This is a genomic window from Couchioplanes caeruleus (assembly GCF_003751945.1).
GTDB classification, from domain to species: Bacteria; Actinomycetota; Actinomycetes; order Mycobacteriales; family Micromonosporaceae; genus Actinoplanes; species Actinoplanes caeruleus.
In genome coordinates this window covers 4,567,129-4,797,814 of sequence record NZ_RJKL01000001.1, presented here as the reverse complement: position 1 = coordinate 4,797,814, position 230,686 = coordinate 4,567,129, and the positions used below count along the sequence as shown (strand labels likewise).

Below are 230,686 nucleotides of genomic sequence, written 5' to 3'. Positions count from 1 at the left end.
TGGCGGAGGAACTCCCAGCCCAGTTCGGGCGTCCAGCGCTCGCCCGGGTGGAAGCCGAACGGGTTGTCGCGGGGGATCTCCAGCTCGAGGTGCATGCCGATGTCCACGATGACCCGGGTAGCCCGCAACGCCTGGCCGTCGAGCATGCCGAGGCGGTCGCCCGGGTCGGCGAGGTAGCCGAGGTCGTCCATGAGGCGTTCGGCGTACAGGGCCCAGCCCTCGCCGTGGCCCGAGCACCAGCAGAGCAGGCGCTGCCAGCGGTTGAGCAGGTCGGCGCGGTGGATGGTCTGGCCGATCTGGAGGTGGTGGCCCGGCACTCCCTCGTGGTAGACCGTCGACGTCTCGCGCCAGGTGGAGAACACCGTCTGGTTTTCCGGGACCGCCCACCACATGCGACCGGGGCGGCTGAAGTCTTCGCTCGGTGCCGTGTAGTAGATGCTGCCGTCGCTGGTCGGTGCGAGGCAGGCCTGCACGGTCAGCACCGGCTTGGGGATGTCGAAGTGGGTGCCGTTCAGCTCCGAGACGGCCTTGTCCGCGGTGGCCTGCATCCAGTCGCGGAAGGCCTCCTTGCCCGGGATGTTGCGGGCCGGATCGGCGTCGAGGACCTCGACGGCACGGTCAACCGTGGCTCCCGGGCCCGCGATCTCGACGGCGACCGCGCGCATCTCGCGCTCCAGCCGGGCGAGTTCCTCGAAACCCCAGGCGTACGTCTCCTCGAGGTCGATCCTCGCGCCGAGGAAGTACTGCGAGGCTCGGGCATACCGCTCGGGGCCCGCCGCCTCCTTGTCGCGGCCGAGCGGGGCGAGCTCCGTACGCAGGAATTGCCCGAAGCCGGCGGTGGCCGCCGTGGCCGCGGCAGCGTTGCGTTGCAGGTCCGCGCGGAGGGCGCCCTGCGCGCTGAGCCCGTCGGCGAGGCCGTGGAAGAAGTTGTCGCGGGCCGGGTCGGTCCAGGCGTCGCACTGCTCGGCGACCTCGATCATCTGGTTGCGCGCGCTCACGTTGCCCTTGGCGGCCTGTTCGAGCAGGGTGCGCTTGTACTGCTCGAGGGCGCGCGGGAACGCGCCGAGCCGGGCGGCGATATCGGCCGCCGCGCGCTCGCCCTGGACCGGCATGAGGTCGAAGGCCATGCGCAGCCCGTGCAACCCGCTGGCGATCACACTGATCTCGCTGGCGATGTCGCCGGACTCGTAGCGGGCCAGGTCGAGGCCCAGTCGCTCCTGCATCGCGTCCTTGGCGACGTTTTCCGCCTCGGTGGCGGGCTCGAGCGGGTCGAGCTCGGCGAGGGTGCGCCGGACGAGATCGGCCTGCGCGTCGTAGCCCTCGGGCGACAGGTCGTCGAGCTGGTCGTCGTATCCGGGCACGCCGATGAAGGTGGCGCCGGTCGGGTTGAGCGGGGCCCACTCGTCGACGTAGCGGTTGGCGAGGTCATCAATCTGTCCCACGGGGCGACCCTACGGGAGAGCACCGACAATTCGCTGTACCTAGTCCGCACGGGAGTGACCTGCCGTCCATTCGAGCAAGCGATCGGCGGCCCAGGTGTTGACGACCCGGTCCACCGGTACGCCGCACAGCGCCGCGCGTTCGCAGCCGAACCGTTGCCAGTCGAGCTGTCCGGGCGCGTGCGCGTCGGTGTCGATGCTGAACAGGCAGCCCGCCTCGACCGCGACGGTGAGCATGCGCTTGGGCGGGTCGAGGCGGTCCGGCCGCGAGTTGATCTCGATCGCCTTGCCGTGTTCGACGCAGGCGGCGAGCACCTTCTGCAGGTCGAACTCGCTCGGTGGCCGGGTGCGGCCGCCGCGGTGCGCCCGGTCCCCCTCGCCCGCCGCCGAGACCTTGCGCCCGGTCATGTGCCCGAGGATGTCGAGGTGCGGGTTGGCGATCGCCGCCAGCATCCGACGGGTCATCCTGGACGAATCGTCGCGCAGTCCGCTGTGTACGGAGCCGACCACGACGTCGAGGCGCTCCAGCAGCTCGTCCTCCTGGTCGAGCGAGCCGTCGGCGAGGATGTCGACCTCGATGCCGGTGAGGATCCGGAATCCCTCGGGCAGGGCGTCGTTGAGCCGGGCCACGTGGTCGAGTTGCCGGCGCAGGCGGGCCGCGGTGAGACCGCGCGCCACCGTCAGCCGTGGCGAGTGGTCGGTGAGGACGAGGTATTCGTGGCCGAGCTCGACCGCCGCGAGCGCCATCTCCTCGATCGGGGAACCGCCGTCCGACCAGTCCGAGTGCGTGTGGCAGTCGCCGCGGAGCGCCTCGCGCAGGACCGCGGCGGCGCCCTCGAGGTCGGTGCCCTCGGTGCTCGCCAGCCGACGCAGGTAGACCGGCTCCTCGCCGGCGAGCGACTCGGTGATGCAGCGCGCGGTCACCTCGCCCACTCCCGCGAGCTTCGCGAGCGTGCCCTCGGCCGTTCGGGAGGCAAGCTCCGCGGGCGGCAGCGCGGCGATCGTCGCGGCCGCCGAGCGGAACGCTTTCACCCGGTATGTCGCCTCGTTGGCGCGCTCCAGCAGGAACGCGATGCGCCGCAGGTCGGCGACCGGATCACGAGAGGCCATGCCGCTCAGCGTAGGCGGTGTCCCGGTGCGCGCCGGCCCGCTCGCGTACGGACGATTCCGGCGAACCGGATGTCGCCCCGCGTGAGCCGAACGCCCGCCCCGAAGTCCGCCTGGCGGTCTTTCTCACCACGCTGTCCACATCATGAGATCCGAACTGTATTCATCTAACTACTCAGTGTAGCTAGATGCCGTGATGTGATGCGTTCTTTACCGTTCCTTAATCATCAACGAACGTAGCAGCGTACTCCATAGTGGAAACCCTGGCGGCCCGGAAATCGCCACGCTGTAACGCTTCCCGCACGGACCGCATAACCCTCGCCTACCTGCGCGGGCGCGTCGCAACTGTGGGTGTAGCAGACGTGTACGGCCAGGTCACCCCCAGGGTCCATCCCCCGATCAGACGATCCAACTCTGACCCTAAGAAAGGGGTCGCATGATTGTTTCCCGGATAGATTGACCCGGATCGGTGCGCCCGTACGGCTACGGAGGGTAGCCACCAAAACGGTCCAACGAGGTGCACGGCGGAGGAAGTGGACGATGTCAGTCTCGGTGAATAACCGGCGAACCCGGATGCGGTCCGCGCTCGCGGCTGTTCTGACGGTTTTGATACTCCTGCCGGCGGGGATCCTGTTCGCCCGGGTCTGGAGCGACGTCTCCGAACTCGACGACAGCACCCGGCTGGAGCAGAAGGGCGCGGAGTACATCACCGCGCTCAGCCCGCTGGTCAGCGCGCTCGCCGAGGCACAGACCTCGTCCCTGTCCGGGGTGAAGGCGACCCCCGGCTCCCTGACCGCGGCCATCGCCGGAGTCAACGCCGTCGACCAGCGCCTCGGCACCGATCTCGGCACCCGGGACCGCTGGACCGGCCTGAAGCAGAAGATCGACCTGCTGTCGAAGGAGACCGGCTCCCCGGCCGCCGCGTTCGACGCCCACGTCGAGGTCACCGAGCTCGCACTGGCCCTCTACGAGGCGGTCCGCGACAACTCGGGCCTGCTGCACGACCCCGACAACGACATCCTGCACCTTGCCGACGCGGTCGCCATCGACCTGCCCGCCACCGTCGTCCAGGTGAGCCGGATGGGCGACCTCAGCCAGCTCGTGGCCAAGGCGACCGGCCAGCAGCGCGACCAGCTCGGCGCGAAGTTCGCCGCCTCGGTGAGCGCGGTCGAGACCTCCGTGGGCGGCCTCACCGACAACCTGCAGGAAGCCGTCGACGACACCAACAGCGCGACGCTGAGCGGCAACCTGGTCACCGGCCTCGACAACTTCCGCCGCGGCGTCGAGTCGTTCATCCGCGGCGCCAACCTGGGCGGCACGCCCAACGTCGCCACCATGGCGACCGCGCAGAGCCAGCTCCAGATCTCGCTCGGGAGCCTGGCCGGCATCATCAACCGGGAGATGTCCCGGCTGCTGGAGGACCGGCTCGACAACCTGGCCTACCGCACGCTCGAGGCTCTGGTCGCGGCGGGCGCCGCGGTGCTGCTGGCCGTCGCCGCCATCGTCGTCCCGCTGACCACCCGCCGACGTTCGGCCCACGCGGGCGTGCGGACCCCCGGCGAGGCCGCGCGGGACATGACGATGGGCGCTCACGGCGGGGAGCCGGACCGGCCGGTGCCGGCGTACGGCGAGGCCACCTCCTCGCGGAGGGAGCGGTCCGGTGCTCTTCGGTAAGCTCCGCATCCTGGGCAAGCTGACCCTCCTGGTGCTCGTACCGCTGCTCGGCGTCCTCGCGCTCGCCGTGCCGATCGTCGTCAACCGCGTCGACGTCGCGCGGGACGCCCAGGACACGTCGGACGCGGTCCGGCTTGCCACCCGCATCGGCTCGGCGCTGCAGGAGCTCCAGGAGGAGCGCCTGCTCTCGGTCGGCTATCTCTTCGGACTCATCCAGGAGCCCGAGCTCGCGGTGCAGACGGCCAAGGCGACCGACCGCATCCAGGCGCTCAAGCGGCTCGACCAGCCGCTGACCCCGGCGCTGACCCGGGCGATCGACGGGGTGTCCCAGCTCGCCAGCACCCGGGCCAACGTGCTCAACCGCAGCATCCGGCCGGACGAGATCATCTCCCAGTTCACCGCCGTGGTCACGCCGGTCATCGACGAGCTCTCGGTGGCACAGCAGGCGGACCTGGCCACGTCGGCCGGCCGTCAGGTGTTCGCGCTCGAGCAGGCCCTGCGCACCGACGACATGATCGGCCAGGCCGCCGGATACCTCACCGGCGCGGCGGTGACCCGCAACGCCGCGCTGCTGGGTCTGTTCAACTCGACGCTGGTGCAGCTCCAGTTGCTCATCAACAACTCGCAGCGTTACTTCACCGACGCGCAGTACAAGCTCTACCTCTCGGCCCAGGAAGCGTTCGCTTCCCGGGTGGGCGCACGCTTCCTCGCCGAGGTGGTCATCGACCCGGCCACGGCCATCAAGCAGCTCGACGTCAAGTCGCTGCTGCCCTCGCTGCGCTCCGTCATCGTCCTCGGCAGCTTCGTGGAGAAGCGCGTCGCCGCGGACGTGGACGCGGCGGTGACCGTGGACCGTGACTCCGCGCTGCGTACCGCCGCACTGGTCGGTGGCATCTCGGTCCTGCTGCTGCTGATCGTGGTGGCGCTGTCGTTGGTCATGGCCCGCGCGGTGGCCCGGCCCCTGCGCCGCCTCACCCGGTCGGCCGAGCGGATCGCCGTGGCCGCCGAGGCCGAGCTGCAGCGGGTCGCGGACGACGACGCCGAGGCGGCCCGTCCGATCCGTCTCGACTCGGTCGACGTGGCGGCCCGCGACGAGATCGGCGACCTGGCCCGGGCGTTCGACCGGGTGCAGACCACGGCCGCGCAGCTCGTGGAACGCCAGGTGCTCAGCCGCCGCAACGTCGCCCAGATGTTCGGGCACGTCGGTCGACGTACGCAGAACCTGGTCGGCCGCCAGCTCTCCCTGATCGACAAGCTGGAGCGCCGCGAGACCGACAGCGAGCGCCTGCGCGACCTGTACCGCCTCGACCACCTGTCGAGCCGCCTCGGGCGAAACGCCGGTTCGCTGGTCGTGCTCTCCGGCGGGGCCGGCACCAACGACCACATGGCGCCGCTGGGCCTGTCCGACGTCGTACGCCTCGCCCTCGGTGAGATCGAGGACTACACCCGCGTCGACGTCGAGGTGCCCGAGGAGTTCGTGGTCGTTCCCGCCCTCGTGGCCGATCTGACCCTGTTGCTGGCGGAGCTCATGGAGAACGCGACGTCGTTCTCGCCGCCGCACACCCGCGTCACCATCACGGCCGCCGGCGTGCGCGGCGGCGCCCGCCTCGCGATCGTCGACCGCGGCCTGGGCCTGGCGCCGGAGCGCCTCGCCGAGGAGAACGCCCGGCTGACCCGCCGCGAGCGCCTCGACCTGGCGCCGACCGAGGTGCTCGGCCTCTTCGTGGTCGGCCGCCTCGCCCGCCGGCACGGCGTCGAGGTCATGCTCACCGACACCCCGGACGGCGGCGTGACCGCCTGGATCGACCTTCAGCCGGTGCATCTGGTGCCCCGTCTGGAACCGTCGGTGGCGCCGAGCGCGCCCAGCGCGCCGATCAGGGCGACGGTGCCGAGCAGCCACACCGAGTTCGCGCCGCTGGTCGCCGGCGGTGCCGCGCGGTCGGTGCCGGGCAGCGTTCAGCCCTTCGACGCCAACGTGCTGAGCCGGGCCACCCACACGCTGGAAGCGGCGCAGACCTGGAACGCGTTCTCCGTACGGCCGACCGCCCCGCAGCTCGAGGCGATCCCCGTCGAGGTCCGCGACCAGCCGGCGACCTACGAGGCGACCCCGGTGGCCGGGCGTTTCCCGGCGACGCTGCCCGAGCTGCCCGCCGCGGGCCGCTACGGAGAGCCGGAACGCCCGGCGCTGCGCGGCCAGGTCGTCATGTCGGCGCCCTCGGACGCGATGTACCAGCGCCCCGAGCCGGTCCGACCGGCGCTCGAGCCGCCCGTGCCGCACACGCCGCCGCACCCGGTCGCGCCGCAGCAGGCCGTGGCCCGGGCGGCGGTGCCCCCGGTGATCGTGCCGCAGGCGGCCGTGCCCCCCGCGGCCCCGCAGGCGGCCGCGGCCCCGGCGGTCGTGCCGCAGCCACGCACGAGCCCGGAGCCGCCCCAGGGCTCGAGGCCCCCGCTGCGCCGGCGCGTACCCGGCAGCCAGCTTCCGGTGGAGACCGGGTCGCGGACGAACGCCGCGCCCCCGACCACGGACGACGCTCTCGCGGCCCGGGAGGCGTTCAGCGCCTTCGAGGCCGGAGTGTCCCGCGCCCAGTGGGACGTCATGGAACAGGACATGGCCGCGCCTCCCGCCGTGGGTCATCCCCCGCTGACCCGGCGGGTGCCCGGCGCGACCCTTCCGCTCAACGATTCGGCCAAACCGGCGCCGCCGGCGCCGGCGGCTCCGCCACTCGATCCGGAGGCCGCCCGAGCCCTGATGGAGCAATTCGAGTACGGCGTAGCCCGAGCACTGCACGAAACCCAGCCACAACACGAGGGACAACCGCGATGACATCCCCTTACCCTGCCGACACGTCCCAGCTCAGCGCGGAGGCGAAAACCTTCAACTGGCTGCTGGACTCGTTCACGTCCGGCACGGCCGGCGTCGTGGAGGCGATCGCCGTCTCCTCGGACGGCCTGCTGATGGCGATGTCGGGGAACAAGGACCGGCCCAACGCCGAGCGCCTCGCGGCGGTCGTCTCGGGTATGACCAGCCTCGCCGGCGGTGCCGCGAGCTGGTACCAGCTCGGCAGCCTGAACCGCGTCATCATCGACATGAACGACGGCTACCTGCTGGTGACCTCGATCAGCGCCGGCTCCGTGCTCGGCGTCATCGCGGACCGCACGGCCAACCTCGGCACCCTCGCCTACGAGATGACGCTGTTCGCCACCCGAGCCGGCGGAGCACTGAGCCCGCGCCTCATCGCTGAGCTGAAGAACGCCGTCCAGCAATGACGATCGCCTCCGCAAAGGATCAACTCAGGAAGGTCGTGACCGGACCACGATGAGACATTCGGCCGACTCCGACAACCCGGACTTCCCGGCGGCTCCCGGGGTCCGGCCGTTCCTGCGCAACATGGGGTCCGGCGCGCGGTGGGAACCGTCGCCGGACCCGGCGCCCGCGCCCGCGCGCGCGGAGGTGTCCGACGAGCACGCCACGTCGTTGCGTCCGTTCGTCATCACCTCCGGCCGGGTCAGCGGCCAGGATGCCGACATCGGGCTCGAGACGCAGGTCAGCGCGCTTCCCAGCGCATCGGCCGCGCGGCTCTCGCCCGAGCGCCGAGCCATCGTCCAACTCTGTGGAGAGCCGCTGTCGATAGCCGAGATCTCGGCCCGGCTCCGGATGCACCTCGGCGTCATCCGGATCCTGGTCGACGACCTGCGCGCCGCCGGGCACCTCGACGTGCAGGCGATGACCAGCGACTTCCCCGACCCCGACACCATCATGCGAGTGATCCGTGGCCTTCGATCCATATCCTGAGAACCGCGTCGTCGGCACCGCGCGCGTACCCGGTCCGCCGCAGAAGACCGCGTCGCCGGTGCCGGTCAAGATCATCGTGGCCGGCGGCTTCGGCGTCGGCAAGACGACGACCGTCGGTGCCATCTCGGAGATCTCGCCGCTGACCACCGAGGCCGAGATGACGTCGGAGTCGGTCGGCGTCGACAACCCCAACCAGTCGACCGCCAAGGCCACCACCACCGTCGCGATGGACTTCGGCTGCGTCACCATCGACCAGACGCTGAAGCTCTACCTCTTCGGCACGCCGGGCCAGACCCGCTTCTCGTTCATGTGGGATGACCTGGTCCGGGGCGCCCTGGGCGCGCTGGTGGTGGTCGACACGTCCCGGATCGACGACTGTTACCCCGCCATCGACTATTTCGAGCGCGCCGGCCTTCCGTTCGTGGTCGGCGTCAACACCTTCAACGGACAACTCGGTTACAGCCTGGACGAGGTGCGCTGGGCCCTCGCAATCCGCGACGAAGTGCCGATCGTGCAGTACGACGCCCGGTTCCGCGGATCCGTACGGGACGCCTTACTCGTCGTGCTCGACCGGGCCCTCGACAAGGCGATGCGGATGCGATCGTCGTAAGGTGTGCGCCGAGTCGCTGCGTTTCGGTTCCCAATTCGGCCTCCGAGCGGGCACAGTTGTACGAGCGACAGCGTGTGACGGGAGGAGGGTGACGTGCGAGGACTGGACGACGCCCTCGACAGGCTGGCACGCCGCGACGAGTTGCGCCGCCGCGCCGCCGGGGAGGCCACGGGCACCCCGCCGGCCGTGACGGAGCTGGTCGAGGCGATCGCCGCGGTCGTGGGACGCAACCCCGAGCTCGCCGTGACGGTCGGTGTCGAGGGCGCCGGCGATCCGGTGTTGCTGCACTTCGCGCTGGAGGACGGCATCGTTCAGGTCAGCGCCGACAACTCGGTCGTGCAGCGGGCGAGCGAGGCGCAGTACGGCGAGATCATCGACGTCGAGGTGGCGCAGCCCGTCGCCGAGCCGGCGCCGCAGGTCACCGAGCCGGCGCCGCAGGTCACCGAGCCGGCGCCGCTCCGGGAGACCGGCCACCACCGCTACGAGCAGCCGGCCCCTCAGCCGCAGCACACCATGCCTTCCCCCCTGCCCGAGCCGGTCCCGCTGCACGTCGACGAGCAGGAGACCGAGCTGGCGGCCCAGCGTCTCGCCGCCATGCTCCGCGAGGATCCGTCGCTGCTGCACGCTCAGGACTGAACGCGGCGCAGGATCGCCTGCTCCACCGCGCCTACCCGGTCGGCGAGCAGTCCGACCGCGCCGACGGCCCGGGTCATCGGATCGTCCTCGGCGCCGCCGAGCGCCTGCTCCCGCAGGAAGGCGGCCTTCACCTCGGCCCAGCGGGCGGCCTGCTCGCCGGTGAGACGCCCGCGCAGCTCGGCCAGCTTGAGCAGGTTGGCCTCGGCGCCCGAGGTCAGCGTCTGCGCCTCACCGAGATAGTGGTCGTCGACGACCGCGTCGAGCTCGGCGTCGTTCATCGCCGGCACGATGCGTTCGGCGAGTTTGTTCATGTTGCGGTACGAGCCCTGCAACTTGAACGGCGGCTCGGTGCGCGACGCGTCCGCCTGCCCCGCCGAGGCGATGTACGCCTGGTTGGTGCGCAACACGATCCGCTGCACCCGCCGCATCTTGCGCAACACCGACAACACCTGCTCGAGCTCCGTGGCCGAGTACGCGTGGCTGAGCCGGTCGGGCCGCACCGAGTCGTCACCCTCGGCGAGCCGGACGAGCAGCGGCAGGTCGGCGCGGTCGCGGGCGGACAGCGGCGCCAGCACCGGGTTCGAGGTGAGCGCGTTCTCCAGGTACGACATCTCGAACGCCTCCTCCCGGCCGGCGAGCACGTCGCCGAGGTTCCAGACGTCGGCCCGGTTGGCGAGCATGTCCGGGATCCGGAACCGCCGGCCCGTCTCCGTGTACGGGTTACCGGCCATGCACACCGCGAACCGCTTGCCCCGCAGGTCGTAGGTGCGGGTCCGGCCCTCCCACACGCCCTCCATCCGGCGCTGGGCGTCACAGAGCGAGATGAACTTCTGCAGCAGCTCCGGCGAGGTGTGCTGGATGTCGTCCAGGTAGAGCAGGACGTTGTTGCCCATCTCGAGGGCGAAGGAGATCTTCTCGACCTCCTGCCGGGCGGTCGCGTCGGGCGCCTCGGCCGGGTCCAGCGAGGTCACCTCGTGCCCGAGCGCCGGGCCGTTGACCTTCACGAAGACCAGGCCGAGGCGGTTGGCGACGTACTCCATGAGGGTGGTCTTGCCGTAGCCCGGCGGTGAGATCAACAGCAGCAGACCGGACTGGTCGGTGCGCCGGCCGGCGCCGGTCGCGCCGAGCTGGCGAGCCAGGTTGTCGCCGATCAGCGGCAGGTACACCTCGTCGAGCAGCCGGTTGCGCACGAACGCCGACATGACCCCGGGACGGTACTCGTCCAGGCGAAGCCGGTCCCGCTCCGCGGCGGCCAGGGCCGTCCGCTGCTTCTGGTACGCCCGGTACGCCGGCACCCGCTCCTCCCGGAACCGCCGCGTGACCTCGAGGAACTCGTCCAACCGTACGGTCAGCCGGCCGTCGACGATCCGCGGATGCGCCGACAACAGCCCGGGCACGGTTTCGCTCACCGCCGCGGCGGTGTCGTACCGGGTCAGCGCGGTGCCGGTGAGCTCGATCGCGACCGCCTCGGTCACGTCGCTCGCATGCCCGGCGTCCGGGTGTGCCCGGTGGAAGGCGGACAGCCACGCGTGCACGAGCTGCCGGCGTGCGGCCGGGTCGGCGTCGAGCGCGCGAAGATCATCCGCGTAGCTGCGAGCGGGCTCCGCGGTCAGCGCCCGGTGGAAGCGGTCGAGGAAGGTCCGCGCTGTCGCACTCGTCACGAAGCCGGCAGGGGCGGCGGCCAGCTCCTCCACCAGATATTCGCCCACGGCCCGCTCCGCGCCCGCCGCGGCGGCGAGGGCGTCGCACAGATCCGCGAGGTCCTGCCCGGCACCGAACAGCTCCCGGGCCCGGACCAGCGACGCCGCCCGCACAGCCCAGGACGTCTGCTCGGCCGCGGGGAGACCGGCCCAGAAGAGCTGGGCGGCGGCCCGGACCGGCGCCGGGTAGCGCAGCAGGCCCCCGGCCGCGTGCAGCCGGATCAGCGCGCCGAGGATCAGCGTCGCGTCGCTGTCGTGCACGCCCCGCTCGTAGCCCTCGTCGTAGCGGCTCTCGGCACCCCGGCGTACCAGGGCATCGAGCGTGTCGTCCGCGAACGCCGCGGCCGCACCCGCCGGGTTCTCGGCGAAGAGGGCGGCGGCCAGATGCTCGGCGCGGGACAGCTCGGCCGACTCCGACACCAGCGGCTGCTCCCAGAACGGGCGGGTGGCCAGGAAGCCCTCGTCGCGGACCGGCGTGCGGTAATCGGTGCCGGTGATCGCGAACGCCAGCTCCGGGCCGTCCGGCACCAGGGTCAGGTCGATCGCCTGGGTGTTCACCGCGAAGGTGTGCCGGCCCAGGGTGAGGGTGGTGCCGTCGGCGCCGTACAGGTCCAGCCGGTCGCGCAGGGACCGCCCGGCCTCCTGCCGCGCGGCCTTGACCCGGCCCTCCAGCTCCTCGGCCCGGACGGCGTCGCCGAGCGTACGCAGCTCGTCCGCGACCTGCCGCAGCTTGCCGACCATCGGATCGGTGGCGAAGTACGTGTTGACCTGGTCCAGGTCGCCGAGCGCGGCAACGCGGCGCTGAACGCTGGCGAGGGTGCGCCGCGCCGAGTCGAAGAGCCGGTCGGCACGTCGGGACCGCTCGTCCAGCAGCGCCTGCCGCCGCGCCGCGAAGGCCTCGTAGACCTCGGTGCGCTTCGCGGCGAGCTGATCGGTGAAGTCGTCGAAGTCGCCGAATCGCGACTCGAGCGCCTCGACCTGGAGCATCAGCTTGGCGAGCTGCTCGTCGCAGCGTTCCGGGGTGTCGGCGACGGCCAGCCCCGCCGTCACCGACTGGGTGAGCAGGGCGAACTCCGCGGCGAAGGCGGCCCGGCCCTCGGCCGCGGCCAGGTCGCGGCGGCGCGCGTCCAGCGTCGCCCGGGCCCGGTTGACCCCGCCGAGCACCTCGCCGATCCGCTCGAGGATGCCGACGCGGACGGTCGCGTCGGCGATGTCCAGACCGCCGACCACCTCGGTCACCACCTGGAGCCCGTCGGCCTGCTCGGTGAGCCGTTCTGCCACGGGCACGGCCTCGGCCACGGTGGCGATGGCGGCGGCGTCGGCGACGAGCTGGTCGACGGACTTCTGGTAGCCGGCGAAGGCGTCGGCCCGCTGGAGGAACTCGACGGCCCGGCGCGCGGTCGAGTCGACCTCTGTGGACAGCTCGGCGGCCAGCTCGTCCAGCCGGGACGTGTCGACGTACCGGAGCTCGCGCAGGGTCACGACGCGGCCCTGGGCCTGCCGCAGCGCGGCAAGCTGGCGGATCCAGGCGTCGGTCGTGGTCGGCACCTCGCCCCGCGCCCGGCGGATCAGCGAGGTTGTGGCCGCGCCGGCCTCGTCGACCGCCGTCGTGGCCTGAGCGGTCAGCGCCTGCACCGACTCGAACTCGTCGAGCACCTGCTCGGCGGTCGCCCGTACCTCAGCCAGCGGCTCGCCGAGGTCCTCCAGCTCGGCCTCGGCGAGCCAGTGGTACTGGTCGAAGAGCCGGTTGCAGGCCGCGATGATCGCCTCGAAGACCGCGCCGGACGGCGTCATCTCCTCGACCATGCGCGACACGGAGAGCGCGTCGGCGATGCCCCGGACCAGGTCGGCATTGCCCACCCGGTCCAGCGGTCCGGTGCCGACCGGCTGGGCGGCGGCGAACGTGTCCGAGACGTACGGGGTCTGCCAGATCTGCATCGGATGCACCCGGGCCGGCTCGTCGGAGCCGGCCCGGAACGCCACCAGCGTGCCGTCGTCGAACAGCGAGTAGCCGTGGCACGGGATCGGGGTGGCGACCTCCTTGCGGATCACGTTGTACGGCAGCAGCAGATACCGTCCCGCGGCCCGGGCGTGGAAGACGTAGAGCACGTCCTCGCCGTTGACCGAGCGCACGACCCGCTCGAACTCCAGGTCGGCGACGTCGGCATCGAACGTCTTCGCCATGCCCGTGGCCAGGTAATAGCCGCCCGGGAAGATGACGCCCTGATCCTCCGGCAGACGCTGACAGGCCTGACCGATCCCGTCGAGGCGGACCACGTCGCGGGTACGGGTGTTGAACACCAGATACCGCTGGACGGTCTCCTTGTACGGCAGCACGCGCAGCAGGATCAGCGGGCCGATCCGGGCGTACGCGATCTCCGCGTCGGCGAGGCTCTGCAACGGCTCGTCGACGGGCTCCGAGAAGATGCCCTCGCCGTCCTCGGTGTTGTTCTCCACCTTCACGGTCAGGGTGCCGCCGACCGTCTCGACGAACACCTCCTCCTCGATCGAGACGTGCGGGTGCCGCCCGAGCACGTGCTGTTCACGGGTGGTGAGGGTCCACTCGAAGTCGTGCGCGGGCGGGAAGACGTGGTCGCGTTCGCCGCGGTTGTCCACGTACGCGACCGAGCCGTCGTTGCCGACCCGCCAGCGCAGCACCTTGAGGTCGTCGGCGCGGGCGCCGGTCTGGAAGACCGCGAGCAGCAGCCCGTCCCGGCGGCGCAGTTGCAGCAGGTGCGTCTCGCGGTAGTACCGGTACAGCTCGGCGAAGTCGCGCTGGAACTGCGGATCGTCGAGCAGGCCGGGCAGCGTCGCCGGATGGAACGTGCCCTCGGCGAACCCGTGCACGGCGAACACGTCGGCGACCGCCGTCTCGGTGCGCAGACCGATGAAGACGTTGTAGCCGAACAGCATGGCGCCGCCGACCTGCACCAGGTCCCGCGGGACGCAGTTGTTCTCGGTGCGGACCCGCTCCGCGCCGAGCAGGCGCATCTGCTGCCCGCCGAACGTCTCCGTCCGGCGGGCGTTCAATGCCTCCGCGCGCCCGGCCAGCTCCTTGGCCTGCGCACCGAGCCGGGCACGCAGGACCTCGTACGTACCGGCGTCGAGCGTCTGGTCGGTCGCGGCGGTCACCGTGCGGCCGGAACCTTGGCGTCGGCCAGCCCCATCTCCTTGGCGGCGGCGAGCAGCTCCCGCAGCTTGCCGGAGTCCGCCCGGCCCGCCTTGATCTGCTGGGTGAGGAACGCCGACAGGGTCAGGTTCGCCACGTCACCGGTGCTCACCGAGCCGATCACCCGGCTCAGGTCGTCGGCGAAGTTCGCCGAACCGTTCAAATAGCGGGCGCCCAGGCCCTGGACCACGTCGGAGTGCTCGACGAAGCCGTCGATGCTCTTGCCCATCGTGATCGAGCCGACGAGCTTGTCGAAGAAGATGGAGTCGCCGCCGACGATGTCGATGTCGGCCTTCTCCAGCCCGGTGGCGATGAGCGCGGCCTGCGCCTCGGCGATGTCCTTCTGGACGTTGATGCCGGCCAGGCGGATCTCCTTCTCCGTCTCGAGCCGCAGCCGGTACTCCTCGTGCTCGCGGGTGGCGTCGTCCAGCGCGGCCATCGCGCCGGCCTTCTCCTGCAGACCCTCGGCCTCGCCCTTGAGCTTCTCGCGGATCGCCTCGGCGGCGACCAGCGCCTTCTCCCGCTCGACGGCGGCCTCGGCGCGGCCGGTCTTCTCGACCACCTCGGCGTTGCGCTCGCGCACCTGCACGTCGGCGAGGCCCGCGGCGGCCGCCTCGGCCTGCGTACCCTCGGCCAGCCGGATCTTCGCCCGGGCGTCCAGCTCGGCGGTCTGCTGGCGGGCCTCCGCCAGCAGCAGCTCCTCGCGGGCCTTGAACTTCGCGGCCGTCTCGGCCGCCTCCGCGGCCTTGATGTCCTTGACCAGGGCCTCCTGCGCCTCGGCCTCGGCGTTGATGATCACGGCCTGACGGGTACGCTCCGCCTCCTCGACGACGCGCAGCCGCTTGATGTTCTCCTCCTGCTCGGCGACCGTCTTCTCCACCGCGATGCGCTCGCGGACCACCTCGGCGATCGAGCGCTTCTCCGCCTCGACCTCCTTGTCCTTGGCGATGGTGGAGAGTTCCGTCTCCCGCTCGCGGCCGATCACCTCGAGCATCCGGTCCTTCTCGATGCGCTCGGTCTCGATCGCGATGACCCGCTCACGGTTCTTCTCCGCGACGGCGATCTCCCGGGCCTTGTTCTCCTTCTGCACGCCGAGCTGCTGCTCGGTCCGCAGGTGGGCACCCTCGGCGCGGAGGCGCTCCTCGGCCTGGGCAAGCTGGATCTCCGCCTCCTCGCGAGCCCGGATGGTCTCGATCTCCCGGCGCTGCTTGATCTCCGCATCCGCCTGCCGGCGCTCCAGCTCGAGGATCGCCTCCTTGGCGTCCACGTTCTGCCGGGTGATCTCCTTCTCCTCGTTGCGCCGGTAGTCGTTGGTCCGCACCGACTCGATCGCGGTCAGCTCGGTGATCTTCCGGATGCCCTGCGCGTCGAGGATGTTCTTCGGATCGAGCGAGCTCATCGGCGTCTGCTCGAGGAAGTCGATGGCCGCGTCCTCGAGGCTGTACCCGTTGAGGTCGGTGCCGATGACCTCGATGATCTGGTCCCGGAACTCGTTGCGCTTGGTGTAGAGGTCGACGAAGTCGAGCTGCTTGCCGACGGTCTTCAACGCCTCGGAGAACTTGGCGTTGAAAAGCTCCTGAAGCGTCTGCTCACTGCTGGCCCGCGTGGTGCCGATCGCCTGCGCCACCTTGATGACGTCCTCGGTGGTCTTGTTGACCCGCACGAAGAACGTGATCCGGATGTCGGCCCGGATGTTGTCGCGGCAGATGAGCCCCTCGCGACCCGTACGCGAGATCTCGATCGTCTTCACCGAGATGTCCATGATCTCGGCCTTGTGCAGCACAGGAAGCACGACGGCACCCGTGAACGTCACGTCCACCCGGCGCACCTTGGACACGATCAGGGCCTTGCCCTGCTCCACCTTGCGGAACATGCGGCTGAAGAAGAACACGACGCCGAGCGCAATGAGCAGCACCACGGCGATGAGCACACCGAAACCGGTGGAGATCACGTCCATGCAGGGTCCTTTTAGCTGGTGGCGATGTCGGCGGGAACGATCCAGAAGAATTCGCCGTCGGGGTCCACGTCGTAGAGCAGGGCAACGGTGCCCGCCCGAAGCTCGTCCTCGCCGGCCTGGCGCACCTGCACGATCGCGGACGACCCGTCGGGAGCGTGCACCTCGGCCTGCCCGAAGGTCCGCGTCACCCGCCCGGTGCGGACGATGCAGGTCAGACCGACGAAATCGGAGCGCGACGGCTCGGTGCCGGCGGGCAGGAAACGCTTGATGAGCACGACGGAAAGCCGCGTCACGAGCCAGGCGACCACGACGGCAGCGGCCAGGATGAGCGCGGCGGGGATGGCGCCGAACAGCTCCGCACCGGCCAGGGTGACGAACCAGGCGAAGACGATGAGAAGGGAGAGAACAACAGAAGCAGGCACACCGCCCAACCCGAGAAAACCGAGAAAGCCGCTGTCCTCTCCACCGCTGTCACCATCGGGATCGGCGCCACCCACGATGACGACGAGCCAGTATCCGATGACGACGACAAGAAGAGGAGTGAGAACGACGGTGGGGAAGCTGAGCACAGCCTCGAAGAACCCACCCATGAATCAGCCCCGCCCCCGTGCACTACCGCAGCCCGGCGCCCACTGTGGCGTCTCGATCCCCCTGCGGTGACATCGATGATCTCAGGCCAGGTCAATATCCGCGGCCCCGCTTCGGCCGCAGTTGATCACACCTTCGGCCGATCACCAAGACCGGTGGCATCGGTCTCGCCTGGGGTCTCGCGCTGCGGCAGACGAATTCGGTCACGTGCGCTCGCTTGCTCGACGACCGCCGGAGAAGGCGATCGGCGCCACCAGCTCCCGGGGCGGATCTCGGGGCTCGAGGAGTCGAGATCCGCCCAGAATAGTTCAGCGACTGTTCTCTGCGGGAGACGAAGACTCGGCGACATGGAACCTCAAGGCTCCGACGCAGGCCTTCAGAGATCCGGACCGATTCTAGTTCCAGCGAGCTGCCTGATCCGGGAGAGTCGATCTTCGTCTTCATCGATGACAACGAGGCACTCGAAAGAGTTGTTCGCCGCGTCGATATCGCGACCGGACATGATTTCGGCATAGAGGGTCCAGGTACCGCGCCTCGCGGCCTCTTGACACTCGAAGACCATGTCTCTGCCTTCGGCTGCGAGCTCGAGTGACTGACCATCAGCCGACAGAATACCGAGCAGAAGATCCGTCAGGCAGGCACGAGCGACGGGCGAAACATCATCCGCGAGCGCAGCGAGCACCACCGAGGTGACCGCGAGAGCGGGATCGTATGCGCCCACCTGCACGACGTGTCCCTCAAGCCTCACCTCGTCGACCTCGGCCTGAGTCCGCGCGCCTGCAACCCGTCTCAGGTCTCCGGCGAGATGCTCCGCCGACCGTCGGCAACCGCAGCGCATGCCAGCCCAGTGATACCGGGAGATTTCCATGTCAACGAGCTCCAACGGCTTCACCTTTCAGTCACCCCAAGCACCGTCCGCGTCGCCCCTGACGCCGTCGACGAAGTTCTCCCTCGGGTAGTCGTCTTGGCACTGCGCACAGACATCCCTTGTCTTGACCGTGTGCTTACCACCCGAGCTGTGGACCTGAACGGCCCTTGTGAAAATCACTTTACTGGGATCGCCGCCCAGTGCATTCAGGGCGTTACCTTCCGCGCAGAACGACGGGCACCCGGGCATACCGCCGGATGAGGCCATCACGGTGTCACCGGTCTCAGTGTTGAGAGCACCGACGTAGGCCCTCTTGGCCGTCTTCGACGTCCTGTTCTCCAGCGCAAACGCCGGCAAGCGTTCTTCCAGCTCGCTCAGTCTGCCCGCCTGCGACCAACCCTGCTGAGCCCTATCGACCCTCAACGCCGGTGGTGGCATTTTCGCCCCGGCCATGCCACGGACACTCGGCACCTGACCGGAATAGTTGCGGCTAGCAGCCCCAATCGCCGGTGGTCCTCCGCCACCGGAACCGGCGCCGCCTCCGAGGTGCGCCTTGCGATTCAACCCGCCCAAGCCGGGGACCACGCCCAGCACCGCGGACTTCACGTCCACCCGGCCGGTCGTGACCGCCTGGTTGATGACGTCCTCGACGCCGTTCTCCGACGCCTCCGTGACCAGGCGACCCACCAGACCGGTGCCCGCCTTTCCCGCGACCGCGGTGCCGACCTTGCTGGCGATCATGCCGCCCGCGCCGCCGGCCAGGCCCGACAGAGCACCCGTTCCCATGGAGCCGAGCGCGTCACCGATGTCGTGGATGTCGCCCTGGGCCGCGTCCTTGGCCAGGTTGATCAGCGCGCCGGCGCCCACCATGCAGGCCACCGCGCCGACTCCGGCCGTGACGGCGGTGCAGGCCACGCCGGCCAGGATTGCGCCGCCGATCGCGGCTACCTCGAGGATGGTGTCCTTGTGTTTGACGATGAACTTTCCGGTGGCCTTGGCCGCGTCCTTGACCACGCTGACCGTCTTCTTGACCACGCGCGTCGCCTTGGCGACGATGGCCTTGCCGGCCTGCTTGACCTTCTTGACGATCTTCTTCTTTATTTCCTTCGCCTTGTGGTAGGCCTTCTTCACCCACTTCGGCGTGTGCTTCTTGATCTTGGCGACGGCCTTGTTCCAGCCACGCTTCACCTTCGAGACGGTCTTGTTCCAGGTCCTCTTCACGGCCCGCTTGAAGGACTGGACCTTCTTCTTGACCTTCTTGACCTGCTTCTTGACGTAGCTCTTCGTCGTGTTCCACGCCGTGGAGGTGTACGACGAGACCCGGTTGTATGTCGACGACACGAACGAGGTCGTCGAGTTCCATGCCGAGGACACCGTCGACGTCGTCGCGTTCCACGCCGACTTCACGAACGAGGGGAGGCCCCAGTGGCCCGTGGGGTCGGTGACGGTCAGCGGGTTGGCGTCGCCGTACTGGTAGCGGTTGGCGTTCACCGAGTTGGGTGCCGGGTTGTTCGATGCCGTGTCACGGGTGTCGAACTGGCCGGTGTCGGTGTTGTACCAGCGGGCCATCATGTTGACGCGGCTGGTCGTGGAGTCGGTCCACTCCGACTGGTAGCCGAGGCTGCCGGGTGAGCCCGTCGTGGCGATCACCTTGCCCAGCGGGTCGTAGACCGTCGACGACGCCAGCTCCGTGCCGGTGGCCGTGAACTGGCCGACCACGTCGTCGTGCAGGTCGGTCCAGGTCTGGGTGGTCGCTCCGGCGGTGTTTTCCGCGATCACCTCGTTGGAGATGCCGCGGACCCATGTCGCCGTGCCGTCGCCGGCCAGGTCGTTGTCGAGGCCGGAGTACGCGAACCCGTCCCGGATGACGCGGCCGAGGCCGTCGTACCGGTAGGTCTGCTCCGTGCCGCCGACCGCGCCCTGCGTGATGACCTGACCGAACGCGTCGGCCTTGGTCTGCTGGGGTCCGGAGGACCGCAGCGAGCCGCGGGCGGTGTAGTTGTACATGGCGCCGTCGCCGGTGAGCAGGCGGTTACGGGCGTCGTACGTGAACAGCTTGCTGCCGTTCTGCAGCCGGTTACCGGACTTGTCATAGGCGTACGCCGTGGTGGTGGTGCCGTCGTTCCACGACGTGAGCCGGTCCGCGAGGTCGTAGTCGTACGTGTTGGTGATCGTCTTGCCGCCGAAGTTGGTGGTCTTCTTCGACGTCAGGTCGTCGTTGTCGTTCCAGCCGTACTCGATCTTCGCGACCGAGGCGCCGGCGGCCGTCTTCAGCTCGTCGGCCTTGAGCCGGTGCAGGTCGTCGTACGCGAAATTGCGGGTGTTGCCGGCGTTGTAGGTGATCTCGTCGACCAGCGACATGGAGTTGTACGCGTAGGTCTGGTCGACGCCCTTGCCGGTGTTGACGAGCTTGCTCAGCCGGCCCGCGGCGTCGTACTGGTACGCGGTGGTGCCGGCGGCATCGGTGCGGCTGGTGAGCGCGCCGTCGCCGTTGTACCGGAACTCCGAGTTGCCGGACGGCCCGGTGATGCTGCGCGGCTGGTCCCGGTCGTCGTAGGCGATCTCGTTGGTGCCGGACGCGCCGGAGAACTTCGTCATCCGGCCGCCGAGGTCGTACTCGAAGGTGCGGTCCGCGGTCTCGGCCTCGGCGCCCGTGCCGGACTGCTTCTTGAGCTGACCCATCAGGTCGTAGGTGTTGGTGATGCTCACCCCGCCCGGCAGGAGCTGCTTCGCGACCCGGCCGGCCTTGTCGTAGGCGAACGTGAAAGTCCGGTCCGCCGCCTGCGGGTGGGCCGCCGTCGCCGGCTCGATCTGCGACTCGGCCAGACCCCAACTGTTGTACGTGGTCCAGAACGCGTTGCCGCGCCCGTCGGTGAACCGCGTCCGGTTGCCCTCGAGGTCGTAGCCGAAGCTCGTCTCGATGGCGTCGGACCCGCTGATCGGCTGCCGCTCCTTGACCAGCATGCCGGTGGCGTCGTACTCGAAGGTGGTCCGGGTCTTGCGGCCGTCGATGGCGGCGACCACGTTGCCCGCCGCGTCGTACTCCGTCGCCTCGCTGCGCAGCAGCTCCCCCGCGGCGCTGTACGAGGCCGTGCTCAGCGCCTGGCCGCCCAGGTCGTACGTGGTGGTGCTGTAGGTGTTGTCCGGCAGCGTCGTCTTCACCGCGCGGCCGGCACCGTCGTAGCTCACCTTCGTGGCGTTGCGGGCACCGTCCTGGACGGTGATCGGCTCGCCGAGATCGTTGTACGTGGTGCTGGTCTTGACCCCGGTCGCCGAGGTGACGTCGGCGAGCCAGCCACCGCGGCCGTAGGTGAACGTGGTGGTCGCGGCCGTCGCGTCCTGCCGGACCACGTCGGTCGAGGTCAGCCGCCGGCCGAGGAAGTCCCAGGTGGCCTGGGACACCGCACCGGTCGGATCGGTGACCGAGAGCAGGTCACCGGTCAGGTCATAGGCGTACGTGGTGACGCCGCCGTCCGCCGTGGTGGTCTTGGTCAACCGGTCCAGCTGGTCGTACTCGTAGCTGGTGACGTTGCCGTCCGGGTCGGTGACCGTGGCCAGCTCACCGCCGGGGTGGTAGGTCCGGATGATCTCAGGGGAGACCGCGGCGGACGCACCCGGCGCGGTGTAGGCCGGCATCCGATGCAAGGTGGAACGGCCGTCCGCGTCGTAGTACGTGACCGACCAGTTACCCAGGGCGTCCTTGCTGTCGGTGGGCTCACCGAAGGTGTTGTAACCGGTCCAACTGACCGCGTTGGCCATTGCGGCTCCGGCCGAGGCGGTCTCCGCCTTCGCCGCCGGCGCCGTCGACTTCACCGGGTTGCCGTCCTCGTCGTACGACACGTACGACGTGTTGCCGTTCGGGTCGGTCGCCGCGATGACGTTGTCGTCCTGGTCGTACTGGTAGCTCGTGCGACTGATCTTCGCGCTCGCCGTGGGCAGCGCGCCGGCCTGCAGGTCGGCGGCCTCGGAGGCGCTGAGCGCTTCCTGATAGACCTGGACGTCGCTGACGGAACCGTTGAAGTAGTTGCCGAGGTAGGAGTTCCACATGCCGGCGCCGATCACCATCGGGCCGGTGCCCCGGAACGCCTTGGCCCCGTGGGAGCCCTCGAGCCTGCCGTCGACGTACAGCCTGTTGACACCGGCCGCGGCGTCGTAGACGCCGGTGAGGTGGGTCCACCTGCCGGCCTCGGGGACGGTCGTGGAGAGCGCCTCCACGCCGGAGCCGGTGTTGGCCTCGTCGTTGCCGATGACCATGAAGCGCCAACGGTCGCTGTCCCTGTCGTACGACAGGTCGAACGGGGACTGCTCCTCGCTGCTGGACGAGACCACGCGGTAGAGCCGGTCCTTGTCGGCCAGCTTGATCCACGCGGAGACGGTGAAGCTGCGCGAGGTGTCGATGACCGGCCCGGCCGTCTGGAGCGCGTTCGTGCCGGCGAAGACCGCCGAGCCGCCGTGCTCATCGCTGTGGGTGACCCCACCCGGCGCGGTGGCCGGGCTGTTGCCGCCGGTGTCGGCGGCAGGGGAGGCGGATCCGTTGCCGAAGCGCCACCGCCCGACGGGGGCAGGCTTGTCGGACAGGAACGTGGTCTGCGCCAGCGTCCGTCCGGCCCGGTCGACCAGGGCCTCCATCTTGGCCACGACGGAGCCGGAGCCGTCCTTCATCGTGGTGCCGATGATCTGGTCGTCGGAGTTGTAGCTGGTGAGGGTGGTGCGCTTCGCGCCCGACGGGTCGATCACCGAGGAGGTCTCCCGACCGGCGGCGTCGTACTCGTGGGTGACCGTGGTGACGCCGTTGTTGGCGGACTCCTCGATCACGTTGCCGGCCGCGTCGTACCTGTTGGAGGTCAGGACGAACGTCTGGGTGCCGTCGGTGCGGCTGACCTCGGCCTCGAGGCCGTTGTCCGTGTACGTGTGGGTGGTGGTCCAGCCCATCGCGTCGGTCTCGGTGGCGAGCCGGCCCGCGGGATCGTACGAGTTGCGGGCCACCACCAGGTCGCGGGCCGGCTCAGGGCTGCTCGGGTCGCCCTTCCAGCCGACGAGGATCGAGCGGAGCAGGTTGCCCGCGGCGTCGTACTCGCTGCGGGTCGTCTGCCCGTCGGGCCCGGTCTGGTCGACCATCCGGCCCGAGCTGTCGTAGGTGAACGTGGTCGTAGCGCCGCCCGGGGTCGTGTAGCCGACCTCCTGGCCGTACTGGTTGTAGGCGTGCTTCTCCACCCGCTCGGCATCGCCGCCGGTGGCGTCGGAAGTGATGACCTCGACCGGGTTGCCGTCGACGTCGTAGCGGGTGGCGGCGACGGCGGTGTGCACCGCGCCGGTGACCCGGTTGGTGGACGGCGGGTCGGTCTGGGTGACCTCACGGCCCATCCGGTCGTAGGTGTGCGAGGTGACCACACCGTCCGGGTTGTCCGTCGTGATCTCGGTCTCGGTGAGCACCTGGCCGAGGGCGTCGTACGCGAACTTGGTGATCTTGCCGTTGGGCTCGGTCACCTGGGCGACGTCACCGGACTTGTAGTAGGTGACGGTCTGCACCGCCCCACCCGGGGTGACGACCTTGGTGGGCAGGCCCGGCGGCGGGGTGCCACCGTCCGCCGCGGCGGTGGACGCGTCCGTGTACGAGGTCCGGGTGACCCGCTCGAGCGGATCCGTGACCGCGGTCAGGTTGCCCTTGTCGTCGTAGGTGTTGCTGATCAGGTACGTGTCGTCGGTCGCCGAGGCGGACCGGCCGTCGCGCGTGGTGAGCAGCAGGTCGTTCTTGGGGTTCGGCGCCAGCGTGGTGCTGGTCGCGTCCGGGAAGTAGGTGAAGTACACCGACGAGCACTTGTTGGCGCTCTGGTCCTGGCAGGTGATCGACTGCTTGGTGTTGCCGCGGGCGTCCTGCAGCGTCTGGGTCAGGACACCGTTCGGGTCGTACACCATGCTGGAGTAGCCGCCGACGTCGTAGCCGTAGCGGGTGGTGTTGCCGAGCTCGTCGGTCTGGGCCACGATCCGGTTGCCGTTGACCAGGTCGTAGCTGGACACCTGCTTGTCGCCGGTCGGCGTGGTGACGGTGACCTGGGAGACCGGCATCGGGATGGCCTGAGCGACCCCGGAGATCATGGTCATGGCGACCGGTGCGGTCCGCTTGACCGTGGCGACGTGGTCGGCGACCTGGGCGCCGGTCAGCGCCGACTGGTAGTACGCGAACTCCGCGATGGCGCCGGGGAAGTAGCCGTTGTCGACGGTGCCGTGTGCGGGCCAGCCGCCCGCCCATCGGCCCGCCCCGAGGTAGGCGCGGTTGGCGCCGGTGACGCCGAGCGTCGCGGACTTGACGGCGGCGACCGCGCCGTCGAGGTAGATCGCCTGGGCGTTGGTGGTCGCCGTCAGCGCCACGTGGTGCCACTTGCCGTCGTTCACCGCGGCCGGGGTCACCATCGGGTTGACGCCGGTGCTGTCCCAGAACTGGCCGCGCAGCTTGCCGTCGGTGCCCACGTACAGGGCGGGAATCCATTCCGAGCCGGCCGGTTCGTCGATCGCCGAGGACTGGTAGCCGAACAGCACGCCGCCCTTGGTGTTGCCGGACGGCATCTTGAACCACATCTCGACGGAGTGCGGGCCCGTCGTCGGTACGTCCTCGGCGGGCAGCTCGACATAGGACGACGAACCGTTGAACTGCGCGGCGGTGGAGTCGGCGAACGGACCTGCCACGTTCAGCGCCACGTTGCTGTACGTGGCGGTGCCGCCCGCGACCTCGTTGACCGCGTCGGTGACGTCGCTGTCGCCGAGGCGCCAGTAGTCCTGCGGGCGGGCGCCGAGCACGGCGGCCGCGTACACCCGGCTGCTTCCCGCCACGGTCGGCTGGTCCAGCTTCCAGTTGCCGCCGTTCTCGTCGATGACGGCGTCGGTACGGCCGGTCGTCTTGTTGTAGCCGACGCGCGCGGTGACTCCGCCGCTGGGCCGGACCACGGCGTCGAGCACGGGCTGCTCGTCGCGGCCGGCCTTGTTCAGCAGGGCTGCCCGGTTGGCGTCGAGGGTCTGGTTGAAGAACGCGACGTCCGAGATGGAGCCCTGGAAGAAGGTCGCCTTCGCGGGGGAAGCGCCGGTGTTGACGTGGTCCGGCCAGCCGCCACCGACGTAACCGGCGCCGATGTTGATGTTCGCGCCGCTCGCGGACGTGGCGAGGTAGATGGTGCCGGCCAGGGAGCCCTTCGCCACCCCGTCCAGGTAGAGCGTCTGGGAGTTGCCCGCACCGGCCAGCACGACGTGGTGCCACTTGTCGTCGGTGACGACGGTGTTCGAGTTGAGCGCGGCGGCCGCCGAGCCGGTCCAGAACTCAGAGCGCAGCTTGCCGTTCTTGTCGATGTACAGCGCCGGGGTGTAGTCACCGGTGGTGGTGCCCTTGCTCATCGGGTCGCCGTTGTAGCTGAACAGCACGCCGCCCGGGGTCGCCGTCTTGAACCACATGCTGATCGACTGGTATTGGCCACCCGCGAGCAGGTTGCTCGGCAACTGGACGTACGAGCTGGTGCCGTTGAAGCTCGCCGCGGGCGCCGTGCTGCCGGGCAGGCCGCCGGGCTGGCCGAGGGTGACGGCGTTGTAGCGGGCGGTGTCGATGCCGGCGTTCGCCAGCACCGCGCTGGTGGCGGCGGTGCCGCCGGTGTCACCGAGCGGCCAGTACGACTCGGGGTCGAGGTTGAGCACGGTGTTGCGGTACTGCGAGGTGGTCGTGTAGCCGTACTTCCAGCAGTTGGTGTAGTCGTCCGGCTGGCACACCGTGCTGAGCCGGTCGCCGTCGTAGCGGTAGCTCCACGTGTTGGCGGTGTCCCAGTCGCCCGGCGTGGCCGGATCCGTGGCAACCCATGCCACGTGCGGCGCCGAAGCCTCCGTCGGCGTCTCCCAGCCCACCCTCAGCGTTCGGCCGGAGGCGCTGGTCAGCGTCGCCGGGTTGCCGTCCGCGCCGTACTCGACGGAGAGCCTACGCCCGTTCGCGTCGGTGATCGAGGTCAGCTTGAACACGCCGTTGCCGGCGCCGCGGCCGAACGCGTAGACGGTCGCCTGCTTGTCGGTGAGGGTATAGCCGGTGAGCGTGGTCCCGCTCTTGATCTCGGCGAAGGTGGCGAAGCGCCCGGACGGCGGGATGTAGGTGCCGTTTCCGGCACGCCCGAAGGCGACCTCCTCGCCGGTCGGGTAGGTCACCCGCACCGACTGGACCACGCCCGCCGTGTCGGTGACCTGGGTGGCCCGGGTGTCGAGGATGCTCGACCAGCCGGCGCCGAACGCGGTGTCGCGGCGGGTGTCCAGGCTGTTGTAGTTACGGGTGATCGCCAGCGACGGGCCGACGGTGGAGACGTGCGCGTCGGTGGCCGAGGTCGTGTAGTTACCCGTACTCGCGTCGAAGCCCTTGCCACCGTTCTGAGCGAGTCCGCTGGTGACCATCGGCTGCGGCACCGCCGTGGTGAACGCGTACGAGGTGGTGGCCGCGCTGTACGAGACCGTGTCGTACGCCTTGACCGTGTAGAGATAGGTCGTGTTCCAGTTCAGCTTGCCGGCCGGCACGGTCCACGCCGAGGTCACGGCGGGCGACGTGGCGATGGTGGTCTTACCGTCCGCGCTGGTCACGGTGTACGTGTAGGTCAGGCCCTTGGCCGGCCAGTTGTCCGAGTCGTGGCCCTTGACCAGCAACTGCGGAGTCAGCGTGGGAACGACCGCGTTGTTCGCCGGGTAGCGCACGTCGACCTGCGGCGCGACGTTGGTGGAGTAGGTCAGCTCCAGCACCGGCTTGTACTGACCGCTGAGGTAGTTGGCCGAGGTGAACCGCTTCCAGGCGTTGGAGTCGCTCTCCGAGGCGGTCAGCGCCAGGCCGTAGTTGGGCTCGCCCTTGGCCCACTTGTCGAACGTGGCGACGTTCAGCGGAACCGTGACCCACTTGCCCTTGGACCGGTCGCCGCCGGTGTTGGTGCAGGCCGCGCCGGGGTCGGTGACGGTCAGCGAGCCGATCGGGGCGGAGTACGTCGGCCCCGGCCAGCCGCCGTTGGTCAGGTCGGCCACGGCCCACTTCTGGGTGGACGCGCGGACGTCGAACGCCCGGTCGACGGTGCAGCTGTAGGTCCAGCTCAGGAAGAGCTTGAGCTGGGCCTTGGTGATCCGCTTGCCCTTGAAGCCGTCGTCGTCGAACTCGTCCAGGTGGATGAACGAGCGGGCCTTGACCGTTCCCCCGTTGTACGTGCCGACCGGCAGGTTGTCACCGTTCTGGCTGGTGCTGGCGTCGGTGTCGACGAAGACGTCGCCGGTGGTACCGGTGGTCGCGGTCGGGTCGACCCGCACCGGGTAGACCCGGGCGGGGTCGTTGAGCCAGGCCCGGTCCGCCTCGACCCGCAGCGCCTTGGTCCCGTTGCGGTCGATGATCCGGTATTTGACGGCGGTGGACTCCGCCGGGGCGCCGGAACGCGGGTCGACCTTGGAGTCCTGCATGAAGCCCTTGGGCAGCCAGGCGACGGCCTTGCCGGCGGCGTTGCGCAGCTCGATGCCGCCGGTCTTGTCCACCCGCGGGGTGAGGCCGTTCAGCGCGAGGGGGAAGGTCCAGGAGGAGGCCGCGGAGCGCGACTTGAGGATCAGCGTCTCCTTGATGCCCGCGTCGAAGGTCTGCAGCTCCAGGTCGGTCTCCGGCAGGATCCCGGCGTACGTGGCGGTGCTGCCGTCGACGACCGGGACGACCGCGTTGGAGCCCTCCAGCCAGTAGCCGACGCTCTCGCCGGTGGGCAGCTTCAACTCGGCGAGCTTCGCACCGGCGGGCTTCGCCGCGGGAGTTTCGGGGGCCGGGGTCGCGCCGGGAACGGCCGGCGCAGCGGGGGCCTTCGACGCGGTGACCGCGGCGGCCACCGAGGCGTCCAGGCTGTTGGCGGCGACGTGCAGCCGGCCATCGGCGCGCTTCTCCAGGTCGGAGTCGATCGGCTGCCAACTGCCGTCCTCGGCCTTGAAGTTGACCGGCCGGCCGTAGGTCTTCTCGGTGAGCGAGCCGTCCTCGTTCTCGAAGACGTCCGAGCGGGCGTCCGAGCGTTCCGCGTCCCGTTCGCTGGTCGCCTCGTCGAAGCCGGCCGGGGTCTCCTCGGTGACCTGCCGCTCGGCGCCCGGGACGTGCGGCCGGTACGCCTCGAGGGTGCCGCCCGCCGGCTTCGGCGCGCGCCCGGCTCCGCGCTCGGCGTCGGTCACCTCGGCGGAGACCTGCCCGTCACGGCCGCCCTTGCCCTGCTTCTGCTGGGGTACGGCCGGGGCGGGCTTCGCCCACGACGGACGCTGGCCGACCCACTCCCACAGCCACGAGATCGGCAATTCGGGGTCGCGCACCGCGCCCACCGGAGCGACGACGGACAGTCCGAACACGACAGCCGTGACGACCGCGATCCGTCCCGAGACACGGCGCATGAGCCGGTTCCTCCCCGTAATTGTCTGACAACGCGGGAGGATCTTGCGGTACCAGGGAACTCCCAGGCAAACCCTGGGATCAGAACTGGCCGTTCGGCTGATCAGCCGTCGGCTGCGGCCTTCAGAACGGCGGTCACACGTGCCTCTACCTGCGCAGACACCTGATCCGGACTTTGCGCATCCACAACGGACACATTGCCTTGCGGCGATCCCTTACCTACGAGCACGAAACGGGCATTCGGGTAGGCGGCGGCCGCGGCGGTCAGCGCCGCGTTCGGCGCCTTACCCGCCGTGAGAACCAGGTCACATCGACCGGCCGCGAGGGTGGCCAGGAACGTCTTCGCGTTCTCGCCGGTCTGCGGGCCGTCGACCTCGAGGAACTGCACCTTGCCGAGGGTGGCGAGCGACGCCCGCTGCATCCCGACCCAGACCGGTGCGGCCTGCGCGTCGGCGACGCCGGCGGCCGGGGTGAGCAAGCACGCGGTCCCCTCGGTGTAGACCCGCGCGCGGGGATCCGGTCCGGAGTCCGGCCACCACAGCCAGGCGCCCAGGCCGCCCACGAGGAGCGCGGCGACACTGGCGGCGGCCAGCCTCGCGCGGCGCCCTCCAGGCAGCCGGAACTGCGGCGCAGCGTGTCGCCCCCGCGCCGAGCCCTTGAGTCGTCGATCCACTTTTCCGCCAAGCATGGCTGGGGAGCGTACGGCCGCCCCCACACGTCGTCAACAGCGCTCATCACGGAGTGTCACCTTCGGGTCGCGCGAGCGATAAACGATCGACACTACGCAGAGTTGCCGCACCGCTGCTTCCAGTCCCGATCTGGCGCCTCTTGGTCGGTATGTCCTGACAATGAGTAACGCCGTGCCCAATCCCGTTTGGCACCTTTTGCGCTGCCTGAGAAGTCTGACATGGGCCAAATGGCCAATCCGGCCCGCCGGTCGGATCACTGCCCTTGTTGCACTCTCAGTAACCGCCTAATGTCCTGATACGTCCAGCAACACGGCAAGAGTCGCAGGGTTGAAGACACATTCAGTGACGAGTGAGGGAGGGAACATGACGGCAGCCGACAGCTGGTTCATCGTGGTCATTGGCTACGCGATCCTGCTCGCCTGGCCGGTCTCGACCCTCGGGCTCGTCAGCTTCGCGGTGCGTTATGTGGCGTCCCACCGCAAGTCGCTCGTCGCGAAGTCCCTCGCGTACGGCGACGCCACCCCGGAGCACTTTTGGATCATCGTGCCGGCGCTGAACGAAGAGGTCGTCGTCGGCAACACCGTCCACGCCGCGCTCGGCCTGGGCGGCCCCGGCGGCACGCTCGCCCGGGTCCTCGTGGTCGACGACGGCTCCGACGACCGCACCCCCGAGGTGCTGGCCGCGATCGACCACCCGCGGCTGGTGGTCCTGCGCCGCGAGCTGCCCGAAGCGCGCCAGGGCAAGGGCGAGGCACTCAATGCGGCGTACCGCTACATCGCCGAGCGCACCGCCGAGGCCGGCGTCAGCCCGGAGCGGGTCGTCATCGGCATCATCGACGGCGACGGCCAGGGCAGCCGCAACATCCTGCTCGAGGTCTCCCGGATGATGCGGGACCCGAACATCGGCGCGGTGCAGGTGCAGGTGCGCATCCGCAACCGCGACAAGCTGCTCGGGGCGGTGCAGGACCTCGAGTTCGCTGCGATCGTCAACGCCTGCCAGAGCCTGCGCGACACCATCGACACGGTCGGCCTCGGCGGCAACGGGCAGTTCACCCGGCTCGCGGCGCTGCTCGCCCTCGGCGACGCGCCCTGGTCCGCCTGCCTGGTCGAGGACCTCGAACTCGGCCTGCGCATGCACCTCGACGGGGTCGGCATCCGCTACACGTCCCGGGCGGCCGTCACCCAGCAGGCGGTCGTCGACCTGCGCCGGCTCACCCGCCAGCGCACCCGCTGGGCGCAGGGCAACCTGCAGTGTGCCCGCTACCTGCGCCGGCTGATGGCCTCCCCGCGGATCGGTCTCACCTCCCTGCTCGAGATGCTGCACTACCTGATCTCGCCCTGGCTCAACGCGCTGGTGACCGTGATCCTGATCGGTGGCGTCTCCGTCGCCGCCACCGGCCTGGCGGTCGGTCACCCGATGCCGTACCTGCCGACCTGGCGGCAACTGGCATACAGCGGCGAGGTGTGGCTCGCGGTCACCTTGTTCCCGGGCTTCGTCTGGGCCCTGGTGCACCGTCACCGGCTGCGCGACGAGAGCCTCCCCCGGCTCTTCACCGCGGCCCTCGCGTACCCGGTCTTCCTGCTCCTCGGCCTGGTCGCGACCTACCGGGCGCTGTTCCGCCAGGCCAGCGGCCGGCAGACCTGGGCCAAGACCGAACGGCTCGCCGAAGAGCCGATCGACGCACCACTGCAAATCCCCGTCCCCGCCTGAGGCTCCCCTCCTCGAAGTTAGGGCTCCCCCCACATGTCACTGCCCGAAGTGCACCTGATCGGCGGCACCCGCCCCGAAGCCGTCAAGCTCGCCCCGGTCGTGCTCGCACTGCGCGAGGCCGGCCTGCTCAGCCCGGTCCTGGTCGCCAGCGGCCAGCACCCGGCGATGGTCGCACAGGCGCTCGCCGCCTTCGACCTCATCCCGGACGTCACGCTCGAGGTGGAGCGCGGCACCGGCAGCCAGGCCGAGCTGCTCACCGAGATGATCCGGCAGCTCGACGAGTTGTGGGCCGTCCGCACGCCGGCCGCGGTGATCGTGCAGGGCGACACGACCACCAGCCTGGCCGGCGCGCTCGCCGCCTTCTGGCGCCGGATCCCGGTGGTGCATCTGGAGGCGGGCCTGCGCTCCGGCGACCTCGACTCGCCGTTCCCCGAGGAGGCCAACCGCCGCCTGGTCGCCCAGGTCGCCGCGCTGCATCTCGCGCCCACCCCGCTGGCCGCGATGAACCTGCTGGACGAGAACATCGCCACCGCGGACGTGCTGATCGCCGGCAACACCGTCGTGGACGCCACGCTCGCCGTCTCCGGCCGCCGGATGCCCTTCGAGAACGCCCAGGTCGCGGCCGCCCGCGCCGCCGCCGGCGACCGCCGGCTGGTGCTCGTCACCGCCCACCGGCGAGAGTCGTGGGGCGCTCCCCTGGACCGCATCCTGGCCGCGGTCCGCGAGCTGGTGAGCCGGTACGCCGACATCGACGTGATCCTGCCCAGCCACCCCAACCCGGCGGTCCGCGCCCAGGTCGAGGCGGGCCTCGCCGGCATCGAGCGGGTCACGGTCACCGACCCGCTGCCCTACCCGGACCTGTCGCGTCTGCTGTCGGAGGCGTACCTCGTGCTCACCGACTCGGGCGGCATCCAGGAGGAGGCGCCGTCGTTCGGCGTGCCCGCCCTGGTGCTGCGCGACGTCACCGAGCGCGTCGAGTCGCTGCACGCCGGCTGCGCCCGGCTCGTCGGCTCGGACACCGACCTGATCGTCAAGGAGGCGGCCGAGCTGCTCGACAGCCGGGTACGCCGCGACGCGATGACCGCGGGCGGAAACCCGTACGGCGACGGCCTCGCGGCCCGGCGTACCGCCCAGGCCACCGCCGCACTGCTCGGTCTCGCCGAGGCACCCGCACCGATGCCCCCTCTCGAGTCCCCCGCCGCTGCCACGTACGGAGTGTCCTTCTGATGCGTATGCCTAAGTTCAGCCGTCGTGCCTTCGTCGGCGTGGGTGCCGCTCTCACCGCGACCGCCATGCTCGGCATGGGTGTCGTCACCGCCGACGCCGCCCCGGTCCCCGCCCCCGCGCCGATCGCCGCCAAGTCCGGCAAGGCCGCTCCCGGCGGCGGCAAGGCGAAGACGCTCGTGCTGTACGACACCACCGGCGAGTACGGCTGGATGGGCGAGGTCTACGCCACCCAGACCGCCAACCTGGCCTCTCACTTCGGCTCGTGGACCGCCGCACCGGTGGCGAGCTACCAGGCGAAGGGCCTGGACGCGTACACCGCGGTGGTCTACCTGGGCTCGACCTACGACGAGCCGCTGCCGGCCGCCTTCCTGGACGACGTCGCCGCGACGAAGAAGCCGGTGACCTGGCTCTTCGACAACATCTGGCAGCTCACCTCGCGGCCGGGATTCACCGCCGAGCACGGCTTCACCAGCGGCTCGTTCGACGTCACCGACGTGTCCACCGTCGGCTACAAGGGCCGCAAGCTCACCCGCGACATCACCAACAAGTCCGGGATCATGAACCTGTCGATCAACGACCCGGCGAAGACCAAGACCCTCGCCACCGCGGTCCGCGCGGACGGCTCGACCTTCCCGTGGGCGCTGCAGTCCGGCAACTTCACGTACGTCGGCGAGATCCCGTTCTCGTACGTGACCCACGACGACCGCTACCTGGCCTTCGCCGACCTGCTCTTCGACTCCCTCGGCGACACCGGCGTCTCCCGGGAGCGGCACCGCGCCCTGGCCCGCATCGAGGACGTCGGCCCGGACTCGGACCCCGCCGAGCTGCGCGCGATCGCCGACTACCTGTACTCCCAGAAGGTGCCGTTCAGCGTCGCCGTCTACCCCCGCTTCCGCAACCCCAAGGGCGTGGACAACAACGGCAAGGCCGAGGACTACACGCTGCTGCAGCGGCCGCAGGTCGTCTCGGCGCTGCGCTACATGAAGCAGCGCGGCGGCACGCTGCTCATGCATGGCTACACGCACCAGAACGGCAGCACGGCCAACCCGTACGACGGCATGAGCGCCAACGACTTCGAGTTCTACCGCGCCCACGTCGACGAGAAGGACAGCGTGATCTACGACGGCCCGGTCGCCGGCGACTCCGCCGCGTACATGGCCACCCGGATCGCCGCCTCGGGCCTCACCTTCGCCCTCGCCGGCCTCGGCGTGCCCACCACCTTCGAGTTCCCGCACTACGCCGGCAGCGCCGTCGACTACCAGACGGTCACCTCGATCGTCGGCAAGCGCTACGACCGGGGCCTGTACTTCCCGGGTGTCCTCACCGGACGCAAGTTCGACTACACCCGCCATTTCGGCCAGTTCTTCCCCTACGCCGTCCGCGACGTCTACGGTTCGGTGGTCATCCCGGAGAACATCGGCAACGTCGAGCCGAGCGCGTTCAACAACCACCCGGCCCGGCTCCCCTCGGACCTGGTCGCCTCGGCCGAGCGCAACCTCGTCGTCCGCGACGGTGTGGCGAGCTTCTTCTACCACCCGTACCTGGGCACCGATTACCTGAAGCAGGTCGTGCCCGGAATCAAGGCGCGGGGTTACACCTTCGTGGCCGGTGACTCGATGGTCGCCAACTGATCGCATCCGCCGGCCGCGGCCGCCGTTCCGACCGGGACGGCGGCCGCTGTCACGACCGAGGAGTCGCCATGGAAACCACCGAGGTGGTCGCCTTCTATTCCGCGTCCTGGATCACCGGGGACCGCGGGGCGGTGCGCCGGGTCATCGCGCCGGACGTCGAGATCGAATGGAACCTGGAGCTCCCGGTCGACGACGAGGAGCTGGTGCAGACCCTGCACCGCATCGCCGCCTTCGCCGACTCGGTCGCGATCGTCTCGACGATCTGCACCGGCGACGACGCGTCGCTGATCTACGACTGCGCCGCCCCGTTCGGCACGGTCCGCATGACCGAGTTCCTCACCGTCACCGGCGGCAGGATCGCCGAGATCCGGCAGGTGTACGACGTGGTCGCGCTGCGCCGGTATTTCCCCGGTCTGCTCGACGACTGAATTTCTGTCGGAGGTCGGTCCTAGGCTGCGACCATGGCATATGACTTCCAGGTGACCGTCGACAGCGCCGATCCGCACACCCAGGCCGAGTGGTGGGCCGAGACGCTGGGCTGGCAGGTCGAGCCGCAGGACGAGGACTTCATCCGGGACATGGTCGCCAAGGGCTTCGCGACCGAGGACGAGACCCTGATCTTCCAGGGGCGTCTGGTGTGGAAGACCGGCGCGGCCATCGTTCACCCGGAGAAGCTGCCGAGCGGGAAACCGCGCCGGCTGCTCTTCAACCACGTGCCGGAGCCCAAGACGGTCAAGGACCGCATCCACCTCGACATCTGGGTCGGTGACGAGCGCCGTGAGCAGGCCCGCGACGAGCTGGTCGCCCGCGGCGCGACCTTCGTGACCGACGGCCGGCAGGGGCCGTTCACGTGGTGTGTCATGCGCGATCCGGAGGGCAACGAGTTCTGCATCAGCTAACCGCCATGCCTGACTTCAGTAACTCTTAAGGAAATTGGCAGAACGCTTTAAGACCGATTGACCCACGATCGACTCCGTTCGTAGCCACCGCGATCGGAGTCCTGCATGTCACGCAAACGTCTACGCGTATCCATCTACGTGGGAGCCGCGATGCTCGCCGTCGGCGGAGGCGCGATCGCCGCGATGGCGGCGACGGCGCCCAGCACCAAGGCGGCCGGTGGACTCACCGCGACGTTCGCCAAGGATTCCGACTGGGGTACGGGCTACCAGGCCAGGTACGTCATCAAGAACACCGGCGGCAGCGCGGTCACGGGCTGGAAGCTCGCCTTCGGCCTGCCCGCGACCGCGAAGCTCGGCAGCTTCTGGGACGCGTCCGTCACCACCTCGGGCGCCACCTCGACGGCGGAGAACCGCGGCTACAACGCGACGATCCCGGCCGGCGCCACCGCCGAGTTCGGCTTCATCGTCGCCGGCGGCGGCGACCCGACGAGCTGCACGATCAACGGCGCTTCCTGCTCCGGTGGCGGCTCGGCTCCCACCACGGCGCCGACCAAGCCCACCACGGCGCCGACCACGGCTCCCCCGTCGGCGCCGACCAAGCCTGCCGAGCCGACCAAGCCGCCGGCGACCACGACGCCGCCACCGTCCAACGGGGGCGGCGGAAAGAACGTGCGCGTGGCCCCGTACGTGGACATGGGCCTGCTCTCCAACGGCAGCACGACGCTCGCCCAGCTCGCCACCAGCGGAAACGTGAAGTCGTACTCGCTGGCCTTCGTGACCGGTGCGGGCTGCAAGGCCAGTTGGTTCGGCGCCTTCGACCCGCGCAGCGGGAAGTTCCGCGACCAGATCGACGCACTGCGGGCGGCCGGCGGTGACGTGAAGGTGTCCTTCGGCGGCGCGACCGGCGTCGAGCTCGCCCAGGCGTGCACCGACGTGAAGGCGCTGCAGGCCGAATACCAGGCGGTGGTGTCGGCGTACGACCTCAAGTACATCGACCTCGACATCGAGGGCGCGGCCTCGTCCGACGCCGCGTCGATCGACCGCCGCTCGACCGCGCTGGCTGCGCTGCAGAAGGCCAACCCCGGCCTGAAGATCTCCCTGACCCTGCCGGTGCTGCCCGAGGGCCTCACCAACGACGGCCTGAACGTGGTGCGCTCGGCGAAGAACGCCGGCGTCGACCTCGACCTGGTCAACATCATGGCGATGGACTACGGCCGCGCCGCCCAGGACTACGGCGACCTGGCGATCCAGGCCGTGAAGTCCACCAAGGACCAGCTCAAGTCGGTCCTCGGGATCGGCGACGCGGCGGCCTTCGCCAAGGTCGGCGTCACCCCGATGCTGGGCAAGAACGACGACAACGGCACCTTCAGCCAGAGCGACGCCCGCGATCTGGTCGCCGCGGCCAACCGCGACAAGATCGGCTTCGTCTCCTTCTGGGAGGTGAACCGGGACCGTAACGCCTGCAACGGCGCGCTGTTCCAGTGCACCAACGTGCCGCAGACGCCGTTCGAGTTCAGCAAGATCTTCGCCGGCTTCACCGGCTGAGCTTCGACCGTCCCCCATCAGCGCGGCGCCGGGTACCCCTTCCCCGGCGCCGCGCCACGTCTGTGTTGCCGACGGCTACCGCGCGAAGCCGCGACCGGCCACCGCTCCGTTTCGGAACTGCCCACGGTCACCGCGCGAAGCCGCGACCGGCCGCCTCGAGGGAGTGCTGCACGAGCTCGCGCAGGGAGATCTCGTCCGGCGCCTCCAGCCACACGTGCAGCGAGACCCGCATCGCCGTCATGAAGGTGGCCGCCATCAGCCGGTCCCGGACCCCGGTCGGATCCGGCGCCGTGCCGCGCGCCGCGACCGCCGCGGCCAGTTCGCGCTCCAGCGCGGCGAAGGTGCTGGCCTGTTGCGCGGCCAGCGCCGGCTGGGTGCGCAGCAGCCGCGTCTGCGCCGCCCACTGCGGGTCCAGTTCGCCGAACTGCTCGTAGAACTGCCGCGCCGAACGGGTCAGCGCGGTCCACGGACCCTCGTCGGCCGGACGTGAACGCACGATGCCGACCAGCGCGCCCACCCGCTGCTGGGTGCCGTGGAGCAGGGCCTCCTCCTTGTTGGCGAAGTAGTTGGAGAACGTCCGCCGGGAAACGCCGGCCTCGTCCGCCACCGCCTCGACCGTGATCTTGTCCGCCCCGTGCGCGATCGCGAGCCGCACCGCGGCCTCGTACAGCGCCTGCCGGGTCGCTGCCTTCTTGCGCTCCCGAAGACCGTGCTCGGGTACGCGGACATCGGACGTCATGTCATCAACCCTACATACTTTCCCACTGAGAAAACTTGCGCACTGAGCAACCACTCGGGAGAGTTGTGTGCGGCACCCATCCCGCCGATCGTCGGAGGCCGCACGATGAGCGCACCCACCGCCACCCCCCGCGCCGCACCGGGCGCGATGAGCCACCGCGAGATCATGAGAACGCTGAGCGGCCTGCTCCTGGTGCTCTTCGTCGCGATGTCCAGCGCCACCGTCGTCGCCACCGCCCTGCCGACGATCATGGGGGCGCTGAACGGCAGCCAGACGCAGTACACGTGGGTCGTGACGGCCACGCTGCTGACCGCGACCGCCACCACCCCGATCTGGGGCAAGCTGGCCGACCTCTACCGCAAGAAGATGCTGCTCCAACTCGCCATCGTGGTGTTCGTCCTGGGTTCGATCGTGGCCGGCTTCTCGCAGAGCGCCGGCCAGCTCATCGCGGCCCGCGCGTTCCAGGGCATCGGCATGGGCGGCGTCCAGGCGCTCGTACAGGTTACGATCGCCGCGATGATCGCGCCGCGCGAACGCGGCCGGTACAACGGCTACCTCGGCGGCGTGCTGGCCCTGGCCACGGTCGGCGGGCCGCTGATCGGCGGGCTGATCGTCGACACGTCCTGGCTCGGCTGGCGCTGGTGCTTCTTCATCGGCGCCCCGGTCGCCGTGATCGCCCTGGTCGTGCTCCAGCGCACCCTGCAACTTCCGGTCCTCCGTCGGGAGAACGTGAAGATCGACTACGTCGGCGCCACGTTGATCGCGGCCGGCGTCAGCATCCTCCTGATCTGGGTCTCGTTCGTCGACCACTCGTTCGGCTGGGCGTCCTGGCAGACCGCCGCCATGGTCGCCGCGGGCCTCGCGCTGCTCGCCCTCGCCGTACGGGTCGAGTCCCGCGCCGCCGAGCCGGTGGTCCCGCTGAAGATCGTCACGCAGCGCACCACGACGCTCGCCATCCTCGCCAGCCTCACCGTCGGCATGGCGATCTACGGCGGATCCGTCTTCCTGGGGCAGTACTTCCAGGTCGGCCGCGGCTACAGCCCGACCGAGGCCGGCCTGCTGACCATCCCGCTGATGGCCGGCCTGCTGCTCTCGTCGACGATCTCCGGACGGCTGATCACCCGCAGCGGACGGGTCAAGCCGTACATCGTGACGGGCACGGTCCTGATGGTCGCGGGCTTCGCCCTGCTGTCGGCGACGGACCACCTGACGCCGCTTGCGTACCTCGGTGTCGGCATGGCCCTGGTCGGCATCGGCGTCGGCATGTCGATGCAGAACCTGGTGCTGGCGGTGCAGAACTCCGTCGCGTTCAAGGACATCGGGGCCGCCAGCGCCACGGTGGCGTTCTTCCGCTCACTCGGCGGCACCATCGGCGTCTCGGTGCTCGGCGCGGTTCTCGCGCACCGGGTCACCGGCTCCATCAACTCCCAGCTCACCGCGGCGGGCGTGCCGGCCGGCGCGGGCGACGGCGGCCGGACCAGCGGCCTCAACCTGGCCGAGCTGCCCGGCACGGTCCAGCACATCGTCCGAGACGCGTACGGCGACGCCACCGGCCACGTCTTCCTGCTGTCCGCGGCCGTCGCGATCGTGGGGGTGATCGCGGCGCTGTTGCTCGAGCGGATCACCCTGCGATCGACCATCGACCTCGCCAAGGCCGCACGCGCCGCCCAGGCCGCCGCCTCCGGTGAGGCGACTCTTCCGGCGGGACCTGCCCGCAAGTAGGCGCCGCCACCGCGCCACCGCGCCACCGCGCCACCGCGCCACCGCGCCACCGCGCCACCGCGCCACCGCGCCACCGCGCCACCGCGCCACCGCGCCACCGCGCCACCGCGCCACCGCGCCACCGCGCCACCGCGCCACCGCGCCACCGCGCCACCGCGCCACCGCGCCACCGCGCCACCGCGCCACCGCGCCACCGCGCCACCGCGCCACCGACGGATCTTGCTGGGCGCCGTCGGTGGCGCGGTGTGACGTACAGGCTGTGCGATCTCCGGCGACGGCGAGATGGATCACGCGCGCGAGGCTGGGATCGGATGTTCACTCACCGCTAACCTTCGGGAACAGAACGCATTTGTCCTTCAGTGGGACCGGACTGTGTCGATGGGCTGAGGCGAGAGGAAGGGGTGAGCCCGATGGAAGCGCGCGTTCGTGACGCCGAGCAGCTCTCGGCTGCCCTGACCGCGCTCGAGGACCAGTACCTCTGGGACGCCGACGTCACCTACGCCGCCGCGATCGAGTTCGAGGAGGAGGGGGCCCGGCTCGACGACGAGCGCACGGTCATGCGGGCCCGCCTCGTCCAGGCGAACATGCTCATGCGTAAGGGTGAGGTCGCCGGTGCCGCCCGGTGCATCTGGAAGATCCACCAGTGGGCCACCGAGCACGGCGACACCACCGTGCAGGCGCGGACGCACGTCGTCTGGGCCAACATCCACCGCCATCTCGGCGACGCCGCCCAGTCGCTCGAGCACTCGGTGCTCGCCGTCGAGCTGCTCGACGAGACGGCCACCGATCACATGCAGGTGTGGCACCGGGCCAAGCTCGCCGACGCCCTCGGCGCCGCCGGCTCCATCGACGCCGCCCGGCTGCGCTACGCCCAGGCCGAGGAACTCGCGATCGAGCTCGGCCTGCCCAACCTGCACATGGGCCTGCTCAACAACTACGCCTACACCGAATGGCACGCCGGCGAGCACGCCCGCGCCGAGGCTGTTGCGCGGCGCCTGAAGGACGTCGCCGACCAGCACGGCTTCACCCTGGACCCGGCGACCCTCGACACCATCGGCGCCATCGAGATCGAGAACGGCAGGTACGCCCAGGCCGAGGAGACGCTGCGCGAGGCCGTGCGCCGCTACCACGAGGGCGGGTTCGAGGACGCCGACGCGCTTCCCGAGTTCATGCTCACCCTCGCCCGTGCCCAGCGTTTCCTGCGTGCCACCGAACGTGCCCAGGTGAGCCTGGACGCGTCGCGCAAGCTCTGCGTCGAGCGCGGCCTCGGCGACGTCCTCGTCCGGGTGCACCAGGAGCAGGCCGAGCTGCACGCCGCGCGCGGGGAGTTCGCGGAGGCTTTCGCCGTACACAAGATCTTCTTTGCCGCCCACAATGCGCTGCACTCGTCGCAGCGGGAGGCACAGGCCCGCACCCGGCAGGCGATGTTCGAGACCACCGAGGCCCGGCAGGAAGCGGAGCGCTTCCGGGAGCAGGCCCGGCGCGACTCGCTGACCGGACTGCGCAACCGCCGGTACCTCGACGAGCAACTGCCCATGCTGGTGAACGGCGGCGGGGACCTCACCGTGGCGATCGTCGACCTCGACCACTTCAAGCGGGTGAACGACCAGTTCTCCCACGACGTCGGCGACCAGGTGCTCGTCCAGGTGGCCAAGCTGCTGGAGACCGAGCTGGCCGCGGTCGCCCCGGACGGATTCGTCGCCCGGATGGGCGGCGAGGAGTTCCTCATCGCCATGCCCGGCTTCACCGCGCCGCGCGCCACGGTCCTCCTCGACGCGATCCGGCACACGATCCGGGCGTACGACTGGACCGGCCTCACCCACGGCCTGCCCATTACCGTCAGCATCGGCGTCGCCGGCCTGGGCGATTCCGCGTCGCCCACCCAGGCGGCCCTCATGTCCACAGCGGACCGCAACCTGTACGTCGCCAAGCACGCCGGACGCGACCGGGTCGTCTCGGGCAAGCCGCGCGACAGCCGCGCCAGGTCCTACCGCGACAGCGCCACGGCCGCCTGACGCTCCACTGCGCTGCGTGACACTCTCCTTCGAGGTGGCACTTTCCTTCGAGCGACAGGGCTGAATTCGATCAGTCTCTGGCGCTAGGCTGACCCTTGAGGATCTCGCCCCCGCGGTCGAGGTTCCCCGGCCCGTCGTGGCCGGGATCGGTCCGGCCCGGCAACGGCCGGAAGTCCGGCCAGGGGTGGCCTGATCAGGAGGCGGTCGACGTGACGCAGGGCAGCGAGGCATCGACAGCGGCCGAGGTGGCGCCGCCGGGGGTCAACCCCAACGTGCCGCACTCGGCCCGCATCTACGACTACTGGCTGGGCGGCAAGGACAACTTCGCGGTCGACCGGGCGGTCGGCGAGGCGATGATGAAGGCCATCCCCGGCATGCGCTACATGGCCGGCGAGAACCGCAAGTTCGTCCACCGCGCGGCCCGCGACCTGGTCGCCAAGGAAGGCATCCGCCAGTTCCTCGACATCGGCACCGGCATTCCGACCCGGCCCAACCTGCACGAGATCGCCCAGCAGATCGCCCCGGAGACCCGGGTGGTCTACGTGGACAATGATCCGATCGTGCTGGTCCACGCCCGCGCCCTGATGATCAGCAGCGAAGAGGGCCGCTCGGAGTACATCTCGGCGGACATCCGCCATCCGCAGGACATCCTCTCGGAACCGGTTCTGCAGGAGACCCTCGACCTGACCCGTCCGGTCGGCCTCACCCTGATCGCCATCCTGATGCTGCTGGCGGACGAGGATGCCCCGTGGGACCTGGTGGCCCAGCTCCGCGACGCCATGCCGTCGGGCAGCGTCCTGGCGCTCACCCACCCGACGGCCGACTTCAACCCGGCCGAGGTCGACCAGGCGGTGGCGGCGGCGACGGGCGCGGGCATGACGCTCGTGCCCCGCTCGAAGGAGCAGGTCGTCCGCTTCTTCGGCGACTGGGAGCTGCTGGAGCCGGGCCTGGTGCCGGTTTCGGGATGGCGGCCCGACACGCCGGTGGACAACCCGGAGGCGGCCTACTACTGGGCGGGTGTGGCCCGCAAGCCCTGACGATCCCGCGAGCATGACCTCGGCGGCCGGTCGTCCCCCGACCAGCCCGTCGCCGCGGTTCCCACCGGTCCGGACCGATCCGGGGTGCGCCCTGCCGCCCCGGGCGGAGGCGGGATGTGCCCCGCCGGGCCGGTCCCCGGTGCGGCTCTTGTCGGTTCGGACCGGGGTGGCGACAAGGCCCCGTGCGGGACCTCATCCGGCCGACCGAGCGATCCAGCACGGGGGGACCGGACCGCCCGGCCGGGATCCGGGCAGCGCGCCCCGCATCGGAGCGCGCGACGAGCGACGCACTGCTGCCCCGCCCTTCTCTATGACGTTGTCAATGCGTCGATCCGCCGCGGGCGGGCTCAATGACTCCCGTGAGAATCCTCCCCCTGGTCGGGGCCGGACGGCGGGATCCCGTCCCTGCGGATCAACGCGTAGCGGACCCCGCCGAACCGGTGGCTCACCATCGTGGCTCGCGTCGACGCGGCCGCCATGCAGTCCGGGGGTCGTTCATCGCGATAGACGAGGGCCGGATTGCCGCGCCGCGGGACGTCCACGCCGTCGGGATCGATGGGGTCGAAGGGCTCGGGGCCGATGTTCGGTACCGACATGGGATTTTCCTCCCGCTCGGACGCTCCCGCCAGAGAGCCTTGCGCCGTGGGCCGCAGCGGCATTTCCGCGACTGACCCCATCAGGTGTCACCCTCCGTAACCCGACGTGCAGTGGGTACGTGCGTTATCATGCTCACAATCACGTGAGAACGCAAGGCCGAATGCACGTGCATTTGCACAGCAGGTAGCCGGCGTGACACACCGCCGGTCCCGTACCGGTCTCACCGTTAGGGAGCAGAACAATGACGCACGTTTTCAACGGTATGCCCGCCGGGCAGCTTCAGGGTGTGACCTGGCGGAAGAGCGGCCGCAGCAACCCCAGCGGCAACTGCGTGGAGTGCGCCACGCTGCCGGACGGCAGCATCGCGATGCGCAACTCCCGCGACCCGGAGGGTCCCGCCCTCATCTACACGCCCGCGGAGATCGAGGCGTTCCTCGGCGGCGTCCGCGACGGGGACTTCGACCACCTGCTCGGGTGAATCGTTTCCGCGTTCCGGGTGACACCCGGGAGAACTAACTACACGCAGTAAAGGACCCGCTCCGGACTCAGCCGAGCCGGCCGACCTCGTGCAACAGCTTGCCGAGAATGTCCGGGGTGTGGTTCGGCGGCTCGGCGTCGATGCACACGCGCTCCATGGCGATCGCGTAGTGGTCGACGTCGTCCCGCTTATCCAGGTAGATCGCGCTGGTGAGCTGCTCGACGAAGACCACGTCGGGCAGTTCCGGCTCCGGGAAGCGCAGGATCGCGAAGGGTCCGCCCGCCGCGGCGTGGCCACCCGCGTGGAACGGGATGATCTGCAGCCGTACGTTGGGCCGCCTCGACGCCTCGATGAGCGCCTCGATCTGGCCGCGCATGACGTCCACGCCGCCGATCGGCCGGCGCAGCACCGCCTCGTCGATGACCGCCCAGAGCTGCGGCGGGTCGATGCGGTCGAGCACCTGCTGGCGCTGGCGGCGTAGCTCCACCCGGCGGTCGATCTCGTCGGTCGTGGCGCCCGCGTGGCCGAGCATGATCACGGCCCGCGCGTACTCCGGCGTCTGAAGCAGACCGGGGACGAACTGGATCTCGTACGTGCGAATCAGCGTCGCGGCCGCCTCGAGGCCCAGGTACGACTGGAACCACGACGGCATGATGTCCCCATAGTGGTGCCACCAGCCGGGGTTGTTCGCCTGCCGGGCCAGCCCGAGCAGCGCCTCGCGCTCGGCCGGGTCGTCCACGCCGTACAGGGTGAGCAGGTCGGCGACGTCGCGCTCCTTGAAGCTGACCCGGCCGAGCTCCATGCGGCTGATCTTCGAGCCGGAGGCGCGGATCTCGTAGCCGGCGTCCTCGCGGGTGATGCCCTTGGTCTCACGGAGCCGGCGGAGCTGCGCGCCGAGCAGGATGCGCAGCACGGTGGGGCCGCTGTTCGGCGCCTCCTCCTGCGAACCCGTGCTCACGTGACTCCTATCCCGACTTCTTCCGAAAACTGCAACTTGCAGATTCATTGCCTTCCGCATCCTACGGGCGAGGTCGCCGCGCCGAAAACTGCACGCTCGGCCCCGCGGGCCGGTACGCACGATGCGGATGCACGTGCATTCGGCCTTGCGGACGCACTTGATCCCGAGCATGATATCTGACAGGCGGTTGCTCTGCCCCTGACACAGCGTGTTGAAAAGTATGTCCTTTTCGACTGTCAGGGCGGGGCCGACGCCGATGGACGCCCCGACGACCGAGTCATTCCCGGGACCCAGGAGGCTCTCGATGTCGACTCCGACCATCGCGCCACCGCTCCGCGACCCGGCGGACGTGGCCCCTGCCGACAGCTACCACAAGGCCGATCCGGTCTGGGTGTATCGAGACGGCTGGCGGGCAGGAGTGATCGAGGCCGCGTCGCCGCAGGCGGTCACCGTCACCTATCGGCCGGGCACCCACTTCGGGACCGGGGTGGACACCTTCACCGCCTCCTACGTGACCTCCCGTGCCGACGAGGACCCCGCCCTGGACAACCGCCAGGAAAATGCTCTCGCGTACCGCCGCCCCCGCCCCGGCAGAGACGGCGCGATCACACCGATCGGCCCGCTCCGATGACCGGGGCGATGACACTCTCCGCGCTCGTGGGGCTCGCCAGCCTGCTCGCCGGTGTGGCACTGGGCTGGTATCTGCGACGAACCAACGACTGGTGTCCACACTGCGGCGAGCAGCTCACCTGCGATGCCTGCGGCAGCAAGGCGGCCTGGCCCCGCCATCGGCAACCCGAGCTCACCCTCGACAAAAGCTAGGGCAGACTTGACGCGTGCAGGCCTTCCGCGAGTTCGTTCTGAAGGTCCACCAGCGGTGCAATCTCGCCTGCGACTACTGCTATGTCTACGAGCTCGCCGACCAGAGCTGGCGTGACCGCCCCGCCGCGATGGACCGGACCGTGTGGCAGGCAGCCGCTCGCCGCATCGGAGAACACGCGCGCATCCACGATCTGACGCGTGTCGACATCGTCCTGCACGGCGGCGAGCCGCTGCTGGCCGGACGGTCCGCACTGATCGCTCTGATCACCGACGTCCGGGCGGCGGTTCCGGGCGCCCGATTCAGTACGCAGACCAACGGCGCCCTGCTCGACGCGCCGATGCTGGCGGCGCTCGCGGCGCACGGGGTGCGCATCGGCGTCAGCCTCGACGGCCCGCCCGAGCACCACGACCGGCACCGCCGGCACCGCGACGGCCGGGGCAGCCACCTCCTCGCCGCCCGGGCGCTGCGGCTGCTCGCCGGGCACCCGGCGTACGCGGGAATCCTGTGCACGATCGATCCCGCGACCGACCCGGTGGCCGTCTACGAGTCCCTGATGACCTATCGGCCGCCCGCGATCGACCTGCTGCTGCCGCACGCCAACTGGGCGAATCCGCCCGGCCCCGGGTACGCGGAGTGGCTGATCGCCGTCTTCGACCGCTGGTACGGCGCCCCGCGCCGGGAGACCGGCATCCGCCTGTTCGAGGAGTTGATCAACCTCGTCCTCGGCGGCACGAGCCGATCCGACCAGGTCGGCTTGAGCCCGGTGGCGGTCGTGGTGATCGAGTCAGACGGCACGATCGAGCAGGGTGACTCGCTGAAATCGACGTACCCGGGCGCGGGGGCCACCGGCCTCACCGTCTTCGACCACGACTTCGACGCCGCGGCGCGCCACCCGGGCATCGTCGCCCGCCAGTCGGGACGTGCCGCGCTGGCGGAGTCGTGCCTGGCGTGCCCGGTCCACGACATCTGCGGCGGCGGACACTACGCCCACCGCTGGCACCCGGGCGGCGGCTTCCGCAACCCGTCGGTCTACTGCGCGGAACTGCGCCGGCTCATCGACCACGTCGGTGCCCGGGTGGCCGCGGACCTCAGGGGTATCCGGACGTGACCACGTTCGTGCTGATCTGGGACGCGAGCGACACCGGCTATCCGCCGGCCAACCACCGGGCCGACATAGCGGCCACGGCCGCGGGCGAGACGGTCCGCGGCCGCTGGAGTTCCGGCTCCCGCAGATCGGGTACGGAACCCGGCGACCGCGTCTACCTGCTGCGCCAGCGGACCGACCGGGGCATCGTCGCCAGCGGCCGCCTCACCGACGGCATCATCGTTGCCGGCCCGCACTGGGCCGGCGACCCGCGGCGCGCCACCTACTACCTCGAGGTGTCCTGGGATCGCGTCCTGCCGGTCGCCGATCGCCTGCCTCTCGACGATCTGCTTCACGAGGTGCCGCGGCACAACTGGAACCACATCTTCGCCTCGGGGCAGCGGGTGCGGCCGCCCTCCGACGCCGCGCTGGACCGGTTGTGGGTCCGCCACCTGCGGGACCTCGACGACGTCAGCGCCAGCGGTCGCCGGTGAGGCGCTCGTAGACCTCGACGTAGCGGTTGCGGGTCGCCTCGACGACGTCCTCGGGAATCTCCGGTCCGGGCGCCGTCCGATCCCAGTCGGACTTCGCGGACCAGTCCCGCAGGAACTGCTTGTCGAGGTAGCGCGGGGTGCCGCCGGGCTGCCACTCGTCGGCCGCCCAGAACCGCGACGAGTCGGGCGTCAACAGCTCGTCGCCAAGCTTCAGCACGCCACCCGAGAACCCAAGCTCGATCTTGGTGTCGGCGATGAGAATCCCGTTCCGCGCCGCGATCTCCGACCCCCGCCGGTACACCTCCAGAGTGATCCGGCGCAGCTCGGCGGCGACGTCGGCACCGACGGCCCGCTCCACGTCCTCGTAGGTCATGGGCTCGTCGTGACCCGCACCGGGCGCGACCTTCGTGCTCGGGGTGAAGATCGGCTCCGGCAGCCGCGACGCCTCGACCAGCCCGGGCGGAAGCGCCACCCCCGAGACGGCGCCATCCCTGCCATAGTCCTTGAGCCCGGACCCGGCCAGATAACCACGAGCGATGCACTCGACCATGACCATCTCCAGGCGCTCACACCGCACCGCGCGCCCGGCCCACTCGGCAGGCACGTCGGTCGCCGAGACGATGTGGTTCGGCACGATGTCCGCGAGCTGCTCGAACCACCACAGCGACAACTGCGTGAGGATCTTGCCTTTGTCGGGGATAGCGGTGGGCAGCACCACGTCATAGATGGAGACGCGGTCCGAAGCGACGAGCAGGATGTCGTCCCCGTCGGCGTAGACATCCCTGACCTTGCCCGAGTGCAACAGCTCCACGTGTTCCCCCAGCACCGAGTCCACCGAACGCGCCCACGGTAGCCGACGTCCCCGCGCCCGCTCCCGGCCGGCCCGCAGGAGCCAGCCGGCTGGACGGGCTGCTGCGAGTGGGACGAGCTTGTCAGGCGAGCTGGTCGGCCGTGCGGCGGCCGACGACCGGCAGGGCGGCAACGAAAGTACGCACCGACAACGACCGTCCCTTCAGCCGCGCGAGTGCATAACCGCCCCCGACGGCCGCCACCGAGGTGACCACGCCGGCCAGCACCAGCGCGCCCCGGGCGCCCAGCGCGTCGCAGAGCCAGCCGATCATCGGCGCGCCGACGATGCCCGAGAGGGAGGAGACCACGCCGAGGGTGGCCAGCATGCGGCCGCGCATGTCCTCGCGGGTGTCGAGCTGGACGCGGGTCGAGATCACCGTGTCGAAGATGACCGCGCCGGCCGCGATCGGGAGGATCAGGGCCGCGAAGCCGAGCATGTTGGGGGCCAGGCCCGCGCACAGCTGGAGCAGGCTGATCGTCAGGCCGGAGGCGAGCAGGATGCGCAGCGTGGAGCGGCCACTGCCGGCGAGCAGCAGGCCGCCGGCCACCGCGCCCACCGCGAAGACCGTCGACAGCAGGCCGTAGGACGCCGAGCCGCCGTGCAGCGGGCCCGCCACCATCGCGGCCATGGTGACCTGGTAGTTGCGGCCCAGGGAGCCGAGGACGAAGGACAGCGCCAGGATCACCAGGACGACCGGCTGGCCGGCCAGGTAGCGCAGGCCCGCGCGGACACCGCCCTCTCCCGGGGGCGAGGCGGCCAGGACGCGCATCGATCCCGTACGCATGACGGCGAGCGCCACGATGACCACCAGGTAGGTGACCGCGTTGATCGCGAAGAGCGAGGACGCGCCGGTGACGCCGACCAGGATGCCGCCGAGCGACATGCCCAGGATGCGGCCCGCCGAGCTGAGCACCGAGCCCAGCGCCAGCGCCGAGCCCAGCGCCGAGGGCGGGACCAGGGCCGAGCCGAAGCGACCCAGGCACGGGCCCTCGACCGAGCTGATGACGCCGGAGGCGAGGGCCACCGCGTAGATGGGCCAGAGCTGGCCGGGCTCGACCACCAGGGCCAGGGCCAGCAGCGCGCGTACGGCCTGGAACACGATCAGAGCCGGCCGGGCCGGGAGGCGGTCGGCGAGGGCGCCGCCCCAGCCGCCCAGCAGCAGGACGGGCAGCGCCTGCAGCATGACGACGACGCCCATGGTGGCGGCCGAGCCGGTCGCCGAGAGGACCAGCCAGTTGAGCCCCAGCACCTGCATCCACGTGCCGGCCACCGACACCAGGTCGGCGGCGGCCCAGAGGCGGTAGTTGCGCTCGCGGAGCGGTGCGAACATCGGAGCCACGGTGGCGGCACCCCCAAAAAATAGGAAAAGTGGCGCCGCATCTCGGCGCCACTCGCCCTATCGGGAACCGCTTCGTACCTGCTTCGAGGGATCGAACGGGAACACCTCAACCGCAACCGGGACGGTTGCCGCTCACACCTTGAGCGACCGCAGCGCGGTCGCCAGCTCGCCGCCGGCGGCGCGCAGCTCGCGGGTGACCTCGTCGGCCTGGTCGACGGCGTACCTGGCGTGCTCGCGGGTCTCGTTGACCCGGGTCATCGTCGCGGCGATCTGGGCCGCCTGGGCGCCCGCCGCCGAGATGCTGCGGGTCATCATGTCGGCCGTCGCGTGCTGCTCCTCGACCGCGGACGCGATCGTGGTCTGGTAGCCGTTGACCTTGCCGATGACCTCGCCGATCTGGGTGATCGAGTCGACCACGCCGGAGGTGTCCGCCTGGATCGTGCCGACCTGGGTGGTGATCGAGTCGGTGGCCTTGGCGGTCTCCTGGGCGAGGTCCTTGACCTCGCTGGCCACCACCGCGAAGCCCTTGCCCATCTCGCCGGCGCGAGCCGACTCGATGGTGGCGTTGAGGGCCAGCAGGTTGGTCTGCTCCGCGATCGCCGTGATCACCCGGACCACGTCGCCGATCTGCGCGGACGAGTCGCCGAGCTTGGTCATCGTGCGGCTGGCGTCGGAGGAGACCTCCATCGCGTCGTTCGCGACGGTCACCGCCTCGGTGGCGCTACGGGAGATCTCCTGGATGCTCGCGCCCATCTGCTGGGCTCCCGCGGCCAGCGTGGCGATGTACTCGGACACCTCCCGCGACGCGTGCAGGACCTCGGCCGACGCCTGCACCGAGCCCTGCGCGCCGGAGGCCATCTCGGCCATCAGCTTGCCGAGCTGGTCGGTCGCCCCGGTCAGCTTGGTGTGGGTGTCGTTCGAGAGGCGGACGACCTCGGCGAACCGGTCGAGCAGGCGGTTGAGCTGCTCACCGGACGGGGTCATGTCCTTCTCTTCCACCCGTACGGTGAGATCACCGGCCGCCGCCCGCTCGATCACCCCGACCGTGGGGTCGGGGCGCCGCCGGCGACCGACGACGAATCCGACGACAATTCCTACGAGCGCGGCGACGACGCCAACAACCATGACAACTCCCCCGAAGGTCTCCGACTGGTCCCTTTGATCGGCACCGCGGACGCCTCCTTGAGGAAGCCTTGCACCGCCTAGTTGTTCATCAGGGTGAGCATCTGCTTGATCTGGTCGGTACGGCTGTCGCGTACCCGGTCGGCGAAGGCCTTGGCCTCGGCGTTCTCGCCGTCGGTCCGCTCCATCTGCGCCATCTCGACGGCGTTGTGCTGGTGCGCGACGAACAGGTTGAGGAACGCCTTCTCGAACGCCTCACCCTTCGCCTTGCGCAGCGCCGCGATCTCCTTCTCGCTGGTGGCCGGCAGGCCGCCGTGGTCGGCGTGCGCGCTGGGCGCATGGTCGACCGTCGCCGGCTTCTTCCAGTCGGCCAGCCAGGACTTCATCAGCGCGACCTCGTCCGACTGGGTGGCGTCGACCGCCTGGGCGAGGATCTTGATGTCGTCGCGCTGCGCGGTCTTCCCGGCGAGACGGACCATCTCGAGCCCCTGCTCGTGGTGCGCCACCATCATCTGCAGGTACATGACGTCCGTGTCGTTGTGCTTGCCCTCCGCCTTGACCACCGCCTTGGCGTCGGTGGAGACCTGCACTGGTGCGTCCGGCGCGGTGCCGCAGGCGCTCAGCAGCAGTGCCGCGGACAGGAGTACGACGAGGCGCCTCACAGCGGCAGCCAGAGGGCGAGGGTGAAGACCGACGGCTCCCAGCTCCGGATCGAGGAGTGCGACTGGCGGCACTTGTACTTCTTGCCGTCGAACGTCACCTCGTCGCCGATCTTGTACGCCACCCCGGCCGCCCAGTCGCCCTTCGCCCCACCCGGCGTCGAGTCGGTCGGTGCGGTGGTGGCCGGGGCGCCCGTCGTGGGCGCGGTGGTCGGCGGGGTCGTACCCGGCGCGGTGGGCGGGGTCGTGCCGGGCGCGGTCGGCGGCGTCGTCGGGGTGGGCTTCGGCGTGTCCGAGGAGCCACCGCCCACGTTCAGGTCAACGCAGTTGTAGAAGGCGTTGCCGGTGTCGCCGATGTTCCACACGGCGAGGACCGTCTGCCGTCCCGGGAACGCGCTGAGGTCGACGTTGTGCGTCACCACCGCATCCGGCTGCTGGTTGCCCCCGTCGACGGTGGCGACCTTCTTGCCACCGACGAAATACTCCCAGTTGCTGGTGCGGTGGCGCGCCGTCATCACCCAGGTGAAGCTGGCGGTCTTGCCCACGGCCTTCGCCGGCCAGTTGCGGCTCTCGTCGGCGAGCACGGAGAACTGCGCGAGCCCGCCGTCGCAGGAACGCAGGCCCTTGGGCCCCTCGACGCTCTGCGGCTCGAACTGGATCGGCCCGCAGTCCTTCACCGCGCCCGAGGCGCACAACGCCTGGCGGCTCGGCGGCTCGGAGACGTATCCGTGCGCGAACGCCGGTGAGGTGACGGCCAGTGTCGACCCCACCGCTCCCAGTGCCACCAGCGGATATGCAATGGACCTACGCATGTCGGGCTCCCCACGTGTCGTCTGAGCTGATTACGGCGAGGACCGTAACGACGCGTTCCATAACGGAGCCTTAAAGGCGCCAGAAAGGCTTATGAAGGTGGCGGGGGCAGGCGCATCCCGATCCGCGCCCCGCCCAGCGGCCCTCGGGAGATCTCCAACCGGCCGCCCGCGGCCTCGGCGACCCGCCGCACGATGTCCAGCCCGAGGCCCGTGGAGCCGGCGCCGCTCACCCCTCGCCGCACGGCGGCCTCCGGGTCGGCGACGCCCGGCCCGGCGTCGTCGACGAGCAGACCCGCCGGCGACACCGTCACCCGGAACGCGGTGCCCTCGGGGGTGTGCGCGAAGACGTTGCCCAGCAGAGAGTCCACCGCGAGGATCAGCTCGCTGCGCGGCAACGGCACGGGTACGGGATGGGTCCCGCCGATCACCTCCCACGGCCGGGACTGGTCCTCGGCCAGCGCCGACCAGAACGCCAGCCGGTCGGCGAGCACCTCCACCAGGTCGGACCGCTCGCTGCCGCGGGCCTCCACGCCGAGGCGGGCGCCCGCGATGATCGCCTCGAGTTCCTCGTCGAGCATGTCGCAGGTCTGCCGCATCCGTTCGGCGACCGGGCCGGGCGGCATGGTCTCGGCGTCCAGGCGCAGCGCGGTCAGCGGCGTTCGGAGCCGGTGCGACAGGTCGGCGGCGAGCTCGCGCTCGGCGTCGAGCAGGCTGCGCAGGTCGGCGGCCATCCCGTTGAAGGCGGTGGCCGCGTCGCGCAGCTCGGGCGGCCCGGACGGCTCGACCCGGGCGGACAGGTCGCCTGCGCCGAGACGGCGGCTGGACCCGGCGAGCTGGCGGGTCGCCCGGACCAGGCGGCCGGCGAGCCGATCGGCGAAGAGCACGGAGCCCGCGACCAGCACGAGGGCGAGCGCGCCGAGGGCCAGCCACGCCGGCCACACGCCTTCGGTCATGTCCTCTTCCGGGACGAAGACCTCGATGACCACCGCCCGGCCGTCGCTGAGCACGCTGGGTTGTAGATATGCCAGCCCGCCTGCCGCGTCGGCGGTGACCGGCCGCCGATACTGACTGGCCTTCGCGACCTCGGCGCCGGTCACGTGGCTCGTGCCGACGGGCGCGATGCCGGGCAGATGCACCGCGAGCCGCCCCGCGCTGCCGGCGACCGTGCTGGCGACCGCGCTGGTCAGGAGCTGCGGGTCGGCGTCGACGGCCAGGGCGGCCACCATCGCCGCCGCCTGCTGCCGGGCGTCGGCGATCGCCCGGTCGTGCGCGATCTTCCCGGTCGCGTAGATCAGCGGCACCAGGAAGGCCAGGGCCACCATCGAGGTGATGGCGAGCGCCAGGCGGTTGAGCTGCCATCTCACCGTGGATCGACCATCATCACGCCGACCCCGCGTACGGTGTGCAGGAATCGCGGCGCCGCCGCCGTCTCCCCGAGCTTGCGCCGCAGCCAGGAGATGTGCACGTCGATGGTCTGCTCCTCCCCGATCCGCGACTGGTTCCAGACCTCGGTCAGCAGCTCTCGCCGACTGACCACCTGCCCGACCCGCTCGGCCAGATAGGTGAGCACGTCGAACTCCCGGCGGGTCAACTGCAGCGGCTCCCCACGCAACTCGGCCCGCCGCTGCCGCGGATCGATCTCCAGCTCCCCGACGGTGATCACGCTGGGTGCGGTGTCGACCGCGGCTTGCGTACGCCGCAGCACGGCGGCGATGCGCGCCAGGATGTGCCCGCTGGAGAACGGCTTCGTCACGTAGTCGTCGGCCCCGGCGCTCAGCAGGGCGATGATGTCGGCCTCGGAGCGCCGGGCGGTGGCGACGATGACCGGCACCGCCGAGACGGTCCGCATCATCCGCAGTGCGTCGGTGCCGTCGATGTCGGGCAGCCCGAGATCGAGGATCACCAGGTCGGGCCGGTCCTCGGTGAGGATCTTCAGCGCCTCGGTGGCCTGACCCACCGGGCGCACGACGTGCCCGGCGTCCGTCAGCGCCCGGGTCAGCGCCGCGGTGATGTTGCGGTCGTCCTCGACCAGCAGGATCAACGCCATGGGCACAACCATAGGTGCAGGTGAGACTATGGCCACGTGCGATCGCCCCGAAGCTGGATGCCACTGCTCGGCTGGTGCGCGGCCACGCTGACCAGCGTGGCGCTCGCTTCCGTGGCGATGCTGCCGGTGCTGCGCACGGCGACGGCGGACGAGAGCGCGCTGGTCTCGGTCGATCAGCTCCGCGACTCGGGGGAGTTCTCGCCGCCCTCGCCCCCGGCGTCCCTCATACCGCCGACCACCGCGCCCACCTCGCCCTCCGCCGGCACCAGCCCGTCACGCACCAGCCCGCCGGCACCGACGCGGACCACCACGCCTCCGCCGCCGCCCGAGACCGCCACGACCACCACGAACAAGGACGGATGGACGGTCACCACCGCCGGCGACGGTGCCCCCACCTACCTGCGGTCCTTCCGCGTCGAGGGCGGCCAGACCGTGATCCGCGCGTCCGACGGGGTCGTCAAGCTGGTGACGGCGACGCCCAGCGACGGCTTCTCGGTGGCGACGGTGCAGAACTCCCCGGACAACCTCGCGGTCTACTTCAACGAGGTCAACCACAGCTTCATCGTGCACGTGGTCTGGCAGGACGACGCACCGTTCGCCGAGGTGAGCGAGATCGGCTCGTGACGGCGACCGTCGATCGGCCTCCCGTGGCCCGGCGCGAACTGCGCTTCGAGGTCGGCCTCGTCCTGCTGCTCTCGCTGGGTCAGTCGGCCGTGTACGCGGTCGTGTCCCTCGCCGCGAAGCTGACCGCCGGGAGGCCGCTGTCGCAGCAGACCGCCACGCTCAACCCGTCGCAGTCGCCGCGGCCGTACCTCGATCTGACGTACCAGTTGCTGGGGATCTTCTTCGCCCTGGTGCCGGTCGTGCTGGCGCTGTATCTGCTGCAGCGCGACCGCTTGTCGCCGGTCCGCACGCTCGGCCTGGATCTGCGGCGGCCGGGCCGGGACCTCGGCTGGGGTACGGCGCTGGCCGCCTGCATCGGCCTCCCCGGCCTGTTGCTGGTCTTCGTGGCGGCCCAGCTCGGCCTGAACGCGCGGATCGTGCCGGCGGCGCTGCAGCCGGTGTGGTGGGCCGTGCCGGTGCTGATCATCGCCGCCCTGCAGAACGCGGTGCTCGAGGAGGTCATCGTCGTCGGCTACCTCATGACCCGGCTGCGGGAGTTCGGCTGGCGGGTCTGGTGGATCGTCGGGACCAGCGCGGTGCTGCGCGGGTCGTACCACCTCTACCAGGGCTTCGGGGCGTTCGTCGGCAACGCGGTGATGGGCGTGGTCTTCTCGCTGTTCTTCCTGCGGCGCGGCCGGGTGATGCCGCTGATCGTGGCGCACGGCCTGCTCGACATCGCGGCGTTCGTCGGGTACACGCTGTTGCCCAGGGAATGGCTCGACTGGCTCTGATGCTCAATTCTCTCCGCGACGTGTCGATCAGTACGTCGTGGCCTTGCTCAAGGGTTTCCGGACCGTTCTGTCCCAGATGACCATTGCCCGGGCACTTCGTACCGGTTTCCTGGTCATCATCGTGTTGCTCGTCGTGTCGGCCGTCGTCTCGGCGATCTTCCTGCTCCAGGCGACCAACCGGGTCGGTGACCTGGCGAAGGCGGGCATGCCCGCGATGCGCATCACCGGCGAGATCGACGGCCTGATGAACAAGTACCGCAAGGAGCAGTGGGAGTACCTGGCCCTGCCCTCCGACGACGAAGAGACGCGCAAGGAGACCATCGACGGGATGGCCGAGGAAGACGCCGACGTCAAGGCCCTGATCGCGGAGTTCCGCACCCTGTCGACGAGCGACGAAACCCGCGCCGCCCTGGACAGGTTCGAGGAGCACTGGACGGCATACGTCAACGTCACCGAGGGCGAGGTGGCGCTCGTCGACGCCGGGAAGCGCGCCGAGGCCCGCGAGACCTTCGACGCCGGCGCGGGCGACGAGCACTGGGACGGCCTCAAGGAGAACCTCGCGGCGCTGCGTGACCAGCAGACCACCGAGTCCACCGCCTCCAGCAAGGACGCCGACCGGCAGGCGGTGATCGCCTTCGCGGCCCTCGCGCTCCTGCTCGCCGCGGCCGTTGCCATGTCGCTGATCGTGCGGCGCACGATGACGCGGCGCATCGAGGACGGGCTGGAGCAGGTGGCCGTGGCCGCCCGCGGCATCGCCCGGGGCGAGCTCGACCAGCGGATCCGTGTCGAGGCCGACGACGAGGTGGCCAAGGTCGCCGCCGCGTTCGACGACATGGTCGCGTACCTGACCGCCAAGGCGGAGGTCTCCCAGCGCATGGCGGCCGGGGACCTGGCGGTGGCGGCCCCGGCGGCGTCGGCCGGCGACCGGCTCGGCAACGCCTTCAACGCGATGATCGACAGCCTGAACACCTCCGTACGGCAGGTGCACCGGGCCATCACCGACCTGGACCAGGCCTCGGCCGAACTGGGCGGCACCTCCGACGACATCCGGTCGGCGGCCACCGACGTGGTGAACAACGCCGAGCGGCAGGTCGAGCTGCTCGGCGCGGCCCAGCGCGCGGCACACCAGACGTCCGGCTACGTCGACGAGGGCGTGGACACGGTCACCAACCTCACCCGGGTCATGCGGGACCTGGACGACAAGGCCGCCCGCATCGGCGGCATCGTGGACGCCATCACCCGCATCGCCGGCCAAACCAACCTGCTGGCGCTGAACGCCTCGATCGAGGCGGCCCGGGCCGGCGCCCACGGCGCCGGCTTCGCCGTCGTCGCGAACGAGGTGCGCAACCTGGCCGAGGAGAGCGGCGAGGCCGCCAAGACGATCGCGGCACTGGTCGGCGAGATCCAGCAGACCAGCGCGGAGGCGGTCACCGTGGTCGACGCCGAGGCGCGGGGCGCGTTCGAGCGCATCGCCGGCGGCACCGCGGAGCTGCACTCGGCGCTGGAGGCCGTCGGCTCGTTCGCGGGCGCGAACCGGGGCTCCACCGAGCGGATGGCGGCCGCGACCACGACCGCCGCCCAGTCGGTGCAGCAGTTGACGGCGACGGCGTCCGACCTGCGCGAGGTCGCGGGCCAGTTCACCGTACGCGAAGGCTGACCTCCCGCTAGCCTGACCGGAAAGGGCGATTTGCCGGGCTCCCGGAGGGGCATGCGATGACCAACTTCCGGCCCGCGTTGGTGCACGCGCAGTCGTGGTGGTTCGCCGCCCTGCTGGCCCGACGCCATCCGGACCTCATGCTGCGGGAGGCACACCCGCGGGGCGATGCGGACGACTGCCTGGACCTGCACGACGTCTGCGTGCCCATCGACGAACAGCCTTACGTGAGCATCAACCGGGCCGGAACCCTGCGGTTCCCGCGCACCGGGGCGAACCCCTGGCCGCTGGACCGACTGTTCACCGAGCAACCGGAGGGACTGGTCGAGCAGGCGGAGACCGCCGCCGGACTCGCCGCGCCGGACGGCACGCCGGACCCGACGCCCCGCACGCTGGTGTACCGGACGGTGGCGGCGCTGACCGGGATCACGGCCAACGACCGCAGGCCCTGGGAGGTACGCGACCCGTCCCTGATCCCGAGCAGCAGGGACGACCTCTACGCCCGGTTCCCCCTGGCCGCGGAGCGCGCCCGCGAGCATCTGCTGTACGTGGTCCGGCGGGCCGGCGAGACGATCGGCGCCCTGGACACCGACGGCTACGCGTACGTCGGCAGGGGCTGCCACTACCTGCCCGAGGTCGATCAACAGCACGCCCGCCACTTGCACCGCACGGTCGCGGCGGTGTTCGGCGGCCTGCTCCAGTAACCCCGCTCGGGACAACCCCTAGATCTCTCAGGGTCTGCGGTATCCGGGACGAGCGCGGGTCAAACCCCGATGTTCCCAGCCGCCGCACTGCCTAGGTTCAGGTTCGACCCAGAAATCGAGCGGGGGGAACCGACAATGAACAGGCGTCCGGTCACAGTCCGGCTGGCACGATGGAGCGCCGAGAATCCCTGGCGCGCGGTGGCGCTGTGGGTGGTCTTCGTCGCGGTGTGCTTCTTCGGAGGGAACGCCGCCGGCCTACAGGAAGCCACGGCGAAGGACATGTCCGTGGGTGAGTCCGGACGGGCCGGTGTCATCGTCGAGGAGGGCCGGTTCGCCGACGAGCCCGCCGTCGACAATGTCCTGATCACCGCGCGTTCCGGCGCGCTCGACCAGCGGGCCGCCGGCGAGGCGGCCAAGGCCGCCGCCACCCAGTTGCGCACCGTGCCCGGCGTGGCGAGCGTCGGCGAGGCGATTCCCGCACGCGACGGCTCCGCGCTGCTGGTGCCGGTCACGATGAGCGGCGATCCCGAGACCGCGTCCGACCGGGTGGAGCCGCTGCGCACGGCCACGGCGAAGGTGCAGGAGCAGTTCCCGGGCCTGCGGGTCGAGGAGGTCGGCGGGCCGTCCATCAGCAAGGCGCTCGACGACACGCTCGGCAAGGACTTCCAGCGGGCCGAGCTGCTCAGCCTGCCGGTGACCCTGGCCATCCTGATCATCGCGTTCGGCGCGCTCATCGCCGCCGGCATCCCGGTGCTGCTGGCGCTGTCGTCGGTGGCCGCCGCGATCGGCTTGTCGACGCTGGCGTCGCATCTCGTGCCGGCCAACGACTCCACCTCCAGCGTCATCCTGCTGATCGGCATGGCGGTCGGCATCGACTACTCGCTCTTCTACGTACGCCGCGAGCGGGAGGAACGCGCCAAGGGCCGGGGCCACGTCGACGCCGTCGAGATCGCCGCCGAGACCTCCGGGCATGCGGTCGTGGTCTCCGGCACGGCGGTCGTCATCGCCATGGCCGGGCTGTTCCTGGCGCAGGACGCGATCTTCTCCTCGCTCGCCGTCGGCTCCATCCTGGTCGTCGCCGTCGCGGTGATCGGCTCGCTGACCGTGCTCCCCGCCCTGCTGGCCAAGCTGGGCCGCTGGGTGGACCGGCCGCGGGTGCCGCTGCTGTGGCGCCTCGCCGCCCGGCGTACCGACGCCGCCGGCCAGGTGAAGCCCAGCCGGTTCTGGTCGGTCGTGCTGCGTCCCGCCCTGCGCTACCCGCTGCCGACCCTGGTGGTCAGCGTCGGCGTGCTGCTCGCGCTGGCCGCACCCGCGGTGGGGATGCAGCTCAAGTTCCCGGGCACGGAGGACCTTCCGCGTACGACGCCCGCCATGCAGGCCTACGACCGGCTGACGGCGGCGTACCCGAGCAACGGCACCAACCACATCGTCGCCGTGCAGGCGCCGGCCGAGCAGGCGGCGGCGGTGAAGGAGGCCCTGACCCGGCTGGTGGCGAGCACCAAGGGCGACCGGCTGTTCGCCGCCCCGGAGCAGGACGGCCCCGACATCGAGGTCTCGCCGGACGGGCGCGTGACGGTGCTGTCGCTGGCCACGCCGTTCAGCTCCCGCAGCGACGAGGCGGTCGACTCGCTGCACCGGCTCCGCGACAACCTGGCGCCGGCGGCGCTGGGCGCACTGAGCGGCGACGCTTCGTACGCGGTCGGCGGGGCCGTCGCGGAAAGCGAGGACTACGCCGCCCACGTGTGGCGCAAGCTGCCCCTCGTCGTCGGCTTCGTCCTGCTGCTGACCTTCCTCGTGATGGCGTGGACGTTCCGCTCGGTGGTGGTCGCCCTGACCTCGATCGTGCTGAACCTGCTCTCGGCCGGCGCGGCGTACGGCCTGCTGGTCCTGGTCTTCCAGAACACCTGGGCCGAGGGCATCCTGGGCTTCACCTCGATGGGCGCCATCGTGACCTGGCTGCCGCTGTTCCTGTTCGTGGTGCTGTTCGGGCTGTCGATGGACTACCACGTCTTCGTGGTGAGCCGGATCCGCGAGGCGGTCCTGCGCGGCGTGCCGAACCGCGAGGCGGTCGCGGAGGGCATCACCGGCTCGGCCGGCGTGGTGACCAGCGCCGCCATCGTGATGGTCGCCGTCTTCTCGATCTTCGCCACGCTGTCCACGATCGACATGAAGCAGCTTGGTGTGGGTCTGGCCGCGGCGATCCTGCTGGACGCGACCATCATCCGGGCGGTCGTGCTGCCGTCGCTGATGACGCTGCTCGGTCCGGCGAACTGGTGGGCACCCCGCCTGCTGCGGGGACGCGGCCGGCATTCCGCGCCGGGTACGCCCGCGGCCCGTACGGACGAGCCGACACCGGAGCTGATCGGCGCCAAATGATCCGCTAGCGACACGGCCGGGCCTCGCAGGGGCCCGGCCGTTCCGGCCATTCGTCCGTCCGATATGGCCGTTCGGATCGTCACATAACGTCACCCTACCGTGACGGCCTATTCTCCGTTAGCGTCGATGGCATGGCGCTGGACGATTCGTGGAAACTGCTGCAGCAGGTCAACGAGATCGTCCGGTACGCCGATGCCAAAGCCGGACTCGTGCTCACCCTCAACAGCGTCCTGATCGGCCTCATCGCCGTTCGCGTCCAGAGCGACGGATTCTTCTCGGATCATCCGGTGCCCGCCGCCGCACTTCTGCTCGCCGCCACCTTTCTGGTGCTGAGCATCGCATTCGACGTCGCCGCCGTCATGCCGAGACTCTCCACCCCGGGCCAGTCGCCGTCGTTGCTGCACTTCAACCACATCGGGGAGCAGTATCGCGGCGACCGGACGGAATATGTCGAGGACTTCGAGAAACTGGTCGAGGACCCGCCGCGGCTGCAGCGCGAGATCGCCGCCCAGGTGTGGGCCAACAGCATGGTCGCCCGCCGCAAGCACACCTGCGTGCGGTGGAGCCTGAAATTGCTCAGCGGCGCACTCGCCGCGACGGTCATGGCCGCCGTCGTAGCCGCATTCGGCGGATGAGTGGCGCTCTGTACGCCAGATGACCTGTTGCCGGTCACGGCCTCCGGTAATCATGAATGCCGGCCAGCGACGACGCCGATGAGGAGCAGGACGAAATGGGGGCTCCGCCACACGCCGGACGCGTTCCCGCCGACTCGCTGGGGCCGTTGACGACCATTCTCGGTTCGGGTGGCCAAGGCACCGTTTATGCCGTGCCCGGTTCCCCGCCGTGCGCTTACAAGGAATACGACGCCACGACGTCGGCAATCGTGGACACGGGCACCCTGGAGGACATGGCGCGTTTCCTCGGCGACATTCCGCCCGGGGATGCGAACGAGATCCGGGCCCGCGCCGCGTGGCCCACCGCGGTGGTCGAACGGCACGGGCGCGTCTCCGGGTTCCTCATGGCCCGGGTGCCTCCGGCGTTCCTGGTGCGGATGCGGTTCCCGAGCGGCTACCACGAGAAGCTCGGGCAGGTGCAACTGCTGCTCAACGACGCACGGTATCTGGCCGCCCGCGACCTGGCGGTGGATGACCGCTTCCGGCTCAGCCTGCTCCGCGACACCGCCCGTACCCTGGAGATCTTTCACCGGCTCGGGGTGGTGGTCGGCGATCTGTCGCCGAACAACCTCTGCTTCAGCCTGGGCCCGCGGCCACGCGGCTTCTTCATCGACTGCGACGGGATGCGGATCCACGACCGGACGGTGCTGCCGCAGCTCGAGACGCAGGACTGGCAGACGCCGGGGTCCGGTGAACCGCTGGGTACGACGGCCACGGACTCGTACAAGTTCGCCCTGCTCTGCATCCGCCTCTTCGCCGGCGACCAGAGCAGTCGCGATCCCGGCGTGCTGCTGCGGGCCGGAACCGAGATCCACGGCCTGGCCGTCCGCGGGCTGGCCACCGACGCCGGCGGCAGGCCGTCCTCCGCCGAGTGGCGCACGGCGTTCGACGCCGCGGTGTCGGGCCGGACTTCCGTGCGCGCCGGCCGGCCGCATCGGCCCACGGTGACCGCGCCGCGGACCACGGTCCGGCCGCCGCGGACGCCGCAGGTCACACCCGCGCCGCCGTGGCGGACCCGGCTCGCCGCAGCCGCGGGCCGGTATGCCCGCCGGCGGCTGCGCACGGTCCGTCCGCGGACCGCGATCCGCCTGGCCCTGGTCGTCCTGCTGGTGACGTTCGGCCTGCCGAGGCTGGCCTCGATCGAGAACTGGTGGGACGCGGCGGTCAGCGCCTTCGCCGCCGATGGCGCGCAGAGCGCCGCCGAGCAGGCCTCGGGAGTCGCCCGCCTGCTCGCCACATCAGGACGCAACCGGGCGCAGGTCGTCTCGGCCGTCCAGGACGTCAAGGACTGCGCCCGGCTGTCCGCCGCCGTGGCCGGTCTCAGCGAGGCCTCCGCCGGACGTGCCGCGGCACTCGAGCGGGCCCGGAACCTGCAGACCGATCAACTGCCTTCCGGGGCGCAGTTGAAGACACAGTTGATCGGCGCGTTGGCCCACTCGCGGGCCGCGGACGTTGCGTACGGGAAATGGGCGGAAGCGAGACACAACCGCGGCTGCAGCGCGAGGACGATGAGGACCGCCGACCGTGACCGGGGCGACGCGGAGTCGAGGGAGGCGACCGCCGCCAAGAAGCGCGTGGCCGCGCTCTGGAATCCGGTCGCCACCCGGCACGGCCACCCGACGGTGACCTACCTCCAGATCTGATTCACGGTGCCGAACGCCGGCGCAGCTCGTCCACCGACAGCAGCACGATGCTGCGCCGGCCGGTCTCGACCAGCCGCTCGTCGCGCCACCGTTCGAGGACCCGGCCGACGGTGCGCTGCGAGGTCAGGATCAAGCCCGCCAGATCCTCTTGGGACAGGGGCAGTCCGATCAGTACGCGACTGCCCAGCCTCTTCCCGTACGAGGCGCCCAGGTGCAACAGCAGGTGCGCCAGCCGCTGCGGCACGGTTTCCGAGCCCGCGGCGGACCTGTACCGGTCCGCCTCACGGAGCCGGACGGAGACCGTACGCTGCAGGATCTCGGCCGCGTCCGGGTACGCGCGCAGGAACCGCCGGAACGCCCCGGCGGGAAGGGTGAGCGCCTCGACGACGGTCAGCGCCGTCAGGGTCGCCGAGCGGCGGCCGCCGTCGACCCCAGCGAGCTCACCGACGAGGTCTCCGCGGCTGCGCAGACCGAGAATCGCCTGGTAGCCGCGATTTCCGTGCGTCGAAACCTTGACACATCCGTCGAGTAGCACGATGGCGAAGTCGGTCTCGTCGCCTTCCCGCACGATGACGGTATCCGTCGGGTGATGCCGCACATTGCCGATCTGAAGCAGCTCCTGACGATGTCCGTCGGTCAGGGCGCGCCAGAACGGTGGCCGCGGGTGCCCATTCACCATGCGTTGCCTTCCGTCGGCGACCGACAACCCATCGTAGGCCCCGGTCGCCAACGTCAACATGGGCTGTCGGCGGCGTCCCTGGCCCGCAAGATGCGATATCCGAAACGCTCCGAATAGGTCAGCCGGTAGGTGACCTCCCACCGGGTGCAGGTCTCGGCCGGGTCCCGCCGCGGGCCGTAGCCGGCTTGCTGGGTACTGGTGAAGGTCAGCTCGGCGAGCGTCTCGGCGCCGGACGGCCGCAGCGCATGGAGCACCGCATCGCGGTCCTCGGTGGTGGACATGGCCCGCATGAACGATCGGCGCTGGGCCGGGTCGCCCGGGTCGATGATCCCGGCCGGATCGTACGACCGCAGCGCGGTGTCCCAGTCGCCGCTGTTCACCGCGTCGAAGTAGCCGGCCAGCATCCGGACGACGCGGGCTCCTTCCGGGCGCGCCACCACCGCGTCGTAGGTGACGATGCCCGCCGTGGCGTCGGGCTCCGGCGTGGGGGAATCCGTGGTCGCCGCCGACCGTGCCGCGACCGTCGTGGCGGCCGGGGCACCCGAGGCGACCGGCTTCCCGTCGTTCGCGTTGGCGATGGATGCGATCACCCCGACGATGCAGAGCAGCAGCAGTCCGATGACGAGCGCGGGAAGTAGCCGCCGCAGCCAGGTTCCGCCGCTCGGGGGCGGAGCGAGCGTCACGGCCGCCGGGCTCGGTCGCAGGCTCGGTGCCACCGGCGGAGGGTGCGAGGGAGCGGCCGGCGTGACCCGGTGGACGAACCCGTTCGTCGCACGCGCTCCCCCGCCGCGGATCGCCTCGTCGAGGACCGGGATCCACTCCGCGGGGGCGGGACGGTGGTCCGGGTCGACCGCCTGACTGCGGACGGCGAGCCGGCCGAGCTGCGGCGAGACCGCGTTGAGGGCCCACGCGTCGCGCGCCGACTGATCCCGGGCGAAGAGGCGGATCGCCAGTAGCCCGAACTTGTACGCGTCGGAGGCCGCCGTGCCCAGCTCCTCGTTTCCGGGCACCTCCCAGTCGGGCGTCTCGGCCTGCCGGAGCACCGACGCCCCGTGCAGTCTCATCGCGTCGCAGTCGATGAAGAAGCAGCGTGGCGCCGGCGATAACTGAAACATCAGGTTGTTGGGAGACAGGTCGCCGACGACGATGCCGAGGCGATGGAACCGCTCCAGCGTCTCGGCGAGATTGCGCAGCAGCAGCAGCCGCTTGCGGTCGTCGATAGGGATGGCCATCTTGGCGAGGTACTCGTCCGGGTTCAGCAGGAACTGCAGGCCGGAGGGTTTGCGCTGGCAACTGCCGTCGCGCTGGGGCAGGAGCATCTCGAAGTCGGCCGGCAGGCGGCGCATGAGGAAGCCCCGTACCGTGCCGTTGTCCTGCACCAGGGCGGCCGGCCACGCCGCCTGCTCGCAGAGCCATCTCCCGCTGGCCGGGTCCAGCGCGGGCACGAAGGCGACCATCGTGGCGAGAAGCTGCACGTCGACCCCGGCGAGAACCGAGGCGTCATACTCCTTGTAGACGGCGGACCAGGTCTGGTTGATCCGGACCGAGTCGGTGGCCCAGACCCGGCCCTGGCCGCCCTTGCCGATTTCGGTGAGTGCCCGCAGGGCGGACTTGTCGACCGCGAACGCCGCTGGGTCCATCGCCGGCTCAGGTGGTCCGTGGCCAGATGGCGAGCAGGGTCCGGTCGTCGTCGAAGGTCTCCCGGGAGAAGTCGAGGTCGTACGCGAAGTTCAGCGGCGACAGCGGTTGCGCGAGCCGCTCGGCGAAGTGTTTGGCGACCGCCCCGGAGCCGTCCCCCAGCGGATCGCCGAAGCCGTCCGTGCCGACGAGGAGCACCTCGCCGGTGGCCAGGGGACGGATCCGGGGCTTCACCTGCGGCACTCGCGGCAGCCCACTCACCGCGGAGGACACGACCTCGTCCCCGGCCGAGTACTTGGCTTCCAACACGCACCGGAACCCGCCACCGCTCAGCACCCAGGCGCTGCTGTCGCCCACCTGGACGATGGACGCCAGCGGTCCGTTGGCGGTGGGGCACACCATCCCGGCCACCAGGGTCGACGCCAGTTCGCGCTCGGCGCGCTCGGGCGTCACCTCGGCCGTGTCGAGCAGGACGCGGGCCTGCTCGACCAGCTGCCAGGCGGCGCGCTCCACGACGTTCTGCCAGTTCACCGAGGTGTCCTCGGCGTCGAGACCGGCCGTGATCGCGCCGACCGCCGCCCGGCACGCGGCCGTCGCGCCGAGATGGGAGTGCGGCGCGGCGGACACCCCGTCGGCCACCGCGAACACGATCGCCCCGCTCGGCCGGTGGTGCGCCACGGCAATGTCGTCCTGCCGGGGCAGGCCCCGGAACCGGTGCACATAGCCCCGGACCGAGGCCAGGCGCACCGTGAAGTTCCTGGTCGACCAGCCGTCGGCCACGTAGTCCGGACGGTAGGAGTTCGTCACCGGCGGGAGTGGCTCGAACACCTCGATGGGCGTACCGATGAGCCGCGGCCGCCAGTTCCGCGGCTCGCGCGGTGGCACTTCGGCCCGGGGCGCCGGCTGTCGCGGCGGCGCGGCCGGCTGTCGTGGCGGCGCGGCCGGCTGTCGCGGCGGCGCGGCCGGCTGTCGTGGCGGCGCCGATCGGGGATCCGGCGTGTAGATCGTCCCGATCTGCCCCTCCGTCTGCTGCGGGGTGCCGCTCATGCCGCGGCCGGGCGGATCGTCCCGGGCGCCGTCCGGCTCCTCCCGCGAGAAGAAGAAGTCGCCCAACGCGCCGAGGGGGTTCTTGGGCATGTCACACCACGTCAATCGCCATGCGGAAGCCGGCGGGCTGCTGCACCACCAGCTCCGGCTGGGCCGAGCCGAGCGACCGGCCGGACTCGACGATGCTCTTGGTCAACGCCGTGCAGAACTGGGCGATCGCCGCTCCGAGATCCACACCCTGCAGCGCGACGAAGGCGTACTCGGGCTGGGTGGCGACCTCGAGGATCGTCTGTGCCTCCACGTCCCCGATGCCGCAGGCGATGATGTTCGGCGCGCCGGGGGTCGCCGACCGGTCGACGAGCTGCTGGTACGTCTGCACCCAGTGGTCCTCCGTCGGCTGTCCGTCGCTGAGGAAGAACACGGCGGGCCGGTGAACCTGGTAGCCCTCCTGCTTCAGCGCGGACACGTCCTGCGGGATCCGTTGCCGCAGCGCCGAGAAGGCCGCGTGGTAACTGGTCCGGCCACGCGCGTACAGCAGGGGCAGCTCGTTCTCCCGGCGCAGGTCCGCCAGGCGCAGCCGCTCCTGCACGTCGTCGGCGAAGCCGAGGATCGAGAAGCGCACCTTGGCCGCCGCCATCGGTTCGCCGAGCAGCGCCTCGTGCAACGAGGCCAGGCCCTTGTTGAGGTCGTCGATGTAGGGGCCCATGGATCCGGACTCGTCCGCGAGGACGTACACCGGCAGAAGGTTTCCTCTGTTGCCTGCCATGCCAACCTTTGCTCTCTCCGGCCTCACACCGGCTCTGGGAAGGACTCAGACCACTTCACGGGCGAGCCGGAAGCCTGCCGGCGGCTCGGGTGCGAGCTCGGGAGTGCCGCTGATCAGCGCCCGGCCGGAGGTGATCACGTTCTGGGCCAGTTGCCGCCAGTACTGCGCGATCGCGACATGGACGTCCGTGTCGGGCTTCATCACGAAGCCGAACTGCGGCTGCGTCGCGATGTCCGCGATCAGTTCGGCCGGTGCGCCGCCGAAGCCGCAGGCCACGATGTTGGGCGCGTACCGGTGCGAGCTGCGGTCGACGAGCCGCTTGTACGGGCTGGCCCAGGCCGTGTCCGCACCCGGGTCGCTGCCGCTGAGCAGGTAGACGACGGGACGCAACACCTTGAGGTTCTTCGCCTTCAGCGCGTCGATGTCCGGCTCGATCTGGTCGAGCAACGTCTCGAAGGCGTTCGCATAGCTGGCGGGTCCGCGCGCGGTGAACCACGGCGACTGGCTGCCGGCGACGACCTGCTCCAGCGGCAGCCGGGTCGTCACCTGGTCGGCGAAGCCGAGCACCGACAGCCGGATCGCCGGCGCGACGTCGGTCGCGCGCAGCAGCGCGTCGTGCAGTTGGTGCACGCCGTCGCTCAGATCACCGATGTACGGCCCGACCTCCGCGGACTCGTCGACCACCACGTAGACCGGCTGGACGCCGTCGGCGGGCTTCCACACCTTCGTGGCGGGATCGCGTTCGAGCACGGTGCCCAGCGGCTTCGGCTCCGGCCCGGTGGACTCGGCGGGTGGCGGACCGCCCTGGCCGGGCACCGTCGACGGCTGCGACCACGTGGCCGTGCCGGCGGAGATGGCCGTCGGTGCCGGGCCGGCCCCGAGCGGGCCGAGCATCTGCGGCAACTGCGACTCGAAGTCGACCGCCTGGAGGATGTCCTTGTCGACCAGGAACTTCATCAACTCGGTCTGCAACATCCCCTGCCGGTCCTGCCGCTCGATCATCGCCTGCTCGTGGGCCATGAGCAGGCTCATCGCCTTCTCGGTGTCCTGCGGATTCCGGGCGAGATGCAACTGGACCATCTCGCGGGCCGTGAGCTGCCGGTTGCCCATCGCCGCCAGCTCGGTCTGCGTGGCCTGGATCCGGCCGAGCTGCAGCATCCGGTCCAGCTCACCCTGCTGCAGGGCCTGCTGGACGTTGACCGCGTGCAGCACCTGGTTGGCGTGAAGGGACCGTTCCGCCTCGACCTTCTGCTGCAGATGCCGGGTGGCGTTCTCGTCGGGCAGGAGCCGGGGCGACACCTCGAAGATGGTGATGCCCTCCGGCAGGTCGACCTCGGCGGCGAAGGCCCGACGGATCGCCTCCTCGGCGGCGGTGGACTGCTCGATGTCGAACGAGCGCGTGATCGTCCGGAACCGGTTGGCGAGGTAGCCGTACACCACGGGGAGGGCGTCGCGGATGTTACGCCGTACCACCTCGGCAGGGTCCTTGACCCGGAACCCGACGTCGACGGAAGCCTTGAAGAAGTAGAAGTCGCCGCGGGACGGCAACGGAGTGCTGCGCAGCTCGGCCGAGCGCCGGTGGTCGCTCATGTCCACGTCGTAGCGGGTCCGGTACGCCCCGAACGTCTGCTCGGACTTGGTCAGGGGACGACCGCCGAGGTAGGCGACCTCACCGGCCCCGGTCGCGTAGACGACCGCCACGTTCGGCACGGTTCCCCGGGTGCGGTCGAAGATGCCGCGCTGCACCGGCGTCACGCTGAGGATGAGAGGAAGGGGCTGGGTCACTGATCACCGCTCCTTGCGTCCATGGCGGTCTCGACCGCGTACGCGGTCATCGGCTTGGGTTGCAGGTTGTCGACGGCCCGCCAGCCGGCGACGAGACGCTTGACCAGGGCCCGGGACCGGTCGCTCTGCGCGGCCGTCGCCACCAGCATGTTGCTCAGCGACGTCCGCACGTCCGCGTCGGCCTCGGCCAGGGCGGCCCAGGCGTCCAGAGCCACCTCGACCAGCCGGGTGAAAGATCCGGAGGCGAGAACGTGCCGCCACATCCCGATCAGACTCCGGCGCAGCTCGATCCGCTGGTCGGCCAGCATCAGCAGGGTCGGCCACGTCATCCTGGTCTCCGCCGCGCCGTCCGGGCCCGGAAGGGTGAACTCGGTGATCAGCGAGCGCGCCAACTGGAGAAAGACGAACTGCCCGGCGAGCGTTCGGCGGCGATCGTTGAGCCAGCTCAACAGGCGGTCCAGGACGAGCGGGGCATTCTGCTGCTCGTCCTGCACGATCAGATCCGCCAGGCTGTCGGCGATGCCGAGCGCGATCTGGGCGTGGTCGATGGCGGCGAGCCGGTCCAGGGCCGTCAGCGCCTCGACGGCGCCGAGCGGGCCGAGGCTCACGCCGTGCACCCGCGCCGCGGTCGCCTGGCCGAACGGGGACGCGCGGTTCCCGTAGAGAGCGGCGACCGCGGCGTCGACCAGCGGCCGCAGGCGGCTGTCCGCGGCCGGCACCCGCAGCGCGTACGCGACGACCTCCCGGTTGCGCGCGTTGTCTTGGTCCAGGGCCATCGGCCGCAGCACCTGCGTGTACACGAAGTCGAACGCGTCCAGTGACAACATGCCCAGCGCCGTCCCGGACCAGATCCGCACCTCCTCGTTCGGGTCGCTGGCCAGGTCCCGCAGCCATCCCATGAGCTCGCGGTGCAGCGGGAACTCCCGCCAGACGTGCCGGAGCACCAGGCGCGGATAGTCGTCGGCGGCATACTCCAGCGCCTCGACCGGGCCGGTGCCGTACGCACCGCGGGCCATGGCCGGCCTGATCTTGGCGCGGAGCAGGCGGAGCCGCTCGCGCCGGGTCCGGCCGAACGGTGGCCGCCACGGCGGCACCAGCGCGTTGTTCGGCCCCGGATCGGGTGGACCGTCGAGCCGGTCGGACAGCATCTCCGCGGCATGGGCGACGGTCTCGTAGGCAAGCCCGTTGAGCACCGCCAGCGCGACGGCCAGGCAGCGGGTCGGCACGTCGGGCAGGCCGCCGAACCAGATGTCGAAGTCCTCCGTGGCCCGCTCGGCCATCCGCCGGCGCACCCGGTCGACGTCGACGACCGTGCCGTTCAGCTCCAGGCTGATCATCACGGCCAGGTCGGCGGCGACCTTGAGGGACACCGCGCCGGCGAACTGGTCCTCGGCCAGCTCGGCGATGTCCGGATCCGCGAGGATGCGTTCGGCGAGCCCGACGTCATCGAGCCGCCAGGCCAGATGCCGGGCCAGGATCTCGGAGTGGGGCTTCGCCGCGCCCAGCGGCACCACGTACTCCTGCGCATCCGCGTCGGCGAGCGGCACGTCGGCACCGAGCGTCAGGATGAGCTGCGCATCGAGCCGTTCGAGGGCGGCCGCCAGTTGCTGCAACATCCAGCCCTCGACGCCGTCCCACCCGACGGGCTCGCAGAGCAGGAAACCCGCGCCCTTCGGCAGGGCGTTGTCGCCGCTCGCGTCGGTCTCCAGCCAGGCGGGAAGGGCATGGAGGTCCACGTTGCGATCGAGGCTGTAGATGTGACGGTCCGACGGCGACTGGAGCAGGCGGATGGCGGCCGCCACCTTGCCCTGATGGGGGTTCGCGCGCAGGATCACGAGACGCTTGCCGTGGCAGGCGGCGCGGACCCGGTCCCAGTCCTGCGGCTCCACCCAGGCGTACCGGACGGGATCGCTGAGCTGCGTACCCAGTCGCTGCAGCGGGGCCGGCTCCCGGCCGCCGAGCATCATGATCAGCTTGTCGCCGCCGACGAGGTCGCCGCCGATGAGCATGTCGGACGCCTTGCGCAGCCGCTCACCGCGCTGCCGGCCGTTCGACGCCTCGGGCGTCGACGCCGCCTTGTCCTGGGCCTCCAGGCTGGTGGTGTCGATGGTCGGCGCGCCCTGCGCGTCGGGTGGCGCGGGTGGGCCGGGCTCACCGGAGGCGGGCGGCTTCGGCTCACCGCCCGGGGCGGACGCGGGCGGGGCCCCGCCGGAGCCGGTGGGCTGGGCGGGCGGTGCCGCCGGTGCCGATGCCGGCGCGGCCGCCGCCTGGGCCGGGGCACTCATCGACGCTCACCGTGGACGGTCTTGTCGCCGGTGAATTGATCACCCTCGACGTGCACGTCGCCGTGGAACGTGAATCCGCCACTGTTTCCGTTGCCCTCGCCGTGCCGGCGGGGCGGCGGGGGCGCCGGCCTTTCCTCGACGGCAGGACTCGCCTCGACGTCGGGCGGATACGAATAGCCTGGCACGTGGATCCAGGCCTTCTCGTGCAATTCCTTGACGTGCAGTTGCACCGGGGCGAACGACGCCGAATCGATCTGGCGGAAGTCGTGCCGGATGACGCTTCGGTAGATCTCGTCGGAGACGATGAACGCCATCATGGAGGCGGTCGCCTTCTTCAACGTGGCCCGCAGTTCCGGCGCGTCCACCAGCCGGGTGGAGGTGTTGATCGCCTCGCCCACCCAGCCGGTCTCGTCGCGCTGGCAGTTGCCCTGATGCAGGGCGACCCGCATGCGCATCTGGTGATCGGCGGTGTACATCCGACCCTTCTCACGCAGGCCGGCGTCCAGGGCGCGGATGAAGGGGCCGGCCAGGGTCACGTTGTTCCCGGAGGAGGCCGGGAGCAGCATGATGATGCTGTCACCCCGGTCGAGCCGCACCACCGCGTCCCACTCCAGCTTCACGTCCTCGAAGGCCTGTTCGACGACCTCGTACATGACCTTCCGGAGCGCGGCCTGCGCCGGGATCTTGCGACGGCCGAACCCCTCGACGTCGACGACCACGATGAAGTGGAAGATGGGGTCAGGCATGGTGCGAGCCTCCGAAGGGGAGCAGGGTCGGCGGGTACCGAAATAGCACTGTGAGGATCAAAACCGGCGATGAACAGGCCATCTGACGTAGACGCCGAAACTTGATGATGCCGACGCCGCTGAAGGACTCCAACGTAAGTGCCGCATGTGACGCAATCCAGACGGCGAACAGGTGGAAATGCACTTCGAGCTATCCGTCCGTCACCGCGAGTCCGATCGGTGGACAGTGGACGTCGGCCGTACGGACTCGGCAACCACGAATGGGGTAGTCCGATCGGCGCATTTCCTCAATCAGCGGATGCAACCCATAACGCGAACAGGGTCCGGTCGTCGCCGAAGCTCCCGGCGCCGAGCTTCAGGCCGTACGCGAAGTCGAGCGGCGCCTGCGGTGCCGTCAGCAGACCGTCGAGCCGATGCGGATCCCCACCGACCGCGTCGCGCACCCCACTCGATCCGACCAGCAGGACGTCGGCGTTCGACAGGGAGGTCACCCGCGGCGTCAGATGGGGTGTGTCCGGCGGTCCGGTCACCACCAGAGCGAACGTCTGATCCGGCGCGAGCTCCGGAACCCTGCGGTAGACGCCGCCGCGCCGTAACCAGACCGCGCAGTCGCCTACCTGGACGAGCCAGGCCATCAAGCCACTGGCGGTCGGCCGCACCATGCCGGCCACGAGCGGCCACGCCGACTGCCGGACGGCCCGCTGCCAGTCGATCTGGTCGGCCTCGGCGTCCAGGTCGGACATGATCGCGTCGACGACCGCCCGGGACACCGCCGATGCCTCCTGCCAGGCGTGCAGCCGCGCCGGCGCACCGTCGGTCAGCGCGAAGACGGTCGCGCCGCTGGCGGCATGGCGCATCGCGGCGATGCCGTCCAGCCGGGAGGCTCCGGCGTCACGCCGGGTCGTGCCGCACACGGATGCGTACCGAACGGCGAAGTGCTCGGTCGACCAGCCGTCGGCGACGGTGTCGAAGGGCGAGATCGCCGCTTGCGGCGGGGCCGCCACCCGCACTTCCAGCGGGCGCCGGGCGACCGGTAGCGCGGTCAACTCCACGCCGTGGCGTCCCGGCCCGCCATTGCGCGCCGGTGTGAACCGGTCCGCCGGCGCATCCTCCGGATCGGTCCGCGGACGCTGGACGTACGCCGGCGCTTGCACCCAGGCCTGCTCCGCCCGCCCGTCGGGGCGGGCGACGGTCACGGGATAGAACGACTCCTCGTCGCTCAGCCGGCTCCCGATGATCGCCTTGCGGTAGATCTCGTCCGTGACGATGAACGCGAGCGGCGGCCGGGGCGTCACCAGCCGCTCGTCACGCAACCGCTCGGCGTGCAGCAGGCGGCGTGCGTCCGTCACCGGATCACCCAGCCAGGCCGCCCCGTCGAGCTGGCAGATGCCGTCGGTGAGCGCCATCCGGACCCGGACCTGGTACGCCTCGCTCAGATCCCGGTTGCGTTGCTTGAGACCGCGCTCGAGCGCCCAGACGAAGATGCCGGCGAGCTGAATAGTGGTGGCCGGCGGTGGCACGAACAAATACAGCGAGTCGCTTTTGTCCCACAGCAGCACGGCCTCCCAGTCGACGCCCGCGTCTCCGCAAGCGTCCTCGAGCGCGTTGAGGAGTTGCCGGCGTACCCAGAGCAGAGCGATCTGCGGCCGGTGTTCGACCTCCGGGATGGCCACGGCGAGAACGGCGAGGTGCTGCTGCTCGTCCATGGGCTTCTCCCGGGCGGCGGAGGGCTGCAGTCGCCGAAACGCGCCGCGAGAGGGCCCGGGTCCGATGTGCTGCGACGTCGGACTCGGCGATGCCACGGCGAGGGGACAGCGTACTTCGCCGTTCGCCCGAGGGCAGCCCTGCCGGAGCCGGCCGGATGTCAGCTCCCATTTGTGTGGGGCGGTCACCCCCGTTTGCCCCGACCGCCCCACACGAGGGTGCCTCCCCGCTATGCCGATCAGGCTAGGATCTCTGCCGATTGTTCGGTCCGGTACGCCACACCGAACAAACAAAACGGAACAACCCCGTCCCGGGGCAGCAGGGCGGTGAGCTGGACGTTCGCCGGCGCGGGCAGGGCATAACCGGAGGAGTGACCGCAGTGCCACGGCGTGAACGAGTTTTGGATCCCGCCGGTGGCCCGGTCGAACGGTTCGCGGCGGGACTGCGGGAGTTGCGCGAGAATGCGGGCCGGCCCGGCTACCGGGACCTGGCGCGACGGGCGCACTTCTCGGTCACCACGTTGTCCGTGGCGGCCGCCGGGCGCCAGTTGCCCAGCCTCGCGGTGACGCTGGCCTACGTCGAGGCGTGCGGTGGTGACCGGGCGACCTGGGAGCAGCGGTGGAGAGAGACCGCCGCCGCGCTCGCCGACGTCGAGACGACCTGCGCCGCCGCGGAGCCGCCGTACCGCGGCCTCGCCGCCTACGAACCTGACGATGCGGAGTGGTTCTTCGGCCGGGAGCGGCTGGTGAACGAGTTGCTCGAGGGTGTGGCATCGCGGCGGGTGCTGGCGGTGTTCGGCGCTTCGGGCAGCGGCAAGTCGTCGGTGCTGCGCGCCGGGGTTGTGCCCCGGGTGGCCCGCGGCGCCCTCGGGTCCGAGTGGCCGACGGCGCTGATGACGCCGGGGGACGACCCTCTCGCCGAGCTGACCCGGGCGGTGGCCCGGTCGCTGCCGGATGTGGCGACGGACCTGAGTCACGATCCGGCCGCATGGGCCATGGCCATCGGTACGGCGTTGGGGGATGAGCCCGACGACGCCGAGTTGCTGCTCGTGGTGGATCAGTTCGAGGAGGTGTTCACCCTGTGCGCCGACGATGACCGGCGCAGGGCCTTCTTCGCCGCGATGCTGGGCGCTGCCCACTCGCCCGGCAGCCGCCTGAGGGTGATGTTGGGGATACGGGCGGATTTCTACGCGCGATGCGCCCAGTATCCGGAACTCGTCGACGCGTTGCGCGATTCGCAGACGATGGTCGGGCCGATGAGCGCGGCGGAACTGCGTGATGCGCTGGTCCGCCCCGCCGAGCGGGCCGGCCTGCGGGTAGAGGGTGCCCTGGTGTCCACCGTCGTGGCGCAGTTGGCGAACCGGCCGGGCGCCCTGCCCCTGGCCTCACACGCCATGGTCCAGGCGTGGCAGCGCCGGCGAGGTACGACGATGACGCTGGCCGGTTACGAGGCGGCCGGTGGAGTGGACGGTGCCCTCGCTCAGAGCGCCGAGGCGATCTACACCGCGCTCGGACCGGAACGGCAGGCCACGACCCGGCGGGTTCTGCTGCGGCTGGTGGACAGCGGCGACGATGCCCTGGTCACCCGGCGCCGGGTCACACGCGCGGAATTCGACGATGACGATCCTGACATCGCCACGGTGATCGACCGGCTGGCCACCGCGCGGCTGCTGACCGTCACCCGGGACACGGTGGAGATCACTCACGAGGCGCTGGTGCAGGGCTGGCCGCGGCTGCGCGGCTGGATCGATGACGACCACGAGGGCCTGCGGCTGCACCGGCTGCTCACCCACGCCGCCGCCGACTGGGAATCGCTGGGCCGCGAGGACCACGCCCTGTACCGGGGAACTCGCCTCGCCCGCGCGAGCGAGTGGCGGGCCGAAAACCCCGACGCGGTCACTGCCCGCGAGCGGGACTTCCTGGACCGTAGCCTTGCGGTGCAGAGCCGGGCCCGCGCGACGAGCCGCCGGCGCCGGCGCGCGCTGCTCGCCGGGCTTCTCTCGGTCGTCGTCGTGGTCAGCGTCCTGGCGGTCGCCGCGTGGATGCAGGCGTCGCGGGCGGAACGCCAGCACAATCTGGCCCTGTCACGTCAGCTCGCCGCGCAAAGTCAGAGCCTCAATCCGACCCGGCCCACCACCGCACGACGCCTGGCCGCCGCGGCATGGATGACGGAACCCACCCACGAGGCACGCGACGCCCTGACATTCATGCTCGCGCAGCAACGCGAGGCCCTCATCGGCCACACCGACAATGTGTGGGCCGTCGCCTTCAGCCCCGACGGCACATTGCTCGCCACCGCCAGCTACGACCGGACGATCCGGCTGTGGAATCCCGCCACCGGCCAGCCGGTCGGAGAGCCGCTCATCGGCCACACCGGAGCCGTGACGGGTGCGGCGTTCAGCCCGGACGGCACGCTGCTCGCCACGGCCGGCTCCGACGGCACGGTCCGGCTGTGGAACCCGCGTACCGGCGTGCAGACCGGAAGCCCCTTCACCGGTCACACCGAAGCCGTGACGGGTCTGGCGTTCAGCAAGGACGGCAAGCTCCTCGCCACCTCGAGCGATGACGACACGGCCCGTTTGTGGGATGCCCGTACCGGCAGACCCGCGGGCAACCCCCTCACCGGTCACACCGCCGATGTGTGGGGTGTGGCGTTCAGCCCGGACGGCACGCTGCTCGCCACGGTCGGCTCCGACGCCGCGGTGCGGTTGTGGGATCCCCGTACCGGCAAACCCGTGGGAAGCCCGCTCACCGGTCACACGGACGACGTGCTGGGTGTGGCGTTCAGCCCGGACGGCACGCTGCTCGCCACGGTCAGCTCCCACTCCGCGGTGCGGTTGTGGGACCCCCGTACCGGCAAACCGGTCGGAAACCCACTCACCGGCCACGCCGGCCCCGTCACGAGTGCGGCGTTCAGCCCCGACGGCACGCTGCTCGCCACCGGCAGCTCCGACGCCACGGCGCGGCTCTGGAACCCCCGCACCGGCAAACCCGTGGGAAACCCACTCACCGGCCACACCGAAGATGTGGCACACGTGGCGTTCAGCCCGGACGGCAAGCTGCTCGCCACCGCGAGCGAGGACGACACGGCCCGGCTGTGGGATACCCGCACCGGCCGGCCCGTCGGTGGCCCGGTCACCGGCCACGGCGGCCCCGTGACGGATGTGGCGTTCCGGCCCGACGGCGCGCTGTTCGCCACCACCAGCACGGATGAGACGGCCCGGCTCTGGGACGCCCGCACCCGCGAACCCGCCGGACTTCCCTTCGCCGGCCACACCGATGCCGTCCTGGGAGTGGCGTTCAGCCCCGACGGCACGCTGCTCGCCACCGCCGGAACCGACGACGCGGCCCGGCTTTGGAACGCCCGTACCGGAAAGCCCCTCGGCGGCCCACTCGACCTGCACACGGCCGACGTGCTGAGTGTGGTGTTCAGCCCGGACGGCAGCCTCCTCGCCACCACCAGCGCCGATGCCACGGCTCGGCTGTGGAACGCCCGTACCGGAAAACCCGTCGGCCGCCCGCTCACCGGCCATACCGACGAGGTCTACGGCGTGGCATTCAGCCCGGACGGCGGACTGCTGGCCACCACCAGCGCCGACCGGACCATCCGGCTGTGGAATCCCGCCACCGGACAACCGGTCGGAAGCCCACTCACCGGCCACACCGCCCTCGTGATGGACGTGGCGTTCAGCCCCGACGGCAAGCTCCTGGCCACCACCGCATACGACAGGACCGTCCGGCTGTGGAGTCCCAGCACCGGCCGGCAGATCGGCCGCCCCCTGACCGGCCACACCGAGGACGTGTGGAGCGTCGCGTTCAGCCCGGACGGCAGACTGCTCGCCACCACCAGCGCCGACCGCACCGTCCGGCTGTGGAATCCCGCCACCGGCGAACCGGTCGGAGGCCCGCTCCTGGGTCACACCGAAGTGGTGACGGACGTCGCGTTCAGCCCGGACGGCACCCGGCTCGTCAGCACCAGCACCGACGACACGATCCGGCTGTGGGATGTGGCCACGTACGAGAATCCGCTGCGGGCGCTCTGCGGCCGGTTCGGCCTGCCGACGGACGAGGAATGGTCCACGTACGCACCCGAGGAGCCGAGGCCGCCCGCCTGCTGAATGCGGCAACGCGAACACGACCTGGCCGTTCCTCGATATCGCCTGCTGCCGCGCTGTGAGAACACATGCGTCCCATCCGGCGTCCCATCCGGGGCATGTCGCTGCTGCTCGGCGCGCGTGCGCCGTCCCGCCGTCCCGACGAACCGCCCTGGCCTTGCCCCGCCCTCGCCGCGGGCGGAAGCCTGCGCTACGGCCGCCGCCCGGCGAGCCGGAAGCGAGGAGCAGGCATGAAGACAACACGAGCGGCGCGGCGGTTCAGGGCTCTGGCCGGCGCGGTGGCGGGCACGATGCTCGGCGCGGCGGTGGCGGTCATGCCGGGCACCGCGGCGCACGCAGCGAGCTGCTACGGCGGAGCCGTCGGCTGGAACTCGTCGGCCTCGCACGACAACGTCATGCTGCCGAACGCGATCACCGGGCCGAACCGTTGGACGACGACGTCGCGCTGCGGCGATATCAACTTCTGGGTTGACGGGGGCACAGGCACGTTCAATGCGGACGTGCGGGTCTGCTTCGACCGGACCGGCTGCCAGGGAAGCTGGAAGCAGTTCGGCACGGGCGATGCCGAGAAGTGGAAGGTCATCGCCACCGATGTCCGCGACGGCACCAAGTTCCGGATCGAGATCAACTACCGGTTCGTACCGCAGGGCGGGCGGCGCTACGGCGGCAAGGTCGCGTTCTGAAGGTCGCGGGCGCGGCGCCCGGCCGGGGCCGCCGCGCCTGTGAGGCAAGTGCGCGTTTCGCCTCAGGCGATCCTTCACGAGCTGCGCGAGGAAACCGCCAAGCGCGTTTGGCGCGCTGCTCTTAGTGCCCGTCTGGAAACCGTTTCAGGGTCGGTGATGGCGTGCCAGGCGGCGGCTCATGATGATGATCATTGACCATTGCACGATCGCGGCGTGATGTTCGGGTAGGCGTTCGTAGTCACGTACGGTGCGTCGGCATCGGCTGATCCAGGACAGAGTCCGTTCCACCACCCAGCGCCGGGGTAGAACGTGGAAGCCGAACTGTCCGGCGAGTTTCGCGACGATCGTGACGGTGACGCCGAGTGCGGCGGCGAAGTCGACCAGCGTGCCGCTGTAGCCACTGTCGGCCCAGGTCATCGTCACCTTTCGGCAGACGGTGTGTACGGCCCAGAGCAGGACGCGGCCGGCTTGGCGGTCCTGCACCGAGGCGGCGCTGACCGCGACGACGAGCAGCAGCCCGATGGTGTCCACGGCGATGTGGCGTTTACGGCCGTTGACCCTCTTGCCGGCGTCGTAGCCGCGGCTGGCCCGGGCGACGGTCTCGGCCGCGCGCACCGACTGTGAGTCGATGATGGCTGCGCTCGGCTCGGGTTCGCGGCCGGCTGCGGTGCGGACCTGGTCGCGCAGGGTGTTGTGCAGGCGGTTGACGGTGCCGTCGGTGCTCCAGCGGGCGTGGTAGTCGTAGACGGTCTGCCAGGGCGGGAAATCGGCGGGTAAGGCCCGCCAGACGCAGCCGTTGTGGGCGAGGTAGCGGATCGCGTCGACGATGTCGCGGCGTGAATGCACCGGCCGGCGCCCGCCGCGACGGCTCGGCTGTCCAGCCGGGATCAGCGGGGCGATGACCTGCCATTCCGCGTCGCTGGTGTCCGACGGATAAAGACGGGCACGGTTGCTGGGCAGGTGATCGGCGGACACGACAGAGGCGGTGGATGCGCCGGCGCCGCCGACCAGGTAGAAAGTCATACAGGGCCTTGAGGGATCGAGCGTGTTTGGTGTGGTTACCTGCGCTTCTACCTCAAGGCCCTACCCATGTCATTCAGACGCGCCGCACCGCCTACCCATCGACAGACCCAAGTTTCCAGACGGGCACTTAGAGATCAGGGGTCAGAAAGACCACTGAAAGGCGGCCGTCGATCATCTCCGTACACCCACCAAGGAGGAATGATCATGCAGCGAGCGACCACCGTCCTGACCCGTGCCCTGCTCGTCCCGGCCGCCATCGCCCTCGGCGCCCTGGCCGTGACCATCACCACCCACACCGGCGCCGACTCCACGGCCGCCGACCGGACCACCGTGGCCCTGATGCCGATGATCGGATCCGGAACGCACCCGGTCGTCGCGGAGACGTCCGAGGCGTGAGCTCCGAACGGCCTCCCACCTGTAGTGGGAGGCCGTTCCGCTGCTGATGCGTGTGGTCACTTGGTCAGGACATCATCTGGCGGGCATGTCGGGAGCAGGCGGTCAACTCGCTCAGCGAGCGGACCTGGAGTCCCCTCGGAGGCCGGGTAGGCTCTGCCCACCACACGGCAAGGGGACAGTAGATGGCGGACAGCACTTCACCACCGGCCGCCGCCACCAATCGGCCTATTTCTGACCGTAGATTCCTGCTGTACGCGCTCGGGGCTTGCGCAGTTGCACTTGTGGGGGCAGGGGTCGTCGGAGGTGCCGTCGCGTTCACCACGTCCGCCGTGCTGGCACGGCGGTCCGGACGCGGCCGTTCGTTGAAGTGGTCTTTCACCGTCTTGGCCGCACTGTGCCTGATCGGCGCGTTCGTCGTGTTCATCGACGGCGAGTTCGGAACGGCGAGCCTGGTCATTCAGGGCGAGACCTAGCCACTTCGCCGGGGCGATGGGTGGCAGGGCCGATACGGTCGACCGAGCCGCAGGAGAGCATCTTCGATCGACGGTACCGGTGTGGCAGGCCACCAGACGTACCGGCCCGCCGTCGTAGTGTGGGTTGTTGCGGATGGCGTCGGCGATCTGGTGGGGATGGGTGAAGTTCGCGGGATAGCCTGATGAAGCCGCCGGCAAGTCGGTCGACTGCGAGTCGTTCCGCGAGACGGCCTAGTGGCCCCACTGAGGCGCCCGGCGGACACCGCCGGGCGACCATCGAGGTGTCACAGGGCCAGGAGCCGCACGGAGGATGCGCCAGGCTCTGCCCACCACACGGTGAGAAGACAGTGATGGCGGACAGGACTTCACCGCCGGCCGCTGCCCCCGACCGGCCTTTTTCTGACTGTATCCGCTGGTCGGCGCTGGCCCGTTGTGGCTAGGCTCGCCGGACCGTCCGACGGTCCGTCTCTCGCCGCGTGCTGCGCCGTGCCGCTGCTGATCGCCGCCGGGGTTCTCACCGGCGCCGGGGCCGCCCTGGCCGAGAACATCCTGCTCGCCGCCTCCGGGGTGATGGTCGCCGCCGCGGCCGGCATGTGGTGGCTACACCGGCGCCGCTCCGCCCGCACCGCCGCCGGGACGGGCGGCTGCGCGGACGGCACCTGCGCCTGCTGACGGCCGAGGGCCTGCATGGTGCGCTTCCTGCGTAACGTGCGGCGAAGTCGTCCGGGCCCGCGTTGGTCCCGGGCCAGAGCTACCGGCGCCGGTCCCGCCCCACGTCCTCGGCCGCTCAGCCCGCGGACCGGTCGGCCGCGGACCGGTCGGCCGCGGACCGCAGGGGCAGACCCGATCTCACCTCGGTCTGCTCCCGCTGCGGCACACCCTGACGGACGAGCGCGGCGGCGGCTCGCGGTCAGCCGAAACGGCGGAGGTACGCCCCGAACCGGCCGGCGTGGCTGCGCAGGTCACGACCGATCCGACCGGGAACCGGTTCGTCCGGCTCATCGATGACGCATCGGATGAAGACGGGGCTCCGGCAGTCGGTGAGCACCTTGCCCAGGACGTCGCCGAGTGCTGCGGCCGACCCGACGGTGTGCACTGATCCGTAGCCGGATCCCCGGGCCAGGACCGGGAGGTCGAGACGCGCCGACGGCACCTCCTGGCCACCGGTCGAGTCGTACCGGCGGTCATCCAGCACGATGTGCACCAGCGGCAGCGTCGGATCCGCACCCGCGACGATCATGCCGACGGGATTCATCAGGATGCTGCCGTCCCCGTCCACGACGACCGTGGCGACGCCCGTCTCCCGTGCCACGCCGGCACCGATGGAAGCGATGAGCCCCATCGACCCGGTCATGTAGAAGTGGTTGTCGGAGTCGCGGATGCTGTGGGCGATCCGGCATGCGTAGCCGGTGGTGTAGAGAACAGGCACATCGGGGGTCGCTTCGATGACCGCCCGGATCGCGGCGGTCTTGCTCATGCCCGCCACCCGAAGGCGTCCGGCGCGACGAGCAGCACCGCTGGTTCCCGGCGCACGATCACTTGTTCGGCGAGGGACGCGGCGACCGCCGCGGCGTCGGCGGCCGAGTCGAGGTGGACGGTCGGAAGACCCAGGAGACGGCAGATCGGTTCGGTGAGCGTGCCCATGCCCTCGTTCTCGGCGGTATCGTCCGGGGCCACGCCCCGCATGCTGACAATGAACAGGATCGGGATTCCGTACGGGACGACCAGTGAGGCGATGGCGTTGACCGACTGACCGAATCCGGAGTTCTGCATCAGCACGATCGGAGACCGGCCGCTCAATGCGGCTCCGGCAGCGACGCCGACCGCGTTGTCCTCCCGGGGGATCGTCGTCACCCCGTCGCCGCCGTCCATGGCCTCGTACAGCGGAGCGAGCACTCCGCACGGCGTGCCGAAGTGGGGCCCGAAACCCTGTTCTCGCAACTCGTTGCGAAGTTGAGCCGGGAGGCTCAGCGCTGATGTGGTAAGAGTCGACATCCCATCCCCGTAACGTTTTCGACTGCTTGATCGGTCATTTCATGAATCCGGTCGCAGTTGGCAGATCGGCGACCGTTCGAAGGGTGAGAAGCGTCCGTAGTCGCCGCGGTAGAACACCAAGGGACCATTCGGGCCCTCGTCGGCCTCCAGATTGTCGACCGCGGCGATGACGATGTCGTGATCGCCGGCCGGGTAGACCACGTCCGTCGTGCACTCGAGGCGGGCTATGGCGCCGCTCAGACCCGGTATGCCCTGCGCGGACAGGAACCAGTCCACCCCTTCGAACTTGTCCTGAGCCGGAGTGGCCATTCGCTGGCACAGCTCTCTCTGATGCTCGGACAGCACGTTGACACTGAAGCGCCCGCCGTGGCGGACCATTCGCCATGAACTGCTCGAGTGGCTCACGCAGAATGACACCAGTAACGGGCGAAGCGAGACCGCGGTGAAAGAGTTGACGGCCAGTCCCACCGGACCCGATTCGGCGAGTCCTGCGATGACCGCCACACCGGTGGTGTAGTGGCCCAGTACGGCACGGAACCGCACCTCGTCCTGCTGGATCATCAGTTCCTCAGAGGTGCAGCCGCCAGGCCGCGAGATCGTACCGCCCGCTCAGGATGCCGAGGTGGACGGTGCGGGCACGATCCTGCCTGTCGACAGTGGGCGGAACATCGATGAGCACCGGCGTCCGCGTTTCGGTCCGCACTCGATCGGCGAAGGCGGTCATCCGGGGCCAGTCGATGCCGCCATCACGATGTCGCAGGTGCACGGCCGCGGCGCCGGCATCACGAAGCTCGACGCAACGATCGAGGAGGGCGGTGCCGGCATCCGACCACGGGTCCGCATCGGGGCAGTCGACGCCGACGAGAACCGCCGGCACAGCAGCGGCCAGATCTTTGATGGCGGCGCAACCGTCGACGCGGTCGACCACGACCTCGACGACATCCGGGCGGCACGTGGGGAGATCGGTGAAACGCGCGATGTCTCCGATGGTCAGCGAGAGGCCGAATCGGGAAGGGGACGCCCGGACGCGGTCACCGAGCTGCTCGAGGTCGCCGGGCTCGAGATGAGATGCGTCGAAGAGGATCAGGCCGTACGCCTCCGGCAGCGGGGCCATGCCTGAGCCGGCACTCTGGCTGACGACGGCCACGCGGCGGTTCACGAGTGTAAGCTCGCCCAGCTTCCCGGCGAGGTCGACGACCCCGGTCGGCGGAACGGACGACGGGGTGCCGGCGATCGCCTCTCTCCGCACGAAGGCGGCTTCCAGATCATCCATGCGATCCGCATGCCGGGAGCGCAGGCCGGCATAGCTGATGGCGCCGATCCGGGTCATGAAGTGCAGGGCGAATTGGTCAGGAGGCATGTGCAGGCACCGAGGGAAACTCTCCCACCAGCGCATGCTGGTCTGCGCCCAGGACTGGAGCACGGCGACGGCGGGTCGGCGGCGCTCGGCATAGGCCGTCAGAGCCCCGTCGAGGCTCTCGTGAGTGGTGAGCGCCTCGGCCAGTGTGATCGCGTCTTCCATCGCCAGCTTCGTTCCCGAGCCGACGGAGAAATGCGCGGTATGGGCGGCATCCCCGAGCAGGACCACGTTGCCGGTGGACCACCGCTCGTTGCGCACCACGCGGAACGTGCCCCACCTGCTGTTGTTCCCGATCAGCTGATGTTCCTGCAAGTGCGACGCGAAGATCTCCGTCAGTATCCGGCGTGACGTCTCATCGGTCTCGCCGGGCGCCGGCGCGCCGGCGCGGGTGACGTCCATACCCGCCCCGAGGCAACTGTCGACGTCGGCTTCGACGATGAACGTGCTCATGCCGTCGCCGTACGGATACGCGTGGGCGGCGAAGCCACCGTGCTCGGTCGCGACGAACGGAAACGTCATCTCACCGAACGGGGCGCGGGTGCCGAACCAGATGTAACGGCCGCTGCTGGGCTCGACATTCGTGCCGAACCGAGCGCTCAGTCCGGTACGGCTCCCGGAATGCACACCTTCAGCCACAGCGATGACATCCGGCGCGTCCGGAGAGTCCAGAAATTCAGTGACGGTCACCCGCCGACCGAACGTCATCCGCACGCCCACGGCCTTCGCCTGATTCTGGAGAAGACGCAGGAGCCGGTGCCGAGATATGGCGGTGAAGGGATAGTTCCGGAACAGGAAATCGTGGTCACCGATCGCGACCCGCACATCTTTCCAGCCGACGCACGCAGCCATGATTTCCTGATAGGTCGCCGCGTCCGCCGCTCGCAGCCCGGCCAGAGTGTGGTCGGAGAGAACCACTCCGAAGCCGAAAGCCTCGTCGGGCCCGTCGTGCTCATACAGCTCCACGGAGGCATCCGGTTGTCGAAGCTTGATGAGCCGCGCCAAGAAAAGTCCCGCGGGACCGCCTCCTATGACAACCACCCGCCGAAGGTCCATGTCAGGCCCCCATGACCGTCGTTGTTGCGATGTACGCGCTCGGCCAATGCCACAGCGGTACCCGGTCCGTCGCGATCAACGTCAATGAGCTTCCCGCAGCATCGTCGTGTCCGGAGACGGCAACGTATCACGTGTATGTCGATCCCGGCGTCCCGTGCCGAAGCCCGGCCACCATGGCCCGAAGCACCGCTTCAACCTGCGACTTCGCAGCTCAGGGGCAGTTTGGCGACGAACGTCCCGCCCTCTGCCGCACCGAGCCGGCAGGCCGTGGAAAGTGGACGTTGCCGCAGCGTATAGCCATCAGCGAATTCACAGTGGAGCATCTTTGGCGTCATCCGGCATCATTACTGCGCGCACCAGTCCGGGCGACGGACGGTCACTATCCGATAGAGATCGGAAACTGATGTGATCTACACCATAGCGCTGGATAGCGGGAGTGGGATAGCCGCGTGCGCGCGTCAATCGCGACGCATAGGCCGGTTCACGATCACATCGCGCACGGGGTTGACACTGTCCGTCCACATTCTGTAGAAATTGGACGGTCACCGATGTCAGCCTGCGAGCGGCATCAGGGCTGTTCGCTTCTACGGGGGAGGCATGAATGGCAATCAAGGCCGCCATGTCCGCATTGCATGACACGTACATCCGATGGGAAGACGAGGAACGGTCACCCTATTTCCCCATCATCGAGGACCACCACGGAAATTCTGTATCCACGAATTCCCACGACAACCTGCTCATGTTCGGCTCGTGCGATTACCTGGGACTTTCCCAGGATCCCGCACTGAAGCGTGCCTCGATCGACGCGATCGAGAAGTTCGGGACGAACACCTACGCGGCTCAGCTCACCTGCGGCCACACCCGGCTTCACCACGACATCGAAGAGAAGCTTCGCAAGATGTCCTCGAAGCCGGCCGCGATCATGTTCCCGTCCGGGATGACCGCCTCCATCGCGGCAGTGTCGACGCTGGCCGGCAGCGACGACGTGGTGATCAACGACCGCCTCGCGCACATCTGCCTCTTCATGGGCAGTCAGCTCTCCGGCGCCGAGATCAGAACCTTCCCACACAACAGCATGAAGCGGCTCGAGTCGATCCTCCGGGAATCCTCGCACAAGCGTCGGCGGATCATCGTCGTGGACGGCCTGTACAGCGCCGACGGCGACTACGCCCCGCTGGACGAGATCGCCGTGCTGGCCGACAAGTACGACGCGATGATCGTCGTCGACGAGGCCCACTCGTTCGGAGCTGTCGGGCCCCAGGGTCTCGGCGCCGCCGACCTCTACGGCGTCTCGGACCGGATCGATGTCGTCGTCGGCACGATGAGCAAGGCTCTCGGCAGCATCGGTGGGTTCATCCTGTGCGACAAGCCGGTCGAGCGCGAACTCCGCTACATGGCGCCCACGTACACGAGCTCGCGTGGGTCTGCCCCTGCCGTCGCCGGTGCCACGCTGGCGTCGCTGGACCAGCTCGAGTCGCGGGGCACGGAGCTGCGTCAGCGCCTCGAGGCCAACACCGCGCTCGTCACCGACAGTCTGCGGGGCGCCGGATTCAACCTGTTGAAGACCAATAGCCATATCGTTCCCGTGGTCATCGGCGACGAGGACAAGACGGTCGACGTGGTCAACTGGCTGATGGACAACGGGATCATGGTAGCGACCTTCACCTATCCCCATGTGCCGATGGGTTCCGGCCGGCTCCGTGTCGGGGTGTCGAGCCGGCACAGCACCGCAGACTGCGAGGTCCTCGTGGACACCTTGATCAAGGCGAAGCAGACGTTCAAGTTCTGACCCGGCCGAGGTCGGTCCCGTACGGCGGTGAGCCGACATCTCGGCATCCGATCCAGCCGGCAGATCGCGACGATGCCTACGCCGTCGTCGAAAATCCACGGGGATGGAATGATGTTCGAGTTCACTGCGGAGCAGATTGCGCTTCGCGACAGTACGGAGCGGTTCGCTCAGGCCGAGCTGAACGACGAGATCCTGAAGAACGACGCCGATGGAACCTTCGCCCGCGCCGCGTGGCAGCGATGCGCCAAGATCGGATTGCTGGGCATGCCGATCCCCGCAGTCTACGGAGGCTCGCCGACCGATGCAGTCACCACGATGGTCGCCTTGGAAGCGCTCGGCTACGGCTGCCGGGACAACGGCCTGATCTTCTCCCTCAACGCCCACCTGTGGGCCGGTGCCTCGCCGATCGTCAAGTTCGGCACGGAGGCACAACGGGAGCGCTACCTTCCCGCCATGTGCGCCGGCGAGATCATCGCAGCCCACGGCATGTCGGAGCCCGGCTCAGGATCCGACGCCTTCGCGTTGAGCACGACCGCGGTACGGCGCGGCGACCGATACCTGATCAACGGCTCCAAGACGTTCATCACCAACGCGCCCGTGGCCGACGTGTTTCTCGTCTTCGCGACGTCCGATCGCAAGCGGGGATTCGCCGGTGTCAGCGCGTTCTTGATCGACCGCGACACCCCTGGGCTGAGGGTGGGCGAAGCCATCACGAAGATGGGTTTGCGGACGTCACCGATGTCCGAGGTCTACTTCGACGACTGCGAAGTACCCGCGGCGAACCTGCTTGGCCCCGAGGGCGCAGGCGCGGCGATCTTCAACTGGACGATGGAGCGTGAGCGCAGCTTCATTCTCGCACCGGCGCTCGGAACGATGCGTCGCGACCTCGAACGGTGCATCGCCTACGCACGCAGCCGCAAGCAGTTCGGCCGCTCCATCTCCGCCAACCAGGCGGTCTCGCACCGGCTCGTCGACATGAAGCTCCGTCTGGACTCCTCCTGGTTGCTGTTGTACCGGCTGGGCCGGACCATCGACAGCGGGCGACCGACGGGCCTGGAGGCGGCCCTGGCCAAGCTGTCCGTCAGCGAGAACTTCGTCCAGTCGGGTCTCGACGCGATTCAGGTACACGGGGCGTACGGATACACGGCGGAATACGAGGTCGAGCGGGATCTTCGTGACGCCCTGGCGGGCCGCCTCTACTCCGGTACCAGCGAGATCCAGCGCAACCTCGCCGCACGCCACCTTGGCCTGCACTGAGCTCTCTTGTTTGCACCTCGAAAGGACAAGACCGTGACCAGCGACATCAAGAACGAGGTACGCCACTTCATCATCGAAGAGCTGGAGTGGCCCGGCGACAGCGACCAACTGGGCGACGGTGTCTCCCTCATCGACGAGGGCGTCCTGGACTCGCTGAACCTCCTGGAGCTCGCGCACTTCCTGCAGAGCCACTACCGGATTCGTGTCGAGGACATCGATGTGGTGGCGCAGAACTTCGAGACCCTCGACGCCATCGAGGCGTTCGTGGCGAGCCGCCTGCCGACGAGCTCATCTCCGGTGGCGCAGTGACCGCAGTCATCCACGGCCTGCTGCGCGCCGCAGCGGCGACTCATCCGGACAGGACCGCGCTGGTCGACGGCTCCCGCCGCTATTCGTACCGTGAGCTGGACGTCTGGTCCGACTACCTCGCCGGCGCGCTGTTGCGGTCCGGGGTCCGGAGAGGGGACCGCGTCGGCATACACATCGACAAGTCGGCCGAAGCTGTAGCGGCGATCTATGGAGTGCTCAAGGCGGGCGCCTGCTACGTCCCGCTGGATCCCGGCGCTCCGGCATCGCGGCTCGAGCTCATCGCCAAGGACTCGGCGATGACGGCCCTCCTCACCGACGGAAGGCGGCTGGCCGCAGCCGACGCCTTCCACCACCGGTCCCCGGATCTGCATACGGTCATCGACCTCGATGACAGCGCCCAGCGCGCAACCCGACAGGACACTGCGCCGGTGGAGATTCCCGAGAACTCCGACGATCTCGCCTACATCCTCTACACCTCTGGGTCGACCGGGCAGCCCAAGGGCGTCACGCTGACCCACGGAAATGGACTCGCCTTCATCAACTGGGCCGCCGAAGAGTTCGCCCTCACCCCCGACGACCGGCTCTCGAGCCACGCGCCGTTGCACTTCGACCTCTCCACGTTCGACCTCTTCGCGGCGGCCGCTTCCGCCGCAACCCTCGTACTCGTGCCCACCCGGGCGTCAGTGTTCATCCCGGAACTCGTCGAGTTCGTGCGGGAGCAGAAGATCACGGTGTGGTACTCCGTGCCGACGGCCCTCACCATGCTCGTGCGCCGCGGCAACCTGGAACGCGGCTGCTTCCCCGACCTTCGAGTCGTGCTCTTCGCGGGCGAGGTGATGCCCACCGCATCACTGCGCGCACTCATGAACGTGGTTCCCCGCGCGCGTTTCGTGAATTTGTACGGTCCCACCGAGACGAACGTGTGCACCTGGCACGAGGTGCAGCAGATCCCCGAGCGCGACGACGAGCCGATCCCGATCGGCCGGGGCATCAGCCAGGTGACCACAAGAATTGTGGCGGACGACGGATCACCGGTCGGCCCGGGCGAAGTGGGCGAGCTGCTGGTCGAGGGACCGACGGTCATGCGGGGGTACTGGAACGACGAGGCGCGCACGGCGCGGGTCCTCATACCGCCGACGGAGACCGGCTCGTTCGCCACTTATCGCACCGGCGACATGGTTCGCGCCGATGAAGCGGGCGTCCTGCAATTCATCGGCCGGCGGGACCACCAGATCAAGAGCCGCGGTCACCGCATCGAGCTGGGTGAGATCGAATTGGCGCTCCAGGCACACCCGGCGGTGGTGGAGTGTGCCGTCATCGCGGTCCCCGACGAGCAGGTGACCAACCTGCTCTGGGCTTACGTCGTGGTCGATCGCGCCCTGAACGCGGCAGAGCTGATCCGGCACTGCCGGGAGAAGCTACCGAAATACATGACCCCGGACCGCCTGGAATTCCTCCAGGAACTGCCCAAGACATCAACCGGCAAGAATGACAGGAACGCGCTGGAAACCATGCTCACCAACGGCGGTCCGCGAGATGTCGGGTCGGCAGGGTAGAGACCGGCCAGCGAGCCATAGAGGGAGTAAGTGAGATGGCGGAAGCACTCCAGGAGCTCAAGGCTCCGATTGTCGTCGAAAATGTTCTGGCTCGATACATAGCGCACGTCCGAGCGGCCCTGCAGGCATTGCAGGATCGGACCAGGGACCAGCAGAACCTCCCCTTCGTTCCGATGGCGGGACTGCCCGACGACGGAACGTTGGACAAGTTCTTCTCGCTGTCCGGCGTCGCCGTCCACGACCTGGGAGAGTTCGGCGGCAAGCATCTGACGCTGATGGACCTGATGCGCAATCCGCGCACCCGTACGACGAAGACCTATCCGTCCCTGGTGCTGGTCGCCCGTGCCATCCAGCACATTCACCAGACGGGCGAGCGGGTGATGATCGTCACCCCGTCGTCGGCGAACAAGGCCACGGCCCTGCGCGACGCCGTCCTCTGGGCGATCGAGTGTGGACTCGTGTCTGCCGTTCAACTCCAGATCCTGTCTGTCGTGCCGTGGTCGTCGCGCGAGAAGTTGTGGTCGTCGGCCCTGAGCGACGACCCGGCTCTGGCTCGTCGCAACCCTGTGACGACGTATGACGGCCCGGAGACCGGACACGTCAAGGTACTGGCCCACGAGCTCGTCAAGAACCACGCCGCCAAGATCTGGAGCGACCACGGCGTACGCCTCTGGTATACCATGGACATCGAGAACTACATGGTCGCCGACGTGGTACGGGCGCACGTAGAGCACGAGTTCCTGCGCGCCACTCCCGGCCAGGCGCGACTGCACGCCCACGCCGTGTCGAGCGCATTCGGGCTCCTCGGGCACAACCGTGGTCTCCAGCAGCTCGCCGCGACGGGTGACGTGGATCCGGCCGCCTCACGCTACTTTCTCGTGCAGCACCTCGGTACGCCCGACATGGTGCTCAGTCTCTACTCCGGCGACACCTCCCGTGCCGGCCTGCCGGAGTACGTCTACGACGAGAGCCAGGGCGTCTACCGGCAGGACAGGGATCCGCACTTCCCGTTCACCACGTTCGCCACGGACGAGGTACTGGATCCGACGTTCTACACCCGCCGGCCTGTCACCTCCGGGGTGATGAACGACATCATCCGCCAGCGCGGGGGTGGCGGAATCGTCGTCTCGCTGCAGGAATGCCTGGGCCGCTACGGGCAGGTGAGCGCGCTGCTCGATCGGGCGGGGGTGCGAGTGCCGGCCGACCCCCGTCAGTTGCGCGAGTGGTCTCTGATGATCGGGATGACCGGCGTCCTCAATGCGGTCGATCGCGGACTCGTGTCGGAGGACGAGATCGTCGTGCACGGTAGCGGCAGCTACAGCTCCGCGGACTACAAGCCGATCACCGAGGACAGGCTGCTCGCTGCGAACGACGTCGACAGGCTGGCCCGCGTTGCCGAGGAGGCCGCACGGGGAAGTTCATGGTGAAGGTGGCCCGACTGCCGAGCGGTGCGCTCCGCTGGCTCTACCTGGCCACCTTCCTGACGGCGACCGGCGGTGGTGGCTGGTTCGTCTGCTGGACGATCTTCGCGACCACCTCGATCGGATTGTCCGCCTGGCAGTTCGGGGCAGGCGTCACAGTGGCCGGCATAGTGGGGCTTTCGGCCAGCGTTCCGCTCGGATACCTCGCCGACCGCGTGGGCGTCAACAAGGTGCTCGCCTTGCTGCTGGTCGTTCAGGGTGTGACGCTCGCCGGCTATGCGCTGGTGGACTCCCTCTGGTCGTTCATCCTGGTCAGTTGCTTCTTCGTCATGGCGGAGCGGTCGGTGCCCGCGATGCGCATCGCGCTGGTCTGCGGCCTGACCGACGACGATGACCGCATGCACCACCTCGCCTCGCTGCGCGTCACGCAGAGTGGCGGGGCCGCGCTCGGGGCCGGCGTGGGAACCCTCGTGCTGTACCTGAACACCCGCCCGGCGTTTCTCGCTCTGCTGTTCCTCTACGGTGCGCTGACGCTGATCTCCGCCGCGGTGGTGCAGCGACTGCCCGCCGTCCCGTCGCTGCGGGATCGCGGCGAGAAGCGCAAGGCGATGGTCGTGAGCGACCGGCCGTTCCTCGTGGCGACGGTGTTGTTCGGGATACTCGCTCTCAACTGGGGCATGCTCGCCGTCGGCGTCCCCCTCTGGGTGGTGCACCACACGGACGCGCCCACGTGGACCGTCGGCGTCATGCTCGCCCTGAACACGGTCGGCATTCTGCTGTTCCAGAAGCGCGTGGGAGCCTCCAGCGCCACGCTCGACGGTGCCGCGCGCAACGCGGTGCTCTGCGTGATTCCCCTGACCGCCTCTTGTCTGTTGTTCGCGGCTTCCGCGGGCGGCTCGGGAGTCACCGCCGCGATGATCCTGATCGCCGCGGCCGCCGTACACACCGTCGGCGAGTTGATGTTCGTGGCCAGTAGCTGGGGCGTCGCGGTCGGGCTCACACCGCAGGAGGCACACGGCGAATACCAGAGCGTGTTCAACTCCGGATTCACCATCGCCGAGATGGCGGCACCGCTGGTGATGTCCGCGCTGGTCGTCAGCGTAGGAGCCGGCGGCTGGCTCGTCCTGGCCGCACTGTTCATCGCCGGAGGGGTTCCCATGCGAACGGTGTCGAACTGGGCCCGGAGACACCCGCTCCGGACAGCCGCCTCGCCGATTCCCCAGACGTCGGAGCAGACGTGAACGCGCATGCGAACGTCTGGCAGCGCATGGTCGCGAGATCGTCGTTCGCCTGGGACTACAGCGAACGCCCGGCCGCGAAGGCGGCACGGATCGTGCTCGACACCCGGCTGCGCCGGCTCACGTCTGCGGTTTCCACCCCGCGCGACTCCGGGCCCAGCCTCGGCTATGCCGGCATACCGGACGGCGTGACGAAGATCTTGCAGATGCTCGAGCGTCAGCGGGAACGCATGGGCTCCGGCGCGGCGGACCTGGATCGCGCCGCCGTCACGGCGGCGGATGTCTTCCGCCGGCACGAACTCCCTCGAGCCGATCTCGTCGCGGTCGTCGGGACCAGGAGCCAACTGACGGCACTGCCACGCCGAGCGTCGCTCGTGCTGCCCTACCGGTTGCACGCGGTGGTCGACAGTTCGGTGGGCTGGCAGGCCCGCATGTCCAAGGGCGAGCGGCAATGGTGCAAGACGCAGTGCACACGGCGCGGGCTGCGGATGACGACGGTCACCGACGATGCCGCCTTCGACTTCTTCTACGACCGGATGCACGTGCCGACGATGCGCAGCAGGCACGGTGCACGCGCGCGCAGCGAGAACCGCATTCGTGCGTACGAGTGCCTGTTCAAGCGCGGCCACCTGTTGCTCGTCATGCAGGACGACAGTCCCGTGGCCGGCGCCCTGGCGACCGTTTCCGGCGACGACACCACCCTGACCCCTCGGCTCGGCGGACTCCTGGACGGGTCGGCGGAGCTGCACGAGTCAGGCCTGCTCCGTCTCATGTCGTATCTGATCGTCGACTGGGCCGAGCGGAACACCATATCCACGGTCGACTTCAGCGGCCTCGAGGCCTGGATCGCCAACGGTCTGTACGGATACAAGCGCCGCCTGGCACCCCGGTTGGAACGGCCGGCGGACTATCGAGGACAGCTCGAGGTCTGGTGGCACGCCCGTCGTGACACCCCACAGGTCCGCGACTTCCTGGTACGCAACCCCGTGCTCGAAGAGGCGGGCGGCGGCCGGCTCCGGGCCGTCTACTTTCACGATGCTCAGCGCCCGGTCCGTGACGACATTCCGCACACCTGCCTGAATGTCGACGATCGTCGCTCGATTCACCTCGACGATTTTCTTGCCGGAGTGCCGACCGGCCGGCCCTCCTCCGCAATGCCCGCCCCTGCCGGAGAGAACTGACATGGAATATACGGATATCTGTTTGGGCACGCTCATCATGCCCGAACACGCAGGGAAACGGGGAGCCGATGTCTGGAGACACCTCGACGACGCCGGTTTCGCTCATGGCTGGACCTTCGACCATCTCTCTTGGCGGACCCTCCGGGACGGGCCGTGGTTCGACGCCATGACGACCCTGGCGGCGGCCGCGATGGTGACCAGTCGAATGGCGCTGGGGACGCTCGTGTCCAACCCCAACTTCCGCCACCCCGTGGTTCTCGCGAAGGAGGCCATGACGCTGGATCATCTCAGCGCGGGCCGTCTGGTGCTCGGACTCGGCGGGGGTGCACAGGGCCCGGACAACGCGGCGATCGGCGATCGGCACGACCGGTCGCCCGCCGAACGCTGTGCCCGCTTCCAGGAGTTCGTCGAGCTGACCGATCGCCTTCTCCGCCATCCGGTCACCCACCACAGCGGCGAGTTCTATCAGGTGGAGGACGCGCGGATGATTCCAGGCTGCGTCCGGAATCCCCGGCTGCCGTTCGCCGTGGCCGCCGCGGGCGTGCGCGCGATGCGCGTTGCGGCTGAGCACGGTCAATGGTGGGTCACGAACGGTCCCGTCCACGGCGCCGAACAGCTCGGCGAAGAGCGGTTCTTCGAGGTGCTCGCGCAGCAGATCGGACGGTTCCGTGACGTGTGCGCCGAGGCCGGCCGGCCGTTCGGCGACGTCCGCCGGCTCGTATATCTCAGCAGGGCACTGCCGCACCTCGCCGACAGTCCGCAGAATCTCGTGGATGTCCTGAGCCGCTGCGCCGAACTGGGATTCACCGACGCGGTGGTCGCCTATCCACGGAGCACCGGAATCTTTTCGGGAGACCCACGCCACCTGCAGAGCGTGGCGGCAGACATTGCATCTCACAAGTCGGACTAGACCGAGGAAATCCTTATGTGTGGAATCGCCGGCTGGGTTGACCATTCACGAGACATAAGCACCGAGCACGCCATCGTCGCGGCGATGTCGGAGACCATGTGCCTGCGGGGACCCGACGACGCCGGCGTGTGGGTGGATGGAAACGTCGCGCTGTGTCATCGGCGCCTGGCGATCATCGACATCGCCGGTGGCCGCCAGCCCATGCACGCGGTGGCAGGAGTCGAGGAGAAGCCGGTGGTTCTCGTCTACACCGGCGAGGTCTACAACTACCGGGAGCTGCGGGCCGAGCTCGCCTCGCTGGGACATTCGTTCGGGACCCGCTCGGACACGGAGGTGGTGCTTCGCGCCTATCTTCAGTGGGGCGCGGCCTCAGCGACCCGGCTCCGCGGCATGTTCGCCTACGCGGTCTGGGACGGCCGGGAGCGGGAACTGATCCTGGTCCGTGACCGCCTCGGGGTGAAGCCCCTGTACTACGCTCCGCAGCCCGCCGGTTTGTTGTTCGCCTCGGAGCCGAAGGGCATTCTGGCACACCCGTCCTACCGCGCCGCGGTCGATGAGAGCAGCCTCAACCTCCTCCTCGAACCCCGGCTCGCGCTCCCGGGCGAGACACCGTACCGCGGGATGAACACCGTCAAGCCCGGTCACTACGTGCGCGTCGGCCGTGACGGAGTCCGCGAACACGAGTACTGGCGGATCCCCGCGCGCGAGCACCACGACGACCTGCCCACCACTGTCGGGCGCATCCGTGAGCTGCTCGGCGACGTGGTCGAGCAACAGATGTTCGCCGACGTCCCGGTAGCGACCATGTTGTCGGGAGGGCTCGACTCCAGTGCCATCACCGCGCTCGGGGCCCGATATACGAAGCGTCACGGCCTCGGCCCCCTCAGCACGTTCTCCGTGCAGTTCAAGGGCGAGGAGAACGATTTCCATCCCACCGTCCTCAGGCCGGAGCGCGACGCACCGTACGCCAAGCTCGCGGCCGAGTATCTCGGGACCTCGCACACCGCGGTCGAGGTCGATTCCCATGATGTTCTGGCTGCGCGCTCAGCCGCGCTGAGGGCGCGCGATCTGCCCAGCTACGGCCAGTTCGACACTTCGATGTACCTGCTCTTCAAGGCGATGCGGGAGAACTACACGGCGGCCCTCTCGGGGGAGGCCGCCGACGAACTGTTCGGGGGCTATCCCTGGTTCCACGACCCCGCCGTGGTGTGGCGGGACCGGTTCCCCTGGCTGGGGGACGCTCCGCGGCTCGCCGACTGCCTGAACAGCGACATCCGAGCTCGCCTGAATCCCGCCGACAACGAGCACGACCGGTACCGCACGCTGCGCGCCCGTGTGCCGCGGCTCGACGGCGAGTCGGAACTGGACGCCCGCATGCGCGAGGTCCTGTTCTTCAGCCTTCAGGGGCCCTTGGCGGCACTCCTGGATCGCAAGGATCGCATGAGTATGGCCGTCGGCCTGGAGGTGCGCGTCCCGTTCTGTGACCACGAGCTCCTGGAGTACGTCTACAACATCCCGTGGACGATGAAGACATCCGACGGCCGCGAGAAGAGCCTCCTTCGATCGGCGATGGCGGACCTCCTCCCGCAAGAGATCCTGTACCGGCCCAAGAACGCCTATCCCGCCTTGCACGCGCACCATCACGATGCGCTCGTGCGTGACGAGATCCTCGCCATGCTGAAGGATCCGGACTCCCCGCTGGCGCCCGCGTTGGACACCGACCGCGTGCGGGAGTTCGTCGACGACGAGAAGGCGACCATGACGCACGTCAACACCATCCACCTCGTACAGCCGCTGCTGGAGATCGACCGGTGGATGAGGACCTATCACCTGAACATCTCGTGAATCGACGAATGGACGACACGTGGGACAGAATCTTGTACTTCCGGACCGCCTGCTCGACGACAAAAAGCGGGAGATCCTTCGGGAAGCGGCGCGTGAGTGCCACGTCAGTGGAGACGTCAGCCCGCTGGCTCTGACCGCCTTGCGTGAAGCGGGCGTTCTGGCGATCTCCGTCCCGCGGGAATACGGTGGCCTGGGATACACGCCGCGAGAGGTCAACGCCGTCGTCGAGGACATCGCAGCGGTCAACCCGTCGATGGCCATCGTCGCCTACCTGCACTGTGCGGTCGCCGCCCGCCTGGACGCCTATGGCACCGAGGACCAGAAACAACGCTGGTTCGCCCGGATCGTCGAACAGCAGTGGCTGGCCGCTTCCGCGTGGAGCGAGGTCGGTTCATCCGCGGACAAACGGTCGTTGAGCACCATCGCCACGCCTCAACCCGATGGCGGCTACCGGCTGACCGGCGGGAAGACCTTCTCGACCGGCGCCACCGTCGCCGACTTCTTCATCGTGCTGGCCCAGTTGCCGGCGCAGACGCAGGCAACCACGGCCGAGACGTCCGGGTACGGCCGGAGCAACCAGCTGATCGTCCTGGTGCCGCGGGAGAACGAGGGAGTCGAGGTGCCGGCGCAGGCCCTGCCGATGGGCGGCATGCGCGGTTCCGGAACCGGAATGGTGAGGTTCACCGAGGTCCGTGTCTCCCCCGCCGATGTGCTCTGTGCCGGCGAGCTGACCCCGCAGGTCATTCAGTTGCCTCATCGCCTGGGTCTCACCCTCGGCGCCGTCAGTGTCGGCACCGCACGGGCCGCCCGAGACATCTTGACGACGCATCTCAGGGAGAAGGGGCTTGCCGACGATCTCGAGTCCAAGCGTCAACTGGCTCGCTTGTCGCTGGAGATCCGAGCGGCGTCCGCCATGGTCGGTGCGCTCGGTGACGGCGCGCCGCACGAGGCGGCCGACTTCGCCTACTCGGTGAAAGTGTTCGCCTCGTCGACCGGTCAGGCCGTCTGCTCTGCGGTCCGGGGGTCGTTGGGCAGCGCCGGTTACATGCAGCACCACCCGATCAATCAGGTGGCCCTGGACGCCGATGCCATTCCGCACATGGGACCACCGAATCATCTTTGCATCGATCTGATCGCAAACTGCCTGTAATGTCCGCTCGCACCCCAGGAGTATCGATGTACCGGGTTGAGATCAACTCACACCACCGACAGATCATCGATCAGCTCGTCGACGACATGGATCACGCCTTCCCGGACCTCGAGTCCGAGGAGTTCCTGTCCCACGTACCCCTCTACGCGCAAGATCTCCCGCGCGATCTGCGCAAGGGGCTCATGCACTTCCGGCAGGCCGAACCGAGCGGTGCCTGCCTGGTCAGCGGGTACACCATCGACGACGAGGCCATCGGACCCACGCCGGCGCACTGGGCGGACGCGAGAAACGCGCCGAGCACGCGCCGTCAGGAGATCGCCTTCTCGCTGATCTCGGCGTTGCTGGGAGACGTCATCGCATGGGCATCACAGCAGGACGGTGCTGTCGTCAACGACGTGTTGCCCATCGCGGGCCGCGAATACGCACAGGCCGGCTCCGGCAGCAAGAAGAAGCTGGAATGGCACACCGAGGACGCCTTCCACCCGTGCCGAGCCGACTACATCGGCCTCATGTGCATGAGGAACCACGACCGCATCGAGACCACGATGGCGTTCATCGACGACGTGAAGCTCTCCGACGGAGACGTCGAGATCCTGCGCGAGGCTCGCTTCCCCATCCGTCCGGACGACTCCCACTCGCCGGCCCAACGCAAGAACGAAGAGCTCGATCCGGATGTGGAGAGGCTGACGCGTCAGACCTACTCGTGGATCGAGGCGCTCAATGAGAACCCTGACGAGATCGCGGTTCTCTTCGGCGACAAGGCCTCACCGTACCTGCGCGTAGACCCCTACTTCATCGCCATTCCCGACCACGACGAGGCCGCGAAGGCCGCGCTGCACGCGCTCGTCCAGGGCCTCGACAGGGCGCTGACCTCGTATGCCCTGAAGCCGGGCGAAATCATCTACATCGACAACTACAAGACGGTTCACGGACGCAATCCCTTCACGCCCAGGTTCGACGGAACGGACCGCTGGCTCAAGCGGCTCAACCTGGTCCGGGACCTTCGCAAGTCGCGTGCCGCCCGGCTGACGCCCTCTTCCCACACCATCTACTGAAGGACCGACAGATGTGGAAAGTCCAGGACGCCGATGCGCTCTCCTGGTTCGATGTGCCGCAAGGATCCAGAACCGACCTTCCCGCACAAGAGATCAGCCGGATCCTCCGAGAGGAGCTGGCCGGGCTGCCACGTGACCAGCGACCGATTCCGCTCGAGCCGTTCCTGCTGCCGCGCGCGGCGTACGCGGAACTGCTGGAGGCGACCAGCAGCCTGCTGGCCCTGCTGCACAAGGCGGCATTCCGGGTCGGCTCCAACCGGCTCGAGCGCATGGAACTGCTCAGCGTGGCGCAGGAGGACTGCCCCGCGTTCGGCGACGACGAAGACTTCGAGATCCGGCACGCCGCGGACATGAGCCGGGCCGACGTCGTCATCACGGAAAACGGACCGCGGTTTCTGGAATTCAACGTGGGCGGAGCGTTCGAGGGGCTCATCGACTTCCAGACGCATTTGGACGGCTGGACCCGGGTCAGGGAACGGGCGGGACAGCCGGCGTTCGTGGCGGTCGACCCGTTCCCGGCGTTCGCCGCGACGATCCGCAACGCCTGCGAGGAGCTCGGCATTCCACCGGCGGTCGTCCTCGCGGGCACGCGCCTCATGGAGGGCCGAGCCGCCGCCCGGCTGCACTACCAGCGCAAGACAGCGCAGCTTCGACGTCATGGTGTCGCCGCAGAGCACTATGAGTTCGCGGATCTTCTCCGAGGGATCGGTCTGCCCGGTCCCCTGACGAAGAAGTTGGGCATCTTCGACTTCACCACCAGAGACGCGGCGGCGGAAGGGTACGACGTCAGCCCCGTGTGGACCGCGCTGAGTCAGGGCTTCACCCTGGTCCCCTCGCAGAGCTCGTGGTTCCTGCACTCCAAGAAGCTGCTCGCGCTGGTGTCCGAGGGATTCCCGTGGATGACGGACACCGAGCGCGCGCTGGTGGACCGGTACGTCCCGTGGACCCGAGTGCTGACCCCCGGTCAGGTGATCTGGCGCGACCGCCCACGCGACCTTCCGGAGCTGGTGATCGCGGAGCAAGAGCACATGGTGCTGAAGAGCGCGACCGGCGACGGCGGCAACCAGGTCGCCTTCGGCGCGACGACGACGCCCGGTGCCTGGCGGGCGATGGTGGCCGAGGCCCTGACGGCGGGAAAGTACGTCGTGCAGGAACGCGTCACGCCGAAGCCCTACCCCGTCGACGTCATGACAGCGGGCGGCACCGTCTACCACATGAACGCGACAGCGGTGGTGAGCCCCTTCTGCTTCGGTGGAGTCCCCTCCGGCTGCCTGGTGAAATGCATGCAATGCGACGAGCCGGGAGTGGTGAGCTTGAGCCGAGGCGCAACGACGAGTTGCCTGCTCGCCGAAGCGTGACCGCCGTCCACAGGGGCTCACACCCCGGCCACTGTCCCTGACTCCGGTCCCGGGCGGCTGCTGGAGGGGTCCCGTCGATCCGGCCGGCCCTGCCCTGCTCCAGCAGCCCGATTGTGAGAGGCCCATGATTCACCTCCTGCGGCTACCCTGCCGACATGGGCACTGACGAGGTCGAGGCCGATGAACGGCCGCCGAGTTCACGGGAGGTCGACTCCTCCACTCAGACCGTCCGAATAGGCGGCGATTGGTTCCTCGGCGACAAGTCGGTGTGGGACGCGGCGCACATGGCCCTCGTCTGGCTTGGTGGTGCCGTCTCCACAGGCGTGGTCGGCAACGCTGCGTACGACGCGCTGGAAGGAATCCTTCGCCGCTTACGGCGCGCCGAGCCGGACGAGCAGGCCGCCATCGGTCACGCCGACGCCGTGTCGTTGGCGCAGATCGCCGTGATGCAGCGCTTCGACGAGCTGGGGCTCCAGGCGCTCGCCGATGGCGACATCACCGGTGTGGAGGCGCGCCAGCCTTACACAGGCCGATGGTGGGTCTATCTTTCCGGCCCGCGCATGAGCATCAAGGTAGACATCGTGGGCTACGAGCCGAAACGCGAAGCCCTCCAGACCACGGTGTCGCTGCTGCGCCATCCCGCCATCGACGAGGCGCGGCGTACGGCGTGGGGAACAGACGACGCGCTCCGCGTGGCCGTGCCCGCCGACAGCGAGAACACGAAGCACATCGCAAAGCCCGGACCCGACCCGCACCCCCACGCTTGATCGCCGCGGCCAGCACCTGGCCCGCGCATGCGGGCCGGCGCGGGGTAAAGCAGCGCCGCGCCCGCGGCCATCTGTCACACGAGATGTCACCGACCAAGTCCTCGATCCAGGTAGATGTCGCTCAACCGACGAAACGGACGGCGGCGCAGGCGACGAACTCGCCACCTGTGCCGGATGAACAGGGCGCCGTTCGCCTGCCAATCGGAGCGGGTGTCAGATTCACCTGGTGACGCCGCCGCCATAGGCACCGACTCGGGGACCGGGTCGCACCGACATCATCCCGCGGTCGTCGCATCACCGGGTCGCGGCCGTGGTTCCCGACCGTGTGGTTGTGGCCGCGGACGGTTGCCGGCCTTGTCGTGCGGAGGGATACTCGGCGCAGTGAGAGGGGAGTATTCCCTCGCGCCGTTGTCGTCAACACGGAGCCCCCGGTGCCCGGCAACGGCGGCCGAGTAATCCTCGGCGGAAGAGACCTCTGCGTGTTCACCTTTGGCTAAGGGCGTCATTGAGCCTTATTCATGACGTTCTGGCCCCAAGGATCATGGAGACGGGACTGCGGTCCCACCTCTGAGAACCGGCCACACCGGGGCAGCGCGGAACTCAGCTTTACCAGTGTCAGTCACTGGTCGAGCTGAACCGTGCCCGTGATCCGCTCGATCAGTGTTCGAGCGTGAGGTGTGGTTCATGGAGCTGTCCGAGTGGGTGGGCCTTGCCACCGCCGCCCTTGGTGCTGTTGCGGCGGTAGCGCAGATGGCAGTCACGGTTCTTCAGCAGAAGCGGGACCGTCGGACTCCGACGCGTGACGAGCACGAGGAACGACCGAGGAAGCTCGACGACGCGAACCGTGACCATCAGTAGATGGCCGAAGGTCGGAACCCAACAGGGGCCCGATTGCTATGACGTTCCGGTGTCGGCGGCCTTGGGGTGGGGTCCCTCCCACCCAATGGTCGCCGTCCCCGGCCGTCGACGCGGCCGGTGCGGGAGTCCGTCTCGCTGACGGTGTCGCTGACCTCGGGAACCGCCTCGGTGTCGTCGTCGGTACCGGGGTCGGTGATGTCGTCGTCGGTCGTGGTGCCACCGGTACGGTCCGTGCGACCGTCACGTCGAGCCGCATCGCCCGCACGTTGCCCAGCGGGTCGGCGCCCACCGTTTCACCGTACGGGTATCGCAACACACCGCTGGTCAAGGTGATGGTGGTCCGGGCGCCCCGGTGTCGGGTGCACGTAGGGGGTTCCCTTCCGTACGCGGCATCCGCTTGGCGTGGTGGTCAACCGGTCCTCGGCGTGGCCTGACCGATGATTTTCCGCGCCGTGCTGGTCTGTACGCCGAATACGATTCACGGGAGGCTGACGCCATGCGGAAACTGGCCTTTGGCATGAACGTGAGCCTGGACGGCTACATTGCCGCGCCCGGCGACGACCTCGGCTGGAGCGTGCCGAGCGACGAGCTGTTCCAGTGGTGGTCCGACCGGGTCGGGGCGACCGGCCTGGCGCTGTATGGGCGCAAACTGTGGGAGACGATGAGTTCCCACTGGCCGACCGCCGACCAGCAGCCCGGCGCCACGCCGGCGGAGATCGAGTTCGCCCGCCGTTGGCGGGACATGCCGAAGGTGGTGTTCTCCTCCAGAATCAGCACGGTCGACTGGAACACCCGCCTGGTCACCGGCGACGCGGTCACCGAGATCACCCGGCTCAAGGCCGAGGATGGCGGCCCCATGGACATCGGCGGCGCCACACTCGCCGCAGCGGCGATGCGGGCCGGGCTGATCGACGAGTACGTGCTGGCCACCGCGCCGGTCTTGGTGGGCAGCGGCACGCCGTTCTTTACGGCCCTGGACAACTGGGTGAACCTGACCCTGGTGGAGACCCGGACGTTCCCCGACGGCGTGATCCTGACCAGGTACGAGACCAGGCACTGAGTGCCGGCGCGATGCCTCACGGGCGAAGGCGGCGCTCCACCTCTGCAATCCGCACAATCCCAGCGGCCACCCTGGACCGTGTCGCCCCTGGCGGACGGTAATACGGAAATTTCATGCCCGCGACCTGAGCCGCGTTCAGGTCGCGTTCTCCGTCGTGGTCCCGGGCTTCGTGTGGAGCACCTCGCGGGCCTGATTCGCGGCGCGGGCGATGCTCTCGGAGACGAAGTCAACGAAGCGGGCGATGTTCTCCAGGCGCGCAGCGGCCGGGGTGCCGGGGCCGAGAATGCCCACGCCCTGCCGGGCGACCTTGCCCAGATGAGCGGTGGACCGGGCACTGGCCATCGTGGACTGGTAAAGGACGTCGTCGTCGACGACGTAGCGTTCCCGGCGTCGTTCGTCGCGTTCGCGGCGGACCAGGCCCTGACTTTCCAGGAACGCGATCGCCTTGGAGACGGACGCCGGGCTGACCTGTAGGCGCCCGGCGAGTTCGGCGGCGGTCAGGCTGCCGGTATCGGTGACGTAGAGGCCGGTCAGCGTCCGGGCCGTCATTTTGGGCAGGCCCAACTGCATGAAGACGGTGGCGAACGTCTCCTCGTACTCCCGCACGGCCTCGGCATCGCGCCCGTGGGTCTGCGGCGGCGCGTCGGGCTGCCCCCGGGTGGCCTTTCTGCGGTGTCGGGCGCGGCGTTCGGTGGCGTGCTGAGCGAGGTCGGCACGGTAGGCGGTGGGACCGCCGTTGCGCATGATCTCCCGGGTCACCGTCGAGGTCGGACGGCTGATGCGTCGGCCGATTTCCGCGTACGGCAGGCCGTCGGCCAGCCCCAGGCTGATCTCTTGGCGCTCGCGCTGGGTGAGCCTGCCCCCTGGCATGTGATCTCCTTCGCGGTCCGTGCTGCTGCCCAGCATAGCGTTTATACCGCAACCATTGCAACGAGCGGCGGCCTTCCGTTGCGTTGCATCTCTAGCTGTTGCAATGAAAAAAGGCGCCTCACCTGCTGCTATGTCTAGTTCGTGCAACCTCGTTGTTGCGAGCTTTAGAAAGGCAACGTAGCGTTTCCGGCATCAGAAACGAACTCGAAGGAGTCTTGAAATGCAGAAGTTCAACACCCTCGCCCCGATCTCCGCCGTTCTCGACATCCCCGCCGGGCGTATCCAGTTCATCGCCGCCGACCGGGCCGACACCACGGTCGAGATCCGCCCCGCGGACGCCTCCAAGAGCCGCGACGTGAAGGCCGCGGAGCGTGTCGGGGTCACCTTCGACGACGGCGTCCTGCGCATCGAGACGCCCGAGAGCACCAACCGCATCTCCGGGTCTTCCGGATCCGTCGAGGTCACGGTTCAGTTGCCTACCGGCTCGCGGATCGACGCCAAGGCGGCCAGCGCCGAGTTCCGGGGGGTCGGCCGACTGGGCGACGTCACCTTCGAGGGCGCCGGCGGCTCGGTCAAGCTCGACGAGACCGCGAGCGCCCGGCTGACGCTGCAGGCCGGCGACATCTCCGTCGGCCGCCTCGGCGGACCCGCGGAGATTACCACTCAGAAGGGCCACCTGCGCATCGCCGAGGCCGTAACCGGCACCGTCACCCTGAGCACCCAGTACGGCGACATCTCGGTCGGCGCCGCCCGCGAAGCGTCCGCGTCGTTGGACGCGGGCACCAGCTTCGGCCGCGTCCACAACGCACTCAAAAACACCGAAGGCGCCGCCGCCGGCCTCAACATCCACGCGACCACTGCCCACGGCGACATCACCGCCCGCAGCCTCTGAGGAGCCCCGTCATGACGAACCGGACCAGTACCGGCCAGGATCGCCCCGAACTACAGAAGGCCGTCGAGGCCTTCGTCGACGCCGGCTTCGCTGGGCTTCACGTACGCGTCCACGACGACCACGGCGAATGGTTGGGCAGCGCCGGCGTACGTGAGCTGGGCGGGAGCGCCAGCCCGCCGGCCGACGGCCGGTTCTGGGCGGGCAGCGTCGCCAAGTCGTTCACGGCCACCGTGGTCCTGCAACTGGTGGCCGAGGGCCGGCTGGGACTGGACGCCTCGGTGGCCAGCCACCTTCCCGGCCTGGAGTTGGACGAGCGGATCACGGTGCGGATGCTGCTGCAGCACACCAGCGGTTTGTTCAACTACACCGGCGAGTACTACCCCGACGGGACAGTCGCACCAGGAATTCCGGCCACCGGCAAGGAGTGGGTGGACACCCGGCTACACACGTACCAACCGCGGGAACTGGTTGAGCTGGCGCTTGCCAAGCCGGCACGGTTCGAGCCCGGGACCGATTGGAGCTACTCCAACACCAACTACACCCTGGCCGCACTGCTGATCGAGCAGGTCACCGGCACCACCTACGGCGAGCAGATGCAACGGCGCATCCTGCAGCCGCTCGGAGTGCGGGACACCGTGTTGGATGGCAACGCCACCGATCTGCCCGAGCCGCACGCACACGGCTACTACCGCTACCAGGACGGCGACGAATGGAAGGTGGTCGACGTATCCCGGCAGAACCTCTCGATGCTTCCCGCGGCCGGTGGCGCGATCTCGACCACGCGCGACCTGCATACCTTTTTCGCCGCGCTCAACGCGGGCAAGCTCTTACCGGCCCCGCTCCTGGCCGAGATGCGCAAGCCCGCGGGTCCGATCAACTACGGCCTCGGAGTGTTCGTGCAGGATCTGGGTGCGGACCACGGCACCGTCTACCACCACAACGGCGGTGCGCCGGGTGGCTTCGGGGCACTGATGTACAGCACGCCCGACGGCAGTAAGACCCTGACCGCCGGCCTGACCACCGGGGACGCCGAGGTCAACCCCTCCGAGGCGCTCGCGCCGGCCTTGGACAGCCTCGTCAGGGCGGTGTTCTGCGGCGAGCACGCCGCGCGCTGACCGAGCGCGCGGACCGCCCGGGCGGCGTACTGCGACACCAGGTCGCGGCACGCCGCCCTTCGGTATCTCCGGGGCGTTCGCGACGAGGGACCAATCCGGACAGCCCGGCCGCCAGCAGGAAGACGGCCGCCACGGCCAGCCACGCCGGGCCGTACCCCAGGTGGTCGGCGATCGCGCCGAACGAAACCGGACCGATGACGAAGCCGACGAAGAAGCCGAGGGACAGCAGGGCCGAAGCGGGCCCGAGGGGACCGGTTCGCCGGTCGCGTACGACGAGGACCATCGCCACCGCGTTCGCACCGACCGCCGTGACCCCCACGCCCGCCACCCCGGCAAAGAGCGCTATCGGCCCCAGCTCGGCGCCGGCCCAGATCAGGACGGCCGATACGGCGGCGCCGACAGCAAGCTTGCCCAGCAGCGGGCTCAGCAACGAGAGTGCCGCCGAGCGGCGCGACCAGATCAACCGGGCTGCCACGCCGGCGACGCCGAGCACCGCGATCGACGCGGTAGCCACACCCGCGCCCAGACCCAGATGGTCCCGGCCATATAGCGGGGTGAACGTCGCCACCGCGGACACCCCGCAGCCCTCAGCGGTGAGGAACAACATCAACAGTGCCAGATAGCGATTCGGGCGGGCCGGGCGCCAACTGAAGGAGTGTGCGACCCGGGGTCGAGCGGCCACCGATCGAGCCGTGGCCGCCAGCGCGAAAACCGCGAGCGGCGCCCCGACCAGGAAGGCCGCCCGCCAGCCCGCGAGCTGGGTGAGCAGCGGCGCGGTCAGGCCGACGACCAGGGCGGACATCTGAACGGCGGCCTGCTTGCGGCCCACCGCGGCCGCCCGGTCCGCGGGGTGGAAGTACTCGGTGATCGCCAGGTTCGTGGCCGGGTTGGACATCGCCTGACACACGCCGCACAGCGCCATGGCAGCGACCAGCCCGAGCTGACCGGCGGCCGCCCCGACCAGCACGAACGCCGCTGTGGCGAGGGTGAACAGGACGAGCAGCGCGGCCCGGGCACCGAGTCGGGCGACCACGCCGCCGGACCACAACGACAGCACCGCGGCGGCGCCGAAGACGATCGCGGGCAGGGCACCCAGGCCCGAACGGGACACGTGGAAGGCCGAGGTCAATTCCGCGCCGACCGCGCCGACCGAGTAGAGCACCGAGGACGGCAGTGCCATTGCCAGGATCAACACCAGATACAGTCCACCGGTTCCTCGCTCGGGCTGCGCCGACACAGGAAACCCCGGCCGGGCGCCTGCCATCACGCACGGTCCGATGATCGTTCCGGTACCGGAGGCGCCGGCCGCTGAACGCTGCCCCATCACGGTCACCTGCTTCCGGGGGTGGTGGCGCGGCGCGCTCACAGCCGGACCGCTGTGGCGCGTGATCGCACCGCGCACCAACCGTAATCAGCCGGTCAGCGCGCCGTACACCCCTGACTCCCGCGGTAGGAGGGCCCCCTAGAAAGTGATCGTCTTACCGGCGTCGTACCCCATCCGCACCCATCTAGCTGGCCCGAAGCCACCGCTTTGCCGGCTCACGGCTCGACGGCGCCGTCCGCAATGCCCGGGTGATGGCCGCGCGTACCGCCGCTCTGGCCGCGCCGTCGAGGTCCGTGGCCGACCCGACGCCCCACACGTGCCGCTCGCCGATCTCGCAGTCCGCGTACACGACCACGTCGTCACGCTCGGTGTTGGCCGCGCCGAAGCCGATCCTGCGTACCTCGTCTACCCGCATGCCCCAGGAAGCCAGGTGGGCACCGAGGTCGCCGAGCGAGTCGGTGCGGCTGCCGTCCATCACAAAGTCGTCGCCCTGTACGTGCAGGACCGTCGGCACGAGGGTACGGAACGCGACCGGCACGGTGACGAAACGAGGCGTGGCGTACTCGGTGATGAACATCTCGACGATCTCGTCCGGCTGGATCTCCCGGCCCCACTCGTCGGCCGCCTGCTGAACCGCCGCGGCGAACTCGATCCGTAGCGCTCGGGGAAGCTCCAGGCCCTGCTGCGAGCCGAGCACGTAGGCCACCCCGCCCTTGCCGGACTGACTGTTGATCCGCACCAACGACTCGTAGGTCCGGCCGACATCCCGCGGATCCAGCGGCAGGTACGGCACCTCCCAGGGCATGGTGGCGGAATCGGCGCCGTCCGCAATCGCCCGCGCGCGCGCGTCGAAGCCCTTCTTGATCGCATCCTGGTGCGATCCGGAGAACGCGGTGTAGACCATGTCGCCGCCGTACGGATGCCGCGGGTGCACCGGAATCTCGTTGCACCACTCCACGATCCGCCGGATCCGGTTCAGGTCGCCGAAATCCAGCCCCGGGTCGACGCCGTGGGTCAGCAGGTTGAGCCCGAGCGTGACGAGACACACGTTGCCCGCCCGCTCGCCGTTGCCGAACAGGCAACCCTCCACCCGCTCCGCGCCGGCCAGGACAGCGAGTTCGGCGGAGGCGACGCCGGTCCCCCGGTCATTGTGTGGGTGGACCGAGAGACAGACGTGCTCACGCCGGGACAGGTTGCGGTCCAGCCATTCGATCCGGTCCGCGAACACGTTCGGGGTGGTGCGCTCCACGGTGGTGGGTAAGTTCAAGGTGATCGGCCGACCCGGCCCCGGCTGCCAGACGTCCATGACGGCCTCGCAGACCTCGAGGGAGAAGTCCAGCTCGGTGTCGACGAACATCTCCGGCGAGTACTGGAAGCCGAAGTCGCCACCGCCGATGACCCGCTCGGCGTACTTCATGTACTGCCGCGTCCCCCGCACCGCGAGGTCCTTGCACTCCGCCCGGGTCATCCCGAAAACCATCCGCCGGAACTGCGGAGACGTCGCGTTGTACAGGTGAACGGTGGCGCAGCGCGCACCGGCCAGGCTCTCCACGGTCCGCTCGATGAGCTCGTCGCGTGCCTGCACCAGCACCGAAATGCGGACATCATCAGGAATGAGATCGCGCTCGATGAGCATACGCAGGAAGTCGTGGTCGTCCTGGCTGGCCACCGGGAAGCCGACCTCGATCTCGGTGAAGCCCATCTCAACGAGAAGGTTGAACATGGCCAGCTTGCGATCCGGCGACATCGGGTTCACCAGTGACTGATTGCCGTCGCGCAGATCGGTGCTCAGCCATCGCGGCGCAGTCACCATGGTCCGGGACGGCCAGGCACGGTTCGGGAGGTCCACGGTCTCGGGCTGGGCGTAGCGACCTGACGTCGATGGGTTGCTCCTCACGGTCATTCCTCTCTCAGCCGGTGTCGGGTCAGGCCCGATCGCCGAAGTACAACGAATACGAGTACGGGGTAAGCAGAACCTGGACCTGACGGGCGTACGGTTCTGCACGCACCCGGAAAGGGATGACAATCTCCGCGTACGCGGCGCTGAAGCCGAGCCCCGAGAAGTAGAGGTCGCTGTCGACGACGACCCGGTACAGCCCCGGCGCGAGTTGCCCCTCGACGAAGCTGGCGATAGTGCCGTTCTCGACGGTCGCCGCGTTCGCGACCGTCGACCATCGGCCCTCCACCGAGCGCTCGAGCCGAGCGTGTAGGCCAGCCGCCGGCTTTCCGTAGATGCCGTCGAGGGCCTGCAATGAGACATACATGTAGAGCACCTCCCTGTCAGAGCTCACACGGCAACAACACGGACCGCCGTGCCCGGTCGGGCGGACCGGCCTGTTCGGTTGTCGATGCTCAGCCGAGCACCTATCAAGGTCCCCACCACAGCGCTATCCCTCGGGCTTCCATCCGTTATCGCCCGCCGCGATAATGGAACAGGTAGCGGCGATGGCGAATCCGTTGCGCGGCGATAAGGAATCGATGCGGCTCGTCGATAGCGTTCTGCTCAACACGGCGAGGAGCGACAGGCTCAGCCGAAATCCCGAGCAGAGAGTGTGGTAATCCTATGCGTAAGACCGTTCGCAACGCGGTTGTCAACGTTGGCTTTGTTCTTGCCGTTGCGAGCGGCGCGGTCGCAACGATCAGCACCCTGACGACTCACCCCACGAAGGCGACGACGGTTGCCAACGTCCAGGCCGACTCGGCTTTGGCCCCGGCCCCGACGCCGACCACCTTTTCTGAAGACAGCACGATCTGGGGCTGATGGCTGTCGCCGAGCGCGCCACATGCCAGCACTCGACGAACCGGAGCAGAATCCTTACGGTATGTTGGGCGGCCAGCGGCCGCCCAACATACCGAGCAAGGAAGACGATTCAGCCAGTGACGCGCACGAGGGTTCCACTACTTGGACGCGCGGATGAGCCCATCAAAATCCTGGCGGATCTCCGGCGCCAATGCTGATCCAGCATTAGCTAACTCCGACAGCCACTTTATCCAACTGATCCTTTGCGGCATATGCGTCACTCAACAAGCCCAACAGCCGCGCTTCCAATTGCGGCGTGGAGATAGCTCGGAACAGGCCGAGTGAACGATGCAGGTAGAGCACGGCTCGCGGCGGGTCGCCTTCCGCCATGGCCAGCTCACCTAGCACCATGGAAACCTGAGCCTCCATAAGCCGCTCTCCTGCTCCGCAAGCCAGCTCCAGCGCCTCGCGCAGTGCCTCCCCGCTCGCCGCGAAGGCCCCCGCACGCAATTGCGCGGTGCCCAGCCCGTGCAGCGCGAAGGCCTGCCCTACCGAGTCGCCCAACTCACGGACGATGGACAGCGCCTGTTCGAAGACATCGATCGCAGCCTTCAACTCATTCGCTCTCAGCTGAGTATCACCGAGTCGGTGGAGCACCTGTGCCTCCACTCGGCGGCTCCCCGCCCTCCGGGCACAGTCCAACGCCTCCGGCAGTAGCTCTCGGGCTGCGTTCAAGTCACCCTGCTCGAGCTTGATGTGCGCCAGGCTATGCAGCACGAACGCCACCGCGACTAGGTCGCCCATCTTTCGGAACGACACCAGTGCCCGACTGTAATTTTCAACGGCTTCCGCATAGCGGCCGGTGAGCCGGTTCACCATGCCCACGTACCGGTTGACCAGAGCGACGCCTTGCTCGTCCTGCGATCGGTCGAACTTCTCGCCGGCGGCCTGTAGCACCTGCAGCGCGTCCGCATATCGCTGCTCCCGGATCTGCAGCGCGCCAAGCGAGTACAGCATCACCGCGTGTCCGCGTCCGTCGCCGGCCTGCTGGGCAGCCTCCAGCGCGATCTGATGGGTCTCACGCCAGTCACTCAGGTAGATCCGGGACTCGAACAGGGTGACCGCGATCAGTGCCAGGCTCCAACAGTGCGTGACCAAGCCCGCCCGCGCAGCCTGACGGACCGCCGCGACGAGGGTGAGCCGTTCGCGCTCGAACCAGGGAATCGGCGGGTCGACGAGCTGGCGTACATGCCGGGCAGGCAACTCGTGCAGCGAGGCGTCGCTGCGCAGACGCAGGTAATCGCCGCCGTAGACCCCGCGGTGCGCCTCCTCGCCCAGGAACAGCAACGCGCCCAGGACCCGGCGCAACGCCTCCGCGCGCTCCTCGGCCACTTCCTCGGCGAACAGCCGCTCGCGGGCGAAGACCCGGATAAGGTCGTGCAGGCGGTACTGGGCATTGACGCCGCGCCCGGTGCCGCTGACCTCGACGAGCTGGGCATCCGCCAGGTCGTCGAGCAGGTCCTGGGCGTCATCGACATCGATGTCCAGCAGGGCTGCGGCGACCCAGCCCGAGATGTGCGGGAAGTCCACGACCGTGAGTAGGCGGAACAACCGCCGCGCGGCGTCGTCGAGGTGGTCGTAGGTCAGCGAGATGCTCGCCCGGATACCCATCCCGCTGTGCTTGAGCTCGTCGAGCCGTCGGGCCTCGTTGGCCAGCCGGTCCACCAGATGGTCGACACTCCAGTGTGGGCGAGCGGCCAGCCGCGCTCCGGCGATCCGCAGGGCGAGCGGCAGGTGTCCGCAGAGTTCGGCGAGTTCGGCCGTGGAATCCAGTTCGGATTGCACCCGCTCGGTGCCGGCGATCCGGGAGAGCAGCTCCACGGATTGTTCGGCGCTGAACAGGTCGACGTGGACGTGCAGCGCGCTCGGCAGACCGCCCAGCCGGCCCCGGCTGGTGATGAGTACCGCGGATTGCGACGTGCCCGGGATGATGGGCCGCACCTGACTCTCCCCGCCGACGTTGTCCAGCACCACGAGCATCCGGCGATCAGCCAGGAGGGCGCGATACAGCTCGGCGCGCTCTTCCAACAGCTCCGGCATCTGGGTGCCCGGTACGCCCAGGGCGCGCAGGAAACGTTCCAGCACCCGCATGGGGCCGATCTGCTCCGGACGGCGGCCGTGCAGGTCGGCGAAGAGCTGTCCGTCCGGGTATCGCTCAGCCAAGCGATGCGCGGCGTGCACCGCGAGCGTCGTCTTACCGATGCCCGGCTTGCCGACCATCACGACGACGGGTACAGCGAACCGGGAACTGTTGTCGGTGGCGACCTCGAACTGCATCCGGATCGCTTCGATCTGCTGGCTGCGCCCGGTGAAGTCGCCGATGTCGGTCGGCAGCAGGCAGGGCACCGGCGATACTCCCGGGCCGGCGCTCGGGACGCCCGAGACCGGCACGCCAGAGACCGCCGGGCCGGCGGCGGGTACGCCGGAGATCGGGGACACCTTGCCGACGGCGGGCGCACCGTACGGCGGGGGGACCGACGGCGCGCTCGGCTCGGACGCCGGCTGCTCGACCGACTCGCGGCTCGTCGTCGCCACGGGAGCCGACACCGTCGGCGCGGCCCGCAGCGGAGCGCTGGCCTGCTCGGGCAGGGCGAGCTGTGGATCGTCGGTGAGCACGGCATGCTCCAGCCGGCGCAGTTCCTCGCTCGGCTCCAGCCCCAGCTCTTCGATGAAGAGCCGGCGCGCCGACCGGTACGTCTCCAGCGCCTCGGCCTGCCGCCCGGAGCGGTAGAGCGCGAGCATGAGGTGCTCGCGCAGCCGCCCGCGCAGCGGGTGCTCGTCGACCAGCGCAATCAGCTCGTCGATCAGCTCACGATGCCGGCCGAGCCGCAGTTCGAGCTCGACGCACTCCTCGGTGACCGCCAGGCGGCGTTCCCCCAGCCGGTCGGCCGCCTGGCGGACTACCCGGCTCTCCAGCCCATCGAGCGCCGGTCCACGCCACAGCCCCAGGGCCGTGCGGTACTGGGTGACGGATTCGTCAAGCCGGCGGAACTCACGGAGTTGGCGCGCCTGGGTCAGTGCATCCTCGAACTGGTGAAGGTCGAGACCGCCCGACGGCAGATGTAGGGAGTAACCCTGACTGCGCGTGCCGATGGCATCGGGATAGCCATTTTCGGTGAACCGCCTCCGCAAGGCCGAAATGCAAATCTGAACCTGCACTCGTGACGTCGACGGCAGATCGTCGCCGTAGAGCGCCTCCATGAGCCGGGTCACCCGGATCACCCGGTTCGCCTCTAGAGCCAGTGTGCCCAGGATGATCTGCTGCCGCTGCGCGCCGAGTTCGAGCGGACGGTCTCCGATAACAACTTCGAGTGCTCCCAGGACCAGGACCTGCACATGCGCCTCCCCCGTTGAGGGTAACGCGACCTGGGGCCCCCGATGCGCCCATGAGCCGGCTGAGCTCGCCAAGGCGTGCCCAGCCGATTAGTCAACGAGTACCCTCGTCGGATCGAAGATTATGTGATCGTCAGTCGACGGCGCCACCCAAAGGGCATGCGGTGGACCAAACGTTCGCACATGAAGAGCTGGCCACGCAGTCACTTGTGGAGCGTCTCCACCGATGATATATAGAGCACTATCGACGGTATGGCGGAACGGGATGCACGTTACCGTGCGTCAACGGATACTCGAGTGTGCGACGGCCCCGTCGATACCGCAACAGGAACGACGATCGCGGTCAGGATCAGCCCGTGGTCCACCAGCCACCGCCCGGTGAATCCGGTGACTCGTTTGCCGTCCACCCGGGGACCGGTCACCAGGAGTCGCGCCTCGAAGTCGCCCGCCAACGCGCCGGCCGAGCCGGGCCGCATCGTGACCACCGCATCCTCGAAGTCCAGCCATCGACGCGCCAGCGGAAACCACGACTTGTAGACGGACTCCTTCGCAGAGAACAGCATGCGGTCCCAGCGGATCTCCGGTCGGGCCTCGAGCAGCTCGGCGACGTGAATGCGTTCGTCGGGCAGCGCCACGGCCTCGAGCACACCGTTGGTCAGCGGTTCGTTGGGCTCGGCGTCAATCCCTACGGTGGTGACTCTCGAGGACGGCGCGACGACCACCCCTCGGTATCCCGCACAGTGCGTGATGGCGCCGACCACACCCGAGGGCCACAGCGGCTCTCTTGACTCTCCGGACAGAATCGGCGTCGGTGGCACGCCGATCCGGGCTAGTGCCAGGCGGGCGCAGTGCCGGGCCGTGATGAACTCTCGCCGCCGCTTCTCGACCGACGAACCGATGATCTGCTCCTCGCCCGGGAGCAACACCGCGTCCGGCGGATCGTCGAATGTGTCGACCGCCGCCACGTCGGCAGGAAGGATGGCCTCGATCATAATCTCCCCGCGATGGCTGAGTGTGTCGCCGCAGAGTCGGCACCGGAAATGCTGACTGTTGTGCTGATTGCATGCTAGGAGTCGGCGACCGCGAGCGATATCCGCGAGCGGTCGTTCTCGGGCTTGAATCCGCACGGTAGGGAGGTTCCTCCCCACCGCAGGGGCCGCATCGCCGCGCCGAAGCCGGCAAAATGGGCGGCCCGGACTCCAGCGAAGTCCGGGCCGCCCGCCCAAGGAGACGGGGGACCCCTCAGGTTGTCGGGATGAGGCTCGCATCCAAATTGGTGGGCAGGTCGCCGCGGCGCTTGACGTTCAGCTTGCGATACGTACGGGTGAGATGCTGCTCGACGGTGCTCGTAGTGATGTAGAGCTTTTCGGCGATTTCCCGGTTCGTGTAGCCGACCGCGGCCAACGCGGCCACCCGGCGTTCGGCGTCGCTGAGCGCCACGGCCGGGTCCTCCGGCGCTAAGGCCTCCGCCGGAACACCGAATTCCTCATCGTCGTCCAGGCCCAGCGCCCGGATCAGCGGCACGGCCGCGCAGGAGTCGGCCAGCGCCCGGGCTCGCTGCCCGATAGCTCCGGCCCGACGCGACTCACCGACCGCGAGATAGGCCTGCGCCAGGTCAGCCAGCGTGCGAGCCAGCTCGTACTGGTCGCCGCTGCGCTGCAGCAGGTCGGCCGACTGCCGCAGCAGCATGGGCCGGTGCCGCATCTGTTCGGTAGCGGCCAGTAGCCGCAGTGCAACGCCCCGCGCCCGCGTCATCTGCCCCGTGCACTTTTCCAGGTGTGTCTCAACGAGCTTGCGCGCCTGCGACGGGCGGTCCATCCGCAGATAGGCCTCCGCCGCATCGGAACGCCAGGCGACCAGGCCGGGAGCGTCGGCGCCCCAGGCCGTCATGAGGTCACCGCACCGCAGGAAGTCCCGCAGGGCCAGGTTGGGGTGTTCGGTGGCGAGGCTGTACCGCCCTCGTGCCTGCAGGTAGTGCAGGCCGTAGCGGGTCTCGAACATCGCAGCCGGCACCGGCTGGTCCAGCCATTCACGGACGTCGTCGAACTCGCCCATCGCCACCGCGGCGTTGATCAGCAAGGACAGCGGATGACCGATCGCCACACCCCAGCTGGCCGGCGGCATGATCTCCAGCGCCGTACGGGCATAGCGGAACGTCGTGGGCAGGGCGCCCATCCGCAACGCAACCTCGGCCCGGACCACCGCGAGACGCGCCTGCCGGCTCGGTGCCCGGCGGGTATACGCCTCCTCGACGAACAGGTCACACCAGCCCGCGGCCTTGTCGGCATGGCCGGAATAGGTGAGCGCCAGCAACGCGCTCTCCACGGTGTCCAGCGACATCTCGTCGAGGCGCGATCCACGTAGAATCCGCTCCAGCGTCTCGCTGAGGTCCGGACCGGGGCTGGTGCTGATCGCCATGGCGAGGGCCCGAGCCGCAGCCAGCCGACGGCTTTCCGACACAGTCGACACATTGGCGGTGACCGTGGGCAGGTGCGCGGCGACCGGGGCGTACGTGCAGCGCAACCAGGGCCGGGCAACCGCCAACTCGGCGGCGGTGTCGGCGTCCATCTCGCCACCGGGGGCCACGAGGCGGCCCAGCACGTGTTCCGCCTCGCGGAACTGGCCGTGCCAGAGCAGCGCCTTGATCAGCACGATCGCGTCGCTGCCGCGTAGCACACCCTTCTGCAGTGCCCCGGACAGCTCGGGCAGGTAGTCGGCCGACGTGCTCGGATTGATCCGCCATTCGGCGCGTACCAGCGTGGCCATGATGCGAAGCCGAGCCTGGTCCTCGGCGCAGACCTTCCAGGCCAGCTTGAGATAGCGGACCGCGGCCTCGACGCGCCCCTCCCGCAACGCCTGGCGGGCGGCGTCCTCCAGCACGGTGAACGCCCAGGTCTCCTGCACGCCGGTGGCGTTGACCAGGTGCTCGGCCACGACTCGGGGTGAGGCGCCCCGGCCGTATGCCAACACCGCCGCACGCCGATGCAACTCGGATCGCCGATCCTGCCGCACGTCGTTGAGCACGGCCGCGCACGCCGCCGGATGGCGGAACGACCGCATACCGAGGACGCCGGCCGTGGTGAGCGCACGAACGGCTTGCGCCACCCGCGGCGCGTCCAGCCCGATAAGCCGGTTCAGGTTCTCCGGATCCGCATCGTCCAGTACCGCGATGCCCCGAATCACCTCGAGCAACCGTTCGTCACCCCGGTACAGGCACGACATCAGCGCCGAGCCAAAGCCGTCTCCCACGAAACCCTCGTCCGGTTCGCGACCGGTCTCGGTGGCCACCCGGCGGAAGTCGCTGAGTAGACCCTCGATCAACACCGGGTTGCCGCCGCTGAGCTCGTGCCAGTGGTCGGCGAACCGCTCGGCCACCTCGACGCCGGCGTGCGCCTCGAGGTAGCGTCGGACACCCGCGCCGGTCAGCGGTCCCAGGTCGATGCGCGCGCCGTTACCCGGCCGTACCAGCTCGGTGTGCCAGCTCGACTCAGTGTCGATGCCGAACGTACTCCTGGTGAAGACCACGAGGATTCTGGCCGAGCGGGACCGACGCACCAGGTAGGAGAGGCAAATCAACGATTCCCGGTCCGCGTGCTGGGCGTCGTCGATGAGAAGCGCCAGCGGGCAGCGCTCGGCCAATTCCAGCAGCACCGTGCAGAGGCCGTGAATGATCTGCGCGTCCAGTCGGCCCTCGCCCTGGTCGGCGCCGGGGAGCGTGGCCCTGGTGCCCTCGAGCAACAGCTCCATCGCTCGCTGCCGGTCCTCGGCAACCAGCGGCGCGTCGTGGAAGAGCTGGCTCAGCAGGGCGAGCGGTAGCGCGCGCTCGTCCGCCGAGCCGGTCGCGGTCACCGCCAGCGCGCCCTGCTCCATGGACCGTTCGGCGAGCGCCGCGAGAAGTTCGCTCTTACCCGTCGCAACGGTGCCGGTGACCAGTGCCAGTCGACCCCGGCCGGCGATCGCGTCGGCCAGAAGCTCATCCAGGCGCGTCGCCGCCTCGTCCCGCTCAATCAATTTCATCATGGCGCTCCTGTCGAATCCCCCGAACCCCGACCTCCATCCGGAACCACGCCGGCCGGGAGGCGACCGGATATCCCGGCACCTGATAGCACTGTCGGGCACGCCGCTATCGAGCCGCCTTCGCGTCCTTATCGCGCTGCTCCGGGCCGGCGGTCAAGCCGTGCGGTGCCTTGCAGGCGTCCGCGCCGGAGGGTGACCGGGTGCGTCGCGAATCCCGCCGGAGAGCGGCACCGGCCGGGGCGCCAGCAGTTCGGCGCCGCGGATAGCGAGTTCCGTCTCGCCGCTGGCCATCGCCCGCGCCAGCAGCGGGCCGGCGATGTCCTCGTCGGGGGCGGCGTCCGTGTCGAGCAGCACGATCCGGTCCGGGTTCGCGGCCTGGGCCGCGCGCACCAGTTCCCAGACGGGGGCGACGGCGAGGTCGGCGTGGTCGTGCTCGCCGACCGATACGGCCCGGCGGGTCACCAGGACGAGCCGCGACTCGACCAGGTCCGGCCGGGCGAGCCAGCCCTCGACCAGACGCCGCGCCGCAACCGTGTTCTCCTGACCGCGGGCGGGTGTCGTTCCCGCCGCCGCGGGCTCGACCCCGGCGACGATGGCGGGCGGAGCGCAGTCGGCCTCGATCAGCTCCAGGTCGTCGGGGCCGTAGATGTGCACAACTTCCGGGTCGACGACGGGGCCGATGGTGGTCATCGGCGACCACTGCACCGCGAACAGCGCGCTCTCCCCGATCTGGGCGTCCGGCCCGCGGCCGGACGCCGGCCGGGTGGCCAGCGAAGCGACCGTCAGTACCGGTTGCCCGGTGTGGTCGGCGGCTGTGATGCCGATCCGGTCCGCGGCGGGGTACGTGAGGCGGACCCGGAGCCTGATCGCACCGGCAGCGCGCAGGACGACCGTGTTCCAGGCTACCGGGAAGGCAACAGCTTCGGCGCCGGCGCCGAGCAGCCCGACCTGCAGGACGGCGTCGAGCAGGGCGGGGTGAATCCCGAAGGCCGCCGGATCGCCGTGGGCGGCGTCGGGCAGCTCGACCTCGGCGTACAGGTCGTCGCGGTATCGCCAGGCAGCACGCAGGCCCGAACCGGAGCGGCTACCGACAGCGCGCAGCCGTTCGTGGCCTCCGTCGACGGCCAGTGGCGTCGCTTCCGGGGGCGGCCACTCGCCGAGGTCGTCCGCTGCCGCAAGATCGCTGGCGGTGAGCTCTCCGCTCGCGTGGCGCATCCACACCGCGTCGGCCGCGCCCTCCGGTCGTGACCAGATCCGCACCGGCCGGGTTCCGGCGCCGGTCCGCTCACCCACCACGACCTGCAGTTGGACGGCGCCGTGGGCGGGAACGGCCAGCGGCACCTCGTGTACCAGGCGGGCCAGCACCGGGAAGCCGATCTCGGCTCCGGCACGCAGCGCCAGGTCGACGTGGGCGGTGCCGGGCAGCAGCACGGTGTCGGACACGCGATGGTCGGTCAGCCAGGGGTGGGTCTCCGGCGCGAGGCGCCCGGCGAGGATGACGCCGCCGGTCTCCGGAGCGGAAATGGCGACGGTGAGCAACGGGTGATCGAGCCGAGTGAGACCGCCGGCGTCCAGCCTGGCCATCTGGGCGGAGAGTCGTTCTCCGAGATCCCGGCCGCCGCGGTGGATATCGTCGAGAGGTCCCGTGTCTTCGTTCATCCCTGCCGCCCTCCCTCGCCCGTGGGCGTCTCCGAGTCCATGGTGGATCGATGCGCGGCCCGGCAGTACCCCTTAACCGACCAGCGCCCCCTTATCCCAGCCAAACGGTCATCTCAAGCTATAAGTCGGCAAACGGCCGGCTGGCACTGGGGTCCAGGCGGTTCCGATGACCAGCCGGGTTGATGCCGTCCCGCCGCGGCAGCACGACCGGCGGGCCGACGTGGCCCGGCAGGAGCTGACGGTCAGGCCGCGTCGCGCAGCAGTAGCCGCTGGGGTCGTGGAGGTGCCACCGAGACGCCGCCCAGCGCCTGCTCCAGCGCAGCGACGAAGGCGTCGGCCTGCGCCGCCGTCAGGATCAGCGGTGGCGCGAGCCGGATCACGCCAGGCCGGACGGCATCGACGAGGAAGCCGGCCGCGCGCAGCCGGTCCGTCACCGGCACGGCGACCGGCTCCGCCAGCACGATGCCCAGCAGCAGCCCGGCGCCGCGCACCCCGGCGACCAGCGGGTGCGCCAGCGCCTCGATGCCGCCGCGCAGCTGGCCGCCGACCCGCTTGACGTGATCGAGCAGGCCCTTGCCGGCGATGGTCCGGATCACGGCGAGCCCGGCCGCGTAGTCGACCGGATCGCCGCCGGACGCCGCCGCGGGGGCGGTCCGGTGGGTGAGCAGGTCCGCGGCCGGCCCGAACGCCAGGCAGGCCCCGAGCGGCAGGCCGCCGCCGGACCCCACGGCGAGGGTGACGACGTCCGGCTCGACGCCCTCGCTCTGATAGTGGAACCAGTACCCGGTCCGCCCGAGGCCGGTCCCCACCTCGTCGAGCACCAGCAACGCTCCCGCCGCCGTACAGATCTCCCGGGCCGCCGCGAGGTAGCCGGGCGGCGGCACGACCACACCGCTCCCGCCCTGGATCGGCTCCAGGACCACCGCCGCCGTGGCGCCGCCGACCGCAGCACGCAGCGCCTCGACATCCCCGAACGGCACCGGCGTGACATCGTCCGGCAGCGCCCGGGACGGGTCACCCTCCCCCGACCGGCCGGTCCGCGGCGGTGGGCCCGCCGCCGGACCGGTCAACGACCCGGCCGCCGTGACCACCTGGGAGCGTCCGGTGCGCCGGCAAGCCTCGACCGCCGTCTCGTTCGCCGCCGCGCCCGAGTCGGTGAACAGCACCCGCCCACGGCCGGTCAGGGCGAGCAACAACTCGGCCAGGAGCACGGCCGGCCCGGCCCCGCCGCGGCCGGCGGCGTGCCCGGGAGCGGCCGCCTGCGCGGACACCGCGGCCACGACTGCCGGGTGAGCATGGCCCAGGACGTTCGCCGCGGCGCCGCCGAGCAGGTCGAGGTAGTCGCGGCCGGCGTCGTCGGTCACGACCGCGCCGACGCCCTCGACCAGGCGCGGGCCGGGAGCGCCGCGGTCTCCCGCCGGCGTGCGCGGCCGGCACCCGGTCAGCGGTTCCCGGCTGCCGCCGTCATCCCGGAGTCTCATACCGGCCTCCGCGGATGCAGACCTGCGCCATGGCGGTCAGCAGCCGGGTCTCCTCGGTCCTGAGGTAGAAGTGCCCGCCGGGGAACACCCGGAGCCGGAAGGGACCGCGCGTGACGTCCGCCCACCCGCGCATCTGTTCCCGCCCGACCGCGGCGTCGCTCTCTCCGGCGTAGCCGAACACCGGGCAGTCGAGCGCGGGCCGTGGGCCGCCCCGATAGTCGTTGACCAACTCCAGGTCCGCGCGGATGGCCGGCAGCGCGAACTCCCGCAGTTCCAGGTCGGCGAAGACCTCGGTACGGCTCTCGTCCTGACGCACGATCGCCGCGATGATCTCGTCGTCGGTGGCGTCGAAGCGTGGCTGATCCACCAGCGCCTTCGGCGGCAGCCGCGCGGATACGCACAGCGCGACCGGCGGACGCCCCCGTTGGTGCAGGCGGACGGCCACCTCGTAGGCCACCGACGCGCCCATGCTGTGGCCGAACAGCACCAACCGGTGCCCGGCCTGCTCGTCGAGCGCATCGGCGACGTCGTCCGCGAGCGCCTCCAAACTGGACGGCGACGGCTCACCGATCCGGTCCTCCCGACCCGGGTACCGGACGGCGAGCACGCCGACGTCCGCCGGCAGACCCGCGGGCCAGGTGCGGTACGCGCTGGCCCAGCCGCCAGCGTGGGGAAAGCAGACGAGCTTCGTCGTACACCCTTCGCCATCACGGAAGCGACGTAACCACCGGTCTCGCACCCGAGTTCTCATCGAACACCCTCCTTTACACGCCCGCCGCGGAAGGCCGTGCGCGACCCGCCTAGCGGATGCCGCCCGCGGCTTGGGCGAACATGGACCGCTTGGTGCTCAGGCCGGCGCCCCGGGCGACGATCGAATCGGTGATCTCGCCGCTGCGCACGGCGATGTTGGACAGCAGCGAGGAGCTCAGGCCGTGCGTGTGCTCGGTGCCGCCTTGCAGGTAGATGCCGCTGGAGAGGTACGGCGTGGTGGCGATGCGGTAGTCGCGTTCCATCCGGAACCGGCCGGCCTCGTCGCGCAGGCAGTGCTGGTCGAGGTCGCGCAGCAGCTTGGTGGGTTCCATCGAGTGGTAGCCGGTCGCGCAGACGAGCGCGTCCACCTCGAGCTCGCGCGTCTCGCCGCCGGGGCCGACTCGCAGCGAGACGCGGGTCTCGGGGCCGGCGCGCTTGACGTCGACGACCCTTGTCAGATTGAGGAAGTGCAGCCGCTGGACGCCGCGCACCTCGTCGTCGTACGTCCTGCGGTAGAGGTCGCGGATCACCTCGTCGTCGACGACCGAGTAGTTCGTGTTGCGGTGGTACCGCCAGAACGCCTCGCGCGTCTGCTCGGAGCCGAAGTAGTAGTCGTCAACGGCTCCGGGGTCGAAAATCTGATTGGCGAAGGGGGTGTCGTCCGCGACGGAGTAGCCGTAGGACGGGATGATCGCCGAGACCTCGGCGTGCGGCAGTTGGTCGTACAGGAACCTGGTGATCTCTGCGGCGCTCTGACCCGCACCGACCACCGCGACCCGGCGCAGGCTCGCGGGGTCCATGCAGTGGAACTTGTGCAGGAACTCCGAGCTGTGCCAGACCCGCTCGTCGCTCTCGACCCCGTCGAGCATCCGCGGGACCAGGCCCGTCGAGATCACCACGTTCCGTGCCTCGACCACGCGGTCGACCTGGCCGGTGGCACCCGCCACCACGGTCAGCCGCAGCCGGTCCGGCGCCTCCCCGGTGGCGTCCTGCACCGGCTGGATCGAGGTCACCTCCGAGCCGTACGAGACATGTCCGGCCACCTGCGACTGCGCCCACTCCAGATACTGGTGGAACTCCTGACGGGTCGGGAAGAAGTCCTGGTTGTTGACGAACTGCGGGAGGCGCCCCGACGCGTGCAGGAAGGAGATGAAGCTGAAGCGCGAAGTCGGGTTACGGAAGGTCACCAGGTCCTTGAGGAAGGAGATCTGCATGGTCGTCGACGGCAGCAGCATGTTGCGGTGCCAGCCGAAACGGTGCTGACGCTCGAAGAAGTGACTGCTGAGCCCACTCTCCGACCCATCCAGCCCGCGCTCCTGCAGGGCGATAGCAAGCGCCAGGTTGGACGGGCCGAATCCGATGCCGACCACATCGTAGGTCTCGTTTTCACGATCAATCATGAATAATTTCTCCCGCCGGGATGGCCGCACGATGCGCTGTTCGCAGGTTGGCCGGCAATAGTGGCTTGCGAGGATCCCCGGCACGAAGTTGCCGGCCGGGGATCCCTCGCGTCAGTGAGCGAAATCTGGTACGGGGAGTAACGGAAGATTGACGGCGAGCGGCCTTGATGACCCTTCTCGCTGCTGGTTCGTCAACGGGTGCAGGACGACTCGGACACCACGGTCGCACCGCCGGCCGCGGCCCCCAGATTGACCACCGCCCGCACGGTGAGGGCTTTCTTGCCGGTCTTGGTGAGCGTCGTGGTCAGCGAGATCGAGGAACCGTCCGACTGGACCAGGGCGCCGCTCGCGGTCAGCGCGGCGCCGACCCAGCCGGGAGACGTCTGCGCACCGCGCTGTCCGGAGTCGTCGAAACGGTCCACGGTGAAGTACTTGTGCTGAGCGTCCCAGCCCCAGATGTACTCGGCCGAGGCGATCGGGGTGCCGTTCATGCTGTTCGTCTCCTGCCAGCGCATGAAGTTCCCGTTGAGGATGAACTTCGCGGTGGAGGTCGTGGCGAACGCCTTCTTGCTGCCGTCCGGGGCGGTGATCGACCCGGAGCAGTTCCAGGAGCCGATCAGCGAGCTCAACGGCTGCATCCCGGCGGCCGGAGCCACCCGTCGGGCCGACCCACCGAACGGCTCGGTGGCGTGGGCGACGGCGGGGCCGACCACCACGGCGGCGAGCAGCGCCACCCCTGCGACGGCCACTCCGGTAACCATGTTCTTCGATGTCATCTGCATTCCTTCTAGATTCGGCGGCATCGTGGATTCGATGTCGCTGTAGTTGTTCCGAATGAGCGGTCGCGAGCCGGGGCTCAGACGACCGCGCCGCCCTTGGTCCGCCGGCGCAGGGCAGGCCTGCTCGACTGGGCGAGGTTTTCCCGGCGCTCCGACAGGCCGGCGATGGTGCGCGCGGCGAACAGCGTGCGGATGGAGACCTCCAGCTTCAGTTCCGCGCGGATCAGCCCGACCAGCCTGATCGCCCGCAGCGAGTTGCCGCCGAGGTCGAAGAAGTCCTCGTCGATGCCGACTCGGCCCAGCTCGAGCACCTCGGCGAAGAGCTTCGCCAGCACCTGCTCGGTACGGTTGCGCGGCGCCCGGTACCGCCCGTCGGGAAGCTTGGGCTCCGGCAGCCTGGACCGGTCCACGCGCCCGCCGGCCGTGACCGGCAGCCGGTCAAGCACCACGAACGCCGAGGGCAGCAGCGACTCCTGCACCCGAGCGGCGGCGAACCGGCTCAGCTCCTCGTGGGAAAGCTCGGCGCGGGGGTCGGGGGCACCCGCGTCGGCGGCGCCGCTGCCCGGCACCGGGACCACGTACGCCACCAGGCGCTGCTGCCCGGCGCCGTCTTCTCGGACGACCACCAGTGACTGCGCCAGCCTGGGGTGCGCGGACAGCGCCTCTTCGACGTGGCCCGTGTCGACCTCGACCCCGCGGATCCGCGGCCGGGCACCGGCGCGGCCTACATACTCCAGCCGGCCGTCGGCACCCCACCGCACGCGGTCCCCGGTGCGGTACATGACCGCACCGGCCGGGCCGAACGGACAGGCGACGAACCGCTGCGCGGTGTGCAAGGGCAGCCCGGCATAGCCGCGCGCGACGGCGGGCCCGGCCACGTATAGCTCGCCGGCCACGCCGGCCGGGACCGGCGCCAGCCCCGGACCCAGCACGTAGCGGGCGGTGCCGTCGGTCAGCCCACCGGCCGCGGCGTCGGGCGCCTGCTCGTCGGCGGCCCAGCCGCGAGCCGGGATGAGCGCGGTCGTGTCCACCGGGCCGTGTCCGTTGACGATCGACAGCCCCGGGCAGGCCTCACGGATGCGTTGCAGCGCGGCCCGGGGCACCTGGTCGGCCCCGGTCCACACCTCACTCAACCCCACCAGGGCGTCGGGGCGCTGCGCCGCCACGGCCGACAGCACACCGGCGGGGAGCCAAGCCAGGGAGATCCGGTGGTCGGCCCGCAGTGCGACGAGCGCGTCGCCGTCCAGTTCCTCCTGCGCAGCCACGACGACCTGGCCGCCGCGCAGCAGCGGCAGCCACAGTTCGAGGGCGAGCGCGTCGCCGGCTGCAGAGGTGTGCCACAGCACGGTGCCGGGGCCCTCCTGCGGCCAGTGCCGATCCAGGACGTACCGCGCCAGGTTCCGGTGGGTGACCACGACGCCCGTGATGGCATCGGCCGGATCGCAGCCGTACGTGACGGCGAGCGCGTTGCCGGGATGCAGCGGGGCCGGCTCGCCGGTGTCGCCGGTGTTGTCCAGCCGCAGGTCTTCGTACACGATCGCCGGCAGCTGCGCGTCTGCCGGCAGCTGCGCGGCCGTCGCGATCTCGACCAACAGCGCCTGCGCGCCGGCCGCCCTCGCCCGGGTCTCGATCTTCTCCGCCGGCAGGCCGGGGTCGATCGGGAGGTAGGCCCCGCCCGCCTTAACCACGCCCAGCAGCGCGACGGCCAGGTCTACGGACCGAGGCATCGCCACCGCCACGACCGTCTCCGGCCCGATGCGCCTGCGGCGCAGCGCCGCGGCCAGGCGGCTGGACCGCTCGTCGAGTGCCCGGTAGGAGATCGCCGAGTCGCCGGACACGATCGCGACGGCCGCGGGGTCCCGGGCCACCTGCTGGGCGAACAGCTCCGGGATCGTCGAGCCTGGCGCGAGCGTGCGGTCCGGCGTCGCCAGCAGCCGGGCCCGCTCGGCGCCGCCGAGCACGTCCAACGCGCCGATCGGCCGTCCGGCGTCCGCCACCACGGCCCGGACGTACGCGATCAGGTCCTCGCCGATCAGGCGCAGCTGCGCCCGGGAGTACAGGCTCGCGGGCGCGTCGAGGCGGATGAACAGGTCGCTGTCGGCGGTTCCGTCGGTGTAGACGCCGATCGAGAGCTCGTTGAAGCTGCCGGTCGTCGCCCCGGAGTAGCGCGCCGGGTGGCCGCCGAAGTGCAGCTGGTCGACGAACTCGATGACGTTCACGACGGCGCCGAAGCTCCCGCGCTCGCTGGGAGCCGTTCCACTCGCGCGCTGGATCTCCGAGTAGTGGCAGAGGGTGTGCCCGGCGACCTCGAAGGTCTCGTCGACGATCGCGTCGGCCAGCTCGGCGACGGTCGCGCCGAGCGGGACTCGGATCCGTACCGGCACCACGTTCACGGCCAGGCCGGGGGTCGTGCCGGCCGCCCCGGCCCGGTTGCCGGTGGCCAGGGAGAGCAGAAACTCCGGGAGATCACAGCGGTGCCGCAGGAACGCCGCCGTGGCCGTGGTCAGCATCGTCGACATCCACACGCCCATCGACGCCGCGGCCGCGGTCCAGGCGTCGGCCTCCGCCCGCGGGACGGTCAGCGTCCGGGCGGACATACCGATCGCACCGGCCACCTCGGCCCAGCGGTCCGCGTCGCTCATCGGCGCGGTGAGTTCGTCGTGCATCGCCTCCGGGACGACGACCTGGGGAATCTGCGCCGCCGGGAGCGCTTCCTTCAGGTAGTCGCGCCAGAACTCGATGTCCTCGCCGGACTTCTCCGAGGCGAGGTACTGCGTCGACATGGCCGCGAACGACCCGACGTCCCAGGAGTGCGGCAGCTGCGCAACATCTTGCCCCTGCACGAGTGCCGTGTACACCTCGGCGAGGCGCCGCGAGAGCAGGCCGCCGGCGCCGAAGCCGTCCGCGATGACGTGGTGGTAGGCGATCACCAGCAGCGACCGGTCAGCGGCGAGCTTGACCGTGCCCAGCCGAAACAGCAGGTCCCGCGCCAGGTCGAACGGCCGGCGCACCAGGTCGGTCAGGGCCTCCCGAGCGGCCTGCTCGGGATCCGGAGCGTCGCTGAGGTCGAGGAAGAACGGCCGCCAGTCCCCCAGCTCCCGGGGCACCAGCCGCAGCCCCTCCCCTTCGTCGACGAAATTGACGCGCAGGACCTCCGCCTCGTCTAGCACGCGCAGGAATGCGGACTCCATGGCCGCCGCGTCCAGCTCACCGGCCACGTCCCACATGGTCAGCGCGTGGTTCAGCGTGTCGGACGCCATTCCGTCCGCCAGCCACAGTCCTTTATGTGCGGGAGACGCATCGAAAGAGCGCACACAGATCACCCCTCAGCAACAGCGCGGGAATTAAAGAAATTCGCCAGTCACTTCCCATTTTCCGGGATGTGAATCGGCTATACAAGGCATCTTGCGAGCGAGCGGTTAAAAGCTCGCGGCGAACCTACACTCGTCCCGCCGGCGGGACGAGCCGCCGGCGCTGAATGAACCCAGAATCCGCGAATTCTATTGCGAATCGCGGGCGCTTATGGAGGAGACGATATGTCCGGCGACCATTCGCGGCGACGGGTGCCGCAGCGCCAGGTTGGGCCTGAGTTTGAGCCCGGTAGACGTGGTGAGGCGTTTACTGAGCTCCATGGAGAGCATCGAGTCGAACCCGATTTCCTTGAACCTCTGATCCGGATTGATGGCCGCGCCGGAGGGCTGCCCCAGGACGACGGCGACCTTGTCGAGCACGTGCGCCAGGACGAGCGCTGTCGCATCTTCCTCGGGGAGGGTGCCGATCCGGTCGCGGAGGGGAGCCTGGGGCTCGTCGTCCGCGGGAGGCTCCGCCGTCGGCACGTCCGGCACGGCCGCGTGGCGGGTGGAGTTCACCCAGTACCGCCGCCGCTGGAACGCGTACGTCGGAAGGTCCACCCGGCGACTCGATGAGAAGAGGGCGGTCCAGTCCACCGACCCGCCCCGCACGTACAGCTGGGCGAGGGAACCGGCCAGGGCCTCGACTTCCCCCCGGTCGCGACGGGTCGAGGACAGGACCAGGGCGTCGTCGCGGTCCTCCACGATCTCCAGCACCGGAACGGTCAGCACCGGATGCGGGCTCATTTCGATGAAGACGCGGAACCCGTCCTCGACCGAACGCCGGACCGCGGGTTCGAAGAGCACCTCCTCGCGCAAGTTGTCGTACCAGTACTTCGCGTTCATTTCCGCGGTGTCAATCCGGTCGCCGTACAGCGTCGAGTAGAGCGTGGTCCGCGAGGTGACCGGCGCGACATCGGCGAGTGCACCGACCACCTCGTCGCGCACCCGGGTCACCTGATGGGAATGGGAGGCGTAGTCGACAGAGATTCTTCGTGCCTGAAATTCGTCGGCCTTCATCGCAGCGATGAATTCGTCGAGCGCGGCCGGCTCGCCGGACACCACCACCGAGCGGGGGCCGTTGACGACCGCTACGCTCACCCTGTCCCGCCACGGGGCCAGCCGCTGTGCCACGACATCCGCGGGAGCCGCGACCGAGCCCATCCCGCCGTGGCCGATCAGGGCCACCAGCGCCTGGCTGCGGAGCGCCACGATCTTGGTGGCGTCCCGCAGCGACAGAGCGCCGCAGACATGGGCCGCCGCTATCTCGCCTTGACTGTGCCCGACCACCGCCGCCGGTTCGACGCCCAGCGACCGCCACAGCGCGGCCATGGCGACCATCACGGAGAAGAGCGCCGGCTGCACCACGTCCACCCGGTCCAACGTGGGCGCCCCGGCGACGCCCCGCAGGACGTCCAGCAACGACCAGTCCACCCACTCGGCCATCGCCGCCGCGCACTCGTCGAAGGCCTGCGCGAACGCCGGGAAGGCCTCGTACATCTGCCGACCCATGCCGACCCACTGCGAGCCCTGACCGGGGAACACGAAGACGACACCACCTGGGTTCCCGGCGACGCCGCGGACCGCACCGGGAAAGTCCGCACCGTCGCGCAGCGCCGCCAAGGCTCCCAGCAACTCGTCCCGGTCGCGGCCCAGCGCCACCGCTCGGTGGTCGAACCGCGTGCGGTGGGCGACCAGCGACGAGGCGATGCCGGCAATGTCCGCGCCCGGATCGGCGGCGACGAAGTCGTGCAGCCTGCCGGCCTGCTGCGCCAGGGCGGCCTCGCTCTTGCCCGACACCACCCACGGCACCAGTCCGCCAAGTACGCCGACGTCCGCGTCATGGGTGCCCGGCTCCGGGTCCGGAGCCTCCTCCAGGATCACGTGGGCGTTGGTGCCGCTGACGCCGAACGACGACACCGCGGCCCGCCGCGGCCCGTCCGCCCGGCTCCACTCACGCCCCTCGACGAGCAGTTCCACCGCGCCGGACGACCAGTCCACGTGCCCCGAGGGCGCACCGACGTGCAGCGTCTTCGGCAGGTGCCGGTGGCGCATGGCCAGCACGGCCTTGATGACACCGGCAACGCCGGCCGCGGCCTGAGCGTGGCCGATGTTGGACTTCAGCGAACCGAGCCAGAGCGGCCGGTCTGCCGACCGATCCCGCCCGTACGTGGCGAGCAGCGCGCCGGCCTCGATGGGGTCGCCCAGCACGGTTCCGGTCCCGTGGGCTTCCAGCAGGTCCACCTCGGCCGCGGGCACTCCCGCACTGGCCAGGGCCTTCCGGATCACCTTCTCCTGTGCGCGTCCGTTGGGAGCGGTCAACCCGTTGCTGGCCCCGTCCTGATTCACCGCGGAACCGCGCAGCACGGCCAGCACCGGGTGGCCGTTGCGGCGGGCGTCGGAGAGCCGCTCCAGCAGCAGCACGCCCACCCCCTCGGCCCAGCCCGTCCCGTCGGCCCCGTCCGCGAAGGACTTGCACCGGCCGTCGGCTGCCAGCCCGCGCTGCCGGGAGAACTCCACGAAGATCTCGGGCGTCGACATCACCAGCGCCCCACCGGCCAGCGCAAGCGAGCACTCCCCCGCGCGCAGCGACTGCGCCGCCAGGTGCAGCGCCACCAGCGACGACGAGCACGCCGTGTCGACCGACACCGCCGGGCCGGTCAGACCGAGCTCGTACGCCACCCGTCCGGAGGCGACGCTCAGCGTGCTGCCCTGCAGCAGGTAGCCCTCCAGGTCGCCCTTCGGGGCCTCCAGGAAGCGTGACCCGTACTCGGACGAGCTCACCCCGGTAAAGACGCCGACCTCGGCCCCGCGTACCTCGCCGGGCACGATGCCCGCCCGCTCGAACGCCTCCCAAGACGTCTCCAGCAGCAGGCGCTGCTGCGGATCGACGGCCAGCGCCTCGCGCGGGCTGATACCGAAGAATTCGGCGTCGAAGCCGGCCACGTCGGTGAGGAACCCGCCATGGCGCACGTACGAGCTGCCGGCGGTGTCGGGGTCCGGGTGATAGATGTCGTGCCAGCCGCGGTCCTCGGGGAACTCGGCCACGACGTCCCGGCCGTCGCGGATCACCTCCCACAGTTCCTCGGGCGACGACACGCCGCCCGGATAGCGGCAGGCCATCGCCACCACCGCGATCGGCTCGGCGCGGCCGGCCTTGAGCGCGTCGTTCTCCTGCCGGAGGCGGTCGCGCTCCTCCAGCAGCGCGCGAAGTGCCCGCTGGACGCGGTCCCCGCCGGCGGCGCCGCGGTCCGTGGTGTCGCTCATGTCAGTTGCCCCTCTCGTCCAGAGCCAGCTCGAGGAGCGCCTCCAGGTCCATGTCGGCCAATTCCTCCAGATCGGTGTCGGCCGCGGCCTCTCCGCCAGCCTCCGGCCGGTCCGGCTCGGCGCAGGCCAGGATGCGTTCGAGAACGCCCGCGCTGCGCAGGCGGTCGATCGAGACCGTCCGCAGCACCTCACGGATCGCCACGTCCTCGGCCGTGCCGGGTTCCGGGGCCGGGCGCAGCAGGTCGTGGATGTGCCGGCCCAACTCGTCCGGGGTCGGGTAGCTGAAGACGAGGGTCGAAGCCAAGCGCAGCCCGGTCGCGGCCGACAGGCGGTTGCACAGCTCGACCGAGGTGAGGGAGTCGAAGCCGAGCACGGTGAACGCTTGATCGGCGTCGATGACAGCGCCGGCCGGATACCCGAGCACGACGGCGACCTGCTCGCAGACCCAGTCCCGCACGGCCGCTTGCGCCTCGTCCGCGGCCAGGCCGGCCAGCCGGTCGAGCAGCCCGGGTGCGCCGCCGTCCTGAGCCGCACGGGCGCCGTTGCGCGCCGGCCGGCCGGCGCCGACGAGCTCGCGCAGCAGCAGCGGCACTTCGCCGGCGGGCCTGCCGCGCAGCGCGACCGTGTCGATCCGCGCCGGGACGAGCACCGGCTTGCCGAGCGTGCGGGCCTCGTCGAAGAGGGCCAGCGCCCGGGGCGTCGGCAGCGGGGCGACGCCCATCCGCCGCAGCCGGGAGAGGTCCGCCTGGTCCAGGTTTTCGGTCATGCCGCTGCTCTGCTCCCACCAGCCCCAACACAGCGAGGTGGCGACCAGGCCGGCAGCCCGGCGGGACGCCGCCAGGCCGTCCAGGAAGCCGTTGGCCGCGGCGTAGTTGGCCTGCCCCGCGGTGCCCAGCGTGCCCGCCAGGGCGGAGAACTGGACGAACGCCGACAGGGCCCGGTCCTTAGTCAACTCGTGCAGGTGCACCGCACCGTCGACCTTGGCGCGCAGCACCCGGTCGAAGCTCTCGCCGGTCAGCGACTCGACGGTGCCGTCCGCCAGCACGCCCGCCGCGTGCACGACCGCCGTCAGCGGGTACCGGCCGGGCAGGCCGGTCAGCAGGTCCGCCACGGCGTCCCGGTCGGCGACGTCGCACGCCACTATCCGGACCTGCGCACCCGCGCCTTCCAGGTCCGCGACGAGCTCGGCCGCCCCGTCGGCCGCCGGGCCCCGGCGGCTCGACAGCAGCAGGCTGCGCACGCCGTGTTCGGCGACGAGGTGCCGCGCCACGAGGGAGCCCACTCCCCCAGTGCCGCCGGTGACCAGCACGGTGCCGCCGCCGAGGCCGTCGCCGACCTCGAGGACGAGCTTGCCGACGTGACGGCCCTGGCTCATCTCGCGGAACGTCCTGCGCGCGTCGCGGACGTCGCGCACGGCGACCGGGTTCAGCCGTACCCGACCGTCGGCGAAGAGCTTCATGACCTCGACGAACATGTCCCGGATCGCGTCCGGGCCCGCCTCGTAGAGGTCGAAGGCCGCGTAGTCGACGCCGGGCTGCGCGGCCGCCACCTGGCGGGGATCCCGGATGTCGGTCTTGCCCATCTCGATGAAGTTGCCGCCCCGGGGAAGCAGCCGCAGCGAGGCGTCGACGAAGTCGTGGGCGAGGGAGTTCAGGACGACGTCCATCCCCCGGCCGTCCGTCGCGTCCGCGAACTTCTGCGCGAAGTGGAGATCGCGCGACGAGGCCAGGTGCTTGTCGTCGAGTCCCAGGCCGCGCAGCGTGGGCCACTTGGCCGGGCTCGCGGTGGCATAGACCTCCGCGCCGACGTGCCGGGCCAACTGAACCGCGGCCATGCCGACGCCGCCGGCGCCGGCGTGGATAAGGATGCGCTGCCCCTTGGCGAGCTTGGTGACGTGGAAGAGCGCGTAGTAGGCGGTGAGGAAGACGCTGGGCACCGATGCCGCCTCGGCGAAGGTCCATCCGTCGGGGACGGCGGTGAGCAGGCGGTGATCCGCCACGGCCACCCGGCCGAACGCCCCGGGGAAGATCCCCAGCACCCGGTCGCCCGGCGCGAAACCGGTCACGTCGTCGGCCACTTCCAGCACGACCCCGGCGCCCTCGCTGCCGAGCCCGGCGTCGAAGGCGGTCCGCTCCACCAGCCCTAGGGCGATGGTGACGTCCCGGAAGTTCAGGCCGGCGGCCTGCACGGCGATCCGGACCTCGCCGCTGTTCAGGGGTGCCAGCACCTCGGGGCACGGTTGCCAGGTCAGGTTCTCCAGCGTTCCCGCGTTCGAGACACCCAGCCGGTGCGCACCCTGCGGCGGCGACTCGAGCTGGTGGTCCGCGGGTGTTGCCGGCGCCAGGCGGGGCACGAGGTGCCCGCCGCCGCGCAGCGCCAGCTGCTCCTCGCCGCCGGCAAGCACGGCCGGGAAGCAGGCCCAGGACGCCGCGTCGTCGTCGATGTCCACGATCCGGAACCGGCCCGGGTGCTCCGTCTGGGCGGACCGGATCAGGCCCCACACCGACGCGCCGGGCAGGCTGTCGACGCCCTCTGCGACGTCGGTGTCGACGGCCCGCCGGGTGAGCGCCACCAGCGTGGAACCGGCCAGCCGCTCCTCAGTGAGCAGGCGCCGGATCACGGCGTGCACGCTCTTGTTCGCGCCGGCCACCCGCGCCGGCAGATCGGTGCCGCCCGCGAGGTCGTCCACGCAGACTACGAGGTGCTCGGGGGCGCCGGTCTCGAGGGCCGCCTCGACGGACTCGTGCACGGCGACGTCTTCGCCGCCGGCCTCGCGCAGCCGGGCGGCCAGGCCGTCGCGGGCGCCCAGGATTGCCCACCGTCCGCGGTAGGGTTCCCGCTCGCCCGGCTGGGCCGGGCGCCACCGCAGCTCGAACAACGACTGCTCGGGGCCGCCGGGAACCAAGCGCACCTGCTCGGCGTTGACCGGCCGGAACGTCAGCGCATCGACGGAGGCCACCTCGCGGCCGAGCTCATCGGCGATGACCACCGAGAAGACCCCTTCGGCGACCGGGGTGAGCCGGACCCGGACGGTCGGCCCGCAGGCCTCGGCGAGCCGCACCCCGGACCAGGCGAACGGCATCCAGCCCTGCTCGCCTTGCACCTCGATGGCGCGGCCGGCCACCAGCGCGTGCAGCACGGTGTCCAGCAACGCCGGGTGCAGCCCGAATCCGCCGCCGGTCGAGGTCGACGCGACGTCCGGCAGCGTGGCGCCGGCGAACAGCTCGGCACCGTCCTGCCACACCTCGCGGAGCCCGCGGAAGGCCGGACCGTAATCGAACCCGCCCTCCGCGAGGGAGTCGTACAGGCCGTGCAGCGGCAGCGGCGTCGCCCCGACCGGCGGCCACTGCGCGGCGAAACCGGTGGCCGGCGGCGGGGCGGCCGGCGCCAGGCGCCCGATCGCGTGGCGGGTCCAGCCCGCCGCCGTGTCGTCGCCGTGACGCGAGTACACCGTCAGGGCGCGGCGTCCGGTCTCGTCGGGCGCGCCGGCGACGATGCGCACCTGCACGTCCGCCGCCTCGGGAAGGATCAGCGGAACCTCCAGGGAGAGCTCCTCGACCGCGGCGCACCGGAGCCGGTCGCCGACCCACAGCGCCAGGTCCAGGTACGCCGTCGCCGGGACGACGACCCTGCCGTACACCATGTGGTCGGCGAGCCACTCGTGGCTGCGCACGGACCAGCGGGCGCAGAACATCACCTCGTCGCTGCCGGGGTGCTCGACCACGGCGCCGAGCAGCGGGTGGTCCGGCGCCGCCAGGCCCGCCGTCGCCACGTCCGCCGGCCCCGTCCCGGCCAGGAAGTCCAGCCAGTACCGCTGACGCTGGAACGCGTACGTCGGCAGGTCCACCCGCCGGCGCGGCCCGAAGTACGCCTCCCAGTCCACGAGCCCGCCGTGCACGTGCAGCCGCGCCAGCGCGTCGGTCAGCGCCTCAGCCGCCGGGCGACCCCGGCGCGCCGCTGACAACACCAGCGCGTCGGTCACGCCGGCGCCAGCGAAGGCGTCCTTGGTGATGCTCGCCAGCGTCGATCCCGGGCCCACCTCGAAGAAGACCACAGCGCCGGCGGCGCGGGCGCACTCCACCGCGTCGAAGAAGCGCACGGGCTCGCGCACGTGGTTCACCCAGTGCTCGACGGAGGTCAGCTCCGCGAGCGTGGCCTCCCGGCCGAGCCGGGTGGAGACGATCGGGATCGCCATCGTGCCCGGGGCAAGCTCGTGCAGCGCGTCGGCGAACTCCTCCAGGATCGGGTCCATGAGCGACGAGTGGAACGCGTGGCCGACGTCGAGCAGCTTTGTCGACAGGCCGTCGGTGACGAGCCGGTCCCGCAGGTCGTGGACCTGGTCGCGGGGGCCCGCAACCACCACCGAGTCCGGGCCGTTGACGGCTGCGACGCCGACGCGGTCATGCCGGTCGAGCAGCGCGCCGACCTTGTCCTCGCCGGCGCGCACCGCCAGCATGGCGCCGCGCTCGCGGACCGTCTGCATGATCCGCCCCCGGGCGGCCACCAGCCGGGTGGCGTCGTCCAGGTCAAGGACGCCGGACACGTGCGCGGCGGCGATCTCGCCGACCGAGTGGCCGATCAGGTAGCTGGGTCGCGGACCGTACCGCGTGATCAGCTTGTACAGGCCGACCTGCAAGGCGAACAGGGCCGGCTGCGCGATGTCCGTCCGATCGAGATCGGCGGGCTCCTCGGCGAGCAGCAGGGGCTTGAGGGCGAAGGGCAGGTGCGCGTCGAATCGGGTGCAGATCTCGTCCAGGTCCCGCGCAAAGTCCGGATAGGCCGCGCACAGCTCCCGCGCCACCCCGGCCCATCGCGACCCCTGGCCGGGGAAGAGGTATGCCACGCCGCCGGGCTCCTCGACGGTGCCGCGCACGACGCCGGCGGTCTCCACGCCGTCGATCAGCGAGGCCAGGCCGCTCAGCAGCTCGTCCCGGCTGCGGCCGAGGACGGCGGCGCGGTGCTCGAACTGCGTGCGCGTCGACACCAGCGAATGCCCGATGTCGGCGACGTCGGCCACCGGCGAACCAGCAACATAGTCACGCAGCCGCACCGCCTGCGCCCGCAACGCCGACCCCGAACGCGCCGACAACACCCACGGCACCACACCACCGGCCACCGCCTGACCAGCCACAGCAACCGGCTCCTCGCCCGGCGCCTCCTCCACGATCACATGCGCATTCGTCCCACTGGCCCCGAAGGCCGACACACCGGCACGCCGCGGCCGACCCCCAACACCCGCCCACGCCCGCGCCTCGGTCAGCAACTCCACCGACCCCGCCGACCAATCCACATGCGACGACGGCCGATCCACATGCAACGTCCGCGGCAACACCCCGTGCCGCAACGCCATCACCATCTTGATCACACCAGCGACACCCGCCGCCGCCTGCGTATGACCGATATTCGACTTCAACGACCCCAACCACAACGGAGCCCCGGACTCTCGACCCTGCCCATACGTGGCCAGCAACGCCTGCGCCTCGATCGGATCACCCAACCGGGTCCCCGTCCCATGCGCCTCCACCACATCCACATCAGCGGCCCGCAACCCCGCATCCGCCAACGCCGCCCGAATCACCCGCTGCTGCGCCAGCCCGCTAGGGGCGGTCAAACCATTCGACGCCCCATCCTGATTAACCGCCGAACCCCGCAACACCGCCCAAACCCGCCGACCATGACGCCGCGCATCCGACAACCGCTCAAGAACCAGAACCCCAGCACCCTCCGAAAACCCCGTACCGTCCGCCGCATCCGCGAACGCCTTACAACGCCCGTCCACCGACAGACCCCGCTGGCGTGCGAACTCCCGGTACACCTGCGGCGTCGCCGTGACCGTGACGCCGCCGGCCAGGGCCAGATCGCATTCGCCCTGCCGCAGCGAGCGCATCGCCTGGTGCACCGTCACCAGCGACGACGAGCACGCCGTGTCGGTCGACACCGCCGGACCCTCCAGGCCCAGCGCGTACGAGACCCGGCCCGAGGCGATGCTGGCCAGGGAACCGATCTGCGCGTACCCCGAGATGACCTCGGGGGTGGCGAAGTGGTTGCCGTACCCGAAGTAGGCGAGGCCGGCGAAGACGCCGGTGCGGCTACCGCGCAGGCTGCGCGGGTCGATGCCGGCGCGTTCCAGGGACTCCCACGAGATCTCCAGGAGCAACCGCTGCTGGGGGTCGGCGGCGAGCGCCTCGCGCGGGTTGATGCCGAAGAACTCGGCGTCGAAGTCGCCCGCGTCGGGCAGGAAGCCGCCCGTGCGCGTATAGCAGGTGCCTGGCCGGTCGGGATCCGGGTCGTACAGGCTTTCCAGATCCCAGTTGCGGTCGGTCGGGAAGTCGGACATGACGTCCGCGCCCGCGTGCACCAGTTCCCAGAGCGCCTCCGGCGTCACCGCGCCGCCCGGGTACCGGCAGGCGACGCCCACCACCGCGATCGGCTCGCCGGCGGCCTCGGTGAGCTCGCGCAGCCGCTTGCGGGTCTCCATCAGCTCGATCGATGTGCGCTTGAGATAGTCCAGGACATCGGCGTTGTTGTCGTTGGTCATCGTTCTTCCCTTGCGAGCTCTTGGTCCAGCAGCGAGAGGAGCTCTCCCGCCGAGGCCGAACTGATCCGATCGACGATGCCGGCCGGCGGTGTCGCGGCGGCCGTCGCGGCGACCCGTCCGCGCAGCTCACCCAGCAGGGCGGAGATGGTCGCCTGCTCCTCGGGCGCAAGCTCGCGACAGGCGTCGTCGAGCCGGCTGCCCAGTGCCGCGATCTCCTTCGTCAGCCGGTCGAGCGCGGATCCGGCGCCGGCGTCCGGGGTGATCTGGGTAAGCAGGAACTTCGTCAGCGCCCGTGGGTTCGGATGGTCGAAGACCATCGTGGCGGGCAGCTTCCGGCCGAGGATCGCCGACAGCTTGTTCCGCAGCTCCAGCGCGGTGAGCGAGTCGATGCCCAGTTCCTTGAAGGTCGCGCCGGCGCCGGTCGTGCTGGCGTCGGGGTGGCCCAGGACGATCGCTGTCTGCGTCCGGACGGCGGCCAGCAACGCCGCCTCCGCCTCGGCCGGCGGCAGCGACCTGAGTCGCGGCGTTAGTCCTGCCTCGGGAGATTCCTGGGTCGCCGGGCCGGCGTCCCCGGCAGGCGTGGCGAGCAGGCCGCGCAGCAGCGGCGAGGTCAGCCGGCCGGCGCCGGGTGTGCCGGGACCCGGCAGCTGCAGGCGCGCGGGCACCAGCACAGCCTGGTCGCGGCCGAGTGCCGCGTCGAAGAGCGCGAGCCCCTCGCTCGAGGCCAGCGGGAGTACGCCCTGCCGGCGCAGGCGGTTCACGTCCGCGTCGCCGAGGCCGGCGACCAGCTCGCTGCGCTGCGCCCAGAACCCCCAGCACAGCGAGTGGGCGGGCAGCCCCTCGGCCCGGCGGGACTGCGCCAGGCCGTTGAGGAAGGCGTTGGCCGCCGCGTAGTTGGCCTGCCCGGCCGTACCAAGCACGCCGGCGACCGACGAGAAGAGCACGAACGCGGACAGGTCCAGATGCTTGGTCAGCTCGTGCAGATGCCAGGCACCGCGCACCTTCGGCGCCAGTACCGCATCGACCCGCTCCTCGGTCAGCGCCTCGACGACACCATCGTCCAGGACGCCCGCGCAGTGGACCACCGCCCGCAGCGGGTGCTCGGGCGGCACCGCCGCGATCAGCCCGGCGACGGACTCGCGGTCGGTGATGTCGCAGGCCACCACCTCGATCTGTGCCCCCGCCCGGGTCAGCTCCTCCCGCAGGCCGGCCGCGGCGGGCGCACCCGGCCCCCGGCGGCTGGTCAGCAGCAGCCGGCTCACTCCGTGCCGCCGGACCAGGTGCCGGGCCAGCATCGCACCGAGCCCGCTGGTGCCTCCGGTGATCAGCACGGTCCCGTGCCCGAGGGCGGGACCGTGCGTTTCGGACGGCGCGTCCGCGGGGACCAGGCGCGGCGTGCTCACGAGGCCGGACCGGATCCGGATCTGTGCCTCGCCGGTCTCGGCCGCGGACGGGACGCAGGCCCACGAGGCGGCCTCGTCGTCGGTGTCCACGAGCGTGATCCGGCCCGGGTTCTCGGTCTGCACGCTGCGCATGAATCCCCAGATGGCGGCCGCGACGAGGTCGGGGCGCACGTCCGGGTCGCCGGGGAAGGCGTCGCGCGTCACGACGACCAGCCGGGACTCAGCACACCGGTCGTCGGCGAGCCAGTCCCGGGTCCACCGGAGCACCCGGTGGAGATGGTGTTCGACGGCGGCCGGAGTGTCGGCGGCCGCGTCGACCATGCGGCCGACCGGGATGATGACGACGGGCGGCACACCGGTACCGGAGGCGGCGAGTCTCCCGAAGCCGGCGAGGGTCGCCTCTGACGGCTCCAGCACCACGTGGCGCCCGGCCGAGGGCTCGGCGGGAACGGGGCCGGGCACCCAGTCCACCTGGAACAGCAGGGTGGGCTGGTGGTCCGGCACGGGCGCGGCGGCGGTGTCGTACGGCGTGTCCAGCCAGTAGCGCTGCCGCTGGAAGGCGTAGGTCGGCAGCTCGACCCACCGGCCGTCCCGGCCGGGGAACGCCGTGCTCCAGGAGACCGGCAGGCCCGCCACGAAGGCCTCGGCCACCGACCGGAGCAGGCGCTCGAGCCCGCCTTCGTCGCGGCGCAGCGTGCCGACGACCGTGGCGGTGGCGTCCACGCCGTCCAGGGTCTGTTCCATGCCGAGCGTCAGGACCGGGTGGGCGGACGCCTCGACGAAGAAGCGGAAGCCGTCCCCGGCGAGGGCGCGGGTCGCCTCGTCGAAGCGGACCGTGTGCCGCAGGTTGGCATACCAGTAGTCGGCGTCCAGTCGGGTGGTGTCCAGCCAGTCGGCCGTGACGGTCGAGAAGAACGGGATCGCGGACGGTCGCGGGGTGAGTCCCGCCAGCACCCGGGCCAGCTCGTCGCGGATGTCCTCCACGTGCGCGGAGTGCGAGGCGTAGTCCACCGGAACGCGGCGGGCCCGCACCCCATCGGCCTCGCACGCGGCCAGCAGCGCTTCCAGGGCGGCACCGTCGCCGGCAACCACCACCGACGCGGGCCCGTTGACAGCGGCGATCGCCAGCCCCGGCGTCAGGCGCGTCCGCACCTCGTCCGCCGGCAGGGCGACCGACACCATTCCCCCGCGGCCCGACAGCGCCAGGACCGCCTTCGACCGCAGCGCGACCACCCTCGCCCCGTCCTGCAGGCTCAGCGCGCCGGCGACGCAGGCGGCGGCGATTTCGCCCTGCGAGTGGCCGACCACGGCCGCGGGCTCGACCCCGTACGAGCGCCACGCCTCGGCCAGCGACACCATCACGGCCCAGAGCACCGGCTGCACGACGTCCACCCGCTCCAACGCCTCGGCGTCGCCGAGGACGTCGAAGAGCGACCATTCGACGTACGGCGCCAGCGCGTCGGCGCACTCGCGCATGCGCCGGGCGAAGGCGGGAGAAGCGGCGCACAGCTCGCGCCCCATGCCCACCCATTGCGAGCCCTGGCCCGGGAAGACGAACGCGATCCGGCCGCCCGGCGTCGCGGTTCCGGTCACCGTCGTGGACGGGCCGCTCTCGTCGGCCGCGGCGGCCGCGGTGAGCCCGGCGAGCAGGCCAGCGCGGTCGGCACCCAGGATGACGGCGCGGTGCTCGAACTGCGTGCGCGTCGACACCAGCGAATGCCCGATGTCGGCGACGTCGGCCACCGGCGAACCAGCAACATAGTCACGCAGCCGCACCGCCTGCGCCCGCAACGCCGACCCCGAACGCGCCGACAACACCCACGGCACCACACCACCGGCCACCGCCTGACCAGCCACAGCAACCGGCTCCTCGCCCGGCGCCTCCTCCACGATCACATGCGCATTCGTCCCACTGATCCCGAAGGCCGACACACCGGCACGCCGCGGCCGACCCCCAACACCCGCCCACGCCCGCGCCTCGGTCAGCAACTCCACCGACCCCGCCGACCAATCCACATGCGACGACGGCCGATCCACATGCAACGTCCGCGGCAACACCCCGTGCCGCAACGCCATCACCATCTTGATCACACCAGCGACACCCGCCGCCGCCTGCGTATGACCGATATTCGACTTCAACGACCCCAACCACAACGGAGCCCCGGACTCTCGACCCTGCCCATACGTGGCCAGCAACGCCTGCGCCTCGATCGGATCACCCAACCGGGTCCCCGTCCCATGCGCCTCCACCACATCCACATCAGCGGCCCGCAACCCCGCATCCGCCAACGCCGCCCGAATCACCCGCTGCTGCGCCAGCCCGCTAGGGGCGGTCAAACCATTCGACGCCCCATCCTGATTAACCGCCGAACCCCGCAACACCGCCCAAACCCGCCGACCATGACGCCGCGCATCCGACAACCGCTCAAGAACCAGAACCCCAGCACCCTCCGAAAACCCCGTACCGTCCGCCGCATCCGCGAACGCCTTACAACGCCCGTCCACCGACAGACCCCGCTGGCGGCCGAGTTCGACGAGCACACCCGGCGTCGGCATCGCGGACACCCCGCCGGCCAGGGCCAGGGTGCACTCGCCCGCGCGCAGGGACCGCACGGCCTGGTGGATGGCGGCGAGCGACGACGAGCACGCCGTGTCGATCGACACCGCCGGACCCTCCAGGCCGAGCACGTACGCCACCCGGCCGGAGGCCACGCTGGTGTAGGTGCCGGTGAGGGCGTATCCCTCGACCTCGGCGGCCGCGCCGCCACCCATCCGCGGGCCGTAGTCGACGGCGTAGAGGCCGGTGAAGACGCCGGTGTTCGTGCCACGCAGCCCGGCCGGGTCGATGCCGGCCCGTTCCAGCGCCTCCCACGAGGTCTCCAGCATCAACCGCTGCTGCGGGTCCATCGCCCGCGCCTCGCGCGGGCTGATTCCGAAGAACGGCGCGTCGAAGTCGGCGAGGTCGGGCAGGAAGCCGCCGGAGCGCGGGTAGGTCGTCGCGGCCGGACCGCGCTCCGGGCCGGAATGCGCCGCCAGGTCCCACCCGCGGTCCAGCGGGAGGTCGCTCATGGCGTCCACGCCGCCGGACACGATGCCCCACAGGTCTTCGGGGGAGGCGACGCCGCCCGGGAAGCGGCATCCCACGCCCACGATCGCGATGGGTTCGCGAGCGGACTCCTCCAACTCCCGAACCCGGTCGCGCAGGCCCTGCGCGTCGCTTACGGCACGGCGCAAGTAGGACCGGAGCTTGTCGAGATCCTCCACCAGGTCTCCCCCATAACTGTGACGAACAAGAACGAATGTGGCTACACGTATCCGCGGTCGATCAGCGCGTACAACTCGTCGTCGGCGCGGTCACCGAGGCTCGGCGCCTCGACCGGGGCATCGGGCTCCGGCGGCTCGAGGAGGGCGAAGACGTGTCGCGCGAGCGCCTGCGGGGTGGGGTAGGTGAACGCGACAGTGGCGGGGAGCCGCACCCCGGTCACCGCGGCGAGCCGGTTGCGCAGCCCCACCGCCAGCGACGAGTCAAGCCCCAGATCCTTGAAGGTGTCGGCCGACCTCGCCTCGAGGGCGACCTCCGTCACCCCCGCGTCCTTCGCGCTCAGCATCGCCGCCGTTTCCGCGCACACCAGGCGCAGGACGGACGATTCCGTCGTGAAGGCCGGCCCGTTGCCCGGCGCGGAACCGCGCGTGGTGCCGGCGTCCTCGGCCGCGGTCAACCAGTACCGCTTCCGCTGGAAGGGGTAGGTCGGCAGGGTGATCCGGCGCGGCTGTAGGCCGCGCAGCGTCGCGGTCCAGTCGACGGGCAGGCCGCGCACGGACAGCTCGGCCAGGCCGGCGAGTACCTTGTCCAACCCGCCGTCGTCCCGGTTGAGCGTGCTCACCACCACGGGCGAGGCGGCCAGCGCGTCGGCGGTCTCCGCCATCGGCACCTGGAGCACCGGCCGGGGGCTGACCTCCACGAAGACGGCGCCGGCCTCGGCCATCAGATGTTCGACGACCTCGGCGAAACGCACCGGCGAGCGCATGTTGGCGTACCAGTGCGCGCTGTCGAGCCCGCGAGTGTCGAAGAGCCCGCCGGTAACCGTGGAATAGAACCTGACCGCCGACTCCCTTGAGGTGACGCCCGCGATCTGCGCGAGCAGCGGTTCCCGCAGCGGCTCCAGGTAGTGGGAGTGGCCGGCCAGGTCGACCTTGACGCGCCGGACCCGGATGCCCTCGCCGGCAGCCAGCGCGGCGAACTCGTCCAGCGCCGGCTCATCCCCGGAGATCACCACCGACGCCGGCCCGTTCTGCGCGGCGACCGTCAGCCGCCCCGGCCATCGCGCCAACCGGTCCCGCACCCAGTCCAGGGGTGCGGACACCGCGCTCATCCCGCCGCTGCCCGACAGCCCGGCCAGTACCTTGCTGCGCACCGCGACAATCCGCGCGGCGTCGGCGAGCGAGATCGCGCCCGCTGCGTACGCCGCGGCGATTTCACCCTGCGAGTGCCCCACCACGGCGTCGGGCACCACGCCGAGCGAACGCCACAGTCGCGCCAGCGACACCATCATCGCGAACAGTGCCGGCTGGACGACGTCCGTCCGGTCCAGCGACGCGGCCGACTCGGCGCCGGTCACCACGTCTACCAGCGACCAGTCCAGCAACGGCCCGAAGGCCTGCGCGCAGTCGTCGATGGCGCGGGCGAAGACCTCGGACTCCGCGTAGAGCTGCCGTCCCATGCCCAGCCACTGCGAGCCCTGGCCGGGGAAGACGAAGACGATCGGGCCCACCGGCCCGGCAGCCACCCCGCGCACCGCCTGCGCCGAACTCTGCCCCGTCGCGATCAGGTCGAGGCCGTCCAGCGCCGCCGCGCGCCCGTCGCTCAGCACGACCGCCCGGTGCTCGAACAGGGTCCGCGTCGAGGTCAGGGAGTGTGCCACGTCGGCCGGCGAGAGCGACGGGTCCGCGGCGACGAACTCCCGCAGCCGGGCGGCCTGCGCCTGCAGTGCCTGCGCCGACCGTGCCGAGAGCACCCACGGCAGCGTCCTCGGAACCTCCGCGGCGGCCAGGGCCTCGTCCGCCCGGGGCGCGGGGGCCTCTTCCAGGATCACGTGCGCGGTGGTGCCGCCCATGCCGAACGCCGACACGCCGGCCCGCCGGGGCCGGCCGGGCGAGCCCGGCCAGGGCCGGGCGACGCGGAGGACCTCGAAGTCGCGCGGGAAGTCGGCGATCGCGGTGTTCGGCGAATCGAAGTTCAGGCTCGGGACCAGGCGGGCCCGGTCCACGCAGAGCGCCGCCTTCACGAAGCCGGCGATGCCCGCGGCCGGCTCCAAGTGCCCGACGTTGGTCTTCACCGACCCGATCGTCAGCCGGCGGCTGCGGCCGGTCTTCTCGAAGACCTCGCGCAGGCCGGCTATCTCCGCCGGGTCGCCCAGCCGGGTACCGGTGCCGTGGGCCTCGACGTAGTCGACGTCTTCGAAGGCAATGCCCCCGCGGCGCAGCGCGGCCAGCGTCGCCGCGGCCTGTCCGCCGGGGCTCGGGTCCGGCATGCGGCTGGAGGCTCCGCCGCTGCTGACTCCCCAGCCACGAACCACCGCGTAGATGTGGTCACCGTCGGCGACGGCGAGGTCGAGTCGCTTCAGGACGACGAACGCCCCGCCCTCGCCCCGGACGAAGCCGTTGGCCCGGTCGTCGAAGGTGAAGCAGCGGCCGTCGGGCGACAGCGCGCCGAGATTGGCCAGGGCGAGGCCCGCCTCCGGATCGGTGATCAGGTGTACGCCGCCGGCGATCGCCACGTCGACCGCGCCGCTGCGGATCCGGTCGCACGTCAGCGCCAGCGACACGAGCGAGGAGGACTGGCCGGAGTCCGCGCAGAAGCTCATGCCGCGAACGTCGAAGAGGCTCGAGATCCGGTTCGCGATCAGGGCACCGCTCGACCCGAGCGCAGCGTAGTGGTCGTCCCGGTCGCTGCCGGAGAGCTTGCGCAGCAGGTCGTACCCGGAGGGCGCGGTGCTGACCACGACATCGATCTCGCGGCCCGCGAGCGCTGCCGCCGGGAGGCGGGCGTCCTCGACGGCCTCCCAGGCAAGTTCGAGCCCCAGCCGCTGCGTGGGGTCCATGGCCGCCGCCTCCGCGGCGCCCACGCCGAAGAATGCCGCGTCGAATCCGTCGATGGATTCGAGGAACGACCCCGTCTGAACGGTGGCGGCGTCCGGGTGCGGCGAGGCGTTCGCACCGGTGTCGCGGTGCGCGGGGAATTGTCCGACGGTCGACTCGCCGTCAACGAGCAGGCGCCAGAACTCCGTCAAGTTGTGCACACCAGGAAAGCGGCACGACATCCCGACGACCGCGATATCGGCTTCTGCCCTATCCATGTGAGATTCCTCCCGTGCCTCGGCATGCGACCCAGGTCTGCCGCCGCCGTCACCGCCAATTGGTCAACAAATTCCGAAGCTCGTCCGGCGCGCCCATGAAGTCGTAGTGGCCGCCGGGAATGACCCGGCAGTCGACCGAGCCGGAGTACTGACGCCAGCCCGCGAGTTCGTCGAGGCTGACCTCGGGGTCGTCGCGCCAGTGCACGACGACGATGGGACACGGGACCGTGACCGGCTCCGCCCTCCGGTACCGCGCCGCGGCGGCGTGGTCGTCGAGCAGCACCGAGAGACCCATGTCGATCATGTCCGGCTGCGGCTCGAGCCCCCGGCCGCGCAGGAACGCCGCCACCTCCCGGCGCAGTTCCGGCTCGCTCATCGCGAGCATCCGGTCGCGGGACGCGTCGTGCGGCGCGGGCTGGCCGGACACGAAGAGGCACTCCGGCGTGGGCAGTCCCCGTTCGGCGAGCCGCAGCACGGTCTCGAACGCGGGCAGCGCACCGGCGCAGTGCCCGAAGAACGCGTACGGCCTGTCGAGCGCCGGCAGCAGCGATTCGACCAGGCTGTCGGCGAGGTTCTCGTAGGTTCCGTAGTGCGGATGGGCCAGCCGGTTCTCGCGGCCGGGGAACTGCACCGGGCAGACCTCGACGTCGTCCAGCGCGACCGGCCAGGCGCTGAAGGCCGAGGCCCCGGAGCCCGAGAAGGGGAAGCAGAAGATCCGGGCCGGGAGGTCGGCGCCCGGCGGCCGGACGAACCACGGCGAGGCGGCGGCAACGGAGGCGGTCATGGCGTCCGTCGCTTCTGGGCGACGATGGGCAGGTGGGTCATCCCGGCGATGAAGTACGACCGCAGATGCTCAACTTCGCCGGCGAGCTCGATCGCGGTGAATCGCTGGAGCAGCTCCTCGAAAAAGATGCGCAGGGTCAGCCGGGCCAGCGGGGCGCCGATGCAGAAGTGCGCGCCGAACCCGAATGCGACCTGGCGCTTCGCGCCGGTACGGGCGATGTCGAACACGTGCGGGTCGGGGAACTGGAACTCGTCCCGGTTGGCCGATCCGATCCACGCGACGACCGCGCCGCGGGCCGGGATCGTGCCCCCGCCGATGTCGGTGTCGTTCACCGCGTACCGCATGAAGTTGCAGGCGGCCGACGTCCAGCGCAGCCCCTCCTCGACCAGGTTCGGCACCAGCGACGGGTCGGCCTGCGCCCGGGCAAACTGCTCGGGTCGCTCGATGAGCGCCTGCACCGTGCCGGAGACGGTGTGCGGCGTCGTCACGTTGGCGCCGAGGAGAATGCTGTAGCCGTCGAGGGCGATCTCCTCGTCGGTCAGCGGCGCGTCTCCCGCGCGGGCGGTCAGGAGGTGGTCGAGCAGGCTTCCATCGTTGTCCCCGGTCGCCCGCCGCCGCCGGACCCAATCGGTGACGTAGGTGATGAGCTCGTGGTGCGATATCGCCAGTGTGGCGGCCTCGCTGCCGTGCTGGAAATGCGGGTCCGAGGGAGCCGTCACCATCGCGGTCAGCTGCACCAGCTCCGCCCAGTCCCGCTCGGGGATCCCCAGTAGCGGACCGGTGACCATCGCGGGGAGCAGCAGGGCCTGTTCGGCCAGGTCGAAGGTCTCGCCGTCGAGCAACGGCTCGAGGAAGCCCACGATCGCCCGGCGGATCCGGTCCTCCCAGGACCGCACCGCTCGCGCGGTGAGGTTGGTACCGATGGCCCGGCGGACCTGGGTGTGCCGCGGCGGGTCGGTCGAGGTGAGCAGCTTGCCCGCCGCCACGTCGTCCACGCCGAGGTGGGTGACGACCGTGCCGCGCTCGGAGGTGAACTCCCGGTGGTCGCCGAGGACCCGGCAGACATCCTCATAGCGGGTCACCGACCAGAACTCCCGGCCGTCGGGCAGAACCTGGTGGTGCAGGGGCGCCTTCGCCCGCATCACGTCCCAGACGGTGTGCGGATCGCCGGAGGTGTACAGGTCCAGGTCGAACAGGTCGACGGTGTCCAGGTCGATATCGCGGGCGGGGCCCGGCGTCAACCTCACGCCCCTGCCCTCCCCTGATCGATCAGCTCGGCCACCTTGGCCGGCGTCTGCGCCAGATAGAAGGCGCGCACGGACAGCCGTACGCCGTAGTCCTGCGCCAGCCGGTCGATGATTTTGATGCCGGACAGCGAGTTGCCGCCGACCGCGAAGAAGTCGTCATTCGCCCCGACCGCCTTGCCGCCGAGGTATTCCGACCACACATCCGCGATCTCCTGCGCCAGCGACACCGGCACGGCCGGCAGTTCCGTGATCACGCCGCCGCCACCATTCTGGTGGTCCGCCCGCGGTGACGATTCCATTCTTGACCTCCGCTTGCTCCGCCGGCGGGGATTGCCCGTCCGGGTCCTTTCCGGCCCCTTGCGGGCCGCCACCGTCAACGCCGCCATTCGGCTTGAAGAATGTGCCGGTCAGGAAGCCGTCCGCCCGGCGAGACAATTCCTCGGTGGCCGGATCGAGTGTGGCGTCGATTCCCGCTCGCGCACACCGTTCCGGCCGCTTCAAGGGGGTTCGGCCCGCGAAGTGGGGTCGGGCCGGGCGCCCTTAGCCCACGAACGTCCCGCCGGCGGGACAGCACAAGGTGGAGGCCGGTTCGCCGGTCCCGGCGCCGGCGTCGGTTGTGTCGTGATCCATGGTGCGTGACCGTGACGGTGGTTCCACCACATCAGGCAGTGACATGAAGGGAACGACGTGGAAAGCAGCGGCGTGGATGCGGACGTGGTGATCGCGGGTGCCGGGCCTACCGGCCTGATGCTCGCCTGCGAACTTCGCCTGGCGGGTGCCGATGTCCTGGTGGTCGAACGGCTCGCCGGACGCACGGGCGAGTCCCGGGCCGGCGGGATGCACTCGCGCACCCTGGAGGTGCTGGACCAGCGCGGCATTCTCGGGCGCTTTCTGGCAATCGGGGATCCACAGCCGGTGGGCCACTTCTCGGGGCTCTATCTGGAGTTCGACGAGTCCGAGTCCCGGTACCCCTATCCGCTGATGATCCTGCAGTCGGACATCGAGCGGCTGCTCGAGGAATGGGCGGTGGAGCTCGGCGTACGGATTCGGTGGTCGTCCGAGGTGACCGGAATGCGTCAGGACGGCTCGGGGGTGACCGTCGAGCTGGGCACGGCGCCGGGGAAGACTCGCACGCTGCGTGCCCGCTATCTCGTCGGCTGCGACGGCGGACGCAGCGCCGTCCGCAAGTTGTCGGACATCGACTTCCCGGGCACCCCGGCGACGATGACCGCGCTGATCGGCGACGTCGAGCTCCCGGATCTGCCCGAGGACTACGTCTGGGTACGGCGCAGCCCGACCGGTGACTACTCGGCGATCGCCTTCGAGCCGGGCTGGTACCGGGTGATCACCTCCGAGTACGACCGCGTCGCGGACCGCGACGAACCGGTCACGTTCGAGCAGCTCCGCGAGTCGCTGGTGAGGGTCGCGGGCACCGACTTCGGCATGCACAGCCCGCGGTGGGTCTCGCGGTTCAGCGACGCCGCTCGACAGGCCGCCCAGTACCGCAAGGGCCGGGTGCTCCTGGCGGGCGACGCGGCGCACATCCACTTCCCGGCCGGTGGGCAAGGCCTGAACATGGGCATGCAGGACGCGGTCAACCTCGGCTGGAAGCTCGCCGCGGTGGTGGCGGGCAGCGCCCCGGAGGCTCTTCTGGACACCTACCACAGCGAGCGTCACCCGGTAGGCGAGCGCGTTCTGCACAACACCCGGGCGCAGTCGGCGCTCGCCCGCCCCGGCGCCCAGACGGATGCGCTGCGCGACGTGTTCGGCTCGCTCATGGAGTTCGACGACGTCAACCGGCAGCTGCGCGGCATGCTCACCGCGCTGACCGTTCGCTATCAGGTCGGCGGTGACCATCCGCTGGCCGGCCGCCGGGTGCCCGACGCCGAACTCAAGACGAGCGACGGCGCCACCCGCGTCTACGAGCTGCTGCACGCCGCCCGTCCCGTGCTGCTCGACCTGCGCGGCAGCGCCGACCTCGCCGCGGCGGCCGCCGGCTGGGCCGATCGGGTCGACCTCGTCGAGGCCGCTGGCGAGGACGACTACTGGATCGTCCCGGACCTCGACGAGATCCCCGCTCCCGCCGCACTGCTCATTCGCCCGGACGGCCACGTCGCCTGGGCGGCGGACGCCGGCGACCCGCTCGACGTCTCCGCGGTCCGAGCCGCCCTCACCACCTGGTTCGGCCCCGCCCGACAGGACTGACCAGCGCCCGGGTACGCCACAGGGGCCTTGAGGATCGCGATCCTCAAGGCCCCTTCACACCGGCACTACGCCGCCGGGAGGCTCCCCGCGAGCTCGCGACCGCGGGCAGACACCTGCTCGATGATGTCCAGGATCTCCCGCCCCTGGTCGACCAGGTACATGTGGTCGCCCGGGAACTCCACATAGCTGAAGTCGCCGGTGGTCGCCGTCTGCCACTGCCGGGCCTCCGCGGCGGTCACCAGCCCGTCCGAGTCGCCCCGCAGCGAGCAGACCGGCACCGACACCGGCTCGTCGACGCTCGGCACGTACGCCTCGTGCATCTCGCAGTCGGCTTGCAGCGCGGGAAGAATCAGCTCGCGCATCTCCGGGTGGTCCAGCGCCTCGTGACGAAAACCTGCGAACTCCTCGACCCGGGCGAGGAACTCCCCGTCCGGCAGGCCCGCCGCCCGTCGCTCCCGCTGGGTCCAGGGGCCGGGCGAGCCGCTGACGATCAGCCGCTCGACCGGCACGCCGCGCGCGGTGAGCAGGTGCACCAACTCGTACGCAAGGACCGCGCCGAGGCTGTGCCCGAACAGCACCGTCGGCGTCCTCGGGCCGAGGTCGGCGACGATGTCGTCGATCACGCCCCTGGCCGCCTCGACGACGTTGCGGAACGGTTCCTCCAGGATCCGGCGTTCCCGGCCCGGCAAGTCGACCGAGGTCACTCGCCACCGGCCGGCGGCCAGCTCGCGCCACGGGTGGAAGAACGAGGAGCCCGCTCCGGCGAACGGCACACACAGCAGCGCGGTCGGCTCCCCGTTCCCGACAGTTCCGGTCACTCCGATCAACCCCAATCATTCCTGCGACGGTTCGTGACAACGTGACGGCTCATGCCGCCAGCTTGCGGTTGATGACCTCGAAGATCTCGGTCACCGGCCCGGGCATGTTCATTTCGTCGTGCGTGGCGTGAACGTCGTGCACCTCGAGGGAGCCGAGAACGTACGGCCGCCAGAGATGGCCGTACACGTCGTCCTTGAGCGTGGCGCTGAAGAAGAGCATGTCGCCGCGGTAGACCGGCGACTCGAAGGTCCTCATCCGGGAGACGTTGTTGGCCAGGACCCTCGCCATGCTGTCCAAGAGGTCCTGCTGACTGTCGATGCCGATGTACTGGCCGAAGAAGTCTTCCAGCTCTTCCCGGTAGTCGGCCTGAGTCTTGTCGGCCCGCGTCTCGTGGAAACCGTGGCCGCCGGGACTGGAATCGAGCACGGCCACCAGGGCGACTCGATGACCGAGCCGGTCGAGCTTCGCCGCAACGGCCTGCACCAGCGTGCCGCCGTAGGACCAGCCTATGAGATGGAACGGCCCCTCCGGCTGGATCTTCAGCATCTCGCTGACGTAGTCGTCGACCATTTCGTCAACCGATCCCGCCACCTCCTCCCGGCCGTCCGAGCCACGAGACTGCAGGGCGTAGGCGGGCCGGTCCGACACGTGCGTCACGAAGCTGAAGTACGTCCAGCCGAGTCCGCCGCCGCCGTGGAAGAACCACAGCGGCTCCTTACCGGTGCCGGGATCGGTGTTCAACGGCAGCACGACGGCGAACGGGTTGCCGCTCTCCACCGGAATGCCGCCGATCATGGCCAGCGAGGCCAACTCCGCCACCGTGGGGTACTTGATGATCGTCCGGAGGGGCATGTCGACACCGAACTCCTTGCGGATCCGCACGCTGAGCCGGGTGGCCAGTAGCGAATGCCCACCGAGCTGGAAGAAGCTCTCGTTGATGCCGACCGACTCCCGACCGAGCAACTCACCGAACAGGGCACACAGTTTCGCCTCATGGGCGTCGCGTGGCTCCTGTCTGACCGTGGTGTCCGCGTGCCCCGAGGGCAGGGCACGCCGGTCGAGCTTGCCGTTCGGCGTCAGCGGAATCGCCGGCAGCGGAATCACCACGGACGGCACCATGTAGTCCGGGAGCCGCTTACGCAGATACTCGGGCAGCTCGGCGAGGAGCGCCGCGGCGTCGCCGTCCGGCGCGACAGCGGACTCGGGCACCACGTAACCGACGATGCGTCTATCGCTGCCGTGGTCGTCGCGGACCACGACGACGGCCTGCGCCACACCGGGGTGTCCCTGGAGCACGTACTCGATCTCGCCCAGCTCTATCCGGAAGCCCCGGATCTTCACCTGGAAGTCGGTCCGCCCGATGTACTCCAGCCGGTCGTCGCGGTCCCACCGCACCAGGTCGCCGGTGCGGTACATCCGCACCCCGCCGGGGCCGAACGGGCACGCCACGAAGCGCTCCGCGGATAGGTCCGGCCGGCGGTGGTACCCCCGGGCCACGCCGTCGCCGGCGATGTACAGCTCGCCCGCCACCCCGCGCGGAACCGGCCGCAGTCGCGCGTCGAGCACGTACACCTGGGTGTTCCCGATCGGTGCGCCGATCGCGGGCACGCCCGCCCCAGCCTTCACCGATGCCATGGTCGACCAGATCGTCGTCTCGGTCGGGCCGTACCAGTTGGCCACCTCGGCCGCCTGCTCGGCCAGCGTCTCGGCCAGCCGTACCGGGAGCGCCTCGCCGCCGACCATGATTCGCAGGCCCTCGGCGGCGTCCGGCCGGCTCGTCAACAGCATCTGCCAGAACGCCGGGGTGGCCTGCACCACGGTGACCCGATGGCGCCGCATCAGCGGCACCAGCGTCGCCGGATCGGTGACCGCATCCTTGCCCGCCACCACCATCGCCGCTCCGGAGATCAGCGGGAGGTACAGCTCGGTCCCCGCGATGTCGAAGGAGATCGTGGTGCTGAACAGCATCCGGTCGGCCGGCGACAACGGGTGCCGCCGCAGTGTCGTGGCGAGGTAGTTGGCCAGCGCGCCACGGGAGACCGATACCCCCTTGGGCTTGCCGGTCGACCCCGACGTGTAGATCACGTACGCCGCGTTCTCCGGCCACACGGCTACCTCCGGCACCGCATCCGGATATCCCGAGCAGTCCACCGCGGACAGCAGTTCGCCGTCGAGCACCAGCACCGGCTGCGCGTGGTCGAGGACGTAGTCGATGCGGGACTGGGGGTAATCCGGATCGATCGGAACATAGGCGCCGCCGGCCTTCAGCACGGCCAGCAGCGCCACCACGAGGTCCGCCGACCGGGGCAGACACACGGCGACCAGCGTCTCCGGCCGTACACCGCGGTCGATCAGCCAGTGCGCCAGGCGGTTCGACCGCGCGTCCAGCTCCCGATAGGTGAGCGACTCGTCCCCGTCAATGACGGCCGGCGCCTCCGGCTCGGACCGCACCTGCCGGTCCAGCGCTGCCAGCAGGCCCTGCTCCAGCGCCGGCTCGACGGTGTCGTTCACCTCCTCGAGCAACCACGCCCGCTCCGCCGCGCTCAGCACCTCGACGTCCCCGACGCGAATACTCGGGTCGGCGACCACCTGCTCCAGAACGCGTTCGAACCGCGCCGCCATGCCCTTGACCGTCTCCCGGTCGAACAGCTCAGTCGCGTAGGAAATGTCGCCGCGCAGCGTCCCCGACTCGTCGGTGATCATGCTGAAGTACAGGTCGGCCTGGGTGGTCGAGGTAATGGCCTGGCGGAACTCCACGCCGAGGCCGGGCAGTTCCAGGTTCGACTTCTCGAAGTTCTGCCAGGCGGAGATCACCTGAAACAGCGGCTGGTACGACGTGGACCGGTCCGGGTTGATCGCCTCGACCAGCACCTCGAACGGCAGGTCTTGATGCTCGTACGCGGCCAGTGCCTTGTCGCGCACCTGGGCGAGCAGGGCGGCGAAGGAAGGTTCTCCCGAAAGGTCCATCCGCACCACGACCGTGTTCGAGAACAGACCGATCAGGTCGGCCAGCGCCTCGTCGGTACGTCCGGCGATCGGGGTGCCGATCGTCAGGTCGTCGCCGGCGCCGAGCTTGCGCAGCAGCACCGCCACCGCGGCTTGGGTGACCATCGACATGGTCGTGCCGGCCTCCGCGGCCAGCTTCTCCAGCCCGGCCGCGACCTCCGGCTGCACCGCGAAGCCGACCGTGTCACCCTGCGAACTCGCCTCCACCGGCCGGGGCCGGTCGAGCGGCAGGTCGAGCGGCTGCGGCACGCCGGCCAGTTCCTCGCGCCAGTACTCGACCTGGGCCGCGGCCAGACTGTCCGGATCGTCCAGGTCGCCGAGCACCTCACGCTGCCAGAGCGTGTAGTCCTTGTACTGCACGGGCAGCGGCTCCCAGGCCGGTGCCCGGCCGTCCCGGCGGGCGCTGTACGCGGTGGCGAGATCCCGCGCCAGCGGCGCCGACGAGCTACCGTCCGTCGCGATGTGGTGGATGGCCAGGACGAGGACGTGCTCTTCGGGGGAGCAGCGCAACAGCGTTGCCCGGAACGGGATCTCGGTGGCGAGGTCGAACCGGTAGCCGACCGCCTCCTCGGCCACCGCGGACACGTCCTCCGGCGCCACGTCGATCACCGGAACCCGTAGCGCTGCCTCGGCGATCGGCAGGATCCGCTGGCCGAGCTCGCCGGCGTCGTCCATCACGTACGTGGTGCGCAGGATCTCGTGCCGCTCGACCACATCCCGGAGCGCCGCGACGAGGGCGGCCTCGTCCAGCCGCCCGGTCAGCCGGAACGACCCGGTCAGGTTCCAGGTCTCCGACCCGCCCTCCATCTGGTGCAGGATCCACATGCGGCGCTGTTCGAAGGACAGCGGAATCATATGTCTACTCCTCTACGAGCATCTTGCGCAGGCTGGGACGACGAGGCGCGGCTGATTCCCCGGCCCACTCGGCGAGCGCGGCCACGGTCGGCAGGTCGAAGATCTTGCGGATGGGTATCTCAATGCCCATCTCGGCGCGGGCGCGACTGATCAGCCGCGTGGCGAGCAGGGAGTGCCCGCCGAGGTCGAAGAAGCCGTCGTCGATACCGACCCGGTCCACGTCGAGCACCTCGGCGAACAGCCGCGCCAGGGTGCCCTCGCGGGCGGTGCGGGGAGCGCGGTACTCGGTACGGGCGTACGCCGGTTCGGGCAGGGCGGCCCGGTCCAGCTTGCCGTTCGGAGCGAGCGGTAGCTGGTCGAGGACGACGACGGCGGACGGCACCATGAAGTCCGGCAGCCGCTGCGCGGTGAAAGCCTGCAGCGCCCGCGCTTCCAGGGTGGCGCCCGTGGCGGCGACGACGTAGGCGACCAGTTGCCGGGCTCCACCGGATTGCTCGCGAGTGATGACGACGGCCTGGGCGATGCCGGGGTGGGCGGCGAGCGCGGCCTCGACCTCGGCCGGCTCGATGCGGAAGCCGCGCACTTTGACCTGCGCGTCGCGGCGGCCCAGGTACTCCAGCCGGCCGCCCCCGTCGACGCGGGCCAGGTCGCCGGTGCGGTACATGCGCGCGCCGGGCGGGCCGAACGGGTCGGCCACGAAACGCTCAGCGGTCAGCCCACCGCGGCGGTAGTAGCCGCGGCCGATGTTTCCGCCGACGTACAGCTCGCCGACGGCTCCCGGCGGCACCGGAGCCATTCCCGGGCCGAGGACGTACGCCCGCATGTTGCCGAGCGGGGTACCGATGGGCACGGTGCCCGTACCGGCCGGGAGCTCACGGTCCACGGTGAAGGTGGTGGCGTAGAACGACTCGGTCTGCCCGTACGCGTTCACGACCCGCACGCCGGGCAAGGCGGCCCGCGTCTTCTCGACGAGCGAGGCCGAGAGCGCCTCGCCGGCGAACACGACGGTCTCCACGCCGGTCCCGCCGGAGATCTCCTTGACCAGTTCGGCGAAGGCGGACGGGACGGTGGAGACGACGCTGCCGCTCCAGCCCGCCCGCTCGCCCAGGACCAGGACGTCGCGGACCAGCTCGACGACGCCGCCGACAGCCAGCGTCGTGAAAATTTCGAACGCCGACACGTCGAAGTTCACCGAGGTGCCGGCGAGCAGCCGCTTGCCCGGCGCCATGCCCACGCGGTCGGCGAGCCGCAGCACGCCGTTGACCACGTTCGCGTGGGTGATGGCGACGCCCTTGGGCCGGCCAGTGGAGCCGGAGGTGTACATCACGTAGGCCAGCTGCTGTGCCTGCAGCCGCACGCCGGGGCCGGCGTGCTCGCCGGACAGGTCCAGCGTGTCGAGGAGGACGTCCGGTGCGTCGTGCTCCGGCAGCACCGCGACCGTCGCAGAGTCCGTCAGGACCAGGCGCGGACGCGCCTCGGCGAAGACGGCGGCGAGGCGGTGGCTGGGGTACTTGGGGTCGACCGGCAGGTACGCGCCGCCCGCCTTGAGGACCGCGAGCAGCGCGACCACCAGGTCCGCCGACCGCGGCAGCGATACCGCGACAACCGACTCCGGGCCGACGCCGCGGCCGGCCAGTTCGTGCGCCAGCCGGTCTGCCCGGGCGTTCACCTGGCGGTAGGTGAGCGATGCGCCCTCGGCGACCACGGCAACCGCGTCCGGGGTCCGCGCGGCCTGTGCCTCGACGAGCCCGGCGACCGTCATGTCCGAAGTCGGCTCGGCCGTGTCGTTGAAGTTGGCGAGCAGCCGGTGGCGTTCGGCCGGATCCAGGACATCGACCTGCGCGACCGTCAGGCCGGGGTCGGTCGCCAGTTGTCGCAGGACGCGCCCGAGGCGGGCCGCGAACACTTCCACCGTGTCACGGCCGAAGACGCCTGGCGCGTACTGGAAGAGGAGCTGGAGCTGCGGATCGGCCGCCGCCATCAGGGTCAGCGGGTAGTTGGTGGCCGTGGACGGGCGCAGGCCGGTGAAGGCGATCCCGTCCGCGGCATCGGCGGCGGCGTCGAGGCCGTCCCGGTCGACGGGGTAGGACTCGAAGACGACCAACGTGTCGAAGAGGGACGGCAGGCCGGCAGCCTGCTGAATCTCCGTTAGCCCGTAGTAGTGGTGGTCCAGCAGACCGGCCTGCCGGCCCTGCAGCCGGGTGAGGACCTCGGCGACGGTGTCACCGGGCGCGTACGTGACGCGTACGGGAAGGGTGTTGATGAACATCCCGACCATCGCGTCGACGTCCGGCACGGTGGGCGGGCGCCCGGAGACGGTCGCCCCGAACACCACGTCCTGGCGGCCGGTGAGCTGGCCGAGCAGTAGCGCCCAGGCGCCCTGGACCAGCGTGTTGACGGTGACGCCCCATTCGGCCGCGCGCCGAACCAGGGCGCGTGCCTCGCCGGGCTCGAGCGCGATGTCGACCTGGTCGACGCCCTGCTCGCCCACGCCGTCCGAGCCGGGAGCGAGCAAGGTCGGCTCCTCGACCCCGTCGAGCTCGGCCGCCCACACCCGCCCGGACTCCTTCTCGTCCTGCCGAGCGCGCCAGGACAGGAACTCGCCGAAGTCGCGGGGTGCGGGCAGCCGGGCCGGGTCACCGTCCGAGGCGTAGAGCAGCAACAGGTCCCGCATCAGCAAGGGCATGGACCAGCCGTCGATCAGCACGTGGTGGGCGGTCAGCACCAGTTCGGCGCGGCCGGGCTCGAGGATGGCGAGGGCCATCCGGATCAGCGGCGGGTCGGCCACGTCGAAGTGGACGTCCCGGTCCCGGGCGAGAAACGCCTCGAACGCCTCGGTCCGCGCCGGCTCGTCGGCCGCGGTCAGGTCGAGGTACTGCCACGGCAGGGTCACCGTTCGCGGCACCACCTGCACCACCTCGCCGTCCGCTCGGTCGACGAACGCCGCACGCAGGCTGGCGTGCTGCCCCACCAGCGCCTGCGCGGCCCGGTGCATCCGCTCCGGGTCGACCGCGCCGGACAGGTGGAACACCAGCTGCATGTGGTACGCGTCGAACGACGACCCGGCCAGCATCGTGTGGAACAGCATCCCCGACTGCACCGGTGTCGCCGGCCAGGCCGCGGCAAGCGCGCCGAAGCGGGCCTCCCAGCCGTCGATCTCGTCCTGGCATACCGGGACAAGGGGCGCGTCGCTCGGGGTCAGCCCGCCGGCGCCAGGGGCGGTGGCGTGCCGCGCCAGGGCGGTCAGCGCCTGCACCCACAGCCCGGCCAGCTCGGTCACCTCGTCGCGGCCGAGCACGCCGGTGGGGAAGCCGAAGTAGGCGGTCAGCTCGTCGCCGGCGGCCGTGCTCGTGGCCACCGCGTTGATCTCCAGTGCCGACAGCGCCGGCATGTCCGCGTCCGGCGCGGCGATCAGGTCCCGGTACGCGGGATCCGGCGCCCAGCCCAGGCCGCGCAGCTCCTCGGGGATGTCCGCGTCGGAGGAGCGGCCCAGGTAGTTGAAGCCGATCTGCGGTTCGCGCGCCCCGGCGAGCGCGGCGGCGGTCTGCGGGTTGAGGTGACGCAGCAGGCCGTAGCCCATGCCGTTGTCCGGCACGGCCCGCAACTGCTCCTTGACGGCCTTGATCGCCCGTCCGGCGGCCGGGCCACCCGCGAACGCGTTCGTCACGTCGACACCCGCGAGGTCCAGGCGCACCGGGAACATTGCGGTGAACCAGCCGACGGTGCTCGACAGGTCGGCACCGGACACCAGGTGCTCCTCACGGCCGTGTCCTTCCAGCCGGACCAGCGTCGAGGTCCCGGACTCGCCCCGCGTCCGGCGCCACTGCGCCAGCGCCAGCGCCAGCCCGGTCAACAGCCCGTCGTCGACACCGCCGCGGAACACCGCGGGCAGGGTGGTCAGCAAGGTTTCCGTGACGTCCGCCGGAACCTGGATGCGCACGGTGTCCACGGTGGCCGCGACATCGCGAGCCGGGTCCAGCGCCCGGGCGCCCAGCACGGGCTCGTCCGCCCGGAGGATCTCCTGCCAGACGGGCAGTTCCGCCGCCCGCTGCGCGGCGGCCGCCTCGTCGGCCAGCGCGTGCGTCCAGCGCCGCAGCGAGGTGCCCGCCGCGGCCGGCTGCGGGGTGCGGTCGCCGCGGATCCGCTGCCAGGCGGCCACCAGGTCCGGCACCAGGATCCGCCACGACACCCCGTCGACGACCAGGTGGTGCAGCACGATCAGCAGCCGGTCCGCGTCCGTGTCGTGGGTGAACCGGACGAACTGCGCCATGACGCCCGTGTCCGGGTCCAGCCGGTCAGCGGCCGAGTCCAGCTCGGCCTGCACGTCGGCGCCGTCCAGGCGGACTTCCCGCAGCAGCGCCCCGGCGTCCACGCTGCCGGCCGGCGCCATGACCAGGCCCGGCCGTGCCCGGTCAAGCCGGGATCGCAGCACGTCGTGCCGGTCCAGCATGGCCTGCAGCGTCGCGACCAGTCCCGCGCGGTCGATGCCGGTGGGCAGGGTGAGCAGCGCGGACATGCAGAACCGCCCGATGCCGCCGCCCAGCGCGAGAACGTGCGCCGCCGTCGGGGGCAGCGGAGCCCAGCCCACACCGCCGCCCGGCAGCTCGGCCAGGACCACGCGGTCCTCGTCCGTCCGGGCGTCGACCAGCTCGGCGAGCCGGGCAACCGTACGGTGCTCGAAGATCTCCCGCGTGCTGACGACCACGCCGCGCGCCTTGGCCCGCGCCACGACCTGAATGGAGCGGATGCTGTCCCCGCCGCTGGTGAAGAAGTCGTCGTCGATGCCCACCTGCCCGGCGCCGAGAACGTCCGCGTACACCTCGGCCAGCACCTGCTCCGTCGCGTTGCGCGGCGCCCGGTGCTCGGCGCCGGCGAACTCCGGCACGGGCAACGCGGCCCGGTCCAGCTTGCCGTTCGCGGTCAGCGGCAGCCGGTCCAGCACCACGAGGACGGCCGGCACCATGTAGTCCGGCAGCCGCTCGGCCACGAACGAGCGCAGGTCCGCCGTCGACACGCCGGCGCCCGGCTCGGCGTCGGCCGCGGTGCCCGCCGGCGCCACATAGCCGACGAGCCGCGCGTGTCCGGTGTGGTCCTCACATACGGTGACCGCTGCCCGGCCGACCGCGGGATGCCGGGTGAGGACCGTCTCGATCTCGGTCGGCTCGACCCGGATGCCGTTGACCTTCGCCTGGGTGTCGGTGCGTCCCGCGTAGTGCAGCCGGCCCTCGTCGTCCCACCGGGCCAGGTCGCCGGTGCGGTACATGCGCGCGCCGTCCGGACCGAAGGGGCAGGCGACGAACCGCTCCGCGGTCGACCGGCCGCTGCGGTGATAGCCGCGGGCGAGCAGGCCGCCGACGTACAGTTCGCCGATCACGCCGGGCGCGACCGGGGTGAGTTCCGGCCCCAGAACGTAGGTGCGCATGTTGGCCAGGGGCCGTCCGACCGGTATCGCCGCGCTACCGTCCGGCTGCTGCGGGAGCGTGAGCGTGGTGGCGTAGAAGCTTTCCGTCTGCCCGTAGGCGTTGACGACACGGACGCCGGGCAGGGCGCGGCGAACCTCGCTGACCAGCTCGGCCGAGAGCGCCTCACCGGCGAAGACGACGGTTTCCACGTCGAGCTCGAGGCGGTCCGGGCCGTCGGTGGCGATCTGGTCGAGCAGGGCGGAGAACACCGTGGGTACGGCGCTGACGGTGGTGCCCGACCAGCTGCCGCGCTCGGCGAGTTCGAGGACGTCGCGGACGATGTCGACGCTCGCGCCCGCGGTCAGCGCGGTGAAGATCTCGAAGACCGATACGTCGAAGTTCACCGATGTCGCGGCCAGCATCCGGGATCCCGCGCCGACCTGCACCGTCCGGCGCAGCTGCCGTACGCCGTTGACCACGCCGGCGTGGGTGACGGCGACACCCTTGGGCGTGCCGGTCGACCCGGTCGTGAACATGACGTAGGCCAGGTGGTCCGGCTTGGCGCCGGCATTCGGGAGCTCCCGTGCCGGGCCGTCGAGGGGCACGTCGCCGAGGTGCAGCACCGGCACCGGGCAGACGCCCACCACCGCCGCCGTCTCGTCGTCGGTCAGCACCAGGGACGGCTCCGCCGTGTCGAGCAGCAGGCCGATCCGCGCCGCCGGGTAGGCGGGGTCGATCGGCAGGTAGGCACCGCCGGCCTTGAGCACGCCCAGCAGCGCGACCACCAGGTCCACCGACCGCGGCAGCGCCACGGCGACCAGGACGTCCGGCCCGACACCGCGCTCGCGCAGGACCGCGGCCAGCCGGCCCGCGCGGACGTCGAGTTCCCGGTACGACAACGCGGTCTGCCCGCACACCACGGATGTCGCGTCCGGCGTCCGCGCCACCTGAGCGGCGACCAGCTCCACCAGCGTCGCGTCCCGCGCCGGTGCCGTCGCCCGGTTCGGCTCGGCCAGCCGCTCTCGTTCGGCGCCGGTGAGCACGTCCACCGCACCGAGTCGCGCCGCGGGGTCGGCTACCACCTGCCGCAGCACGCGGACGTAACGCTCAGCCAGGCTCTCGGCCGTGGCGGGGTCGAACAGTTCGGTTGCGTACTCCAGCCGCCCGTAGGCACCGCCGGACGGGGCCGGGACGATGTTGAAGAACAGGTCGAACTTCGCCGTGCCGGTGCCGGCCGGGACCGGCGTGACCCGCAGCCCCGGGATCTCGAGCGGCGACCACTCGAACTGCCAGGCCAGCATCACCTGGAACAGGGGCTGGTAGGCGGTGGTCCGGTCCGGGCTCAGCAGCTCCACCAGCCGCTCGAACGGAACATCCTGGTTGTCGTACGCGGCCAGCGCCCGGTCGCGGACCTGCGTCAGCAGATCCCCGAACGCCGGGTTCCCCGCCAGGCCGACGCGCAGCACCCAGGTGTTGGCGAAGAACCCGATCAGATCGTCGAGCTGCTCGTCGGCGCGCCCCTCGATCGGGCTGCCGATCGTCAGGTCGTTGCCCGCGCCCAGGTGATGCAGGAGCACCGCCAGTGCGGCCTGCGCGACCATCGGCGCCGTGGCACCGTGCTGCGCGGCCAGCTTGGCGATCCCGGTCAGCAGGTCCGCATCCAGCTCGAAGTCGACGTGGCCGCCGTGGTGGTCGGCCGCCGTCGGCCGCGCCCGGTCCAGCGGCAGCTGCACCGGCTGCGGCACGCCGGCGAGTTCCTCGCGCCAGTAGTCCAGCTGTGCCGCGGCGATGCTGCCCGGGTCGTCCTCGTCGCCGAGCAGCTGCCGCTGCCACAGCGTGTAGTCCTTGTACTGCACCGCGAGGGGCGCCCACTGCGGCGGGCGGCCCTGCTGGCGGGCCGCGTACGCCTGCAGCAGATCCCGCAGGAACGGGGCCATCGAGGCCCCGTCCGCGGCGATGTGGTGGAACACGAACACCAGCACGTGCTCCTGCGGGGAGACGCGCAGAACGGTGGTCCGCAGCGGCATCTGCGTGTCGAGCTCGAAGCCCTCGCACGCGGCCTGCTGGGTCGCGCCCTCCACCGCGTCCGCGACCACGTCGACCACCCGGAACTCGGGGACCGCCTGCTCGGCGGGCAGGATCCGCTGCTCCGGAGTGCCGTCCGCGTCCTCCACGATCAGGGTGCGCAGGCTCTCGTGGCGGGCGACGATGTCGGTGATGGCCGCGGCCAGCGCCGCCGTGTCCAGCGGCCCCGCCAGGCGTAGGACGAACGGAATGTTGTAGGTCGCGGAGGGACCCTCCAGGCGGTTGAGGAACCACAGCCGGCGCTGGGCGAAGGACAACGGGATCATCGAGGCACTCCTACACGCTCATCGGGCGCAGCTGGGGTCGCAGCTGGGGGCGGTCTGACCTGGACAGCTGCTCGATCTGCGCCGCCAGCTGGGTGACGGTCGGGCCGCGGAAGACCATGGTGACCTTCACGTCGACGCCGAGCTCCTTGCGAATCCGGCCGATCAGGCGAGTGGCAAGCAAGGAGTGGCCGCCATGTTCGAAGAAGTCGGCGTCGACACCGACCCCGTCCACCCCGAGCAGCTCGGCGAAGAGCCGGCAGAGGACCTCTTCGGTGTGGTTGCGCGGTTCCCGCCCGGTCCCGGTGACCGGACGTTCCGGCGCGGGAAGCGCATGGCGATCGAGCTTTCCGCTCCGCGTCAGCGGGAGCTCGGCGAGCGCCACGATCGCCGACGGGACCATGTACTCCGGCAGGTGTTCCCGGGCCTGCTCGGTCAGGGCCGCGCAGTCCAGCTCCGCCGGGTCCGCGACGCCCTTGGCCGGCACCACGTATGCGACGAGCCGCTGGTCGCCGGCGCGGTCCTCGCGCAGCACGACCACCGCGGTGCTGACGTCCGGGGAGGCGGTCAGCGCCTGCTCGATCTCGCCCAACTCGATGCGGAAGCCGCGGACCTTGACCTGGAAGTCGGAGCGTCCGATGTACTCGACCTGGCCGTCGGCGTTCCACCGCACCACGTCTCCGGTGCGGTACATCCGGCTGCCCGGCGCCCCGAAGGGGCAGGCCACGAACCGGCCGGCGGTCAGCCCGGTCCGGCCGAGGTAGCCACGGGCCAGCCCGACGCCGGCTAGGTAGAGCTCACCGGTGACTCCGGGCGCGACCGGGCGCAGCGCCGCGTCCAACACGTAGACCTGGGTGTTCCACACCGGCGCGCCGATCGGCACTCGGTCCGCGCCCGGCACGTGCTGCCACGCGGTGACCTCCACGGCGGCCTCGGTCGGGCCGTACAGGTTGTGCACCCCGCAGCCGGGGAGCACCTCGGTCGCCCGGTTGGCCAGCGCGGCGGGGAACGCCTCGCCCGCGACCTCGATCCAGCGCAGGCTGTCGCACTCCTTGGCCGCGGGCTCGGCGACGAACGCCTCCAGCAGCGAGGGTACGAAGTCCGCACCGGTCACCCGCTCCCGCTGGATCAGGTCGGCGAGGTACGCCGGGTCCCGGCGCCCGTCCGGACGCGCGATCACGATGGCGGCCCCGACCTGCAGCGGTGCGAACAGCTCCGGCACCGACACGTCGAAGCTCGCGGTGGTGCTCAGCAGCACGCGGTCCTCGGCACCGACGCCGAAGTGCGCCAGGCCCCACTTGAGCCGGTTCATGATCGCCCGATGGGCCACCTGCACGCCCTTGGGGCCGCCGGTGGAGCCCGAGGTGTAGATGACGTACGCGGCGTTGTCCGGCGACAGCGTGCGCTGCGGGTTCGCGACCGGATAACCGGACACGTCGGGCAGCGTCGCGTCGAGGACCAGCAGTGGCTTCGCGCCGTCGAGCACCTGCCGCACCCGGTCCTCGGGAAGCTCGGTGTCCAGCGGTAGGTAGGCCGCGCCCGCCTTCACCACGGCGTAGATCGCCACCAGCAGCTCCACCGACCGGGGGATCCGCACCGCGACCAGCCGCTCGGGTCCGGCGCCCTGCTCGATCAGCCAGTGCGCCAGCTGGTTGGCGCGCCGGTTGAACTCGCCGTACGTCAGCGTCTCGTGCTCACCGATCAACGCCGGCCGCTGCGGGTCGCGCTCGACCTGAGACTCGAACGCGCCGGGCAGGGTGTCCGCGGCCACCGGGTGCGCCGTGTCGTTGACCTCGCGTACCAACCAGTCCCGTTCCTGCTCCGACAGCACCTGCACGGCGCCGACGGGGATTGCCGGGTCCTCGAGCACCTGCTCCAGCACCCGGACGAGCCGCCCGGCGATCACCTCGGCCGCGGCGCGGTGGAAGAGGTTGTTCTGGTAGTCGAGGGAGAGCCGCAGGTACGGGTCGGAGGAGTTGAGGGTCAGCGGGTAGTGCGAGCCCGCGAACGGGCGGATGCCGTCGATGGTGAAGCCGGCCGCGTCGTTCGCCTCGACGATGCCTTCACGGTCGATGGGATAGTTCTCGAACACGACGATCGTGTCGAAAAGGGCGGGCAATCCGACGCCGCGCTGAATATCGGCCAGCCCGTAGTAGTGGTGGTCGAGCAGCGCGACCTGCCGGTTCTGCAGCTCGGTGACGACCTCGCCGATGCTGGCGTCCGGCCGGCAGAACACCCTGGTCGGCAGGGTGTTGATGAACAGTCCGACCATCTCGTCCGACCCCGACACGTCCGCGGGACGGCCGTTGACCGCGGCGCCGAACACCACGTCGTCGTTACCGGTCAGCTTCGAGAGCAGGATCGCCCATGCCCCCTGCAACAGAGTGTTCAGGGTGACCCCGAGCTCCGCGGCGCGCCGCGCGAGCTCCCGACCCTGATCGATCGAGAACGGCACTTCCACGCGCCCGAGAGCGGACGCTTCGCTGGTGGCTGGGGCGTCCGGGGCCATGAGGGTCGGCTGGTCGAACCCGGCAAGCTCGGCCTTCCACCGGGCGGCCGACGCCTCGCGGTCCTGGGTGGACAGCCAGGCCAGGTAGTCGCCGTAGCCGCGAATCGCGGGGAGCTCGCGGGCCTCGGCGTACATCTGGACCAGTTCCTTGATCACCAGTGGCGACGACCAGCCGTCGAAGAGGGTGTGGTGGGCGGTGATGACGAGCTTGGCCCGCTCCGGTCCGCAGGTGAGCAGGGCCAGGCGGAACAGCGGCGGCCGGGTGGGGTCGAGCCGGTCGGCCCGGTCCTCGGCCAGGAACGCGTCCACCGCGGCGTTCTGCTCCGCGTCGTCCTGGCCGGTCAGGTCGATGTGCCGCCAGGGCAGGTCGACGTGTTCCGGCACGACCTGAACGGGGTCGCCGCCGGCCGTCGACAGGAACGCCGAGCGCAGGTTGGGATACCGGCGCAGGAGCGCCTCCCCGGCCGCCCGGACCCGCGCGGGGTCGACGTGTCCCGACAGGTGCAGCAGGAACTGCATGTGGTAGACGTCGAAGGCGCCGTCCGCGAGCGCGGCCTGGAACTGGATGCCGGACTGGCCCGGTGCCTGCGGCCATACCTCGGCCAGCCGGCCGTAGCGCCGCTCCCAGTCCTCGATCTCGTCCTGCCGCACCGCGATCAGCGGGGCGTCCGAGGGGGTGAGACCCCCGATCGGAGCGCGGGCGGCGTACGCCGTCATGCCCCGCAACACGTCGACCCACAGGTCGGCCAGCTCGCCGACCCGATCGCGGGACAACAGCCCGGAAGGGAACATGAAGACCGTCTGCAGCACCGTGCCGTCAGCGGAATCCACGGCGACGGAGTTGACCTCGAGCGTGGACAGCGCGGGCAGGTCCGGGTCGGGCATCGCGATCAGCTCGGTGGACCAGGACGCCGGCACCCACCCGTGCGCGCGCAGGTGCTCCGGCACGTCAGCGTCGGAGATCCGGCCGAGGTAGTTGAAGCCGATCTGGGGCGCCGGATAGTCGGCGAGTTGCTCGGCGGTCTCCGGGTTCAGGTAGCGCAGCAATCCGTAGCCGAGACCCTTGTCGGGCACCTGGCGAAGCTGCTCCTTGACCAGCTTGATGGCTGCCCCGGCCGCCGAGCCGCCGGCCAGCACGTCGGCCACATCCACGCCGGGTAGAGCGATCCGGGCCGGATACATGCTGGTGAACCAGCCGATGGTGCGGGACAGGTCGGCCCCGGGGACCACGTCCTCCTCGCGACCGTGACCCTCCAGACGCACCACGGTGGGCGCCTGGGCGCCGCGCCACCGGTCCACCGCCAGAGCGAGCGCGGCGAGCAGCACGTCGGTCCCGGTGGCCCGGAACGCCGCCGGCAGCTTGGTCAGCACGGCGTCGGTGACCTCGGCGGGCAGCCGCAGCCGCAGAGTGTCGACGGTACCCATCACGTCCACCGACGGGTCGAACGCTCGCTCGCCCAACGGCAGATCCGGCACCTCGAGCAGGTCACGCCAGTAGGTCAGCTCGGACTCCCGCTCGGGGGAGAGCGCCTCGGCCGCCAGGGCTGAGGCCCAGCGGCGCGCCGACGTGCCCCCCGGGGGCAGTTCGACCGGACGCCCGGAGGAGACCTGCTGCCACGCCTCGGCGAGGTCCGACATGAGGATGCGCCAGGAGACGCCGTCCACCACCAGGTGGTGCAGCACGATCAGCAACCGGCCGGCGCCGGACGGCGCGGCGAACCAGACGAAGGCCGCCATGGTCCCGGCCTCCGGGTCGAGCCGTCCGACCGCGGCGTCCAGCTCCGCTTCCGCCGCCGCCAGAGAGGACGGCTCGGCCCACCGGCCGTCGCAGGCAACCGAATGGATCAGGTCCAAGGCTCGTACGCTGCCGCGCGGCCGGACGTCAAGGGTGAGATCGTCGCCGCGTACGAGCCGCGCACGCAGCAGGTCGTGCCGGTCGAGGAGGGCGTCCAGCGTCGCGGCCAGCCCGCTCGCGTCGATGCCGACCGGCAGTTCCAGCGCCATCGCCATGGCGAACCGGTTAATCGATCCCCCATGCTCGAACACCTGCCGCGCCACCGGCGGCAGCGCCATCGGGCCGAGACCGCCGCCCTCGTCCTCGACGAGCCCGGGCACCGGGTGCTGGCGGGCGGCGGCCAGCCCGGCCAGCCGCGCCGCGGTGCGGCATTCGAAGATTTCCCGAGTGGTGACGTGCAGGCCACGCGCCCGCGCCCGCGCCACGACCTGGATCGACCGCAGGCTGTCCCCACCGATCGCGAAGAAGTCGTCGTCGACGCCGACCCGGTCGACGCCGAGCACATCCGCGTAGGCGGTCGCGATGACGGCCTCGGCCTCGGTGCGCGGCTCCCGGTAGGTCTCGCCCAGGAACTCCGGCGCGGGCAGTGCCGAGCGGTCCAGCTTGCCCGTGGGTCCCAGCGGGAGCCGGCTCAGCGCGACGAAGGCCGACGGCACCATATAGTCGGGCAAGCGAGCCGCGACGAACTTGCGCAACTCGCCCGCCGAGGCTCCCGACTGCACGTCAACGTCGCCGATGCCGCCGGCGCCGTCGTCACCCACGGCCCCCTCGCCGGTGTGCACCACGTAGGCGACGAGCCGCCGCCCGCCCGCGGGCACCTCGCGGCTGATCACCACAGCCTCGCTGATGCCGGGGTGCTGCGTGCACGCCGCCTCGACCTCGGCCGTCTCGATGCGGAAGCCTCGAACCTTCACCTGGCTGTCGTCGCGCCCGACGCACTCCAGATGCCCGTCAGCGTTCCAGCGCGCCAGGTCACCGGTGCGGTACATCCGCTCGCCGGCCGGGCCGAACGGGTCGGCCACGTAACGTTCGGCGGTCAGGCCGGGACGGCCGTGGTAGCCACGTCCGAGGGAGGTGCCGGCCACGTACAGCTCGCCGAGCACGCCCGGCGCAACGGGGACGAGGCCCGGGCCGAGCACGTACACACGCATGTTCCCCAGCGGCGTACCGATCGACGCGACATCGCTGTGCGTCCACTCCGCGGCGGCCGGCAGCGAGAGCGCGGTGGCGTAGAAGCTTTCGCTCTGCCCGTACGCGTTCACGATCTGCGCATCGGGGAGCGCCTCGCGCACCTGCCGCACCAGCCGAGCCGGGAGGACCTCACCGGCGAAGACGACCGAGCGGATGTTGGGCGCCTTGGCCATCTGGCCGACCAGCTCGCCGAGGACCGACGGGACCCCGCTGACCACGTGCCCATCCCAGCTGTCGCGTTCGCCGAGTGCCAGCGCGTCGGGCACCAACTCGGCCGTACCGCCGGTGGACAGGGTCGTCAGCAGCTCGAAGACCGACACGTCGAAGTTGACCGAGGTGGCGGCCAGCATGTGCCACCCGGCCGGTGCGTCGAGGCGGCGGGCCAGCTCCCGTACCCCGTTGACGACGTTGCGATGGGTGATCGCGACGCCCTTCGGCTTGCCCGTGGAGCCGGAGGTGTACATGACGTACGCGAGGTTGTCGGGAGCCGGCGGCGCCATCGAGGCCGTCGCGTCCTGCGCGTTCCACTGCCCGAAGTAGTCGAGGTTGATGACCGAGATGTCGTCGCCGGGCAGCCTGCGCGCCGTCTCGGTGTCGGTGACGGCGAAGCGTGGCCGCGCCTCGGCCAGCATCCCCACGGCCCGGGCGCCCAGATACCGCTCGTCCATCGGCAGGTACGCGGCCCCGGACTTGAGGATGCCGAGGAGGCCGACCACCAGGTCCTCGGTGCGCGGCACCGCCAGCACGACCAGGTCCTCGGGCTCGACCCCCCGCCGAGCCAGTTCCCGCGCGAGACGGTTCGTCCGGTCGTCGAGCTCGCGGTAGGTCAGCGTGCGGCCGGCACACATGACCGCCACGGCGTCGGGCGTCCGGGCCGCCTGGGCCTCGAACAGCTCCGGGATCGTCTGCTCGACCACCGCCGTGTCGGTGTCGGCGAACCGTGCGAGCAACCGCTCCCGCTCCGCCGCGTCGAGCACGTCGACGCCGTTGATGTGGCGGTCCGGGTCGGCGACGAGGCGGCTCAGCACGCGCGTGAAGCGGGCCGCAAGGTCCTCGACCGTGTCCCGGTCGAACAGGGCGGTGGCGTACTCCAGCCGGACCCCGGCCCCACCGGAACCGTTCGGGATGATGTTGAAGAACAGGTCGAACTTGGCCGTAGCGGTGTCGAGCGTCTCGGACTCGACCTCGAGGTCGGCGAAGGCGAGCTCACCCAGGGGCTCCTGCCAGGCGAGCATCACCTGGAAGAAGGGGTGGTACGCGGTGGAGCGGTCGGGGTTCAGCAGCTCCACGAGCCGTTCGAACGGCAGGTCCTGGTTGTCGTAGGCGCCGAGGGAGCGGTCCCGCACCCGATCGAGCAACTGCCGGAAGTTCGGGTTGCCGCTGAGGTCCACCCGCAGCACCCAGGTGTTGACGAAGAACCCGACGAGGTCCCGCAGCTCCTCGTCGATGCGACCCGCGATGGGCGCGCCGATAGGCACGTCATCGCCGCACCCGAGGTGGTGCAGGAGCACCGCCAGCGCCGCATGCATGACCATCGACACCGTGATGTCCTGCTCGGCGACCAGCTTCCGCACCGCCTCCAGCAGGTCCGGCTCGATCGAGAACTCCACCAGATCGCCCTGGGAGCTCGCCACCCGCGGACGGAGGCGGTCCGTCGGCAGGGCCAGCGGCTGCACCAGGTCGGCCAGCGTCTCGCGCCAGTAGGCCAGTTGCCGGGCCGCCAGACTGTCCGGATCGGACTCGTCGCCGAGTATCTCCTGTTGCCACAGCGTGTAGTCCGCGTACTGGATCGCCAGCGGCTCCCAGCCCGGGGCCTGACCAGCGCGACGCGACGCGTACGCCGTACTGAGATCACGCAGCAGCGGTCCGAGGGATTCGCCGTCCAGTGCGATGTGGTGCACGACCAGCACGAGCGTGTGCTCGCGCGGTCCGGTGCGCAGCAGCCGGGCACGGATCGGCATGTCTGCGGCGAGGTCGAAGGTCTGCTTGGCGACCGCGTCGACCGCCGCCGGTCGGTCGCTCTCCGCGACGTCAGCGACCGTCAGGTCGAACGGCTCGGTCCCGGGCGGCAGGACCTGCTGGTACGGGACGCCGTCGTCGCCCTCCGCGATCACGGTACGGAGGACCTCGTGCCGCTCGACGACATCGCGGAGCGCAGCCCGCAGTGCATCGACGTCTAGCTCACCGGTCAACCGCAGGGCGAAAGCGCCGTTATATGTCGGTGACGGGCCTTCGAACCGGTCCACAAACCACAACCGGCGCTGCGCGAAGGACAACGGAATCATCGTGTCTCCAATATCGGCAAACCTGGGAACGGACCTTGCGTCAGCTCTGGTCGAGCAGGGTCAGGAGTTCCTCGTTGTAGAAGTCGTCGATGGCAATCGCTCCCGACAGAGTCGAGAAGTATCGGTCGATGTACTCCTGATGACCGACCAACTTCCGGAGCATGTCGGTCCGCCCCTCGGGCTTGAGCTCAGCCACGTTGAGGGCACCTTGGTAATGGTTGAGGGCCTCATTGCTCAGGTTGTTCTCGTAACGCCGTAGCGCCGTGCTGAGCGCGCGGTCGTCGTGCAGCCGGTCCCCGATGTAATCGGTGAGCGTCTGCGCCTGGACGAAAGCCTCGGTGATGCCGCGAGCGGTGATGGAGTCCTTGTGGTTGACCGCGTCGCCCACCAGTACCCAGCCGGACCCGTATGCCTTACGGAAGTAGTTCTCCTGGTGTCCGGTGCCGTAGAGCTGCTCCACGCGCTCACCGGACTGCATCCGCTCCCAAAGCTCGGGTGCCGTCGTGCGAAAGGTCTCGAGGTAGAAGGGCTCGATCCCCTTGCGGACCTCGTTGAAGTCGGCCTGCGGGAAGTACGTCATGAGCAGGGTGAGGTCATTGTTGGTGGGCAGGACGCCGATCCATCGCCCCGGCCGCTCGTACAGCTCGAAGTCGGCCGGCACCCCGGCCCAGTAGCTGTAGTAGACACAGGTGAGCCGCGCATGCTCGATGACGTTCGGCGCGCCGACCTTGCGGGCGACCAGCGAGCGCATGCCGTCCGCGCCGACCACCAGGCGGGCACGCTCGGTCGCCTGCACACCGCCGGGCGTCGTGTACTTCACTCCGACGACCCGGTCGTCCTCGTACACCAGGTCGTTGACCGCGCAACCCTGCCGGAAGTCGACGCCGGCCTCCACGGCGCCCTCCGCGAGCAGGGGGTCGAGCACGAACCGCCGAGGGGCGTACGTGGTCCGCAGCCCATCCATCGGCAGGGAGAACCCCTCGACGCGGACCCCGGCCGCCTCGTACACCTGGCGGGTGATGGGCTGCGCGTCGGTGGCGCGCAGCTTGTCCAGCAGCCCCCACCGGTTAAGCAGCGCCACGCCCTGCATGTGCAAGTAATGCGAGGAGAGCGTGTCCTGCGGGAAGTTTGCTTTCTCCAGGAGCAGGACTCGGTATCCCTGCCGCGCGAATAGCATGGCCGTCGGCGAACCCGCACAACGGGCACCTATGACAATGACGTCGTACATGGCGCCTCTCTTAACCAGGCAGTTTCATTAATCAGGGTCGGCCCAGAAGAGGCCATGTGAGGTATGCCCTCTCACCGCGGGTCCGGAAAAACGTCCGCTGCCGGGCACAAAACTGATGTTAATCGGCCGGGCGAGCCGGGTATATATGCCCGAGACGTGCTGCCGCGGTGTTGTCCCGCCAGCGGGACAACACCGCGTGTGCCGCTACCGAGCTACCGGCTGCAGTGATTCGATGTACGCGGAGACGGACGCCACAGTGGGGTTCCGGAAAAGCTGGTCCACTGGCACCTCGACGCCCAGTTCCACCATGAAGGCGCGCTGAATCTTCGCCATTATCACCGACTGGCCGCCCAGCGCGAAGAAGTCGTCGTCGAACGCCAGGTCATTGCGCTGCAGCTCGCGGCACCAGATGGCGTGCACCTTTTCGGCAATCATCACAGTCCTTTCGTCGGTCATCGCGTCACCACATCGGCGCGCAGCTCGTCGAGCAGCGCCGCGCGGTCGACCTTTCCGTGCGGGCTCAACGGCAGTCGGGCGATGGTGCGGAACCGGGCCGGCACCATGTTGCGCGGCAGCGACTCGAGGAGCCGGGCGCGCACGTCGTTCTCCGCGAGCTCCTCGCCGATGGGCACCAGGAAGGCCGTCAGCTCCGACTCCCCGGAGTCCGTCCGCGCGACCACCACCGCGGCCTGCCGGACGCCGGGCAGCCGGCCCAGCGCCCGCTCGATGTCGTGCGGATCGATGCGCATCCCTCGCACCTTCACCTGGGTGTCCATCCGGCCCAGGACGATGAGCTCGCCGGCCTCGTCGATGTACCCCCGGTCGCCCGTGCGGTAGATCCGCACCGGGGCGCCGTCGGCCTCGATCGTGGTGAAGCGCGCCGACTCGGGACCCGATCCGTTGAGGTAGCCCGCGCCTACGCTCGACCCGGCGATGCAAATCTCACCGTGCTCGGCCGCTCCCACGCCGCGCAGATGCTCGTCGAGGAGGTGGATGTCGGTGTTGTAGGCCGGACGGCCGACCGGCGCGACGTCGTGCTCGCCGCTGCGGTAGCCGGCCAGGTCGTACGAGGTCGCGACGTCCGCACACTCGGCGACGCCGTACTGGTGCAGCAGAGTGCATCTGTTTCCCGGGCGCCGGGCCCAGTCCAGGACCCGCTCCACGTGCAGCGGTTCCCCGCCGAAGAGCACGTAGTCCAACCGGCTGAGCGCGTCGCCGCCGGACGCCGTCTCCCAGTCCACCAGGACGTAGAGCGTGGACGAGGCGCAGTGCACGACGCGGATGTCGTGCTCGCGCAGCATCCGGTAGGCCATCGCGGCGTCGAAGTTCCGGCTCGCCATCAGGTACTGGGTGGCACCGCAGAACAGCGGCGCCATCAGGCTGCGCTGCGAGAGGTCGAAGCCGAACGCGCTCACCACGAGGTTGTTCGATCCGCGGTCTAGGCCGTATTCGAGGGCCAGCCAGTTCAGCAGGTTGAACCAGTTTCGGTGCCGCACCGCGGTCAGTTTCGGGGTACCGGTCGAACCCGAGGTGAAGACCGCATAGCACAGGTCGTCCCCGGTCACCGCGACGTCGGGGCCGGTTACCGGGAGCGCCGCCAGCTCGGCGCCGAGCTGCGCGAGGTCGATGACGGCGGCGGTCGCGGACTCCACCAGCCCGGCCGTGGCGGGGGCGGCGACGATCACGGCAAGGTCGGGAATCTGTCCCAGCAGTAGCCGCAGTCGCGCCTCCGGATAAGCCGGGTCGAGCGGCACGTAAGCAGCGCCGGCCTTGAGGGTGCCCAGAATGGCGACCACCATGTCGATCGAGTAGTCGAGGCAGACGCCGACCTTCGCGCCTCGTCCGTGCCCGCGCCGGGCGAGGAAGTGCGCGAACTGGTTGGCCCTCGCGTCCAGCTCCCGATAGGACAGGCGCCGCCCGCCGCAGTGCACGGCGATCGCGTCCGGGGTGGCTTCGGCGTGCGCCTCGAATCGCCGGTGAACGACCGGCGCCGCAGGCAGGGGGACTCGTTTTCCCGCAAGAATCATGAAGCTACTCCGATGTGACGGGTGACGGCCGGCCAGGCTGTCCGGCCACCACGGAAGGGGACTTTCCGGCGTCGTCAGGCGACGCGCCGGTCAGCGGCGTCGAGCACCTGGGTGACCCATGCGTCCACGGAGAGACCGTGCGCGGCCGCCACCTTCGAGTAGCAGTCGAGTTGGCTCGCGGACAGCTCGATGGTGAGCTTGGTGGTCGACCGCCGGCGTTTCTCGGCACCGGCCGACTCGGCCAGCTGCGGGACCCCCTTGAACTGTTCGCCGTCGGCGACGGCCGGCACCGCCTCCTGGCTCCGCTCGGCCAGGCTGGCGCGGACCGCCTTACGGAGCTCGTTGCGCGACCACTTCTGCTGCTCGGCCTTGCGGAGCCAGTAGTCCTGCTCCGCCGGCGCGAGGCGGGCCAGCTCGGCGTGGTGGGCAAAGCTGAGGCTGTCCCGGCGGCGGTGCTCCTCGAACCTCCGGGCCACCCACGCGTAGTTGCGCAGGGTCTGGTAGTCCAGCCCGGTCCGCTCGATCGCCTCCCGGTAGCGCCGCCACCCGTAGGCGGCCTCGCCGAAGATCAGCCAGTCAGCGAGCCACCAGGCCGACGAGTTGGAGAGCTCACGCAGGCTGGACCCGATCTGCTCCCAGGACCGCTCGGACAGGTTCTTCGGGAAGACCATTCCGGACTTGCGCACCGTCGCCTGTTTCCCGACGAACGACACCACGAGATCGCGTGGTGTGGACTCGCCGCCCGCGCTCACCGGTCCAGCCCGGTATTCGTCCATGGTTTTCACGTTGATCCCCCATTAATGGTGAAACCAGAGGCCTGCCGGGGTGGCGCCGGTCGATCGAGCACCCCCGGCCGACCGACGCCCTATTTGGCCTCGGCCAGCCTGCTCATGTAGTCCGCAACTTCGCGATGCCTGCCGGGCGTCTCCTGGAAATTCCGGCACACCCGCTCCCGTGTCTCGCTGCTCTGTTCCTGGCTGAGCTTGAAAATGGCCGCTGCTCGGGTGACCGTGAAGCGGAACGCGCCCACAGCCGGAAGGATCTTGCGGAAGTGGCCGATTGACTCAGCCATGTCCCAGCCGTAGCCGAAGTCGGCCTCCAGGGCTCCTGCGGTGGAGCGCACCACCGAGAGCGTCTCCTCGGCGGACTCGATCGGCTCAAGCACGCCGCGCACCTGCGCCGCCGTGTAGTTCCAGGTGGGAGCCGCGGGAACGGGCGGGTACAGCGCCGGCGAAACGTAACCGTGCGGGCCGGCGAAGCTGAGCACCGCGGGCATTCCCGGCCGCAGCGCCTTCCACTGGGGATTCCCGCGGTTCATGTGCCCGAGCAACGTCATTCCGGTCAGATCCGTCGACTCCTCGGCCGGCAGCCCCGGATCCGGAATCACCGGCAGGTGCGTACCGAAAGGCCCATCCGCATCGGTGCCGTTGGTCATCAGCAACGCGAGTGGATTTCGCCGCATCAACTCGAAGATCCACTGCGCTTCCGGCTCTCGGTACATACCAGGCACGAACATGGTGTTCCACTCCTCCGCGAGATCCACCGATGGTCAGTTCGCCGCCATGGCGTCCCGCAGACTCCGCGGCCGCAGGTCGGTCCAGTTCTGCTCGACGTACTCCAGGCACTTGGCCCGGACGTCCTCGCCGAAGGCGATCCGCCAGCCGGCCGGCACCTCGGCGAAGGCTGGCCACAGGGAGTGCTGGTCCTCGTCGTTGACCACGACGTAGAAGCGGCCGTCCTCGTCATCGAAGGGGTTCGTGCTCATGTGCCACCGTCCTCACAGCGTCAGTGAATGCTTCGGGATTCAAATGCGACATGACCTGGTCGCGGCTTGCCGTTCGGCGTCGCCCTATCGGGAGGACGGGCACTTACGGCCGCCATAGCAATTCGGGAGCCATCGTAAGGCCCGACCGCCGACGTCAGTCAAGGTCAATAAGACCCCTGACAGCCAGGCGTTCACCCCGATCGGATCCCGGGAATCCCCTCCCCCTTCGCAAGATCAGTTCACCACCCCTAACTCCGCTTCCCGACCCTTATACGGGTGCCTCCGACCTCGACACCGCACCAAATCGGAATACGCTGAGTACTCGGCAGGAGCCGCCCGAAGACCACGGCTGGAAGGGAGGTCGAGTGCCCGATTAGGGGTACACGCACACGCCGTCGCGGGCCTATCCTCCCAACGTCACCACACCGGACCATTCGGCTTCATCCGCATCCCGCCAGGGAGACGTTTTCGCCAGCATCTGGCGTTGACAGTCCCGGGCCCGCCGGGAGAGTGCGATTTTCGAATGGACCAACGGTGGACGGGTGAATCCGATATCGGCATCGGGTCGACCGCGTTTGAGTCCGGCAAGGATGGTGGAGAAATGAAAAACTCAGCAATTTCGGTTTCGGGGCTACGCAAAACATACGGCGACAAGAAGGTGCTCGACGGCATCGACTTCGACGTCGCCGCCGGATCGATCTTTTCCCTGCTCGGCCCGAACGGGGCGGGCAAGACCACGACCGTGAACATCCTGACGACGCTGCTGCGCGCCGACGCCGGGACGGTGTACGTCGCCGGGCACGACGTGGCCACGGCGACCAAGCGGGTACGCGCGTCCATCGGCGTGACCGGCCAGTTCGCCGCGGTGGACGAGCTGCTGTCAGGCCGGGAGAACCTGCGCCTAGTGGCCGACCTCAAGCACGTGCGCTCCGGCGACAAGGTGGTCACGCGACTGCTGGAGCGGTTCGACCTGGTGGAGTCGGCCGACAAGCTCGCCGCGACCTACTCCGGCGGCATGCGCCGCAAGCTCGACCTGGCGATGACCCTGATCGGAAACCCGGAGATCATCTTCCTGGACGAGCCGACGACGGGCCTCGACCCGCGCAGCCGGCGCACCATGTGGGGCATCGTCCGCGAACTGGTCGCCGAGGGCACCACGATCTTCCTCACCACCCAATACCTTGAGGAGGCCGACCAGCTCGCCGACCAGATCGCCGTGCTCAACCAGGGCCGGCTGGTCGCCCAAGGCACGCCCGAGCAGCTCAAGCGCCAGGTCCCCGGCGCGCACCTGCATCTGCGCTTCGCCGATCTGCACGACCTCGCGGCGGCGGCTGCCGTCGTGGAGGGGTCCACCCGGGACGACGAGGAACTGGCCCTGCGCGTGCCGCACAACGGTGAGCCGCGGTCGCTGCTGACCGTGCTGAACCGGCTGGACGAGCAGATGATCAACCTGCAGGAGTTCTCCGTACGGACTCCCGACCTCGACGACGTCTTCCTGTCCCTGACCGAAACCAGCAACAACCACCGGAATGAGGAGGCGATCGCACGATGAGCGCTGTCGCGACGTCGTTGGGCGACTCGGCCGTCATGCTGCGCCGAAACTTCAAACACACCCTGCGCAATCCCACCACGGTGTTCAACGCGATCCTGTTCCCGATCGTGATCATGTTGATGTTCGTCAAGGTGTTCGGGGGCGCGTTCAGCGTCGGCTCGAGCTACATCGACTATGCGACGCCGGGCATGCTCGTGATGGCGATCAGCTACGGGCTGGGTGCCACCGCCACGGCGGTGAATTCCGACATGACCAAGGGCATCATCAACCGTTTCAAGGTCATGGACGTCTCTCGAGGGGCCATGCTGACCGGACACGTCGTCGTGACCACGCTGCGCTGCCTGGTGGCCTGCGGCGTCATCGTCGGGGTCGCCTTCGCGCTGGGCTTCCGCCCCGCCGCAGGCCCCGGCGACTGGCTCGCCGCGATCGGCGTCGTCCTGCTGCTCAGCTTCGCGGCCGGCTGGCTGACCGTCGCGATGGGACTGGCCGCGAAGACCGTGGAGTCGGCGGGCCTCGCCACCGTTCCGCTGATCATGCTGCCGTTCCTGAGCAGCGCGTTCGTGCCCGCGGATTCGATGGGAGCCGGCGTCCGGCAGTTCGCGGAGTACCAGCCGTTCACCCCGATCATCGAGACGCTGCGCGGGCTGCTGATGGGCAACGCGTCGACGTCCAGCGCGCTCGCGGCCGTCGCCTGGTGCCTCGGGCTGGCCCTGATCGGCTACGTGTGGTCGATCTCCAGCTTCAACAAGCAGGCCTGACCGGCCGGCGAACGCCTCCGCGCCGTCTCGGCGAGCTCCCGCCGCCAAGCCACCCGATCCGCTCGTCTCGGCCTCGTCTCGGCGAGCCCCCTCCCCCCGGCCGGGACGACGCCGGACGATCCGCTCGTCCCGGCGAAGGCCGACGGACGAGCACGACACCCGCCCCCACCCACCTGGATGTGATCATGACTGAGAACCCCGTCGAAATCATCGATCTGCACAAGTCATTCGGTTCCGTCAAGGCGCTCAACGGCCTTCATCTGACCGTCCGCCCCGGTGAGGTCGCCGGATTCCTCGGACCCAACGGCGCCGGGAAGTCGACCACGATCCGGGTGCTCCTCGGGCTGCAGCGCGCCGACTCCGGCACCGCCCGGCTCTTCGGCGGCGACGCCTGGCGCGACGCCGTGGCCCTGCATCGCCGGCTCGCCTATGTTCCCGGCGACGTGAGCCTGTGGCCCAACCTCACCGGCGGCGAGGCGATCGACTACCTCACCCGGCTGCACGAGCCGTCGGCAGATCGGGCCGGACGCGAGAAGCGCAAGGCGGCCCTGCTCGAGCACTTCGAGCTGGACCCGACCAAGAAGGCGCGGACGTACTCGAAGGGCAACCGCCAGAAGGTGGCGCTCGTGGCCGCCTTCCTGGTCGACCCCGACCTCTACATCTTCGACGAGCCGACCTCGGGCCTGGACCCGCTGATGGAGGCGGTCTTCACCGAGCACGTCCAGCAGGTCAAGAATGCGGGGAAGGCGGTGCTGCTCTCCTCACACATCCTCAGCGAGGTCGAGAAGCTCTGCGACACCGTCACCATCATCAGGAGCGGCCGCACGGTCGAGTCGGGCACGCTCGCCGAGCTGCGCCACCTGACCCGCACCACCGTCAGCGCCCTGGTCACGCAGGATCCGGCGGCCCTCACCCGGCTCGCCGGCGTCCATGACGTCGTCACCACCGCCGGCGGCGACGTCACCAAGGTGGAGCTCTCCGTCGACAATGCCCGGATGGGCGCCGTCCTGACCGCGCTGACCGAGCTGGACGTGCGCGGCCTCACGGCCACCCCGCCGTCGCTGGAGGAGCTGTTCATGCGGCACTACGGCGGGGACCAGGCCACCGCCGCGCACCGCAGCCTCGAGGCGGTGTCCTGATGAGCACGCTGCCCATCGGCGCCGTCCGGCAGGTGCCGGCCGCGCGCGTCGCACCGGCCGCCACGCTGGCGGGCACCGGCTACCTCCTGCGCTTCATGCTCCGGCGCAACCGGGTCCGGCTGACGGTCTGGTCCGGTTCGCTCGTCGCATTCTGCGGTTACTACGTCGTCGCGATCGGTGCGGTCTACCCCGGCGCCGCCGAACGGCAGAACCGGGCCGCATCGATCGCGAACGCCGGCGGCACGCTGCTGGCAGGACCGGGCTACGGGCTCGAGCACTACACGATCGGCGCGATGTTCGCGAACGAGATGTCGCTGTGGCTGATGGCGCTGCTGGCGACGATGAACATCCTCCTGATCGCGCGTAACACCCGCGCCGAGGAGGCGAGCGGCCGCACCGAGCTCGTGCGCGCCCTGCCCGTCGGGCGGCACGCGGGGAGCGTGGCGGCGTTCCTGGTGGTGATGATTGCCGACGCCGCGTTCGCCGTGTTCGGCAGTGCGCTGCTGATCAGTGCCGGAAAGCTGGCCCCGGCGGACACCGCCACGATGATGGCCGGCATCATGCTGACGGCGCTGGTCTTCGCCGGCGTCACGACGGTGGCCAGCCAGCTGACCGTGCACAGCCGCGGCGCCAGCGGCCTCGCCTTCGCGGCGCTCGCCGCGGCGGTCCTGATCCGCGGCATCGGTGACATCGAGCAGCGCCACGGCAGCTGGCTCTCGTGGCTCTCGCCCATCGCCTGGGCCCAGCAGACGCGGGCGTACGTCGACGTCCGCCTCTGGCCGCTCGGTCTGAGCGTGCTGGCGATCCTTGCCGCGCTGGCGCTCGGGGCCGCCCTGGCCTCCCGGCGCGACCTCGGGTCCGCCCTCCTGCGCGGCCGGACCGGGCGCGCCGACGCCGCGCCGTCGCTGACCGGGCCGTTCGCTCTCGTTCTGCGCCAGCAGCGGGGCGCGCTGCTGTGGTGGCTCGTGGGGTGCGTGGCGATGTTCGGCCCGGCCGGGCTGTTCCTCGGCGCGGACTCCGCCGCCTCCCTCAAGTCGATCGCCGATCAGAACTCGCTCACCTCGACGATCTTCGGCGCGGATCCCGTAGCGGCGTTCCTGGCCATCATGATGCTGCACAATGCGCTCGCCGTGGCCGTGTTCACGACGGCGGCGGTGCTGCGGATGAAGCCGGAGGAGGACGAGGGCCGCCTCGGGCTCGGCCTGTCGCGGGCGGCGTCGAGGACGGGCGCGCTGCTCGCCCACCTGTCAGTCGCCGGGATCGGCGCGCTCGTCCTGCTGTTCCTCGGCGGCGCGCTGCCGCTCTGGGCCGGCGCGTCGGCCTCTGGCGGCAGCACCAGCCTGCTGGTCCTTCTGAAGAGCGCCGGAGCGTTCGCGCTCGGCGTCGCCGTGCTGATCACTTTCACGGCGGCGCTCTATGCGTGGATGCCCAGAGCGAGCCCGCTCGCGTGGGTACTGTGCGCGCTCGTCGTCGTGGAGCGGTTCTTCGGTGCGGTGCTTCACCTGCCCGCCGTGGTCAAGATGCTCTCGCCGTTCTGGTGGGTCGGCAGCTATCCGAAGGCTCCCCTCGTCCCGGCACACCTGATCGGCCTCGGCGCAGCGGCGACCGTGCTCCTGGTTCTGGCCGTCGCCGGCTTCCGACGGCGCGACATCACCGCCGGCTGAGTACCGGGCCGGCCACGCTACGCGGGCGAGGACGCCTGTGTGGCGGCAACGGATCGCGGCTGCGTGCGTCCCGCGGGGCCTGGCTACCCGCCGCGGTAGCCAGGCCCCGCGGGACGCACTACGCACGTAGCCGAATGCCGGGTGCCGCCGCGGTTGCGGCCCGAGGGAAGGACCCCCTAGACACCCCCGACTTTCCGGCACCGCGAGGAAAGGGGTGCCTCCGGCACGAGGGCCGCACCTAGTGTCACGACGCCGACATCGGCTGCCGCGGTCCTCACCCGGCTGCCGCGGTCCTCACCCGGCTGCCGCGGTCCTCACCCGGCCGCAGCGGCGGCCGGACCGCAAGACGGGCACCGGGCCCCCGACCGGGGCCCCTGCATCCGTCCACAGCAAACGCTGTTGGCGGCACCGTTGCCGTCCCAGGAGGTCCTTTGTGAATGCCGATTTCGCCGAGGCGATCGTCGCCGCGCCCGGCGCCGAGGCGGTCGCCGCGCTGCCGGTCCCGGAGTATTACCGGGCGGCCGTGCTGCTCGAAGACGACCAGCACATGTTCGACGGCATCCCGGTCGCCGACCGGGAGCCGGCCAAGGCCCTGCATCTGCGCGACGTGCCGACCCCGGAGCCGGGGCCCGGTGAGGCGCTGATCGCCGTGATGGCCAGCGCGGTCAACTACAACACCGTGTGGAGTGCGCTGTTCACCCCGGTGCCCACATTCAGCTTCCTGCGTCGATACGCCCGCACCGGTGGGCTCGCGGCCCGGCACGCCCAGCCGTACCACGTCATCGGATCGGACCTGGCCGGCATCGTGCTACGCACCGGCCCGGGCGTGCAGCGCTGGAACCCGGGCGACCGCGTCGTCGCTCACTGCCTCTCGGTGGAGCTGCAGCACCCGGACGGCCACGACGACAGCATGCTCGACCCGGAGCAGCGCATCTGGGGATACGAGACGAACTTCGGCGGGCTGGCCGACCTGGCGCTGGTGAAGGCGAACCAGCTCATGCCGAAGGCGGCACACCTGACGTGGGAGGAGGCCGCGTCGCCCGGCCTGGTGAACTCGACTGTCTACCGGCAGCTGGTGTCGAACCACGGAGCGGGCATGCGCCTCGGCGACAACGTGCTCATCTGGGGCGCGGCCGGCGGGCTCGGCTCGTTCGCCGTCCAGTACGCGCTGAGCAGCGGCGCCAACCCGATCTGCGTGGTCTCCAGCGCGGAGAAGGCCGAGGTGTGCCGGCGCGTGGGCGCGGAGGCGATCATCGACCGGGAGGCCGAGGGCTACCGCTTCTGGCGCGACGAGCTCACCCAGGACCCGCGCGAGTGGCGCCGGTTCGGCCAGCGAATCCGCGAGCTAACCGGCGGCGAGGACGCCGACATCGTCTTCGAGCACCCCGGGCGCGAGACGTTCGGCGCTTCCGTCTACGTCGCCCGCCGCGGCGGCACGATCGTCACGTGCGCCTCGACCAGCGGCTACGAGCACCAGTTCGACAATCGTCACCTGTGGATGAACCTCAAGCGGATCGTCGGCACACACTTCGCCAATTACCGCGAGGCATGGCAGGCCAACCGGCTCGTCATGCGTGGCCGCATCCACCCGACGCTGTCGCTGACCTACCCGCTCAACGAGGTCGGCCAGGCCGTTGACCACCTGCACCGCAACCGGCACCAGGGCAAGGTCGGCGTGCTGTGCCTGGCGCCGAACGAGGGCGGCGGCGTAGAGGACCCGCAGATGAGGGAGCGCCACCTGGCGGCGATCAATCGCTTCCGCCCGAAGGCCGGGTGGTCGGCGTGAACGGACCCGATCCACGCTGGGTCCAGCGTTACCACCCCGGGCCGGCGGCCGGCGTCACGCTGGTCTGCCTGCCGCACGCGGGCGGTTCGGCCAGCTTCTTCTACCCGGTCTCGGCGGCGCTGGCCGGCTCGATCGACGTCGTGGCCGTGCAGTACCCGGGGCGTCAGGATCGCCATGACGAGCCCCAGGTCAGCAGCATCTCCACCCTCGCCGCAGCCGTGGCCGAACAGGTGGCCGCCCTCGGCCCGCGACCCGTCGCGCTCTTCGGGCACAGCATGGGCGCACTCGTGGGCTATGAGACCGCGCTGCTTCTGGAGCGCACCGGCCAGGCGCCGGCGCACCTCTTCGCGTCCGGACGGCGGGCCCCGTCGACGGCCCGGCCGGAGGCGGTCCACCGGCTCGGCGACGACGCGCTCGTCGCCCACGTGCGGGAACTGGACGGCGACACCGGTGTGGCCGACGCGCTGGAGGATCCCGACGTGCGCGCCATGGCGCTGCCCGCGCTCCGAGCGGACTACCGCGCCGTTGAGACCTATCCGGTCGCTTCCGGTCCGCCGCTGCGCTGCCCGATCACCGTCTTCACCGGGCGCGACGACCCGGTGGTCACCGCTGCCGAGGCGGCCGCGTGGGGCGGTCACACCCTCGGCACCTTCGCGTGCCTGACCTTCCCGGGCCGCCACTTTTTCGTGACCACGCATCGCGACGCGATCCTGTCCGAGATCCAACGCCGCCTCACACTGGTGCCGAGCACGGTCGGCTGACAACGAGGCGCGCGATCGGGGTGCGCCGTAGTTCCGCGCCTTGACGCCACAGTCGCGGCCGCCACGGATGCGGTACGGACCGGTTCCTACCAACCGAGCGACGAGGCCACGACGCCCGGAATGGCCCTGCCGGGACCGTCCTGGCGGGGCCAACCGGAACCCGTCGTGGCCAGCCGATGCCCAGCTCAAGGCCCTCTACCAGCGTTGAGCGCCCTCTGCATGATGGCTCCAGGTACCAGGAACGGCCTGCGCATCGAGATCCTCGACGGGGTGTCCGTGCCGTACGTGGAGCTGACCCTCGCGATGATGCGTGAGTTCGGCGCCTCCGTGTCGCGCCAGGGTTCGCGGATCACCATCGCGCCGGGTACCTATCAGGCGCGGGAGTACGTCATCGAGCCGGATGCGTCCACCGCTTCGTACTTCTTCGCCGCGGCGGCGGTCACCGGCAACACCGTGACGGTGCTCGGCCTCGGCCGCCATTCGAGGCAGGGCGATCTCCGTTTCGCCACCGAGGTCCTCCCCGCGATGGGCTGCGATGTCACGGTCGCCGACGGACCGGTCCGGATCACCGACGTGGCGAACTGCCGGGTCAAGGAGTCCGACCGGATCGACGCAATGTCCTCGGCACTGGGCGCGTGTGGGATCGCCACCGGCACCGGGCCCGATTGGCTGGAGATCATCCCCGGCCTTCTCCGGGCGGCAACGGTAGGGACCCGGGCCGATCACCGCATCGCGATGAGCATGAGCGTGCTCGGTATCCGTACCCCGGGCATCCGTTTCGACGACCCGGCCTGCGTGAGCAAGACCTTCCCCGGCTTCTATTCGGCGTTCGCCGGCCTCCAGGAGGCCTGGCAGCGCGGCTGACCGGAGCCTCAGCCCACTGCTCAGGCATCCGGCTCCGACCCGGCCACGACGATCCGGTCGATCAGGGCGGAGACGTCCGCCGCGGACAGAATCATGCCGGGCGACACCGTCGTCCCGGTGCGCTGGGTGAGCTCGCGGGCCGCCGCGATCAGCGAATGCCCGCCCAAATCGAAGAAGTTGTCCGGGCGGACCGGCTGCCGGACCAGCTCACTCAGGAACTGCCGTACGACGCGGTCGGCCTCCACAGGGGACAGGCCCGCTCGAAGCACGGGAAGCTGCAATGCCCGGAACTCGGGGTCGGCCACCAGTTCCTCCGGGGTGCCTCCGAGCTGCGTGACCGCGCTCCACAACTCCTCGTCGTGGGCCAGGCGAAGCGGGCTGACCGGCGCGTTCGCCGCGGAACCTGGGAAAGCACGAGCAGCCCACGGCACGCGGCTGCCGCCGTGGCGCTGAGCTCCATCACGATCCGGTAGGCGAGCCAGGCGCCGTAGCACTGCCCGACGACGACAAGGCGCAGACTGCGCTGCGCGACCATGCTCCCGACGTGGTCGGCCCACGGCACTGGCCATGCCGGCAACGGTCCACGCAGGGTTCTCGCCCAACCCCCGTCCGCGCCCGGCCAGCGGGGCCGGTCCGCGCACAGGTTGACATTGGGGGCCAGCGCCAGCAGCGGCTCGACCGCCCACGCCTGAACGACCGGTCCGGCATACACCGGATGATCATACGGGACTGTCAGCCGCCTGGCTGCCGCCGCGCAAGTGCCGCACCACTTAAGTGGCGAGCCGATGGCGTAGGCGCTGGGGTGCAGGCGGCGCGAGAGGGTGTGGGCCCTTGAGATGCTCTGCCGCGATTTGCACATTCGACCAAGCCGCCGGATGCAGCGTCCGGTATCTCCCACCACGTGTACGAATCTGTAATGCCGCGAAAGGCCCGACCGCACCAGGTTAAGGAGGCTCAACTTCATGGCGTTAAGAAAAGTCTTGATCTCGGTCATTGGCGGAGTGGCGCTCGTGCTTTCCGTTGTGTCACCGGCGCAAGCCGCTGACACCGATCAACAGGTCGAGCAGGTGACATCGCATGCCAGCCTCAGCGAGAAATCCGAGAGGATGCTGGCTCAGCTGACGATGCAGAACGTCAAGACCGGCGCGACGATCCGCCCCTTCACCGACCCGCCCGGCGGCGGATGCCGGCTCCCCACTCATCTCCACACCATCGCCTCGTACACCAACCATGCCCTGACCTCGGTGGCCGCGGACTACGACGCCCAGGTCGTCTGTACGGCGACCGCGCCGGATCAGAACTGGGCAGCGATCCTCGTTACGGTACAGCTATGGAAAGATCTCCAGCTGAGGGACGAAGGAGCGACGCTGAACTGCGTAAACTGTCTAGTCTCTCCGGTCTCCAGGGACGTAAGTGGCTGCGCTGGAGTGATCTGCGCCGGCTCCTGGTATGGGGGGAATTTGTATGCCCTGAAGACGCCCGCCGGCTGGATATGGAACACTCCGCCGTCTGGATGCATCATTTTGCCGCCCGCACCATCCCGATGGATTGAGTGCACCGTCCTCACGGGCGTTATTTCCATTCCGGCCTCGAGTTAGCCCCAGCCTCGCGCTGGGAAGGGCTCGCCGGTCGTCCGGCGGGCCCTCCCGCAGCACACGGGGTTGTCGGCGGACCGGCCGTCCACCATTGCTCGGCCGCACCTGCCCTGGCTGTCCCCCATCACTGGGACATCGATATTCGCTGCGTTAGCCTGGTTTCGTACAACGAAAGGACGCGAACGTCGCCGCCTTGGAGTTTTGACGTGGACATACAGCGGTTAGCGCAGCTCGTGACCACCGCCCTGCTGACTGGGGTAACGTCCCCTGCGCCCGATCAACCGGCGGTCACCGAGGCGGTGCAGTCGTTGCGTGACGCGGTCGCCCGGCTCAGCGGCGACCCGTTCGCGCACACTCTGATGGCGAAGCTGCGTACCCTGCACGTCACCTCGGCGCAGGCCGAGCCGTGGCGGGTCCGCGTCCGCTTCATGGTCGATAGCTTGTCCGAGGCAGCCCTACTCGCGCTCGGACCGCAGGCGAAGGCAGCTTTGGTGCTCACTCAGCCGTCGGGAACGGCCGCAGACCGGTCCTTGGACGACGCCGTCACCGCCGAGTGGGAACAGACCGCGGCGGGCAGTGAGGAACTGCGCCATCTCCCCACCGAACTTGTGACGGCGGGGTCGGACGCCGCGTCACCACCGCGACCCGCGGATGCCAACGCCGTCACTCGTGTCGGCCTAGCGCTCTCCCAGCCCTCAGCTCGGCACGTTGCCGGGATCGTCGCCATCGAGGAGGGAATGACCGCCGACCTGGAGCGGCGCCAGGGAGCCGACCACCCCGATTCTCTGGCCGCCAGGGTCAGGCTAGCCCACCTCTATCGATGGGCGGGACGCGACAGCGACGCGATCGAGACCATGCAGCGGGTGGCCACCAGTCGTGAACGCCTGCTCGGCAGCGACCACGCCGACACCCTGGCCGCGAGATCGACGCTGCGGAGCTGGCAGGACTGCTGAGTCCTCGATCCACCGAGGTGGTCGGCGCTGGGCCGGTTCTAGAGGACGTTTCATTACTATGCGTACGGTGGAACCACCGCCTAATTGGCGGTTCAGGCTGCGGCCTCAGCGGCCCCGTGGCTTCTCCCGCGTCTGCTGCGCGCCAAGCTGCGGCGGCGTCGTGTCGTACATCAACGGCCGGCACCGGGTGCAGGCGATGCTCGACGCTGGCGTACGCCGCACTGTTATCGGCCGCTGGCACAAGCCCGGCGGCGACCGTTGATCGAGCCCGACGACGTGCGTCGACGAGGAGCAGATCGAGGCGGTTCGCTATCCCGGGTCGGGCCCCAGGTAGGAAAGATCCTCCGCCTGCTTGCCGTGCAGGTCATCCGATCTGCTCGCCCGGCCGGGGGGCGGAGCCGTCGCCGGGCACTCGGCGTCCAGATGCACAGTGAGGCCGTCGCCGAAGCGGCGCGGCACGGTTCGGCTGGTTCGGATGACGGTCAGCGCCGAGACGACGGCGGCCGCCGCGGCGTGCAGTTCGTCCACGTCGTCGGCGGCCAGGCGCGCCCGGATCACGACCCCGCTCCGGTGGAGGGCGGCTTCCTGGTCGGCTTCGGCCGGGTCTCCACCCGGCAGCAGAATCTTGAGCACAGATCCGCGCGACTACCGATACGCTGTGTTGCACGCGGCGGCGCCCGACTTCCCAGATCCCGGCGCAGCGCCTCGATCGCCCGCACGGTCTGGCTGGTCACCGTTCCGGGCGTGCAGCCCAGAACCTGCGCGGTCTGTTCCACGCTGAGGTCACCGAGGAAGCGCAGGGTCACGACGGCGCGCTGACGCGCCCCGAGCCGGCGCAGCGCCGGCAGCAGCCGCGCCCGGTCCTCCACGGCGGTGTTACGATCCGGTGCCGGCATGACATCGGTCATCCCGGGCAGCGCCACCTCGCGACTCCAATACGCGCGACGACGCTCGGTCAGGAAACTGCGCAGCACGACCCGGTGGGCATACGCACCCAACTCTGCGCGTCGATGCAGCCGGTCCCAGCGCTGGTGAATCTTCAAGAGCGCCACCTGCACGAGATCGTCAGCCTCGTGCCAGTCACCGCAGATGTCGTACGCCTGACGGCGCAACCAACGCCGGATCACCCGGGCGAATACCTCGAATTCCACCTCGTTCGGATCGCTGGACATGAGCCGTCCCCGCTTCCCTCTATGATCGGGCGCCCGATGCAGCACGCCCGGGCCGCCGAGTCGTGTACGCCTGTAAAGCTCATCGGCTTTGCGCGATGTCTAGCGCAACCGTGATTTGCATGGGCGGCCTTATCGGCGCAGTAGGAGACCCGACTTCGCTCCAGGGTGTCGGAGAGGCCAGCATGTCAGCCGCATTCATTAACTTCTATAGGTAGATCTACGTATTTGTCGTTTATGTAATGCATATCGGATGCTGCGCTGCGCCGCAGAGTCAACAGCACGAGGCTCCGGCAACTGTGCCCAACCGGCAGCCACGCACTTTCGCGGTCGCTGATCTTCGCTTTCTTCGCCGTACCCTGCTCGGCCGGCGTGCAGGGGCCGATCTGGTCCAGGTCGAGGTCGACCAGTTCCTCGCGGCGTAGCCGGCCCTTGAGGACCAACGTTCGGAGAAGTCCATCCGTTGGGTACGCCGATCCGCGACGTCGAAGGGGGTCCAGACCAGCCCTGGGCCAAAAGGCCGCGTTCACTCAGTTGGGAGAGGCGATCGACGCAGCCAACGCGAGCTGTCCCAGCTCTTGCTTGTGGTCAACAATGAACTGGGCGCCATCCGGCAGGAGTGGCTCGAGCGGTACCGGCTGTTCGACCGTCAGCTTGCGGAGACCGTCAGTCGCATCGACATTGAGAACAAGGGGGCCTCGTCGCGCTGAGGACTCGACTGGTCGAGCTACAGACGGAGAAGGCGAAGCTCGACGCACAGCGGGTCCAGCTCAACGACGAGCACCTGCCGAGCCTGGACAAGGCCATGGAGTATCGGGAGGAGCTGATCTCCGAGCTGCTGGAGGCACCCAAGGCACGACGGCGGCGGCGCGACGAACGGATCATGGCCGGCTTACCCGCGGTCTGCGCATCTGCCGTTCATCCCGCGCATCTGCAGCCAACACCTGTCGAGGTGAGGTTCGGAGATCGTGTCGCACGGCACCTGGCCGTAGGGCACGTTCGACGGTCGAGGAGCATTTGGTCCATAACCGGCCCATCAACGCCAAAGGGGTCCGCACTACCCCGACGACTCCCATGAGTGGCATCATCAGCGCGGAGCGTTATCGCGTTGATGAACGGGGAGCGAGGCGGATCCACCATTCGCGAATCCGGTGCCGTAGACCCAATAAGGCCAGGTCAACGCCGCAACGAGCAGCTCTGCACGTGGGACAAAGACATGGCCCACACATGACCCACAACGCAAAAGCGCTACAGAGGTTGAAAGGCTGAGGTTCGAGTCGTCACGGTGGCTCGGGGTCGAGGGTCATGCCGGTGCCGGCGAAGAAGCCAGCGAGGAGATCGGTTTGTTGCTGGCAGGCGCGTAGCCGACGTTTGACGAGGTCGGCGAGGTGGTCGACGCCGCGGGCGGCGGTGTTGGTCAGGCCGCGTTTCATCCACCGCCAGACGCCCTCGGCCGGGTTGAGGTCCGGGGCGTAGGCGGGTAACCGGATCACGGTCAGCCACCTCCGGGCCGTGATCAGTTCCCGGATCCGGACGCTGACGTGGGTGTTCAGGTTGTCCCAGATCAGCACGATCGGTGCCCGCAAGCGTTGGTGGGCCTGATCGAGGAAGGCGATGTAGTCGTCCTCGCTGAAACTGCCACGCTCACCTTTGCGGTTTCGGTGCAGCCTCGTGCGCCACATCAACCGGCCGCGGTGTCCGGGCTTGAGGCAGACCAGCCCGGCAATCGAGACCCGCCCGGAGCCCTTGCCGGAGACCTCGACCACGGGAGTGTGCCCGCGCCGGGCCCAGGTCTTGGCCACCGGCGGCCGCATCACCTGGCCCGCCTCGTCCTGGAAACAGATCCCCGCGCCCTGAGCCGCCGCTAACCTCTTACCGACGGCCACCGCCGGCGATGCCACGTAGCGATCGCCTGAGGGTCGCGTTCGATCGCCCGACGAGTGGGAACCTGCTGGCTGTAGCCGATGCGGTGCAGCAGATACGACACTCCGCGCAGCGTGTAGGTGATCTCGAAGCGACGCTCGATCAGCTCCGCGACCCTGGCGAGGGTCCAGCGGGCGTCGTCCCAGCCGTGCACGACCGGGCCGTCATCGAGCATCTCGATCAACTGTTTCTGCTGGTCGCCGGAGAGTTTGCAGTCCGAGCCGCCAGGGCCGGCCGACGCCAGAGCCGCCGTCCCGCCGGCCGTCCACCGTCGACGCCACTGGCGTACTGATTTCTCGGAAACTCGCAGCTCAGACGCAATCTGCGCGGTCGTTTGGGATTCGGCGAACATGGCCGCAGCCTGGATCCGAACCTTCTCACGCCGGACCCGGGCTGCCGCGTTCATGCCACCACCAGCCGGATACCTCATCCCTTCGGCCTACCGAACCCATCGAGATCTATCACGCCGCCACGCCGAGAACCTCAGCTATTCAACCTCTGTAGCGTTCTTCCTGGTCAAGCTTTACTTCTCGTCGCGCGCCCAAAGGGACTCGAACCCCTAACCTTCTGTTACCAACCGTCACGGCAAGTAGCTTGTCATTGGTCACCAAATCTAGTCGCTGACCAGCGAAGATGCGCCGCTCGCTCGATCGACACTTGTCGCTTCTAGTCGGTGCTTGGCGGGGGTTTCGGGGGGTAAGCGGGGGCATGGATCCGCCCCTGGCACGGATCCGGTTAATGCCGCCGACCCGGTCGGCGTAGAGCCCCTGCCGTCGGCAGGGGCTAAGGAACTGAATGCAGGCCAACGCGGCGGCGAACGGATCCTTGCCTGAGCCCTGCTACGGCGGATGACAGCCCGCCGGTGAACGAACCGGCCGAGGAGTCGACGGCGTAGAACCAGAGCAGGACGCCTCCTATTCGGGCATCAACCGCCACGGCTGCCCGGCGTCCGGTCCGTCGGGCTGGCGCAGGTAGTCACGGTCAAGTCGAGGACCTGCTAACCCAGCGTGCGGTCCGGGACGGCGGAGGGGCCGGTGAGGATCGCGCCGAGCGCGCCACTGCGCGCAGATGTCACGGCGGTACGCATCGAGCACCGCTGCCTTCGCCGCTTCAGCCTCGGCGGCGCGATCGTCGCCGCGCTCGATCTCGACACCTACGCGGCGGCGGGCCGCCTCCGTGGTGAGTAGGTCCCCATCTCCGACCACAGCGAGCATCTGCGCTGAACCCGTCCGGAGTCCAGGTGGCACGTCAGGTCGTACGCGACCAGGTGGGCCGCGGCCCAGTCGGACCGAGCCCTATCACGATGTCGAGATGCAGGACCATCAGAGGCACCGGCGGCTGCCCGAAGGCGTGGCTGGGATCGCTGCCCTGCACGCATTGGTTGGGCTATTCGCGGCTGAGGGCGAGGTCCGGCACAGCGGCGTCGGCGAAAGCGCTATTCGCTCGGCTCCTGACCAGAGACTGTGAAATTCGAGAAGGACGCAGCGAAGCCCTCGCGTTCCGGGGAGCAGCACATGACGCCCACCTGCACAGTGCTGGGAAGATTCAAGTAGCCGAGCCGGACCAGTTTCCACGACCCGTCGGTGTCTAGGCATTGCACTCGGAGTGCGGTTTCGTGCCTGGTCAGGCGGAGGCGAAGTGATCCTGCGTAGTGCGGCCACGGTGCCATCGACCAGTCCGAGAACCCGCGGGTGATCACGGTGCTGACGTGCGTGGTGCCGTCGACGTACTCTATTCCTGCCCGGAGCCAATTTCGCGCGTCGACTCGGAGCATCAGGCCCGAGTGGTCGTGCGCTTCTTGGTACTCGCCGGAGAGAGTCACTTCCATGATGAAGTTCCCGCTGACCTCTTGGCGGTAGAAGTGTCCGCTGTCGCGAGTAACGCCGTAGTACGTCTGTCGCCAGAAGTCTGTGTTTGCATCAGTGACCGCGCGGATGTTCCGTCCCTCGTCGGACCAAGTAGCAGGCTCGTTGAGCCACCGCCTTGCGGACATCGGCTTCCTCCTATCGGCAGCTATTCGGGCAGAGGTTTCCCGCCCTAATGGTGTGTGTTCGAGGGGTACTGTGCGGCGTGCCAGTCCTGGATAGGCTTCGACGTACTCTGTAGACGCCTCGCCTCGTCAAGGCCGGAAGACCTCGAACGACACGCCGTACTCGCAGCCCAGACGGGCTCCAGCCAGGCGGGCCAGCGTGGCCAGGAAACGTTCGGAGTCCGCCGAAGGCCAGCCGAGAGCTCCCAGGTATTCCTCGTGAGCGTGCAGTGAACGTACCCCCGTCTGGAAGGTGGTCGTCACGTCCACGCCGTGGGCTGACTGCGGCGAATTGACGGCCCAAACCTGTCGTACCTTGCCCCACGGACGCAGGCCCTCGTCCAATTGCTCGGTGAAGACCCAGCGGTTGCCGGCGTCGCGGACGGCGTCAAGCACGGAGCGCCCGGTTGCGATGTGATCCGCCTGGTTGAGGGTCGTGCCGTTCCATGTTTCGCGGAGGTTGTTGGTGATGACGATGTCCGGTTGATGTCTGCGGATGGCGGCGGCCAAGACACGGCGAAGTGCCACGCCATGTTCGAGTAAGCCGTCGGACTGGCCCAGAAACTCGATGGTCTGGACGCCGACAAGCGCTGCCGCGGCGCGCTGCTCCGCCTCGCGTACCTGTCGGGTGCGGGCAGGTTCCATGCTGCTGATTCCGGCCTCACCGCTCGTCACCAGACTGTAGATGACTTCTTTGCCTTGCTCGGTCCATCGGGCGACTGCCGCGCCGGCTCCGAACTCCAGATCATCGGGATGCGCGACGATGGCCAGAGCTCGCTGCCAGTCCTCCGGAAGTGGCTCCAGGCGGCCGTGATCGTTGGGCTGCGTCACTGCTTCCTCCATTAAGGTAGTCAACGCCGGCGTGATGGACGCGCCGTGAACGGGGCTGAATCCAGCGCCGGTGGCCTGCCACGACCTCGTCCAAGAGCTGGTCCGGTGGTTTGCCGACCCAGACGCCGGTCAGCCGTCGACGCCGGAGCGGGCATCGCCAGAACATCGCCTCTGTCTGCACGATGCCCGCCAGCGGCATCCCTACTTGGCGATCACCAGGTCCACGGCTTGGACCAGGTGATCCGAATTGCCCTCGGGGTCAAGACTCCGGAACTTGTCCACCGTGATGTCGTTGCGAATCAGGTACCAGTCGTTCCGCCACAGCATGGGAAGCTGACCCCCCACACGCCAAGTGGCTGGGTAGAGCCTCCCGCTGTACCGCGCCGCATCGCGTGTGACATCCAGAAGGCCGCGAATGTCCCCCATGGCCGGGCTCGTGTTGAAGTCGCCAGCCACGATCAGGGGATTGGGATTTGCCACCACGTCCTCGGTCAATGCCTCGAACTCCTCGTGCCGGATGACGTGCCGGCGCTCGATCTCCTTGTAGAAGTCACGCGTGAACCAATTCTGCTCAATGATGATCTGAATGGGCATGTGCACGTTGTAGGTCGAAAGCACCCGATCGCCTACCTTAACGTTCACCATCAACTCGTAGGGTGGCGGCGGAAGGGCGAGAGTGGAACTGGTGTCGGGATTGACGACCCTGTGGTCCATCACCGGCAGGCGAGTGAGCGTTAGAAGCGTTCCGGCCGTAAAAGCGCGATATTCCGGGAAGACCCTACCGACATCCGACAGATCCGTTACGGGTAGTGCCAGCTCTCCGACACGTGTCATATGCTCCTGCAGCAAATAGACATCGGCGTCCAGAGCGCGGAGATATTTGAGCATGGACTCCTTGTCGCGCGGATCCGATAGTGTTCCCTCCCGCAGCTGGCCCCAGTAATCGGTATTCATCTGCACGACGCGCACAGGATGGCCCTCTGCGGCCGGCGCATCGCGTGGGAGAAGGGCCGCGAAGTTGATGCCCGATGAAGGCACAGTGATGGTGAAGGAGACAACGGCAAGTGCCAGGACGGAAATCCGGAACCGCTTGAGAAGGGCCGCCGCGATCATCAGAAGCGCCGGAGCGACGGCGAACATGATCGGCGGCATCAGCCCCGGAAGCACCCAAAACCAGACCCTGCCCGTCAGCAGTTCCTGTAGGACCGCGAAGACGAGCCAGAGTATCGCCATCGCGAAGACGGAGGCAGACAGCCGCCTCCTCCAGCGGCCGGCAGGTCGCGGCTTCGACGACTTCCACCGGCCCACAGCTCGCGCCATCCGCGATCTCCAGGGATCGGCAGTGCGCACTTCCTCGGAGACAGCCATCAGAACACCACCTTGGCCAGGCCGAGGACGCCCTGCTTCCACGGCTCACGGCTGGTTTTCCCGGCCTTGACCACCGCCTGCTCCGAGGACTTCTGGCTCTGCCACCAGCGGAATGTACGAATGATCGTGTCCTGGTTGGAGTGCTTCGGCGCGAAGCCCAAGACCTTTTCGGCTCGCGCCGTGCTGACATAGGCATCGCGGCTGAGCTTGTAGATCAGGCGCTTGTAGACGGGTGACACGCCCAGCATCTCCAGTGCGCGCAGTGCTCCGATAGCAGGCTTCGCCGGAAGGGAAATGACTCTTTTACCGTGACCCGCGGCATCCAGTACGGCCTGGAAATCGTCGTGCAACGTGGTGAACTCGGTCGCGGCCACGTTGAACTCGGAGTTCACCGACGCATCCGGCAGACGGAGGACCGTACTCACTACCTCGACAAGATCATCGACGTCCAGCATCTGGCTGCGGAAGTGACCACCGCCCATCAGCGGGAAGTGGTGGCCTTCGTCGGCCCACTCGAAGAGCATCGAGAAGATACCGAGCCGGTGCGGCCCGAGGAACGTCTTGGGGCGCAGAATGGGAATACACATGCCCTTGTCGCGGTAGTCTTCGCAGATCAACTCGGCGTCGATCTTGGCGCAGTTGTAAGGGTCGACGCGTTCGCGCGGATAATCCTCGGTCGTCGGGACGACATCCGGCAGACCGTAGACCGCCGATGACGAGACGTGAACGACTCGCTCGATACGCGCGGCGTGACAAGCGGCCAGCACCGTTCTCGTGCCCTCGACCGAGATCGAACGGATCTGCTGCGGCTTGTAGCTCGGCAGGGCGGCGGCGGCGTGGACCACCATGTCGGCCCCGGAGATCGCGGAGCGGACGATGTCCGCGTCGCGGATGTCTCCGATGATCTGCTGGTAGTTCGTATACTCGGGAACGAACGTCAAATCAAGACTCGTGACGCGGTGGCCTTCCTTGACCAGGCGCTGGATGAGATTACGGCCCAGAACGCCCGCGCCACCCGTAATAGCAATATGCATTCCTGTGTTTCCTTCGGTCTACTTCGTATCGCCGGAGCCCGCGCGTGCCCGCTGCCCGGCCGGGAGGATAGGCGGAGAGTGATGCAGGCTCTAGGCCTTCATCAGGCGCGAGAACAGGCTCTCGTATCGGTCGATGCAGCCTTCCGCGCCGTAGAGGTCGCGAGCCAGCTGTGCGAGGCGGTGCTTCTCGTCCGCGGGGAAGTCGCGCAACTCGACGAGAGCCGTCGCGATCGCATGCACGTCCCTGGGTCTGGTCAGGCGTCCGAATCCGGTCTGCTGGATGGGTACCCGGCCACCGGGCAGGTCGGAGCCGACGACCGGCAGACCGCACATCATGGCCTCTGCCTGGACGATGCCGAAGGACTCGGCCACCGATGTCAGGGCGAAGGTGTCGATGGAAGCGTAGAAGTCTCTGGTTCCGGCGCGGTCGAGGAGGCCCAGGAAGACGACGCGGTCATCGCCGGCGATCAGGCGGCGCAGTTCCCCGATATTGCTGCCGCCGGCAACGGTGTCGTACTCGCCGGCAAGGAGGAGGCGATCGTGCGAACCGGCGACGCGCAGGAAAGCCTGGATGAGGTACTCGATACCCTTGTCCGGCACGATGCGCCCCATGAATCCCACGTGGTGACCGGGCCCGCTGCGGTAGGTCGGAGCGCCGCCGCGCGGGTCGAGACAAGGGGCGGGAATGGCGGACCACTCACCCCTGGCGATATCCGGCCACACGTTGGAGTGGCGTGCCTGATCCTCGCTGTTGACGACTACGTGGGTGGAATGACGTATGGCGCTCCGTACGGACATGTTGACGCCCTGGATCTGGATGCGATTCATCAACGACGGCTTGAGCCACAGGTCGATGTGGTGGGTCGACACGACGGGTGTGTCCCGCACCAGCCACGTAATCGGGGCGGACTCCAGCATCGGCAGGTGCAGATGCAGGATCTTGGATCTGGCCGCTATCCGCCGTACCAGGGGCACGAAGCCTGGACTGACCGGGCCGCGCCCGATCCGGAACATGATGGGTGCGCGAAAGACATGCACTCCCTCGAGCACTTCGTGACGCGGGATCGACGCCTCGTGTTGGGTGGTCACGACTGCCACGCGCCAGCCACGCTTGGCCAGGCCCTCGGCGACGATGCGGGCGGTTTCGGTCAAGCCCGAGACGTACGGAGCGTAGTAGTTCAGCACGACCGTTACGTCGAAGTCCTCGGACGTCATGACGTGTTCCTTTCGAGGTGCAGCGTGGACCGCGTGAGACGTAGAACCAGGGCGGACAGGCTCGCGCCGATCACGTCTCCCGCCACGATCAGTGCGCGGCTGAGCAGCGCCAGCATTGCGGCATCTGCCGGTGCCAGTTGTGTGGCGAGTATGAATAGGAGAGCTCCATCGCGGACCCCGACCGCGCCCGGTAGCACCGCGAAAGCGAGGCCGAAGATCGTGGACAGCGCATAGGCGGAAATGAGGAAGACAGCGCCGCCTCCCGTATCGCCGCCGAGGACGGCCAGATGCACTCCGGTCAACCCCGCTGCCCCGGCCAGCAGAAGTGTGGCCTGAGCGAAAGGTAGAGGCGGAGGCAGCCCGGCCCTCGTCCAGAGCTTCAAGACGATGGGCCGGCGCCGCGCCCGGTAACCGAGGATTAGGACCAGGCCGACCAGAAGGCACCCGGCTACGATCCAGCGCTTATCGCTCCCGTCCTCCGCGAGGGCGAAGGCCGCCGGCAGACCCAACAGGCCTGCGGACAGACAACCGGCGAGGGCGGCTCCCACGAAGATCTGCACCAGCATGGCGGGACTGGAGCCGTGCCTGCCCAACAGCCGTTGCTGGACCACGAAGGTCAGAACTCCACCCGGTGTGTATTTTCCGACTGCTGAGCGCAGATACACGAGGATCCCTTGTAGCGGGGTCACGCCGGGTAGTCTCCGAGCACAGAGCCGCTGCCAAGCCCAGGCCCCCGGCAGCAGACCGATGACAATCGTCGCCATCGCAGCCAGGATCGTCTGCGTCTCGAACTCTGCGGCAGCCTGGCGGATCGCCGTTCGGTACTCGAAGAAATACATTCCGATGCAGATGAGCGCCACTATGTTCAGGGCCCACCTGAGAACCGTCAGTACGTTTTTCAGCCGCGGACCGGTGGTCAGGCGGATCACGTCACCCCACCCACTGCACATCGGCCAGTTCGGCCAAGCGCAGTGCGATCAGGGCGACCGCCCACAGCACGGCCGTGCCGACGATGGGCCGGTCCCGGACGAGCAGGCGGGCCGGCTCCGCACCGCCGCCGACAACGAAGACCACCTGCAGATAGCGGAAGATCAGCAGCACTGCGAACGGGGCCGAGAACATCATGGCGGCCCGCCCGTACTCCGAGGCCAGATCGCTGTGGAAGAGCGTCATCGTGGCCATGAGAACGATCCCGGAGTTCAGCAGGATGAGGTGGTCCAAGAGCTGGACCGAGTATGCACCGAGCGCAGGACGATGACCGTCGTCGCTGGTCTGGAGCATCTCGTGCCGGCGCTTCCCGAGGCTGAGCAGCAGGCTGCCGGTGAAGACGGTCAATGCCAGCCAGCCCGAGAGGGAGAACCCGAGAACGACACATCCTGCGACTGCGCGGAGAACGAATCCGCACGACACAATCAGCACGTCGAGGAGGGGGACGTTCTTGAGGCCACACGAGTAAGCGACGTTGAGCACCAGGTAGATGTATGCCGGCCAGGCGGCTCGCGTGGGGCCGGCAAGCGTGAGTACCAGCAGTGCGGCGGCGAGTGCCATCGCCAGGACGATCGCCTCCGCCGGGGACACTTCTCCCGAGGCGATCGGTCGGTGCCGCTTGACCGGGTGCGCCTGGTCGCGACGCCGATCTGCGTAGTCGTTGAGCACGTAGACCATCGCGGACGCGAGGATGAACAGGCAGGTGATCCAGGCCAGCCGGAGGTATCCGGCCAACGGAAGCACCGGGTCGGACAGCAGAGCCAACGGAACGGCGATCAGATTCTTCGACCACTGACCTGGCCGGATGAGCGCCAGCAGGGCTCGCCAGTGCGGGCGGTGTGCAGTGTCGGGAACAAGGGCGTCGGTAGCTGGCATGGAGGTATGAGTGATCATTTTGGATTACCCCCGTGACTTTGACGAACAGAGACCGGCGATGCCGGATCGATTTTTACTACGTGGCGCTTACGCCGGATTCGGCCGGGCCGAGCCGAAATCAGATTGGGTCAGCGTTCATTCCATCCCGAGATTTCCGTGAGGAACGTGTAGGGATAATCGGGAGTCACCGGCTCACTGACCTTGTCGAGAATCTCCGTGGCGGCGGGATCGAGGTGGAGGTTCGCAGCCTGGAGACTGGTGCGGAGCTGGTCAGCTGTGCGGGCGCCGACCAGGGCAGCGGTGATGCCCGGCCGGTCCATGACCCATGCCAGCGCGGCGTGCGTCGAGGTGAGGCCGTGCTGGGCCGCGACCTCGGCGAGCGTCTCGACGATGCGCCAGTTTCGCTCGGTGCCCCGCCGGGAGAACGCCTCCAGACCCCGGTTCGGGTCGTCGCCCAGCCGGCTGCCCGACGGCGCGCCGGCGTCGCGGCGGTACTTGCCGGTCAGCCAGCCCGCCGCCAGAGGGCCCCATACCATGGTGCCCATATTGAGCGCCTGGACGGCCGGCAGCTGCTCCCACTCGGGCTCTCGCACGAGCAGGCTGTACTGCGGCTGAAGCGATACCGGTGCGGCACCCCCGGACCGCAGCATCTCCGCATGCAACAATGCCGTCTGCCAACCAGCGAAGTTGCTGACTCCGACGTGGGCCACCTTGCCTGCCGCAGTGGCCTCGACGGCGAATTCGGCGAACTCCTCCAGGGGGACCCGGGGGTCGGGCCCGTGCGCCTGGTAGATGTCGATGCGTTCGACGCCGAGCCGCCGCAGGCTGGCATCCAGCGCCCGGTGCAGATATGCCCGGCTCAGACCCGCACCCGGCTGGCCGGTCACCGGGAATCGACCCTTGGAAGCGATCACCAGGTCCTTGCGGTGCTCCGGGCGATCCCGCATCCAGCGGCCCAGGATCTCCTCGCTGCGGCCGTCGACGTAGACGTCGGCGTTGTCGATCAGCGTGCCGCCCGCTTCGACGAAGGCGTCGAGAATCGCATATGCCGCGCCCTCGTCGGCCTCCTGCCCGAACGTCATGCAGCCCAGCGCCAGCCGCGACACCATCGGTCCGTCAGCACCAAGTTTGCGTAGTTCCATCGTTACATCACCTTCGCTTGAGTGAGAGCCTGTTGATTCGCGCAGATCTATTGCCGCCAGGAACTGCAGCGACCTACCTCGCGGGCCGGAGGATGCGACGGATCCAGAGCCGCAGACCGCTCGGTTCCCGAGAGGCGGCACCGGAGCGCTTCTTCGGTACGCTCTGGTCCGTGACGATCGGCGCTGTCGGAGAGGCGGAGTCGACGTGCTGACGAGTGACCTGCATCGCACGGACGGCGGCGGCGGGGTCGAAGTGCATCAGTACCTCTCGAGTGCTCGTAGAGCCACGGACCGATGGGGACGGTGCCCGCCGTCAGCCTTGGCGGGGCTCACAACGCCGATCAGGTTGCTGCCGGGGCCGGCGGACGGCCGTGAGGTCCGGCGTAGACGTGAGGCGGTCATCACTCGTGCGGGGAGGGGCCGCGTCGGCCCGCTGATCGATGGCGTTGTCTGTCCACGTCTGTAGGCTAAGTTCGATCATGATCGTTTGATCACCACTTCGTCACCACGGGTGGCGGACGGGAGTAGGGGGTGGCCAAGCAGTGGAGTTCCGGGTCCTCGGGCCTTTGCAGGTTCATGGCGACGACGGGCCACTGCCCGTACGGGGCCCCCGGCAACAGAGGATCCTCGCCCTGCTCCTGCTGAATCACGACCGGCTCGTACCGCTGGATCAGCTCATCAAGGCCGTGTGGGACGACAATCCGCCGGCCACCGCCGGGACTCAGGTTCGCAATCGCGTGTCCGACCTGCGCCGCACCTGGGCCGCCGCGGTACCGCGACCCGACGACCTTCTCGTCACCGAAGGCAGCGGATATCTGCTGCGGCTGAGTGGCCACACGCTGGACCTGGTGGAGTATGAACGTCAGGTCACCGCGGCGCGGGAAGCGATGCGCACGGATGATCGACCCGCCGCGCTGCGGCTCCTGCGCTCAGCCCTCTCCCAGTGGCGCGGACCGGCGTTCGCTGGCGTCGGAGGCGGCCTGATCGATGCGGCGTCTGCCCGGTGGGAAGAGCACCGGCTGTCCGTACTGGAGGAGTGCCTCGGCCATGAGCTCGCGCTGGGCCGGCACCAGCACATCGTGGACGAGGTGGCGGCGCTCGCTGAGGCGCAGCCATTCCGGGAGCGCTTCATCCATCACTTGATGTTGGCGCTCTATCGGTCGGGCCGGCAGACGGACGCGCTGGCCAGCTATCAGAAGCACACCGATCTGCTGCGTGACGAGCTCGGACTGGATCCAGGTCCGGAGCTGCGCAAGCTCCATGAGGCGATCCTGCGCCGGTCCTCCGACATCGACACCCCCACGACGAAGCCGGCTCAGGAGCCATCGCCCCCGGCCATTGAGCTGCCGTCACCGGCCGAGCACCAGGACGACCCGCCTCCGTCTGATGCCCGCCCGGCGACCGTCCTGACCCGGCCGGCCGAGCTACCCGCAGATGTCATGGACTTCTCCGGCCGGGTACGCGAGATAGCAGCACTGGACAAGCTCCTCGCGGAGGGTCAGGAGCGACGCCGGGGAGTGCAGATCATCGCGGTCACCGGTACGGCGGGCGTCGGCAAGACGGCGCTCACCGTTCACTGGGCGCATCGGGTGGCCGACCGTTTCCCGGACGGTCAGTTGCACGTCAATCTCCGGGGCCATGCTCAGGGCCCGTCGGTGCGTCCCATCGAGGCGCTCGCCACGATGCTCCGAGCGCTGGGCGTCAACGCCGAGCAGATACCGATCGAGCTGGACGACGCCGCTCGACTGTTCCGGTCGCTGCTGGCCGGACGGCAAGTCCTGCTGATGCTCGACAACGCGGTGTCAGCCGACCAGGTACGCCCTCTGCTGCCCGGCACGTCCGGCAGCGTCGTGCTCGTCACCAGCCGCGACCGCTTGACGGGGCTGGTGGCCAGCCATGGCGCGCGCCGCCTCGCCCTGGATCCGCTGGGGACGCCGGAGGCGCTCGAGCTGCTCAGGCAAATCCTGGGCGATTCACGGATGGACAGCGACCCGCAGGCGACGGAGCGCCTGGTGCAGGCGTGTGCCTCACTGCCCCTGGCGCTGCGAATCGCCGCGGCGAACCTCGACAGCGAGCCGCACCGGTCCATCGCCGAATACGCTGCCGAACTCCGCGACGGCGATCGGCTGGCCACACTGCGCGTGGACGGTGACTCGCAGGCGGTGCAAACCGTCTTCGACGCCTCCTACACAGCCCTGCCCGCCGACATGAAGAACCTCTTCCGGCTACTCGGTCTGGCACCCGGACCCGACATATCCGCAGCCGCGATGGCGCAGATGGCAGGAATGGAGACTGACCAGGCGGCGCGGATTTTCAACGGGCTGGCGGCCGCCCATTTGATCCACGGAAGCGGCAGCAGGCGGTTCACCACACATGACCTGCTGCGTCTGTACGCCAGGCAGCGCGCCGAAGCAGAAGAGCCTGTCGAAGCCCGCGACGCGGCGATCGGCGCCCTGTTCGACTGGTACATGGACCACGCGCGTGCGGCGGCCCAGGTGCTTCATCCACACATGATGCGGTTAGCGGACCAGGAACTACCACCGCCTTCCACACGCTTCGAGGACCATGACGCTGCGATCTCCTGGCTCGATGACGAGCGTCCCAACCTGGTTGCCGTCGTCGCCGCTGCGGCCGCCCATGGGAAGCCGAGCACGGCCTGGCGCCTGGCCGACGTCCTACGCGGGTACTTCTGGCTCAAGGGTCACATCGTGGACTGGCTGCATACCGCTCAGGCAGGTGTGACAGCGGCGAGTGCGCACGATGACCTTCGCGGGAAGGCTGCGGCGCATGTCAGCCTGGGCTTCGCCCACTACAGTCGGGGCCGGTGCCAGCAAGCCATCGAGCATTACCGGGCCGCATTGGAGTGCAGCCGCCGGGCCGGATGGGAGGCCGGCCAGGCCACCGCGCTCGGCAACATCGGTCTCGCACTCACCACCGCCGGTGATCTGCGGTCAGCGATCGAGGCGCTCCACCCGGCGGCAGACATCGATCGGCGGCTGGGCCGCAGATCCGGCCTCGCGACCACGCTGTGCGCGCTGGGGCAGGTGAGCGCCCGACTCGGCCATGCCCAACAGGCAGTGCACTACCTCAGGGAAGCGTTGTCTCTGTACCAGGAAACGGATTCGCTGAGCGGCCAAGCGATGGCCCTTGGCGGTCTCGCACACGCACTTTGCCTACTCGGACGGCATGAGGAAGCAGCCCCGCTCGCTACCCGCTCGCTGGACATCTATCGCAAGGCGGGCGATGCCGACGGCACCGCTGCCACCATGGACCTGCTCGCGCGCGTCCACCATCGTGCGGGCCGACACCACGAAGCGCTCGACCAAGCGGTGGCGGCGCTGGAGCTGGTCGAGCAGACTGACCGCAAACGCCAGGCACCGCCGCTGCTCAACACACTTGGCCGAGTGCACCTGGCACTCGGTGATGTGGCGAAGGCCAGGCATTACCACGAGCGGGCCTTGACCGCTGTCGAGCCGATCGAGTCGCTGTTCCACGAACTGGAAGCGTACGCAGGTTTGGCCAGCACGCTGCGGGCACTCGGCAGTCTCGACGCGGCACTTGACCATGCCTCACGAGCGCTCGAACTAGCTCAGCGTGCCGGCTACCGTTTGACTGAAGGTGAGGTACTTCGCACGCTCGCTGACATCCACCTCGAAATTGGGAATCATGCCGAGGCCGAGGCATGCGTCCAGCAGGCGCTGCAGCTCGCCGAGCAGGAAAATCAAGAATTTGCCGCCGACGACGCAGGAAGCGTAAAGGACGCCGCATGACCGCTGGGAAAGGACGGGAGCCGATCCGGCGGTGGCAGTCTGGACCGCCGACCAGCCTGTCGAGTTCCTCAGCTCGGTCAACGACAACCCGCAAGTGGCTCGGCGGCCTCCGGGAACCAGGCCGCGGAGAGCTGTGCGGGCGAGGTGGAGTGACATCAACCTTGACCGCGGCGTACTCACCATCGCACGCAACCGCACCACCGTCGGCTACCAGGTGGTCACGGCGACCCGAAAAACCGCGGCCAGGCGGCGCCATGGACAAACGTGGAAGCGGGCCGCAGCCGTGCACCCTTCCGACTACCGAAGGCATGGACGCCAAGATCGTCGCGGCCAAAATTGGAGTTTCAGATAGGCGTGAGCTGCGCGAACAGACTTCGAAGGCGCAACCCTGCAGAACGCTGATAAGAGTTGACAACATCCTGTTACCGACCGTTACGGACAGCGACTTGCCACTGGTCGTCAACCTTCACCACTGAGCTGCTGGAACACCCTCAATCCCTGGTCACTGTTCGTCGCTGATAGTCAGCGCTTCGCAGGGGTTTTCGGGGGGTAAACGGGGGGTGTCCCTACGGGTTTCGCCAAGCGGCGAGGGCGCACCGGGTCGCCCCCATTGACCTTCAAGTCACTCGTGTACACATAGATGAACGTGACGTCTCCCGCGGGTGGGTTCGCGCAGTCTGCGAGCATGATCCTCCCATCGCCCGAGATAAGCTTTACGCTCTGGTCCGCCAGGATCTGCGCCGCGCCAGGGTATGAATTAGTCCTCCACCAGCGACGTCAGGTGCTCGGTGTCGGCATTCGCGGGATACCCGGTCACGACCAAGCCAGCGATACCGGCTAGCGCCGCAGCCGCCAGCCACTTATTGGAGAAGATGCGCATGTTGCTGTCCTTCGCGGTCAGTCGCGAGGACGAATGAGATTGAATCGAACAAATAGGCGCCGGTCCCGATAGCGGCGGCGTAGAGTACCAGTGCCTTGACGCGGCTCTCGACCAGCAGACACTCCCGGAGCGGCAACCTGGGTGACCGGCGCCCGGATTGACGCCGATCATCAGGCAGCAGGCCTACAGACAGCCCAGTTCGCGGCCGTCAAGCTATCGATTGATGCTTCGATAGATCGTCGCCTGTGACGGCAACCGTGACGGCAATATCTACCAACAACAACGAACAGCACGACCAACGAACACGTTCCGTAATCCCGAGGTCCGATGCCTTGCCGGACGGAATTGTCAATTCTGCGCGGCTCACCCTAATTCAAGGATCAAATCTCCACCGAAAGATTTGACTAGGATCGGACGACCATCCAACACAATTCGCACCTCGACCAGCATCCCCGCATCATTAAGACGCGGAACTACCTCGCCCACCGCTTTTCCCGCCCCGGCAAATCCTTCTATCGCCGTAAGAGTTCTATTCTCAACGGGCCACAGATATTCAGGCACGACAGCATCTGACCTCAGCTCAGCCATGAGCCTCCAGTCCGTCCAAACCGTCAGGGCTAGAGATTGCTCGTCGGAGAATACAAACTGGACCGCCTCAAGCAAATCGTCGGCGTCAGCTATCCTCACAACCTCCGATACAATTCGACCGCGCAGGTCAAGGGCATCGAGGCCTTCAGCCAGCACCGTCATCGAAGTCGCCTCCATGACTAATTGCACCCACAAGCAATCCGGGTAGCTCCATTGAACCATCCATTTCCACTTGCACCTGGAAACATAGTGACGAAAGTGCCGTCGCCACGCGCAACTAGAAGATCCTCATCTTTCCTGTAGAACCAGTAATCGGTTCCACCGCCGTTTTCCGGATTCCATGGACCACGACGCACCTCATCGTGACTGCTCCGCACCTCGCTAATCCGATTCCGGAACCAATCTCTCGCGGATGCGTCACTCGGATTGAGTCCGTAGTCCTTGGAATGCTTACCCCACTTCTTTCCGAAGTTGTCCATCCCGCTCAACTCCGGTCCACACCCAGAGTTATGCACGAGAACCGGTGTTGTGCCGGCGAGCACATAGTACGTGTGGATGTTGGAGACGGTGAGGTCATACATCGTCTGGACGCCGTCATGCGTCTGGACGTCGGTGACGTGTACCTGCTCAGCGCTTGTCGTTCGCAGTTCGGTTTGGGGTCGAAGATCTTTGGCTTCGGTCCACTCTTTCGTTGATTGGCTCCAGAATAGGTGGTTCTGGATGGTGTGAATGCTGCCGCGTCGCCCGGCGCTGTCTTGGGTTTGGACGTCTGCCAGATGGGTGTCTTGGTTGCGGTGGACCGCGATGACCGTCTCGGGCCGGGTGGTTCCGGTGGCGGGGTCGGTTGCCGTGACCATGTCGCCGGTGCGGATGTCGATGATGGGCTTGGTGGTTCCGTCGGCGAGCAGGACACGGGTTTCCGGGGAAAAGCTGTTGCCGCTCTTCAGGCAGCCCTTGGCCAGGTCGTCGAGTCCCTGGACGACGGGGTTGTCGCCGAGGTTACGTAGGGTCTCTTCGACCTTATTGATGCCCCTCACCGCGATGGCGTTGGACATGACCTTGAGTTCGTCGGCACTGAAGGTGATCTTCAGTTTGCCGCCGAGGCCCGCGGTGAGTTGCACGATGCGGGCGGTGGTCGCAGCGCCGAGTTGTTTGATGGCGTTGAGGATGCCGCCCTCGCCGAATTTGGCGATGCCGGCGATGAGGTCCCGTGAAGAAAGTTTGGCGATGGCCTTGCTGGTGGCCTTCGATGCTCCCGAGGTCGCGAGTTTCGCGATGGCGCCGGTGCCGTCGGTGAAGGCGATGGTGACGACGTCGAAGATCGTTTCACCGAGCGCGTACTGCCAGTTTTTCTTCCAGTCGTCCCAGTGCAGGATCTGTTTGGGGTCTTTGACCAGCTCGGCCATGCCGCGGGCCAAGGTCATGCAGCTCTGTGCGATTCGCGGCATGGAGGACACCTCGGGCACGTCCCACGCGACTTCGGGACCCAGAGCCGGATGCCGAGCGGTCCTACGGCCCGGCGGACACCTGGTGATCACCGCCCGCCCGTACCGGCGCCATGGCGAACTCGTCGACATCCCCGGCATGGTCGTCTCCGCCGGAGAAGCCGCCGGGCTGGAACTGGTCGAGGAATGCGTCGCTCTGATGGCCGGCGTCCGCAACGGAGTCCTCGTACCCCGGGCCTCCTTCTTCCAGCAGAAAAACGTCCGCGACGCCATCGCCGCCGGAGACCCGCAATGGCTGACCCAGCACGAGGACGTCATCGTCCTTCGGCTCGGCCAGAATTCCGGAAGTTTCCGCGAACCCAGGTGCTCTCACGGGGAACTGGAGGCCCCTGGAGCTCCATCTTCGCATGTCGGCCCTTGTGTTCCGGTTGAAGCCGAGGAGTCGACGTCGTGAGTGGTCGGAAGGGGAATCCGGGCGCCGACGGTTGCGAGTTCGGAGCGGATCACTTCCAGCAGCCGGCCGATCCAGTTGTTGCCTCGTTTGCCGTTGGCAGACCAGTAGGCAGAGTCGAAGTCGACGTAGACGATTCGGGCGTCGCCACTGGCGCGCAGGGTCTGTGCCATCTGGGTGTGCTGGGTGTACTTAGCGCGCAGCAGAGCGGTCATGACCGCCAGGCGGGCCGTGGCCCAGTCGGTGCGGCGGGGTGCCTGCTCGGCGAGTTTACCGGCGTCGTATCGGCGCGGTGCAGCGGTGATCTGCTCGTGCCAGCCGGGGTCGGGGGTCGACAGCGCCCAGTACGCGTGCGTGACGCTGGGGTAGGTGTTGGCGCCGATGGTGATGACCGCCGGGTAGTCGTTCTGCAGGACCTCAACGCCGGGCGGATCCGGCCATCCGCGGGGGTAGACCGTTTTCGGGATGGTCAGCGTGGGCTGCTGAGGGTGCTCGGGGCCATCGGCTGGGATCCGCGTCGCCCGTGTCTCGATCGCGATCTCGCGCTCGCGGAAATACGCCACTGCCTCGGCCAGCTTCTGCTCTGTGACGACTGGGCCGTTCGGCCAGCCATGCAGTTGTTTGCCGAGGTCGGTGATCAGGATCCGCAGTGGAGCGTCTTTGCGGTCCATGTCGCCGAGGGCGTAGGTGCGCAGGTGTTCGGGGATCGCCAGATAGCGCTCCCGGACGGTGCGCCGGTTGTTTTCGGTGGGGTCGGCCAGGTAGGTCGTTACTGCTTGCAGACAGCGGCCGGTGGAGTCGGGTCGGTCGTTGAGCCGGTCGACTTCATCGGCGACCTCACCGAGGAGCATCTCGGCGTTGATGGCGGAGTCGGGCTCGGTGAATCGCCAGCCCGCCAGATGGTGTGCCGATGCCCATGCGCCGTCTTCGAGGGTGGTGGCGACCCGGCCGCAGCGCAGTTGTTCGGCCAGCCCGTCGAGGTCGGTAAGTCCGCCAGTGCCGCAGTCGATCGCGCCGTCGGCGTAGATGATCAGGTCGGTCAGGAAGTACGTGTTCATGTTGCGGGTGAAGATGTGCCGCCAGGTGCCTTCGATGCGTTGGCCGGCCACATCGCGGTAGGTGCGGCGATATCTAGTCACCGGCGAACCGTAGTCCTACCACCGCTGGAAACTCGTTCCGCCCTCGTGCGCTGCTCACGGCGATGGCTCGGGGAGGCGAGCCGCCTGAGGTTCGCCGATAAGTTCTCGTGCGTTGGCGGCCCAGCGGATGGCGGCGCCTTCGCTGAATCCGAAGACGGCCACCAGGTGCAGCGGATCTGCGCCGGTGGCGACGGCTTCTTCGAGCTGGCGGTCGATGCGCAGTCGTTCGAGGGTGCCGGGCAGGCCGCGCAGGTTCAGGATCCAGCGTGGCGTGGACCGGGGTGTGACCCAGGGCGCTGACGTGGCTGACGAGCAGGTGCGGGTTGGCGGTGTTCGGCCAGCGTTGCTGGCGGTGGGTGAGCCAGTCGAGCAGCACCTGGGCGGTGAGGTCGTCGAGCGGGCGGCTGTTGCCGGCGATGGTGATGCGGCGGGCGGTGAGGTCGACGTCGTCGAGGTGCAGGGCGCGGATTTGTCCGGGCCGTGCGGCGTGGACGGCGGCGAGTACCACGCAGAGCCGGGCTTGGATGGTGGTAGCGGCGGTGACGCTGGCGGTGATGTCGTCCGGCTTGAGCAGCGGCCAGATCAGGTCGGGCACTTTGACGCCGCGGATGCCGTGGGTCGGGTTCCGGAAGAGCAGTTTGTGGGTCTTGGCCCATCGGAACAGTCCGCGCAGCGCGGTCGTCGCGGTTTCCCGTCCTCGGCCTTGCAACGTGGTGAGGTAGGCGATGACGTCGTCGCGGGTGACCTCTCGCAGGTGGTCCCGCTGGAGCCAGAAGGCCGCGGCGTCGGCGGCGACACGCAGGTAGACGCGGACCGTGCTTTCGTGGCGGGGGCGGCTGCGCGGGCTGCCGTCGAACAGCACTCGGCCCCAGCGGTGCAGGTCTCGTCGCCACGCGTCGGGCAAGTCGGCGAGCTTGGCGGTCATCCAGCCCTCAAGGTTGGCGGGCCGGTCATCGTCGACGACGTCCATGGTCGTGAGGATCTCGATGACGTAGTCGAGGTTGATGTAGTGCCGCCGGGCGGTGAGGGCGGCGATGTCGCTGACGCGGATGCGGTCGGGTTCGCGGTGCTCGGCGAGCAGCTTGACGAGGACACGTTGCATGGCGCTTCGCGCGACCGGTTGCCAGCCGCGGGCCTCGGCGGTGGTGTGGGCCAGGTGCAGCGCCCAGGCCAGCCACGGGTTGTCCGGTGGCGGCCCGGCGCGCAGGTCGACGGTGACGCGCCGGTAGTCGCGCGGACCCGACGGCAGCAGTGGTTCCTCGGTCCAGGCGCTGGGCGGTCGCCCGGCAGGCGGTGGCGGCTGTTTGGCCGGTCGCCCCTTGGCGCCGTAACGGCGGGGAGCTGCGCGTGGAAGCGCTTGGCGGCGGTCGCTGATGGCCAGGAACAGTTGCTGCCAGCGGATGCCGGTCAGGTAGGGGGCCAACACCACGGCGGAGCGGGCGACAGACGCCCACCGTCGGCGGTCGTCGCGGGCCTGACACCAGCACAACCGGCAGTAGCCCTTCCTCAACCGCTGCCGGCGCTCGCAGGCTCGGCAGGTGTCGACGAGGTTGCCGTCGCGCGGGTTGGCGAACTGGTAGCAGGCGATGCAGACACCTTGGGCGAAGGTCAGGCCCCAGGCGAAGCAGGCTGCGCAGCTGGTGACGGTTCGCGGCACGAGGGTGCCGTCATGGTCACGGGCTCCCACCGATCAGCGCGGCGGCAGCGAGCGGCCGTCACGGCGGCGTGGCACGACCCGTCGGATGTCGCTCGCGACGGTCGCGTCGGCGGCGGGCTTGCCAGCAGCGTCCTGCCCCGGCCGGGTCACGGTGTCCGGTTCGGCGATGAGCAGGTCCCCGACCTGGCAGTCCAAGGCCACGCAGATGACGTCGAGGTCGCTGAGCTTGAGCGTCATGGGCTGACCGGACCACAGCCCGGACATCTTCCCGGCGGAGATCACCAGTCCGTGCTCGGCGAACCGCTGCTGCACAGCGCGCCATACTGCAGCAGTTCGCCCCAGCGCAGTAGACCCCGGCATCGCAACCATCTCGGTGGCGATCTGCCGTGCCGATGCTGCCTGGTGCTCGCGGCGTGGGTGACGCGCCGTGAGGTATGGCTGCCTCGGGTCACGGCGGTGTGGCCGTCGGCCAGGACGATCCGTACGGCCTCGGCCAGCTCGGGGCCGAGTGGCCGGCAGACGGTGGCCATTCACGGCTGCAGGACGTCACGGTGGATGCCGAACAGGTCGGCCCAAACCTTGGGCCATTGCGGCGACCAGCCGGTGATCGGGCGGGCGGCGTTCGCGTACAGGATCAGTTCCTGTTCCCTCGCCGACCGCGACCTGCTGCTCTGGCAGGGCTTGACGATGGTGCCGCCCGGCGACGACAGTTGCCGCGCCGACAGCGCCCGCGCCGCCGCCTGGCCGGAAGCTGACCGCATCACCGACCGCGGTGACGTTCGGCGCACTCAACTGCCGATGTGAGTGCCTTCCCGCGCTCGTCCGAACAACAACTTCGATAGTCACTCCAACACCCATGCGGAATTCGCTATCCTACATGACAACCTGAGCGCTCCGCAGATTTCCGAGTATTCACTGCCCAAATCTAAGGCGCTCGGTCGATGCAACCGAATATGGGCTAAAGACCTACTCACAAGGGTGTGCGGTGGACAGCTCCGTACCGCGCCATGAGCGGCGCAGCAAGTATTCGAAGAAGTCGGATGATACCCGTACCGAGTTTCGTCGTGACCGGGATCGACTAATCTACTCTCAAGCCTTCCGGCGCTTGGCAGGAATTACGCAGGTCGTCGCGCCCCAGGAGGGTCAGACTCTTCATAATCGGCTGATCCACAGCATCAAGGTGGGTCAGGTTTCAAGGGGAATCGCGGAGCACCTAGCTGAGTCAGGTTTTAAAGAAGCGAAGCCATTTCTTGATCCAGACGTTGCGGAATTTGCTGGGATGGCGCACGATCTCGGCCATCCGCCGTTTGGCCATGCGGCCGAAAAGGAACTTCAAGAACTGATGAGCAGCCTCAACACGGACTCATTCGAGGGCAACGCTCAAACGTTTCGGATACTTAGCCGTCTCTGCGGTTCATATGATGGCAGGTCGTATGGCTTGGATCTCACGCGGGCGAGTCTCCAGGCAACCCTAAAGTATCCCTACTTCCGAATCGTTGACCACCGCGAAGCGGGTAGAAAATGGAGTGTATATCGAGGTGATCGAGACGCATTCGAGTGGTGCTGCGGAGAAGCGTTTGTCAGCCAGATCGACGCTACCGCCGTGTTGCCGCCATCGAACCTGGAAGCACAGGTCATGGACTGGGCCGACGACATCACCTATGCGGTCCATGACATCGAAGACTTCGCTCGGATAGATGTAGTTCCACTCGATGAAATGATTACAGAGGGTGAAGCGTGGGCATGCTTCTCTGATTGGATGAGAAGTAAGTGGAACATGTTGGGTTGGCAGAATGCAGACCAAGCATTAGAGGGAGCTCTAGCCTGCCTCCAAGCCCACCTTCCGATCGAGCAGTATCGCCGTCGGGTCGAGCGCGACCGCCTACTGTCAGGCTTCGTGGCGAACATGGTTCACGACTGCATTGTGCAGACTAAGTTGAAAGAATCAGGTGCCGCACGGGGTTTTTGGGGATTGAAGCTTAAAGCGGGCAGGGAAGCTGGCTCTTGGGAGCTTATAAGGCCTCCTCAATTAAAGCTCTCCGTAAAGGCCTTGAAGGAGATGGTTTGGTACTTTGTGATTGATGGCCCAGGGCTTAAATCTTCCCAGGTCGGTCAACGAAGAGCCGTCCGAACAATCTACGAGTACTTCCTGGAAGAGGCTACCCGAATAACTCAAGGGTTTTCCCATGTAAACCTCCCTCCGGCAACACAGCGATCCGCCCTCGTCTTGAAGAAGAAAGGAGTTCCGATTGATGCGCCTCGAATAGCGTGTGATGCGCTTTGTGAGCTGAGCGAACTTCAGGCGTCCCGCCTTTATTCGCGACTGATGGGCGTGCATCTTGGACAGTCGGACCTATTCAGCGAACCGCAGGAGGTTGGATGGTTCCATCGTTGATTACGGTGCGATGGTGTACTCAACTGCCCCGCTGTACTCGTAGGCTCTGTCGAGCTGGTCACGATCGGTGATCGGTAGTCGGCCACCAGAACACGGAGCGGCTGAGTGGATACCTGAGCCGGCCCTCTCGATTACATGCATGGGTCCCTGTCGGCGACCTAGAGCCGCTGGAGACCGGCCTCGGTGATCAGGGCGACCACCGTCTCCTGACCGTCGGCATACCCGGCCCAGGCGTCGGTGCGAAAGTTGGCCGCGCTGAGCCTGCTGTCATCTACTGGAATTCCCTGTACCCAGGCAGCAGGCCAGGACGAGAATTGGCGTACCTCAACCAACTCGCGCGCCGCCAGAGAGGCCAGCCCTGGGCCGAGAAGTGCAGCCACCTCCTCCTTCGTTGGAGGGGCGCCGACTACGGACCTGACGAAGTCTTCAGCGATCTCCCACAGTGGTCGCGGAGTACCTAATTCCAGCGGCGCGAGCACCAAGTACTCAGCGTTGTCCAACCCATCGAGGTAGGCCATGTCATTATTATTGCTTGCTCGCACGGGGACGCCCGCGGTCGTCAGCCAGACGTCGCTTGATCGGGTGCGCTCATCTGCCGCCGTCCGCGCGCGGTCCCCGATGCGTGTAGCCGGGCACTACGTTGGGGTGACCGCACCAGGAACGCCTTGTGTGCGGTTCGCTGACGACGAGACTGGCGCCATGGGCGAACAGATGGTGGTGCTTGACGCCGACCTGTTACTCCAACGGGCTACCGAACTGTCCGGGTGGAGTCTGCAACAGCCGCCTGCGGCGGAGTTCGACGCTCTTGCGCCAGCCGACCGCCGGGCCTGGGTGTGGGACAGCGGCACGCGCAGCGGCCGGTGTTGCGTTCTGCGGCGCCCGGATCCGCGCGTCGTCGTTCCCACCGGTCTCCGGCTTCCGCGCGGCATGGCCGAGGACATGACTCTCGCCGAGTTGCCGTTGGAGTGCTGGCAGCCGCTGCTGTTGCTCAACCTCAGGGTCTGCTCAAGGCCTTCTATAAGCCTTGCACAACGCTGACTAGAGTTGACAACCTTCTGTTACCGAACGTCACGACAAGTAACTTGTCAACGGTTGCCGAAGCTCGTCTTTGACCTGCGCAGATCCACCCGTCGATCGATCAACACTTGTCGCTGCTGGCCGATACTTGACGGGGGTTTTCGGGGGGTAAGCGGGGGGCCATAGATCCGTCCCGGCACGGCTCGGCCTCTGAACGCCGACCCGTTCGATGCCGATGCACCACTGGGTCCAATCCCACGTGATCCGGCCTGGCCGCCGCCACGCCCACGTGGGGCCACGCCTGCCCCCAGGGGAATGTTCCTGCCCTCGCGGCAAGGTAGGCGCGCTAACGTGCCCGGCGGCTGCGGACGTGTTCGACCGGGCTCAAATCAGCCCGTGACGGCGAGTGCGCCCACCCACGCCATGTCAAGTGAACGGGCGGTAGCTCAGCGCCTGATCAACGACTTCCTCGTCAGAGAGGCTCGGATCCCGGAAGAACATCAGGTCGGATACGTGCGGGCACCGCGTAATCCGCTCAAGCTCAACTAGAGGACCGTCGGTCTCGCTGTCGGGCAGATTCGGGTCGCGAAGGAGCCTAACTAGCTCCAGCGCTCGCTCCCGCACATCGCCGCCGATTTCCATCGCTACCCATTTCCATAGTGGTAGTTCGGAGACAGAATCTGTGAGTGGAATAGTGGAGTCACCACGACTATGTTGTCCATATCATACACGCCTCCGCCGTGCTGAATCGGCTGCACATGGTGCAGGACGTAATTCCGGCCGCCACCGTACTGCTGCGAGGTAGCGACGAACGGCGAGTTGCCGGCCTTCATCCTGGCGACATTCTGAGCGGAGAAGCCCGCGCCGAGTTCGCTGTCGTTTCCGACCGCCTTCCAGAATTGCTGACGGAAGTCATCGAAACTCTTGAAGGTTCGGCCGTGCAGTTGTGCGGCGATTTGACCCGGGATTCGACCTGCATTGCCATGCGTTCCTTGCAGCCAGTCGGCTCCCCTCGCAGGTGCCGCGACCCTACCGCCAGCGATTCCCGGCGAATTTCGCAGATCGGTTGCAGTGCCTCCACAGATTGCAGCTGCAGCGCCGACATTGTGCACTAGTACCGGATGACCACCGGCGATTACATAGTACGTGTGGAGGTCGGCGACGGTGAGGTTGTACATCGTCCGCCCGCCGGCGAAGCTCCGGACTGAGGTCACTCGAAGGCGCTTACCGGCGGTGGTGTGCACTGCGTCGCCATCGAGGTCCGCGGCGTTGGTCCACTGCCGTGTGGTCGCGTTCCAGAAAGGGTGTTCCTGAGTGGTGTGGATTGTGCTACGGCGGCCGGAGCTGTCTTCGACGGTAACGTCAGCAAGTGCGGTGTCATAGTTGCGGTGCAGTTCGGTGACAGTCCGCGCGGCGGTCAGGCGAGCAACGGGATCGGTGGCTCGAACCTGATCGCCGGTGCGGATGTCGGCGATCGCCTTTCGGGTGCCGTCGGCGAGCAGGACCGGCGTCTCAGGGCTGAAGCTGTTCCCGGTCAGGCAGCCCTCGGCCAGTTCCTTCAGCCTGGGTGCCGCCGGCAGGTCACCGAGGTCTCGCAGGTTCTTCTCCACGGCGTCGATGCCATGGATTTCTACGGCCTTGAGGAAGTCACCGACCTCATCGGGGCTGAAGTCGAGCTTGAGTTTGGTGTTGACCTTCAGGTCGATCAGCCGGGCTACGTTGACGGTGCCCAGCTTCGCGATGGCGGTCGCCACCGACTCCTTGCCGAACAGCAGCGAGGCCGCGGTGAGGTCGTCCTTGAGCAGCTTTCCATCGATCTTGCCAGCCTTGATGAACTTGCCGGCCGCTCCCGCAGCCGGAATAAGCAGGGAACCGGTGTCAATGAGCGTTCCACCGAGGGCTCGCTGCCAATTTTCCTTCCACTCGTCCAGGTGCAGAACGGACCAGGGGTTGCTGAAGAAACCCAGGGCGCCCTGAATGATGGCTTCGCAAGCCCTCTCCGGATTGGGCAGGAAGGTCACGTCGGGGACGTAGAACGAGTCGCCGGCGGGGGCGTTCGGGCCTGCCACGCAGTTGCCGAGCGTCCACAGGCTGTTGGCGTTGCCAATCAGCGTGTCCATCGCGCCCTTGGCGATGTCCCCGCCGACCGGCAACTTGCTCATCGCCTTGTCGCTCTGCGTCTTCAGCCAGCGCAGCCATTCGGTTTCCTTGGCCTGCTGCTCGGCGTTGTATGCCTCCCACATCGCCTTTCCGAGATTCTTGGGCATGGCCCCGATCTGCTTGGCGATGCCGTGGATGGCGTTGACCATGTTGGTGGCGCTGCGGCCCATCGCCTCGGCGTTGTCGGCGAACTTGTCGGCGTTGTCAGCGGCCGCCTGCGCCGTACGGCCGAAGGCACGCGCGGAGTTGTATGCCTGGCGAGCGGTGGCCGCGTCGTTGCCTGCTTCAGCAGCCATCCGATCTGCCGCCCGCGAATACCATCTGGCCCGCTGATCAGCTTCGGCGGCGTCGTCCGCAGCTTTGATGGCGGCCTTGGCCTCTTTAGCGGCGCCATGGGCTGCCTTGATGGCAACCTCGCTGGCCTTGACCGCGCGGACGGCGGCCTCCGCCGCTTGGTGGGCCGCGAGGTGGGCGGGCTTCACCTGAGCTTGAGCCTTCTCCGCCTGCTTGGCGGCATGCAAAGCGGCCGCTGCGGCGTCCTGGGCATGTTTCTGCGCGCTGGCGCTCTGCTCTGCGCCGATGGTTAACGCGTTGCTCGCGATGGCAGCGGCCATGGCGGCGTCATTGTCGGTCTCGGCGTAGGCGGCTGCCGCGTCGATCGCTGTGACAGCCGGATCGGCTATGCCAACCGCAGCGGTCCGTGCATCCAGCGCTGCTCGTCCGGCAACGCGGGACTGGAACGACGCGATGGCGGCCTGGCGGATCGAATCCTGCGCGGAGCGTTCGGTCATCTGAGCGTCGGACTTGGCGGCCGAAGCCCGGTTCATGGCAGCGCGGGCCTTGTTCACCGCGGCGCTCGCGAGAGCGTTGGCGCGCTGCGCGTCCTCGATGGCCTTGTTCGCGGCGGTGGCCGCCGCGATCGCGTCCTGGTGCGCCTGCGCGGCCTGCGAGGCGGCGGCTCGCGCCTCGGCTGCCGCCGCGGCGGCGGCGGCCGCGGCCTGCCCGGCGGCGACGGAGGCCGCGTCAACGGCGGAGGCCGCTCCCTCGGCCTCGCGCTGTGCCTGATTGGCGGCGGACCGGACGACGTTGGCGTCGGTCCTGAGCTGCTCGGCGTAGTGCCGGATCTGTGCCTGTTCCGCCGGGCCCGGGCAGCCGTTGCCTGACGGCCGGTCCGGGTTCTTGCAGTTGACCTCCATCGCAAGCTTGCGCGCCTCGGCCGCCTGCGCTTCGAGTTCCTTGGAGTTGGCGTTGCGGTAGGAGTTCTGGGCTCGCTTGAGGATGTCTCGAGCCTGCTCCGCCTTCTTGGTGAATCGGTCACGGGCAGCGACGGCCTCGTCGTAGAGCGGCTTCGCCTTTGCATGCTTGGCTTTGGCGGCATCCTGCTGCGCGACTGCGCGGATCGCCGCGTCGCGAGCACGCAGCTGCTCGGAGACTGCGATCGCGGTCCACCGGCGGGCCTCGTCGCGCTGCTGCCGTGCCCCGTTGTAGTGCTGTTCCGCCTGCTCGGCATGGTCCCAGGCGTCCCGGGCCTTCTGCTCGGCACGCGAGCGCTGTTCGCGGGCGTCCTTTTCGGCGGCCTGGGCGGCAGCGGCGAGCTTTTCGGCCTGGACGGCCAGCTTCTCGGCGGCGGCCTGCTCGCGCTCGGCAGCTTGGCGGTACTTGACGGCGTTATTGGCCTGGACCGTGGCGTTGCGGTCGGCGTCGAGGGTCTTCGCGGCGGCTTCCGTGGCTTCGGCGGCGTGGCAGGCGGTCTGCGCCGCCTGCTTGGCGGCGGTGGCGGCGTCGGCCTGCGCCTGGATCACCTGTGCCCAGTCGACACCGTGGGAGAGTCCGGTCTTGACCAGGGTCTGCGCGGCGGTGCCGGCGACATTGGCCTGTGCGGTGACCTGGTCCGCGCGCCGGGTGGTGGTGGCTAGTTCGGTGCAGGCGTCGGCGCGCAGCTTGGTCAGCTCCGCGGTGCGAGTCTTACCACCGGCCTTGCGGATCGGGATGTCGGCGGCATAGATACCGTCGGCTTGCTTCGCGTACTTGTTGACCAAGGCCATTGAGTTGGACGCCACCGTCAGGTGCCCTGTGGCGGCCACGCTGGCCGTGATGATCTGCTTTTGTGCGGTGGCCGCCTGGGTAGCGCGCTGCGCGAGGTCGGTCAGGTCGTTGACCGCTTTGGTCCGCGCGGCCAGGGCATCCTTGATCTGCTTCTGCGCCTCCGCGTCGTGCTGGCTGGCGACCTTGTATCCGTTGTTATAGAACTCCGCGATCACGGCCGGGTCTTCGCTCTCCAGCGCATGCCGCCCGGCGTTCTGCACTTCGTAGCCGCCTTGCGCGACGATCTGCTCGACCCGTGCCTTGATCGTCTTCGCTTGCTCCGCGGCGTTGATCACCTCTTGGGCGTCTGCAGCTTCCGCAGCGGCGTACCCGATCTTGACGAAGTCGGCAATCTTCGTGTCATTCTTGGTGGCAAGAACCGCCGCAGCGCGCTCACGAACGATCGGCCCACCGGTCTCGGCCCATTTCTTGACCAGGATTCGGTTTTCGGCCGCCTCGACCTTCTTGCGGTTGTCGGCGGCCTTGCGGTAGGCGGGCAACCCTTTGTCGAGGAAGTCCTTGATCTTCGCTGGGTCGTTGGTTTCCAGCGCTGCCTTGGCCGCAGCGCGTACCTCGGGGTCCTCGTCGTAGTCGGCGAGATCCTGCGCCAGCATCCGATCCAGGTGGTTCTCATCCACCGGCGGATCCGCCTGCAGAGCCCCTCGCGGCTGCGCCGCTAACCGCTCCAGCACTTGAGCCGCCGTCAATGTCGGTGACTCACCGGGTGAAGCCGGCATGGCCGTCGTCACCGGTGCGGCGAACGCGCTTTGGGGTACGACGGTCAAGGCTGCAAGGGTGGCAACGGCGGCGGTCAGGACTCGACGTCGCATCGACGGCGGCAGCAGGAAACGCACAGAGTTGTTCCTTGTATCTCGCAGGTGGGATGCACGAAGGTCGCGTTGGGTGCGGCGGCGCGTGTGACCGGCCGCGATCCGAGGGCGTCAGACCACCGGTGTAGTGGGAGCGGCTGCTGCCGGCTTTCCCAGGGCGGGAATCGCGGTGGCGTTTGCCCGAGTGGTCTCTGCCAACTTGGTCCACTCGCGGGTCTGTTCCTGGGCCAAGGCGAGTTCGTCGGTCCACGCCTGTCCGGTGATGGTGGCCCGCTGGGCAATGCCCGGCCAGTCCTGCTGAGTGGTAGCGGCGGTCGCGAACTCGCGCACCTTGCTCCACGCCTGCGCCTGCCCGGCCGCCAACTGCTCGTTGGCGTGCCACTTCTGTTTGGCGTCCGCGGCGACTTCGGCCGCGGTGTTCCATGCCGTACGCGCTTCCTCGGCGGCCTTCTCCTTCGCCGCGCCGGACGCACCGTTATATGCCTGCTGAGCTTCCTCAGCCGCGGTGACCAGCTGGTCGATCTCATGGCGGAACCGCACTTGCTGCTCCGCTACTGCCAACCGATATGCCTGGATGTCACAGTCGGCGGCGCTGGCCCATGAGTACTTGAAGAACTCGGCGATGTCGTTGTCAGTGCCCAACTTGACGGTTCGTTGCGCGGCGGCCTTCACCCAGGCACCCGAGGCGTTGACGGCAAGGTCGGCCACGTACTGCCTGTCCAGTTCGGCCTGCTTCTTCGCCTGCACGACGGGGGCGCGTTTCGCGTCCAGCGCTTGCGCCTCGGCCAGGCCGGTCCGCACGTAGCGGTCCTTCTCGTCGAGCGTGCCGTGCTGTGCCCGCTTAGCCGTCATGTTCACGTGCGGCGAGGTGGCCGGGGTGGACGTCGCGATCGCCCGAGAGATGATCAGGTCGTTGCGGGCGGCGTTCTTCGCCGCCCGGGTCCGCGCCGATTCGTATCCGCCGCCCGGAGCCAGGAAGGCTTTGATCGCGTTCGGCAGGTCGCTGACCAGCGCCGACCGGGCGGCTGAGCGCACTTCCCAGCGGGGGTCGTTGAGCCAGAGCCGGCGTACCAACGCCCGGTAGCGATCATCGGCCGCAGAACCGACGTCGCTGGCCGCCAGTACGACGGTCGGCGTCGCGACAACCGCCGATGCCGTTGCCACACCGGCCAGCGCCACCGCAGCCGCAGCCGCAGCGATCGGTCGACAGCGCCACCAGACAGCCGCCATGACAAACCCCCGTAGAGAAAGACCCGCCCGCGACCCGACGGTCGAGGCATCCGATCCCCGACCCGGGCCGAAGATCAGGGCCGAAGTCGGAAGAGATCGAGGGCCATAGTCTTACCAGGGACCTCACAGCCACCAACGGTTGCCGCGGAGCCTTTCCGGCTAGATTGACCGATATGGACCTGGTTTCGGGCTGGCAATCGGGAAATAGATCACACCCCAGACGGTGAACCCTTACCGTTGCCGTCTCACGGCGGAGCTCGGTCGCATGACGTGGGTCATGGTGACAGCGGTGGCGGTGGTGCCCTACATTGCCGAAGGTCATTTCACGGGGATGCCTCGGACAGCAGTGTCTGTTCAGGATAGTGGCGGGATCTGTGCGCTGGCGCACGGCCGCTGCGTCACAACTTGCCGGAGGCCGGTGCAATCGCCGCCGTCGGCATCGGACTTGGACCCGGCGCCCTGCAGCGTGGGCCGCCGGGACACCGCCACCGATACTGCCTGAGCTTTTCCTCGGCATCCCTCCATGTGCAGCGAACCGAGTCTTGGGAGCACCCGAGTGTCTTCACGCAGATCCGCCGTCGGCCTGGCGGCCGTCGGCCTCGTCACCACGCTGATGGCGTCCGGTACCGGTCAGCCGGCTCTGGCGGCGGCCACGCCCGTCACGGCTTCGATCACCACCGCTGTTTCGGCGTTGTTCGCCGATCCGACGAACCGGGCCACCGAGGACGAGAAGATCAAGGCGGCCGGAGCGCTCGGCCTCAACCCGGGTGTCGACATGCTGGTGCTCGACGACCAGGCGTTCGTACTGTCGCTCTGGCGCCAAGCCAAGGACGGCAGCTTCGTCAAGGCCGAGGCCCTGCGCGCGTACGACACGGCCGACGCCGACGCCGCGTACGAGTTCATCACGGCCGGTGTCTTCACCGCCGCGGCCGACGACGCCAGGGCCGAGATCGCCGAAGCGAACGCCCGGGCGCTGCGCCGCTCGGTCGCGGTCATCGTCAAGCTCGACCCCGCCGACACCACGCTCGTCGAGCAGAAGGACCGCGACTTCATCTTCAGCGTCTTCCAGCGGGTCAAGGAAGGCAGTCACGTGTGGACCGCGGCCAAGGCCGCGATCGCCGACGGCACCGACCAAGACGACTGGACCGCGTTCCTGCGCACCGGCGCAGCCGCCGCAGCCGAAAAGGACCTGCAAGAAGAGATCAAGAACAAGACCGAGGCGGAGGCGGCCCGGCTGCGTGCCGAGCAGCTGGCCAACGCGAAGACGTCGCTGCTGCAAATGCTGCTACTGCCCGTGACCAACGAGCTGGTCAACGCGCCGAACCGCCAGTTCGTGCTGTACATCCACAACAACGCCCAGGGCGCCGAGGTGCGCCTCGCCTCGCAGGTCGCGCTGAACGCACCGGATGCCAAGCTGGACCAGGCGCTGAAAGACTTCATCTTCACCGGCGGCGCCAAGGCCAACAAGCTCGACGAGGACGTCGCGGCCAAGAGAGAGCTGGAAAACCTCCGCAAGCAGGTCACCAAGATCCGCGACGACGCGAAGAACGACGTGCTCGCCCGCCACGTCTTGGCGGCGGCGGAGAAGGCGCTGGCCGACAACACCTTCGTCGCCCTGCAGAAGTTCCTCCTCAAGGGCCACCAGGACGCCAGGTTGCAGGACAACGCGGTCAGGGCCCAGCGCACGTGGGACTTCACCGGGGACAAGAAGCCGGACATCCTCGCCGCCGAAGCCGCCACCGGCGCCCTCTGGCTCTACCAGGGCAACGGCGACGGTACGTTCCAAGAGGGACGTACCAAAATCGGCAGCGGCTGGAACAAGCACACCGCCATCTTCTCGCCCGGTGACTTCAGCGGCGACGGGTTCGCCGACGTGCTGGTGCGCAACACCGCCGGCGAGCTACTGCTGTACCGCGGTAACGGCAAGGGTGGCTGGCTCAACGGCACCGCCCCCGAGAAAATCGGCTCCGGCTGGAACAAGCACACCGCGATCCTGTCCCCCGGAGACTTCACCGGCGACGGGTTCGCCGACGTGCTCGTGCGCAACACCGCCGGCGAACTACTGCTCTACCGCGGCAACGGCAAGGGCGCCTGGCTCAACGGCACCGCCCCCGACAAAATCGGCTCCGGCTGGAACAAGCACACCGCGATCCTGTCGCCCGGAGACTTCACCGGTGACAACTTCTCGGACGTGATTATTCGGAACGCCGCCGGCGAACTGCTGCTGTACCGCGGCGACGGCAAGGGCGGCTGGCTCAACGGCACCGCCCCCGACAAAATCGGCTCCGGCTGGAACCAATGGAACATGATCTTCTCGCCCGGTGACTGGACCATGGACGGCTACCCCGACATCATCGTCCGCAACACCGCCGGCGAACTACGCCTCTACCGCGGCAACGGCAAGGGCGGCTGGATCGACCCAGCATCCAACCTCCTGATCCGCCGCTCCGGCTGGAACCAGTTCAGCTTCATCCTCTGACCGACTCCACAGCGTTGCCCGGCTCCCTCACAAGAGCCGGGCAACGCCGCCTTTCCTATGGTTCGACCCGAGAACCAGCCGCACCTGGGAGATGGAGCCCGCGCAACGCTGACAAGAGTCGACAACCTTCTGATCCGTAGTTAGAACGATGCCCCATCCGAGGAAGCACAACGAAGGACCAGTTCGCTGTGGGTTTGCCCCCTTACGCACGGCTATGTAAGGGGCATTTCAGCGCCGATGGAAATCATGAACGTCCGCGCCAATCCGCGGCCGTGCTGGTTTAGTCGCGTCCGTGGCGAAACTGTCGCGAACATCCGAGCACCACTGGAGCACCACGTGGGGCTCGGCCACCCACCCGGGTGAGCGCCGATTGGCACCACCCCCGCCTAGAAGACTCAGATCTCGGCGTCTCAGCGGACCCAAGTCCGGCCCGCCTTGGAGACTACCCAGCAAGCCTTGCGCGCGCCGCCACTCGGACCAGTGCAGCGGGCGGTCGACGACGGGGGGCGAGCTAAGGGGTGATCCGGTCGCGTTCGTGTTCTTCAGCGAACCGTCGGCTTGCGCGGTTTCGCCGGCGAGGTCGAGCGCTTTGATGAGTTGCACGACGAGTAGGCCGAGGCGATGGTTCTCCGCCTCGGCGGCCATGTTGCTAGGAGCAGTAAGGCAGGATTGGCCTATGTACCCGGTAACCCTCACCGGCCGCGACGTCACTCTGCGGGAGTTCCGCACCGATGACGTAGCTGCCTCGTTGGCCATCGTCGGCGACGACCAGGTCACCCAGTGGCTCGCCTTCGACAGGCACGACCAGGCCGCCACTCGAGCGATGATCGACGGAGTCGTAAAGCGAGCGCAGGACGACCCGCGTACCGAGTACTATCTCGCCGCCACAGCCCCCGACGACGAGCTGATCGGCTTTGCCCGTCTCGGACTTTCCGGCGTCAAAGCAGCGAAACTAGGCTATGCCATCCGTGCCGACCGCTGGGGCAAGGGCTACGCTACCGACGTAGCTCGGCAAATGGTCACCTTCGCCTTCGAGCAACTGGGCTTGCATCGAGTCTCCGCGGCCATCGGCCCGGGCAATGCCGCCTCCATCGCCGTTGTCCACAAGCTCGGCATGCGATACGAAGGCCGCCTGCGAGACCATGTCCTCACCAAAGGTACCTGGCGAGACTCGCTTCTGTACTCGGTACTCGTACAGGAGTGGACGGCCTGACGCGGGGGCGTCATATCCCTCCACCGTCCGGTTTCACGAACAACTGATCGCCGCACAGCGGGTCTAAGTGCCCGTCTGGAAACCGTTTCAGGGTCGGTGATGGCGTGCCAGGCGGCGGCTCATGATGATGATCATTGACCATTGCACGATCGCGGCGTGATGTTCGGGTAGGCGTTCGTAGTCACGTACGGTGCGTCGGCATCGGCTGATCCAGGACAGAGTCCGTTCCACCACCCAGCGCCGGGGTAGAACGTGGAAGCCGAACTGTCCGGCGAATTTCGCGACGATCGTGACGGTGACGCCGAGTGCGGCGGCGAAGTCGACCAGCGTGCCGCTGTAGCCACTGTCGGCCCAGGTCATCGTCACCTTTCGGCAGACGGTGTGTACGGCCCAGAGCAGGACGCGGCCGGCTTGGCGGTCCTGCACCGAGGCGGCGCTGACCGCGACGACGAGCAGCAGCCCGATGGTGTCCACGGCGATGTGGCGTTTACGGCCGTTGACCCTCTTGCCGGCGTCGTAGCCGCGGCTGGCCCGGGCGACGGTCTCGGCCGCGCGCACCGACTGTGAGTCGATGATGGCTGCGCTCGGCTCGGGTTCGCGGCCGGCTGCGGTGCGGACCTGGTCGCGCAGGGTGTTGTGCAGGCGGTTGACGGTGCCGTCGGTGCTCCAGCGGGCGTGGTAGTCGTAGACGGTCTGCCAGGGCGGGAAATCGGCGGGTAAGGCCCGCCAGACGCAGCCGTTGTGGGCGAGGTAGCGGATCGCGTCGACGATGTCGCGGCGTGAATGCACCGGCCGGCGCCCGCCGCGACGGCTCGGCTGTCCAGCCGGGATCAGCGGGGCGATGACCTGCCATTCCGCGTCGCTGGTGTCCGACGGATAAAGACGGGCACGGTTGCTGGGCAGGTGATCGGCGGACACGACAGAGGCGGTGGATGCGCCGGCGCCACCGACCAGGTAGAAAGTCATACAGGGCCTTGAGGGATCGAGCGTGTTTGGTGTGGTTACCTGCGCTTCTACCTCAAGGCCCTACCCATGTCATTCAGACGCGCCGCACCGCCTACCCATCGACAGACCCAAGTTTCCAGACGGGCACTAAGCGCCGTCTGTCTAGATTGGCGGCATGAGTGCTGAAACGGTTTCCCTGGCGTTGCGTCGCGCGGGGCGGTGGGACGAAGCTCTTGCGTGCGCTGCTCCGGCGGATCGTGCCGAGATCCTGGTGGATCGCCACTGGTGGCAGCTCGACGACCCGGCCGAGGCGCACGAGGCGGTCGCCGAACTCGCGTCATCCGATCCGGTACGGTCCGGCTACCTGGATGCGCAGCTGCGCTACGTTCGCCTGCTGTTCGCCCGCAGCCCGCAGGCCGACGACGCATCGCGCGCCCGCAACGCCTTCGCCGCCGCGACCGCCGATCTGCGCTTAGCCGGTTGGGCGACATTCTGGCTCGGCGTTCTGGCCGAGAACATCGACCGCAAGTCGGACGAAGCCACGGTCGCGTATCACCGCGCCCAGGATAGGGCCGTTGCGCAAGGTGACGCGCTGCTCGAGTCTTACACGGCCCGCCACATCGGGGCTCACCTGCTGAAAGAGCGCCGCGACGAGGGGCTTCGCCTGCTACGCCGCTCCTATCATCTGCGAGCCACGCTCGGAGCCAGACCGCAAACCGCCGCTGCCGCCCTCGCTCTCGCCCTCGAATTGCGCGTCGGTCCGGAAGCCGACCAGTTGCGCGAGACGGCGTCTCTCACCGCCCGTGACCTGCGCTTGACCTGGTTGCTGGATGCCCTCTCGCCCTGCCCGCCTCCCGCGTGATGCCCGCCGGCGCACGCTGTGGTCGGACACTGCGCGTGCACATTCCATCGAATCGGACCAAGACGGCAAAATGTGCGCGTATGAGGTTTCAGCGCCGCGTAGCTGATCAACGACATGCGCCATGCCGCAGACAACGAGGTCAGGCGGTCCGCGTCCCGGACTATAGGACCTGACGGGGTGTCTCGACAGCCCGCGCCGGTGGCTTCGTCGGGAGGGGCACCTGGCTGGGCTGGAGTGCGAAGCTGCACTGAGGAGCAGCGTGCTGGCAGGGCTGACCCGACAGGTGGCCACGCAACGCCATGTAGTGATGCACCCGAGGGCGACCACCGGCTGGGGATCACCCTCGGATGCGCGGAGGGCTCAGGGTATTGGTTGCTCGAGTGTCTTCTTCCAGCCGGCGACGAGAGCGTCGACTCTGGTGCCGTCCAGCGCCTCGGTGTCGTAGTCAATCCAGCCGATGATGCGGTCTCCGCGGTCGTCGAGGTTGAGGACCAGGTCGAAACCGGTGGGCTCAGGCATGTCGAGGTCGAGGATCAGAGTGGCCTCCGGGCCGTCGGGGCCGAGCACCCAGGAGCGCGGGCCCGGCGGCTGGAGGGTAACGATCATCCGAGCCAGGGGTGGACGGCCGGGGACTCGCTGCACGCCAAGCCGGGCCAGAAGCTCGGGCAACGCGGTGCTGTGATGTGCCGCCGCGGCGGCCACCTCGCCGTCCACTTGGCCGACAAGGACGCAGAAGTTCTCTGCCTGGGTCGGCAGGGGCAGCACCAAAGTGTTCAGGAGAAGCCCAACGCAGCTAAGACTCTCGGTGGTCTTGCGTGTGGCGAACGGAACGGCGACGCCTACCTCGCTGGCGTTGAATTGTGCGGTCCAGGCGGCGAGGAGCACGGCAAATGGCGTGGCGTGTGCCCTATCTGCCCAGGAGCGCACCGATGCGACCTGTTCGATGGTCAGGGTGACTGCTTTTCGCCGCAGGCGAGGCTCGCCCCGCAGCTGCTCGTGTGCCGCTCCCCAGTCGAGCGCGGGCGCGGCTGCCAGGTGGCTCAGCCGGGTCTCCCAGTAATCCAGATCCGCTTTGCGGGTCTCGTCGTCGGGCTCGGGCAGCTGCCAGCACTGCACGGCGGGAGTGAGAGCCCGCTCCGGATCTGTGTACAGCGCCGCGAACTCGTCGCAGAGCACGGCGAACGACCAGCCGTCGGCGGAGGCGTGGTGCACACGGAGGAGGAGCCGGTGATGTTCGGGCGCGAGCCGGATGATGTCGACGGTGAGGTTCGCCACCGTGCCGAAGTCGTAGCCCTGGGTCGCCCGATGTCGGCGCAGCGCCGTCATCTCCGGCTCTCCGGCGGCTTCACGGTGCACAATCTCCGGATCCGCCCCTGCAGTGAAATCCTGCTGAAGATAGTGCTCACCGAAGTCGTAGCGGGTCCGCAGGGCCGCATGGCGGTTCGTCAGCGTCCGGACTGCCCGTTCCGCGCGGGCAGCATCGAAGGGTCCCCGCACGTCAAGCTCCACCATCGCCCACTGTGTCTGATTCCCTTCGGCCAGCAGCTGGTCGATGAAGATCTGCTGTTGCATGGCGGAGAGTGGGAGCGGGCCGGCAGGCGGCGACACCGCTTCCCGGTTGATCCGCGGCGCACGGGCGACCACCTCGCGGAACTGCTCCAGCGACGTCGCCGCCATCACCTCATCGATGCGCACCAGCACCCGGAACTCCGAAGCGATCCGGGCTGCGATCCGCGCGGCGGCGAGGGAGTCGACGCCTGCCGCGCGCAGGTCCGCGCCCGAACCGGCGGCGGCGCTGGTGGCGAGACCCAGCTCGGCGCGGCAGATGCTCTCCAGGCCGGCGCCGCCGGCGTCACCGACGTGGGCCGTCTCCAGGAGCTTGGCCCGGTCGATCTTGCCACTCGGCGTGGTGGGCAGGACCCGGACGACCAGGACGCGGCTGGGCACCAGGTGTGCCGGCACCCGGGCGGCTAGCTCCTCGCGGGACGCGCCGCCCCGGTCCGCGCCCAGGCCGCCGGTCACGAAACCGATCAGGCGGCCATGGTCGGCCACCACCGCGGCCTCCCGGACGCCGTCGAGGGCGAGCAGCTCACGCTCCACCTCGGCCGGCTCCACCCGGACGCCGTTGACCTTAACCTGGTCGTCGTCGCGGCCCAGGTAGTGCAGGACGCCGTCGCGTTCCTCGACGACGTCACCGGTGGCGTACATCGAATCCGTACCATCGGGCGTGGAGCGGAACCGCTGCCGGGTCAGATCTTCGCGCCCGATGTATCCGCGCGCCACAGGCGTGCCGGAGACGTGCAGCTCCCCCGGCTGTCCCGGCGGGACAGGCACGCCGTCCGGGCCGAGCACGTGCAGTCCCGCACCGGCGACGCTGGTGCCGATCGGCGGCAGCAACGGCCAGGACGCCGGTTCCGCCGGCAGCCGATATCGGGTCACCACGTGGGTCTCGGTGGGTCCGTACTGGTTGATCAGGTGGCATCCGGAGAGCCGGGCGAAGAGCCGCTTGATCCGGTCGTCGCAGCGCAGCGCCTCACCGGCCGTGATGATCTCGCGGAGCGCCGGTGGCGAATCCGGCAGGTCGTCGGCGAAGAGCGCCAGCGTCTGCAGCGCGACGTACGGCAGAAAAAGCCGGGCGACCCGGTGCCGGACGAGCAGCCCCCAGAGCCGGATCGGATCCCGGCGTTCCTCGTCGTCGAGGCAGAGCAGGCAGCCGCCGGAGGCCAGAGTCGCGAAGATCTCCTGGAACGACACATCGAACGAGATCGGCGCGAACTGGGTGGTCACGTCGCCGGGACCGGCTACCGAGTCGGCGAGCTGCCAGCGGACCAGGCCGGCCAGGGCGCCGTGGGTCTGCATTACGCCCTTGGGCCGACCGGTCGACCCGGACGTGAACATCACATAGCCTAGGTTCTCCGGGCCGATCGCGGGCTCCGGGCCGGCCGTCGTCGGAGGCTCGCCCGGCGCCCACCGTCCGTCCGCGTCGCGCAGGTCGTTGAGCGGAACCAGCTCGCGGTCGCCGAGGATGGGCCCGGCACTGTCGCGGTGCCCCACGATCAGCCGGGCGCCGGCCTGCTCCAGCATGTAGTGCAGCCGGGCGGCCGGATAACCGGTATCCAGCGGCAGGTACGCGCCGCCGGCCCGCAGGATCCCAAGCACCCCGACTACCAGCTCCGGGGAGCGGCGCGCGCACAGCCCGACGACGTCGTCTGGACGCACGCCGCCGCCGCGCAGCCGCTCGGCGACCAGTTCCGCTCCGTCCCAAAGCTGCTGGTAGGTCAGCGCCTCGTCCCGCCAGGCGATCGCCTGCTGCTCGGGCGCCCGGCGCACCTGTGCCCGGACGAGATCGACGACGCTGCCGAATCGCTCAGACATGGCGCTCCATCCGGACGGTGATCCCGGATGCCGGGTCGGCGGAGATCTTCTCGCGCAGGTAGGACAGGACCAATCCGTTGCGGCCGGTGTCCATGTAGCGGAACGTCACCCTCTGGCACCCGTGGTCGGCGGCCAACCGCAAGATCCGGCTCATCACCTCGTCTTCGACGCCCTTGCCGAGCACCGGGCAGGACACCAGGAGCAGGTCGACGACGCATTCGCGGCCGTCGTATCGCAGCCGGACCGCGGCGCCCAAGCCGTAGTCGCCCAGCCGATCCCGCACGTCCGCGAGCAGGATCTCCGTGGACCTGTCGGCGATCGCCTCGCCGAGCGCCTGTTCGGTGTGCGTGCCCCCGAGCGCGAAGTCCTTCGTGCGCAGCAACATCTCCAACACCTCCGGCACGGCTTCCTGGTCCGCGGCGCGCCATTGCACCCGGACGTCCAGCCCCGCGATGTACTCCTCGACGGAGAGTGACCGGGACGGCTGCGCCGCGGCGATCTCCATCCCGCCGTCCTGGTTGTCCACGGCCGGAGGCAGGGAGTCGTACAGACCGGCGGCGGCCACCTGGGCCGGCCACAGATCGGTACTGTCCGCCAGGCGGAGCGCGCGTGATGCCAGCTGCCGAGCAAGCGGTTCGGCCGCGGTCAGCACCACCATCTGCTCGGCGGCCAGGCCCAGGACCGACGCGACGTCCCGAAGCTGCTCCTCCACCGGCCGCTCGTCCAGAACCACGTCGTCGACCAGCTCCATCCAGTCGTCGCTGAGGGCAGACCGGACTGCGGCCCACAGTTCCCCCCGGTCCACGGTGCCGCGCAGGGCGACCCGCGCACCGGTGCGGCGCAGCTCGGTCAGCACCGGCTGGAGCGACTCCGAACCGGCCTCCGTCCCCGCAAGCAGGCTGTCCGCGTCGATCACGATGCCGCTTCGCGGTGGCGCGTATCGCAACCGCAGCAGCCTGGTGATCTGGCCGGCGAGCTCGGCGAAGACGTCGTCGGTATAGGGCACCTTGGCGAACCGGAAGAGCGCCGGGTGGTGGGCGTGCCGGCTGCCCACTGTACGGACCGCGGCCTCGCAGTCGGCCAGGTAGACGTTCGGATGCCCGGACAGCCGCCGGCGCAGCGCCTGCCGGACCGTGGCGGCGACGGCCTCGGCACCGTGCGGCGAGCCGTGGTCGGCCACGCCGTACGGCCGGGTCTCGGGCACGGCGGGCAGGACGAAGACCAGGCAGCTGCGCCACCGTTCGGCGGCGCCGAGCGCGGTGTCGGCCAGGAAGAGCAGGTCCCGGGCGTACGTCTCCGGGTCCGGCGAGCCGGCTAGCGGCGCCCGGCTCCATAGCTCCTCGAAGCGCGGCGCGACGACCAGCACGTCCGGCGCCAGCCGGGCAACCTCGCCGTCGTCGTCAAGGCACTGCTGGACGATCTGGTTGAACGGTCCGACGGTGGGCGCTGCGGTCAGGCCGACGTCATGCAGGCCGACGCCCAGATACGGCACGATCGGGTCCACGGTGTAGCTGGCCAGCATGGCCACCGTAAGCACGGCGGGCTCGCGGCGGACCGCCGGCCAGCGCCGGCGCAGCTCTGCGGTCGTCGTCATCCGGCATCGCCGCGTTCCAGATGCTCCGGCGCTTCCAGGCGGGCACGCAGCCGTTGGAGGAACGTGACGGCGTCGCGGCCGTTGACGATCCGGTGGTCGTAGGCGAGGCCCATGTGCACGACTTGCCGCGCCACCAGATTGCCCGCGCCGTCGAGCGTCGGCTCGGTCAGCACGCCGCCGAGCGACACCATGCAGGTGTGGCCGGGGAACACGATCGGGCGGGCGAATACGACGGCGTCGTCGTTGTTCAGCGAGACCACGATGACGGCGTCGGCGAAATCCTGCTCGGTGAGCGTGTTGCGCAGCCCCTTGATCCGGAAGTCCATCAGGATGTCGACGATCTCGGGAATAGAGCGCTGCCCTGCGTCGCGCACGACCGGGATGAACAGGCCGGTGCCGACGTCCACGGTTACGCCGACGTGCGCGGCGGCGGCCGGTTCGACGTGGGCCTGGTCGACCGCCCTGGCGAAGAAGAGCGGGAACTCCTCGTGCAGGCCGGCCACTGCCTTGATCAGCAGTTCGGGAAGGCCGACCGGCGCGCCGACCCGCTCGGCGAGGGTGGCGGCGGTGCTCAGAGCCCGGCCGACGTCCACCCTCATCAATGTGAACGCCGCGGGGATGGTGCGGTGGGACTCGCTGACCACCGCGCCGATGGCCTGCTGCCGCCGGCTGATCGGCAGGAGGCGGGATTTGTTCGCGGGCAGCTCGCCCTCGATCAGCCGTTCCACGTCGGAGCGCCGGATCAACGACTTGCCGAGGGCACGCAGCCGGTCGGCCGAGATGCCGTGCTCGGCGGCGAACGCCCGGGCCGACTCGGTCATGGTCGGCTCGGCCGCGGTGTTCGACGCGGCCTCTTGCTTTCCGGCTTGTTCCTCACCGGCCAGGTAGCTCTGCCGGTCTGGTTCGCTCGCGAACAGCCGGCCGATGACGTCGCCGGGTCCGCACTCCGCCTTCTCCGGCTTGAGCCGGTGCAGCACGCCCTCGCCCTCGACGATCAGGTCCTGCGTGGCCTTGGACGTCTCGATGACCGCCACGGCGTCACCGGACCCCACCTGCTCACCGTCGTCGAACAGCCATTCGACCAGGATGTAGCTCTCGTCGTTGTTGTTGAACTTGGGTACGACCAGGTCCGTCACGCGCATGCCTCCCGCAACGTGTCGTAGACCGTGTTCTCTTGGACGAGAACGCGGTGTTCCAGGTGAGCGGCGGTCGGAATGATCGAGTCCGCCGAGTTGACCAGCCGGATCGGGTGGCGCAGCATGCCCCAGAGCCGCGAGTAGAGCGACTGCGCGACCTCGCTGCCCCATGTGCCCCCGGCGACGCTCTCCTCGGCCACGATGATGTGCTCGGCCCGGGCCAGGATCGGCAGCAGCGGCTCTACGTCGAACGGGTACAGCCGAGAGGGCACCAGCAGCAGGCCGGGGATCTCCTCCTGCAGGAACAGCGTGCGCATCGCGCCCATGACCCGGTGTGCGAGCCCGCCGGGAGCGATCACGACGTACCGGAAGTCGTCGGGGTCCTCGATGTGGACGCGGGCAACGCTTGGATCGCCAATCAGGTCGTAGCGCAGCACATCGTCGATGTGGCCGTCCGCGTACATGGGCCGGGTATAGAGGATCTTGTCCTCGAAGAAGACGGCCGGCTCGCCGTGGTCCAGCATCCGTCGGAACACCGTGGCGTTGTCGTGGAACGGCGACATCTCGTACAGGGAGAGGTTCGGCACGCCGATGAAGTGCTTCTGCGGGCTCTGACTGTGGGTCGGGCCGTATCCCCGGTTGCCGCCCACCGGGCAGCGCACCACCAGCCGCAGCGGGACGCGTTGGCCGTACATCGACACGGATTTGCTGGCGAAGTTGACGATCTGGTCGAAGCAGAGGGCGATGAAGTCGCCGAACATGACCTCCACGATGGCGCGATCCCCGGCGAGCGCGAGACCGCCGGCGACGCCCATGATCCCGCTCTCGCTGAGCGGGGTGGGCAGCACCCTGTTCGGGTGCTTGTCCGACAGCCCCTTGGTGACCTTGAAGGCGCCGCCGTACGGGTCGGCGATGTCCTCACCGAGCAGGTACAGGTCCGGACAGGCCTCGAACAACGTGTGCAACGCGGCGTTCAGATCCTCGGCTACCCGCATCACTGCTCCCAGGTGGACAGCGGACGGGCGGTGACGTCGGCGACGACCTCGGCGACGCGGCGGCTCTGCACCGCGGAGATCCGGTCGAACTGCTCCGGGAACCGCGCGGCGTAGACAGGGTGCCAGTCGTGCTCCTCGGCCTCGCGGATCAGCTCGGGCGCCCGGTTGTCGTCGCCCTTGCTGTGCGGGCCCAGCCGGTAGGTGTCGAACTCCAGCACGAGCGGACGGTTCTGGTGGCGCGTCTCGGCCACCAGCGGTACCAGATCGGCGCGGATCGCCTCGACGTCGACGCCGGTGATCCGGTGGTGCCGGATCCCGAAGGCGCGCGCCCGGTCCGCGATCGTGCCAGACATCTGCCGCTCGGTCGGCGTGGACTGCGCGATCCGGTTGTTCTCCACCACGACCACCAGGGGCAGGCGCCACAGCTGGGCCATGTTGAGCGCCTCGTACACGGAGCCCTCGCCCCAGGTGCCGTCGCCGATGTACGCCAGCGCCAGCAACGGCTGCCCGCCGCGTTCGAGGTGCATCGCCGTGCCGACCGCGATCGGCAGGCTCTGGCCCTGCACCCCGGTGGACATGTACGTCCCCCGCAGGATGTGCTGGCTGCCGCCGACGCCGTTGCAGATCGCGCCCTCGCGTCCCATGATCTCTGCCAGCAGGCCGGCCGGGTCGTCGTAGCGGGCGAGGTAGTGGCCGTGGCCCCGGTGGTTGCTGAACACGTAGTCGCGCTCGTCCAGCAACGGCCGCAGGACGACCGGGATGTACTCCTGGCCGAGGCAGGTGTGCGTGGTGCCGTTGAGCTTGCCCTGGTCGAACAAGTCGAGCAGGGCCAGTTCGAAGTGCCGGATAAGCAACAGCAGGCCGAGGTCCTCGTCGGCGAGCGGGGATACTCCGCCCGCCGTCACCCCCCGATTCCCGACGATCACGTCCATCAGGCCAGCGCCTCCTCGTCGACACCGGTGCCCTTGTCGGCCAGGGCGCGGCGCACATCACCGACTGACTTGAAGCCGCGGATCTCCTGGGACGAGAAGGAGACGCCGTACGCCGCCTCCAGCGCCACGACCAGCTGGATGTGCCGCAGGCTGGTCCAGTTCTCCAGGGTCGCCGGCGTCGCCTCGTCAACCACGTCGGCGGGGTCGACCTCGAACACGTCCGCCACCACGTCAGCGAGCCGCATCGTGCGCTCCTTCCATGTGCTCACGAAGGCTGCGCGGACGCATGTCGCGCCACACCTCGTCGATGTACGTCAGGCACCGGTCCTTGGTGCCCGAGACCCCGACCTCGTGCCAGCCCGGCGGGGTTTCCTTGAACTCGTGCCAGATCGAGTACTGCTCCTCGTCGTTGCGCACGACCTTGTACATGAGGTCCATCTCAATGCCTTTCCGCTACGTGGATGGGCGGTTCGTCGACCGCTGCCGCCCGCTCGGACGGAGTGGCGTCATGGTCGGGGATCCGGGACTCCACCAGCCGTACTGTCGGAGACAGGGCGCCAGCGACGACCACAAGGACCCCGAGCACTCCGGTGATCACGCAGAGCAGCGCCATGCCCGCACCGGGCCCGGTGCCGACCAGACCACCGAACGTCCCGGCCAGGGAACCGCCGGAGCGCATTGCCGGCTCTAGGAAGTAGTCGGCGAGCGGACCGGCGATGCCGAGTGCGATCGGCACGGCCAGATTCTCGATCAGTTGACGCGCGGCAAACACCCGGCCCTGCAGCTCGGGGCTGACCTTCTCCTGCCAGATCGCCTGCCCGTAGCCGTCGATGAAGGGCACGCAGAGCCAGGCGAAGAACCAGGCGGCCGACCAGACGAACAGCGAGTCACCGACACCGAGCAGCACCCGGCCGAACAGGCCAAAGGCAAGGGCCGCCAGCAGGAGGCGCAACATCTTCTGCCGCGTCGGGCGCAGCACGCCGAGCAGGGCCCCCCCGAGCACCCCGCCGATCGCGCCGACCGACAGCACGACGCCGACCTGGGCCTCGGCGTTGCCGGTGCGGGCCATCACCATCGGGGTCAGCAGTACCCAGCCCATAGCGGCGAACAGGCCGACGGCGAACAGGATGCCCTGCAGCCCGAGCAGGCCGGGGCGGCGCAGGATGTAGGCGAAGCCCAACACCGAGTCGCGCCACATGCTCGGCGTCTCCTCGTGCTCGCTGACCGGGCGCGGCGGGATCCGTACCATGAAGACCGTGACCACGGCGAGCGCGTACGAGATCGCGTCCACCAGGAGGACGACCTCGATGTTCGTCGCCGCCAGCAGGGCACCCGCGGCGGCCGGGGCGAAGATGGCGGGGACCGAGCGGGCCAGCGACAGCATCGCGTTCGCCCGCGGATAGTGGTCCTTCTCCATCATCAGCGAGATCGTCGCCGAGTACGCCGGTAGCTGGAACGCGAGCAGCGCACCGGTCACCACGTTGACCACGTACAGGTGCCAGACGGAGACCGACCCGGTCAGGTACAGGGCCAGTAGCAGCGCGGTCACGATCGCCGAACCCGCGTCGCTGAGCAGGATCGTCAACCGGCGGCTCCACCGGTCAATCAAGGAACCAGCGATGGGGCTGAACACCACCGTGGCCGCGAACGCGAAGAAGGTCATGAGCGCCAGGTCGGAGGCGTGGCCGGTCGCCTGCCAGATCCAGATGCTCAGGGCGAAGTTCGTCATCCGCGTACCGAGTGTGGACAGCACCTGGCCGACCCACAGAACGGAGAACGCGGCCATGCCGGATGGCTGACGCCATTTCATACGACCTGCTCCTTTTGATCGATTGCAACGGGCTGTCCGCCCCGAACCGGGTCCGTCTCGTTGTCGGCCGTTCCAAGAACCGTCCGGAGTCGATCGAGCAGCTCGCCGAGCAGCCACTCAGCAGTAGATCCACGATGGACGGCCAGACTGAAGTTGAGGTCGATTCGCAGCCGCCGGTTCACCAGCGCCGGCACGACGTCGATCAGGTAGGGCCACCTGCCGTTGTCGTCCTGCGGCGACCCGAAGTCACTCTCCGGGACGGAGAACAGCTCGGACCCGTCCGGCATGCCGGCGAAGCTGAAGTCCCCCATGAAGTTGAAGGTCACCTGGGGCGGGGGCAGGGCCGCCAGCCGGTCGCTCGGGGCGGCGCCTGCCTGGCCGTAGCGGAGCAGCCCATACCCGATACCGTTCTCCGGCACCCGCTCCAGTTGTCGGCCCACCTCGGCGAGCCGTGCGTCGCCGAGGCCCGTACCCGGCACGCTCAGCCGAAGGGGGTAGTACACCTGGAACCAGCCGACGGTCCGGGTGAGGTCGACCCCGTCGAACAGATCCGCCCGCCCGTGGCCGGCGACGGCCATCGTGCACTCCCGGCCGCCGGTCCAGTCGGTGAGCACGGTCGCCAGGACCGCAACCATGAGGTCGCTCAGCTTGCTGCCGCGCGCCCGGGCGACGCGGCGCAACGCGTCTGTCTCGGCCTTGCTCAGCGCTCCCTGGAGAGTTCGGATGCTGCCGAAGGTGGGTTGTCCGCCGGGATGATCAACCGGGATTCCGGTGCCGGCCCCGCTCTGTTCCACCCAGAACGGCAGTTCGTCACGCAGCCGTCCGGACTGCGCGTACTCGTCCAGACGTCGCGCCCAGTCCCGGTACGAGGTCGTCTTGGCGGGCAGCCGGG

163 protein-coding genes and 2 pseudogenes (2 of these 165 running past the window's edge) are annotated in these 230,686 nt (G+C 69.4%); 68 read left to right on the top strand and 97 right to left on the bottom strand.

Going from position 1 to position 230,686, the window contains the following annotated elements; all coding sequences use genetic code 11:
• On the bottom strand, positions 1 to 1,442 hold the 5' portion of the coding sequence (locus EDD30_RS21210; RefSeq protein ID WP_071809819.1) for a DUF885 domain-containing protein. It extends 229 nt beyond the left edge of the window; the window shows 1,442 of its 1,671 coding nt (coding positions 1–1,442); it begins with the start codon at positions 1,440 to 1,442; the stop codon falls past the left edge of the window.
• Positions 1,443 to 1,481: 39 nt separating this feature from the next.
• The gene (locus EDD30_RS21205; protein WP_071809820.1) at positions 1,482 to 2,549 is read right to left on the bottom strand and encodes a PHP domain-containing protein; all 1,068 of its coding nucleotides are present in this window, start codon (positions 2,547 to 2,549) and stop codon (positions 1,482 to 1,484) included.
• 537 nt (positions 2,550 to 3,086) lie between these two features.
• Between EDD30_RS21205 and EDD30_RS21200 the strand changes: the two genes are divergently transcribed.
• From EDD30_RS21200 to EDD30_RS21175, 6 genes are all read left to right on the top strand, one after another.
• Positions 3,087 to 4,220: a hypothetical protein gene (locus EDD30_RS21200; protein ID WP_071809821.1), complete on the top strand. Its 1,134-nt coding sequence runs from the start codon at positions 3,087 to 3,089 to the stop codon at positions 4,218 to 4,220.
• Positions 4,207 to 7,044, top strand: a complete 2,838-nt coding sequence (locus EDD30_RS21195) for a sensor histidine kinase (protein WP_071809822.1) — start codon at positions 4,207 to 4,209, stop codon at positions 7,042 to 7,044. The genes EDD30_RS21200 and EDD30_RS21195 overlap by 14 nt, the downstream gene beginning before the upstream one ends.
• Positions 7,041 to 7,487, top strand: coding sequence for a roadblock/LC7 domain-containing protein (locus EDD30_RS21190; protein ID WP_071809823.1), 447 nt, complete (start codon positions 7,041 to 7,043; stop codon positions 7,485 to 7,487). Before EDD30_RS21195 ends, EDD30_RS21190 begins: the two co-directional genes overlap by 4 nt.
• A 49-nt stretch (positions 7,488 to 7,536) precedes the next feature.
• Positions 7,537 to 8,013: a DUF742 domain-containing protein gene (locus EDD30_RS21185; RefSeq protein WP_071809824.1), complete on the top strand. Its 477-nt coding sequence runs from the start codon at positions 7,537 to 7,539 to the stop codon at positions 8,011 to 8,013.
• On the top strand, positions 7,991 to 8,623 hold the full coding sequence (locus EDD30_RS21180) for a GTP-binding protein (protein WP_084557870.1): 633 nt from the start codon (positions 7,991 to 7,993) through the stop codon (positions 8,621 to 8,623). The genes EDD30_RS21185 and EDD30_RS21180 overlap by 23 nt, the downstream gene beginning before the upstream one ends.
• Positions 8,624 to 8,716: 93 nt before the next feature.
• Complete coding sequence (locus EDD30_RS21175; protein ID WP_071809825.1) at positions 8,717 to 9,259, top strand: hypothetical protein; 543 nt, start codon at positions 8,717 to 8,719, stop codon at positions 9,257 to 9,259.
• Here EDD30_RS21175 and EDD30_RS21170 read toward each other — a convergent pair.
• From EDD30_RS21170 to EDD30_RS21145, 6 genes are all read right to left on the bottom strand, one after another.
• Positions 9,250 to 14,091, bottom strand: coding sequence for a DNA repair ATPase (locus EDD30_RS21170; protein ID WP_071809826.1), 4,842 nt, complete (start codon positions 14,089 to 14,091; stop codon positions 9,250 to 9,252). The two genes, EDD30_RS21175 and EDD30_RS21170, sit on opposite strands and share 10 nt — an antisense overlap.
• Positions 14,088 to 16,085: an SPFH domain-containing protein gene (locus tag EDD30_RS21165; protein ID WP_071809827.1), complete on the bottom strand. Its 1,998-nt coding sequence runs from the start codon at positions 16,083 to 16,085 to the stop codon at positions 14,088 to 14,090. The genes EDD30_RS21170 and EDD30_RS21165 overlap by 4 nt, the downstream gene beginning before the upstream one ends.
• Before the next feature lie 11 nt (positions 16,086 to 16,096).
• Positions 16,097 to 16,675: an OB-fold-containig protein gene (locus EDD30_RS21160; protein ID WP_071809828.1), complete on the bottom strand. Its 579-nt coding sequence runs from the start codon at positions 16,673 to 16,675 to the stop codon at positions 16,097 to 16,099.
• A gap of 374 nt (positions 16,676 to 17,049) precedes the next feature.
• The gene (locus EDD30_RS21155) at positions 17,050 to 17,556 is read right to left on the bottom strand and encodes a hypothetical protein (RefSeq protein ID WP_123678445.1); all 507 of its coding nucleotides are present in this window, start codon (positions 17,554 to 17,556) and stop codon (positions 17,050 to 17,052) included.
• Between the two features lie 12 nt (positions 17,557 to 17,568).
• On the bottom strand, positions 17,569 to 27,939 hold the full coding sequence (locus EDD30_RS21150; RefSeq protein ID WP_071809830.1) for a LamG-like jellyroll fold domain-containing protein: 10,371 nt from the start codon (positions 27,937 to 27,939) through the stop codon (positions 17,569 to 17,571).
• A gap of 101 nt (positions 27,940 to 28,040) precedes the next feature.
• Positions 28,041 to 28,415 (bottom strand): hypothetical protein, encoded by a 375-nt coding sequence (locus EDD30_RS21145; protein WP_143163061.1) that lies wholly within the window; start codon positions 28,413 to 28,415, stop codon positions 28,041 to 28,043.
• Positions 28,416 to 28,989: 574 nt separating this feature from the next.
• On the opposite strand from EDD30_RS21145, the gene EDD30_RS21140 reads away from it, so the two are divergent.
• The 6 genes from EDD30_RS21140 to EDD30_RS21115 all read left to right on the top strand — a co-directional run bounded on the left by EDD30_RS21140 (position 28,990) and on the right by EDD30_RS21115 (position 35,638).
• A complete protein-coding gene (locus EDD30_RS21140) occupies positions 28,990 to 30,336 on the top strand; it encodes a glycosyltransferase (protein WP_071809832.1) in 1,347 nt (448 codons plus the stop codon).
• A 33-nt stretch (positions 30,337 to 30,369) separates the two neighbouring features.
• The gene (wecB, locus tag EDD30_RS21135) at positions 30,370 to 31,563 is read left to right on the top strand and encodes a non-hydrolyzing UDP-N-acetylglucosamine 2-epimerase (protein ID WP_071809833.1); all 1,194 of its coding nucleotides are present in this window, start codon (positions 30,370 to 30,372) and stop codon (positions 31,561 to 31,563) included.
• Positions 31,563 to 33,194 (top strand): DUF2334 domain-containing protein, encoded by a 1,632-nt coding sequence (locus tag EDD30_RS21130; RefSeq protein WP_071809834.1) that lies wholly within the window; start codon positions 31,563 to 31,565, stop codon positions 33,192 to 33,194. The genes wecB and EDD30_RS21130 overlap by 1 nt, the downstream gene beginning before the upstream one ends.
• A gap of 68 nt (positions 33,195 to 33,262) precedes the next feature.
• Entirely contained in the window at positions 33,263 to 33,622 is a 360-nt protein-coding gene (locus tag EDD30_RS21125; protein ID WP_071809835.1) for a nuclear transport factor 2 family protein, read from the top strand.
• A gap of 33 nt (positions 33,623 to 33,655) precedes the next feature.
• On the top strand, positions 33,656 to 34,093 hold the full coding sequence (locus EDD30_RS21120; protein ID WP_071809836.1) for a VOC family protein: 438 nt from the start codon (positions 33,656 to 33,658) through the stop codon (positions 34,091 to 34,093).
• Between the two features lie 105 nt (positions 34,094 to 34,198).
• On the top strand, positions 34,199 to 35,638 hold the full coding sequence (locus EDD30_RS21115; protein WP_071809837.1) for a cellulose binding domain-containing protein: 1,440 nt from the start codon (positions 34,199 to 34,201) through the stop codon (positions 35,636 to 35,638).
• A gap of 127 nt (positions 35,639 to 35,765) precedes the next feature.
• Here the strand turns inward: EDD30_RS21115 and EDD30_RS21110 are convergent, their stop codons facing one another.
• The gene (locus EDD30_RS21110; protein ID WP_071809838.1) at positions 35,766 to 36,377 is read right to left on the bottom strand and encodes a TetR/AcrR family transcriptional regulator; all 612 of its coding nucleotides are present in this window, start codon (positions 36,375 to 36,377) and stop codon (positions 35,766 to 35,768) included.
• Positions 36,378 to 36,482: 105 nt separating this feature from the next.
• On the opposite strand from EDD30_RS21110, the gene EDD30_RS21105 reads away from it, so the two are divergent.
• The 3 genes from EDD30_RS21105 (at position 36,483) to EDD30_RS21090 (ending at position 41,151) form a co-directional block, all read left to right on the top strand.
• A complete protein-coding gene (locus EDD30_RS21105; protein ID WP_071809839.1) occupies positions 36,483 to 38,099 on the top strand; it encodes an MDR family MFS transporter in 1,617 nt (538 codons plus the stop codon).
• Between the two features lie 410 nt (positions 38,100 to 38,509).
• A complete protein-coding gene (locus tag EDD30_RS21095) occupies positions 38,510 to 40,114 on the top strand; it encodes a tetratricopeptide repeat-containing diguanylate cyclase (protein ID WP_071809546.1) in 1,605 nt (534 codons plus the stop codon).
• 245 nt (positions 40,115 to 40,359) lie between these two features.
• A complete protein-coding gene (locus tag EDD30_RS21090) occupies positions 40,360 to 41,151 on the top strand; it encodes an SAM-dependent methyltransferase (RefSeq protein ID WP_071809550.1) in 792 nt (263 codons plus the stop codon).
• A gap of 347 nt (positions 41,152 to 41,498) precedes the next feature.
• On the opposite strand, the gene EDD30_RS21085 is transcribed toward EDD30_RS21090, so the two are convergent.
• Positions 41,499 to 41,747 (bottom strand): hypothetical protein, encoded by a 249-nt coding sequence (locus EDD30_RS21085; protein WP_071809545.1) that lies wholly within the window; start codon positions 41,745 to 41,747, stop codon positions 41,499 to 41,501.
• Between the two features lie 242 nt (positions 41,748 to 41,989).
• Here EDD30_RS21085 and EDD30_RS21080 point away from each other — a divergent pair, with 242 nt between their 5' ends.
• Entirely contained in the window at positions 41,990 to 42,226 is a 237-nt protein-coding gene (locus EDD30_RS21080) for a DUF397 domain-containing protein (protein WP_071809544.1), read from the top strand.
• Positions 42,227 to 42,293: 67 nt separating this feature from the next.
• On the opposite strand, the gene EDD30_RS21075 is transcribed toward EDD30_RS21080, so the two are convergent.
• Positions 42,294 to 43,184, bottom strand: coding sequence for a helix-turn-helix domain-containing protein (locus tag EDD30_RS21075; protein WP_071809543.1), 891 nt, complete (start codon positions 43,182 to 43,184; stop codon positions 42,294 to 42,296).
• Between the two features lie 304 nt (positions 43,185 to 43,488).
• Here EDD30_RS21075 and EDD30_RS21070 point away from each other — a divergent pair, with 304 nt between their 5' ends.
• The 4 genes from EDD30_RS21070 to EDD30_RS21055 are packed head-to-tail and all read left to right on the top strand — an operon-like array spanning position 43,489 to position 45,585.
• A complete protein-coding gene (locus EDD30_RS21070; protein WP_123678443.1) occupies positions 43,489 to 43,815 on the top strand; it encodes a hypothetical protein in 327 nt (108 codons plus the stop codon).
• A gap of 8 nt (positions 43,816 to 43,823) precedes the next feature.
• Positions 43,824 to 44,006, top strand: coding sequence for a hypothetical protein (locus EDD30_RS21065; protein WP_244945345.1), 183 nt, complete (start codon positions 43,824 to 43,826; stop codon positions 44,004 to 44,006).
• Between the two features lie 14 nt (positions 44,007 to 44,020).
• Positions 44,021 to 45,115, top strand: a complete 1,095-nt coding sequence (locus tag EDD30_RS21060) for an FxsB family cyclophane-forming radical SAM/SPASM peptide maturase (protein ID WP_071809540.1) — start codon at positions 44,021 to 44,023, stop codon at positions 45,113 to 45,115.
• Positions 45,112 to 45,585, top strand: coding sequence for a hypothetical protein (locus EDD30_RS21055; RefSeq protein WP_071809539.1), 474 nt, complete (start codon positions 45,112 to 45,114; stop codon positions 45,583 to 45,585). Before EDD30_RS21060 ends, EDD30_RS21055 begins: the two co-directional genes overlap by 4 nt.
• Here the strand turns inward: EDD30_RS21055 and EDD30_RS21050 are convergent.
• The 7 genes from EDD30_RS21050 to EDD30_RS21020 all read right to left on the bottom strand — a co-directional run bounded on the left by EDD30_RS21050 (position 45,563) and on the right by EDD30_RS21020 (position 52,414).
• Positions 45,563 to 46,396, bottom strand: coding sequence for a phosphoribosylaminoimidazolesuccinocarboxamide synthase (locus tag EDD30_RS21050; RefSeq protein WP_071809549.1), 834 nt, complete (start codon positions 46,394 to 46,396; stop codon positions 45,563 to 45,565). The two genes, EDD30_RS21055 and EDD30_RS21050, sit on opposite strands and share 23 nt — an antisense overlap.
• A 121-nt stretch (positions 46,397 to 46,517) precedes the next feature.
• Complete coding sequence (locus EDD30_RS21045) at positions 46,518 to 47,765, bottom strand: MFS transporter (protein ID WP_071809538.1); 1,248 nt, start codon at positions 47,763 to 47,765, stop codon at positions 46,518 to 46,520.
• A 141-nt stretch (positions 47,766 to 47,906) separates the two neighbouring features.
• A complete protein-coding gene (locus tag EDD30_RS21040; protein WP_071809537.1) occupies positions 47,907 to 48,899 on the bottom strand; it encodes a methyl-accepting chemotaxis protein in 993 nt (330 codons plus the stop codon).
• A 77-nt stretch (positions 48,900 to 48,976) separates the two neighbouring features.
• Positions 48,977 to 49,519, bottom strand: a complete 543-nt coding sequence (locus tag EDD30_RS21035; protein WP_071809548.1) for a DUF305 domain-containing protein — start codon at positions 49,517 to 49,519, stop codon at positions 48,977 to 48,979.
• Positions 49,520 to 49,554: 35 nt separating this feature from the next.
• Positions 49,555 to 50,367 (bottom strand): lytic polysaccharide monooxygenase, encoded by an 813-nt coding sequence (locus EDD30_RS21030; protein ID WP_071809536.1) that lies wholly within the window; start codon positions 50,365 to 50,367, stop codon positions 49,555 to 49,557.
• An 89-nt stretch (positions 50,368 to 50,456) separates the two neighbouring features.
• The gene (locus tag EDD30_RS21025; protein WP_071809535.1) at positions 50,457 to 51,731 is read right to left on the bottom strand and encodes a sensor histidine kinase; all 1,275 of its coding nucleotides are present in this window, start codon (positions 51,729 to 51,731) and stop codon (positions 50,457 to 50,459) included.
• Positions 51,728 to 52,414 carry a response regulator transcription factor gene (locus EDD30_RS21020; protein ID WP_071809534.1) on the bottom strand — a complete coding sequence of 229 codons (687 nt, stop codon included), beginning with the start codon at positions 52,412 to 52,414 and terminating at the stop codon, positions 51,728 to 51,730. Before EDD30_RS21020 ends, EDD30_RS21025 begins: the two co-directional genes overlap by 4 nt.
• Before the next feature lie 36 nt (positions 52,415 to 52,450).
• Here EDD30_RS21020 and EDD30_RS21015 point away from each other — a divergent pair, with 36 nt between their 5' ends.
• The 7 genes from EDD30_RS21015 (at position 52,451) to EDD30_RS20985 (ending at position 60,859) form a co-directional block, all read left to right on the top strand.
• Complete coding sequence (locus tag EDD30_RS21015) at positions 52,451 to 53,038, top strand: DNA mismatch repair protein MutL (protein ID WP_071809533.1); 588 nt, start codon at positions 52,451 to 52,453, stop codon at positions 53,036 to 53,038.
• Positions 53,035 to 53,808: a CPBP family intramembrane glutamic endopeptidase gene (locus tag EDD30_RS21010; RefSeq protein WP_071809532.1), complete on the top strand. Its 774-nt coding sequence runs from the start codon at positions 53,035 to 53,037 to the stop codon at positions 53,806 to 53,808. Before EDD30_RS21015 ends, EDD30_RS21010 begins: the two co-directional genes overlap by 4 nt.
• A 76-nt stretch (positions 53,809 to 53,884) precedes the next feature.
• Entirely contained in the window at positions 53,885 to 55,465 is a 1,581-nt protein-coding gene (locus EDD30_RS21005; RefSeq protein ID WP_170208282.1) for a methyl-accepting chemotaxis protein, read from the top strand.
• Between the two features lie 56 nt (positions 55,466 to 55,521).
• Positions 55,522 to 56,166, top strand: a complete 645-nt coding sequence (locus tag EDD30_RS21000) for a TY-Chap2 family putative peptide chaperone (protein WP_071809530.1) — start codon at positions 55,522 to 55,524, stop codon at positions 56,164 to 56,166.
• A 135-nt stretch (positions 56,167 to 56,301) separates the two neighbouring features.
• Positions 56,302 to 58,542 (top strand): MMPL family transporter, encoded by a 2,241-nt coding sequence (locus tag EDD30_RS20995; protein WP_071809529.1) that lies wholly within the window; start codon positions 56,302 to 56,304, stop codon positions 58,540 to 58,542.
• Positions 58,543 to 58,673: 131 nt separating this feature from the next.
• Complete coding sequence (locus EDD30_RS20990) at positions 58,674 to 59,177, top strand: Pycsar system effector family protein (protein ID WP_071809528.1); 504 nt, start codon at positions 58,674 to 58,676, stop codon at positions 59,175 to 59,177.
• A gap of 191 nt (positions 59,178 to 59,368) precedes the next feature.
• Complete coding sequence (locus tag EDD30_RS20985; protein WP_143163042.1) at positions 59,369 to 60,859, top strand: aminoglycoside phosphotransferase family protein; 1,491 nt, start codon at positions 59,369 to 59,371, stop codon at positions 60,857 to 60,859.
• 1 nt (position 60,860) lies between these two features.
• Here EDD30_RS20985 and EDD30_RS39245 read toward each other — a convergent pair whose 3' ends face one another.
• The 8 genes from EDD30_RS39245 to EDD30_RS20940 all read right to left on the bottom strand — a co-directional run bounded on the left by EDD30_RS39245 (position 60,861) and on the right by EDD30_RS20940 (position 71,511).
• The gene (locus tag EDD30_RS39245; protein ID WP_071809526.1) at positions 60,861 to 61,538 is read right to left on the bottom strand and encodes a Crp/Fnr family transcriptional regulator; all 678 of its coding nucleotides are present in this window, start codon (positions 61,536 to 61,538) and stop codon (positions 60,861 to 60,863) included.
• 53 nt (positions 61,539 to 61,591) lie between these two features.
• Positions 61,592 to 63,178, bottom strand: a complete 1,587-nt coding sequence (locus tag EDD30_RS20975) for a hypothetical protein (protein ID WP_071809525.1) — start codon at positions 63,176 to 63,178, stop codon at positions 61,592 to 61,594.
• A 7-nt stretch (positions 63,179 to 63,185) separates the two neighbouring features.
• A complete protein-coding gene (locus tag EDD30_RS20970; protein ID WP_071809524.1) occupies positions 63,186 to 64,313 on the bottom strand; it encodes a protein phosphatase 2C domain-containing protein in 1,128 nt (375 codons plus the stop codon).
• Between the two features lies 1 nt (position 64,314).
• A complete protein-coding gene (locus EDD30_RS20965) occupies positions 64,315 to 64,989 on the bottom strand; it encodes a vWA domain-containing protein (protein WP_071809523.1) in 675 nt (224 codons plus the stop codon).
• 45 nt (positions 64,990 to 65,034) lie between these two features.
• Positions 65,035 to 66,774, bottom strand: a complete 1,740-nt coding sequence (locus tag EDD30_RS20960) for a vWA domain-containing protein (protein WP_084557741.1) — start codon at positions 66,772 to 66,774, stop codon at positions 65,035 to 65,037.
• Positions 66,771 to 69,059, bottom strand: coding sequence for a hypothetical protein (locus EDD30_RS20955; RefSeq protein WP_071809522.1), 2,289 nt, complete (start codon positions 69,057 to 69,059; stop codon positions 66,771 to 66,773). Before EDD30_RS20955 ends, EDD30_RS20960 begins: the two co-directional genes overlap by 4 nt.
• On the bottom strand, positions 69,056 to 69,805 hold the full coding sequence (locus tag EDD30_RS20945; RefSeq protein ID WP_071809521.1) for a hypothetical protein: 750 nt from the start codon (positions 69,803 to 69,805) through the stop codon (positions 69,056 to 69,058). The genes EDD30_RS20955 and EDD30_RS20945 overlap by 4 nt, the downstream gene beginning before the upstream one ends.
• Positions 69,806 to 70,092: 287 nt before the next feature.
• Positions 70,093 to 71,511, bottom strand: coding sequence for a hypothetical protein (locus tag EDD30_RS20940; RefSeq protein ID WP_071809520.1), 1,419 nt, complete (start codon positions 71,509 to 71,511; stop codon positions 70,093 to 70,095).
• Between the two features lie 377 nt (positions 71,512 to 71,888).
• Between EDD30_RS20940 and EDD30_RS20935 the strand changes: the two genes are divergently transcribed.
• Positions 71,889 to 75,626, top strand: a complete 3,738-nt coding sequence (locus tag EDD30_RS20935; protein ID WP_071809519.1) for an nSTAND1 domain-containing NTPase — start codon at positions 71,889 to 71,891, stop codon at positions 75,624 to 75,626.
• 95 nt (positions 75,627 to 75,721) lie between these two features.
• Positions 75,722 to 76,306, top strand: a complete 585-nt coding sequence (locus EDD30_RS20930; protein ID WP_143163041.1) for a hypothetical protein — start codon at positions 75,722 to 75,724, stop codon at positions 76,304 to 76,306.
• Positions 76,307 to 76,450: 144 nt separating this feature from the next.
• On the opposite strand, the gene EDD30_RS20925 is transcribed toward EDD30_RS20930, so the two are convergent.
• Positions 76,451 to 77,329 (bottom strand): IS5 family transposase, encoded by an 879-nt coding sequence (locus tag EDD30_RS20925; protein ID WP_244945344.1) that lies wholly within the window; start codon positions 77,327 to 77,329, stop codon positions 76,451 to 76,453.
• A 204-nt stretch (positions 77,330 to 77,533) separates the two neighbouring features.
• Here EDD30_RS20925 and EDD30_RS20920 point away from each other — a divergent pair, with 204 nt between their 5' ends.
• The 3 genes from EDD30_RS20920 (at position 77,534) to EDD30_RS20910 (ending at position 78,870) form a co-directional block, all read left to right on the top strand.
• Positions 77,534 to 77,725, top strand: a complete 192-nt coding sequence (locus EDD30_RS20920) for a hypothetical protein (RefSeq protein ID WP_148088155.1) — start codon at positions 77,534 to 77,536, stop codon at positions 77,723 to 77,725.
• A 182-nt stretch (positions 77,726 to 77,907) separates the two neighbouring features.
• Positions 77,908 to 78,198 carry a hypothetical protein gene (locus EDD30_RS20915; protein WP_148088154.1) on the top strand — a complete coding sequence of 97 codons (291 nt, stop codon included), beginning with the start codon at positions 77,908 to 77,910 and terminating at the stop codon, positions 78,196 to 78,198.
• Positions 78,199 to 78,684: 486 nt separating this feature from the next.
• On the top strand, positions 78,685 to 78,870 hold the full coding sequence (locus EDD30_RS20910) for a hypothetical protein (RefSeq protein ID WP_123678437.1): 186 nt from the start codon (positions 78,685 to 78,687) through the stop codon (positions 78,868 to 78,870).
• A gap of 238 nt (positions 78,871 to 79,108) precedes the next feature.
• Here EDD30_RS20910 and EDD30_RS20905 read toward each other — a convergent pair whose 3' ends face one another.
• Genes EDD30_RS20905 through EDD30_RS20890 form a run of 4 tightly spaced genes read right to left on the bottom strand, consistent with a single transcriptional unit; the run spans position 79,109 to position 82,606 of the window.
• A complete protein-coding gene (locus tag EDD30_RS20905; protein ID WP_148088153.1) occupies positions 79,109 to 79,675 on the bottom strand; it encodes a thiamine pyrophosphate-dependent enzyme in 567 nt (188 codons plus the stop codon).
• Complete coding sequence (locus EDD30_RS20900; RefSeq protein WP_123678435.1) at positions 79,672 to 80,193, bottom strand: thiamine pyrophosphate-binding protein; 522 nt, start codon at positions 80,191 to 80,193, stop codon at positions 79,672 to 79,674. The genes EDD30_RS20905 and EDD30_RS20900 overlap by 4 nt, the downstream gene beginning before the upstream one ends.
• Positions 80,194 to 80,232: 39 nt before the next feature.
• Entirely contained in the window at positions 80,233 to 80,754 is a 522-nt protein-coding gene (locus tag EDD30_RS20895) for a flavin reductase family protein (RefSeq protein ID WP_123678434.1), read from the bottom strand.
• A 7-nt stretch (positions 80,755 to 80,761) separates the two neighbouring features.
• Entirely contained in the window at positions 80,762 to 82,606 is a 1,845-nt protein-coding gene (locus tag EDD30_RS20890; protein WP_123678433.1) for an FAD-dependent monooxygenase, read from the bottom strand.
• 11 nt (positions 82,607 to 82,617) lie between these two features.
• Between EDD30_RS20890 and EDD30_RS38385 the strand changes: the two genes are divergently transcribed.
• The 16 genes from EDD30_RS38385 (at position 82,618) to EDD30_RS20815 (ending at position 100,360) form a co-directional block, all read left to right on the top strand.
• Positions 82,618 to 83,010 carry a hypothetical protein gene (locus tag EDD30_RS38385; RefSeq protein ID WP_148088152.1) on the top strand — a complete coding sequence of 131 codons (393 nt, stop codon included), beginning with the start codon at positions 82,618 to 82,620 and terminating at the stop codon, positions 83,008 to 83,010.
• A 197-nt stretch (positions 83,011 to 83,207) separates the two neighbouring features.
• The gene (locus tag EDD30_RS20885; protein WP_123678432.1) at positions 83,208 to 84,395 is read left to right on the top strand and encodes an aminotransferase class I/II-fold pyridoxal phosphate-dependent enzyme; all 1,188 of its coding nucleotides are present in this window, start codon (positions 83,208 to 83,210) and stop codon (positions 84,393 to 84,395) included.
• 111 nt (positions 84,396 to 84,506) lie between these two features.
• On the top strand, positions 84,507 to 85,652 hold the full coding sequence (locus EDD30_RS20880; protein WP_211353755.1) for an acyl-CoA dehydrogenase family protein: 1,146 nt from the start codon (positions 84,507 to 84,509) through the stop codon (positions 85,650 to 85,652).
• Between the two features lie 33 nt (positions 85,653 to 85,685).
• A complete protein-coding gene (locus EDD30_RS20875; RefSeq protein WP_211353754.1) occupies positions 85,686 to 85,961 on the top strand; it encodes an acyl carrier protein in 276 nt (91 codons plus the stop codon).
• Positions 85,958 to 87,517 (top strand): amino acid adenylation domain-containing protein, encoded by a 1,560-nt coding sequence (locus tag EDD30_RS20870; protein WP_211353753.1) that lies wholly within the window; start codon positions 85,958 to 85,960, stop codon positions 87,515 to 87,517. Before EDD30_RS20875 ends, EDD30_RS20870 begins: the two co-directional genes overlap by 4 nt.
• Before the next feature lie 35 nt (positions 87,518 to 87,552).
• Positions 87,553 to 88,944: a DUF6002 family protein gene (locus EDD30_RS20865; RefSeq protein ID WP_244945342.1), complete on the top strand. Its 1,392-nt coding sequence runs from the start codon at positions 87,553 to 87,555 to the stop codon at positions 88,942 to 88,944.
• Positions 88,938 to 90,179 carry an MFS transporter gene (locus EDD30_RS20860; RefSeq protein ID WP_123678428.1) on the top strand — a complete coding sequence of 414 codons (1,242 nt, stop codon included), beginning with the start codon at positions 88,938 to 88,940 and terminating at the stop codon, positions 90,177 to 90,179. Before EDD30_RS20865 ends, EDD30_RS20860 begins: the two co-directional genes overlap by 7 nt.
• Complete coding sequence (locus EDD30_RS20855; protein ID WP_123678427.1) at positions 90,176 to 91,357, top strand: GNAT family N-acetyltransferase; 1,182 nt, start codon at positions 90,176 to 90,178, stop codon at positions 91,355 to 91,357. The genes EDD30_RS20860 and EDD30_RS20855 overlap by 4 nt, the downstream gene beginning before the upstream one ends.
• 22 nt (positions 91,358 to 91,379) lie before the next feature.
• On the top strand, positions 91,380 to 92,267 hold the full coding sequence (locus EDD30_RS20850; RefSeq protein ID WP_211353752.1) for an LLM class flavin-dependent oxidoreductase: 888 nt from the start codon (positions 91,380 to 91,382) through the stop codon (positions 92,265 to 92,267).
• 15 nt (positions 92,268 to 92,282) lie between these two features.
• Positions 92,283 to 94,112: an asparagine synthase (glutamine-hydrolyzing) gene (gene asnB, locus EDD30_RS20845; protein ID WP_123678426.1), complete on the top strand. Its 1,830-nt coding sequence runs from the start codon at positions 92,283 to 92,285 to the stop codon at positions 94,110 to 94,112.
• Positions 94,113 to 94,131: 19 nt separating this feature from the next.
• Positions 94,132 to 95,262: an acyl-CoA dehydrogenase family protein gene (locus EDD30_RS20840; protein WP_123678425.1), complete on the top strand. Its 1,131-nt coding sequence runs from the start codon at positions 94,132 to 94,134 to the stop codon at positions 95,260 to 95,262.
• 26 nt (positions 95,263 to 95,288) lie between these two features.
• Positions 95,289 to 96,317, top strand: a complete 1,029-nt coding sequence (gene gntD, locus EDD30_RS20835; RefSeq protein ID WP_170208280.1) for a guanitoxin biosynthesis L-enduracididine beta-hydroxylase GntD — start codon at positions 95,289 to 95,291, stop codon at positions 96,315 to 96,317.
• A gap of 11 nt (positions 96,318 to 96,328) precedes the next feature.
• Positions 96,329 to 97,675: a hypothetical protein gene (locus tag EDD30_RS20830; RefSeq protein WP_123678423.1), complete on the top strand. Its 1,347-nt coding sequence runs from the start codon at positions 96,329 to 96,331 to the stop codon at positions 97,673 to 97,675.
• A gap of 155 nt (positions 97,676 to 97,830) precedes the next feature.
• Positions 97,831 to 98,442 (top strand): hypothetical protein, encoded by a 612-nt coding sequence (locus EDD30_RS20825; protein WP_123678422.1) that lies wholly within the window; start codon positions 97,831 to 97,833, stop codon positions 98,440 to 98,442.
• Between the two features lie 684 nt (positions 98,443 to 99,126).
• The gene (locus EDD30_RS39240) at positions 99,127 to 99,300 is read left to right on the top strand and encodes a hypothetical protein (protein ID WP_170208279.1); all 174 of its coding nucleotides are present in this window, start codon (positions 99,127 to 99,129) and stop codon (positions 99,298 to 99,300) included.
• 496 nt (positions 99,301 to 99,796) lie between these two features.
• The gene (locus EDD30_RS20815; RefSeq protein ID WP_123678420.1) at positions 99,797 to 100,360 is read left to right on the top strand and encodes a dihydrofolate reductase family protein; all 564 of its coding nucleotides are present in this window, start codon (positions 99,797 to 99,799) and stop codon (positions 100,358 to 100,360) included.
• A gap of 135 nt (positions 100,361 to 100,495) precedes the next feature.
• On the opposite strand, the gene EDD30_RS20810 is transcribed toward EDD30_RS20815, so the two are convergent.
• Positions 100,496 to 101,230, bottom strand: coding sequence for a GbsR/MarR family transcriptional regulator (locus EDD30_RS20810; protein ID WP_123678419.1), 735 nt, complete (start codon positions 101,228 to 101,230; stop codon positions 100,496 to 100,498).
• A gap of 220 nt (positions 101,231 to 101,450) precedes the next feature.
• Here EDD30_RS20810 and EDD30_RS20805 point away from each other — a divergent pair, with 220 nt between their 5' ends.
• Both EDD30_RS20805 and EDD30_RS20800 read left to right on the top strand, forming a co-directional pair.
• Complete coding sequence (locus EDD30_RS20805) at positions 101,451 to 102,122, top strand: DUF4097 family beta strand repeat-containing protein (protein WP_123678418.1); 672 nt, start codon at positions 101,451 to 101,453, stop codon at positions 102,120 to 102,122.
• An 11-nt stretch (positions 102,123 to 102,133) separates the two neighbouring features.
• On the top strand, positions 102,134 to 103,237 hold the full coding sequence (locus tag EDD30_RS20800; protein ID WP_123678417.1) for a serine hydrolase domain-containing protein: 1,104 nt from the start codon (positions 102,134 to 102,136) through the stop codon (positions 103,235 to 103,237).
• Here the strand turns inward: EDD30_RS20800 and EDD30_RS20795 are convergent.
• The 3 genes from EDD30_RS20795 to EDD30_RS20785 form a co-directional block, all read right to left on the bottom strand.
• On the bottom strand, positions 103,200 to 104,432 hold the full coding sequence (locus EDD30_RS20795) for an MFS transporter (protein ID WP_170208278.1): 1,233 nt from the start codon (positions 104,430 to 104,432) through the stop codon (positions 103,200 to 103,202). The two genes, EDD30_RS20800 and EDD30_RS20795, sit on opposite strands and share 38 nt — an antisense overlap.
• Positions 104,433 to 104,745: 313 nt before the next feature.
• A complete protein-coding gene (locus EDD30_RS20790; RefSeq protein WP_123678415.1) occupies positions 104,746 to 106,464 on the bottom strand; it encodes a 2-isopropylmalate synthase in 1,719 nt (572 codons plus the stop codon).
• A 22-nt stretch (positions 106,465 to 106,486) separates the two neighbouring features.
• Positions 106,487 to 106,825, bottom strand: a complete 339-nt coding sequence (locus EDD30_RS20785) for a hydroxyisourate hydrolase (protein WP_148088150.1) — start codon at positions 106,823 to 106,825, stop codon at positions 106,487 to 106,489.
• Between the two features lie 299 nt (positions 106,826 to 107,124).
• On the opposite strand from EDD30_RS20785, the gene EDD30_RS38380 reads away from it, so the two are divergent.
• Positions 107,125 to 107,322 carry a hypothetical protein gene (locus tag EDD30_RS38380; RefSeq protein ID WP_148088149.1) on the top strand — a complete coding sequence of 66 codons (198 nt, stop codon included), beginning with the start codon at positions 107,125 to 107,127 and terminating at the stop codon, positions 107,320 to 107,322.
• A 204-nt stretch (positions 107,323 to 107,526) separates the two neighbouring features.
• On the opposite strand, the gene EDD30_RS20780 is transcribed toward EDD30_RS38380, so the two are convergent.
• The 16 genes and pseudogenes from EDD30_RS20780 to EDD30_RS20705 form a co-directional block, all read right to left on the bottom strand.
• Positions 107,527 to 110,697, bottom strand: a complete 3,171-nt coding sequence (locus EDD30_RS20780) for an AfsR/SARP family transcriptional regulator (protein ID WP_123678413.1) — start codon at positions 110,695 to 110,697, stop codon at positions 107,527 to 107,529.
• 269 nt (positions 110,698 to 110,966) lie between these two features.
• A complete protein-coding gene (locus tag EDD30_RS20775) occupies positions 110,967 to 111,821 on the bottom strand; it encodes a 4'-phosphopantetheinyl transferase family protein (protein WP_342353742.1) in 855 nt (284 codons plus the stop codon).
• 115 nt (positions 111,822 to 111,936) lie between these two features.
• Positions 111,937 to 114,714, bottom strand: coding sequence for a helix-turn-helix transcriptional regulator (locus tag EDD30_RS20770; protein ID WP_244945340.1), 2,778 nt, complete (start codon positions 114,712 to 114,714; stop codon positions 111,937 to 111,939).
• Positions 114,715 to 114,864: 150 nt separating this feature from the next.
• Entirely contained in the window at positions 114,865 to 116,370 is a 1,506-nt protein-coding gene (locus EDD30_RS20765; protein ID WP_123678411.1) for a polyketide synthase dehydratase domain-containing protein, read from the bottom strand.
• A 242-nt stretch (positions 116,371 to 116,612) separates the two neighbouring features.
• On the bottom strand, positions 116,613 to 117,851 hold the full coding sequence (locus EDD30_RS20760; protein WP_123678410.1) for an aminotransferase class III-fold pyridoxal phosphate-dependent enzyme: 1,239 nt from the start codon (positions 117,849 to 117,851) through the stop codon (positions 116,613 to 116,615).
• A complete protein-coding gene (locus EDD30_RS20755) occupies positions 117,835 to 118,602 on the bottom strand; it encodes a thioesterase II family protein (protein ID WP_123678409.1) in 768 nt (255 codons plus the stop codon). The genes EDD30_RS20760 and EDD30_RS20755 overlap by 17 nt, the downstream gene beginning before the upstream one ends.
• Before the next feature lie 49 nt (positions 118,603 to 118,651).
• Positions 118,652 to 120,001 (bottom strand): lysine N(6)-hydroxylase/L-ornithine N(5)-oxygenase family protein, encoded by a 1,350-nt coding sequence (locus EDD30_RS20750; RefSeq protein ID WP_123678408.1) that lies wholly within the window; start codon positions 119,999 to 120,001, stop codon positions 118,652 to 118,654.
• A gap of 191 nt (positions 120,002 to 120,192) precedes the next feature.
• Complete coding sequence (locus tag EDD30_RS20745) at positions 120,193 to 120,777, bottom strand: DUF1579 family protein (RefSeq protein WP_170208277.1); 585 nt, start codon at positions 120,775 to 120,777, stop codon at positions 120,193 to 120,195.
• A gap of 80 nt (positions 120,778 to 120,857) precedes the next feature.
• A complete protein-coding gene (locus EDD30_RS20740) occupies positions 120,858 to 124,094 on the bottom strand; it encodes an AMP-binding protein (RefSeq protein WP_244945339.1) in 3,237 nt (1,078 codons plus the stop codon).
• 186 nt (positions 124,095 to 124,280) lie between these two features.
• Positions 124,281 to 127,295: pseudogene (locus tag EDD30_RS20735) on the bottom strand (type I polyketide synthase); the annotation flags it as partial.
• Between the two features lie 103 nt (positions 127,296 to 127,398).
• Positions 127,399 to 133,935, bottom strand: a complete 6,537-nt coding sequence (locus tag EDD30_RS20730) for a type I polyketide synthase (RefSeq protein ID WP_123678404.1) — start codon at positions 133,933 to 133,935, stop codon at positions 127,399 to 127,401.
• Positions 133,932 to 138,653 (bottom strand): type I polyketide synthase, encoded by a 4,722-nt coding sequence (locus EDD30_RS20725; protein ID WP_483400374.1) that lies wholly within the window; start codon positions 138,651 to 138,653, stop codon positions 133,932 to 133,934. The genes EDD30_RS20730 and EDD30_RS20725 overlap by 4 nt, the downstream gene beginning before the upstream one ends.
• On the bottom strand, positions 138,644 to 141,694 hold the full coding sequence (locus EDD30_RS20720) for a type I polyketide synthase (protein WP_123678402.1): 3,051 nt from the start codon (positions 141,692 to 141,694) through the stop codon (positions 138,644 to 138,646). The genes EDD30_RS20725 and EDD30_RS20720 overlap by 10 nt, the downstream gene beginning before the upstream one ends.
• A gap of 49 nt (positions 141,695 to 141,743) precedes the next feature.
• Positions 141,744 to 142,478, bottom strand: a complete 735-nt coding sequence (locus tag EDD30_RS20715) for a thioesterase II family protein (RefSeq protein ID WP_123678401.1) — start codon at positions 142,476 to 142,478, stop codon at positions 141,744 to 141,746.
• Entirely contained in the window at positions 142,475 to 143,725 is a 1,251-nt protein-coding gene (locus tag EDD30_RS20710; RefSeq protein ID WP_123678400.1) for a cytochrome P450, read from the bottom strand. Before EDD30_RS20710 ends, EDD30_RS20715 begins: the two co-directional genes overlap by 4 nt.
• On the bottom strand, positions 143,722 to 143,979 hold the full coding sequence (locus EDD30_RS20705) for a phosphopantetheine-binding protein (protein WP_244945338.1): 258 nt from the start codon (positions 143,977 to 143,979) through the stop codon (positions 143,722 to 143,724). The genes EDD30_RS20710 and EDD30_RS20705 overlap by 4 nt, the downstream gene beginning before the upstream one ends.
• A gap of 433 nt (positions 143,980 to 144,412) precedes the next feature.
• Here EDD30_RS20705 and EDD30_RS20700 point away from each other — a divergent pair, with 433 nt between their 5' ends.
• Positions 144,413 to 145,930, top strand: coding sequence for an FAD-dependent monooxygenase (locus EDD30_RS20700; RefSeq protein WP_123678398.1), 1,518 nt, complete (start codon positions 144,413 to 144,415; stop codon positions 145,928 to 145,930).
• Positions 145,931 to 145,995: 65 nt separating this feature from the next.
• On the opposite strand, the gene EDD30_RS20695 is transcribed toward EDD30_RS20700, so the two are convergent.
• From EDD30_RS20695 to EDD30_RS20650, 10 genes are all read right to left on the bottom strand, one after another.
• On the bottom strand, positions 145,996 to 146,748 hold the full coding sequence (locus tag EDD30_RS20695) for a thioesterase II family protein (RefSeq protein ID WP_123678835.1): 753 nt from the start codon (positions 146,746 to 146,748) through the stop codon (positions 145,996 to 145,998).
• 49 nt (positions 146,749 to 146,797) lie between these two features.
• Positions 146,798 to 150,610, bottom strand: a complete 3,813-nt coding sequence (locus tag EDD30_RS20690; protein ID WP_123678397.1) for a non-ribosomal peptide synthetase — start codon at positions 150,608 to 150,610, stop codon at positions 146,798 to 146,800.
• Between the two features lie 4 nt (positions 150,611 to 150,614).
• Positions 150,615 to 158,363, bottom strand: a complete 7,749-nt coding sequence (locus tag EDD30_RS20685) for a non-ribosomal peptide synthetase (RefSeq protein WP_123678396.1) — start codon at positions 158,361 to 158,363, stop codon at positions 150,615 to 150,617.
• A 10-nt stretch (positions 158,364 to 158,373) separates the two neighbouring features.
• Positions 158,374 to 166,140, bottom strand: a complete 7,767-nt coding sequence (locus EDD30_RS20680; protein ID WP_123678395.1) for a non-ribosomal peptide synthetase — start codon at positions 166,138 to 166,140, stop codon at positions 158,374 to 158,376.
• Positions 166,141 to 166,180: 40 nt separating this feature from the next.
• The gene (locus tag EDD30_RS20675; RefSeq protein WP_123678394.1) at positions 166,181 to 167,368 is read right to left on the bottom strand and encodes an NAD(P)/FAD-dependent oxidoreductase; all 1,188 of its coding nucleotides are present in this window, start codon (positions 167,366 to 167,368) and stop codon (positions 166,181 to 166,183) included.
• A 204-nt stretch (positions 167,369 to 167,572) separates the two neighbouring features.
• On the bottom strand, positions 167,573 to 167,824 hold the full coding sequence (locus EDD30_RS20670; protein ID WP_244945336.1) for an acyl carrier protein: 252 nt from the start codon (positions 167,822 to 167,824) through the stop codon (positions 167,573 to 167,575).
• Positions 167,821 to 169,395, bottom strand: coding sequence for an amino acid adenylation domain-containing protein (locus EDD30_RS20665; RefSeq protein ID WP_123678393.1), 1,575 nt, complete (start codon positions 169,393 to 169,395; stop codon positions 167,821 to 167,823). Before EDD30_RS20665 ends, EDD30_RS20670 begins: the two co-directional genes overlap by 4 nt.
• A gap of 74 nt (positions 169,396 to 169,469) precedes the next feature.
• Positions 169,470 to 170,171 carry an LmbU family transcriptional regulator gene (locus EDD30_RS20660; protein ID WP_244945335.1) on the bottom strand — a complete coding sequence of 234 codons (702 nt, stop codon included), beginning with the start codon at positions 170,169 to 170,171 and terminating at the stop codon, positions 169,470 to 169,472.
• Positions 170,172 to 170,260: 89 nt separating this feature from the next.
• Entirely contained in the window at positions 170,261 to 170,938 is a 678-nt protein-coding gene (locus EDD30_RS20655) for an FMN-binding negative transcriptional regulator (RefSeq protein WP_244945334.1), read from the bottom strand.
• A gap of 6 nt (positions 170,939 to 170,944) precedes the next feature.
• The gene (locus EDD30_RS20650; RefSeq protein WP_123678392.1) at positions 170,945 to 171,160 is read right to left on the bottom strand and encodes an MbtH family protein; all 216 of its coding nucleotides are present in this window, start codon (positions 171,158 to 171,160) and stop codon (positions 170,945 to 170,947) included.
• A 601-nt stretch (positions 171,161 to 171,761) separates the two neighbouring features.
• Here EDD30_RS20650 and EDD30_RS20645 point away from each other — a divergent pair.
• The 7 genes from EDD30_RS20645 (at position 171,762) to EDD30_RS20615 (ending at position 179,684) form a co-directional block, all read left to right on the top strand.
• Positions 171,762 to 172,712 (top strand): ATP-binding cassette domain-containing protein, encoded by a 951-nt coding sequence (locus EDD30_RS20645; RefSeq protein ID WP_123678391.1) that lies wholly within the window; start codon positions 171,762 to 171,764, stop codon positions 172,710 to 172,712.
• A complete protein-coding gene (locus tag EDD30_RS20640) occupies positions 172,709 to 173,470 on the top strand; it encodes an ABC transporter permease (protein WP_123678390.1) in 762 nt (253 codons plus the stop codon). Before EDD30_RS20645 ends, EDD30_RS20640 begins: the two co-directional genes overlap by 4 nt.
• A gap of 185 nt (positions 173,471 to 173,655) precedes the next feature.
• Complete coding sequence (locus EDD30_RS20635) at positions 173,656 to 174,609, top strand: ABC transporter ATP-binding protein (RefSeq protein ID WP_123678831.1); 954 nt, start codon at positions 173,656 to 173,658, stop codon at positions 174,607 to 174,609.
• Positions 174,609 to 176,273: an ABC transporter permease gene (locus EDD30_RS20630; RefSeq protein ID WP_244945333.1), complete on the top strand. Its 1,665-nt coding sequence runs from the start codon at positions 174,609 to 174,611 to the stop codon at positions 176,271 to 176,273. Before EDD30_RS20635 ends, EDD30_RS20630 begins: the two co-directional genes overlap by 1 nt.
• Positions 176,274 to 176,706: 433 nt before the next feature.
• Entirely contained in the window at positions 176,707 to 178,059 is a 1,353-nt protein-coding gene (ccrA, locus tag EDD30_RS20625; protein ID WP_123678389.1) for a crotonyl-CoA carboxylase/reductase, read from the top strand.
• Positions 178,056 to 178,820 (top strand): thioesterase II family protein, encoded by a 765-nt coding sequence (locus EDD30_RS20620; protein ID WP_244945332.1) that lies wholly within the window; start codon positions 178,056 to 178,058, stop codon positions 178,818 to 178,820. The genes ccrA and EDD30_RS20620 overlap by 4 nt, the downstream gene beginning before the upstream one ends.
• A gap of 120 nt (positions 178,821 to 178,940) precedes the next feature.
• Positions 178,941 to 179,684 (top strand): 3-phosphoshikimate 1-carboxyvinyltransferase, encoded by a 744-nt coding sequence (locus tag EDD30_RS20615; protein ID WP_123678387.1) that lies wholly within the window; start codon positions 178,941 to 178,943, stop codon positions 179,682 to 179,684.
• 20 nt (positions 179,685 to 179,704) lie between these two features.
• On the opposite strand, the gene EDD30_RS20610 is transcribed toward EDD30_RS20615, so the two are convergent.
• Positions 179,705 to 180,115, bottom strand: a complete 411-nt coding sequence (locus EDD30_RS20610; protein ID WP_148088148.1) for a phosphopantetheine-binding protein — start codon at positions 180,113 to 180,115, stop codon at positions 179,705 to 179,707.
• A gap of 531 nt (positions 180,116 to 180,646) precedes the next feature.
• On the opposite strand from EDD30_RS20610, the gene EDD30_RS20605 reads away from it, so the two are divergent.
• Together EDD30_RS20605 and EDD30_RS20600 are read left to right on the top strand one after the other, a co-directional pair.
• Positions 180,647 to 181,282, top strand: a complete 636-nt coding sequence (locus EDD30_RS20605) for a hypothetical protein (RefSeq protein WP_123678385.1) — start codon at positions 180,647 to 180,649, stop codon at positions 181,280 to 181,282.
• 203 nt (positions 181,283 to 181,485) lie between these two features.
• Positions 181,486 to 182,232 (top strand): tetratricopeptide repeat protein, encoded by a 747-nt coding sequence (locus EDD30_RS20600; RefSeq protein ID WP_123678384.1) that lies wholly within the window; start codon positions 181,486 to 181,488, stop codon positions 182,230 to 182,232.
• 309 nt (positions 182,233 to 182,541) lie between these two features.
• Here the strand turns inward: EDD30_RS20600 and EDD30_RS20595 are convergent, their stop codons facing one another.
• The 14 genes from EDD30_RS20595 to EDD30_RS20535 all read right to left on the bottom strand — a co-directional run bounded on the left by EDD30_RS20595 (position 182,542) and on the right by EDD30_RS20535 (position 194,773).
• Positions 182,542 to 182,790 (bottom strand): hypothetical protein, encoded by a 249-nt coding sequence (locus EDD30_RS20595; RefSeq protein ID WP_123678383.1) that lies wholly within the window; start codon positions 182,788 to 182,790, stop codon positions 182,542 to 182,544.
• Complete coding sequence (locus tag EDD30_RS20590) at positions 182,787 to 183,404, bottom strand: SigE family RNA polymerase sigma factor (protein ID WP_123678382.1); 618 nt, start codon at positions 183,402 to 183,404, stop codon at positions 182,787 to 182,789. Before EDD30_RS20590 ends, EDD30_RS20595 begins: the two co-directional genes overlap by 4 nt.
• Positions 183,405 to 183,589: 185 nt before the next feature.
• Positions 183,590 to 183,844, bottom strand: a complete 255-nt coding sequence (locus EDD30_RS38375) for a hypothetical protein (protein WP_148088147.1) — start codon at positions 183,842 to 183,844, stop codon at positions 183,590 to 183,592.
• A gap of 837 nt (positions 183,845 to 184,681) precedes the next feature.
• Positions 184,682 to 185,302 carry a transposase gene (locus EDD30_RS20585; protein ID WP_244945325.1) on the bottom strand — a complete coding sequence of 207 codons (621 nt, stop codon included), beginning with the start codon at positions 185,300 to 185,302 and terminating at the stop codon, positions 184,682 to 184,684.
• Positions 185,266 to 185,730, bottom strand: coding sequence for a winged helix-turn-helix domain-containing protein (locus EDD30_RS20580; protein ID WP_280526127.1), 465 nt, complete (start codon positions 185,728 to 185,730; stop codon positions 185,266 to 185,268). Before EDD30_RS20580 ends, EDD30_RS20585 begins: the two co-directional genes overlap by 37 nt.
• A 508-nt stretch (positions 185,731 to 186,238) precedes the next feature.
• Positions 186,239 to 186,538, bottom strand: coding sequence for a hypothetical protein (locus EDD30_RS42250; RefSeq protein ID WP_483400367.1), 300 nt, complete (start codon positions 186,536 to 186,538; stop codon positions 186,239 to 186,241).
• 221 nt (positions 186,539 to 186,759) lie between these two features.
• Positions 186,760 to 187,317, bottom strand: a complete 558-nt coding sequence (locus tag EDD30_RS20570) for a DUF1349 domain-containing protein (RefSeq protein ID WP_071808767.1) — start codon at positions 187,315 to 187,317, stop codon at positions 186,760 to 186,762.
• Between the two features lie 126 nt (positions 187,318 to 187,443).
• Positions 187,444 to 188,184 carry a PIG-L deacetylase family protein gene (locus tag EDD30_RS20565; protein WP_071808768.1) on the bottom strand — a complete coding sequence of 247 codons (741 nt, stop codon included), beginning with the start codon at positions 188,182 to 188,184 and terminating at the stop codon, positions 187,444 to 187,446.
• Positions 188,185 to 188,385: 201 nt separating this feature from the next.
• Positions 188,386 to 189,552, bottom strand: a complete 1,167-nt coding sequence (locus EDD30_RS20560) for an endonuclease/exonuclease/phosphatase family protein (RefSeq protein WP_143162983.1) — start codon at positions 189,550 to 189,552, stop codon at positions 188,386 to 188,388.
• Complete coding sequence (locus tag EDD30_RS20555; RefSeq protein ID WP_071808770.1) at positions 189,552 to 190,586, bottom strand: NAD-dependent epimerase/dehydratase family protein; 1,035 nt, start codon at positions 190,584 to 190,586, stop codon at positions 189,552 to 189,554. Before EDD30_RS20555 ends, EDD30_RS20560 begins: the two co-directional genes overlap by 1 nt.
• Before the next feature lie 90 nt (positions 190,587 to 190,676).
• Positions 190,677 to 191,801 (bottom strand): glycosyltransferase family 4 protein, encoded by a 1,125-nt coding sequence (locus EDD30_RS20550; RefSeq protein WP_071808771.1) that lies wholly within the window; start codon positions 191,799 to 191,801, stop codon positions 190,677 to 190,679.
• On the bottom strand, positions 191,798 to 192,730 hold the full coding sequence (locus tag EDD30_RS20545) for a hypothetical protein (protein WP_071808772.1): 933 nt from the start codon (positions 192,728 to 192,730) through the stop codon (positions 191,798 to 191,800). The genes EDD30_RS20550 and EDD30_RS20545 overlap by 4 nt, the downstream gene beginning before the upstream one ends.
• A 1-nt stretch (position 192,731) precedes the next feature.
• Positions 192,732 to 193,664: a UbiA prenyltransferase family protein gene (locus EDD30_RS20540; protein WP_170047641.1), complete on the bottom strand. Its 933-nt coding sequence runs from the start codon at positions 193,662 to 193,664 to the stop codon at positions 192,732 to 192,734.
• Positions 193,665 to 193,792: 128 nt separating this feature from the next.
• Positions 193,793 to 194,773: an aldo/keto reductase gene (locus EDD30_RS20535; RefSeq protein WP_280526163.1), complete on the bottom strand. Its 981-nt coding sequence runs from the start codon at positions 194,771 to 194,773 to the stop codon at positions 193,793 to 193,795.
• Positions 194,774 to 195,348: 575 nt separating this feature from the next.
• Between EDD30_RS20535 and EDD30_RS20525 the strand changes: the two genes are divergently transcribed.
• On the top strand, positions 195,349 to 198,576 hold the full coding sequence (locus EDD30_RS20525) for an AfsR/SARP family transcriptional regulator (protein WP_071808775.1): 3,228 nt from the start codon (positions 195,349 to 195,351) through the stop codon (positions 198,574 to 198,576).
• A gap of 757 nt (positions 198,577 to 199,333) precedes the next feature.
• Here the strand turns inward: EDD30_RS20525 and EDD30_RS41505 are convergent.
• The 3 genes from EDD30_RS41505 to EDD30_RS20520 form a co-directional block, all read right to left on the bottom strand.
• Positions 199,334 to 199,456 carry a hypothetical protein gene (locus tag EDD30_RS41505; protein WP_280526162.1) on the bottom strand — a complete coding sequence of 41 codons (123 nt, stop codon included), beginning with the start codon at positions 199,454 to 199,456 and terminating at the stop codon, positions 199,334 to 199,336.
• A gap of 363 nt (positions 199,457 to 199,819) precedes the next feature.
• A complete protein-coding gene (locus EDD30_RS38370; protein ID WP_143162984.1) occupies positions 199,820 to 200,206 on the bottom strand; it encodes a hypothetical protein in 387 nt (128 codons plus the stop codon).
• 17 nt (positions 200,207 to 200,223) lie between these two features.
• On the bottom strand, positions 200,224 to 201,492 hold the full coding sequence (locus EDD30_RS20520) for a polymorphic toxin-type HINT domain-containing protein (RefSeq protein WP_170047643.1): 1,269 nt from the start codon (positions 201,490 to 201,492) through the stop codon (positions 200,224 to 200,226).
• 43 nt (positions 201,493 to 201,535) lie between these two features.
• On the opposite strand from EDD30_RS20520, the pseudogene EDD30_RS40745 reads away from it, so the two are divergent.
• Positions 201,536 to 201,943: pseudogene (locus EDD30_RS40745) on the top strand (site-specific DNA-methyltransferase); the annotation flags it as partial.
• Here the strand turns inward: EDD30_RS40745 and EDD30_RS20510 are convergent.
• The 4 genes from EDD30_RS20510 to EDD30_RS38365 all read right to left on the bottom strand — a co-directional run bounded on the left by EDD30_RS20510 (position 201,859) and on the right by EDD30_RS38365 (position 205,497).
• Positions 201,859 to 203,079 (bottom strand): NADAR family protein, encoded by a 1,221-nt coding sequence (locus EDD30_RS20510; RefSeq protein ID WP_071808777.1) that lies wholly within the window; start codon positions 203,077 to 203,079, stop codon positions 201,859 to 201,861. The pseudogene EDD30_RS40745 and the gene EDD30_RS20510 overlap by 85 nt on opposite strands.
• A complete protein-coding gene (locus tag EDD30_RS20505) occupies positions 203,072 to 204,736 on the bottom strand; it encodes a site-specific integrase (RefSeq protein WP_244945331.1) in 1,665 nt (554 codons plus the stop codon). The genes EDD30_RS20510 and EDD30_RS20505 overlap by 8 nt, the downstream gene beginning before the upstream one ends.
• Before the next feature lie 33 nt (positions 204,737 to 204,769).
• Positions 204,770 to 205,048, bottom strand: a complete 279-nt coding sequence (locus EDD30_RS20500) for a helix-turn-helix domain-containing protein (RefSeq protein ID WP_244945330.1) — start codon at positions 205,046 to 205,048, stop codon at positions 204,770 to 204,772.
• 218 nt (positions 205,049 to 205,266) lie between these two features.
• On the bottom strand, positions 205,267 to 205,497 hold the full coding sequence (locus EDD30_RS38365; protein WP_143162985.1) for a hypothetical protein: 231 nt from the start codon (positions 205,495 to 205,497) through the stop codon (positions 205,267 to 205,269).
• Positions 205,498 to 205,721: 224 nt separating this feature from the next.
• Here EDD30_RS38365 and EDD30_RS20490 point away from each other — a divergent pair, with 224 nt between their 5' ends.
• A complete protein-coding gene (locus tag EDD30_RS20490) occupies positions 205,722 to 207,131 on the top strand; it encodes a deoxyguanosinetriphosphate triphosphohydrolase family protein (RefSeq protein WP_071808780.1) in 1,410 nt (469 codons plus the stop codon).
• Between the two features lie 158 nt (positions 207,132 to 207,289).
• Here the strand turns inward: EDD30_RS20490 and EDD30_RS20485 are convergent, their stop codons facing one another.
• Positions 207,290 to 207,649: a hypothetical protein gene (locus EDD30_RS20485; protein WP_071808781.1), complete on the bottom strand. Its 360-nt coding sequence runs from the start codon at positions 207,647 to 207,649 to the stop codon at positions 207,290 to 207,292.
• Positions 207,650 to 207,830: 181 nt separating this feature from the next.
• On the opposite strand from EDD30_RS20485, the gene EDD30_RS20480 reads away from it, so the two are divergent.
• A complete protein-coding gene (locus EDD30_RS20480) occupies positions 207,831 to 208,169 on the top strand; it encodes a hypothetical protein (RefSeq protein WP_143162986.1) in 339 nt (112 codons plus the stop codon).
• 405 nt (positions 208,170 to 208,574) lie between these two features.
• Here EDD30_RS20480 and EDD30_RS20475 read toward each other — a convergent pair whose 3' ends face one another.
• The 3 genes from EDD30_RS20475 to EDD30_RS20465 all read right to left on the bottom strand — a co-directional run bounded on the left by EDD30_RS20475 (position 208,575) and on the right by EDD30_RS20465 (position 214,387).
• Positions 208,575 to 208,790, bottom strand: coding sequence for a hypothetical protein (locus EDD30_RS20475; RefSeq protein WP_071808783.1), 216 nt, complete (start codon positions 208,788 to 208,790; stop codon positions 208,575 to 208,577).
• A gap of 2 nt (positions 208,791 to 208,792) precedes the next feature.
• Positions 208,793 to 213,247 (bottom strand): polymorphic toxin-type HINT domain-containing protein, encoded by a 4,455-nt coding sequence (locus EDD30_RS41500; RefSeq protein WP_123678378.1) that lies wholly within the window; start codon positions 213,245 to 213,247, stop codon positions 208,793 to 208,795.
• Between the two features lie 87 nt (positions 213,248 to 213,334).
• Complete coding sequence (locus EDD30_RS20465; protein WP_244945329.1) at positions 213,335 to 214,387, bottom strand: hypothetical protein; 1,053 nt, start codon at positions 214,385 to 214,387, stop codon at positions 213,335 to 213,337.
• A 622-nt stretch (positions 214,388 to 215,009) separates the two neighbouring features.
• Between EDD30_RS20465 and EDD30_RS20460 the strand changes: the two genes are divergently transcribed.
• Positions 215,010 to 216,932 (top strand): FG-GAP repeat domain-containing protein, encoded by a 1,923-nt coding sequence (locus tag EDD30_RS20460; protein ID WP_071807969.1) that lies wholly within the window; start codon positions 215,010 to 215,012, stop codon positions 216,930 to 216,932.
• A 676-nt stretch (positions 216,933 to 217,608) separates the two neighbouring features.
• Positions 217,609 to 218,145: a GNAT family N-acetyltransferase gene (locus EDD30_RS20455; protein WP_071807968.1), complete on the top strand. Its 537-nt coding sequence runs from the start codon at positions 217,609 to 217,611 to the stop codon at positions 218,143 to 218,145.
• A gap of 87 nt (positions 218,146 to 218,232) precedes the next feature.
• On the opposite strand, the gene EDD30_RS20450 is transcribed toward EDD30_RS20455, so the two are convergent.
• Entirely contained in the window at positions 218,233 to 219,111 is an 879-nt protein-coding gene (locus EDD30_RS20450; protein ID WP_244945116.1) for an IS5 family transposase, read from the bottom strand.
• A 154-nt stretch (positions 219,112 to 219,265) separates the two neighbouring features.
• On the opposite strand from EDD30_RS20450, the gene EDD30_RS20445 reads away from it, so the two are divergent.
• Entirely contained in the window at positions 219,266 to 219,952 is a 687-nt protein-coding gene (locus EDD30_RS20445; protein ID WP_143162544.1) for a hypothetical protein, read from the top strand.
• Positions 219,953 to 220,312: 360 nt separating this feature from the next.
• On the opposite strand, the gene EDD30_RS20440 is transcribed toward EDD30_RS20445, so the two are convergent.
• The 9 genes in view from EDD30_RS20440 to EDD30_RS20400 are tightly spaced (at most 20 nt apart) and all read right to left on the bottom strand, a layout consistent with a single transcriptional unit that may run on beyond the window.
• Positions 220,313 to 223,327: a non-ribosomal peptide synthetase gene (locus EDD30_RS20440; RefSeq protein WP_071803102.1), complete on the bottom strand. Its 3,015-nt coding sequence runs from the start codon at positions 223,325 to 223,327 to the stop codon at positions 220,313 to 220,315.
• The gene (locus tag EDD30_RS20435; RefSeq protein WP_071803103.1) at positions 223,320 to 224,921 is read right to left on the bottom strand and encodes a hypothetical protein; all 1,602 of its coding nucleotides are present in this window, start codon (positions 224,919 to 224,921) and stop codon (positions 223,320 to 223,322) included. Before EDD30_RS20435 ends, EDD30_RS20440 begins: the two co-directional genes overlap by 8 nt.
• Complete coding sequence (locus tag EDD30_RS20430) at positions 224,918 to 226,057, bottom strand: 2-oxo acid dehydrogenase subunit E2 (protein ID WP_170047103.1); 1,140 nt, start codon at positions 226,055 to 226,057, stop codon at positions 224,918 to 224,920. The genes EDD30_RS20435 and EDD30_RS20430 overlap by 4 nt, the downstream gene beginning before the upstream one ends.
• Positions 226,054 to 227,052: an alpha-ketoacid dehydrogenase subunit beta gene (locus tag EDD30_RS20425; RefSeq protein ID WP_071803105.1), complete on the bottom strand. Its 999-nt coding sequence runs from the start codon at positions 227,050 to 227,052 to the stop codon at positions 226,054 to 226,056. Before EDD30_RS20425 ends, EDD30_RS20430 begins: the two co-directional genes overlap by 4 nt.
• The gene (locus EDD30_RS20420; protein WP_071803106.1) at positions 227,052 to 227,984 is read right to left on the bottom strand and encodes a thiamine pyrophosphate-dependent dehydrogenase E1 component subunit alpha; all 933 of its coding nucleotides are present in this window, start codon (positions 227,982 to 227,984) and stop codon (positions 227,052 to 227,054) included. Before EDD30_RS20420 ends, EDD30_RS20425 begins: the two co-directional genes overlap by 1 nt.
• Positions 227,984 to 228,229, bottom strand: a complete 246-nt coding sequence (locus EDD30_RS20415) for an acyl carrier protein (protein WP_071803107.1) — start codon at positions 228,227 to 228,229, stop codon at positions 227,984 to 227,986. The genes EDD30_RS20420 and EDD30_RS20415 overlap by 1 nt, the downstream gene beginning before the upstream one ends.
• Entirely contained in the window at positions 228,216 to 228,422 is a 207-nt protein-coding gene (locus EDD30_RS20410) for an MbtH family protein (RefSeq protein WP_071803108.1), read from the bottom strand. Before EDD30_RS20410 ends, EDD30_RS20415 begins: the two co-directional genes overlap by 14 nt.
• Position 228,423: 1 nt before the next feature.
• Positions 228,424 to 229,770, bottom strand: a complete 1,347-nt coding sequence (locus EDD30_RS20405; protein WP_425321279.1) for an MFS transporter — start codon at positions 229,768 to 229,770, stop codon at positions 228,424 to 228,426.
• A gap of 20 nt (positions 229,771 to 229,790) precedes the next feature.
• Positions 229,791 to 230,686 carry the final stretch of a condensation domain-containing protein gene (locus EDD30_RS20400; RefSeq protein WP_071803110.1) on the bottom strand. The gene runs 5,803 nt beyond the window's last position, so only the last 896 of its 6,699 coding nucleotides appear in the window; the start codon falls outside the window, past its right edge — the gene reads right to left on this strand; it ends in the stop codon at positions 229,791 to 229,793.

Bases quoted from the DNA above. Each gene is read 5' to 3' on its own strand.
- EDD30_RS21205 (WP_071809820.1), bottom strand. From the start codon at position 2,549: ATGGCCTCTCGTGATCCGGTCGCCGACCTGCGGCGCATCGCGTTCCTG.
- EDD30_RS21200 (WP_071809821.1), top strand. From the start codon at position 3,087: ATGTCAGTCTCGGTGAATAACCGGCGAACCCGGATGCGGTCCGCGCTC.
- EDD30_RS21190 (WP_071809823.1), top strand. From the start codon at position 7,041: ATGACATCCCCTTACCCTGCCGACACGTCCCAGCTCAGCGCGGAGGCG.
- EDD30_RS21185 (WP_071809824.1), top strand. From the start codon at position 7,537: ATGAGACATTCGGCCGACTCCGACAACCCGGACTTCCCGGCGGCTCCC.
- EDD30_RS21165 (WP_071809827.1), bottom strand. From the start codon at position 16,085: ATGGACGTGATCTCCACCGGTTTCGGTGTGCTCATCGCCGTGGTGCTG.
- EDD30_RS21160 (WP_071809828.1), bottom strand. From the start codon at position 16,675: ATGGGTGGGTTCTTCGAGGCTGTGCTCAGCTTCCCCACCGTCGTTCTC.
- EDD30_RS21150 (WP_071809830.1), bottom strand. From the start codon at position 27,939: ATGCGCCGTGTCTCGGGACGGATCGCGGTCGTCACGGCTGTCGTGTTC.
- EDD30_RS21140 (WP_071809832.1), top strand. From the start codon at position 28,990: ATGACGGCAGCCGACAGCTGGTTCATCGTGGTCATTGGCTACGCGATC.
- wecB (WP_071809833.1), top strand. From the start codon at position 30,370: ATGTCACTGCCCGAAGTGCACCTGATCGGCGGCACCCGCCCCGAAGCC.
- EDD30_RS21130 (WP_071809834.1), top strand. From the start codon at position 31,563: ATGCGTATGCCTAAGTTCAGCCGTCGTGCCTTCGTCGGCGTGGGTGCC.
- EDD30_RS21125 (WP_071809835.1), top strand. From the start codon at position 33,263: ATGGAAACCACCGAGGTGGTCGCCTTCTATTCCGCGTCCTGGATCACC.
- EDD30_RS21120 (WP_071809836.1), top strand. From the start codon at position 33,656: ATGGCATATGACTTCCAGGTGACCGTCGACAGCGCCGATCCGCACACC.
- EDD30_RS21115 (WP_071809837.1), top strand. From the start codon at position 34,199: ATGTCACGCAAACGTCTACGCGTATCCATCTACGTGGGAGCCGCGATG.
- EDD30_RS21110 (WP_071809838.1), bottom strand. From the start codon at position 36,377: ATGACGTCCGATGTCCGCGTACCCGAGCACGGTCTTCGGGAGCGCAAG.
- EDD30_RS21105 (WP_071809839.1), top strand. From the start codon at position 36,483: ATGAGCGCACCCACCGCCACCCCCCGCGCCGCACCGGGCGCGATGAGC.
- EDD30_RS21095 (WP_071809546.1), top strand. From the start codon at position 38,510: ATGGAAGCGCGCGTTCGTGACGCCGAGCAGCTCTCGGCTGCCCTGACC.
- EDD30_RS21085 (WP_071809545.1), bottom strand. From the start codon at position 41,747: ATGTCGGTACCGAACATCGGCCCCGAGCCCTTCGACCCCATCGATCCC.
- EDD30_RS21080 (WP_071809544.1), top strand. From the start codon at position 41,990: ATGACGCACGTTTTCAACGGTATGCCCGCCGGGCAGCTTCAGGGTGTG.
- EDD30_RS21070 (WP_123678443.1), top strand. From the start codon at position 43,489: ATGTCGACTCCGACCATCGCGCCACCGCTCCGCGACCCGGCGGACGTG.
- EDD30_RS21065 (WP_244945345.1), top strand. From the start codon at position 43,824: ATGACACTCTCCGCGCTCGTGGGGCTCGCCAGCCTGCTCGCCGGTGTG.
- EDD30_RS21045 (WP_071809538.1), bottom strand. From the start codon at position 47,765: ATGTTCGCACCGCTCCGCGAGCGCAACTACCGCCTCTGGGCCGCCGCC.
- EDD30_RS21040 (WP_071809537.1), bottom strand. From the start codon at position 48,899: ATGGTTGTTGGCGTCGTCGCCGCGCTCGTAGGAATTGTCGTCGGATTC.
- EDD30_RS21030 (WP_071809536.1), bottom strand. From the start codon at position 50,367: ATGCGTAGGTCCATTGCATATCCGCTGGTGGCACTGGGAGCGGTGGGG.
- EDD30_RS21020 (WP_071809534.1), bottom strand. From the start codon at position 52,414: ATGGCGTTGATCCTGCTGGTCGAGGACGACCGCAACATCACCGCGGCG.
- EDD30_RS21005 (WP_170208282.1), top strand. From the start codon at position 53,885: ATGACCATTGCCCGGGCACTTCGTACCGGTTTCCTGGTCATCATCGTG.
- EDD30_RS21000 (WP_071809530.1), top strand. From the start codon at position 55,522: ATGACCAACTTCCGGCCCGCGTTGGTGCACGCGCAGTCGTGGTGGTTC.
- EDD30_RS20995 (WP_071809529.1), top strand. From the start codon at position 56,302: ATGAACAGGCGTCCGGTCACAGTCCGGCTGGCACGATGGAGCGCCGAG.
- EDD30_RS20990 (WP_071809528.1), top strand. From the start codon at position 58,674: ATGGCGCTGGACGATTCGTGGAAACTGCTGCAGCAGGTCAACGAGATC.
- EDD30_RS39245 (WP_071809526.1), bottom strand. From the start codon at position 61,538: ATGGTGAATGGGCACCCGCGGCCACCGTTCTGGCGCGCCCTGACCGAC.
- EDD30_RS20975 (WP_071809525.1), bottom strand. From the start codon at position 63,178: ATGGACCCAGCGGCGTTCGCGGTCGACAAGTCCGCCCTGCGGGCACTC.
- EDD30_RS20970 (WP_071809524.1), bottom strand. From the start codon at position 64,313: ATGCCCAAGAACCCCCTCGGCGCGTTGGGCGACTTCTTCTTCTCGCGG.
- EDD30_RS20965 (WP_071809523.1), bottom strand. From the start codon at position 64,989: ATGGCAGGCAACAGAGGAAACCTTCTGCCGGTGTACGTCCTCGCGGAC.
- EDD30_RS20955 (WP_071809522.1), bottom strand. From the start codon at position 69,059: ATGAGTGCCCCGGCCCAGGCGGCGGCCGCGCCGGCATCGGCACCGGCG.
- EDD30_RS20945 (WP_071809521.1), bottom strand. From the start codon at position 69,805: ATGCCTGACCCCATCTTCCACTTCATCGTGGTCGTCGACGTCGAGGGG.
- EDD30_RS20940 (WP_071809520.1), bottom strand. From the start codon at position 71,511: ATGGACGAGCAGCAGCACCTCGCCGTTCTCGCCGTGGCCATCCCGGAG.
- EDD30_RS20930 (WP_143163041.1), top strand. From the start codon at position 75,722: ATGTCGCTGCTGCTCGGCGCGCGTGCGCCGTCCCGCCGTCCCGACGAA.
- EDD30_RS20925 (WP_244945344.1), bottom strand. From the start codon at position 77,329: ATGACTTTCTACCTGGTCGGCGGCGCCGGCGCATCCACCGCCTCTGTC.
- EDD30_RS20920 (WP_148088155.1), top strand. From the start codon at position 77,534: ATGCAGCGAGCGACCACCGTCCTGACCCGTGCCCTGCTCGTCCCGGCC.
- EDD30_RS20915 (WP_148088154.1), top strand. From the start codon at position 77,908: ATGGCGGACAGCACTTCACCACCGGCCGCCGCCACCAATCGGCCTATT.
- EDD30_RS20905 (WP_148088153.1), bottom strand. From the start codon at position 79,675: ATGAGCAAGACCGCCGCGATCCGGGCGGTCATCGAAGCGACCCCCGAT.
- EDD30_RS20900 (WP_123678435.1), bottom strand. From the start codon at position 80,193: ATGTCGACTCTTACCACATCAGCGCTGAGCCTCCCGGCTCAACTTCGC.
- EDD30_RS20895 (WP_123678434.1), bottom strand. From the start codon at position 80,754: ATGATCCAGCAGGACGAGGTGCGGTTCCGTGCCGTACTGGGCCACTAC.
- EDD30_RS20890 (WP_123678433.1), bottom strand. From the start codon at position 82,606: ATGGACCTTCGGCGGGTGGTTGTCATAGGAGGCGGTCCCGCGGGACTT.
- EDD30_RS38385 (WP_148088152.1), top strand. From the start codon at position 82,618: ATGACCGTCGTTGTTGCGATGTACGCGCTCGGCCAATGCCACAGCGGT.
- EDD30_RS20885 (WP_123678432.1), top strand. From the start codon at position 83,208: ATGGCAATCAAGGCCGCCATGTCCGCATTGCATGACACGTACATCCGA.
- EDD30_RS20880 (WP_211353755.1), top strand. From the start codon at position 84,507: ATGTTCGAGTTCACTGCGGAGCAGATTGCGCTTCGCGACAGTACGGAG.
- EDD30_RS20865 (WP_244945342.1), top strand. From the start codon at position 87,553: ATGGCGGAAGCACTCCAGGAGCTCAAGGCTCCGATTGTCGTCGAAAAT.
- EDD30_RS20860 (WP_123678428.1), top strand. From the start codon at position 88,938: ATGGTGAAGGTGGCCCGACTGCCGAGCGGTGCGCTCCGCTGGCTCTAC.
- asnB (WP_123678426.1), top strand. From the start codon at position 92,283: ATGTGTGGAATCGCCGGCTGGGTTGACCATTCACGAGACATAAGCACC.
- gntD (WP_170208280.1), top strand. From the start codon at position 95,289: ATGTACCGGGTTGAGATCAACTCACACCACCGACAGATCATCGATCAG.
- EDD30_RS20830 (WP_123678423.1), top strand. From the start codon at position 96,329: ATGTGGAAAGTCCAGGACGCCGATGCGCTCTCCTGGTTCGATGTGCCG.
- EDD30_RS20825 (WP_123678422.1), top strand. From the start codon at position 97,831: ATGGGCACTGACGAGGTCGAGGCCGATGAACGGCCGCCGAGTTCACGG.
- EDD30_RS39240 (WP_170208279.1), top strand. From the start codon at position 99,127: ATGGAGCTGTCCGAGTGGGTGGGCCTTGCCACCGCCGCCCTTGGTGCT.
- EDD30_RS20815 (WP_123678420.1), top strand. From the start codon at position 99,797: ATGCGGAAACTGGCCTTTGGCATGAACGTGAGCCTGGACGGCTACATT.
- EDD30_RS20810 (WP_123678419.1), bottom strand. From the start codon at position 101,230: ATGCCAGGGGGCAGGCTCACCCAGCGCGAGCGCCAAGAGATCAGCCTG.
- EDD30_RS20805 (WP_123678418.1), top strand. From the start codon at position 101,451: ATGCAGAAGTTCAACACCCTCGCCCCGATCTCCGCCGTTCTCGACATC.
- EDD30_RS20800 (WP_123678417.1), top strand. From the start codon at position 102,134: ATGACGAACCGGACCAGTACCGGCCAGGATCGCCCCGAACTACAGAAG.
- EDD30_RS20790 (WP_123678415.1), bottom strand. From the start codon at position 106,464: ATGACCGTGAGGAGCAACCCATCGACGTCAGGTCGCTACGCCCAGCCC.
- EDD30_RS20785 (WP_148088150.1), bottom strand. From the start codon at position 106,825: ATGTATGTCTCATTGCAGGCCCTCGACGGCATCTACGGAAAGCCGGCG.
- EDD30_RS38380 (WP_148088149.1), top strand. From the start codon at position 107,125: ATGCGTAAGACCGTTCGCAACGCGGTTGTCAACGTTGGCTTTGTTCTT.
- EDD30_RS20770 (WP_244945340.1), bottom strand. From the start codon at position 114,714: ATGATGAAATTGATTGAGCGGGACGAGGCGGCGACGCGCCTGGATGAG.
- EDD30_RS20765 (WP_123678411.1), bottom strand. From the start codon at position 116,370: ATGAACGAAGACACGGGACCTCTCGACGATATCCACCGCGGCGGCCGG.
- EDD30_RS20760 (WP_123678410.1), bottom strand. From the start codon at position 117,851: ATGAGACTCCGGGATGACGGCGGCAGCCGGGAACCGCTGACCGGGTGC.
- EDD30_RS20755 (WP_123678409.1), bottom strand. From the start codon at position 118,602: ATGAGAACTCGGGTGCGAGACCGGTGGTTACGTCGCTTCCGTGATGGC.
- EDD30_RS20750 (WP_123678408.1), bottom strand. From the start codon at position 120,001: ATGATTGATCGTGAAAACGAGACCTACGATGTGGTCGGCATCGGATTC.
- EDD30_RS20745 (WP_170208277.1), bottom strand. From the start codon at position 120,777: ATGACATCGAAGAACATGGTTACCGGAGTGGCCGTCGCAGGGGTGGCG.
- EDD30_RS20730 (WP_123678404.1), bottom strand. From the start codon at position 133,935: ATGACCAACGACAACAACGCCGATGTCCTGGACTATCTCAAGCGCACA.
- EDD30_RS20720 (WP_123678402.1), bottom strand. From the start codon at position 141,694: ATGGATAGGGCAGAAGCCGATATCGCGGTCGTCGGGATGTCGTGCCGC.
- EDD30_RS20715 (WP_123678401.1), bottom strand. From the start codon at position 142,478: ATGACCGCCTCCGTTGCCGCCGCCTCGCCGTGGTTCGTCCGGCCGCCG.
- EDD30_RS20690 (WP_123678397.1), bottom strand. From the start codon at position 150,610: ATGATTCCGCTGTCCTTCGAACAGCGCCGCATGTGGATCCTGCACCAG.
- EDD30_RS20685 (WP_123678396.1), bottom strand. From the start codon at position 158,363: ATGATCCCGTTGTCCTTCGCCCAGCGCCGGCTGTGGTTCCTCAACCGC.
- EDD30_RS20680 (WP_123678395.1), bottom strand. From the start codon at position 166,140: ATGATTCCGTTGTCCTTCGCGCAGCGCCGGTTGTGGTTTGTGGACCGG.
- EDD30_RS20675 (WP_123678394.1), bottom strand. From the start codon at position 167,368: ATGTACGACGTCATTGTCATAGGTGCCCGTTGTGCGGGTTCGCCGACG.
- EDD30_RS20670 (WP_244945336.1), bottom strand. From the start codon at position 167,824: ATGACCGACGAAAGGACTGTGATGATTGCCGAAAAGGTGCACGCCATC.
- EDD30_RS20665 (WP_123678393.1), bottom strand. From the start codon at position 169,395: ATGATTCTTGCGGGAAAACGAGTCCCCCTGCCTGCGGCGCCGGTCGTT.
- EDD30_RS20660 (WP_244945335.1), bottom strand. From the start codon at position 170,171: ATGGACGAATACCGGGCTGGACCGGTGAGCGCGGGCGGCGAGTCCACA.
- EDD30_RS20650 (WP_123678392.1), bottom strand. From the start codon at position 171,160: ATGAGCACGAACCCCTTCGATGACGAGGACGGCCGCTTCTACGTCGTG.
- EDD30_RS20645 (WP_123678391.1), top strand. From the start codon at position 171,762: ATGAAAAACTCAGCAATTTCGGTTTCGGGGCTACGCAAAACATACGGC.
- EDD30_RS20640 (WP_123678390.1), top strand. From the start codon at position 172,709: ATGAGCGCTGTCGCGACGTCGTTGGGCGACTCGGCCGTCATGCTGCGC.
- EDD30_RS20635 (WP_123678831.1), top strand. From the start codon at position 173,656: ATGACTGAGAACCCCGTCGAAATCATCGATCTGCACAAGTCATTCGGT.
- EDD30_RS20630 (WP_244945333.1), top strand. From the start codon at position 174,609: ATGAGCACGCTGCCCATCGGCGCCGTCCGGCAGGTGCCGGCCGCGCGC.
- EDD30_RS20615 (WP_123678387.1), top strand. From the start codon at position 178,941: ATGGCCCTGCCGGGACCGTCCTGGCGGGGCCAACCGGAACCCGTCGTG.
- EDD30_RS20605 (WP_123678385.1), top strand. From the start codon at position 180,647: ATGGCGTTAAGAAAAGTCTTGATCTCGGTCATTGGCGGAGTGGCGCTC.
- EDD30_RS20590 (WP_123678382.1), bottom strand. From the start codon at position 183,404: ATGTCCAGCGATCCGAACGAGGTGGAATTCGAGGTATTCGCCCGGGTG.
- EDD30_RS20580 (WP_280526127.1), bottom strand. From the start codon at position 185,730: ATGAACGCGGCAGCCCGGGTCCGGCGTGAGAAGGTTCGGATCCAGGCT.
- EDD30_RS42250 (WP_483400367.1), bottom strand. From the start codon at position 186,538: ATGCTCGCTGTGGTCGGAGATGGGGACCTACTCACCACGGAGGCGGCC.
- EDD30_RS20570 (WP_071808767.1), bottom strand. From the start codon at position 187,317: ATGTCCGCAAGGCGGTGGCTCAACGAGCCTGCTACTTGGTCCGACGAG.
- EDD30_RS20560 (WP_143162983.1), bottom strand. From the start codon at position 189,552: ATGGCTGTCTCCGAGGAAGTGCGCACTGCCGATCCCTGGAGATCGCGG.
- EDD30_RS20555 (WP_071808770.1), bottom strand. From the start codon at position 190,586: ATGCATATTGCTATTACGGGTGGCGCGGGCGTTCTGGGCCGTAATCTC.
- EDD30_RS20550 (WP_071808771.1), bottom strand. From the start codon at position 191,801: ATGACGTCCGAGGACTTCGACGTAACGGTCGTGCTGAACTACTACGCT.
- EDD30_RS20540 (WP_170047641.1), bottom strand. From the start codon at position 193,664: ATGCCAGCTACCGACGCCCTTGTTCCCGACACTGCACACCGCCCGCAC.
- EDD30_RS20535 (WP_280526163.1), bottom strand. From the start codon at position 194,773: ATGGTGTCGCGGCTGGCGCTGGGCTGCATGACGTTCGGGCAGGAGGCC.
- EDD30_RS41505 (WP_280526162.1), bottom strand. From the start codon at position 199,456: ATGCGCATCTTCTCCAATAAGTGGCTGGCGGCTGCGGCGCTAGCCGGT.
- EDD30_RS38370 (WP_143162984.1), bottom strand. From the start codon at position 200,206: ATGACGGTGCTGGCTGAAGGCCTCGATGCCCTTGACCTGCGCGGTCGA.
- EDD30_RS20520 (WP_170047643.1), bottom strand. From the start codon at position 201,492: ATGCCGCGAATCGCACAGAGCTGCATGACCTTGGCCCGCGGCATGGCC.
- EDD30_RS38365 (WP_143162985.1), bottom strand. From the start codon at position 205,497: ATGCGGTCAGCTTCCGGCCAGGCGGCGGCGCGGGCGCTGTCGGCGCGG.
- EDD30_RS20485 (WP_071808781.1), bottom strand. From the start codon at position 207,649: ATGGCCTACCTCGATGGGTTGGACAACGCTGAGTACTTGGTGCTCGCG.
- EDD30_RS20480 (WP_143162986.1), top strand. From the start codon at position 207,831: ATGGGCGAACAGATGGTGGTGCTTGACGCCGACCTGTTACTCCAACGG.
- EDD30_RS20475 (WP_071808783.1), bottom strand. From the start codon at position 208,790: ATGGAAATCGGCGGCGATGTGCGGGAGCGAGCGCTGGAGCTAGTTAGG.
- EDD30_RS20455 (WP_071807968.1), top strand. From the start codon at position 217,609: ATGTACCCGGTAACCCTCACCGGCCGCGACGTCACTCTGCGGGAGTTC.
- EDD30_RS20450 (WP_244945116.1), bottom strand. From the start codon at position 219,111: ATGACTTTCTACCTGGTCGGTGGCGCCGGCGCATCCACCGCCTCTGTC.
- EDD30_RS20445 (WP_143162544.1), top strand. From the start codon at position 219,266: ATGAGTGCTGAAACGGTTTCCCTGGCGTTGCGTCGCGCGGGGCGGTGG.
- EDD30_RS20440 (WP_071803102.1), bottom strand. From the start codon at position 223,327: ATGTCTGAGCGATTCGGCAGCGTCGTCGATCTCGTCCGGGCACAGGTG.
- EDD30_RS20435 (WP_071803103.1), bottom strand. From the start codon at position 224,921: ATGACGACGACCGCAGAGCTGCGCCGGCGCTGGCCGGCGGTCCGCCGC.
- EDD30_RS20425 (WP_071803105.1), bottom strand. From the start codon at position 227,052: ATGCGGGTAGCCGAGGATCTGAACGCCGCGTTGCACACGTTGTTCGAG.
- EDD30_RS20420 (WP_071803106.1), bottom strand. From the start codon at position 227,984: ATGGACGTGATCGTCGGGAATCGGGGGGTGACGGCGGGCGGAGTATCC.
- EDD30_RS20415 (WP_071803107.1), bottom strand. From the start codon at position 228,229: ATGCGGCTCGCTGACGTGGTGGCGGACGTGTTCGAGGTCGACCCCGCC.
- EDD30_RS20410 (WP_071803108.1), bottom strand. From the start codon at position 228,422: ATGGACCTCATGTACAAGGTCGTGCGCAACGACGAGGAGCAGTACTCG.
- EDD30_RS20405 (WP_425321279.1), bottom strand. From the start codon at position 229,770: ATGGCCGCGTTCTCCGTTCTGTGGGTCGGCCAGGTGCTGTCCACACTC.